At 65.3% G+C, this 228,445-nt stretch carries 208 protein-coding genes, 1 tRNA gene and 1 pseudogene (2 of these 210 cut by a window edge); 71 read left to right on the top strand and 139 right to left on the bottom strand.

The window, feature by feature from the left end:
• The 3 genes from HPY67_07640 to HPY67_07630 all read right to left on the bottom strand — a co-directional run.
• Positions 1-1,042: the 5' portion of a TRAP transporter large permease subunit gene (locus HPY67_07640; GenBank protein ID NPV04588.1), read on the bottom strand. 263 nt of this gene lie to the left of the window's left edge; the window shows 1,042 of its 1,305 coding nt (coding positions 1-1,042); its start codon is at positions 1,040-1,042; its stop codon lies off the left edge, out of view.
• A gap of 27 nt (positions 1,043-1,069) precedes the next feature.
• Positions 1,070-1,606, bottom strand: a complete 537-nt coding sequence (locus tag HPY67_07635) for a TRAP transporter small permease (protein NPV04587.1) — start codon at positions 1,604-1,606, stop codon at positions 1,070-1,072.
• A gap of 93 nt (positions 1,607-1,699) precedes the next feature.
• Complete coding sequence (locus tag HPY67_07630) at positions 1,700-2,695, bottom strand: TRAP transporter substrate-binding protein (GenBank protein ID NPV04586.1); 996 nt, start codon at positions 2,693-2,695, stop codon at positions 1,700-1,702.
• A 290-nt stretch (positions 2,696-2,985) separates the two neighbouring features.
• Between HPY67_07630 and HPY67_07625 the strand changes: the two genes are divergently transcribed.
• Complete coding sequence (locus HPY67_07625) at positions 2,986-3,723, top strand: hypothetical protein (protein NPV04585.1); 738 nt, start codon at positions 2,986-2,988, stop codon at positions 3,721-3,723.
• 68 nt (positions 3,724-3,791) lie between these two features.
• On the opposite strand, the gene HPY67_07620 is transcribed toward HPY67_07625, so the two are convergent.
• The 9 genes from HPY67_07620 to HPY67_07580 all read right to left on the bottom strand — a co-directional run bounded on the left by HPY67_07620 (position 3,792) and on the right by HPY67_07580 (position 12,875).
• On the bottom strand, positions 3,792-4,550 hold the full coding sequence (locus tag HPY67_07620) for an SDR family oxidoreductase (GenBank protein NPV04584.1): 759 nt from the start codon (positions 4,548-4,550) through the stop codon (positions 3,792-3,794).
• A 72-nt stretch (positions 4,551-4,622) separates the two neighbouring features.
• On the bottom strand, positions 4,623-5,882 hold the full coding sequence (locus tag HPY67_07615; protein NPV04583.1) for a TRAP transporter large permease subunit: 1,260 nt from the start codon (positions 5,880-5,882) through the stop codon (positions 4,623-4,625).
• 2 nt (positions 5,883-5,884) lie between these two features.
• On the bottom strand, positions 5,885-6,457 hold the full coding sequence (locus HPY67_07610) for a TRAP transporter small permease (GenBank protein ID NPV04582.1): 573 nt from the start codon (positions 6,455-6,457) through the stop codon (positions 5,885-5,887).
• A gap of 7 nt (positions 6,458-6,464) precedes the next feature.
• Entirely contained in the window at positions 6,465-7,466 is a 1,002-nt protein-coding gene (locus HPY67_07605; GenBank protein NPV04581.1) for a TRAP transporter substrate-binding protein, read from the bottom strand.
• 201 nt (positions 7,467-7,667) lie between these two features.
• Positions 7,668-8,105 carry a hypothetical protein gene (locus HPY67_07600; protein ID NPV04580.1) on the bottom strand — a complete coding sequence of 146 codons (438 nt, stop codon included), beginning with the start codon at positions 8,103-8,105 and terminating at the stop codon, positions 7,668-7,670.
• 304 nt (positions 8,106-8,409) lie between these two features.
• A complete protein-coding gene (locus tag HPY67_07595) occupies positions 8,410-9,519 on the bottom strand; it encodes a trypsin-like peptidase domain-containing protein (GenBank protein NPV04579.1) in 1,110 nt (369 codons plus the stop codon).
• Between the two features lie 165 nt (positions 9,520-9,684).
• Positions 9,685-10,965 (bottom strand): hypothetical protein, encoded by a 1,281-nt coding sequence (locus tag HPY67_07590; GenBank protein ID NPV04578.1) that lies wholly within the window; start codon positions 10,963-10,965, stop codon positions 9,685-9,687.
• A 380-nt stretch (positions 10,966-11,345) separates the two neighbouring features.
• Positions 11,346-11,801, bottom strand: a complete 456-nt coding sequence (locus HPY67_07585; GenBank protein NPV04577.1) for an LEA type 2 family protein — start codon at positions 11,799-11,801, stop codon at positions 11,346-11,348.
• An 84-nt stretch (positions 11,802-11,885) separates the two neighbouring features.
• Positions 11,886-12,875, bottom strand: coding sequence for a cation transporter (locus HPY67_07580; GenBank protein ID NPV04576.1), 990 nt, complete (start codon positions 12,873-12,875; stop codon positions 11,886-11,888).
• Positions 12,876-13,019: 144 nt separating this feature from the next.
• Between HPY67_07580 and HPY67_07575 the strand changes: the two genes are divergently transcribed.
• Both HPY67_07575 and HPY67_07570 read left to right on the top strand, forming a co-directional pair.
• Complete coding sequence (locus HPY67_07575; GenBank protein ID NPV04575.1) at positions 13,020-14,513, top strand: L-lactate permease; 1,494 nt, start codon at positions 13,020-13,022, stop codon at positions 14,511-14,513.
• A complete protein-coding gene (locus tag HPY67_07570) occupies positions 14,510-15,745 on the top strand; it encodes an MFS transporter (protein NPV04574.1) in 1,236 nt (411 codons plus the stop codon). Before HPY67_07575 ends, HPY67_07570 begins: the two co-directional genes overlap by 4 nt.
• Positions 15,746-15,782: 37 nt before the next feature.
• On the opposite strand, the gene HPY67_07565 is transcribed toward HPY67_07570, so the two are convergent.
• The 5 genes from HPY67_07565 to HPY67_07545 form a co-directional block, all read right to left on the bottom strand.
• Positions 15,783-16,205 (bottom strand): nuclear transport factor 2 family protein, encoded by a 423-nt coding sequence (locus HPY67_07565; protein NPV04573.1) that lies wholly within the window; start codon positions 16,203-16,205, stop codon positions 15,783-15,785.
• A gap of 102 nt (positions 16,206-16,307) precedes the next feature.
• Positions 16,308-16,676 carry a hypothetical protein gene (locus tag HPY67_07560; GenBank protein NPV04572.1) on the bottom strand — a complete coding sequence of 123 codons (369 nt, stop codon included), beginning with the start codon at positions 16,674-16,676 and terminating at the stop codon, positions 16,308-16,310.
• Positions 16,677-16,821: 145 nt separating this feature from the next.
• A complete protein-coding gene (locus tag HPY67_07555) occupies positions 16,822-17,604 on the bottom strand; it encodes a cyclase family protein (protein ID NPV04571.1) in 783 nt (260 codons plus the stop codon).
• 458 nt (positions 17,605-18,062) lie between these two features.
• Positions 18,063-19,055: an aldo/keto reductase gene (locus tag HPY67_07550; GenBank protein NPV04570.1), complete on the bottom strand. Its 993-nt coding sequence runs from the start codon at positions 19,053-19,055 to the stop codon at positions 18,063-18,065.
• A gap of 20 nt (positions 19,056-19,075) precedes the next feature.
• Positions 19,076-19,396, bottom strand: coding sequence for a heavy metal-binding domain-containing protein (locus HPY67_07545; GenBank protein NPV04569.1), 321 nt, complete (start codon positions 19,394-19,396; stop codon positions 19,076-19,078).
• Between the two features lie 145 nt (positions 19,397-19,541).
• On the opposite strand from HPY67_07545, the gene HPY67_07540 reads away from it, so the two are divergent.
• The 4 genes from HPY67_07540 (at position 19,542) to HPY67_07525 (ending at position 23,130) form a co-directional block, all read left to right on the top strand.
• A complete protein-coding gene (locus HPY67_07540) occupies positions 19,542-20,462 on the top strand; it encodes a hypothetical protein (GenBank protein ID NPV04568.1) in 921 nt (306 codons plus the stop codon).
• Between the two features lie 100 nt (positions 20,463-20,562).
• A complete protein-coding gene (locus tag HPY67_07535) occupies positions 20,563-21,417 on the top strand; it encodes a hypothetical protein (protein NPV04567.1) in 855 nt (284 codons plus the stop codon).
• A gap of 154 nt (positions 21,418-21,571) precedes the next feature.
• Positions 21,572-22,411 carry a 3-alpha,7-alpha,12-alpha-trihydroxy-5-beta-cholest-24-enoyl-CoA hydratase gene (locus tag HPY67_07530; protein ID NPV04566.1) on the top strand — a complete coding sequence of 280 codons (840 nt, stop codon included), beginning with the start codon at positions 21,572-21,574 and terminating at the stop codon, positions 22,409-22,411.
• Between the two features lie 149 nt (positions 22,412-22,560).
• Positions 22,561-23,130 carry a DUF4337 domain-containing protein gene (locus HPY67_07525; protein ID NPV04565.1) on the top strand — a complete coding sequence of 190 codons (570 nt, stop codon included), beginning with the start codon at positions 22,561-22,563 and terminating at the stop codon, positions 23,128-23,130.
• Positions 23,131-23,185: 55 nt separating this feature from the next.
• Here HPY67_07525 and HPY67_07520 read toward each other — a convergent pair whose 3' ends face one another.
• The 9 genes from HPY67_07520 to HPY67_07480 all read right to left on the bottom strand — a co-directional run bounded on the left by HPY67_07520 (position 23,186) and on the right by HPY67_07480 (position 30,582).
• Entirely contained in the window at positions 23,186-23,467 is a 282-nt protein-coding gene (locus HPY67_07520; protein NPV04564.1) for a pyrimidine/purine nucleoside phosphorylase, read from the bottom strand.
• A gap of 31 nt (positions 23,468-23,498) precedes the next feature.
• Positions 23,499-24,770 (bottom strand): acyl-CoA/acyl-ACP dehydrogenase, encoded by a 1,272-nt coding sequence (locus HPY67_07515; protein ID NPV04563.1) that lies wholly within the window; start codon positions 24,768-24,770, stop codon positions 23,499-23,501.
• 296 nt (positions 24,771-25,066) lie between these two features.
• Positions 25,067-25,540 (bottom strand): hypothetical protein, encoded by a 474-nt coding sequence (locus tag HPY67_07510; protein NPV04562.1) that lies wholly within the window; start codon positions 25,538-25,540, stop codon positions 25,067-25,069.
• A gap of 185 nt (positions 25,541-25,725) precedes the next feature.
• A complete protein-coding gene (locus HPY67_07505) occupies positions 25,726-26,229 on the bottom strand; it encodes a hypothetical protein (protein NPV04561.1) in 504 nt (167 codons plus the stop codon).
• A gap of 205 nt (positions 26,230-26,434) precedes the next feature.
• Positions 26,435-26,710, bottom strand: a complete 276-nt coding sequence (locus HPY67_07500) for a hypothetical protein (GenBank protein NPV04560.1) — start codon at positions 26,708-26,710, stop codon at positions 26,435-26,437.
• A gap of 166 nt (positions 26,711-26,876) precedes the next feature.
• Positions 26,877-27,284 carry a hypothetical protein gene (locus HPY67_07495; protein NPV04559.1) on the bottom strand — a complete coding sequence of 136 codons (408 nt, stop codon included), beginning with the start codon at positions 27,282-27,284 and terminating at the stop codon, positions 26,877-26,879.
• Positions 27,277-28,026, bottom strand: a complete 750-nt coding sequence (locus HPY67_07490) for a ParA family protein (GenBank protein NPV04558.1) — start codon at positions 28,024-28,026, stop codon at positions 27,277-27,279. The genes HPY67_07495 and HPY67_07490 overlap by 8 nt, the downstream gene beginning before the upstream one ends.
• Positions 28,027-28,220: 194 nt before the next feature.
• A complete protein-coding gene (locus HPY67_07485; protein NPV04557.1) occupies positions 28,221-29,459 on the bottom strand; it encodes a M23 family metallopeptidase in 1,239 nt (412 codons plus the stop codon).
• Positions 29,460-29,670: 211 nt separating this feature from the next.
• The gene (locus HPY67_07480; protein ID NPV04556.1) at positions 29,671-30,582 is read right to left on the bottom strand and encodes a hypothetical protein; all 912 of its coding nucleotides are present in this window, start codon (positions 30,580-30,582) and stop codon (positions 29,671-29,673) included.
• 431 nt (positions 30,583-31,013) lie between these two features.
• On the opposite strand from HPY67_07480, the gene HPY67_07475 reads away from it, so the two are divergent.
• From HPY67_07475 to HPY67_07460, 4 genes are all read left to right on the top strand, one after another.
• Complete coding sequence (locus tag HPY67_07475; GenBank protein ID NPV04555.1) at positions 31,014-31,994, top strand: hypothetical protein; 981 nt, start codon at positions 31,014-31,016, stop codon at positions 31,992-31,994.
• Positions 31,995-32,172: 178 nt separating this feature from the next.
• On the top strand, positions 32,173-32,751 hold the full coding sequence (locus HPY67_07470; protein NPV04554.1) for a flavodoxin family protein: 579 nt from the start codon (positions 32,173-32,175) through the stop codon (positions 32,749-32,751).
• 14 nt (positions 32,752-32,765) lie between these two features.
• The gene (locus tag HPY67_07465; GenBank protein NPV04553.1) at positions 32,766-33,341 is read left to right on the top strand and encodes a hypothetical protein; all 576 of its coding nucleotides are present in this window, start codon (positions 32,766-32,768) and stop codon (positions 33,339-33,341) included.
• A gap of 44 nt (positions 33,342-33,385) precedes the next feature.
• Complete coding sequence (locus HPY67_07460; protein ID NPV04552.1) at positions 33,386-33,646, top strand: hypothetical protein; 261 nt, start codon at positions 33,386-33,388, stop codon at positions 33,644-33,646.
• 12 nt (positions 33,647-33,658) lie between these two features.
• Here the strand turns inward: HPY67_07460 and HPY67_07455 are convergent, their stop codons facing one another.
• From HPY67_07455 to HPY67_07435, 5 genes are all read right to left on the bottom strand, one after another.
• On the bottom strand, positions 33,659-33,970 hold the full coding sequence (locus tag HPY67_07455; protein NPV04551.1) for a hypothetical protein: 312 nt from the start codon (positions 33,968-33,970) through the stop codon (positions 33,659-33,661).
• 209 nt (positions 33,971-34,179) lie between these two features.
• Entirely contained in the window at positions 34,180-34,845 is a 666-nt protein-coding gene (locus HPY67_07450) for a nitroreductase (protein ID NPV04550.1), read from the bottom strand.
• Between the two features lie 59 nt (positions 34,846-34,904).
• A complete protein-coding gene (locus HPY67_07445; protein NPV04549.1) occupies positions 34,905-35,780 on the bottom strand; it encodes a twin-arginine translocation signal domain-containing protein in 876 nt (291 codons plus the stop codon).
• A gap of 115 nt (positions 35,781-35,895) precedes the next feature.
• Entirely contained in the window at positions 35,896-37,083 is a 1,188-nt protein-coding gene (locus tag HPY67_07440; protein NPV04548.1) for a tetratricopeptide repeat protein, read from the bottom strand.
• Positions 37,084-37,182: 99 nt separating this feature from the next.
• Positions 37,183-38,382 carry a metallophosphoesterase gene (locus tag HPY67_07435; protein ID NPV04547.1) on the bottom strand — a complete coding sequence of 400 codons (1,200 nt, stop codon included), beginning with the start codon at positions 38,380-38,382 and terminating at the stop codon, positions 37,183-37,185.
• Between the two features lie 820 nt (positions 38,383-39,202).
• On the opposite strand from HPY67_07435, the gene HPY67_07430 reads away from it, so the two are divergent.
• The 4 genes from HPY67_07430 to HPY67_07415 all read left to right on the top strand — a co-directional run bounded on the left by HPY67_07430 (position 39,203) and on the right by HPY67_07415 (position 43,348).
• The gene (locus tag HPY67_07430; protein ID NPV04546.1) at positions 39,203-40,654 is read left to right on the top strand and encodes a M48 family metalloprotease; all 1,452 of its coding nucleotides are present in this window, start codon (positions 39,203-39,205) and stop codon (positions 40,652-40,654) included.
• Positions 40,655-40,810: 156 nt separating this feature from the next.
• Entirely contained in the window at positions 40,811-41,407 is a 597-nt protein-coding gene (locus HPY67_07425; GenBank protein NPV04545.1) for a hypothetical protein, read from the top strand.
• Complete coding sequence (locus HPY67_07420) at positions 41,349-42,455, top strand: thioredoxin domain-containing protein (protein ID NPV04544.1); 1,107 nt, start codon at positions 41,349-41,351, stop codon at positions 42,453-42,455. Before HPY67_07425 ends, HPY67_07420 begins: the two co-directional genes overlap by 59 nt.
• On the top strand, positions 42,452-43,348 hold the full coding sequence (locus HPY67_07415) for an SGNH/GDSL hydrolase family protein (GenBank protein ID NPV04543.1): 897 nt from the start codon (positions 42,452-42,454) through the stop codon (positions 43,346-43,348). Before HPY67_07420 ends, HPY67_07415 begins: the two co-directional genes overlap by 4 nt.
• Positions 43,349-43,420: 72 nt before the next feature.
• On the opposite strand, the gene HPY67_07410 is transcribed toward HPY67_07415, so the two are convergent.
• A complete protein-coding gene (locus HPY67_07410; protein ID NPV04542.1) occupies positions 43,421-44,647 on the bottom strand; it encodes a metallophosphoesterase in 1,227 nt (408 codons plus the stop codon).
• Between the two features lie 176 nt (positions 44,648-44,823).
• On the opposite strand from HPY67_07410, the gene HPY67_07405 reads away from it, so the two are divergent.
• Together HPY67_07405 and HPY67_07400 are read left to right on the top strand one after the other, a co-directional pair.
• Positions 44,824-46,989: a hypothetical protein gene (locus tag HPY67_07405; GenBank protein ID NPV04541.1), complete on the top strand. Its 2,166-nt coding sequence runs from the start codon at positions 44,824-44,826 to the stop codon at positions 46,987-46,989.
• A 202-nt stretch (positions 46,990-47,191) separates the two neighbouring features.
• Entirely contained in the window at positions 47,192-48,799 is a 1,608-nt protein-coding gene (locus HPY67_07400) for a DUF3300 domain-containing protein (GenBank protein NPV04540.1), read from the top strand.
• Positions 48,800-48,901: 102 nt separating this feature from the next.
• Here the strand turns inward: HPY67_07400 and HPY67_07395 are convergent, their stop codons facing one another.
• Complete coding sequence (locus HPY67_07395; GenBank protein NPV04539.1) at positions 48,902-49,252, bottom strand: hypothetical protein; 351 nt, start codon at positions 49,250-49,252, stop codon at positions 48,902-48,904.
• A 161-nt stretch (positions 49,253-49,413) separates the two neighbouring features.
• Here HPY67_07395 and HPY67_07390 point away from each other — a divergent pair, with 161 nt between their 5' ends.
• Complete coding sequence (locus HPY67_07390) at positions 49,414-49,851, top strand: hemerythrin family protein (GenBank protein ID NPV04538.1); 438 nt, start codon at positions 49,414-49,416, stop codon at positions 49,849-49,851.
• Between the two features lie 45 nt (positions 49,852-49,896).
• On the opposite strand, the gene HPY67_07385 is transcribed toward HPY67_07390, so the two are convergent.
• Together HPY67_07385 and HPY67_07380 are read right to left on the bottom strand one after the other, a co-directional pair.
• The gene (locus HPY67_07385; GenBank protein NPV04537.1) at positions 49,897-50,334 is read right to left on the bottom strand and encodes a universal stress protein; all 438 of its coding nucleotides are present in this window, start codon (positions 50,332-50,334) and stop codon (positions 49,897-49,899) included.
• 49 nt (positions 50,335-50,383) lie between these two features.
• Complete coding sequence (locus tag HPY67_07380) at positions 50,384-50,809, bottom strand: hypothetical protein (protein ID NPV04536.1); 426 nt, start codon at positions 50,807-50,809, stop codon at positions 50,384-50,386.
• A 398-nt stretch (positions 50,810-51,207) separates the two neighbouring features.
• Between HPY67_07380 and HPY67_07375 the strand changes: the two genes are divergently transcribed.
• The 7 genes from HPY67_07375 (at position 51,208) to HPY67_07345 (ending at position 57,057) form a co-directional block, all read left to right on the top strand.
• A complete protein-coding gene (locus HPY67_07375) occupies positions 51,208-52,659 on the top strand; it encodes a HAMP domain-containing protein (GenBank protein NPV04535.1) in 1,452 nt (483 codons plus the stop codon).
• A 38-nt stretch (positions 52,660-52,697) separates the two neighbouring features.
• Positions 52,698-53,141 carry a tetratricopeptide repeat protein gene (locus HPY67_07370; GenBank protein NPV04534.1) on the top strand — a complete coding sequence of 148 codons (444 nt, stop codon included), beginning with the start codon at positions 52,698-52,700 and terminating at the stop codon, positions 53,139-53,141.
• Between the two features lie 9 nt (positions 53,142-53,150).
• A complete protein-coding gene (locus HPY67_07365; protein ID NPV04533.1) occupies positions 53,151-54,509 on the top strand; it encodes a sigma-54-dependent Fis family transcriptional regulator in 1,359 nt (452 codons plus the stop codon).
• Between the two features lie 199 nt (positions 54,510-54,708).
• Positions 54,709-55,077: a response regulator gene (locus HPY67_07360; GenBank protein NPV04532.1), complete on the top strand. Its 369-nt coding sequence runs from the start codon at positions 54,709-54,711 to the stop codon at positions 55,075-55,077.
• A 257-nt stretch (positions 55,078-55,334) separates the two neighbouring features.
• Complete coding sequence (locus tag HPY67_07355) at positions 55,335-56,162, top strand: BACON domain-containing protein (protein ID NPV04531.1); 828 nt, start codon at positions 55,335-55,337, stop codon at positions 56,160-56,162.
• A gap of 133 nt (positions 56,163-56,295) precedes the next feature.
• Complete coding sequence (locus HPY67_07350; GenBank protein NPV04530.1) at positions 56,296-56,610, top strand: hypothetical protein; 315 nt, start codon at positions 56,296-56,298, stop codon at positions 56,608-56,610.
• 120 nt (positions 56,611-56,730) lie between these two features.
• Positions 56,731-57,057 carry a hypothetical protein gene (locus HPY67_07345; protein ID NPV04529.1) on the top strand — a complete coding sequence of 109 codons (327 nt, stop codon included), beginning with the start codon at positions 56,731-56,733 and terminating at the stop codon, positions 57,055-57,057.
• Positions 57,058-57,174: 117 nt separating this feature from the next.
• Here the strand turns inward: HPY67_07345 and HPY67_07340 are convergent, their stop codons facing one another.
• Positions 57,175-58,041: a hypothetical protein gene (locus HPY67_07340; GenBank protein ID NPV04528.1), complete on the bottom strand. Its 867-nt coding sequence runs from the start codon at positions 58,039-58,041 to the stop codon at positions 57,175-57,177.
• A 397-nt stretch (positions 58,042-58,438) separates the two neighbouring features.
• Between HPY67_07340 and HPY67_07335 the strand changes: the two genes are divergently transcribed.
• Both HPY67_07335 and HPY67_07330 read left to right on the top strand, forming a co-directional pair.
• Entirely contained in the window at positions 58,439-59,839 is a 1,401-nt protein-coding gene (locus HPY67_07335; protein NPV04527.1) for a PAS domain-containing protein, read from the top strand.
• A gap of 55 nt (positions 59,840-59,894) precedes the next feature.
• Positions 59,895-60,413: a hypothetical protein gene (locus HPY67_07330; GenBank protein NPV04526.1), complete on the top strand. Its 519-nt coding sequence runs from the start codon at positions 59,895-59,897 to the stop codon at positions 60,411-60,413.
• A gap of 52 nt (positions 60,414-60,465) precedes the next feature.
• Here HPY67_07330 and HPY67_07325 read toward each other — a convergent pair whose 3' ends face one another.
• The 4 genes from HPY67_07325 to HPY67_07310 form a co-directional block, all read right to left on the bottom strand.
• Positions 60,466-61,401 (bottom strand): chemotaxis protein CheX, encoded by a 936-nt coding sequence (locus HPY67_07325; protein ID NPV04525.1) that lies wholly within the window; start codon positions 61,399-61,401, stop codon positions 60,466-60,468.
• Positions 61,402-61,502: 101 nt separating this feature from the next.
• A complete protein-coding gene (locus HPY67_07320) occupies positions 61,503-62,450 on the bottom strand; it encodes a class I SAM-dependent methyltransferase (protein NPV04524.1) in 948 nt (315 codons plus the stop codon).
• A 56-nt stretch (positions 62,451-62,506) separates the two neighbouring features.
• A complete protein-coding gene (locus HPY67_07315; GenBank protein ID NPV04523.1) occupies positions 62,507-63,460 on the bottom strand; it encodes a methyltransferase domain-containing protein in 954 nt (317 codons plus the stop codon).
• Positions 63,461-63,499: 39 nt separating this feature from the next.
• Positions 63,500-63,916, bottom strand: a complete 417-nt coding sequence (locus HPY67_07310; GenBank protein NPV04522.1) for a hypothetical protein — start codon at positions 63,914-63,916, stop codon at positions 63,500-63,502.
• A 380-nt stretch (positions 63,917-64,296) separates the two neighbouring features.
• On the opposite strand from HPY67_07310, the gene HPY67_07305 reads away from it, so the two are divergent.
• The 3 genes from HPY67_07305 to HPY67_07295 all read left to right on the top strand — a co-directional run bounded on the left by HPY67_07305 (position 64,297) and on the right by HPY67_07295 (position 68,151).
• Entirely contained in the window at positions 64,297-66,384 is a 2,088-nt protein-coding gene (locus tag HPY67_07305) for an elongation factor G (GenBank protein NPV04521.1), read from the top strand.
• A gap of 64 nt (positions 66,385-66,448) precedes the next feature.
• Entirely contained in the window at positions 66,449-67,150 is a 702-nt protein-coding gene (locus HPY67_07300) for an AAA family ATPase (GenBank protein ID NPV04520.1), read from the top strand.
• A gap of 92 nt (positions 67,151-67,242) precedes the next feature.
• Positions 67,243-68,151, top strand: a complete 909-nt coding sequence (locus tag HPY67_07295) for an alpha/beta hydrolase (protein NPV04519.1) — start codon at positions 67,243-67,245, stop codon at positions 68,149-68,151.
• A 262-nt stretch (positions 68,152-68,413) separates the two neighbouring features.
• On the opposite strand, the gene HPY67_07290 is transcribed toward HPY67_07295, so the two are convergent.
• Positions 68,414-68,800, bottom strand: coding sequence for a hypothetical protein (locus HPY67_07290; protein ID NPV04518.1), 387 nt, complete (start codon positions 68,798-68,800; stop codon positions 68,414-68,416).
• A gap of 229 nt (positions 68,801-69,029) precedes the next feature.
• Between HPY67_07290 and HPY67_07285 the strand changes: the two genes are divergently transcribed.
• Positions 69,030-69,335 carry an MTH1187 family thiamine-binding protein gene (locus tag HPY67_07285; GenBank protein ID NPV04517.1) on the top strand — a complete coding sequence of 102 codons (306 nt, stop codon included), beginning with the start codon at positions 69,030-69,032 and terminating at the stop codon, positions 69,333-69,335.
• An 8-nt stretch (positions 69,336-69,343) separates the two neighbouring features.
• Here the strand turns inward: HPY67_07285 and HPY67_07280 are convergent, their stop codons facing one another.
• The 3 genes from HPY67_07280 to HPY67_07270 form a co-directional block, all read right to left on the bottom strand.
• A complete protein-coding gene (locus tag HPY67_07280) occupies positions 69,344-69,976 on the bottom strand; it encodes a clan AA aspartic protease (protein ID NPV04516.1) in 633 nt (210 codons plus the stop codon).
• A gap of 256 nt (positions 69,977-70,232) precedes the next feature.
• Entirely contained in the window at positions 70,233-71,195 is a 963-nt protein-coding gene (locus tag HPY67_07275; protein NPV04515.1) for a DUF2950 domain-containing protein, read from the bottom strand.
• 62 nt (positions 71,196-71,257) lie between these two features.
• A complete protein-coding gene (locus HPY67_07270) occupies positions 71,258-72,652 on the bottom strand; it encodes a DUF3300 domain-containing protein (GenBank protein NPV04514.1) in 1,395 nt (464 codons plus the stop codon).
• A 410-nt stretch (positions 72,653-73,062) separates the two neighbouring features.
• Between HPY67_07270 and HPY67_07265 the strand changes: the two genes are divergently transcribed.
• Entirely contained in the window at positions 73,063-73,872 is an 810-nt protein-coding gene (locus tag HPY67_07265) for a hypothetical protein (GenBank protein NPV04513.1), read from the top strand.
• Positions 73,873-73,877: 5 nt separating this feature from the next.
• Positions 73,878-74,585, top strand: coding sequence for an OmpA family protein (locus HPY67_07260; GenBank protein ID NPV04512.1), 708 nt, complete (start codon positions 73,878-73,880; stop codon positions 74,583-74,585).
• 106 nt (positions 74,586-74,691) lie between these two features.
• Here the strand turns inward: HPY67_07260 and HPY67_07255 are convergent, their stop codons facing one another.
• Complete coding sequence (locus tag HPY67_07255) at positions 74,692-75,459, bottom strand: hypothetical protein (protein NPV04511.1); 768 nt, start codon at positions 75,457-75,459, stop codon at positions 74,692-74,694.
• 150 nt (positions 75,460-75,609) lie between these two features.
• Positions 75,610-76,554 (bottom strand): PASTA domain-containing protein, encoded by a 945-nt coding sequence (locus tag HPY67_07250; GenBank protein ID NPV04510.1) that lies wholly within the window; start codon positions 76,552-76,554, stop codon positions 75,610-75,612.
• A 266-nt stretch (positions 76,555-76,820) separates the two neighbouring features.
• Between HPY67_07250 and HPY67_07245 the strand changes: the two genes are divergently transcribed.
• On the top strand, positions 76,821-77,147 hold the full coding sequence (locus HPY67_07245) for a hypothetical protein (protein ID NPV04509.1): 327 nt from the start codon (positions 76,821-76,823) through the stop codon (positions 77,145-77,147).
• Between the two features lie 58 nt (positions 77,148-77,205).
• On the opposite strand, the gene HPY67_07240 is transcribed toward HPY67_07245, so the two are convergent.
• Both HPY67_07240 and HPY67_07235 read right to left on the bottom strand, forming a co-directional pair.
• Entirely contained in the window at positions 77,206-77,955 is a 750-nt protein-coding gene (locus HPY67_07240) for a radical SAM protein (protein NPV04508.1), read from the bottom strand.
• 40 nt (positions 77,956-77,995) lie between these two features.
• Positions 77,996-78,349 carry a hypothetical protein gene (locus tag HPY67_07235; protein NPV04507.1) on the bottom strand — a complete coding sequence of 118 codons (354 nt, stop codon included), beginning with the start codon at positions 78,347-78,349 and terminating at the stop codon, positions 77,996-77,998.
• Positions 78,350-78,728: 379 nt separating this feature from the next.
• Between HPY67_07235 and ybgF the strand changes: the two genes are divergently transcribed.
• Positions 78,729-79,520 carry a tol-pal system protein YbgF gene (gene ybgF, locus HPY67_07230; protein NPV04506.1) on the top strand — a complete coding sequence of 264 codons (792 nt, stop codon included), beginning with the start codon at positions 78,729-78,731 and terminating at the stop codon, positions 79,518-79,520.
• 182 nt (positions 79,521-79,702) lie between these two features.
• Positions 79,703-80,326, top strand: a complete 624-nt coding sequence (locus tag HPY67_07225; GenBank protein NPV04505.1) for a hypothetical protein — start codon at positions 79,703-79,705, stop codon at positions 80,324-80,326.
• A 114-nt stretch (positions 80,327-80,440) separates the two neighbouring features.
• On the opposite strand, the gene HPY67_07220 is transcribed toward HPY67_07225, so the two are convergent.
• The 8 genes from HPY67_07220 to HPY67_07185 all read right to left on the bottom strand — a co-directional run bounded on the left by HPY67_07220 (position 80,441) and on the right by HPY67_07185 (position 85,613).
• Positions 80,441-81,019 (bottom strand): HD domain-containing protein, encoded by a 579-nt coding sequence (locus HPY67_07220; protein ID NPV04504.1) that lies wholly within the window; start codon positions 81,017-81,019, stop codon positions 80,441-80,443.
• 94 nt (positions 81,020-81,113) lie between these two features.
• Complete coding sequence (locus HPY67_07215; protein NPV04503.1) at positions 81,114-81,377, bottom strand: hypothetical protein; 264 nt, start codon at positions 81,375-81,377, stop codon at positions 81,114-81,116.
• 94 nt (positions 81,378-81,471) lie between these two features.
• Positions 81,472-81,810, bottom strand: coding sequence for a hypothetical protein (locus tag HPY67_07210; protein ID NPV04502.1), 339 nt, complete (start codon positions 81,808-81,810; stop codon positions 81,472-81,474).
• Positions 81,811-81,840: 30 nt separating this feature from the next.
• The gene (locus HPY67_07205) at positions 81,841-82,287 is read right to left on the bottom strand and encodes a hypothetical protein (GenBank protein ID NPV04501.1); all 447 of its coding nucleotides are present in this window, start codon (positions 82,285-82,287) and stop codon (positions 81,841-81,843) included.
• Entirely contained in the window at positions 82,284-82,799 is a 516-nt protein-coding gene (locus tag HPY67_07200; protein NPV04500.1) for a response regulator, read from the bottom strand. Before HPY67_07200 ends, HPY67_07205 begins: the two co-directional genes overlap by 4 nt.
• 153 nt (positions 82,800-82,952) lie before the next feature.
• Entirely contained in the window at positions 82,953-83,858 is a 906-nt protein-coding gene (locus HPY67_07195; GenBank protein ID NPV04499.1) for a hypothetical protein, read from the bottom strand.
• Between the two features lie 16 nt (positions 83,859-83,874).
• Positions 83,875-84,426 carry a hypothetical protein gene (locus HPY67_07190; protein NPV04498.1) on the bottom strand — a complete coding sequence of 184 codons (552 nt, stop codon included), beginning with the start codon at positions 84,424-84,426 and terminating at the stop codon, positions 83,875-83,877.
• A 206-nt stretch (positions 84,427-84,632) separates the two neighbouring features.
• Entirely contained in the window at positions 84,633-85,613 is a 981-nt protein-coding gene (locus HPY67_07185; protein ID NPV04497.1) for a hypothetical protein, read from the bottom strand.
• A gap of 448 nt (positions 85,614-86,061) precedes the next feature.
• On the opposite strand from HPY67_07185, the gene HPY67_07180 reads away from it, so the two are divergent.
• The 5 genes and pseudogenes from HPY67_07180 to HPY67_07160 all read left to right on the top strand — a co-directional run bounded on the left by HPY67_07180 (position 86,062) and on the right by HPY67_07160 (position 88,941).
• Positions 86,062-86,295, top strand: coding sequence for a CopG family transcriptional regulator (locus tag HPY67_07180; protein NPV04496.1), 234 nt, complete (start codon positions 86,062-86,064; stop codon positions 86,293-86,295).
• A complete protein-coding gene (locus HPY67_07175; GenBank protein ID NPV04495.1) occupies positions 86,282-86,548 on the top strand; it encodes a type II toxin-antitoxin system RelE/ParE family toxin in 267 nt (88 codons plus the stop codon). Before HPY67_07180 ends, HPY67_07175 begins: the two co-directional genes overlap by 14 nt.
• 601 nt (positions 86,549-87,149) lie before the next feature.
• Positions 87,150-87,440 carry a nucleotidyltransferase gene (locus HPY67_07170; protein ID NPV04494.1) on the top strand — a complete coding sequence of 97 codons (291 nt, stop codon included), beginning with the start codon at positions 87,150-87,152 and terminating at the stop codon, positions 87,438-87,440.
• 87 nt (positions 87,441-87,527) lie between these two features.
• A pseudogene (locus tag HPY67_07165) lies at positions 87,528-87,754 on the top strand (DUF86 domain-containing protein).
• Positions 87,755-87,996: 242 nt separating this feature from the next.
• Positions 87,997-88,941, top strand: a complete 945-nt coding sequence (locus HPY67_07160) for a transcriptional regulator (protein NPV04493.1) — start codon at positions 87,997-87,999, stop codon at positions 88,939-88,941.
• 255 nt (positions 88,942-89,196) lie between these two features.
• Here HPY67_07160 and HPY67_07155 read toward each other — a convergent pair whose 3' ends face one another.
• On the bottom strand, positions 89,197-90,372 hold the full coding sequence (locus HPY67_07155; protein NPV04492.1) for a hypothetical protein: 1,176 nt from the start codon (positions 90,370-90,372) through the stop codon (positions 89,197-89,199).
• Positions 90,373-90,575: 203 nt separating this feature from the next.
• On the opposite strand from HPY67_07155, the gene HPY67_07150 reads away from it, so the two are divergent.
• A complete protein-coding gene (locus HPY67_07150; protein NPV04491.1) occupies positions 90,576-90,884 on the top strand; it encodes a transposase in 309 nt (102 codons plus the stop codon).
• A 127-nt stretch (positions 90,885-91,011) separates the two neighbouring features.
• On the opposite strand, the gene HPY67_07145 is transcribed toward HPY67_07150, so the two are convergent.
• Complete coding sequence (locus HPY67_07145; GenBank protein NPV04490.1) at positions 91,012-91,815, bottom strand: ATP-binding protein; 804 nt, start codon at positions 91,813-91,815, stop codon at positions 91,012-91,014.
• A gap of 13 nt (positions 91,816-91,828) precedes the next feature.
• On the bottom strand, positions 91,829-93,346 hold the full coding sequence (locus HPY67_07140) for an IS21 family transposase (GenBank protein ID NPV04489.1): 1,518 nt from the start codon (positions 93,344-93,346) through the stop codon (positions 91,829-91,831).
• Positions 93,347-93,647: 301 nt separating this feature from the next.
• On the opposite strand from HPY67_07140, the gene HPY67_07135 reads away from it, so the two are divergent.
• Positions 93,648-94,379 carry an IS3 family transposase gene (locus tag HPY67_07135; GenBank protein ID NPV04488.1) on the top strand — a complete coding sequence of 244 codons (732 nt, stop codon included), beginning with the start codon at positions 93,648-93,650 and terminating at the stop codon, positions 94,377-94,379.
• Here HPY67_07135 and HPY67_07130 read toward each other — a convergent pair.
• Positions 94,376-94,828: a class I SAM-dependent methyltransferase gene (locus HPY67_07130; GenBank protein ID NPV04487.1), complete on the bottom strand. Its 453-nt coding sequence runs from the start codon at positions 94,826-94,828 to the stop codon at positions 94,376-94,378. The genes HPY67_07135 and HPY67_07130 overlap by 4 nt on opposite strands.
• 663 nt (positions 94,829-95,491) lie before the next feature.
• On the bottom strand, positions 95,492-97,363 hold the full coding sequence (locus HPY67_07125; GenBank protein NPV04486.1) for an AAA family ATPase: 1,872 nt from the start codon (positions 97,361-97,363) through the stop codon (positions 95,492-95,494).
• A gap of 804 nt (positions 97,364-98,167) precedes the next feature.
• On the opposite strand from HPY67_07125, the gene HPY67_07120 reads away from it, so the two are divergent.
• Positions 98,168-99,334 carry an ATP-binding protein gene (locus HPY67_07120; protein NPV04485.1) on the top strand — a complete coding sequence of 389 codons (1,167 nt, stop codon included), beginning with the start codon at positions 98,168-98,170 and terminating at the stop codon, positions 99,332-99,334.
• Between the two features lie 253 nt (positions 99,335-99,587).
• Here the strand turns inward: HPY67_07120 and HPY67_07115 are convergent, their stop codons facing one another.
• From HPY67_07115 to HPY67_07045, 15 genes are all read right to left on the bottom strand, one after another.
• Positions 99,588-100,781 carry an ATP-binding protein gene (locus HPY67_07115; protein ID NPV04484.1) on the bottom strand — a complete coding sequence of 398 codons (1,194 nt, stop codon included), beginning with the start codon at positions 100,779-100,781 and terminating at the stop codon, positions 99,588-99,590.
• Positions 100,782-101,006: 225 nt separating this feature from the next.
• On the bottom strand, positions 101,007-102,191 hold the full coding sequence (locus HPY67_07110; GenBank protein NPV04483.1) for an ATP-binding protein: 1,185 nt from the start codon (positions 102,189-102,191) through the stop codon (positions 101,007-101,009).
• A gap of 433 nt (positions 102,192-102,624) precedes the next feature.
• Positions 102,625-103,911, bottom strand: coding sequence for a TRAP transporter large permease (locus HPY67_07105; protein ID NPV04482.1), 1,287 nt, complete (start codon positions 103,909-103,911; stop codon positions 102,625-102,627).
• Positions 103,908-104,402: a TRAP transporter small permease gene (locus HPY67_07100; protein ID NPV04481.1), complete on the bottom strand. Its 495-nt coding sequence runs from the start codon at positions 104,400-104,402 to the stop codon at positions 103,908-103,910. The genes HPY67_07105 and HPY67_07100 overlap by 4 nt, the downstream gene beginning before the upstream one ends.
• A 109-nt stretch (positions 104,403-104,511) precedes the next feature.
• Positions 104,512-105,546 carry a DctP family TRAP transporter solute-binding subunit gene (locus tag HPY67_07095; protein NPV04480.1) on the bottom strand — a complete coding sequence of 345 codons (1,035 nt, stop codon included), beginning with the start codon at positions 105,544-105,546 and terminating at the stop codon, positions 104,512-104,514.
• Between the two features lie 100 nt (positions 105,547-105,646).
• A complete protein-coding gene (gene larA, locus HPY67_07090) occupies positions 105,647-106,930 on the bottom strand; it encodes a nickel-dependent lactate racemase (GenBank protein ID NPV04479.1) in 1,284 nt (427 codons plus the stop codon).
• 289 nt (positions 106,931-107,219) lie between these two features.
• Entirely contained in the window at positions 107,220-107,888 is a 669-nt protein-coding gene (locus HPY67_07085; GenBank protein ID NPV04478.1) for a cell filamentation protein Fic, read from the bottom strand.
• Positions 107,889-107,974: 86 nt separating this feature from the next.
• Positions 107,975-109,243 carry a TRAP transporter large permease gene (locus tag HPY67_07080; protein ID NPV04477.1) on the bottom strand — a complete coding sequence of 423 codons (1,269 nt, stop codon included), beginning with the start codon at positions 109,241-109,243 and terminating at the stop codon, positions 107,975-107,977.
• Positions 109,240-109,764 (bottom strand): TRAP transporter small permease, encoded by a 525-nt coding sequence (locus HPY67_07075; protein NPV04476.1) that lies wholly within the window; start codon positions 109,762-109,764, stop codon positions 109,240-109,242. The genes HPY67_07080 and HPY67_07075 overlap by 4 nt, the downstream gene beginning before the upstream one ends.
• A 136-nt stretch (positions 109,765-109,900) precedes the next feature.
• Entirely contained in the window at positions 109,901-110,887 is a 987-nt protein-coding gene (locus HPY67_07070; protein NPV04475.1) for a TRAP transporter substrate-binding protein, read from the bottom strand.
• 110 nt (positions 110,888-110,997) lie between these two features.
• On the bottom strand, positions 110,998-112,023 hold the full coding sequence (gene pdxA / locus HPY67_07065) for a 4-hydroxythreonine-4-phosphate dehydrogenase PdxA (protein NPV04474.1): 1,026 nt from the start codon (positions 112,021-112,023) through the stop codon (positions 110,998-111,000).
• Between the two features lie 227 nt (positions 112,024-112,250).
• Positions 112,251-113,582 carry a four-carbon acid sugar kinase family protein gene (locus HPY67_07060; GenBank protein NPV04473.1) on the bottom strand — a complete coding sequence of 444 codons (1,332 nt, stop codon included), beginning with the start codon at positions 113,580-113,582 and terminating at the stop codon, positions 112,251-112,253.
• 262 nt (positions 113,583-113,844) lie between these two features.
• Entirely contained in the window at positions 113,845-114,603 is a 759-nt protein-coding gene (locus tag HPY67_07055) for a hypothetical protein (protein ID NPV04472.1), read from the bottom strand.
• A gap of 3 nt (positions 114,604-114,606) precedes the next feature.
• Positions 114,607-115,377, bottom strand: coding sequence for a hypothetical protein (locus HPY67_07050; GenBank protein ID NPV04471.1), 771 nt, complete (start codon positions 115,375-115,377; stop codon positions 114,607-114,609).
• Positions 115,374-117,275: a hypothetical protein gene (locus HPY67_07045; protein NPV04470.1), complete on the bottom strand. Its 1,902-nt coding sequence runs from the start codon at positions 117,273-117,275 to the stop codon at positions 115,374-115,376. The genes HPY67_07050 and HPY67_07045 overlap by 4 nt, the downstream gene beginning before the upstream one ends.
• Positions 117,276-117,464: 189 nt before the next feature.
• Here HPY67_07045 and HPY67_07040 point away from each other — a divergent pair, with 189 nt between their 5' ends.
• On the top strand, positions 117,465-118,004 hold the full coding sequence (locus HPY67_07040; GenBank protein NPV04469.1) for a DUF2284 domain-containing protein: 540 nt from the start codon (positions 117,465-117,467) through the stop codon (positions 118,002-118,004).
• A 99-nt stretch (positions 118,005-118,103) separates the two neighbouring features.
• Here the strand turns inward: HPY67_07040 and HPY67_07035 are convergent, their stop codons facing one another.
• The 22 genes from HPY67_07035 to HPY67_06930 all read right to left on the bottom strand — a co-directional run bounded on the left by HPY67_07035 (position 118,104) and on the right by HPY67_06930 (position 146,848).
• The gene (locus tag HPY67_07035; protein ID NPV04468.1) at positions 118,104-118,358 is read right to left on the bottom strand and encodes a hypothetical protein; all 255 of its coding nucleotides are present in this window, start codon (positions 118,356-118,358) and stop codon (positions 118,104-118,106) included.
• 306 nt (positions 118,359-118,664) lie between these two features.
• Positions 118,665-120,191, bottom strand: coding sequence for an alkaline phosphatase (locus HPY67_07030; GenBank protein NPV04467.1), 1,527 nt, complete (start codon positions 120,189-120,191; stop codon positions 118,665-118,667).
• A gap of 137 nt (positions 120,192-120,328) precedes the next feature.
• Positions 120,329-122,980: a hypothetical protein gene (locus HPY67_07025; protein NPV04466.1), complete on the bottom strand. Its 2,652-nt coding sequence runs from the start codon at positions 122,978-122,980 to the stop codon at positions 120,329-120,331.
• A 176-nt stretch (positions 122,981-123,156) separates the two neighbouring features.
• The gene (locus HPY67_07020; GenBank protein NPV04465.1) at positions 123,157-124,908 is read right to left on the bottom strand and encodes a hypothetical protein; all 1,752 of its coding nucleotides are present in this window, start codon (positions 124,906-124,908) and stop codon (positions 123,157-123,159) included.
• A gap of 376 nt (positions 124,909-125,284) precedes the next feature.
• Positions 125,285-125,638 (bottom strand): STAS domain-containing protein, encoded by a 354-nt coding sequence (locus tag HPY67_07015; GenBank protein NPV04464.1) that lies wholly within the window; start codon positions 125,636-125,638, stop codon positions 125,285-125,287.
• Positions 125,638-126,015: a PilZ domain-containing protein gene (locus HPY67_07010; GenBank protein NPV04463.1), complete on the bottom strand. Its 378-nt coding sequence runs from the start codon at positions 126,013-126,015 to the stop codon at positions 125,638-125,640. Before HPY67_07010 ends, HPY67_07015 begins: the two co-directional genes overlap by 1 nt.
• A 164-nt stretch (positions 126,016-126,179) precedes the next feature.
• Positions 126,180-128,090, bottom strand: coding sequence for a PAS domain S-box protein (locus tag HPY67_07005; protein ID NPV04462.1), 1,911 nt, complete (start codon positions 128,088-128,090; stop codon positions 126,180-126,182).
• Positions 128,091-128,410: 320 nt separating this feature from the next.
• The gene (locus HPY67_07000; GenBank protein NPV04461.1) at positions 128,411-129,997 is read right to left on the bottom strand and encodes a DUF748 domain-containing protein; all 1,587 of its coding nucleotides are present in this window, start codon (positions 129,995-129,997) and stop codon (positions 128,411-128,413) included.
• A 23-nt stretch (positions 129,998-130,020) separates the two neighbouring features.
• A complete protein-coding gene (locus HPY67_06995) occupies positions 130,021-131,718 on the bottom strand; it encodes a potassium channel protein (protein ID NPV04460.1) in 1,698 nt (565 codons plus the stop codon).
• A 290-nt stretch (positions 131,719-132,008) separates the two neighbouring features.
• On the bottom strand, positions 132,009-133,316 hold the full coding sequence (locus HPY67_06990) for a TRAP transporter large permease subunit (GenBank protein ID NPV04459.1): 1,308 nt from the start codon (positions 133,314-133,316) through the stop codon (positions 132,009-132,011).
• A 2-nt stretch (positions 133,317-133,318) separates the two neighbouring features.
• On the bottom strand, positions 133,319-133,867 hold the full coding sequence (locus HPY67_06985) for a TRAP transporter small permease (protein ID NPV04458.1): 549 nt from the start codon (positions 133,865-133,867) through the stop codon (positions 133,319-133,321).
• 37 nt (positions 133,868-133,904) lie between these two features.
• Entirely contained in the window at positions 133,905-134,957 is a 1,053-nt protein-coding gene (gene dctP / locus HPY67_06980) for a TRAP transporter substrate-binding protein DctP (protein ID NPV04457.1), read from the bottom strand.
• Between the two features lie 65 nt (positions 134,958-135,022).
• Positions 135,023-136,321, bottom strand: a complete 1,299-nt coding sequence (locus HPY67_06975) for a TRAP transporter large permease (protein NPV04456.1) — start codon at positions 136,319-136,321, stop codon at positions 135,023-135,025.
• A gap of 61 nt (positions 136,322-136,382) precedes the next feature.
• Positions 136,383-136,916, bottom strand: coding sequence for a TRAP transporter small permease (locus HPY67_06970; protein NPV04455.1), 534 nt, complete (start codon positions 136,914-136,916; stop codon positions 136,383-136,385).
• A 103-nt stretch (positions 136,917-137,019) separates the two neighbouring features.
• A complete protein-coding gene (gene dctP / locus HPY67_06965) occupies positions 137,020-138,069 on the bottom strand; it encodes a TRAP transporter substrate-binding protein DctP (protein ID NPV04454.1) in 1,050 nt (349 codons plus the stop codon).
• A 67-nt stretch (positions 138,070-138,136) separates the two neighbouring features.
• Positions 138,137-139,339, bottom strand: a complete 1,203-nt coding sequence (locus HPY67_06960; GenBank protein ID NPV04453.1) for a CoA transferase — start codon at positions 139,337-139,339, stop codon at positions 138,137-138,139.
• Positions 139,340-139,385: 46 nt separating this feature from the next.
• Positions 139,386-139,763 (bottom strand): cupin domain-containing protein, encoded by a 378-nt coding sequence (locus HPY67_06955; GenBank protein ID NPV04452.1) that lies wholly within the window; start codon positions 139,761-139,763, stop codon positions 139,386-139,388.
• Positions 139,764-140,133: 370 nt separating this feature from the next.
• A complete protein-coding gene (locus tag HPY67_06950) occupies positions 140,134-141,594 on the bottom strand; it encodes a sigma 54-interacting transcriptional regulator (protein ID NPV04451.1) in 1,461 nt (486 codons plus the stop codon).
• A gap of 320 nt (positions 141,595-141,914) precedes the next feature.
• Complete coding sequence (locus tag HPY67_06945) at positions 141,915-142,439, bottom strand: hypothetical protein (protein ID NPV04450.1); 525 nt, start codon at positions 142,437-142,439, stop codon at positions 141,915-141,917.
• Between the two features lie 95 nt (positions 142,440-142,534).
• Positions 142,535-144,004, bottom strand: a complete 1,470-nt coding sequence (locus HPY67_06940; GenBank protein ID NPV04449.1) for an RNB domain-containing ribonuclease — start codon at positions 144,002-144,004, stop codon at positions 142,535-142,537.
• A 5-nt stretch (positions 144,005-144,009) separates the two neighbouring features.
• The gene (locus HPY67_06935; GenBank protein ID NPV04448.1) at positions 144,010-145,041 is read right to left on the bottom strand and encodes a hypothetical protein; all 1,032 of its coding nucleotides are present in this window, start codon (positions 145,039-145,041) and stop codon (positions 144,010-144,012) included.
• A 28-nt stretch (positions 145,042-145,069) separates the two neighbouring features.
• Entirely contained in the window at positions 145,070-146,848 is a 1,779-nt protein-coding gene (locus HPY67_06930) for a mechanosensitive ion channel (protein ID NPV04447.1), read from the bottom strand.
• Positions 146,849-147,332: 484 nt separating this feature from the next.
• Between HPY67_06930 and HPY67_06925 the strand changes: the two genes are divergently transcribed.
• Positions 147,333-149,138 (top strand): methyl-accepting chemotaxis protein, encoded by a 1,806-nt coding sequence (locus HPY67_06925; GenBank protein ID NPV04446.1) that lies wholly within the window; start codon positions 147,333-147,335, stop codon positions 149,136-149,138.
• Between the two features lie 78 nt (positions 149,139-149,216).
• Here HPY67_06925 and HPY67_06920 read toward each other — a convergent pair whose 3' ends face one another.
• The 25 genes from HPY67_06920 to HPY67_06800 form a co-directional block, all read right to left on the bottom strand.
• A complete protein-coding gene (locus HPY67_06920) occupies positions 149,217-150,080 on the bottom strand; it encodes a YihY/virulence factor BrkB family protein (protein ID NPV04445.1) in 864 nt (287 codons plus the stop codon).
• A gap of 118 nt (positions 150,081-150,198) precedes the next feature.
• On the bottom strand, positions 150,199-153,117 hold the full coding sequence (locus HPY67_06915; GenBank protein ID NPV04444.1) for a hypothetical protein: 2,919 nt from the start codon (positions 153,115-153,117) through the stop codon (positions 150,199-150,201).
• A gap of 68 nt (positions 153,118-153,185) precedes the next feature.
• On the bottom strand, positions 153,186-153,734 hold the full coding sequence (locus tag HPY67_06910; GenBank protein ID NPV04443.1) for a hypothetical protein: 549 nt from the start codon (positions 153,732-153,734) through the stop codon (positions 153,186-153,188).
• Between the two features lie 211 nt (positions 153,735-153,945).
• Complete coding sequence (locus HPY67_06905) at positions 153,946-156,264, bottom strand: RNA-binding transcriptional accessory protein (protein ID NPV04442.1); 2,319 nt, start codon at positions 156,262-156,264, stop codon at positions 153,946-153,948.
• 238 nt (positions 156,265-156,502) lie between these two features.
• Positions 156,503-156,600 (bottom strand) — tRNA-Sec (locus HPY67_06900).
• 70 nt (positions 156,601-156,670) lie between these two features.
• On the bottom strand, positions 156,671-158,170 hold the full coding sequence (locus tag HPY67_06895; GenBank protein ID NPV04441.1) for an AAA family ATPase: 1,500 nt from the start codon (positions 158,168-158,170) through the stop codon (positions 156,671-156,673).
• 15 nt (positions 158,171-158,185) lie between these two features.
• A complete protein-coding gene (locus HPY67_06890) occupies positions 158,186-159,160 on the bottom strand; it encodes a TAXI family TRAP transporter solute-binding subunit (GenBank protein ID NPV04440.1) in 975 nt (324 codons plus the stop codon).
• A gap of 310 nt (positions 159,161-159,470) precedes the next feature.
• Positions 159,471-160,475 (bottom strand): pilus assembly protein TadE, encoded by a 1,005-nt coding sequence (locus tag HPY67_06885; GenBank protein NPV04439.1) that lies wholly within the window; start codon positions 160,473-160,475, stop codon positions 159,471-159,473.
• Between the two features lie 91 nt (positions 160,476-160,566).
• The gene (locus tag HPY67_06880; GenBank protein ID NPV04438.1) at positions 160,567-160,959 is read right to left on the bottom strand and encodes a pilus assembly protein; all 393 of its coding nucleotides are present in this window, start codon (positions 160,957-160,959) and stop codon (positions 160,567-160,569) included.
• Positions 160,960-161,360: 401 nt separating this feature from the next.
• Complete coding sequence (locus tag HPY67_06875) at positions 161,361-162,605, bottom strand: AAA family ATPase (protein NPV04437.1); 1,245 nt, start codon at positions 162,603-162,605, stop codon at positions 161,361-161,363.
• 16 nt (positions 162,606-162,621) lie between these two features.
• Positions 162,622-163,590 carry a tetratricopeptide repeat protein gene (locus tag HPY67_06870; protein ID NPV04436.1) on the bottom strand — a complete coding sequence of 323 codons (969 nt, stop codon included), beginning with the start codon at positions 163,588-163,590 and terminating at the stop codon, positions 162,622-162,624.
• Entirely contained in the window at positions 163,590-164,699 is a 1,110-nt protein-coding gene (locus HPY67_06865; protein NPV04435.1) for a tetratricopeptide repeat protein, read from the bottom strand. The genes HPY67_06870 and HPY67_06865 overlap by 1 nt, the downstream gene beginning before the upstream one ends.
• A 10-nt stretch (positions 164,700-164,709) precedes the next feature.
• Positions 164,710-165,666: a type II secretion system F family protein gene (locus tag HPY67_06860; GenBank protein ID NPV04434.1), complete on the bottom strand. Its 957-nt coding sequence runs from the start codon at positions 165,664-165,666 to the stop codon at positions 164,710-164,712.
• A 13-nt stretch (positions 165,667-165,679) separates the two neighbouring features.
• Positions 165,680-166,651: a type II secretion system F family protein gene (locus HPY67_06855; protein NPV04433.1), complete on the bottom strand. Its 972-nt coding sequence runs from the start codon at positions 166,649-166,651 to the stop codon at positions 165,680-165,682.
• Positions 166,652-166,663: 12 nt separating this feature from the next.
• Positions 166,664-167,983, bottom strand: coding sequence for a CpaF family protein (locus HPY67_06850; GenBank protein NPV04432.1), 1,320 nt, complete (start codon positions 167,981-167,983; stop codon positions 166,664-166,666).
• 196 nt (positions 167,984-168,179) lie between these two features.
• Positions 168,180-169,358: an AAA family ATPase gene (locus HPY67_06845; protein NPV04431.1), complete on the bottom strand. Its 1,179-nt coding sequence runs from the start codon at positions 169,356-169,358 to the stop codon at positions 168,180-168,182.
• A gap of 42 nt (positions 169,359-169,400) precedes the next feature.
• Complete coding sequence (locus HPY67_06840; protein NPV04430.1) at positions 169,401-170,753, bottom strand: VWA domain-containing protein; 1,353 nt, start codon at positions 170,751-170,753, stop codon at positions 169,401-169,403.
• An 8-nt stretch (positions 170,754-170,761) separates the two neighbouring features.
• Complete coding sequence (locus tag HPY67_06835; protein ID NPV04429.1) at positions 170,762-171,373, bottom strand: pilus assembly protein; 612 nt, start codon at positions 171,371-171,373, stop codon at positions 170,762-170,764.
• 46 nt (positions 171,374-171,419) lie between these two features.
• A complete protein-coding gene (locus tag HPY67_06830; GenBank protein NPV04428.1) occupies positions 171,420-171,911 on the bottom strand; it encodes a pilus assembly protein in 492 nt (163 codons plus the stop codon).
• A gap of 30 nt (positions 171,912-171,941) precedes the next feature.
• Entirely contained in the window at positions 171,942-172,217 is a 276-nt protein-coding gene (locus tag HPY67_06825) for a hypothetical protein (protein NPV04427.1), read from the bottom strand.
• Between the two features lie 19 nt (positions 172,218-172,236).
• On the bottom strand, positions 172,237-173,715 hold the full coding sequence (locus HPY67_06820; GenBank protein NPV04426.1) for a type II and III secretion system protein family protein: 1,479 nt from the start codon (positions 173,713-173,715) through the stop codon (positions 172,237-172,239).
• Positions 173,716-173,732: 17 nt separating this feature from the next.
• A complete protein-coding gene (cpaB, locus tag HPY67_06815) occupies positions 173,733-174,590 on the bottom strand; it encodes a Flp pilus assembly protein CpaB (protein ID NPV04425.1) in 858 nt (285 codons plus the stop codon).
• A gap of 82 nt (positions 174,591-174,672) precedes the next feature.
• Complete coding sequence (locus HPY67_06810; GenBank protein ID NPV04424.1) at positions 174,673-175,191, bottom strand: prepilin peptidase; 519 nt, start codon at positions 175,189-175,191, stop codon at positions 174,673-174,675.
• Between the two features lie 18 nt (positions 175,192-175,209).
• Complete coding sequence (locus HPY67_06805; GenBank protein NPV04423.1) at positions 175,210-175,407, bottom strand: Flp family type IVb pilin; 198 nt, start codon at positions 175,405-175,407, stop codon at positions 175,210-175,212.
• An 84-nt stretch (positions 175,408-175,491) separates the two neighbouring features.
• The gene (locus tag HPY67_06800) at positions 175,492-175,656 is read right to left on the bottom strand and encodes a Flp family type IVb pilin (protein ID NPV04422.1); all 165 of its coding nucleotides are present in this window, start codon (positions 175,654-175,656) and stop codon (positions 175,492-175,494) included.
• A 212-nt stretch (positions 175,657-175,868) separates the two neighbouring features.
• On the opposite strand from HPY67_06800, the gene HPY67_06795 reads away from it, so the two are divergent.
• The 4 genes from HPY67_06795 (at position 175,869) to HPY67_06780 (ending at position 181,303) form a co-directional block, all read left to right on the top strand.
• The gene (locus tag HPY67_06795; GenBank protein NPV04421.1) at positions 175,869-176,897 is read left to right on the top strand and encodes a hypothetical protein; all 1,029 of its coding nucleotides are present in this window, start codon (positions 175,869-175,871) and stop codon (positions 176,895-176,897) included.
• A 1,368-nt stretch (positions 176,898-178,265) separates the two neighbouring features.
• The gene (locus HPY67_06790) at positions 178,266-179,144 is read left to right on the top strand and encodes a terpene cyclase/mutase family protein (GenBank protein ID NPV04420.1); all 879 of its coding nucleotides are present in this window, start codon (positions 178,266-178,268) and stop codon (positions 179,142-179,144) included.
• Positions 179,131-180,186, top strand: a complete 1,056-nt coding sequence (locus HPY67_06785; GenBank protein ID NPV04419.1) for a DUF362 domain-containing protein — start codon at positions 179,131-179,133, stop codon at positions 180,184-180,186. The genes HPY67_06790 and HPY67_06785 overlap by 14 nt, the downstream gene beginning before the upstream one ends.
• 46 nt (positions 180,187-180,232) lie before the next feature.
• Positions 180,233-181,303, top strand: a complete 1,071-nt coding sequence (locus tag HPY67_06780; protein ID NPV04418.1) for a hypothetical protein — start codon at positions 180,233-180,235, stop codon at positions 181,301-181,303.
• 22 nt (positions 181,304-181,325) lie between these two features.
• Here the strand turns inward: HPY67_06780 and HPY67_06775 are convergent, their stop codons facing one another.
• A complete protein-coding gene (locus HPY67_06775) occupies positions 181,326-182,567 on the bottom strand; it encodes a molybdopterin molybdotransferase MoeA (protein ID NPV04417.1) in 1,242 nt (413 codons plus the stop codon).
• Between the two features lie 234 nt (positions 182,568-182,801).
• Positions 182,802-184,256 (bottom strand): IS1182 family transposase, encoded by a 1,455-nt coding sequence (locus HPY67_06770; GenBank protein NPV04416.1) that lies wholly within the window; start codon positions 184,254-184,256, stop codon positions 182,802-182,804.
• A 363-nt stretch (positions 184,257-184,619) separates the two neighbouring features.
• On the opposite strand from HPY67_06770, the gene HPY67_06765 reads away from it, so the two are divergent.
• Complete coding sequence (locus tag HPY67_06765; protein NPV04415.1) at positions 184,620-185,303, top strand: hypothetical protein; 684 nt, start codon at positions 184,620-184,622, stop codon at positions 185,301-185,303.
• 100 nt (positions 185,304-185,403) lie between these two features.
• Here the strand turns inward: HPY67_06765 and HPY67_06760 are convergent, their stop codons facing one another.
• A complete protein-coding gene (locus HPY67_06760) occupies positions 185,404-186,438 on the bottom strand; it encodes a hypothetical protein (protein ID NPV04414.1) in 1,035 nt (344 codons plus the stop codon).
• An 823-nt stretch (positions 186,439-187,261) separates the two neighbouring features.
• On the opposite strand from HPY67_06760, the gene nadA reads away from it, so the two are divergent.
• The 5 genes from nadA (at position 187,262) to uvrA (ending at position 197,110) form a co-directional block, all read left to right on the top strand.
• Positions 187,262-188,170 (top strand): quinolinate synthase NadA, encoded by a 909-nt coding sequence (gene nadA / locus HPY67_06755; protein ID NPV04413.1) that lies wholly within the window; start codon positions 187,262-187,264, stop codon positions 188,168-188,170.
• 252 nt (positions 188,171-188,422) lie between these two features.
• The gene (mfd, locus tag HPY67_06750; GenBank protein NPV04412.1) at positions 188,423-191,956 is read left to right on the top strand and encodes a transcription-repair coupling factor; all 3,534 of its coding nucleotides are present in this window, start codon (positions 188,423-188,425) and stop codon (positions 191,954-191,956) included.
• Positions 191,957-192,129: 173 nt separating this feature from the next.
• Entirely contained in the window at positions 192,130-193,182 is a 1,053-nt protein-coding gene (locus HPY67_06745; GenBank protein NPV04411.1) for a hypothetical protein, read from the top strand.
• Positions 193,183-193,194: 12 nt separating this feature from the next.
• Positions 193,195-194,163, top strand: a complete 969-nt coding sequence (locus HPY67_06740) for a hypothetical protein (GenBank protein ID NPV04410.1) — start codon at positions 193,195-193,197, stop codon at positions 194,161-194,163.
• A gap of 112 nt (positions 194,164-194,275) precedes the next feature.
• Positions 194,276-197,110: an excinuclease ABC subunit UvrA gene (gene uvrA, locus HPY67_06735; protein ID NPV04409.1), complete on the top strand. Its 2,835-nt coding sequence runs from the start codon at positions 194,276-194,278 to the stop codon at positions 197,108-197,110.
• Between the two features lie 174 nt (positions 197,111-197,284).
• Here the strand turns inward: uvrA and HPY67_06730 are convergent, their stop codons facing one another.
• From HPY67_06730 to HPY67_06710, 5 genes are all read right to left on the bottom strand, one after another.
• Complete coding sequence (locus HPY67_06730; GenBank protein ID NPV04408.1) at positions 197,285-198,322, bottom strand: radical SAM protein; 1,038 nt, start codon at positions 198,320-198,322, stop codon at positions 197,285-197,287.
• A 39-nt stretch (positions 198,323-198,361) separates the two neighbouring features.
• A complete protein-coding gene (locus tag HPY67_06725) occupies positions 198,362-198,826 on the bottom strand; it encodes a YbaK/EbsC family protein (protein ID NPV04407.1) in 465 nt (154 codons plus the stop codon).
• 192 nt (positions 198,827-199,018) lie between these two features.
• A complete protein-coding gene (locus tag HPY67_06720; protein ID NPV04406.1) occupies positions 199,019-199,732 on the bottom strand; it encodes a type 1 glutamine amidotransferase in 714 nt (237 codons plus the stop codon).
• Between the two features lie 135 nt (positions 199,733-199,867).
• Positions 199,868-200,515 (bottom strand): nicotinate-nucleotide adenylyltransferase, encoded by a 648-nt coding sequence (locus tag HPY67_06715; protein NPV04405.1) that lies wholly within the window; start codon positions 200,513-200,515, stop codon positions 199,868-199,870.
• A 159-nt stretch (positions 200,516-200,674) separates the two neighbouring features.
• Positions 200,675-201,934, bottom strand: coding sequence for a glutamate-5-semialdehyde dehydrogenase (locus HPY67_06710; GenBank protein ID NPV04404.1), 1,260 nt, complete (start codon positions 201,932-201,934; stop codon positions 200,675-200,677).
• A 299-nt stretch (positions 201,935-202,233) separates the two neighbouring features.
• Here HPY67_06710 and HPY67_06705 point away from each other — a divergent pair, with 299 nt between their 5' ends.
• The 3 genes from HPY67_06705 to HPY67_06695 all read left to right on the top strand — a co-directional run bounded on the left by HPY67_06705 (position 202,234) and on the right by HPY67_06695 (position 204,719).
• Positions 202,234-203,313 (top strand): hypothetical protein, encoded by a 1,080-nt coding sequence (locus tag HPY67_06705; GenBank protein ID NPV04403.1) that lies wholly within the window; start codon positions 202,234-202,236, stop codon positions 203,311-203,313.
• 198 nt (positions 203,314-203,511) lie between these two features.
• Positions 203,512-204,447 (top strand): radical SAM protein, encoded by a 936-nt coding sequence (locus tag HPY67_06700; GenBank protein ID NPV04402.1) that lies wholly within the window; start codon positions 203,512-203,514, stop codon positions 204,445-204,447.
• A gap of 83 nt (positions 204,448-204,530) precedes the next feature.
• A complete protein-coding gene (locus HPY67_06695; GenBank protein ID NPV04401.1) occupies positions 204,531-204,719 on the top strand; it encodes a hypothetical protein in 189 nt (62 codons plus the stop codon).
• Positions 204,720-204,791: 72 nt separating this feature from the next.
• Here HPY67_06695 and HPY67_06690 read toward each other — a convergent pair whose 3' ends face one another.
• Positions 204,792-204,950, bottom strand: coding sequence for a hypothetical protein (locus tag HPY67_06690; protein ID NPV04400.1), 159 nt, complete (start codon positions 204,948-204,950; stop codon positions 204,792-204,794).
• A gap of 229 nt (positions 204,951-205,179) precedes the next feature.
• Here HPY67_06690 and HPY67_06685 point away from each other — a divergent pair, with 229 nt between their 5' ends.
• On the top strand, positions 205,180-205,404 hold the full coding sequence (locus HPY67_06685; GenBank protein ID NPV04399.1) for a DUF2905 domain-containing protein: 225 nt from the start codon (positions 205,180-205,182) through the stop codon (positions 205,402-205,404).
• Between the two features lie 9 nt (positions 205,405-205,413).
• On the opposite strand, the gene glgP is transcribed toward HPY67_06685, so the two are convergent.
• From glgP to HPY67_06670, 3 genes are all read right to left on the bottom strand, one after another.
• On the bottom strand, positions 205,414-209,664 hold the full coding sequence (gene glgP / locus HPY67_06680; GenBank protein NPV04398.1) for an alpha-glucan family phosphorylase: 4,251 nt from the start codon (positions 209,662-209,664) through the stop codon (positions 205,414-205,416).
• A complete protein-coding gene (locus tag HPY67_06675) occupies positions 209,661-210,797 on the bottom strand; it encodes a polysaccharide deacetylase family protein (protein ID NPV04397.1) in 1,137 nt (378 codons plus the stop codon). Before HPY67_06675 ends, glgP begins: the two co-directional genes overlap by 4 nt.
• A 104-nt stretch (positions 210,798-210,901) precedes the next feature.
• Positions 210,902-212,128 carry a glycosyltransferase family 4 protein gene (locus tag HPY67_06670; protein NPV04396.1) on the bottom strand — a complete coding sequence of 409 codons (1,227 nt, stop codon included), beginning with the start codon at positions 212,126-212,128 and terminating at the stop codon, positions 210,902-210,904.
• A 293-nt stretch (positions 212,129-212,421) separates the two neighbouring features.
• Between HPY67_06670 and HPY67_06665 the strand changes: the two genes are divergently transcribed.
• The 3 genes from HPY67_06665 to HPY67_06655 are packed head-to-tail and all read left to right on the top strand — an operon-like array spanning position 212,422 to position 214,821.
• The gene (locus HPY67_06665; protein ID NPV04395.1) at positions 212,422-212,757 is read left to right on the top strand and encodes a hypothetical protein; all 336 of its coding nucleotides are present in this window, start codon (positions 212,422-212,424) and stop codon (positions 212,755-212,757) included.
• Between the two features lie 43 nt (positions 212,758-212,800).
• Positions 212,801-213,652, top strand: a complete 852-nt coding sequence (locus tag HPY67_06660; protein NPV04394.1) for an HDOD domain-containing protein — start codon at positions 212,801-212,803, stop codon at positions 213,650-213,652.
• A gap of 17 nt (positions 213,653-213,669) precedes the next feature.
• Entirely contained in the window at positions 213,670-214,821 is a 1,152-nt protein-coding gene (locus HPY67_06655) for an HD domain-containing protein (protein NPV04393.1), read from the top strand.
• Positions 214,822-214,938: 117 nt separating this feature from the next.
• Here HPY67_06655 and HPY67_06650 read toward each other — a convergent pair whose 3' ends face one another.
• The 4 genes from HPY67_06650 to HPY67_06635 all read right to left on the bottom strand — a co-directional run bounded on the left by HPY67_06650 (position 214,939) and on the right by HPY67_06635 (position 219,719).
• Complete coding sequence (locus tag HPY67_06650; GenBank protein NPV04392.1) at positions 214,939-215,601, bottom strand: outer membrane lipoprotein carrier protein LolA; 663 nt, start codon at positions 215,599-215,601, stop codon at positions 214,939-214,941.
• Positions 215,602-216,005: 404 nt separating this feature from the next.
• Positions 216,006-217,079: a branched-chain amino acid aminotransferase gene (locus tag HPY67_06645; GenBank protein ID NPV04391.1), complete on the bottom strand. Its 1,074-nt coding sequence runs from the start codon at positions 217,077-217,079 to the stop codon at positions 216,006-216,008.
• Positions 217,080-217,203: 124 nt separating this feature from the next.
• Entirely contained in the window at positions 217,204-218,088 is an 885-nt protein-coding gene (pdxS, locus tag HPY67_06640) for a pyridoxal 5'-phosphate synthase lyase subunit PdxS (protein NPV04390.1), read from the bottom strand.
• A 101-nt stretch (positions 218,089-218,189) separates the two neighbouring features.
• Positions 218,190-219,719, bottom strand: a complete 1,530-nt coding sequence (locus tag HPY67_06635) for a YifB family Mg chelatase-like AAA ATPase (GenBank protein NPV04389.1) — start codon at positions 219,717-219,719, stop codon at positions 218,190-218,192.
• 201 nt (positions 219,720-219,920) lie between these two features.
• Here HPY67_06635 and murI point away from each other — a divergent pair, with 201 nt between their 5' ends.
• From murI to guaA, 8 genes are all read left to right on the top strand, one after another.
• Entirely contained in the window at positions 219,921-220,730 is an 810-nt protein-coding gene (murI, locus tag HPY67_06630) for a glutamate racemase (protein ID NPV04388.1), read from the top strand.
• Between the two features lie 194 nt (positions 220,731-220,924).
• A complete protein-coding gene (gene moaC, locus HPY67_06625; protein ID NPV04387.1) occupies positions 220,925-221,404 on the top strand; it encodes a cyclic pyranopterin monophosphate synthase MoaC in 480 nt (159 codons plus the stop codon).
• Positions 221,405-221,430: 26 nt separating this feature from the next.
• A complete protein-coding gene (locus tag HPY67_06620) occupies positions 221,431-221,946 on the top strand; it encodes a PH domain-containing protein (GenBank protein ID NPV04386.1) in 516 nt (171 codons plus the stop codon).
• Between the two features lie 49 nt (positions 221,947-221,995).
• Positions 221,996-222,289 carry a hypothetical protein gene (locus tag HPY67_06615; GenBank protein NPV04385.1) on the top strand — a complete coding sequence of 98 codons (294 nt, stop codon included), beginning with the start codon at positions 221,996-221,998 and terminating at the stop codon, positions 222,287-222,289.
• Between the two features lie 143 nt (positions 222,290-222,432).
• The gene (gene pdxT / locus HPY67_06610) at positions 222,433-223,062 is read left to right on the top strand and encodes a pyridoxal 5'-phosphate synthase glutaminase subunit PdxT (GenBank protein ID NPV04384.1); all 630 of its coding nucleotides are present in this window, start codon (positions 222,433-222,435) and stop codon (positions 223,060-223,062) included.
• The gene (locus HPY67_06605; protein NPV04383.1) at positions 223,059-224,312 is read left to right on the top strand and encodes a UDP-N-acetylglucosamine pyrophosphorylase; all 1,254 of its coding nucleotides are present in this window, start codon (positions 223,059-223,061) and stop codon (positions 224,310-224,312) included. Before pdxT ends, HPY67_06605 begins: the two co-directional genes overlap by 4 nt.
• A gap of 78 nt (positions 224,313-224,390) precedes the next feature.
• Positions 224,391-228,215, top strand: a complete 3,825-nt coding sequence (locus HPY67_06600) for an SIS domain-containing protein (GenBank protein ID NPV04382.1) — start codon at positions 224,391-224,393, stop codon at positions 228,213-228,215.
• Positions 228,212-228,445, top strand: partial view of a glutamine-hydrolyzing GMP synthase gene (gene guaA / locus HPY67_06595; GenBank protein ID NPV04381.1) — the 5' portion only. The gene runs 1,305 nt beyond the window's last position; only the first 234 of its 1,539 coding nucleotides appear in the window; the start codon lies at positions 228,212-228,214; the stop codon falls past the right edge of the window. The genes HPY67_06600 and guaA overlap by 4 nt, the downstream gene beginning before the upstream one ends.

Raw genomic sequence — 228,445 nt, 5'->3', positions numbered from 1 at the left:
TCATGACGATCATGGAAAAGCCGTCGATGAGGCACCCGAGGAGCAGGTAGAGGACCGTCAGGATGGCGATGAGCATGTAGGGCGACAGCTGGAGGGAGACCACGGCCTGCGTGAGGGCCCGCGTGATGCCCAGGAACCCCATGACGTTCGACAGGTAGGAGGCGCCCATGACGATGAGCATGATCATGCAGCTGGTCTTCACGGAGTTGATGAGGCTCACCCGGAAGACGTCCCAGGTCAGGCTGCGGGTCAGGGCCGCGAAGAAGAAGGCCCCCACGACCCCCACGGCGCCCGCCTCCGTGGGCGTGGCCCACCCCGTGTAGATGCTCCCCAGCACCAGCAGCACCAGGATGACCACGGGGGCGATCGCGGGGACGGCCCGCATGCGGTCCGCCCAGGTGAACCGGTCATCGCCCCTGGGGGTCAGCGACGGGTTGATCAGGCACCGGATCAGGATGTAGCCGCTGAAGAGGCCCGCGAGCATGAAGCCGGGGAGGAAGCCCGCGATGAAGAGCTTGCCGATGCTCACGTCGCCGATGATGCCGTAGACGAGCATCATCATGCTCGGCGGGATCATGAAACCCAGGGTCCCCGCGCCGGCCAGCGACCCGATGGACAGGGCGTGGTCATAGTTGCGCTTCTGCAGCTCGGGCACGGTGATCTTGCCCACCGTGGCCGTGGTGGCCGCCGAGGATCCGCTCACGGCGGCGAAGAAGGTGCAGGCCAGGATGTTGACGTGGATGAGCCTGCCGGGAATGGCGTCCATCCAGGGCGCCAGGCCCCGGAAGAGGTCCGCCGAGATGCGGCTGCGGAAGAGGATCTCCCCCATCCAGATGAAGAAGGGCAGCGCCATCATGGCCGAACCGCTCGTCTGGTTCCAGGCGACGTTGGCGATGATCGAGCCGAAGGCCACGTCGCTGTAAAAGAAAAAGCCGCCGATCCCCACGAGGAACAGGGCGATGCCGATCCAGACGGATCCGCCCAGGAAGAGAATCAGCAGGCCGCAGATCGTGGCCGATACGGGTCCCAGGTCGAGGTTCATCGAATGTCACTCCGTGCCGCGGTCGAACTACCGGCCGAGGTCATCGGCCTCCTCGAGGATGCGAAGGCCTTCCGTGTCGCCCCGCAGCACGGCAAGTCCCTTCAGGAACTCCGCCGCAAACTGCAGGGTCAGCAGCAATGAGCCGACGGGCATGAAGAACTGCGGTATGGCCAGGTAGGTCTCGGAGACCTGCATGGACTGCGACTCGTTGACCACGGAGTCCCAGAAGAACTCCCAGGTGAAGAGCGTCAGCCCCGCGCAGAAGAGGAAACCCACCGTGTAGCAGGCCATGTTGTAGATGACATGGGCCCTTCCCTTGATGACATGGGGCAGAAACATCATCCGGATGTGGCCCCGCTCACGGAGCGTGTAGGCCAGCCCCATGAAGGTGAGCATGGCCATCAGGTAGCCCGTGTACTCGTCGGTGATGTAGAGGGTCCTGTCGAGAAGGCTCCGGTAGAGGATCTCGGCCACGGAAATGACCAGCGCCGCGGTCATGAAGACCCCCGCCGTCCACCCTCCGATGCCGGAAAGCCCGTCGATGAGGTTGATCAGCTTTTTCATGTCCCGTCCCCGCGCCTGCCCCCGTTACGATGACGAAGGACCCCGGAAGCGAACCCCGGGGTCCCCGTCGTCCGTCTCTTCGGCAGCGGCGGCCTACCGCTTCACCTTCTTCATGTAGTCGGCGTAGATCTTCTTGCCCTCGGCCGGGGCGTCCTTCAGCCAGTCGGCGCGGATCTTCTCCGTGATCTTTTCGAGGTCGGAGATGAGCTTCGCCGAGGGCTTCACGGTCTCGATGCCGTTCTTGTTGCTGATGGCCTCCTGCTCCTTGTCGATCTGCGGCACCTTCTGCCACATGGAGGCCTCCATCTCCCTGCCGGCCTTCACGAGGGCGTCCTGCTGGGCCTTGGGGAGCTTGCGGAAGGCGGCCAGGTTGACGGTGACCATGTTCGTGGCGATGGTGATGTTGAAGGGCTGGTAGTACTTCAGCACCTCCCAGAACTTGGCGTCCACGGCGGTGGGGGAGGAGGTCATGACCGAGTCGATGACGCCCGTCTGCAGCGAGGTGTACACCTCGCTGAAGGGCAGCGCCAGCGGGGTCGCCCCGACGGCCTCCATCACGAGGGCGCCGTTCTTGTCATAGGTGCGGGTCTTGAGGCCCTTCATCTCCTCGAGGGTGGTGATCTTCTTCTTCGTCCAGAGACCGGCTCCCGGCCAGGGCGCGATGTAGAGGATCTTCTGTTTCCACTTGCCCTCCGCCGTCTTGTCGAAGGTGGGCCGCGCGATGTCGATCAGGGTCTTGAGCTCCCCGAAGTCCCGGCACAGGAAGGGCAGCGTCACGATCTGGAAAACCTTCTCGTCGCCCGCCACGCCGCTGATGAGCATGTCGGAGACGGGCAGGAGGCCGTCCCGGACGACCTTCAGCAGCTCGGGACCCTTGTAGCCCAGGGCGCCGCCCGTGCTCACCACGAGTTCGAGTTCGCCGTTGGTGGCCTTTTTCACCTTTTCGGCGAATTCCACGAGCCCCACGCTGTGGTGGTTCTTCGGAGGCCAGACCGAGTTTGCGTTCCAGGTGGTCTTCGCGAGGCAGGGCGTTGCCAGAAACGCCGCCGCGACGACCATGACGATCATGAGCGTCCAGGTCTTTTTCATACGTCGCCTCTCCTTCTTTGAATTCGATGATTGCCCGGAGTGGGCGGTAAGCGTCGAAACGGCGATGATTATAAAAGGTTGCCTTGGTCAACGCAAGCGCAAACTCGAACAAAAATCCCAATTGATATCGACGGGTTGGAAGCCCGGCGCCTCGACCCGAACGGGTGGCCGGGTTACGGTTTTGTCACGAAGCGCCGCCGCCCGCTTCCGCGAGCGGTCCCTCATGGACCAATCGAATCTTCCGATATACGGATGAGGAACATGGGGATATCCCGCGGTGTGAAGCGAAGATGAAAAAGCTGCTCGTGGCCGCCGGCATGCTGCCGGTGCTTGCCGTCATCGGGGCCGTCGCCCTCGCCCTGTGGCTCGACGGATGGATCACGAGGGCCGTGAACGCCTACGGCCCCGAGATCACGGGGACGGAGGTCCGCGCCGACGACGTGCGCGTGTCCTTCCTCTCCGGCCGGGCGACGATCACGAACTTCACTCTCGGCAACCCGAAGGGCTTTCGTTCGCCCCGGGCGCTGACGGCGGCCTCCGTCTCGGTGAGCCTGGAGCTGCCCTCCCTGATATCCGACACCCTCGTGATCCGGCGGCTCGAGATCGTCGGGCCCGACGTCACCTACGAGAAGCGCGCCGGCACGGACAACTTCAAGACCATCGCGAGACATGCCGGGCGCAAGGCGAAAGAGGCGGGGCTGGTCTCCGGGGAGACCGGCGGGAAGCGGCCGGGGAGGAAACTGCTGATCCGGGAGTTCATCGTCAGGGGCGGCCGCGTCACCCTCCACACGCCCGACCTGCCCTCGGGGGCGGCAAGCGCGGCGATCCCGGATATGCGCCTCCGCAACGTCGGCGGGGACGGGGCGGAGCCCTCGGCGGTGTTCGGCAGGATCCTCGCCGCCCTTCATGAGCGGCTGACGATGCCCATCGTGGCGGACTCGCTCAACCGCAGCCTCCTGGAGGCCCGCAAGGCGGCCGAAAAGGGCACCCGCTCCCTCGCGGACAGGATCCGGGACGTCTTCAGATAACCCCTTCCGCCGTCGGCCGCCTTTTGCAAAGGGGCACGGAAACCCTCGTCATCCGGCAGGCCGTCAGGTCAATCCATGTGGGAGCCGCCGTTGATGTCGATCTCCTCACCGGTGATGTAGGCGGCTTCCCCGGACGCCAGGAAAACGACGGCCGCGGCGACCTCCTCCGGCGTTCCCAGTCTCTGGACGGGGATGTCCCGGGACATCTCCTTCTGCCGCTCGGGGGATTCGAGGCCTCCGCGGATGTCCGTGGCAATCAGCCCGGGAGCCACGGAGTTGACGGTGATCCCGTGGGCGGCAACCTCCCGGGCCAGCGCCTTGGCGAACCCGAGAATGCCCGCCTTGGCCGCAGAGTAGTGCGCCCCGCCGAAGACCCCTCCGCCCCTCTTGGCCGAAACGGAGCTCATGTTCACGATGCGGCCGTACCCCTGCCTGACCATGACGGGGAGAACGGCCTTGGAGCAGAGGAAGGTCCCTTTCAGGTTGACGGCCATGATGCGGTCCCAGTCCGCCTCCGTCATGTCCATCACCTTGATCGGCTGTGTGATCCCCGCGTTGTTCACCAGGATGTCGATCCGGCTGAAGCGTTCGAGCGCCTGACGAACCATTTCGGCGACATCCTCCTGCCGGGTCACGTCGACCCGGACGGCGACGGCATTGCGCTTCAAGGCCCGGATTTCCCCGGCCACGGTTTCCGCGCCGGGGAGGTCCAGATCCGCAACCACCACGTCGGCGCCTTTTTCGGCAAGTGCCAGGGCGATCGAACGCCCGATCCCTCTCGGCGACCCTGCACCCGTGACGATGGCAACCCTCCGTTCAAAAGACATGTCTTCGCGTGCTCCTTTTGTCTTCAAGTCGTTCTCTGCCAAATGGACTCTGTTTCTCAACCCCTGCCCGCCTCAGTAAAGGGTCAGCGCCGGGATGTACGTGATCGCCAGCAGCAGAAGCAGCGCCGCGAAGAAGAACGGCCAGAGCTCCCGCGTCGTTTCGTCGAGCGAGCACTTGGCGATGGACGTGGCGATGAAGAGCGTGGTCCCCACGGGCGGCGTGTAGATCCCGATCCCCAGGTTGATGACCATGATCAGCCCGAGCTGGACGGGGTCCAGGCCGAGGGATGCCCCCAGCGGCACGAAGATGGGCCCGAACAGGAGCAGGGCCGGCGGCAGGTCGAGGGGCATGCCGACAACGAGCAGCACCACGTTCATCGCCAGCAGGATGAGCCAGGGGTTCTGGATCGTCGCGGACACCCAGGCGACGAATCGTGCCGGCACCTCGTCGAACGTGAGAAGCCAGCCGCAGGCCGCGCTGCCCATGATCACCAGCATCACGATGCCCGTCGCGATCCCGGCTTCGACCATCGCCTCCTTGAAGCGGGCCCAGTCGAGGTCCTTGTACAGCAGGACGCTCAGCAGGATGGAGTAGACGACGGCGAGCACGGCCACCTCGGTCGGCGTGGCGACACCGAACCGCAGAAAGACGAGGATCCAGACCGGCATGGCGAGCGCGGGGAAGGACCGGACGGCGAGCCGGAGCAGCTCCTTGCCCCCGATCGCGGACCCCGTCTTCCGGTACCCCCGGCGCCTGGAGATCCACCAGCACAGGAAGATGAAGCTTCCCGCCATGAGCAGGCCCGGGAGAACACCGGCCATGAAGAGGTCGGCCACGCTCACGCCGCTGATCAGGGAGTAGAGAATCATCGGGATCGACGGCGGGATCAGGATGTCGATGACGGACGACGTGGCCAAGTTGGCCGCGCAAAGGCCGGCAGGGTAGCCGGACTTCTTCTGCCACGGGATGAGGACCGGGCCGAGAGCCGACGAGTTGGCCACGGCGCTGCCGGAAACCCCGCCGAACACGGTCGAGGCCACCACGGTGGTCGATAGCTCGCCCCCCGTGAAGCGTTTCATGAACTCGGAGGCGAAGGTCAGGAGCTCCTTTCCAAGGCGTCCGCCCATCATGAGGCTTCCCGCCAGCATGAAGAACGGCAGGGCCAGCATCGGGAACGACTGGGTCTGCTGAAACAGCTGCTGGGCCACGATCATGAGCGGCAGGGTCCCGTCCCACAGGACCGCCACGGCCGCCGCGATGACCATCCCATGCCCCACCGGGACGGCGAGCAGCATGAGCACGACAAACGCAAGCGTCAGGACGAAACTCATGGTCAGGTCTCTTTGTAGGTGAGCGTGAAGCGCCTTTCGGGCCCGATCAATGCGACGCGCACCGAGGAGCATGCCGCAGCGAGCGCCAGAAGCAGACAGCCCAGCGCCACGGCGAGGTACCCCTGGCTGGTCGGGATCTTGAGCACCGGGCTGACCTGCACCCACGTGTTCTCCGCCAGCAGCAGCGACTGCCAGCAGAGGGTCAGGTAGGATGCAATCACGACCGCGTTGACGAGATGCAAAAGCCAGACACGACCGCGGGGCCCGAGCCGGTCGTAGAGCCAGTCGACCCCCAGATGGCCGCCGGCCTGCGCGGCCAGAGCGATCCCTGCGACGATGAACCATGGAAACAGGAGCTCCGGGAGCTCCTGCGCGGCATCGATCCCGCCGCTCGCCAGCACGTAGCGCGCCACGACGTTGCCGGTGAGGAGAACCGTCAGCGCGATCCCCGTCACCAGGACGATGAAACGGCACAGCCGCGTGATGCAACGATCCATGCCGTCCGCTGCGGCCAGCGCGATGCGCCGGCCGTCGGACCCCTTGACGGGCGGGCCCCCGCCGTGATCACCGGTCATAAGCCGATCACTTCTTCTTCGCCGCGGCCACCAGCTCCGTCACAAAGGGGCCGAAGGGTTTCGCCTTCCACTTCTCGACCACGCCGGCCGTCGCCGCCTGGAACGCCTCCCGGTTTGCCTGGTTGACGGCGATGTTCGGGTTCGCCTTGAACTCGGCAAGCAGCTTCCTGTCCGTTTCGGCCATCAGCCGTCGCTGGAGGACCCCCGCCTCTTTCGCCGCCGCCTTGACGATCTCGAGCTCGGCCGGCTTGAGCTTCTTCACCGCGACCTGCGACATCAGGAACGGGGTGCACTCCCACTTGTGGCCCGAGAGGGAGATGTACCGGTTCACCTCGTAGAGCTTGTTGCTGGCGATGTTCGCAAGGGGGTTCTCCTGGCCGTCGACGACGCCCTGCTGGAGGGCAACGTACAGCTCGCCGAACGCGATCTGCTGGGTGGCCGCACCGAGGGCCTGGAAGATATCCACGGTCATCGGGTCCGCCGGGGTGCGGATCTTGAGCCCCTTGAGGTCGGCCGGCATGTTGATGGGCCGCTTCGAGTTCGTGATGTGACGGATCCCGTTGTCCCACCAGTCCAGGACCAGGATTCCCACCTCGGCAAACCGCTTGTTCAACTTCTCGCCGACGGGCCCGCTGAGCACCCTGTAGGCGGCCTCGGCGTCGGAAAACAGGAAGGGCAGGCCCAGGGCGGCCACTTCCGGGACGAGGCTGGCGGCCGGGCCCTGGCTGTTCGCCGTCAGGTCGAGCGCGCCGATCCGCAGGGACGTCAGCATGGCCACGTCGCTCCCGAGCTGCTCGGCGCCCGCGATCTTGATGGTGACGCTGCCCTTCGTGCGTTCCGCAACCATCTTCGCGAACGCCTCCGCAGCAATGGTGCGCGGATTCCCCGGCGATGCCCCGTGGCCGAGCGTCAGCGTCACGGCAAACGCATGGCCGGAAAAAGCGGTCAGGATCACGGCGGCGCACAGCAGGACCGCCCATGTCGGAAGCTTGTGGAGCGTGAGGTGCAAGGGTTTTCTCATGGTGTCTCCTCCTTTTGTTGGACGTATTTGACGCCAGGCGGCATTGCACCGATGGTGCATCACCTTACTGGAAAAAAACCTGCCTGGCAACCCATTCAAGGGTGAAGGGGCCCATCCCCCCGTCGCGGCCGCCTCCCGCCGGGCAGCGGGGGCCGGCGTCGCGGGTTTCCGGGTGTTGGGGAACCCGTTTCAGAACACCTGCCAGCCGCTGTAGTTTCTCGCCATCTCGATGATGCGGCTGTAGACCTTCACGAGGGGCTTCCACTCCTCGGGGACGGCGTAGCCCAGGCTCATGGGAAAGGTCGCCTCCCCCGCGGCGCCGGCCAGCGTGAGCTCGCGGACGAGTGTCTCGCCGCCCTTCTGCGGCTTGCGGTCGGCCATCGGCGTCACCGAGTCGGGCAGCGCGCCGAAGAGCGGTTTGCCCTCCCCGACGGGGACCTTGAATTTCTTCCGCTGGCCCCCCCAGGCGAGGGAGAGCTCGAACTCGTCCTCCTCGAACAGGGGCAGGTTGGAGCGGGTGAGCCGGATCTCCGCCACGGGGCCCAGCTCCTTGAGGCGCACGCGGATCTCCGATGCCTCCAGCGCCTTGAGATCGATCTTGGCGGCGGGCTGTTTTCGACGGGCCATGTCCAATCACCCCCACGGGAAACGAATGGTCGCGAAAACCGGGAAAGCGCAGGATCGGTATCTCTTCCCTATCACAGCCCGGCGAAGAAATGAAGGGCTCACCGCGCACCCGCCGCACCGCGGTGGACGCGCGGAAGGCGAAAAACCCCGCAGCGGGCTGCGGGGCCCGCGCGGGCAGCCGTCTCGATGCCCCCCGAAGCGCCGGGCCCGGCCGGGATGAGGGACGTTCCCACGGCACGGGCACGGATCACCCGCGGGGATCTTCGCGGGGAACGGGCCGGGGTCGTGCGCAAGGCGCGCCCCCTCACCTCTGCGCGGGGGCGTTGGGCGCGGATGACGTGACGAGGATGTTCGTGTCCAGGGGCTCCGAGACGTTGATTTGCGCAAGCGGGTAGGGATGACGCACGGAGAGCGCCGCGAGTTTCGCCGCCGGCACGGCGAACCCCGTCCGGTTGTCCTTCTGGTCGCCCGCCCAGATGACCGCGACCACCTCGCCCCGCGAGTTCAGCACGGGGCTGCCGCTCGCCCCGTAGGTCAGGGGCGACGCGAGCCGGATCCCGATCCAGGGCGCGATCGGGACGGGCGACACGGTGCCCTCGGCGACGGCGTCGGTGAAGACCTTGTGGCGGCTCACGACGATGACCCGGTCGCCGGGGTCGGCGGCGGCCGGATTCACGGGCAGGCCCGGCGCCTCCTCCGGCGGGATGCCCGTCGCGAGCAGAATGAGGTCGTGGGCCGGGTCCTCCGCCACGATGCCGTGCACGGGGTAGCGCTGGCCGTTCTGCGTGACGATCTCGGCACTCTCCACCCCCCGCAGCACGTGGTGGTTGGTCGCGACGATGCCTCCGCTGCCGTAGAAGAACCCCGTCCCGTACCCCTTGCCCGGGCAGCTGACGAGCACGACGGAGGGGGCCGCCCGCCGGTAGAGATCCTGGTCGCTGAGCGCGTACACCGCGGGCTGCCGGGGGGTGGTCATCTTCACGACCACCCGCTGGGCGGCGTTTTTGACCCGCTTGGCGAACTGATACTCCCGGCTCCCGCTGAGGTACTCGCGTAGGGCCGAGAAGTGGTAGCTCGCGAAGCCGCTCGTGATCACGCCCAGGACGAGCACGATCGACAGCACGACGCGGCGCCTGAGCAGCTTCCGGAGCCTCCGGTAGAACAGGATCGTCAGCAGGATCGTGATGTAGAACGGCCCGCGGATGACGATAGAGGGCTTCTGCGACACCTCGATGGCCTGCCGCAGGAGGAGATAATCGCTGTAGGCAAAGGCGAAGGACACGCAGGCCAGGACGGCACCCAGGAAGAACAGGGACCTCCGGCTGAAGGACTCCCGGAGCCTGCGGTAGAACAGCACGGCGAGCAGGAGCGCAACGAGAAAAACCGACGCGACGACGATCATCCGGGTCCCCATCCAAGGCCGTGATCCGCGGGGCCCCTGTCCGGGGGGCGGCCCCGCATAGACACTATCGGCTCGTTTTGGGGAAAATTGAGGGAAATATGAGGGGTTGGCAGACCCCCGCCGCAGGGCATCCATCGGCTTCCCGCCGCCCCGGCAACCGCCGGGGCTTGCCCGTTGCTAGATCCGGCCCCTCAGCGAGGCCGCCTGGCGCAGGTATTCCTGGGCGATGTCGGGCCGGCCCCTGCGGTGCATGATGCCGCCCATCTGCTCGAGGCAGACGACCATGCCCTGCGTGTCCCCGATGCCCCGGAAGATCTGCAGGGCCTTCTCGTACTGGCTGAAGGCCAGCTCGTAGCGGTCGAAGCTCAGGTTGTGCCGCGCCTTGTCCAGCAGGTCGGTCGCTTCCCCGATCTGCTGCTCGCGCCACTTCCGGCGCTCCTCCTGGATGCGGGCCTGCTGCTCCAGGGCCCTCTGCCGCTCCTGCTCCAGCCTGCGCTGCGCATCCCCCGGCTGCGGCGCCGGTTCCACCGTCAGGGACTGCCCGGCGTAGAGGACGGGGAGGTTTGCCACGGGAAGCGGGGCGGAAGGGGTCAGGCCCGCGAGGATCTCCCCGGGCACGGCGATCCCGATGTGGGAGGCCTGGCGGTGGACACGCGTCGCGATGCCGACGACGTCCCCCCTCATGTTCACCACGGGGCTCCCGCTCGAGCCCGGCGAGATGGGCGCCGAGATCTGGATCAGGCGTTTGCCTCCCGGCACCGGGCGGATCGCGGAGACGAGCCCGTCGGTGATGGTCTGGGCCAGCTGGGGGTGATAGGGCGTGCCGATCACGACGATCTTCTCCCCCACCCTGGGCAGCGAGGCGGTCATCCGCAGGGTGGGGAGGCTGTCGACGGGCACGACGGCCGACAGGATGACGACGTCATTGGCCGCATCCGAGGCCGCGACGCCCCGGATGTCCATCGTCGCGCCGCTCTTGGTCTTGATCCGCAGGGACGAAGCCCCCTCGACGACGTGGTAGTTGGTCGCGACCATCCCCCAGGGCTCGATGAAGAACCCCGTCCCGTGCCCCCGCACCTGACCGGATTCGCCCAGGTTGTAGACCACGACGACGGAAGGGCTGACCCGCTCGTAGATCTCCTGCACGCTCAGGAGGCCCTCGCCCGCCGGGGCCTCCCTCGCCGGCCCGGCAGGGAGGGAATCGCCCGGGACGACGACGGTCTGCAGGGGCGCCTCGGCCGCCGGGAGTCTCGCCGGTTTCGCCGGCGCTGCCGCGGTGCGCTGCATGCCCTTGCCGCCGTCCATGAAGCCCAGCCATGCCGCCGCGCCCGACATCCCCAGGATGATCGCCAGCAGGACGGCCATGCCGCCGGTCTGCAGCGCGTCCCGAAGCCGGTTGAAGAAGAGGACGACGAAGAAAAGCAGGACCAGGACGAGGCCGATGAGGATCTTCAGCATCTTCTGCGCTCCCTGTCCGACGGCGGGCTGGCGCCGCATCGGCATACCCGTCCGCCCCGGAAAAGAATCCACTGTTACTTGTCGGACGATTTTCGATTTAGTTGAGGACTCGCCGCGCCACGGCCCCGGGGGCCCCGTCGGGGGGATGAACACGGGCATCGTGGGACGATCGGCCCGACGGGAGGGAAACAGGACGACGGTCGAGAAGAGCCCCGGCCAGGGGGTCCCGAGGGCGGGACACCGTGCCGAGCCGGACGGGTGAGGCGGGCAGGAGAGACTGACGGACGCGGGCAGGCAAAAAAGGACGAGTCCGGGCGGTTACGCACGGGCGCGGGTCAACCCGGCGAAGCACTGCGGGCGCAGGGGCGGGGGTGCAGGCCTCACTTGAATTCGCCCTTCTCGTCGAAGGGGATCCGCATGGCGGGGGAGCCCGAGTGCACGGAGCCCCTGAGACGGTACGTGAACCCCGAGGCGTAGCCGCCCTTGCCGGCCTCCGAGAGCTGCCGCAGGATGCTCGTGAGCCCCGTGTAGGCCTCCACCTGGACGACTTTCGTGCTGAGGCGCTCGATCGTCACCCTCTGGTTGGAGACCCCCCGGGCGAAGGGCTGCCCGTTGATCTCGAGCTCGAAGGACAGGCCGTTGACGTCCAGATCGGTGTCCGTGGGGTTCTGGATGCGCAGCTCCATGAGGAACGTCTGCTCCAGGAGCCGCATCTCCTTGGGCGTGATGTTCACGATGTCGACGCGCGGCTTCTCCCCCATCCAGAACAGGGAGGCGCAGCCGGAAACCAGGACCGCCGGAATGATCAGCCAGGCCGCAACGGCGCTCTTTCTCATCTCTTTGCCCTCCGGGTCATCCCTCATGCGCTCACAGGGTAGCAGAATTCGGACGGGAATGGAACCGCGGACCGCGGGGCCGCCTCAGCCTCCCGGCGGGGAGCCGCCCGCCGCCCGGCGGGCCGCTGCGGCGCCGCGCTGCGCCCCGTCCAGCAGGCAGCCCTCGACGCACCGGTCGCTGCAGGCACCGTCGCAGGGCTCGACATGGATCGTGACGCTCGCACCCGGGAAGCGTTCCCGGATCTCCCGGGTCAGCTCCTGCGTGATGCGGTGGGAGGCCTCGACGGTCATCGCGGGGTCCACCTTGACGTGGAACTCGACGAAGCGGAAATGCCCGGACTTGCGGGTCCGCAGCTGGTGGAACCCCTTCACGGCCGGCCCGTACTCCCGGATCAGGCGCTCCACCCAGGCGACCTCGTCGCCGGGCAGCCGCACGTCCAGCAGGTCGCGAGCGGAGCGCCTCGTCAGGTCCCACGCCGCCTTGACGATGAGCACGGCCACGGCGAGGGCCGCCGCGGGGTCCACCCAGTTGAGGTCCACGCCGGGTGCGACGTGCGACGCGGCCCAGATGGCGCCCAGGCCCGCCATGACCCCGGCCGACGTGTACACGTCGGTGCGGAGGTGCCACCCGTCGGCGATGAGGGCCACCGAATCGGTCTCCCGGCCCACCCGGAACAGCATCCGCGAGACGGCGGTGTTGACCGCGGCCGACAGGAGCATGACGGCCGCGCCCCAGGCGGCCATGTCGAGGGGCTCGGGACGGATGATCTTCCCCACGGCCTCGTAGACGATCCACCCTGCGGCCAAAAAGATCAGGAGGGCCTCGACGGTGCCCGACATGTTCTCGACCTTGCCGTGCCCCCAGGGGTGCTCCCGGTCGGCGGGGATGGCGGAGGTGCGCACGGAATACCAGGCAATGCCCGAGGCGACGAGATCGACGGCGGAGTGAATCGCCTCGGACAGGACGGAAACGGCGCCGATCGCGAGGCCCACGGCGAGCTTCAGCGCGACGAGCGTCGCGTTGGAGAAGACCGACAGCAGCGCAACCCTTTTTTTTCGTCTCTCCGGGTCCATGGGAAGGCGCCCCTCACCGTGCCGGACCGATCATACACGACGGACGGGGCCCTGGGAAGCGAATTTCCCGCTCTTGCGCCTTGCTTTTTCAGGGCCTCTCCCGTATGGTTCGAGACAATTCCGCTTCCCGGGGCGCAGACGGACATGGACAGCCTAACGCCCGGCCTGCTGGGCACGCTACCCCTGGTCCTGCTGTTCGCGGGCCTGACCGTGACGAGGGTCAAGTCGCACTTCGTGACGCTTGCAGGGCTCGCCCTCACGGCCGGCCTCGCCCTGTCCGTCTGGGAGATGGTTCCTGCAAAGCTCGGCGCCTCGGCCCTCGAGGGCGGCGTCATCGCCCTCGTGCCGATTGTCTGGGTCATCCTCGCCGCCGTGTTCACCTATTTCGCCGGTGTCGAGTCGGGCGCCATGGAAACCGTGCGGGAGACCCTGGTGACGCTCTCCCCCGACCGCAACGTGCAGGCCGTCATCATCGCATACTGCTTCGGCGGCTTTCTGGAGGGCGTGGCCGGGTTCGGAACGGCCGTCACGATTCCCACGGCCGTGCTCATCACGATGGGGTTCGAACCGATCAGGGCCGCCGTGATCGCCCTGGTGGCCAACTCGGTCCCCGTCGCCTTCGGCGCTCTCGGGATCCCCGTCATCGTGCTCGCCCAGATCACGGGGCTCGACCTTCCCCTGCTGACCCGGTTCGTGGCCCTGCAGCTCCTTCCCTTCAGCATCCTCGTGCCCCTCGTCCTCGCGCTGATCGGCAACGGGGGGGCCCGGGGGCTCGGCCCCTCGCTGCCCGAAGTCTTCTTCCTGGGGATCGTCTTCGGGGCCGTCCAGACCGCCACGGCCTTCTGGCTCGGGCCCGAGCTCGTCGCCGTGACGGGGTCGCTGGGATCGCTGGCGGCCTACATCGCCTGGAAATCAGCCGCCGGGGCCTGGCGGCTCACGGGGGACCGCGCAAGGCTGCTGACGGCCCTCTCCGCGTACATCGTCCTTCTGGCCCTGGTCGTCGCGACCCGGGTGCTTCCGCTGGATTTCCTGAAGCACCCCCCCTTCACGATCCTGCTGCCCCTGGGCGCAAGCCCCGTCCGGATCGACTGGGTCACGACACCGGGCACGCTTCTCTTCGTGTCGGCCGTCGCAGGGTCGCTCCTGCAGGGGCTGACGCCCGCCCGGATCGCCCGGGTCTTCGTCCAGTGCCTCGACCGGATCAAGTGGAGCGCCTGGACCATCGTCAACATCGTCGCCCTGGCGAAGATCATGGGCGCCTCGGGCATGGTGGCCTCCACGGCGTCGATGCTCGCAGCCCTGTCGGGCAAGGCGTATCCGCTCATCGCCCCCGGGCTCGGGGCCATCGGCACGTTTGTCACCGGCAGCGACACGGCCTCCAACATCCTGCTGGGCGAACTGCAGCGGGAGACGGCGAAGCGAATCGGCGCCGATGTCCACTGGATCGCCGCCTCGAACACCTCGGGCGCCACGGCGGGAAAGATGATCTCGCCGCAGAGCATCTCCGTCGCGGCGGCGACGGTCGGCCTGCAGTCCGAGGAGCGCGCCATCGTCCGCACGACGCTCCTGTACTGCGCGGCATACTCGGCGGTGATGGGCCTCCTGGTCTTCGCGGTGAACCTCCTGCTGACACGATGATGGACAACGAAAAGAAAATCCTCCTGTTCCCCGTGGCGTCGCACTTCCTCTTCCATTTCTACGAGATCGCCTTCCCCGCGCTCGCCATCCCGCTGACCCTCTCCCTGGGCATGGAGCTCAAGGACGTGCTGGCCCTCGGGTTCCCGATGTATCTCCTCTTCGGCCTCGGCGCCCTGCCCTGGGGCGTTTTCGCCGATCACACGAGCAACCGGCTGGCCCTCATCATCGGGTTCTTCGGCTGCGCCGCGGGGTCCTTCCTCACGGCCCTCTCCACGACCCCGTCGGGGATCCTGTGGTCACTGGCCGTCATCGGCGCCTTCTGCTGCATCAGCCACCCCGCGGGCATGGGTCTCATCTCCCGCGGGATGAAGAACCGGGGCACGGGCCTGGGCCTCTTCAGCGTGGCCGGGACCATTGGTCTTATCGTGGGCCCCTTCCTGGCGGGTCTCATGAACTGGCTGGCGGGCTGGAAGGTCGCCTACGCCGTGATGGGCGCCGTGAGCCTCGCGTGCGGGTCAGCGCTGCTGCTGACCCGGCTCGACGAGACGCCCGTCGCGCACGAGAGCGACGCGGCGGCCGGCAGGGCGAACAACGGCGCCTTCCCCGCGGGAATCGTCATCCTCTTCTTCTGGATCGTCCTGCTCGGCGGGCTCGTCTACCGGATCAACATCGTGGCCCTGCCCGCGCACCTGGAGTTCGAGGCGGGGTTTTTGGCCAGGGCCCTGCACGACCTGCTCGACATCCCCGTCGTCGCCGCCACGTCGACCATGGCCGCGGCGACCCTCACGTCCGCCATCTACGTCGCGGGGATCTTCGGCCAGCTCTGGGGCGGCCGGGTGGCCGACCGCCACGAGCTCAGAAGGCTCTACATCGTCTTCAATGCGGCCATTTTGCCCCTGGCGCTGCTCATGGCACTGCTCACGGAGCAGTTCCTCGTCGCCGCGGCTGCGGCCTACGTGTTTTTCGCCCTGGGGATCCAGCCCGTCGAGAACAGCCTGATTGCCGCCTTCACGCCGCCCCGGTGGCGCAGCACGGGGTACGGCCTGGCGGCGATCCTCATCTTCGGCGTGGGTGCGCTGGCGGTCTACCTCGTCGGCTGGGTGTCGACCCGCTGGTCTCTGGGCGCCGTCTACTTCTTCTCGAGCGCCCTGCTGGTGCTGATCGTGGGCAGCGCCGCCCTGCTGTTCCATGCCACGCGCGGGCGGGACTTGCTCAACAGGCCGAAAGCCTGAAGACGGGAATCACCGGTTTCTGTGCGGGGGAAACGGCTCAAGGGCTTGCGGCGGCGAGCCTCACGCGCTTGCCGCCGATCTCCAGGGTGGTCTTGGAGTAGGTGTACTTGCTGATGATCCTGCCGCCGGAGAAGTGCATGACATCGACGCCGCGCCTGCGCTCGGGCCTGCCCTCGAAGCCCTTCTCGGCCGAAGGCCAATCGAGCGTCCACCGGAACAGGACCTTCTCGGCCTTCTCGTCGACGAACAGGTCCTCCGTGGTGAAGCGGAAGCCGCCGTGATTCGCAAACCAGGGCGCCCAGGCTTCCCGGAGGGCCGCCTTGCCCTTCACGCGCCCGCCGGTCCAGTTCTCGAACTCCACATCGTCGTGCAGCAGTTCCATGACGCGGTCGAGATCGTGGTCGTTCCACGCCTCGTTCCAGCGGGTCAGGACCTCTATCGTCCTTTCACGGTTCAGCATGTGTCACCCTTCGGCAGGGAGCAGGCAGCTCAAGGCGGCAGGGCGCATCCGGCAGGAAAGGTCATCAACCGGGGGGCCTTTCGCCGCTCGCCTCTAGCCCGCCTACTTCAGAATGATCTTCGGGTCCGCGAGCTTGTTCTCCGGGACGATGATGCGGGACTGCTCCTGGCGCTGTGCCTCCTTGATCTCCTCGGCCAGCTTCGTCAGGAACTGGTCCATGACCTCGGGGAACTTCTCGGCGGCCTCCTGGAGGTTCTTGGCGTCGATGGGGAACTGCACCGGCAGGGGCCCCTGGGGTGACATGATGTTGGTCTGCCCCACGAAGAGGAACTTCCGCGTCTTGTCGATCTCCCCGTTGGGCTTGACGGGCGTGAGCTGGCGCAGGGCCGCCGTGCGCATGTCCGTGTACATCTCTTCCCTGTAGAGGTTTTGCAGGTTCACCTTGACCTTTCGCTGTGGCGTGTCGTCCATGTCCGTTCGCTCTCCTTCAGTCGGGGTCCGTGCGCCGGACGCCGTTTCGCTCCCATAGCACATTCCCCGCCGCGGGACAATCCTTCGTTTTCCCGGGGCCGGCAGAGGGCAGGAGTGGCCGGTTGCACCTTCGGTCACCGGACGGTCAGTCGTCGATGATGGCCACGGGTCTGCACCACCCGGCGCTGGCCCCCTTCACCTTGACGGGGAAGCAGCAGACCGTGAACCCGTGGGGCCGGCCGATGGCGGCGAGGTTGGCCATCTTCTCCATGTGGCAATACCCGATCTCGATCCCGGCGAAGTGGGCCTCCCAGATGACCCGCGCGTCGCCGGTCCGCCTGAACTCCGCGGCGAGGAAGGGCAGAGGCCTGTCCCAGCTCCAGGCATCGATGCCGACGACCCTGACGCCCCTCTCCAGCAGCCAAAGGGTGCTTTCGCGGTCCATGCCCGGCCCCTTCACGAGGTACTCCGGGGTGCCCCAGGCCGCGTCCGCACCCGTCTGGATGAGAACGATGTCGAGGGGCTTGATCTCGTAGCGGATCTTCGCGAGGGCCGCCCGGACGTCCGCCGCGGTGATGCGCTCGCCGTCCGCCTTGTGCCGGAAGTCCAGGACGACCCCGTCCCCCATGCACCACTCCAGGGGGACCTCGTCGATCGTGGCGGCGCGTTTGCCGCCGTCCATGGTGGGATGGTAGTGCCACGGGGCGTCGAGGTGGGTGCCGCTGTGGGTCGTCAGATGGACGAATTCGAGCGACCAGCCCAGCCCGCCGGGCAGCTGCTCCTTCGTCACGCCGCCGAAGAAGTCCTTCATCTGTTCGGCGCCCTGCCCGTGGGTGACGTAGTCGATCCTCGGGACCATGAAGGCAGGGTCGCAGGGAAGTCCCGACTCGATCGCAATGCTGAGGTCGATAAACCGCCTTCGGTTCACGATGCCACCCCCCCCCGCCGTTGCCCGGCGGCCCCGCTTCCCCGCGCCGCCCGATGAGGCGCTGCCGGTCTGCGCAATGGCCGCCGCGGCGGCGAAAAAGACCGCTTGACAAGCAGGGCCCAGAATGTGTTTAAATGAATTACGAATTCATGCCAACCAATCGACGCTCACTGCCTGACCCGGACCTGAACCTCCCCATTCCTGTTTCGCTGATCGGTTGTACGCAAGTTCCGTAGAGGGTTCCCGTTTCCGTCGCCCCCTCTTCACCACCCAACATCCCCCGGGGATGCGCGCGGCCCGGGGGGATGGTCCCATATAAGGAGGGCTTCCGCCGAGGGGTTTTGCGGCAGCCCTCCTCCTTTTTGATCCCGGCCGGCTGCTCGGGACAATAGATCCCTGCCGGCGCGCAAGGGCCCTTCTCACGGCCCCGGCGTCCGGGCTGTGGCCCGCGCTTCCGCTCACGTTGCCTTTCGCAGGATGCTCATCATGGCCTCGCCGTAGCGCTCGCCGGCGGCGACTCCCCTCGGGGCGATCGTCTCGAGGTGCAGCCGGTCTTCCTCCGTGAGGGTCACCTCGAGGGCCGCCACGTTCTCCTCCAGCCACCTTCGGCGCTTCGTCCCCGGGATGGGGATGATGTCCTCGCCCCGGGAAAGCACCCAGGCGAGGGCCAGCTGCGCCGGCGTGCAGCCCTTGCCGTTGGCCATCTGCCGGATCCGGTCCGCCAGGGCCAGGTTCTTCCGGAAGTTCTCCTCCTGGAACCGGGGGTTGGTGCGCCGGAAATCGTCGGCGGACAGCGCCTCGGGCCCCGGGATCGTCCCTGTCAGAAAACCCCGCCCCAGGGGGCTGTAGGCCACAAACCCGATCCCGAGCTCCCGGCAGACCGGCAGGGACCCGACCTCGTGGTCCCTCGTCCAGAGGGAATACTCGCTCTGGAGGGCCGTGATGGGATGCACCGCGTGGGCCCTGCGGATCGTCTCCGGGCCTGCCTCGGAGAGCCCGAGGAAGCGGACCTTGCCCTCCTGCACGAGCCGGGACATGGCCCCGACGGTCTCCTCGATGGGCACCTCCGGGTCCACCCGGTGCTGGTAGTACAGGTCGATGACGTCGACGCCGAGGCGCTTCAGGCTCGCCTCGCAGGCCGAACGGACGTACTCGGGCCTGCCGCAGACGCCCCGGTAGGCCGGGTCGGCGCTTCGCAGGATGCCGAACTTCGTGGCCAGGAACACCTCCTGCCTGCGGCCCCGGATGGCCCGTCCGACGAGTTCCTCGTTCGTGTGAGGCCCGTAGACATCCGCCGTGTCGAGCAGGTTGACCCCGAGGTCGAGGGCCCGGTGAATCACGGCGACGGATTCCGCCTCGTCGCGCGGCCCGTAGAATTCCGACATCCCCATGCAGCCCAGCCCCATGGCGGACACCGCGGGCCCGCCCTTTCCCAGGCGCCTTGTCTTCATGTCGCGACTCCTCCCCGTTCTCAGCCCAGCCTGACGGCCGTGCCGCTCACGCTGACCATGAGCATGCCGTTCTTCTCGCCGAGGACCTCGTAGTCGATGTCCACGCCGACGACGGCGTTGGCCCCGCGGGCCGCGGCGGCCTCCTCGAGTTCCCGGAGGGCGATCTCGCGGGCCCGCCGCAGCTCTTTCTCGTAGGCGCCCGAGCGGCCCCCCACGACGTCGCGCACCCCCGCAAAGAGGTCCCGGACGATGTTGGCCCCGAGGACGGCCTCGCCGGTGACAATGCCGAGATACTCCCGGATGGGCCTGCCCTCGACGCCTGGCGTGGTGGTCACGATCATGGTCTGCCTCCGCGGTTGGAATTCCAGGGAGAGAGTCCCACAAAACGCGCCGCCGATCAACCCCGGGGTTTTTCCGGTTCGCGCTTGTATACCGCCGTCGAACCGGGTATAACCGACCTGCCATCCCATCGAAAAGGAGACCGCCATGCAGACCCGTGCACTGTGGATCGCCCTTGCCTGCGCCGCCCTGATTGCCGCGCTCCTGCCCTCCGTGGCCTTTGCCCAGCCGGCTGACGCCGGCCGGACATCCGTCTCGCTGTCGGTCACGCCGGTCTACCAGTTCGAGTCCGACTTCGACCGCGGCGGACGCTTCAGCGTCCAGCGCTACGGGTTCAGCGTCGACACCTCGACGCCCCTCACGAACACGCTCCGCGCGGGCATCAGCGTGGGCTACGATTTCGAGAAATTCGACTTCTCCGGCACGACGGCCTTCGCGGGACCGGAGCCCTGGAGCGACATCCACCGGTTCTCCGTCGGCCTCCCCGTCCATTGGCGCACGAGCGAGAGCTGGTCTGTCTTCGTATCGCCCCAGATCGAGTGGTACGGCGAGTCCGGCGTGGACGACTGGGCGGATGCGCTGGGATACGGCGCCGTGTTCGCCGTGTCCTACCGCTTCGGCCCCGGACTCACCGTGGGCGTCGGGGCGGGCGTCTTCTACCGCGGCGAGGAGACCCGGGGCTTCCCCTACCTCGCCGTCGACTGGAGGATCACGGACAATCTCAGGCTGACGAACCCCTTCCGCACGAGCCCGTCCGGGCCTGCGGGTCTCGAGCTTGCGTGGCGCCTGGCCGACCAATGGGAAGTCGCCGCCGGGGGCGCCTACCGCTCGTTCCGTTTCCGCCTCGACTCGAGCGGTGTGGCGCCGAACGGGATCGGCGAGCTGGACCAGACGGTGGGATACGCACGTCTGACGTACCGGATGGGAAAAGACCTCAAGCTGGATCTCTACGGGGGCGCGGCCTTCAACGGGCAGATGAAGATCGCGGACCGCAACGGCAACGAACTGGGCTCCGACGACTTCGAAACGGCGCCGATCCTGGCCCTCTCCCTGACGTGGACATTCTGACACGCCGGGACCGCCCGGGGCATCGTTCTTGCTTCTGGATCACCCTGCCCCCGGACCCTTGCCGGCCCGGCCGGCGAAATACACCGGGGCGAGGTGACCCATGCCCTGCCGGATCTTTGCAGCCGTGGTCCTGGCGTTGCTCGCCGCCGCCTGCTCGGGCGTGAAGGACGAGCCGCTTCCGCTGAGCCGCGAGAACATCGAGAGATACGCCGCCGCCGTCAGCCGGAGTTCCCGGGGGCTCCAAGCCGGCTCGGGCAGCGTCATGGAACGGGTCGACGCCCTCTACCGGGCACCCCTCGAGAAACAGCTCGGCTACAGCTTCGACCGCACGCTGCGGCACTACTTCGTCCACCGCGCCGGCATCGCGGCGGACCCCGAGTCCCGGGCCTTCGCCGAGCTGATCGTCCCCGGGGCCCAGGCCGTCCTCGTGAACGCCGACGAGGCCGCTCGGGCCGGGATGATCTCCATGCGGACCCGGGACCTGCTCTCGCTCCTCGCCAAGTTCCGCTGCGACCACGCCCAGCTCCTCAGCAGCGGGGAGTGGGAACGGATGTCGGCATTTCTGGGCCTCGTGTCCGAGTGCTCGAGCCTCGACGGCGGGGTCTGCACGGCGGGCACCCTGATGGAGACGGCGCTCAGGCAGGGCATCGTCGGGCCGGAGGAGCCCGGTACGGGTTCGGGCGGCGACCCCTGGCCCGCGGGTGACATCCGGGGCGCCCTGTACCGGAAATTCAACCTCGCGCGCTGGGACGGGACCGGCCTGTTCATCGGCCCCGACGCCGAGGAGATCGAGGCCTCGAGCCTCCTGGACGACCCGGAGCGGCCGTTCACCGTGAACGAGCGGGTCGTCTACTTCGCCGACCAGTTCACGAAGATGGTCCGGGAAGAGCAGGCCCTGGCGCCCGGCCGCCATGCCCCCGCGGAGCGCCGCGCCGCCGCGCAGGACCGTTCCTGACCGGGGCCCGGCGGCAGGCCACCCCGGCGCGTCTTGACAGGCACCGCAATCCGCCCTAGAGTGCGGCTGGATGTGCGACGCCCGGCCGAAGGCCCTGCACGGGCTGCGGGGACGGGCGCGGGTTTCGGATCGAGGCGGAAGGAGGGATCTTGTCATGGCGCTCGACCTGTCGGCCATCGGCCGCCCCATCGGCCCCATCACCCGGGAATACGGCTGGAAGGACGTCATCCTCTACGCCCTCGCGGTGGGGGCGGGATTCGACGAGCTGCAGTACACCTGGGAGAAGGATCTCAAGGTCATCCCCACCTTCTCCGTGGCGACGATCTTCGACTTCTTCTGGGCCGTGGCGAAGCACTCGAACCTCGACCCCCGGGGCGCCCTGCACGGCGAGCAGGAGATCCTCTTCCACAACCCCATCCCCGTCTCCGGGACCCTGACCACCAACGGGACCATCACGAACATGTTCGACAAGGGGCCCAAGGGCGCCGTCATCCGCGGCGAGAGCGTCACCGTCCACTCGAGCGGGCTGCGTCTCTACACCAACATCATGAGCATCTTCAGCCGGCTCGACGGCGGCTTCGGAGGCCCGGAAGGGTCTTCGCGCACCGTCGAGTTCCCCGGCCGCGGGCCCGATTTCGCGGTCGACGCCCGTCCCTCGCCCGACCAGCCCCTGCTCTACCGCCTCACGGGCGATTACTTCGCCCTGCACGTGGACCCCGCGTTCGCCCGGGCCTCGGGCTTCGAGAAGCCCATCATGCACGGCCTGTGCACCCTCGGGTTCGCCTGCCGGGCGCTCCTGCAATGCCTCACCCCCGGCGAGCCCGAGCGGACACGGCGCATCGCCTGCCGGTTCACGCGGCCCCTCTACCCCGGCGAGCCGATCCGGACGCTGATCTGGAAAACGGGGGATGGGAAGGTCCTCTGGCGCGTCGTCCACGCCGCCGGCAACCACAGCGTCATAGACGGCGGCGAGCTCGAGTACGGCCCGCCCTGATCGGCGGCATCCCCCGACGGCCGCCGCGTCCGGGCCCACCCTGCGCCCGCGGGAAAAACGCGGAAAACCATTGACAGGCGACAACGATCTGATTATACCTCCCGCCGGGATCAGCGAATCCGCACATTACCCTTCGGGAGGTCTCATCCATGTCGGGTCACGGCTCCGGGCACATCGACCCTGCCCACAAGAAAATCGCCCTGCTCATCTCCGTCCTCGCGCTCTTCCTCGCCCTCAGCGAGACACTCGGCAAGAGCGCACAGACGTCGGCCCTGAGCTACAACATCGAGGCGTCGAACCTCTGGGCGTTCTTCCAGGCCAAGACGATCCGCATGACGATGCTCCGGACGGCCGCGGAGGCCGCCGAGGTGGAGCTGCAGCACGAGAAGTCGCCCGCCAAGCGCGCCCTGCTGCAGAAGCGCATCGACGAGTGGAGGAAGACCGCCGCAATCTACGACTCGGAGCCGGACAAGCAGGAAGGCCGCAAGGAACTCTCCCAGAGGGCAAGGGCGGCCGAGACCAGCCGCGAGCGCGCCATGGCCGCATACCACCATTACGAGCTCGCGTCGGCCTGCCTCCAGATCGCCATCGTCCTGGCGTCGGCCAACATCATCACCGGTGTTGCGGCCCTGCTGTGGCTCTCGGGCGGGCTGGGCGTCGTGGCCATCGGCTTCGGCCTCATCGGGTTCTTCGCCCCCCTGTCGGTGCACTTGTTCTGATCGCGCGGCGGGGCCCGCTCCCCGCACGGGGCGGCACCCGGGGGACGAAGCCGGCCTACCGGTAGTGGCAGACATAGGATGCGTCGGCGGGGACGTCGAGCTGGAATTTGCTGTTCGCCGCCACCTCGAACCGGTCGTAGGGCCTGAAGGTCTTCCACTCCGCCTCGCCGGGCAGCTTGACCCTCAGCTCGCCGGTTGTCACGATCAGGATCTCCCTCGTGGAGGTCCCGAACTCGTAGGAGCCTTTCTCCATCACCCCCACCGTCGCGGGCCCCTCGCTCGTCATGAGCGAAATGGATTTCACCCTTCCCTCGAAATACTCGTTGACCTTCAGCATGCTCCGCCTCCCTGGGTCGTTTCCGGCCGGGTCACTCCCAGCCCTTTTTCCACATGTCCTCGTCGTCGTAGACCTTCTCGTCGGCGGCGTGGGCCTCGGCCGCATCGGCCTCGTAGTCGCGGGGGAGCCTGCCCTTGCGGGCAAAATGCTCACGGTACCACTCGTGGGCCGTGATGAGCGACATCACCTCGCTCGTGCCCGTCCAGATGGACGCCAGGCGGATGTCTCGGAAGATCCGCTCGACGGGGAAGACGTTCGTGTAGCCGATGCCGCCCATGACCTGCATGGCGTTGTGCACGGCCTTCTGGCAGCTCTCGGTGATGAACTTCTTCGACTCCGAGACGAGCCGGCGGACGAGATTCTCGTTCGCCCCCGCATCGACGGCCCGGGCCGTCATGTGCGCCATGGCGCGGCAGGCGTCGAGCAGCATGGCCGCCTCGGCCACCTGGAAGCTCACGCCCTGGAACTGGTTGATCACCTGCCCGAAGGCCTTGCGGCGCGTCGTGTAGGCCGTGGCCACGTCGAGGGCCGCCCGGGCCGAGCCGATCGTCATGGCCGCCGTGCCCAGCCGCTCGGGGACCATCATCGTGTTGAACACGGCGTAGGCACCGTGAACCTTCCCGACCACGTTTTCCCTCGGGACCCGCACGTTGCGGAAGACGAGCCTCCCCGTCCCGCCCCCGCGGCAGCCCATGAGCCCGTAGAGGTACTTCGTCTCGACGCCGGGCCCGCGCTCCACGAGGAAGCAGGTCAGGGCATCCTGGGGCTTCGCGGCCGGGTTCGTCCGGGCGTAGACGAGGAAGAAGTCCGCCCCCTCGGCCCCCACGATGAACCGCTTCTGCCCGTTGAGCACGAAGTGGTCGCCCCGGTCCTCGGCCTTCGTCGCGGCCCCGAAGAAGTCCGAGCCGCCCCGCGGCTCGGTGAGGCACTCGGCGGCGAAGCGCTCGCCCCTGAGCAGAGGCTTCACGAAGCGCTCCTTCTGCTCGTCCGTGCCGTGCCGGATGATGGCGTCGCAGACGAGCTCCGCCCCCACGCCGAACACGCAGGCCATCTCGTAGCCCAGGGTCCCGATCTCCTCCATGAGCAGGCACGTCGTCACCCAGTCCATGCCCCGGCCGCCCCACTCGACCGGGTAGCGGCACCCCAGGAGGTTTCGCCGGCCCGCCTCCTGCAGGAACGCCTTCGGAAACTTGATGGCATCCGTGTCCATGTCGAGGATCATCTGCCGCGGGACCCACTTGACGAGGTCCCTCGCCTCCTCCACGATCTGCCGCTGCTGCGGCGTCATCAGGAAGTCGTACATGTCCCCTCGTTCTCCTTTCCCGCCGGGCACCCCCGGCGGCCCAACTCTGCCACAAACGGCGGGCAAAAGGAAGGGGCGGCCTTGCGGCCGCCCCTTCCTTAGCCCGAACGATGCGGTTGAGCGGGATTCCGGATAGCGAGGTTAGACGCGTTTTGGGTAACCGCTCTTCGCGAAGCGAAACGGCCGCAGCGCAAACTGTTTGAGCCCGAAGGGCGAGTTTTTGCGCCTGCAGTGCAGCGAGCGTTGGAGCGGTCCAAAACCGTCTATTCGCAGGAAGAATCCTGCTCAACGCAGCGCTATTTCGCCACCTCCTGCCAGCCCGCCGCACTCGTGTACTTGATCCACGGGCTGTTGAGGGTCTTCACCTTGACGTAGTCCTTCGTCATCTCGAAGTTCGTCTTCAGCATCCCCGTGCTGTCGTCGGCGCCGCGCTTCTCGTAGACGACCCACCGGTGCTTGCCGTAGTCGTACACCGCGACCTTGTGCAGCCCCGCGGCGAGGGCGAAGCTGTCGTTGACCTGGTTGACGAACCCCTCCACCTTGCTGCGGGTGATGGTCGTCATCTTGAAAAAGTTCCACTTCTTCGTGGAGCTGTCGTAGACCGAGGCCCCCAGGAAGCCGTACTTGAGCGTCATGTTGCCGGACTTGCTCGATACCGGCTTGAAGGCGGGCGTTCCCACGTTGGACGGGTCCTGCTGCGCATGGCACGCAAGGGCCCAGGACAAAGCGAACACGGCGACCAGTGCAAAGACCAACAAGCTCCTCTTCATGCAATACCTCCTGCCGGGGTTTGAGTCATCAAGGTGAGATGCTGCAAGGCCTGTGCCCGTCCGAAGGGCCCGGCCACGGCCGAAGTCCCGGGGGTGATGGCCTCGTCGAGGATGTCCCGCTCGAAGCCGCGGGCGGCAAGGCCGTTGCGGCGGGGTTCCACGGGACGAGGCCTCCAGAGTGGAAATCAGGCATTGAACCCGGAAGTGCCTGCCCAAAGCGTTGGACGGTAGACGGTGCAGGGATCCTCGGCCCTCCGTGCCCGATCGGGGAACAGGGTGCGGACGGATTCCGCAAACGCGGCGATCTCGAAGGGCATCCGGAAGAAGCGGTCCGCCCCGACCCGCAGGGCGATGTCCTCGTAGAGGAACTCGGCCGGGAACGCCGCCGTCGTGATGACGGCTCCGCCATGGCGGGTCTTGAGGTGCCTGACCAGCATGAGGGTCTTGACGAAGCTGTCGGCCTCGAGTTCGCGGCCCCAGCGCCCGAAGACCATGTTGTTGAGAAACAGCACGAAGAGCTCCACGGGCCTCTCCTCGGCCCACGCCAGGATCCGGTCGGCCTCCGGCGTGCCGTGCACGCGCAGCCGATGGCCGGGCTCGAGGGCGCCGGAAACCGCCTCGGCGACGATCTCGACGAAGCCGTCGTTGAAATCGCCCACGATCACGCAGAAATCACGGGTATTGACCATCCTTGCCCTCTCCCTTCGGCCCCTTGCCGGCTCACCCGGCGGGTCCGGCCCGCAGCGCGGGCGGGGCCTATACCTGTATCGCCCCGGCAGGAGCAAACTTGAGGGGAATCCGGCCCCGCTACCCGCATACGTCGCCGGCAGGACAAAAAAAGAGCGGCCCGCAGGCCGCCCGTTTTCGCCGCCGTCCCCCTCGCCCGGAAGGCCGTCAGGCCAGGTTGATCGTGTGGGTCTTCAGCAGGAATTCCTTGAACTGCTCCTTCGTCGTTTCCCTGACGTCGGAGAGCTTCACGAGGATGGCGTTGTTGTAGAAAGAGTACCCGTCGTCGATCTTCTCGGGGTTCTCGTCGTCGTCGATGAAGCGTTCCATGAACCGCAGCGCGAGTTTCCGGGCCTCTTTCTCGTCCTTGGCCTCGATGAGGTAGTGGTGGTGACGGATGTCCTCTTCCTCGCGCTCGGTGATCTTGATCCAGTAATCGGGCATGATCCCTCCCGGTCTTCGTGATGTCTTGCCGTTTTTACCACTTCCCCGCCCCTCGCGCAACGACTCTTTTCGCAGGGGCGAAGCCGACACGCAACCGGCGACGCGGAAAAGGGCCGCCCGTCGGGCGGGCGGCCCCCTGCCGATCCGCATCGGCCGTCCGGGCGGGTCAGAAGCGTCCCCACCGGCCGGGGCGCATGAAGTAGGTGAGGCTTCTCAGGATGATGCTGTTGCAGTCGGCCGCCATCCCGCTGCAGTTGCGGATGATCTGCAGCCAGTTTTCATAAACGTTCAGGTAGATCCTCGAGACGTCCCCGAAGGCCGTGTAGCCGCCGACGCCCGGCAGAGAGGGCTCCGCGCGCGGCGGGGTGTCGGGTTTCGGCGCGCCGGGCGGGGGCTGCATCTTCGGCATCCCGGACGGGGCGGCGGGCCTGGACGTCTTCGGGGGGTTGGCCTTCTGCGCCCGGGCCGGCCCTGCCGCAGGCTTGCGGGCGGTCTTGCCCCTCGTCCGGGTCGGTTCGCTGGGCTTCAGGGCGCTGAGCTTTTCCATGATGTCGGTGCGGCTCTTCTTAGCCATGGATGATCTCCTGTGCGAGGGCAAGGAAGTCTTCGGCGCCCTTGCTCGACGGGCTGTACTCGAAGAGGTTCTGCTGGGCGATCTGGGCCCTCACGATGTCCACGTTGACCCGGATGACGGTCCGGAAGAGCTTGTCGGGGAAGTGGCTCTTCAGGGTCTCGTAGGTCTGGTCCGACAGGCTGCTGCGGCGGTCGACCTTGCAGGCCAGGACCCCCAGCAGCTCGAGCGAGGGGTTGAGGCTGCGCTTCACGTAGCCGATCTCCTCGAGCAGCTGCTTGAGCCCGAGGAGCGGGAAGAACCCCGAATCGACGGGAATCAGGACCTCGCCCGCGGCCACCAGCGCGCTCTTCGTGAAGACGTTGAAGCTCGGCGGGCAGTCGAAGAGGATGAAGTCGTAGCCGTCCTCGACGGGCTGCAGCAGGGTCTTGATCAGGTCGAAGGCCTGCCGGCGAAGGAGCCTCTCCTCCACGTCCTTGAGGGCGTTGTTGGAGGGGATGATGTCGGTCCACCCCGTCGCGACGATGTAATCCGCGGCCTTGCCCTTCTCGAGGATGAGGTCCTTGAGCGTCGGCCCCTCGTTTTCGATGATGAGACCCACGGCGGCCGAGGCGTTTCCCTGGCTGTCGAGATCGACGAGCAGCGTCCTCTTGCCGGAGGCCCGCAGGGCCGCGGCCAGGCAGACGGCCGTCGTGGTCTTGCCCACGCCGCCCTTCTGGTTCGTGATGGCGATCTTCCGGGCCATGTCCCCCCCGGGGGCGGTTCGTTCGGTCCACCGCATCCATAAACCAAATCGCCGGAAATGACAAGGGCGAAGGTCACCGCACCGCAGCAGGCGTCGAAGGGAACCTTCACGGGAAAGCGGGATGCGTCAAGCGGCCCCAAGAAGAGCACATGACCTGGAGGCGGCCTTTTTCGAAACGGTATGGCCGGTCAGCGCTAGCGGGACACGGCGGCGAAGCGCATCGGCGGCGCCGAGGCGAGGCGGCCCGCGAGCTCATCGCGGGCAGCCCTGTAGGCCGCAAGGAGTGACTCGGGCACGGGCTCGCCGGGGGGGATGATGACCTTGCGGGGGTTGACGGGCCGGTCGTTGACGCGCATCTCGAAGTGCAGGTGCGGGCCCGTGGCCAGGCCCGTCGCGCCGACGTACCCGACGAGCTGCCCCTGCGCGACGCTCGCGCCTTTCCGAATCCCCTTCGCAAAGCCCGAGAGGTGACCGTAGTAGGTCTTGTAGCCGTTGGGGTGGCCGATGACGACGAGCTTGCCGTAGCCGCCCTGCCAGCCCGCCGCCACGACCTGGCCGTTGGCCATGGCCGAGACGGGCGTGCCCTTCGGGGCCACGTAGTCCGTGCCGTTGTGGGCGCGGCGGATCTTCAGGACGGGGTGGAGCCTCGACTTCGAGAAGCCGGAGCTGATCCGCCGGAAGCTCAGCGGCGCCTTGAGGAAGGCCTTGCGCAGCGAGCGGCCCTCGGCGTCGTAGTAGTCGGCCCGGCCGTCGATCTCGAACCGGTAGGCGCGGTACAGGGTGCCGTCGTTGACGAACTCGGCGGCGAGGATGTTGCCGTACTTCCTGAACTCGCCGTCGCGGTAGAGCCCCTCGACGAGCAGGCGGAACGTGTCGCCCCTGCGCAAAGCCGTGGTGAAGTCGATGTCCCAGGCGAAGATGTCCGAGAGGTTGAGGGCCAGCAGCAGGTTCTGCTGCCCGCCGCCCATGGAGGCGATCAGGTTGTCCTCGATCGAGCCCTCCAGGCAGAGGATCCTCCGCTCGTGCTCGATGCTGAGCTTCTCGGCCCGGTAGCCTTCGCCCGCACGGGTGACGCGCACGAGGGCGTCGTCGCTTGCCCAGTAGAGAAAGGCATGCAGGCCCCTCTCCGGGTCCACCTGGATCTCGTAGGGCCGGCCCGGCCGGAACTCCCTGGGGCTGTGGACACCGGCCAGGGCCTCCTTCACCGGGAAGAGCTGCCGCGGGTCGAGATCGTGGCGCCGGAAGATCTCGTGGAGCGACTGCCCCTTCTGGACCATGCCGCTTAAGCGCAGCAGGTTTTTCATCTCCAGGTTTTCGGGGGGTCTTGCGGGGTCGGGCCCGGGGGAGACGCCGAGGAAAAGAAGGGCGGCAAGCAGTGAGACCACTGCGGCGGCGAGGATGGCAGGGCCGAGAGCTTTTTTCGGCGGTGTCACTCGATGGAAACCCCGCTGCCCCGATGCGGCGCGCACCGGGCACAAAAAAGGCGCCTCGCGTCGACGGGTTCGGGCCGCGGGATCCGCATCCCCGGCCCGTCCGGGCGGGACAGCGCCTGCGTTTTGCGTACCCTAAACGAATCGACCCGGGATTTCAAGCGATTTTCGAAGGCGAAGGGGCCGCCCGCGCCGGGCGGGCGGCCCCCGGCGCTCAGAACGCGTAGAGGAAGTTGAACCAGAACTTGTTGCCCTCGGGCTTGTTGCGCGCCTCGAACTCGGGCTGCCACTTCAGCGTAAAGCTCATGTTCTTGTAGCCGTACTGCACCGCGGGACCGAGGGCGAAGACGCGGCCCTTGTTGCCCACGTCGTTGCCGTTGAGCTGGTCCTCGGTGACCTGGAAGTAGCAGTAGCCGTTGAGACCGACGGCCCACTCCTTGGTCGGGTGGTAGCCGACGAGGTAATCGAAGTGGAACTCCTGGCCCGACCTGACCTTCGTGTCGTCGTTTTCCGTGTTGAAGTCGTACATGAACTTCGCCGACACCTCAAAGCCGCCGTCGCTGAGGTAGGTCATGCCGAGGACGGGCTCGAAGGTCCAGTAGTTGCGGCCGATGTTGGCCAGGCGGTCCTTGTTGTAGCTCCCCGTGGGGATGTAGATGTCGAGGCCCGTCGCGACGTGGAAGTTCCTGGAGTGCCAGCCCAGGATGAAGGGGTTGACGATGATGTCACCCAGGCCGAACCGGTCGTCGTCACGGCCGCCGAGCGTCACGTCCTGGTATGCGAGAGGGATGAAGGCATGGACGGCCCAGTCGGCCCCGAGGACCTTCACGTTCGTCACGTGGATGAACCGGAGCACATTGGCGGCGACCTTGAGGTCGAAATTGACCGGGGCGCTGTTGCCGTCGTTGTCCCTGAACTTGGTGGCCGTGTAGTAGGTGAGATAGTTCTTGAAATAGGTCCCCGGCGGGGGGAGCGCCCCCGCCATGAAGTCCTCCGCCCCGTTCGGGTAGGCCCCGCCCCCGCCCTCGGTGGCCAGTGCAGGGCCCGCGATTGCCGCCGGGCCCGCCAGCAGGGCCGCCGCGGCCAACACGATGAGCCATCTCCTGATTGACTGCCGCTTCTTCATCACGCTGTCTCCTCCTTTCTGGGATTTTGCAGGGTTAAAAAAGGCCGCCGGGTGTCCCGCCCCCGCGGCCTTCTCGATACAAAAAAGCCATGGGAGGCGAGTGATCCACCCATGGCTTGCTTCCGGCTTTCTGCTTCGTGCCGCTGATTTCTACGATGGGCAGACCGATGCACTCCTGTTGGTCCACCACCACCAGCCCAGGTAACGGATGCCCACCTGGTTTGCCATCGCGGCATCTTCCCTTCACGAAGTGCGCGGATTACACCACGGTTCGGCCGGTCTGTCAAGCCCATTCTCGGGCCCGGCCCCGGGCCCCGGATTCCGCTAAAGAATTCGCCGGCGGCGGCCGAAGTAAGGGTAAGGTTGAACCCCCTTGGCGGCCGCGCCGCGCAGCGGGTGCAGCCTGAACTTCAAGGTTGCGAGGCGGACCGATGACGACCTTTACTCCCCGCGAGATCAAGAACCGGAAATTCAAGCAGAGCCTGATGGGGGTCGACGCCGAGGAGGTGAAGGGCTTCCTCAAGATCGTGGCGGCGGAGTTCGACAAGATCCTCACCCAGAACGCCCAGCTCGAGAAGAGGCTGACCGAGCAGACCGTCCGGTCCACCCTCGGCACCCGGAAAGAGGCCGAGAAGAGCCGGCAGACCCTCGAGGAGGCGGAAAGGGCCGCCGGGGAGATCATCGCCCGGGCGAAGGAAGAGGCCGAGCAGATCCGCCTCGCGGCCGAGAGGGAGGCTGCGGACCTGAAGCGCAGGACCGAGCGGGAGGCCCACGAGAAGGCACGCCGGGAAACGGCGCTGATGCTCCAGCAGGCGAAGGTCATGGCCGACGAGGTCATCCTGAATGCCAAGCAGAAGGCCGAGAAGATCGAGGCCGAGGCGAAGGAGGCTCTGGCATCGGCCGCGGCGGCCTCCGACTTCGAGCGTCCCCTCTCGGTTCGCGGGGACGCGGGCGCGCAGCCCGAGACCGCAGCCGGGCCGGACGACTGGGATGACGGCAGAAGCGAGGAGGCCCTGCAGAATTTCGACTCCCTCATCGCCGAGGCCCGGGTGAAGGCTGAGGCCATCATCCAGAGCACCCGGGCGGAGGCGGAGATGGTCACCACCAGCCTCATCGGGCGCACCCTGGCAGAGCTCAACAAGGAGCACGAGCGGCTGCTGGCCGCGGTGCAGAACGCGGTCCACAAATCCGAGGAGATCGTCAAGGCGGCCCGCGAGGAAGCGGAGCAGTTTGCCGTGCGCCGGAAGTCCGATGCCGTCGAGCAGTGCAACGCCGTCCTGCTCGAGGCCGAGCGCAAGGCCGGCGCCATCTTCAACAGCCTCAAGGCCCAGGCCACCTCCCGGAGGATGAGGGGCGACGGTGAGGGGAAGCCCACCAACGGCGGCAGAAAGGCCGGCCCGAAATACCAGTGAGCGGATGCCGTCAGGCGGTCCCCCCATCGGACCGCCCCTCCGCGGAAAGGCCCCGCCTCCCGGCGGGGTTTTTCTATTCCCGCACCGGCCGTGAGCGGCAGGCCGAATGGCGTTGCATTTGACCCGCCGATGTGGAAGACTACCCCCGTCCGGAATCCCTGGAACGGAGGGACTCGACATGAACAAGAAGCGGAACGTCCTCGTCCTGCTCGGCAGCCCCCGCCGGAAGGGCAACAGCGCACTGCTCGCGGAGGCGATCGCCCGGGGCGCGAAGGCCGCCGGGGCGGACGTGGAGACCCTGTTTCTCCATGGCCTCGCCATCGCCCCCTGCAAGGCCTGCTTCGCCTGCCAGAAACCGAAGAGCCGGGGCTGCTCCATCGACGACGACATGCAGCCCATCTACCGCAAGATGCTGGAGGCCGACGCCTGGGTGCTCGCCTCCCCCGTGTACTGGTTCACGATGTCCGCCCAGCTGAAGCTCTGGATGGACCGCTGCTTCGCCCTGCCCGCTTACGGGAAGGACCCCTTCGCGGGAAAGCGGATCGCCATCGCCATGGCCTACGGCGGCGGGGACCCCTTCGACTCGGGGTGCGTCAACGCCCTGCGGACCTTCCAGGACGCCTACCGCTATGCGGGGGCGAAGATCGTCGGGATGGTCTACGGCAGCGCCATGGGGGCGGGCGACATCCTGGCCGACCGGGCCCTGCTGAGGGAGGCGAAGGCGCTGGGGCGTACGCTGGCGGGTGCAGACGATTGACGGAAGGACGGGGAATGCGCACGGACGGGTTCGGCTTCGAAACGTGGTTCGTCGAGACGATGATGGGGCTCGCGCCCGACCCGGAGGAGATCCAGGTGGACGGCACCCCGGAGGACATGACCGATTGTGCCGCCCACAAGGCCTTCTCGGTGAGCTTCGCCTCGGGGATGATGCCCGGGCCCTTCGGGATGGCAACGATCCTGCCCGAGCTCGCGGCGGTCACCAGGATCCAGATCGATCTGCTCTACAAGATCGCCAAGTATCACGGCAGGCTCGACCGGGTGAACCGCACGCTCGTCCTCTACGTCTTCGGCTGCGCCCTGGGGGTGACGGCGGGGAGGCTGCTGGTGCAGCGGGCGGGCTCGCGGATGATCGTCAAGGCGCTCAGCACCCAGGCGGCACAGCGCATCGCCGCGGCCCTCGGCGCGAGGATCGGCTCCAGCGTCGTGCAGCGCGGCGCCGGCCGCTGGGTCTGCCTGGCCACGGCCCCCGTCTTTGCCTGGCTCTCCAGAAGGATGACGGAGAAGGTCGGCCGGTACGCGGACGATCTCTTCCGGCAGGACATCGAGATCGAGCAGATCGAAGGCTGAACGGACGGCGCCGCTCCCGCCGACCGGGACCGCCGGAGGCACGCGTGGACGACCACATCGCCCTGGACCAGCTCGAGGCCCTGGCCTGGAGCCTCGGGGTCGAGGTCCGCTACGAGAAGATCCCGCAGGACGACGTCGCGATCGCCGGGGGGCTCTGCCGGCTCAAGGGGAAAACCGTCATCGTCATCGACGCGCGGGCGACGGCGAAGGAGCGCGTACGGACCCTCGTGCAGGCCCTCAAGACCTTCGATCTCACCGACGTCTACGTCCGCCCCGCCCTGCGGGAGCTGCTGGAGAAGCCGTGAGGCGCCTCGCGGTCAGCGCCCCTTCGGCATCTCCGCCTGCCCGACCTTGTAGTCGAAATCCCCGAGGGGCCTCTCGAAGGTGTACTTGAAGGGATCCGCGACGAGCAGCCTCCCCGCCGTTTCGACGCTTCCGCTCGGGATCGCGAAGGGCAGCGAGACGATGAACATCGCCGTGCCCGCCACGATGGACACGAGACCGACAGGCCGCGCGATCAGGACGTCCGCCGCGATCGCCATCCCGTCCTTCGGCGGCTCGGCAAAGGCCTGCGCCGTGCTCGCGAGCAGGGCACAGACGACCAGCAACGCAATCGATGTCTTTTTCATGACCCAACCTCCAGGGAGCCGCGGTTCCGCGTCATGGTCTCCGGCTGCAGTGTCGCCCCTTTGCCGCAACAAGTCAATACGGCGTCGGCATGATCCGGCACTACAACGTTCTTCCGATGCCGGCTCATCCCCGCGGCGCAGGCGGCTGCGACGCCGCACCCGCCCTGCCGAACGCATCTGTGCCCCGGGTGCGGCAGGCGACCGCGGGATCAGCCGACCCAGCGGACGATCTCCCTCAAATCCGCCCGTTTCCTCTCGAAGCGGTTGAGGGGACACTCGGGGTCGGGGTACCCGACGGCGATGGCCGCAACAATCCGCCGGTCCTGGGGGATGCCGGCGATCCTCCGCAGCAGGTCCGGGTACCGGACCGCGGCCGCCATGATGCAGGTGCCGAGGCCCCGGGCATGCGCCAGCAGGCAGATCGTCTGCACGACGATCCCCGCGTCGAGCATGGCGTACTCGACCGAAACCTCCCGGGGGATGGTGACCACGATCAGGCAGGGCGCGCCGAAGAGTCCTGCCATGCGGGCATAGAGGCGGTTGCGCGCATCCTTGTCCTCCCTGTCGATGCCCATGAGATCGAGTATGGTCTTTCCCAGCTCCCCGTACCGCGCCTTGAGACCGGCAGGCCAGCTCTCCGGCATGGGCACGTCCGGCGCGGCGGCGAGCCCCTCCGAGAACATCCGCTCGTTGGCCTCCTTGAAGGCTGCAAGGGGCGCCCCGGCCATCACCGTGAACTCCCAGGGCTGCGTGTTCCCCCAGGACGGCGCCCACCGGGCGGCCTCGAGAATCTCCTCGATGATGATCCCGGGTACCTTCCTCTCGGTGAACTTCCGGATGCTTCTCCTGCCTCTCACGGCCGCTTCGAGTTCCATGGCCCTCCTCCCTTCGTCGATCGGTTTTCGGCGGCCCTCACTCCGCCGGGACCGGCCCGTCACCCCTTGAGGTACTTGTTGAACCAGGCGATGCAGCGCCCCCAGGCGTCCTTCGCGGCCTCGGCGCGGTAGCTCGGCCGGTAGTCGGCGAAGAAGGCGTGCGGCGCCCCGGGGTAGATCAAGAACTCGGCCGTGCGTCCGGCCGCTTTCATCCTCGATTCCATCTCCCTGACGTCGGCCACGGGGATGCCCACGTCCTCGGCCCCGTAGAGGCCCAGGACGGGGGCCTCGATCCTCGCCGCCACGTCGAGCGGGCCTTCCGTCCGTACGCCCGGCGTCAGGGCCGGCCTGAGCTGCCCGTACCAGGCAACGGCGGCCTTCAGCTCCCGGCTGCGGGCGGCATACAGGAGCGTGTACATGCCGCCGCGGCAAAACCCCGTCATCCCGACCCGGTCCGGCTTCGCGGAGGGGTGCTTCTTCGCCCAGGCGACGACGGCATCGAGGTCGGCCATGACCCGGGCGTCGGGCACGGGGTCGGCGACCTTGCGCACCGCCTCCAGATCGGGGAGATGCTTGACGCCCCCTTCCCGGGCGTAGGGCTCGAAGGTGACCGCCAGGAACCCCTCGCGGGCAAAGCGGCGCGTCACGTCCCGGATGTGCTCGTGCATCCCGAAGACCTCGGGAACGACGAGGACGACGGGGTATCGGCCGGGCGCCGCGGGACGAGCCTCGTAGACCGGGACGGCAAACCCTCCGGAGAGCACCGTGCCGTCCGCCGAGGAGAGGCCCTCCGCGGGGGTTGCAACGACCTTCCCCGCCACCGGGGTCGCGGCCAGGCAAAAGCCCGCCAGGCCGACCCCCGCAACCCCGACCCTTGCGAGAAAATCCCGCCGCGACAACCCGCCATAGGCATTTGCCAGCCAGTCTTCGACCATGGTCCCCTCCTGTTCGGTTTTCGTGCTCAAACGGAACGAGCGTGCAAAGAGTTGTATTTTGATTATCAGGATCGGGCACAGAAGGAAAAGAAAAAAAGAGGGCCCGCTACGGGCCTCACGGCTGTCCGGCCGGCTTTTCCCTGCCCTGCGGCGGCACGTAGGGTGCGGCGAGATGCTTCCGCGCCTCCACCCTCGCGATGCCCTCGCCGCCTTCCACACCCAGCGCCAGCTCGTAACAGGCCACGGCCTGCTCCCGTTCCCCGCGGGCGTCGTGGATCATCCCGAGGCGCACGTACGACCAGGCCCGGACGCGGGCATGGGCCTCGGATGGGTCCTGCAGGGCCCGCCGCAGGGCCTCCTCGGCCCTGACGTAGTCGCCCTGGTTGAAGTAGATCCTCCCCATGAGCTGGTCGTGCCGGGGCTTGAGCTGCGGCACGAAAGGCGGCCTGCCCGCGGCGATGCCCCGTTCGAGGTCGCGGGCCACGGCGAGGGCCTCCCGGTGCCGGCCCGATTCCGACAGGACGTTGGCCAGGGCGAAGGAGAAGTTGTAGTTCCGCGGGTAGCGCCTCTGCAGCTCCCGCGCGATGGGCAGGGCCCGGGCGGGCTGTCTCTCGAAATTCAGCCAGACGGAGATGAGCTCCGACTGGGCCAGCTCCCGGAGCAGGTCCCCTTTCGCGGCCGCCCGTTCGAGCTCCCTGAGCCCCCGTTCGCGGTCGCCGCGGGTGACCACGAGGGACGAGAAGAACCGGGCCACCTCGGGCAGATGGTCGATGTGATAGCGGACGAGGCCCGAGAGGAAGAAGCTGTCGACGTTGGCCGGGTCTTCCTGCTGGGCCCTCTCCAGGCAGGACCACAGGCCGTAGGCCTCCTGCGCCGCCGCGAGATGCTGCCTCTGGCGCTGGGCCCAGCGGAACTTCACCGTCCTGGCGAGGGCCATGGCGAAGTGCGCACGGCCGTCACGGGGGTTCTGTTCGATGCGCGCCTCGCCCCGTCTCAGCGCCTCGTCGACGAATCGAAGCATCGCCTCCCGGTTCGCCTCGCGCTCCCGCGCATCGTAGCTCATCTCGGCGGCAAACAGGCGGTTCACCGCGAGGAAGGCATACCCCGTCGGGTCTTCCCGGTCCAGGTCCACCGCTTTCCGGAACAGGGCCTCCGCCCCGAGGAAATCCAGGTTGAATGCCTTTTCGACGCCCTGCCGCAGGAGCACCCGCATCGGCTCCGGGGCGGACGGCGAGGCCGCCGCGTCCGGGTGCGGAACGGCGAGAAGGACGGCCAGCACGATGGCTGCGAGCCGGAGGTTCACCGCGGATACCCCCGCCCTTCGCTCTGCTGCCCTTTGCTGTCCCCCTCGGCCGCCGCGGCTGCGTTCATGTCTTTCACGTTCCCCCGTTTGCCCGGCAGTTCACGTCAGGTGGAGCACGGCGATCTCCGGCCGCGCGCCCAGACGCACGGGGGTGAAGGTCGTGCCGATGCCGCGGCTGACGTACAGGTGCGAGCTGTCGATGCGGAAGAGCCCCTCGGGCCAGGGGGTCCGCAGGTGGGCGAGGCTCAGGCCCCCGCCGGGCAGTCTCAGCGTGATCTGCCCGCCGTGGTAGTGTCCCGCCAGCGTAAGGGCGATCCCCTGCCCGGCCGCCTCGGGGAAGATCTCCGGCCGGTGGGACAGCAGGATCGTCGGGATCGACGGGTCGAGCCCCCGAAGGGCGGCGTCGAGGTCATGGTTTCCGAACCGCATGTCGTCGATCCCGGCAACGGCAAAGGGGCCCTTCGCGGTCCGGATCACCCGGTGCCCGTTGTTGAGCAGCGGGACCCCGTACTGCCGGAACACCGCCCTGAGGCGGTCGGGGTTCGCCACCCAGTGCTCGTGGTTGCCCAGGGTGGCGAAGGTGCCGTAACGGGCCCGGACCCGGGCCATCTCCTCCAGGCACCCCGGCAGGAAGGCGATCGAGTTCGAGACGTAGTCCCCGGTGAGGACGAAGAGATCGGGTTCGAGGGCGATGACGGCATCGGCATAGCGCCGCAGGTCCTCGCGGGTCATGTAGGGCCCGGCGTGGTGGTCGGTGAGCTGCACGACGCGCAGCGGGAGCCCGAACGGCAGGGTGAGTTCCCGCACCTCGTGATTCCTCCCGGCCCAGGCGGCGCCGTAACCCGACAGGATCAGGGGTGCCGCCGCGACCGCCCCGGCCCCGGCCTGCAGGAAGAGCCGGCGACCCGGGTCCGCGGGAGCCTGCCGCGGCCCGGGGGCGTCGCTTTTGAAACGCCGTGCGACGGCCTGTCCCAGGCCCCACGCGGCCTGCGAGAAGGCAAGCAGCAGGGCCGACAGGATCGAGCCGAAGACCCAGACGGCCGGCAGATAGAAGAGAAGGGCCTGCACCGGCGCCGGCGCGTCGAACCAGGGGATGGGCCTGACGAGGATGAAGACGTTCATCGCGAACAGCAGGCCGATGCCCGCCCCCGCCAGGCAAACGGCGAGGCGCTTGAACCGCTCCGACCTCTCCATGGACCGGATGGCCGTCCGCAGGCGGAGGAACAGGTACATCTGGGCGAAGATCGCGAGACTGACGACGATGAACCGGAGGGTGCCGAAGGTCAATGAGGGTACCATAAGCCGATGCCCCAATCTGCCACAGAATCGAGACGCCCGCAACCGCGGAGATCGAGGCCCCCATCAGCGCCCGTCTGATGGGGGCCTCGGACGGTGTCTGCGGCGGCGGCGCCGCTCCGTCCTAGAAAACATTCAGACGGGCGCCGATTTCGTTTTCGCGGGGAATGTCGATAATGCAGTCAACGAAAGGGAACAAAGACCGAAAGGAGAGCAAAGCCATGATGACCCGGATCCACAAAGCGACTGCAAGCCGCATGACCGCCGATCCCCGGATCAACCTGATGGGCGAGCGGGTGGACAGGGTCTGGGCGGACCCCATCCTGACCCCCCGCAGGGAAACGGTCCGCTGATCCCCGGGCACACAACACTCGCAAGGAGGTATCGTCATGAAGGAGAAGGCCAAGAACGTGAAGACCGACCGGAAATTCTGGAGCGACCCGATGAGCTTCCCCGTCTTCACGCCGAAGCGCGGCAGGTAGAAAAAGGCAGACCCACCCGTAACCGACAGCCGCAAGGAGGGCTGAGACCATGAAGAAAACGACGAAAGGGACCCGGAAAGACCGCAGGCTCTGGGCAGACCCCATGTGCTTCCCCGCGTTCACGAAGTAGAAAACCCGGCCGAGGCCGGCTGCCGGCCGCCCGACCGCATTTCCTGTGCCGAAGGCCCCTTCCCGGAAACGGGCGGGGGCCTTTGTCTTGGCCCCGGGCGCACCCGGCAACCCCTTGCGCCGGGGCAGACCCGCCGGGTGCCTGCCCCCCGTTGACTTCGACCCCGCCTGTGCTATTCTCTGAACACAATCTCGAAGGGAGCCCCAAGCCCATGACAACCGGACCCCGCCGCCTCGCCGCAGCGGCCCTCCTCATCGGTGCCGCCATCGCGCTTTCGTCCTGTGCCGCCAACCCCGTCACCGGCCGGCAGGATTTCATGCTGATCAGCGAGGCCGAGGAGATCGAACTCGGAAGGAAGGTCGCCGCCTCGGTCACCCGGGAGCACGGCCTCTACGACGATGCGCGCCTTTCCGCCTACGTGGGCGGCCTGGGCCGGAAGCTGGGGAAACTCTCCCACCGCCCGCAGCTCGACTACAGCATCGAGATCCTCGATTCCCCCGTCGTGAACGCCTTCGCCGCCCCAGGGGGCTACCTCTTCTTCACGCGCGGGATCCTGGCGACGCTCAACAGCGAGGCGGAGCTCGCGGGGGTGATCGGGCACGAGATCGGCCACGTCACCGCCCGGCACTCGGCCCAGCAGCTCAGCCGCGCGCAGGCGGCGCAGATCGGGTTGATCATCCCCCAGGTGCTCGGCCTGCCCGTCCTCTCGGGCCTGGCGGAGGTCGGAATGGGGCTCTTCTTCATGAAATACAGCCGCGACAACGAGCGGGAGGCCGACTCGCTCGCCGTCGAGTACGCCACGAGGGCGGGGTATGACGCCTCGCAGATGGCCGGGTTCTTCGAGACGCTGCAGCGCATGAACCCGCAGTCCGACCGCAGCGGCATGCCGGCCTGGTTCTCGACGCACCCCAGCCCCGAGGACCGCGAACAGGCCATCAAGACCCAGTCGCAGGAGGCGCAGCGGCGGATGGGGCTCACACGCCCCCGGATCGAGCGCGAGGCCTACCTGCGGGCGATCGACGGCCTCGTCTACGGCCAGGACCCCCGGCAGGGGTACGTGGAGGGGGGGATGTACTATCACCCCGGCCTGCGCATCCAGTTCCCCGTACCCGCCGACTGGAAGGTGAACGACACGCCGGCGGCGGTGCAGATGCTCAGCAGGGACAAGAGCGCCGTCATCCTCTTCGCCGTGGCGCAGGGGAAGTCCCCGGCGGAGGCGGCCCGCGGCTTCGTCTCGAAGAACAGGGCCCGCGTCATCCAGGGGCAGCCGGCCCGCGTGGGCGGGTTCGAGGCCTACCGGCTCACGGCCGACGTGCAATCCGGCGGCAGCTCGATCCGCACCCTCACCTATTTCATCCAGAAGGGCAACGGGGTCTACTCCTTCACGGGGATGAGCGCGCAGCGCAATTTCCCGCAGCACGAGCAAACCTTCGAGAGCACCCTGGGACGGTTTGCGGAGCTCACCGACGCGCGGAGGATCAACGTGCAGCCCGACCGCGTCCGCGTGCGCCGCGTCGCGAAGTCCGACACCCTCGGCAACGCGCTGCGGTCGCTCGGCGTCCCCGAGAGCCGCATCAAGGAGACGGCGCTGCTCAACGGCGGCCTGCCGGAAGAGCCCGTCCCCCCGAACACGCTGCTCAAGGTCATCGAGCGCGGCCGCTGAGTTCCCCGACCCTCGAAGACGGCCAATGCGGGGCGGCGGCCGGCACGGGGTGCTTGACCCCGGTTCGGCTGCCCTGCTATAAGAGACACAGAGGAGCGTTTCACCGGGCTCACCTGCCGCTTTCCCTTATTCGTTCCAAATGTTGAGGCAGCCGTCATGTACCCGCGCCTGGAGAGATTCCTGGCCGCCGTCGCCGTCACGGCCCTCGTGCTGACAGCCGCGTTCTGGGCGTTCCCCCCGGAACTGCGCTTCCCGGACCCGCACCCTGCAACCCCGCCCGGCCGGCCGGCCCCCGCCGAAGCTCCCCTCGCGTCCGCCCCTGCTGCGCCGGCACCCGCGCCGCCTGCCGCCGATGCGGCCGCGCCCCCGGTGCGGAACGAGCCCCCCGTGCCTGTTGCGGCCGCCGCCCCGGAAGAGACGGGGCCCGGGCTTTCGGCGACCGTGTCCCTCTCCCTGCGCGAAAGGCTCCCCGAGGCGTCTCTTTCGGACGAGGACGTCCGGGAGCTGACCGAGACCATCCAGAGCTTCCGGGAATCGATGCGGGGCCTCCGGGAAACGGAGCGGACAGCGGAAAATGCCGACAGGATCCGCGAGCTGATGGCGCGCATCGAGGAGAACCGCCTGCGGATCGAGAAGACGACGGGCATGAGCATCAACGAATTCCTGCGGCGCATGACGACGGAAGGGATCGACAATGACCGGCGTGAAGAAGAGCGGCCGGCTGCCGGGGCTCCTGATCGTCCCGGCCGTTAGCCTCCTGCTGGCGGCCGCGGGCATCGGGCCTGCGGGCGCTTCCGGGGACGAGGTGATCGCCGTGCTCGACGGTGCGCCCATCACCCTCTCGGAGATCGAGGAGAACGCCGCCTTCCAGATCTACCGGCTCCGCGGCAGCATCCACAGCCTCCTGGAGCGCGAGGCCCGGGAGATCGCCGACCGGCGCCTGCTCGAGCGTGAGGCGGCCCGCCGGGGGCTGAGCGTCGAGGCCCTGCTCAAGGAGGAGGTGGACGGCAGGGTCGCCCCCCTCCGGGAAAGCGACATCGATGCCTACCTGGCCGCGCACCCGGAAGAGGCGGTGAGGGGCGCCGAGGGCCGCGCCCGGCTGAGGACCTACCTCGAGGAGCGCGGCCGGATCCAGCGCCGCCTCGATTACGTGGCCTCGCTGCGGGAGAAGTCGGACTACCGGTTCCTCGCGTCGCCGCCGGAGCGGCCGCGCATCCGGGTGGCCACCGAGGGGGCGCCGTGGCGCGGGACGGCCGGCGCGCCCGTCACGCTCGTCCACTTCGCCCACTTCTCCTCGCCGGTCTGTGCCGAGAGCGCGGGGAAGATACGCCGGCTGATGGAGGAGTTCCCCGGGAAGATCCGCTGGGTGCACCGGAGCTTCCTCGGCACCCAGGATGCCGACGCCCTGCGGGCCGCCGAGACGGGCGAGGGCGCCTTCAGGCAGGGGCGGTTCTGGGAGTACCACGACGCAATCCTCGCCCGCGGGGGGCGCGCCACGGCCGAGGCCATCCGGCAGGCGGCCCGCGAGGCGGGCCTCGACATGCAGCGTCTCGCCGACGAGCAGGGCAGGGGGATTCTCCTGCTCCGGGTCCGGGAGGACATCGGGCACGGCGTCCGGATCGGCGTGCAGGCCGCCCCGGTCATCTTCGTCAACGGCATCTACATGAGCGGGACCTTCCCCTACGAGGACCTGAGGGCCCTGGTCCTCAGGGAGATCGAGGGGACACGAAAAGAAAGCGAAACGGGGGTTCAGGAGACATCATCAGGCAACACCGGAAACAGGAAAGGAGGCAGACCATGAAAAGGCCGATCCGTTTCATCATCCCGGCCCTTGTCGCCGTCTTCCTTGCCCTGGGCGTCTCGCAGGCGGCCGCAGACACCAAGGCGCAGCCGCTCTGCCCCAAGCGCCTCTCGAGCACGGGCGACAGCATGACGGAGGCCATCGACGCGGAGCTGCCGGCGGCCAACCACTGGGCCAGCTGGGTCAACGGCTACCACGGCTTCTGGGAGTGGCTCCTGGGGCTCACCAACGTCAACAGCCACAACCAGCGCATCACCAAGCTCTTCGGGAGCTCGGGCCGCGCCAACTACATGGAGGCCAAGAGCGGGGCCGACATGTTCGACTTCCCCGGCCAGGCCGCCGCGGCCGCGGGCCGGAGGGCCCACTACGTGACGGTGCTCATGGGTCACAACGACGTCTGCCAGGACCGCTTCGCCGACATCCCGAGCGAGGCGGAATTCGAAAGCAATTTCAGGGCAGGGCTGGATAAACTGAAGGCGGGGCTGCCGGCGGGCGCCACCGTCTACGTCGTGGGGATCGTCGACATCTACCGGCTCTGGGAGGTCGCCCGGGACAAGAAGGCCCTGGGGATCGTGGACTGCGAGGTCCTCTGGGCCACGACGCTGCTGAAGCTCTTCCCCTGCGGGACCATGCTCAACCCGCTCATCGGGGATGCCGGCCGCCAGTACACACGCAGCCGGATCATCGCCTTCAACAACATCCTCAAGAGTGTGACCGAGGAGTACAACAGGACAGACCCGAACCACTACTACGTCTACACCGACGCCGCGTTCAACTTCGTCTTCGGCGAAGAGCACGTCTCCGACATCGACTGCTTCCACCCCTCCGCCTATGGGCAGTGGACGCTTTCGAAAGAAACCTGGAACCCGGGGCTCTTCACGGGCTGCAGGTGACGGGCCTCAAGCGGAAAGAGCCCCGCACGCCCTGTGCGGGGCTCTTCTTTGGGCATCGTTTTCCGCGGCTTGCTATGTCAGGTTCAGTACGGTGATCTCGGGACGGGCGTTGAGCCGCACCGGGGTCAGCGAGGTGCCGATGCCGCGGCTCACGTAGAGGCGGCTCTCGCCGATGCGGAAGAGGCCCTCGGGATAAGGGGTCCGCAGGTGCGCGACGCTGATCTCGCGGCTGGGCAGGGTCAGCTTGATCTGGCCGCCGTGGTAGTGACCCGCCAGGGTCAGCGCCACGCCGCGGTCGGCGGCATCGGGGAAGACCTCGGGGCGGTGTGACAGCAGGATCGTGGGCACGGACGGGGTCAGTCCCCGCAGGGCGGCCTGCAGGTCGGGCCGGCCGGCGACCAGGTCGTCGATGCCCGCGACGGCGAAGGGGCCCTGTGCCGATGCGATCACGCGGTTTGCGTTTCGGAGCAGCGGGATCCCGCTTTCCCGGAACAGGCCGGTCAGCTCCGAGGGACGGACGTACCAGTGGTCATGGTTGCCCAGCACGGCGAAGGTCCCGTAGCGGGCGCGGACGCGCGCCATCTCCTCGAGGCAGTCCGGCAGGAAGGCGCTCGTGTTGGTGACGTAGTCGCCGGTCAGGACGAAGAGGTCGGGCTCGAGGGCGATCACCTCGTCGGCATAGCGCCGCAGCTCCCTTCGGGTCATGGTGAGGCCGGCGTGGATGTCGGTGAGCTGCACGACGCGCAGGGGCAGGCCGAAGGGAAGCGAGCGCTCCTCCACCCGGTAGGCCCGGCCCGCGTAGGCGGCCCCGTAGCCGGTCAGGACGAACGGCGCGGCGGCCAGCGTCCCCACGCCGGCTTTCACGAAACGGCGGCGGCCCGTGTCCACGGGGGGCGAAGGTGCCCGGCCGGTCACATTGCGCCAGAGTTTCTTCGCCCGCCTGCCGGCCTCGCCGGCGACCCGCAGCGTCAGCAGGATGAGAGCACAGGTCAGGGACCCCACGCTCCACAGGGCCGGAAGGTAGAAGAGAGCGGCCTGCAGGGCCGGGGAGGGGTCGAGCCAGGCCATGGGCCGGGCCAGGATGAAACCGCTGAGGGAAAAGAGAATCGCGATGGCCGCGCCCGCCGCGCCCACGACCCACGATGCCGTGCGCCTTGACAGGCGGGAGGACCGGACGGCCTCGCGAAAGCGGACGAAGAGGTAGACCTGGGCCAGGACGGCAAGGGCCAGGACCAGCACGCGATGGGCCGATGAGATCAGTTCAAGGGTAACCGGCGACAGGGGCACGCCGGTGTTCATTTCGTTCATCGCAGGCGCTAAGTTAAACAAGATGTCCCGAAAAAGCAAGCGGGTTGCGTAAGGCCTCCAATCCCGCTTTCCGATCAAGGGGTTATGCAGGATCCGCGCCCGGCCGGCCTCCGGGGCCGGCGTTTTTTTCGGGCATCGCGGCGCGTTTTGTATTACAATGCGCTGCCATGAAAGTCCCCTTCACGGCAAGACTCGCATCGGCCCGCGTGCCCTTCCGCACGGCCCTGTCCACCCTGCTGGCCGTCATGCTCATCGGCACGGTCGGCCTGCTGGGGGGCCTCTCTTACTACAACCTGAAGCGCAACGCCGACACCCTCTCCGCGCAGGTGCTCGACGAGAGCTCTTTGCGGATCCGGGACTGGGTGGGCACGCTGCTCAAACGCGCCCTGGACCAGGGCGAGATGAACCGCCAGCTCCTGGGGTCCGTCAAGCCCACCCCGGAGACGCTCAAGTGGCTGACCCGCCACCTGCAGCGGGTGATGGAGGCGCAGGGCCATTTCACCTTTCTCTCGGCCGGTTTCGAGACCGGCCTCATGCTGTCCGTCGAGAGGCTTCCGGAAGGCGGGTTCAGCATCCGCGAGGCCCGCTACGACCGAAAGGCCGGCAAGGCGGTCATCCTCGACTTCACGCCGGAGGACTACGCGCAGCGGAAGCCCTATGAGCGCCGGGAGTTCCGGCTGACCGGCGAGGGACGGAAGCCGGAATGGTACACCTCGGCCCGCGATGCCGGCGGCCCGGTCTGGACCGAGGGCCGCACCCTGCGCAGCGGCAACCGGGCGGTGCCGGGGGTCACGTTCGCCACGCCCGTCTACGACAAGGACAAGCAGTTCATCGGCGTCACGACGGTGGACTTCGACATCAGCGCCATCTCCCGTTTCCTCAACTCCAATCCCATCGGCCAGGCGGGGTTCGCCTTCATCGTCGAGAGGACGAAGGCGGGCGACTACCGGGTCCTCGCCCACCCGCAGCCGGAGATCCTCACCCGCGAATTCAAGGACGACCGGGGGCGGCCGCAGTTCGAGTTCGCAGACTGGCGCAAGCTGGGCGACGTGCGGGTCGTCCGATTCATGGAGACGTTCTCGCAGGACACCAGCTTCCTGGGCCACGATCTCCGGACGTTCCGCTTCAGCGCCGGCGGCCGGGACTACTTCGGCAGCTACCGCCGCATGGCCGGCAAGGACCTGCCGGAATGGATCATCGCCCTCGTCGTCCCCTACGGCGAGGTCATGGGGGCCGTGGACCGCAACAACCTGGAGACCCTGGGTATCGGCATCGGCGTCTTTTTCCTGATCCTGGCGGCGAGCGCCTGGATCTCGGGCCTCGTCGCCAAGCCCCTGCGCCGGATCGCCCTGGACTCCGAGGCCATCGGCCGCTTCGAGATCGAGGCCCGGCCGCTCGAGCGTTCCGTGATCCTCGAAGTGGACCAGCTGATGACCGCCACGCACGACATGAAGCGCGGCCTGCGCTCCTTCGGCAAGTACGTGCCCGCCGACCTTGTCCGCGAGATCCTCGCGTCGGGCGGGGAGGCGGAGCTCGGGGGCCGCAAGGCCCATCTGACCATCTTCTTCTCCGACATCGCGGACTTCACGACGATCTCGGAGCGCCTCGAGCCCGAGGCCCTCGTCGAGCAGCTCGGCGAGTACTTCGAGGCCATGAGCGGCGTGCTGCGGCGGCAGCCCGCGGCCACGCTCGACAAGTTCATCGGCGACAGCATCATGGCCTTCTGGGGGGCCCCCACGCCGAACGCCGACCACGCCGTGACGGCCTGCCGGGCGGCGCTCGCCTGCCAGGAAGAGCTGAAGACCCTCCAGGAGAAGTGGAGGCAGGAGGGCAAGCCCCTCTTCCACCAGCGCATCGGCATCAACTCGGGCGAGGTGATCGTGGGCAACATGGGAAGCGCCAGCCGCCTCAACTACACCGTCGTCGGCGACACGGTGAACACGGCGAGCCGCCTCGAGGGCCTCAACAGGCTCTACGGCACGCGGATCATCATCGGGGAGAGCACCCGGGCGATCGTGCGGGACCAGTTCGTCGCCCGCCCCCTCGACTTCGTCTCCGTCAAGGGGAGCGCACGGGGGGTGCGGATCTACGAGCTGATGGCCGAGGCCCACGCGGCCGACGAGCGCACGCGCGCGATTGCGCAGCTGGCCGAAACGGCTCTCGATCTCTACCTCGGGCGCCGATGGGACGAGGCCGCGGAATGCTGCCGGAAGATCCTGGATCTCAACCACGGCGACGAGCCCGCCCGCATGCTGATGGAGCGGTGCCGTCTCTACCGGGAAACCCCTCCGCCCGAAAACTGGGACGGCATCCACCGCATCGCGAGCAAGTAACGGTGAAGCCCCCGGGGGCTGCGCCGCTTTCCCTTCTCTTCACTGCCCTCACGCCTCACCCGGCCGGAGCGCCTCTGCGTCAACCGTACGCCGCCCCGTGCGTTACAACCAACAAACCCGGTGATTTTCCGGACCGCTCCGGCGCTCGCGTTTCGACGCGCCCCCATTCCGAAAGCGGGCTCGAAGCCCCCTGGAGACGAACATGCCGACATGGAAAGCATTCCGGCACGCCGTTGCCTGGTGCCTGGTCCTGCTGATCGCCCTGCCGCCGCCCCTCTTCGCCCAGGCGGGCAAGGCCGACGCCGGGTCAGCCCCGCGGACATTCTCCCAGGCGGAGCTGGACCAGATGCTGGCCCCCATCGCCCTCTACCCCGACTCCCTGCTTGCCCAGGTCCTCATCGCCGCCACATACCCCCTGGAGGTCGTGATGGCGGAGAGGTGGGCCCGGGAGAACAGGCATCTGCCCTCGGACCAGTGGCATGCGGCGCTGGCCAAACAGCCCTGGGATGCCAGCGTGAAGGCCCTGGTGCCCTTCCCCGACGTCCTCGAGATGATGAGCCGGAATCTGGACTGGACCCATAAGGTCGGCGACGCCTTCCTCGCCCAGCAGGCCGACGTGATGGACACGGTCCAGAGGCTCCGCAAGCGGGCCCACGACGCGGGCAACCTTACATCGACGGCCCAGCAGAAGGTGATCGTGGAACGCGAAATCATCCGGGTCGAGCCGGCGAACCCCTCGGTCATTTACGTGCCGGTCTACGACCCCTGGTGGGTCTTTGGGCCCTGGTGGTGGCCGGCTTTCCCCCCGTTTGTGCTCTGGCCCTTCCCCGCGGCCGTCGCGGTCGCCCCCGGCCTGATCTGGTTCGGGGTCGGCGTGACCGTCGGCGCCTTCTGGTGGGGCACGGGGTGGGGCTACTGGGGCTGGCGCCAGCGCACCTGTTTCGTGAGCGTGCACCGCAATGTCTGGGTCCCCGGCGGACGTCCCGGACCCGGCCCGGGGGCCGTCGGCGGGACCTGGGCGACACGGCAAACCGGTGCAGCGGGTGCCGTTGGGGCGGCCGCGGCGGTAGAACCCTGGAAACACGACCCCGCCCACCGCAGGGGGGTCGCCTACCGCGACACGGCGACGATGGAGAAATACGGCCAGGTCAACCGTGCCGCCGTCGAGAGCCGGCGGGGCTTCCGCGGCCACGAGGGCAACAGGCTCGAGCAGGGGACGGGACGGCCGGCCGGGACCGGCAGCACCCCGGCGGTCGCGCGCGCGACGGCAAGGCCCGACGCTTCCGCGGTTCGCCATGCCCTGGCCGCGAGGGAAGCCCGGTCGGAGACACAGGCCGCCCGCAAGGGGCGGGGCGACACGCCGGGCGCCGGGACCGCGGGACATTACGGGTCTCTGCGAAGCGATGCGGCGGCCGGCAGGGCCGAGGGACCGGGGACGATGATCTCCCCGGGAGGCAGGACCGAACGGGATGTTCGGCGCGAGGCCGGTTTTACCCGGCCCGGTGCGGAGCGCCGTGCGGCGGACCGTGCCGGCCTGGACCGCAGCCAAGCGGGGCGCGCCTTCGAGGGGATCGGCCGGGGCGGCGAGGTCCGCCGGCAGAGCACCTGGGGCCGCGAGAGCCTCAATGCCCCGAGAGCGGGCGGCGCATGGGCCGGCGAGGCCCTGCGGGGTGTCCCCCGGGGCGGCGGGGCAGCGGGGGGCTCCTTCCGGGGCTTTTCGCAAGGCGGCGCCGTCCGGGGTTTCCCCCAGGGCGGCGGGGGCGGCGGCTTCTGGAGCGGTGGGGGTGGGTTCCGGGGCGGTCACCGCTGATATCGTTCATCTGAGGACGTGCCGTGCGAAGCCGTCTCTTCACAATAGAAAAAGCCCCGCCGTCGGGCGGGGCTTTTTCGCGGTCGTCGGCGCGGGGGCGCTCTACGGTGCGGTCTTCGCCGGCGGCCTGGCGGCTTTCTTCCGGCTTTTCGCCTTCGCGGCAGCCGCCTCTTTCTCGAGCCGGGCGACCTTCTTCTTGAGCTCGTCGATCTCCTTGAGCAGGGGCGCGTGAAGTTTGGCCTGGGCATCGGCAAGCGCCCGCTGGATTCGCGCCTCCAGGTCCTTCGTGGCCGCCTTCGATTTCGCGAGCAGTTCGATCATGAGGGCCCTGCCCTCTTTTTCGCTGATCTCCCCCTTCTTGATGAGCTCCGCAACGGTCTCCTCGACCTTCTCCTTGCCGAGGTAGAACAGGCCGACGCTGAGCAGCCGCACTTTCCGGATGAAATCCTGCATGTCGTCCCCTCCTTGCACTTTTCGACAGGATACCCCCCGGCGGCTCACAACGCAAGGAAAAGCGCGCCGGCCTCAAGAACCCCCGCGCCCCAGCCGATAAGGATGCTGTGGGGGGCCGTCGCCTCGCACCAAATCCATCCGCCGCAAGGAGTCACCGGACCGTGCACGTTACCTGGACACCGGCGCTGTCGGTCGGGATCGAGGAGATCGACAACCAGCACAAGGAGCTTCTGCACCGGGTCGGGGTCTTCTTCGAGAAGCTTCGCGCCGGCGGCGGTCCCGGGGAGATCCCCGGCCTGTTCGGCTTCCTCGAGCGCTACGTGCAGACGCACTTCTCGCTCGAGGAGCAGTACATGACGAAGTTCTACACCGAGGACGGCGGCTACGCGGAGGAGAGGGTGCACAGGGCCGAGCACCGGGCCTTTGCGCGCGACTTTGCGGCCTTCCGGGAGGAGATCCTGGACAACGGGCCCTCCCCGCTTCTCGTCGCCGAGTTTCAGAGGTGGATCGCCAACTGGCTGGTGGGTCACATCGGCAAGACCGACAGGGCCCTCGGCCGCTACCTGAGCGCGGCGCTCCCGCCCCTCAAGCGACGGTGAGCCCCGCCCCCTGTTGTGATTCGAACCGCCCGGCCCCCGCCGATTCTATTCCCTGACGAGCAGGATCGAGCACGGCATGCGGCGGATGAGGCTGTCCAGTCCCCGCCCGTAGAGGAAGTGCTCGAGTCGTCCCTCCTCGTGGGCGGTGAGGATCGCCAGGTCGATGCGCTCGCGCTCGATGACCCTCAGGATCTCCTCCTTCGGGTCACCCTCCTCGACGAACTCCCGGACCGCCATGCCCTTCTTTTTCTCCGCGCGGACGATCTCGTCGAGCTCCGCCCTGACCCGCGCCATGTCCTTCCTGTACTGCTCCTCGTAATGGATGGTGGGCAGGTTCCACCCCTTCTTGAAGGGATTCTCCACGACGTGGAGCACGGCAAGCTCGGCGTCGTACTTCTGGGCAAGGGAGACGCCGAAGCGCACCGCCTTGCGGCAGTAGCGCGTCAGCCTGCTCACGACGAGAATCCGGCTGATCCCTTCCATGGCCCGCCTCCTTTCCGGCAGAGCGCGGAGCCGTGCGGAGGTCCCGTGCCTACTTGGCCACGGCTTTCTTCAGGGTCACGATGGCCGCCTGGTTGTCGCTCGTGGCCAGCACCACGCGGACGGGCGCCTTCTCCGAGCTCATGGTCCCGTAGAGTTGCTTGATGTTGATCCCCTTGGCCGCCAGCAGGCTCGTGACGCCCTTCAGGGCGCCCGGCTTGTTGTCGAGCTCCACCTGGATCTCCTCCCTCTCCTCGAGGGCCGTGAACCCCTTCTGCTTGAGCAGGTCGCAGGCCCTGCGGGTGTCGTCGACGACCAGCATGACCCGCGCCTTGCCGGTCCCGGCCATCTCGTAGCCCGCAACGGCCTCGATGTTGATCCCCCGGTCCGCAAGGGAGTCGGCCATCCGGTTCAGCACGCCGATCTCGTCGTCCACGGTCACGTAGATCTGCTTCGTCAACGCCGCTTTCCTGATCATGTCAGCACCTCCTTGCCGAGAAACTCAGTTGCTACGCCTGATCGCCGCTGCGGCGCCCTCGCCGGCCGTCCGCATCGCATCGGCTGGGGGGTTGCGGGCCGCCGCCGTCCTCCGCGCGGCGGATCCCCGGGTGGTATCGGAGTGGTTCGGGCTGAGTGGTTTGCCGTCCGGGTCACACAACGGGTGAAAGGAAGAAAACGCAAGGGGGACGCGGCACCGGTTGCGCCTCCCTGTTTTCTTGATAGGGCAAAAGAAACCGGATGTCAACGGCTATCTCGGCCCGCCGCGGCGGGGCCGGGAAGATAAGATTGGAAAAAACCGGTTTTTCTGGTAACTACTGCACAGGCGGACCGTCGGGGACGCCGCGGCAACCACCGGGAGAAAGGCATCCGTAGGCGTTGAACGTTTCGATCCTCTTCAGGCTGATCAGCAGTTATCTCCTGATCATCGTCGTCGTCCTGCTGGCCGGCCTGTACACCATCTGGAACCTCAGCGAGTTCAACCGGCTCATCCGGGCCGTCGCCTCCTACGACACGCGGATGATCCAGCTCTCGGAGGAATGCCAGGAGATCCTCTACAGCGCCAACGCGGCGGAGAAGAAGTTCTTCGTCTCGGGCGACGAGGCCTATCTGACGCAGTTCAAGGACATCGAGCGCACGCTCGCCGGCAAGCTGGCCGAGCTGGCCTCGCTGGCCGAGACGGAGAGGAAGCGCGCGCTGCTCGAGGGGATCCGCACGGCGCAGGGGCGCTACGGCGCCCTGTTCGACGAGATGGCGGCCCAGGCGGGCAGCCGCCGCGTCGCCGCCGACGAGCTCGCCCGGTACCGGATCGAGCAGGACCTCATCGTCGCGGACACCGTGCAGAGCCTGCGCGACCTGACCCGGATCTCCTACGACGAGCGGGACGACAAGCTCCGGGAGATCGAGGCCAACTCGGTGCGCAACGCCGATGCGATCCTGATCTCGCTCGTCGTGGCCATGGTGCTGATGATCGCCGTCTCGGTGCTGAACACGCAGTCGATCAACGTCCCCATCTCCCGCCTCCGGGACAAGACGAAGGCCGTCGCCCGGGGCGATTTCGGCGAGCCGCTGGCCATCGCGTCGCCCCCCGAGATCCGGGAGCTGGCCGAGGCGTTCAACGCGATGTGCGACCGGCTCCGCGAGCTCGACCGGATGAAGATCGACTACATCAGCCACCTCTCCCACGAGCTCCGCACGCCCCTGACGGCCATCCGGGAGGCCTCGGGCATGCTCGAGGAGGGCCTGTTCCGGGACAAGCCGGAGAAGCAGCGGGAGCTGCACACCCTCATCCGCGAGGACTGCGAGCGCCTGATCCGGTCCGTCACCCGGCTGCTCGATTTCTCCATGATGGAATCGGGGACCATGCCGCTGACGCTGCAGACGGCGCCCCTCGGGCCCCTGGTGGAGCGCAACCTCCAGCGCTTCTCCCCCGTCGCCCAGCGCAAGCGGATCGAGATGCACGTCGAGCTGCCGCCGGACCTGCCCCCGATCCGGATGGACACCGAGAAGATCGAGGTGGTCATCGAGAACCTGCTGAGCAACGCCCTGAAGTTCACGCCCGACGGCGGGCGCATCACGATCGCCGCGCGCTGCCCGCAGGCGGGGCTCGTCGAGGTGTCCGTCTCCGACACGGGACGCGGGATCCCCGAGTCGGGGCTGAAGGAAGTGTTCGAGAAGTTCAAGCGCATCGACGACGGCAAGAGCGCCGTGCGCGGGACGGGCCTCGGGCTCGCCATCGTCAAGCACATCATCAAAGCCCACGGAGGCCGGGTATGGGCCGAAAGCGAAATCGGCAAGGGAAGCACCTTCACCTTCTCCTTGCCTGCCTGATCCTGACCGTTGTGCCCGGGTGCTCGGGCTTGCAGGGGATGCTGTCCAGGCCGGACACCTGGCAGGCGAACCAGCAGCTGGCCGCGGGGAACTTCGAGGCCGCCGAGCAGCAGTACCGCGAGATCATCCGGCTCTACCCGCGGGCGGCCGACGAGAGCCTCTTCAAGATCGGCGTCATCCAGGCCCACCCGCGCAACCCGAAGAAGGATTACGGAAAGGCCCTGGAGACGTTCCGGCAGCTCGTCGCCGAGCATCCCCGGAGCGACTGGCGCCCCCCGGCCGACGCCATCATCGCGATCCTGGGCGAACTGGCGGGCCGGGAGAGGGAACTCGCCAACCGGGACCGGGGGGCCCCGGCCCTGAGGCGGCAGGTCGAGGCGCTCGAAAAGCAGGTCGACGCGCTGCAGAAGCAGATCGAGCAGATGAAGGAGATCGACCGGAGCCTGGAGGAGAAGCGGCGGACCCTGACGCCGCGCAAGTGAGGGAACACGATGGAACGGATCCTGATCGTCGACGACGACGTGAGCGTCCTGAAGGTGCTGCAGATGCGCCTGGAGTCGGAGAACTACGACGTCACGGCGGTCTCCGACGCCCGCGAGGCGAAGAAGCGGCTCGCGGAGGAGACCTTCGACATCGCCCTGTTCGACCTGCGTCTCGCCGAGGGCAGCGGCATCGAGCTCATGAAGAGCATCCGCGACATCGACCCCGAGCTGCCGGTGATCATCCTGACGGCCTACGGGACGATCGAGAGCGCCGTCGAGGCCATGAAGGAGGGGGCGTACAGCTACCTCACCAAGCCCTTCGACAACCGCGAGCTGCTCGTCCAGATCCGCAACGGCATCGAGAAGGCCCGCCTGTCGCGGGAGGTGAAGCGGCTTCGGCGCCTGACCCGCTCCGACCTGGAGGGACAGAACATCATCGGGCCCAGCGCGGCCATGAAGCGCGTCTTCGACGCCGTGGCCCTCGCCGCCGAGACGGATTCCAACGTCTTCATCAGCGGCGAGAGCGGCACGGGCAAGGGGATGGTGGCCCGGGCCCTGCACCGGCTCAGCAAGCGCCGGGACCACCCCTTCGTCGCCATCAACTGCGCGGCGATCCCCGCCAACCTGCTGGAGAGCGAGCTGTTCGGCTTCGAGAAAGGGGCCTTCACGGGCGCCGTGGCGAGCAAGAAGGGGCTCTTCGTCCAGGCCGACAAGGGCATCATCTTCCTCGACGAGATCTCCGAGATCCCCCTGCCCATGCAGGGAAAGCTCCTCAAGGCCATCGAGGAAAAGGAGTTCTACCCCCTGGGTTCGCACCGGACCGTGAAGGTCGACGTCCGGATCGTCTCGGCGTCGAACAAGGAGATCGCCCGGGAGGTCGAACAGGGAAACTTCCGCAGCGATCTGTTCTACCGGGTCCACGTCGTGCCCATCAAGGTGCCGCCCCTGCGGGAGCGCAAGGAGGACATCCCCGTGCTGGTTGAGCACTTCCTGGCCAAGGTGGCGGACAAGCTCCAGAAGCCCCCCAAGAAGCTTGCGCCCGGCGCCATGCAGAGGCTGATGCTCTATGCCTGGCCCGGCAACGTGCGGGAGCTCGAGAACATCATCGAGTGCGCCGTGGTCATGTCGACGGAAAACGTGATCCCCGAGGAATTGATTCTCCTCCCGGGCCAGGCGGACGAGAAGCACGCCTTCAAGCCCCTGAAGGAAAGCAAGCAGGATTTCGAGCGCAACTACCTGGTCCAGCTCATGAAGATCAGCCGGGGCAACGTCAGCCGGGCCTCGAAGCTGGCCGGCAAGTACCGGGCCGACCTCTACGAGCTGCTGGAGAAGTACCACATCAACCCGCTCGATTTCAGGAAAGGGTGACGGCCGGAGGGCCTCGCCCTGACCCGCCGCGCGGCCGTGCGCATCGGAGGGAATCCCCTGCGCCGGGCACCGGGTCCGGGGCAGGCGCCCGGCGTGCAGGCGCCAAAAGGATGAACGGAATCCGGGTCTTTGAGAAGCCGGGGCCGGTGGTACGACCCTTGCTGTACTGCAGCCCCATCCACAAACAGGGGGGCGGAGGATGAAAATCCTGGTTGTCGACGATGATCCCTTCATGACGGAGATCCTGAAGCTCTACCTCGTCCGGGCGGGCTTCGAGACGGACGTGGCCGAAAACGGTCTCGAGGCGCTGCGCCTGCTCGAGAGAGGCTTCTACGACGTCGTCATCACCGACGCGATCATGCCCGGGATGACGGGCTTCGAGCTGTGCGAGCGGGTCAGGGAGGCGTACCCGCACATCCGGGTCATCGGCATGACCGGGGCTGTCAACGTGAACGATTTCGAGAAATCGGGCGCTCATGCCTGGTTCTACAAGCCCGTCCCCTTCGGCGAGCTGCACAGGGCCATCCTGCGGCTGTGCCGGGAGGACTCCCCCGCGGCGGTGTCGTGACCGGTGAAGGTAAAACCAGACGCCGCAAACCATCGGGATCACGGCGGATTCCAACATAATGGGCCGTCTCGTGTAGTCCTTGCCCTTCACCCGGGGCCCCTTCACCTCCCGCCGCCGCCCTGTCCGAATCAACAGAAAAATAAATAAAATAAGGGACTTGGGTTCTTTTCATCCCCGGTGGTATGCTCGTTGCCTATAGGCTCCTCGCAGGCGCTTGACCTGCCGGATGTTTCCGATCAGGACTGCGGGAGCTGCAAATGGCAAACACGAGACGCGTCCCTTCCGGTGTCCCCCTTTTAGCCCGGCTTTTCGCCTCTCTCCTTCTGATTCTGACCGTCTTCCCGGCGCCGGCCCTCGGGGCGGGCGTGACCCTGGCCTGGGACGCCAACACCGAGCCGACGGTGGCGGGCTACAAGGTCGGCTACGGGACATCGAGCGGAAGCTATTCCAGCACGGTCGACGTGGGGAACTGGACGAGCGTCAGCATCACCGGCCTCGACACGGGCCGGACGTATTATTTCGCCTGCAAGGCCTACGACTCGACGGGCCGGGAGAGCGCCTACTCCAGCGAGGTCTCCTACACGCCGCCCGCCGCGGCCTGCACCTATTCGGTCGCACCGGCGGGCCAGTCCTTCGGCGCCTCCGGGGGCACGGGCAGCGTGACGGTCACCACCCAGGCCGGATGCGCGTGGGAGGCGGCAAGCGGCGCCTCCTGGGTGACCCTGACATCGGGCTCGAGCGGCTCCGGGCCGGGGACGGTCGGTTATGCCGTGGCGGCCAACACGGACGCCGCCCCGCGGTCGGCGACCCTGAAGATCGCCGGCAGCGCCTTCACGGTCAGCCAGCAGGCCGCGTCGGCCAGCGTCACGATCACCGCCACGGCCGGCACGGGGGGCACCATCTCGCCCTCGGGCACGGTCACGGTGGCCTACGGCTCGAGCAAGACGTTCACCATGAAGCCCTACTGGTTCTACAAGATCTACGACGTGAAGGTGAACGGCGTCTCCGTGGGCGCCGTCAAGTCCTACACCTTCCCCAGCGTGAAGGGCAACGAGACGATCAGCGTGACGTTCAAGAGGAAGTAGCCGGCACGCCGCGAAGGATGCCCCCGGGGAAGTTTTCACGGCCCCCTCCGTTCCCCGGGGGAATCTCTTTGCGGCGTTCTCCCGCGGCCGGCAGTCGTAAACAGAGTGTCCGCGGCACCCGTCAGGGCGGCACATGCACCCAATGAGCACGGCGAGAATCAAGACACCCCCCGACACCGGGCGCATGCGCTCGGTCGTCACCATCATTGCCTCTTCCGGTCACGGGGGCTCCATCACGCCCGCCAACCGGCTCTCCGTCGGGTACGGCCTGAGCAAGATGTTCGTCATGCGGCCCTGGTCGGGCTACGCGATCCGCGATATCGAGGTGGACGGGGTTTCCATCGGTCCCGTGACCATGTACATGTTCACGAACCTGACGGAGGACCACACGATCCGGGCAACCTTCGAGAAAAAGAGGCCCGGTGCGCCCGCGACCCCGGCCGGGTGAGGAGGAGGCGCGGAACGTCGTCATCGGGTGAGCGCCGCCGGCCCCCTGCGCCTCCTTCATTATCCCGGGCACATGTCTTGCACTGAATCCTGTATCCAATCCGTCCGGGGGTGGTCCACGATGGGATTCTTCGATGCGCTCAGGCAGAAAAAGCCCCGCCGGGGCATCAGCAAGGCCGTGGCGGCGGAAATGGCCGAGGACTGGTCGGGCGGCGACGGGATCGACATGGAGCACGCCGTCGTGATCCACGCCCGCAACTGGCGCAAGGGCCTCGCCGACCAGTACGCCTACATCTCCGGCCTGCACGGCCTGCGCAGCCGCGACTGGTTCATCGAGTCCCAGGAAATGCTCCACGCCGGGGACCGCAGCTACGAGATTTTCGTCATCCGGACGAGCGACGGGGCCCGCCTGCGGTACTACTTCGACGTCACGAGCTTCCGCCGTTAGGCCGGCCGACGCGGCGTGCGGCCGACGCGTCACCGCGGTCCGTGTTTCATCAGGAAACGCCACATCCCTCCCCTCTTTCCCCCTCTCGGGGGGAGCGAGGGGCCTTCTTCTTTCCCCTCACCCGACGGGCGCCGTCTTGCGCCCCACTCGCAGGGTCCGCAGCGTGTCGTTGAGCAGGCCGATCTTGTGGGCCTTCCTCGGGCTGTTGCCCTCGGGACCGGTGCGGAGCCTCTCCGTCCTGACCCGGCCCGTGAGGTCGGTGAACCGCACGACGATCTCGCACTCGGGATCGTAGCAGAGCACCATCTGCTGGACCCTCCGGTCCGGCCACCCGCCGAAGGGGTTGCAGGTGATCGCCGTGAACGACGCCGCACCCGGGTCGGCCTCGTCACCCTCGACCCCGATGACGACGCGGCCGTACCTCCGGAAGCACTCGTAGGCGACGGCCGCGATGCCGTCCCATCGGCGGAGCTGATTCTTCACGAACACGGGCACCTCCGGCGCCACCTCGAGCCGGTCCCGCGAGTAGAAGACCGACGTCATCGCCTCGACCCTGAGGCGGATGTCCCACAATTGCCGGGGCCGCTGCACAACGCAGTCGGCACCGCAGGCCAGGATCTCTTCCCGGCGGCCGGGGTCGACGACCGTCGAGCCCGCGACGGCGACGACCGGGACGTTCCAGGCCGCCTTGAGGATGCGGATCAGCCCGAGGGCGGAGGCCGGCCCGATGGCGCCTCGCGGGGGAGGGACCACCTCGAGACGCTCGGTCAGGAGGATCGCGAGGTGCACGCGCACGTCCTGCATCAGCGAAACGGCAGCGGCCGTGCTGACGGCCTCGTGGATCGACAGCCGCCAGAGGGTCTCCGGGTAGACCGCCTCCAGGAAGGACCCGATCTCCGGATCGGCGGGCCCGGGCCCGCTGCAGACGAGGACATGCACGGCGGGGCGCAGAAGGCCCTCCGTGGGCAACAGGGGGTGAAACATCGGCTCCCGGCTTGCCGGGGCAAGGTGTTTTGCCCCGCCCCCACTTCCGGCGGGCGGGGCGGAGCGGATTCCCGGCAGCCCGTGCAGAATTCATCGGCACAACGACGCCATTCCTTTAAGGCGGGGGCGGGGCCGTTCCCGCCCGGGCCGGATCATGAGGATTAACCTACCGTTTACCTATTGATCTACTCCTATTGTCTTTCCGCCGGTTTTCGCGCATCCTGCAGCCAGGGGTCCCCCGGCGGATGAACCCGGACGTGCCGGGGACGGCAGGGGACCCGGACGGTCGCGGGCGAGGCGATGGTCAACGGGTCAGCGGGCCCGTCACGCGGGAGATCCGGCCGCGGCCGGATGCGCGGCCGATCGGGCGGGCTTTTCAAGAAAGGAGGGCTGAGTCATGAAGAAGAAAACAGTCGAAAAGAAGGGCGGAGGCGGCAGGGCCGCAAGGGGAAAGGGTAGCCTCCCGGGCGACCCCCGCGAATCCGCGTACCTGCTGCACAGCATCGTCCAGGGCTTTTCCATCCCCGCCTTCGTGATCGGGCGGGACCACCGGATCCTCTACTGGAACCGGGCCCTCGAGCAGCTCAGCAAGATCCCGATGAGCGAGGTGGTGGGGACCAACCAGCACTGGAGGGCGTTCTACGCCGAGCCGAGGCCCTGCATGGCGGACCTGCTCGTCGACGGGGCGGCGGACCGGGTCCCGAAGTGGTACGAGGGCAAGTACCGGAAGTCCGACCTGCTCGAGGAGGCCTTCGAGGCGACCGATTTCTTCCCCGCCCTGGGCGACAAGGGCGTCTGGCTGCGGTTCACGGCCGCGGCGATCCGCGACACGCACGGCGAGATCATCGGCGCCATCGAGACCCTCGAGGACATCACGGAGAGCATGCAGGCGCAGCTCAGGCAGCGCGAGAGCGAGCAGCAGCTCTTCAGCGTGATCGAGGGCTCGCCGATCCCGACCTTCGTGATCGGGATGGACCACAAGGTGATCTACTGGAACCGGGCCCTGGAGAAGCTGAGCCGGATCCCGGCCGAGGAGATGATCGGCACCAACCGCCACTGGCGCGCCTTCTATGCGAAGGAGCGCCCCTGCATGGCCGACCTGCTCGTCGACCAGTCCCTCGAGACGATCCCCGAGTGGTACGGCGGCGTCGCGAAATCGAAGCTGCTCGAGGACACGTACGAGGCCGAGGGCTTCTTCCCCGATCTGGGCGAGAAGGGCCGGTGGCTGCGCTTCACCGTCTCCCCGATCCGCAGCTCCCGGGGGGCGCTGACGGGCGCCATCGAGACCCTCGAGGACATCACGGAGCGCAAGGAGACGGAGCAGAAGCTCGCCGAGAGCGAAAAGAGGCTGCACAGCATCGTCCAGGGCTTCTCCATCCCCGCCTTCGTGATCGGGAAGGACCACCGGATCCTGTACTGGAACCGGGCCCTGGAGAAGCTGACCAACCTGAAGGCCAAGGACATGGTCGGCACCAACGAGCACTGGCGCGCCTTCTACGCCAAGGAGCGCCCCTGCATGGCCGACCTGCTCGTGGACCGCGCGGCGGACAAGATTCCGAAATGGTACTCGGGGAAATACCGCAAATCCGACCTCATCGAGGAGGCCTTCGAGGCGACCGATTTCTTCCCCGACCTGGGCAAGAGCGGCCGCTGGCTGCGGTTCACGGCAGCCGCAATCCGGGATTCGCGGGGCGAGCTCGTCGGGGCCGTGGAGACCCTGGAAGACATCACGGAGCAGAAGCTGGCCGAAAACGCCCTGAAGAAGAGCACGGACCGCAAGAGCGGCAAGCCGTCCTAGCGGACAATCCGGCGACCGGGATCCCCACACAGGCTGAAAGGAAGGAGGTCAGGCCATGAGACCGCACGCTGCAAAGCTCATCGAGATCGTCGAGCAGAACGCCCGGGCCATCGCCCAGCAATGGTATAAGAACGTCAAGATCAACCCCAAGACGCCGGTCTATCACGGGATGGCGGAAGACAAGGCCATGGAGCAGGCGCTGAGCTTCTACAGCAGCTTCCTGAAGCTCTTCGCCACCGACAAGCCCTTCGAGGACGCCTACACCCTGTTCACCAAGTACGCCGACGCGAGCTACCGGGACCGCATCCCGCTGCCCCAGGCCATCTACGCGCTCATCCTGATGCGGCGCCACATGTGGCTGTTCGCCGAGTACCAGGCCATCTTCGAGACGGCCGTGGACCAGCGGCACGCGCTGGAAAGCCAGAGCCGCATGATCCTCATGTTCGACTACGCCGAGTTCGTGGTCATCGACCGGTACGACGAACTGATGCGGAAGGAACTCGACGACAAGTGCAAGGCCATGAAGATCAAGACCCCGCTGCTTTCGCTGTGGGGAGGGGAAAAGACGAAGTAGGGGCGGGCGGCCCTGCCGTGCGCAGAGCCCCAGAGACCCCGGCCCGGGACGATCAGCGCTTCTTTCGCGTGTCGTAGTTCTGGTAATGCGCCGTGATCTTGGGGTTGTCGAGGTCCTCCTGCGACATCCTGGCGACCATCTCCAGCCCGAGGATGTCGAGCTTGAGCTTCTTGATCTGCCCGTCGTAGAAGGTGAGCTCGCTCTTGAGCCGCTTGCGCCTCGCGAGTTCCATGAAGGGTTTGCCGTTCAGCTCGCCCTGGACGGCATTGCGCTTCGCGGTGAGCTCCCTGAGCCTCGCCCGCAGGGTCTCGAGCTTGCCCGCCGCGCCCTCCTTGACCTCGTTGAGATCGACCGGCCTGCCCGGTCCCCCCTGCGCCGCGGGGCGGATGTCGATCACGGGGACGGCCTCTCCCGGGGCGGCCGCGGGTGCACGTTTCGGCCCCGCCGGCGGAGCGGCGGGCGCGGGTCCCACGGGCGTCTGCACATTGGCGACGCCGTAATGCACGGCGTCCCTCTCGCCCTGCTCCGTGGTCCGGATGCAGACATCGACGAAGAAGGGGCCCGCCGCCGTTGAGAAGGGGATCACGATGCTCGGGGCCTTCAGGATGTGGCTGATCGTGTGCCGCTTCCCGTGGACGACCGTGGGGATGGCCGCGTAGACGCGCATCCCCATCTTCTCCATCTGCGTCCGCGACGCCCCGGAGATCATGTTCGTGAGCTCCCCCGTGGCGTCGATGATCTCCTGGGTCACGCCGTCGAACCTCTCGCCCAGCATGTTGGCGACGACCCTGCAGATGCAGGCCTCGGAGAAGCTCAGCGCCAGGGATCCGAGGGCATCGCCCGTGATGCCGATGATGCCCGAGACATCTCCGAAGGCGGATTCGTCCGTCTTGACATGGGGCTTGCCGGGAACGGCATCGATGGCGGCCATTTTCTTCAGGACCTCCAGCGTGCCGCTCAGGAAGGGGTTGATGTACTTGACGTCCATGCAGACTCCCCGCTCGGGTGGGATGGAAGCGTCTCTCCACCGAACGCGTTTTGCTGATTCTGCATGGTTTGCAACCGACGTGCCAGTTCGGCGCCTCCCGCTCAGTCCCAGCGCAGCTCCGATATGCGGGGGCCCGCATCGACCGGCCTGGCGGTGGCGGCGTTGCGGACCGCGTGCCAGCGGGCGCGCTGCCCCCGGACCCCGCCCTCGGCACCGACCGTCCCCGTGATCGTGTTTCCCGCGACCACCCCCGCGTAATGCACCCGTACCGGCACGCCGCCGATCTCGTCCTCGACGGCAAACGAAATCCGGTCACCGGTGAGTTGCGCGTCGGCAATCGCCGTCCGGCCGCCCGGCCGGATCAGCTCCCCCCGGATTCTCTGGAAGTCCTGGCGAATCCGCAGCGTGTGCTCTACCCCGGCCCCCTCCGCCGGCGTCCATGTCCAGTCCCCGGTGACGTTGGCCGGGATGACCCAGAGGTAGACGCCCCGCAGCCCGACGAGGGCCCGGTCGTCCGGCGTCCAGTTGCCCATGTCGAACGCGTGGGACACCAGCCGCGATCCCGGCCGCATCTCTTCGAGAAACTTGGGACGCAGACGGATGTTGATCTCGGGCAGGAGGTAGATCAGCACCACCGTGGCCTCGCGGAGATCGGTGTCGAAGAAGTTCTGCTGCTCGAACCGCACGCGGTCCTCGACGCCCGCGGCTTTCGCGTTGGCCCGGCTCTCCCGGATGCGCGCCGGGTCGATGTCGACCCCGACCCCCCGGCAGCCCGTCCGCCTGACCGCCTCGATCACGAGCCGCCCGTCCCCGCAGCCCAGGTCGTAGACCACGTCGTCCGCCGTCACGCCGGCCATCCGGATCATCTGATCGGCGATCTCGTAGGGTGTCACCACGAAGGGGACGTCGGAGAAGGCGCCGCGCCACTCAAGCAGGATGTCCAGGAGACCGGGGGACTCGCCCGGGGGGTCGTGTCCGGCCGATGAGCAGGCCCACAGGGACAGGACCGCAAGACCGATCAGCACCGTCCGGATCCGGGAGCTGCGCATGTTCAGACCCCGTTGCGATTCTGCGGGAATTCGGGTCGGCGCCCGCCCACGCCGCGCTACGGCCCGAACTCCGTCTTCTGCGACCCCGCGTCGATCGGGCGTCTCGTCGACGGGTCGCGGACGGCCCGCCAGCGGCTCGTCCGCACCGTCGTCCCCTCGGTCGATACGACGGTGCCCGCGATCCGGTCGCCCTCCACGATACCCGTGAAATCGCGCCGCACCCTCACGCCGTCCGCCTCCTGCTCGACCGCGAAGGCGATGCGGTCCCCCGTCACCGACGCATCGACGATCGCCGTCGTCGTGCCCCCGCGCCGGAGCGTCCCCCGGATCTGCTGGAAGCGCTGGTCGACCGCCAGCGCGGCGGTGCCCCCGCCCCGCCCCGGCTCGGTCCAGGTCCAGGTCCCCGTGACGTTGGCCGGGACCACCCAGCAAAAAATCCGCCGCCCCCCCACGCGGACCGTGCGGTCCGGCTTCCAGTCGCCCATGTCGAAGGTGTTGGAGACCACGCGAGAGCCGGGCTTCATCTCCTCCAGGAACTTGGGGCGCAGCCGCAGGTTTATGTGGGTGAACAGGTAGATCAGCATCACCGTCGCCTCGCGGACGTCGGTCTCGAAAAAGTCCTGCGTCTCGAAACGGGTCCGCTCCTCGACCCCGGCCGCCCGGGCGCGCGCCCGGCACAGCGCGATGAGATCCCCGTCGATGTCGACCCCGACCCCGCGGCAGCCCGTCCGCCTGACCGCCTCGATCACGAGCCGCCCGTCCCCGCAGCCCAGGTCGTAGACCACGTCGTCCGCCCTCACGTCGGCCAGCCGGATCATCTCGTCGACGACCTCGTAGGGCGTCGCGACGTAGGGGACCTCGGCAAACATGTATTTGCCCAGGTAGAGCCCGTCCCACAGGATGCCGGTGTCCTCGGGCGTGGCGAGGTCGGCCCGCTCCCTCGGCAGAAGCACCAGGAGCGAGACGGCGGCGACGGCGATCAGGGCGATGGAAAGCCAGGTCTTCTTCATCCCTTCCCCCGAAGAAACGGAGCCGTGGGCGCGGGGCCGTCATCCGTCGGCGGAGTACTCGATCCCCGCGCTCCGGAAGTTCGGCGGGATCCGGCGGATCCGGTGGCTGCTGTCGGCAAAGACGATCTCGTTGGTGCCCTCGGCGTGCAGCTCCAGGGTGTCTTCCTTGAGAAACCGGAAGACGAGCTCCACGCTCGCCCCGCGGATGTTCCGGATCTGCATCTGCACGAGCACACGGTCGTACAGGAAGAAGTCCTTCTTATACTCGCACATGGCGTTCTTCGTGATGAGCACGAGTCCGTCCCGGATGGCCTCGAGCCCGCCGGGCACGCACTCCTTCACCCACAGGTCCCGCGTGATCCCCTGCAGCGTGAAGAAGTGCACGAAGTACATGTGCTGCAGCAGGTTGGTGTCCCCGATCGTCACCGTTGTCCGGTATTCGTAGATCTTCCCCATGCTGGACTCCCGTCTTGACGGCCCCGGCCCGGGATGCGCCGCCGGGGGCCGGCCGTTGCCATCCGTATCCCTACCATCAACCCGCCGGCCCGGCAACAAAATATCGCCGGCCGCCGCCCGGCAGGGCATCGGCGCGCCTTGCCCGCGGCCATGCCGCAACGGGACATTCGGCGGCCGGGCCCCCGATTTTTCGAAAAAAACACTTGACATTTAATCAAACTTTCACTAGTTTGCGAAAATTCTGTCATAATTTGCAGCTAGATTGCCAGACATTGATGGAACGGGTCCTCTGGCTCCCCCCATTTGACGAGCCCTTTCAAATGCGGGGAGTTTTCTTTTAGGCGCAGGGGACGACAACACAAGACACCGGGAAAGGAACCATGAACATCGACATCCAAAAGGTCCGGAACATCGGCATCAGCGCCCACATCGACTCCGGCAAGACGACCCTGACGGAACGCATCCTCTTCTACACCAAGCGCATCCACGCGATCCACGACGTCAAGGGCAAGGACGGCGTCGGCGCCACGATGGACTCCATGGAGCTCGAGAAGGAGCGCGGGATCACGATCGCCTCGGCGGCGACCTTCTGCGAGTGGCTCGGCCATGAGATCAACATCATCGACACCCCGGGGCACGTGGACTTCACCATCGAGGTGGAGCGCTCCCTGCGCGTGCTCGACGGCGCGGTTCTCGTGCTGTGCTCCGTGGGCGGCGTGCAGTCCCAGTCGATCACGGTGGACCAGCAGATGAAGCGCTACCGGGTCCCCGGCATCGCCTTCATCAACAAGTGCGACCGCAGCGGGGCCGACCCGTCCCGCGTGATCGCCCAGCTCAGGTCGAAGCTCGGCCACAACGCCGTGGCCCTGCAGATCCCCATCGGTCTCGAGATGAACTTCCAGGGCGTCGTCGACCTCGTCGACATGCAGGCCCTGTACTTCGACGGGGAAAACGGCGAGGTGGTCCGCAGGGAGGAGATCCCCGCGGAGCTGCGCGAGGAGGCGGAGGCGAAGAGGGCGGAGATGATCGAGGCGGCCTCCATGTTTTCCGACGAGCTCATGGAGGCGGCCCTCGAGGAGCGGGAGATCCCGCGGGACCTGCTGATCGGGGCCCTGCGCGCCGGGACGATCCGCCGCGAGCTCACCCCCGTGCTCATGGGATCGGCCTACAAGAACAAGGCCGTCCAGCCCCTTCTCGATTACGTCTGCGCCCTGCTTCCGTGCCCCGCGGACGTGGAGAACACGGCTCTGGACATGGACCACGGCGAGGCGCCCGTGACGCTCGCGAGCGACCCCGCGAAGCCCGTCGTCGCGCTGGCCTTCAAGCTCGAGGACGGCCCCTACGGGCAGCTCACGTACATCCGCGTTTACCAGGGCGCGATCGCCAAGGGCTCCACCATCGTCAACGTCCGCACGGGCAAGAAGGTCAAGGTGGGCCGCGTGGTGCGCATGCACGCCGACCAGATGGAGGACATCGAGGCCGTCTCGGCGGGCTACATCGGCGCCCTGTTCGGCATCGAGTGCGCCTCGGGCGACACCTTCGTCTCCCCGGGCGTCAACCTCACCATGACCTCCATGTACGTCCCCGAGCCGGTCATCTCGCTGGCGATCGTGCCGAAGGACAGCAAGGCCCAGGCCAACATGTCCAAGGCCCTCAACCGCTTCACCAAGGAAGACCCGACCTTCCGGTGCCGCGTGGACGCCGAGACCAACGAGACGATCATCGAGGGCATGGGCGAGCTGCACCTCGAGGTCTACGTCGAGCGCATGCGGCGCGAGTACGGGGCCGAGGTGACCACGGGCAGCCCCCGGGTGGCCTACCGGGAGACGATCACGCAGCGCGCCGACTTCAACTACACCCACAAGAAGCAGACCGGCGGCTCCGGCCAGTACGGGCGCGTGGCCGGCTGGATCGAGCCCGTCGCCGACGAGGACTTCGTCTTCGAGAACCAGGTGGTCGGCGGCGCGATCCCGACCCAGTTCATCGCGGCCTGCGAGAAGGGCTTCCGGTCGTGCCTGGCCAAGGGCCCCAAGATGGAGTTCCCCGTCACGGGCGTGAAGGTGGTCATCAACGACGGGGCCGCCCACTCGGTCGACTCCTCCGACATCGCCTTCCAGGCGGCGGCGCGCGGGGCCTTCCGGGAGGCCTACGCGAAGGCCAAGCCCGTGATCCACGAGCCCGTCATGAAGGTCGTCGTCGAGACGCCCACCGAGTTCCAGGGCCCGGTCATCGGCCTGCTGAACCAGCGGCGGGGCATGATCGTCGGCGCCCAGGACGAGGGCGTCCTGTCCGTCGTCGAGGCCCACGTCCCGCTGGCGGAGATGTTCGGCTTCTCCACGGCCCTGCGCTCCGCGACGCAGGGCAAGGCGCAGTTCACGATGGAGTTCGCCATGTACAAGCTCGTGCCGCAGTCGATCGCCGAGAAGATCGCCGAGGACGTGGCGGCGCGCAAGAAGAACGCGGCCTAGCCCCGCGCCCATGCGGACGCAGCGAATCGAAAACGTCATCCACCTCAGGGACAGGAATATCGGCATGTTCAAGAAAGACCTGATCCTCCGCAACCCGCTGCGGTCGCTGGGCCGTGAGGGGGAGGAGATTCTCGAGGCAGGCGGCTTCGGCGCCGTGCTGGCCCCGGCCGGGGTCGGCAAGACGGCGTTCATCGTGCAGCTTGCCCTCAACGCCATGCTGCGGGAAAAGAACGTCCTGCACATCAGCCTCGACGAGCCGGTCACCAAGGTCAGCCTCTGGTACGAAAAGCTCTTCCAGGACCTCGCCGGCCGCTCCCGGTGGTCGAAGCTCGACGGGGTGCTCGAGGACCTGCTGCCCCACCGGTTCATCATGACCTTCCGGGTGGAGGGGTTCACCGTCCCCAAGCTCGAGGAGCGGCTCACGGACCTCACGGCCCAGAACATCTTCCACCCCGAGATGGTCCTCATCGACGGGTTCCCCTTCGGGGAGGCCGCCCGGGAGCGCCTGATGGCCCTGAAGCTGCTTGCCGGCAGGCTCGGGGTCTGCGCCTGGTTCACCGTCCACACCCACCGGCACGAAACGCCCACGCCCGAGGGGCTGCCGCCCGCCCTCGCGGAGGCAAGCGACCTGTTCGACGTGGTCCTGAAGCTGGAGCCGAAGGGCGCCGACATCGCCATCGAGCCCCTGCGGGGCGTGGCCGTCGACGAGGCCGCGGGCCGCCTTCGCCTCGACCCCGCGACGATGCTCATCCGGGACGAGCCGTGAGAGAGGCCGGCCGGCGGCGAGCACAGGATTGACCGCACGCCGCGCTGCCCGGCCCCGGACCCGCGGGACATGAAGAGGCCCGACGATCAGCCATGCCGTTTGTCTCACTGCCCGACATGACCATGCACTACGAGCGGGCCGGCGACGGGGAGACCGCCGTCGTCTGCGTGCACGGCAACATCGCCTCCTGGCGGTGGTGGCTGCCCGTGCTCGAAAACCCACCGGCCGGCTGCACGCTCTACGCCCCGGACATGCGCGGATTCGGCGAGTCCGCCGGCGCCGTGACGGGCGCCGGCATCGGGCGGTTCGCGGCGGACCTGGACGAGTTCCTCAGGCGGCTGGCGCTGCCGGCGCTCCGGCTCGTCGGCCACTCCCTGGGCGCCGCGGTGGCCCTGCAGTACGCCCTGGATCACCCGGGACGGGTCGAATCGCTCATGCTGGTGTCGCCGCCGCCGCCGGAGGGCATGCCCCGCTCCCCTCAGGCGGACCACGCGGCCTTCGGCCTGACGCTGCCCCGCCTCGCGGAGAACACCCCCCTGCCGTTCTTTTCCCCCGGCACCCGTATCGACCGGGCCATCCTGTCCCACCTGCTGACCCGGATCACCCCGGGGATGGACCACCGGGGCGCGCTGTTCGCGGCGATCGTCGAGGACGCCTCGCGCGTCACGCGGGAGACAATCCAGGACGTCATCGACTCCCTGGAAGACTGGAATGTCCGCGACAGGCTTCCGGCGCTGGATCTGCCGGTGGTGATTCTCTGGGGGGATCGTGACCGGGTCGTGCCGCGCGAGCCCCTGGAACGGATGGCCGCCGAGCTGCCGCAGGCGGCGTGGATCGTCTGGGAGGGGGTGGGCCATGCACCCCAGCTGGAGCGCCCCGAGGCCTTTCGCTCCCTGCTGGCCGATTTCGCCTCTGAGGCGGCACGCGGGCGGCGGCCGGCGGCACAACGTTGGTGGCAGCGGGCAAGAAAATTGTGGGACGCCCGTTCGGGGCGAACGTGAATGCCGCCTCGACGTGCCCCCGGGGACGGCGCGGTGCCGGGCGCCGGGATTCCTGCGGCGCTTCCGTGCAAAATGTGCTGGGGATGAAAACACGCCCTGGAACAGGACGGGTCGGGGGAGCCGATGAAGGGCCGAAGCCTCTTCTACAGGAAGCCCATCGCGGCCCGCGCGGGTGAGCCCGCGGCCACAGAAGAAAGGGCCGCCCCCCGACGGGAGGGCGGCCCTTTGGTCTTACCGTATTGCGCTGTATGGGAAGCCCGGATTACTCCGGCTTTTCCTCCTTCTTCTTCTTTTCCTTCTTTTCCTTTTTCTCCTGGCCCTCCGCGGGTGCCTTCTTCGCGTCCTTCGCCTTCTTTTCCTTGCCGCCCTCCTCGGCCTTCGCGGGGGCCGGCGCCGTGGCCGCCTTTTCCGCCTCGGCCCTCTCGGCCTTGATCTTCGCCAGCTCCGCCGTCCGCCGCTCGATGGCGGCTATCGCCTTGAGCCGGGCGTCGGTGGCGTCGATCTGGGCGCGCAGGCTGCGGACGAGAGGGTCCTTCCCGATCCGGGCAGGCTCCATGCCCCGCTCCGCCAGGAGTGCCAGGCGGGTTTTCAGTTTCCGTTCGTACTGCTCCCTCCTCCGCAGCTGCGTCTGCTTGACCTTCGATGCCATAGGGTCCCGTCCTCTCCTTCTCCTTGTTTTCCCCGGCCGCCGGCGGGGCACGCGGCGTGCGGGCACGCCGAACGATGCGCTTATTTCTATCAGGGATTGCGCCGAAATGCCACCCCATTTCCGGTTCCCGCCGCGGCGGGCGGAAAGGAAGGGGTTTTGTGGTAGACTCTGCCGGGGGCCCCAAGCATCCGCCGACGGGGCACCCGGAAAATCGGTCAGGAGGTGTGTCATGCTGGTGCAGTTCAGCATCGTCCCCCTCGGCAGGGGGGAGAGCATCAGCGAGCATGTGGCGAGGGTCCTGGACCTCGTCGACGGCAGCGGCCTACCCTACCGGCTCACGCCCATGGGGACGATCGTCGAGGGCGAGTGGGACGAGGTGATGGCCCTGATCGGTGCGTGCCACCGGGAGGCCCTGCGGGGAGCGCCCCGGGCGCTGACGACCATCATCATCGACGACCGGCCGGGGAAGGCCGACCGCATCACGGAGAAGATCCGCTCGGTGGAAAAGAGGCTCGGGCGGGAGCTCAGGAAGTAGCGAGCCGCCTACTCCCAGACGATCACCTGCTTCTTGAAGTCGACCCGGTACTCGAGCCCCCGCAGCACGTCCATGCCGAGCAGCCCGTCGTACCGGGCGGCGGGGCCCTTGTGGGGCACGACGACGACCGTCACGTCCCGCCTCGTGTGCGGCCCCACCGTCAGCCTGTCGAGCGCAACCGCACGGGCCTCCAGAACGTCCCCCCCGACGACCTGGACCCGGACCCTCTTCGCCCGGCCCAGGTCGATGCCCAGCTGATCGGCGACCCCTGCGTGGATCGTCGTCGCGGAGGCGCCGGTGTCGAGCAGCAGGTGCAGGTCGGCCTCCCGCCCCCCGTACACGACCGTCACGGGGACGAGGACGGCGTTGCCCCGGATCCGGACCCTCGTCGGCTCGTTGCCCCCGGAGACGACCCTCTCCTCCCGGCGCGTCCAGGTCTCGCCGCTTTCCTGCGCCCCTGCCCGCTTGGGCGACTGCGCCGCCTGCCCGGCGGCCGCGACGGAAGACGAGGCCACCGCCGTGCCGCCTGCAGCGATCAGCCTGCCCGCCACGCCGCTGTCGGCTCCTGCAGAGGCCGTCAGACCGACCCCGCAAAGAACCCACAGGATCATCCCTGCCGTCATGCCCCGGCGCACGCGCATGTTCTCTCCGGCATCCCTTTGTCGCTGACCCGACTTTCCGGGAAGGACCCATCCCCTCTGCAACCGTTCCCTCGCCGTGACCAAGGCGCGCGACACCTGCATCGCCGCAGCCTCCTCCCCTTCATGTTCCAAAGACATATGCAAGCATCTTACCCTGTCCGTCAAGGTCTTCCTTGCCGTTCCTTGCCGCACAGCGGGAAAAAAAGGCCGCCCCCGCTGCGTGGGGCGGCCTTCCTTGCGCCGGTCGGTGCGCTGTCTACTTGACCTCGACCTTCCTCCAGGTCGAATCGGGGTCGAAGACCGTCATGGCCGCCGCGAGCTTCGCCGTCTCGGGCCCCAGGTCCTTCTCGTAGACGATGCCCTCGTGGTTCACGATGAAGGTCTTGACGCCGGAGGACCGGTACAGGGCCGGCCAGGCCACGACGGCGAACCCGCCGATCATGCTGCCGTCGACGATGTAGCTGTAGGCGCCCCCGTTGGCGTGTTCGCCCTGGGCCGTGAGGATCTTGAAGTAGTAGCCGTGGTAGGGCGACATCAGCTCGGGGTTCTTGTACCCCTCGGCCGTGGCGCGGGCCACCAGGGGCCCCAGCGGGCTCAGGGGCTCGCCGGGCGCCGTCTCCCAGTACAGGCCGTCGCGCTTGCCCTTTTCGCTTTCGAACTTCTGCGCGTACTCCAGCAGCTTGTCGCCGTCGCGGTCGAGAACGGCATACTCCTTCTGGGCATCCACGATGGCCAGGCAGGTTTGGATGGCGCCGAGCTCGTTTGCGCCGACCCGGCGGCTGAGGATCTCCTGCCGGCCCTCCTCGGTCTGGAACCGCCACCGCTTGCCTGCTTTCACGATCGGCACCGGCATGGGCCAATCGTCCTTGCCGACGTAGAGCACCCGCCTGCCCCAGCCGGTTTTCTCCAGCCGGTGCGCCTCATTCCAGGCCTTCAGAAACAGGGCCCGGTCCCGGGCGTCGGCCGCGTCGTCCCCCGACGAGACGAGATCCTCCGAGCCGGGCCCGAAGAGGGCTGTCAGCGACTTGACGTCATCCGCCCGGACGGCATCCATGAGGGCCTTGACGGCCGCCTCGGGCGATGGGAAGGTCTTCTGCTTCGGCGCGGCCGCCTGGGCCCCGGGCCCGGGGCCGCCAATGAGGATCAGGACGGCTGTGAGGGCGGCAAGGGCGATCCGCAGCGCCGGCCTCGCTCCGTCGTGACGAGAGGTTGAAACCATGGGGGTCCTCCATCGAAAAGCGCGTGTCCGTTGTGATCGACCGACGATGTCCCGTCGTTTGCCTACCTGCGGCCGTGGCCGCCTTCGTGTTTCTGGCCTCCGCCTTTACCGGCGGGTGCAGACTTTTCGGCCGGGCCGGACCGTGAGGCAGGGGCGTCCTTCGGCGCCTCGTGCTGCTTCCCTTTGGGCGACGAGAGGCTCTCGCGCCCCCGGGTGCTTTCCATGCGGACCTTGCCGCCCTGATCAACCCTGTAGACCGTGCCCGGGGCTGCGGGACGGGAGACGGCCGGGGCCTGGCGGGTCTGCGCCGGCGGCTGCGCGACAGCCGGGGCCTGCCTCGCCTGCGTGTGGGGCTGCTGCACTGCCGGCTGGGCCTTCTTCTCCGGCGCCTGCGGCGTGACGGCCGGGGCCTGGCGGGTATGGGCGGGCGGCTGTGTCACAGCCGGGGCCGGCTGCTTCTCGGGCGCGGGCTTCGCAACGGCAGGGCTGTGCCGGTTGTCCGGTGCCGGCCCTGCGCTCACCGGGACGGGCCTGGCCTGTCCCCGCCCGTCATAGCCGCGGTAGTCGCGGCGCATCTCCACGGCCTGGCGGCTTGCCGGCGCGAACTTCTCGCGCGTCCTCGGGTCGCGGTAGGCCACACCCTTGCGGTGCACCGGTTCGTGGCGCCAGACCGTGGTCTGGATCTGCCGCGTGTGGATGACGGTCGTCTTGTGGATGTTGACGGTGCGGTTCACGTTGACGTAGACGTGCCGGTGCCGCCAGTCCCAGTAGCCCCACCAGTGATTCCAGGCGACGGCCACCGCGACCGCGGTGCCGAAGACGATGACGCCCGTCGCGATCGCCGCTGCCGGGGGATGGGCGTAGATCACGTAGGGGGGATAGGCCGGGTACCACCAGGGGCCGTAGACCACCATCGGGCTATAGACCGGCACGTACACCACCTGCGGGTTGGCCGGCTCGATGACGATGATCGTGTCCTCCCGCCTCACGGTCTGCTGCGGGGTCGACCGCAGGTTGCCCGCCGCGTAGGCCTTGGCCCGGAGATCCTGGATCGTGGCCATCACGTCGGCCTCCTGCGCCAGGAAGGCATCACCCACCTTCTGGGTCCACTCGAGCTTCTCGCTCATCATGGCCAGGACGTCGGGGAAAGCCACGAGGGCCTTCACGCTGGGGTCCCAGTTCTGCCGGTCGAGGGCGTCGTTGCGCGCCTCGGGCGACAGGTTTTTGTTGGCCCGGACCCACCGGTCCGCCTGCACGACCTCCAGCGGGTAGGTGGCCGCCATGAGGATCTGTGCCAGGAGCGAGTCGGGATAGAGGGCGATGGGCGCCAGCATCTGGTCGAGCTCCTCCTGTCTGAAAACGGGGATGTTGTTCTGTGCAAAGACCGGTGCCGGGAGCGCCATCACGACGACGAGGACCCCGATCAAAGCGCGCTGCCACGAGCCGTTGAGTTTCATGTCTGTTCCTCGAGTGAGCCTTGGTCTTTCCGTTGCGGACCCTGACGGGTCCGTTGCGTAACTTACTCTCTTTGGACGGCGGTTGCCACCCCAAAATCGCCCGGCAATCCCGCCCTCTGCGCTGCCGTGTAAGACCTGCTTTTCTAAACGCCCGGCACCGGGTCCCGTTGACAGACCCCCCGGGGGGATCCGCTCCCGGCCCGGGACGATTGCCCGCCCTCCGCACGGCAGCGGAAAATTTTTCCCGCCCCGCGGGCCGAACGGCGCTGCGCGGGGCCTGAGCACCCGGATGCGGAAAACGATAACCTTATGAATTTCAAGAGGTTGAAAAATGGCCGGCCTGCGGCCCCCCGTGGCACGCATCCTGCCTTTTGACGGGTTCGACGCAAGACCACACAAGGAGCCTTCCCATGATCCGACAAGCCGCCTGCTCGCTCGCACTGCTGGCGATCATCTTCGCCGTCACGTTCAACCTCGAGGTCCGGGAGATGGGACCGGCGTCCAATCTCTTCGCCCTGCTCGTCGTCCTCGGGGGAACCCTCGCGGCCACCCTGATCGCCTACCCCCTGGCGAAGCTCACCTGGACGGCCCGGCTCCTCGTGCAGTCCTTCACCGCCCGCGAGGAGATGCAGGCCGCCATCGAGGGCATCGTCCGCCTGGCGCACATCTACCGAAGCCGGGGCATCCGCCCCCTGGAGCAGGAGGCCGCCAAGCTGCCCCCGGGCCTTCTCAGGACGGGCGTGGAGCTCATCGCCTATCACTCCTCGCGGGACAAGATCGAGCAGACCCTGCTCAAGGAGGCCCTGTGCATGCACAGCCGGTGCGAGACCGCTCACAAGATGCTCCACAACATGGCCCGCCTGGCCCCGGCCCTCGGCCTGGCCGGCACCATCATCAGCCTCATCCGGATCTTCGGGCACATCAGCGACCCCCAGAACCTGATCGGGCAGATGGCCGTCGCCCTCCTGAGCACCTTCTACGGCGTCGTGCTCGCGAACCTCTGCTTCGTGCCCCTGTCCAACAAGCTCCGGGAGTACATGGACCTCAGCGAGCTGCAGATGGACATCATCCAGGAGGGGGTTCTCGACCTCTACGACCAGGAGCACCCGCGGGCGATCCGCTACAAGCTCGAGACGCTCTCGGCGACCCTGGGCATCCCCCGGCGGGAGTCCCGGCGGGCCGGGCTTGCGCTCGTCCCCTCCCCTGAGCAGGCGAAGTGAGAACGATGCCGGACGCAGCCCCCACCCGCAACGCGGGCGAAGAGGCCATCGGGCGGCTGCCGCTGAAGAAGGCGGCCGCGACGCTGCGCTTTCAAAAGAAGTCGCCGCCCGCCGACGCGGGCAACGAGATCTGGCTGCTGACCCTGACGGACGTCTTCATGCTGCTGATGGTCTGCTTCGTGCTGCTCTTCGGGCTGAGCCTGCAGAAGCAGAAGGAGACGGCGGCGGCCCCGCCCGCGGCCGTCGCCGCCCCCGCTGAGCGGGCGCCACAGGACGCAGACATCCTGGAGAAGGAGCTGCTCGCGGCCGCGGGCCGGGACGTGACGGTGGAAAAGCGCGCCATGCAGATCGTCCTGACCTTCCCCGAGCGCATCCTCTTCGACTCCGGGCAGGCCGAGGTCAGGGGCGACGTCGGGCCCCTGCTGGAACGGCTGGCCGCCGTGATCCGGAGCCGCCCCGCGCTTGCCGTCGCTATCCACGGCCACACGGACGACCGCCCCATTCGCAGCCGGCGCTACGCCTCCAACTGGGAGCTCTCCGTCGAACGGGCCACGCAGGTCGCCCGGGCCCTCGTCGGGATGGGCATTGAGCCCGCGCGGCTCTCCATCCGGGGCTTCGGGGACGAGCGCCCCCTCGCCGCCAACGACAGCGACGAGAACCGGACGAGGAACCGCCGCGTCGAGATCCAGTTCTCCCTGGCCCAACCCGGATAAAAAAAGGGGGACAGTCCCCATTTAGGAAACCGTCCCCCGCCTTTGCGCTCCCCCGCGCCGCGTGTCATGCGACAGGTTGCACGCCCTGGGCTTGCGCGCCGCCGTCTCACTGCGGGCTGACCGGTTCGATCGTGTACATCGGCACCTGCTTCGTGGCGAAGTTGCGCGTCTTGTGCTGCCCCTTGAACTCGACGTCGACCACGTAATAGCCGCCCGTGGCCGTGAACCCGGTGTCCTGCAGGGTGATCACCTGGGTGCCGGGGGCGAGGTTGATATTGGTCCGGTTGCCCACCACCCGGGTTCCCTGCGTGACGAAAATGTTCACGGGCTTCAGGACGAGGCCCGGGTTCGCGTTGCTGATCTGGACCTGGAAGTCGATCGGCTGCCCGACGCTGAACCTATAGGGGTTGGCCTCCATGTTCACGATCTTCACGTTGTTCAGCGCATCGGCCAGGGAGACGCCGCGTACCGTCCTCGACTGGGTTGTCGTCTTGCCCGCCGCGTTGCGCACGGTCAGCGTGAACGTCTTTTCACCGACCCAGGGAAACGGCCGGGGGGAACTGTTGTACACTTCGGCTCCGCCGGCACTTGCCCACGTGGCGCCGTCCACGGTGAGGACCGCCGAGACGACGGGGCTGCCCCCCGGACCGCGTACGACTTGCCAGCCGGCGTTGACGGGGTCGCCCTGCACGACCACCGACGGGCCGACGTTGAAGTTCTGGATGATCGGGTTGTCCGCCACGGGCGGGGTCTTGGGGATGTCCTTGACCGCCGCGGGCGCCTTGGGGGCGACCTGGGCGGACACGGGGGAAAGCGGGACGGCCAGCATAAAGAGGGCCAACAGGACCGTGAGCAGTTTGACGTGTGCCTTCATGAAAACCTCCTTTGGGTTTGGTAAGCGGAAACAGCGGGCGGCAAGAAACTAACACATCCCTTGCTTTCACGCAAACGCAGCGCCGGGGGGCAGGCGACCCCGCGCCGACCGGCCGCAGCTTCCCCCGCCTGATCCCTCGACACCCCTGCCCTATTTCCCCCCGACGGTCAGGACAACGGGGCCCGCCGTCTGCTCGCCCGCGGCGACGGACTGCGCGAGGACCCGGCCGGGGGCGCGGAGCCGCGGGTTCGAGAAGTACCGGACGGTGACCTTCAAACCGGCCTTCTGGAGGGTCTCCACGGCCTCCTTCTCGGACTTGCCCACCAGGTCCGGCATGACGACCTTTCCAGGATCGGGCGGCTTCTGCGGCGGCGGGGGGGCCACGTACCTGTACGCGGTGAGGCGGATCTCGGTGCCGGCCTTCAGCAGCGTGCCCGGCGCGGGTGACTGCTCGTAGATCTTCTGGTCGTCCTGCGCAACCCCCGTGGTCTTCCCCTGGGTGACGGCGGTCTTCAGACCCAGGGGCTTGACGCTGTTGAGCAGATCGATGCTCTGCCTTGCCCCCTGCACGTAGTGGCCGATGAAGTTCGGCATGGCGTGGGCCGCGGCGCCCACCCTGAGGGTCACCGTCCCGCCCGGCGCCAGTGCCAGGTAAGGGGCCGGGTCGGTGTTCTTGACCTTCCCGATCATCCCGCCGGTCTCCTCCGGGACGTATTCGACCTTCGGGACAAAGCCCGCCTTCTTCACCGCATCGACGGCGGCCGCCTCCGTCATCAGCAGCACCATGGGCACGAAGGAGCCCTTCGTGGCTACGGTCAGGGTGACGAGCATCGTCTTGCGCTTCTCGGCGAAAAGGTAGCCGCCGCCGGCGGGTTTCTGGTCGATTACCTTGCCGATCTGCGTGGACATCTGGGCCTGTCCCTCTTCGAATGCCACCTGGAAGCCCTTGGCCTTGAGGATTTTCTCCGCTTCCTCCTTGGGCGTGTTTCTCACGTCGGGAATCGTGACGAGATACATCGTCGCAGCGCAGGGCGGGGCCGTCAACGCCCACCCCATCAGCGCAACGCTCAGCACCAGGATGATCTTCTTCGTCATGTTCGCTCTCCTTGCCCCGCCGCGGCGGGGGATCTCACCGTGTTTCGGGCGGCACCCGGGGGAGGGACGCCCCGTCGGACCCATCATTCAACTTCCGTGCCCGGGGACGCCGACGCCTCAACGGGAAGGCCCGCCCCGAACCGGCCGGCACACGGGGCGCCGATCGGCGCCGTCAAGATTGCCTGGACATGCAGCGCGGCAGGCCGTATACTCTGCCCCTGTCGGATCTGACGGGACAAAGACCACCCAAGAACGGAGGCATACACATGGCAGAGGAAAAAGGACTGAACAAGCCGGTAAAGCTGAAGGCGGACCTTGCGGCCTTCCTGGGGGCCGACGCGCTGCCCCGCACCGAGATCACGAAGAGGCTGTGGGACTACATCAAGGCCAATGGGCTGCAGACCAGCACGGTCAACGGTAAGCCCGAGAACGCCGGCAAGTTCATCGTGGCCGATGCGAAGCTCGTCAAGATCTTCAACAACACGCAGACCAAGACGAAGTCCGGCAAGGTCGTCGACTTCACGAACCTCAAGGAAGGCGAGACGATCGACATGATGCAGATGGCGGCGGTGGTAAGCGCCAACATCGAATAAGCAAAGGGGGCACCGCAGACATGGAAGGCAGGCAGGCCCGACGGCCTGCCTGCATTGCTTACCCGCCGAACACCACCTCAACGGGGATGCCTTCCCTCTCGAAAGCCGCCTTCAGCTCCTTCGCCTTCCCCGAGAAAAAAGAATCCTCCCGGGCCCACTCCATCCGGTTGTTCCTGTAGACCCGGTCGGCATAGGCGTAATTGAGCCGGTCGATCAGGACGTAATCCACCTTTCCCGGGAGTTCCTCGATCAGCCCCTCCGCACCGGGGAGGATGGGCGCGATCATGGCGTACGTCCGGACCCCCCGCGCATGGAGGACATCCAGCGCGCGGACCCTGTCCCGGATGGGGGAGGCCCCGGGTTCGAAGAGCTTCCGCACGGTCTCGTCCGCCGTCGCGATGGAAAACCCGGCCTCGATGTCCTCGAACCGGGCCAGGATCTCGATATCCCGCAGGACGAGCGCCGACTTGGTTTGGATGGTCACGGGCCACCGGTTCTCGCGGAGAATCTCGAGGCAGCGTCCCGTCAGCCGGTACTTCTTCTCGACAGCCTGGTAGGGGTCGCAGACGCCGCTGACCCAGACCCTGCCCACGGGCTTTCTCCTGATTTCCCTCGCCAGGAGCTCCGGCGCGTTGATCTTGACGTCGACAAACGCGCCCCACGGCTCCCTGTGGCCGGTGAACCGCTTCATGAATGCGGCGTAGCAGTACCGGCACCCGTGGCTGCATCCCACGTAGGGATTCAGGGCATAGTCATAGACCTGGGACCTGGAGAGGACGGATTTTGCGGTGATCTCCCGGACGATCATGGGGTTCCGGCAGCCGGGCGTCCGGCGGGGTGCCGACTCGTCACTTGCCGCCGTCCTTGCGGTCCTTCGGGCCGAAGGGCAGCATCATGGAAAAGGGCTTCAGGAACGCTTCCACCTGGCGGAGGAATTGCCGCTGCATGCCGGACACCACGTCCCCGTATACATGGCCGCCGAGGGTGCCCTCGAACTCCTCCGACTCCAGCCTGCCGTCGGTGAACCGCTTCTCCTTCGAGCGGATGCGTGTGAGGCCGTTTACGGAGGAGATCTCCCTGTACGAGTAGTGGAAGCTGATGAAGGGGAAGACCCGCTGTTGCGGCTCGAGGACCTCCATCTCGCGGCCCTTTGTGCTCTCGATCTGACCGTCGGTTCCTTTCTTCGTGATCTCCTTTGGCATCGTGCAGCTCCTCGTGGCAATCCGTCGTGATCGTGACGCTGCAGGCACACCCCGTTCCCTATCCGTCAGGGGTACCTCGTCTCGCAGGCCCCGGGCGCCGTGGTCTGCTGCTGTCCAAAAGCCGCCCGTTTCGCAGCGCCGCGCCGAGGTGTATCGTTGCGGACGGCATGCCGTTTGTCAAGACGAAATCGGAAAAAAGGGGGACAGTCCCCATTTTTCGCCCGCATTCCCCGCCTTGCGACGCCCCCCCGTTCCCGGGACCGACCCGCCGAACCCAGATTTATATTGACGGGCCTCGGGTGAGGCGGTCTAAGATAAGCCCACTGTTGCATTGGGACCCCGGCGCGAAGTCCACACGGTTCTCGAAGGAGGGAGGAGCATGAAACGACACGGGATCGTTCTGGCGTTGGTGCTGGCGGGGGTTTGGACGTTGACGTCCCTCATCGGGTGCGCCGCGCCGAGCAGACCCCTGCGGGAGGACATCGCCCCGCGCGGCGGCGACGTGGAAAAGCTCCAGGCCCGCCTTGACCAGTTCGAGAAGAACTACGCGCAGACGGTGCGGGACATCCGGACCGGCCAGGCCAACCTCGGGGCCGATCTCGGGCTGGTCCGCGACGAGCTGCGGACGCTGCGGGGCCAGGTGGAGGGGGTGGACAGGGGCCGGGACCTGAAGAAACAGCTGGATGACCTGGCCGTCCGGGTCGGCAACATCGAAGCCGCCCTGAAGCAGGGCAAGGCGGAGACGGAGTGGCAACGACCCGAGACGGCGGCAGGGGGGCCTGCCGCGGAGGCGAAGACAGACCCGATGGCCGCCTACAACGAGTGCTACAAACTCTTCAAGGAGGGTCAGAACGCCAAGGCCCGGGAGGCGTTTCAGAAGTTCCTGAAACAGCACCCCAGGACGCCCTATTCGGGCAGCGCCCAGTTCTGGATCGCCGAGACCTGGTACGTCGAGGACCGGTACGAGAAGGCCATCGTCGAGTACGAGAAGGTGATCAAGGGTTTCCCGACGAGCGAGAAGGTGCCCCACGCCCTGTTGAAGCAGGGCATGTCGTTCCAGAAACTCGGTGACGACAAGAGCGCCAAGATCGTCTACCAGCAGATCGTGAAGAAATACCCCCAGACCCAGCAGGCCAAGGTCGCGCGGGCGAGATTGTCCGAGCTGAAATAGCGGGGGCCGGTGAAGGGTTCGGCACGCCGCCTCAGGCCTCGAGCATGAGGCATTTTCGAATGGGAGCCCGCCATTTTGCGCCCTGGACCGGATTGCGGCTTGGAAATAAACGGATCTCCGGACTTGCGCCGCCGCGGAAGAAGTTGTACCGACCCACCAATCTGACTTGGGGGTTGCCCGGCATGAAGAAGTTCTTGCTGACCGTCTTTGCGGGGGTATTGTCCCTGATGATCCTGTGTTCCTGCGCGTCGCGGGCCGCCCAGGTCAAGCAGGAGCGTTTTCATCGAACCGGTCTGGGTGCACAGGAAAGGGCGGTCATCCTGCTCGAGCGCCATGTGCACGACAACCAGAGAAAGGACTCCGAAGAGAAGGAACGGGAGCTGACGGAGTGCCTGCGGGCGGCGATGCGCTCCGACGGGCCGCTCATCGAGACCATCACGGGCAGCGACTTTCGATCGACGGCATTCCCGGGGCTGACATTCGACAACGCGCCTCGCGCACTCGAAGCCCTTCTTGATTCGTTGCAAAAGGGGGATGTGCAAGCCCGTGTATCGGCGATGAACGTCCGATATCTCATCGTGGTCGACATCCGGACATCGGCGCGTCATGCCTCATTCCGGGCCGCCGTCCTCGACACGAAGAACCGGGTCAAGTCAGGGACGGCATCCTCGGATGTCACAGGAAGGGTCGGAGACACGCTGGCGATCCTTTCAGGAACGGAACGCGAGGCCTGCTCCGGCCTGGGGAAGGCCGTGTACACGTTCATCACATCGGAAGAAGAGCCTGCGCCGGGCAAGACGCAATGACCCTGCACTCAAAAATGGCGTCTTTCCCCCCACTTTTTTACCCCAACTGAATAGTGCCTGCATCGCTATATGGCGGGGCAAGTCGCTTCTAAATCACCGCTGTGTTCGTGTTGCCTAGCCGTTGCGCTCCTTGACGAGTCTCGCCAGTTCGTTCACGACCCGCTCCAACTCCTCGATGAGGGGCGTCGTGCCGCCTTCCTTGAAGGCCGCCACAAGCTCCCGGTAGTACCAGAGGGTTTCCCCGCGGCTTGCGTTGAACCTCTCCCAGAGGGCCTCGCCCACGACCCGGTAATCCGCGAGGATCGCGCGTGCGTTGTGAACTTTATCGGCCGCGGACACGAGGCGTGCCGGAGGGGAGGCATGCCGCAGATGGGCGAGGTATTTCTCCTTCCGTTCGCGCCAGGGCGGCTTGGGGATGACCTCGGCGTCGGTGCACTCATTCACAATATCCACGACCCGCTGCCCGAAGCGGCGGCGGATTTCCTGCCGAGCCGCATCTCCTCCCCCGTCCTCGATGACATCGTGCAGAAGGGCCGCGATGGCCGCGTCCTCGTCCCCGCCGTTTTCGAGGACGATCGCGGCGACGGCCATCAGGTGAGCGATGTAGGGGATCTGCGTCCCCTTCCGGAGCTGCCTGCGATGCGCCCCGTGGGCGTAGGCCAGCGCTTCATCAAACCGCGAAGACAAAAACATTCAATATCCCTCTAAATAACATGTGTTGGCCATGTCGGGTCACCACGCCGACCGTGCCCCCAGTTTAAGCCGTTTGCAGACATCGGTTAATCGATCACCCAGATCCTTTCCCGTAGCCTCTCAGCTCGCGCAGGATCTCCAAGCTGGTCTTGCGGCCGATCCGTGCGGACCGGGACGCCTTGATCTTCGCCAGCAGCTCCCTTTTCTTCTCCTCGGCCTGGTAGACCAGAAAGCGCTGTTCGAACTGCTCGGGGGTGATCATCACGGCTCTGGCCTTCCTGCCCTTGCGTACCAGGACGGGTTCTCCCGTCATCTCAAGCTGTTCTAGGATCTGCCCGAGACGGTTCCGCAGCGTCATTGCTGTCACTTCCTTCATGCATCGCACCTCGCCTATCCGTGCCAAGCCTGACGCCTCATGAGATATATGTCAAGTGCGGAGTAGGGCTATATCCTCACGCACCGTCGCCTGCCTGCAGGCCGTAGAGCCGCTGCCAGACGTCCTCGTAGGCACGCGCCCGCGCCTTTCCCTGCCTGCGCGCAACGGAGTTCTTGAAGTTGGGGTAGTCGATGTCGAGGGCGATGTCCCGCAGGGCCTCGGCGAAGACCTCCCGCGGGACGCGCACGCGGTAGCGGTAGTCGGCGTATTGCGTCTCCTCGATCGCCCCGAGGCCGGGCAGATACCGTTCCTTGAGATTGAGCAGGTCCTGCCTCACCCTGGCGCGCACGGTCAGGTTCTGCTCACCCTCTTTCTGTACGATGCTGAAAAACCCGAAATCCGTCATGAGCCACATCGCCGCCCCCCCTGAATAGTCAGATTGTTCTCAGCGTTTCGGATGCGTATCAGGCGGCCCGCACACCGTCTCCGCCAGCCAGCCGATCGGCGTGTCGGGCGGGATCGGCCGGGGCCCGATTTCCCGGTATTTTCCCCTGTCGTCTGCCGTGTCGTGTAGGATGCGATGCTCGCGGTCGTAAAAAACGATGCGCATCAACGTGTAACGCCCCTTTCTGCAATCGATCACGTCATGTGAGATGGAATAGGCCACGTGAAACAGTTCCGGCAGGGCCTCGGCCACGGCCGCAGCAGCCTCCGGCCTGAGCATCTGCCTGGACGACACGCTCACGAGCGGGCCAACCCTCTTGACCGACGCGCGGTCGAAGTGGACCATCCCCCATTGCGTTTCGCCCAGCACGGCCCAATCCGCGGCTGCACACGGTTGGGCCGCCGCGAGGAAGGCCAGGAAAAGAGAAAGTGCCGTGATCCGCTTCATGTTGCCTCCCCCCTGTTGGAAACTGCGGCCGACACCGCCCCTCGCCCCAGGAGCGACTCGAAGAGGGCCGCCAGCATGGCCTCCTGCGAGATGCGCCGGCCCGCCGCCTCATGGAGTCCATCGACGGAAATCCCAAAGGCATCCCCCTCGCCGCCCCGTCGCGAGCTGAGCACCACCGGCGTCCGTGCCAGCTGCGGGCTTTGCCTCAACTTGCGCAGAAACTCGTAGCCCGTCCCGCCCGCGCGGGATAGCTCCGTGACGATGATGTCGGGAGCAAACCCCAGGAGCACCTGGAAGGCCTCGGCGTTGCCCGCCGCGTGGCGGATCACCGCCCCGGGCCATCGCGAGAGGATCACCCCCGTGACCAGGGCGCGCCCCTCAGGCTCGTCGTCGACGACGAGAAACCGCGGGGCCTGCGCCCGGGGCGCCCCCGTGCCCTCCGCGACTGCCCGCTCGAACATCCCGGGCTCGAAAAGCTGCTGCTGTACGTCTCTGCGATTTGATTGCGTCATCCCGTGACCTCCATCTTTCCCCCTCACCCTAACCCTCTCCCGCCCGGGGAGAGGGAATGAGGATCTTGCTCAGCTTCTCCACGGGGATCTTTGCCCTCTCCTCCTCTTCGAACCGCTTTCCGCAGTTCCTGCACCTGGGCATGGCGCGCAGCCTCACTTCACATTCAGCAGCCTGTCCATCGCAAAACCGACATTTTCGAGATCCAGCGGCAGCCTGAAGTAGGCATCCACGCCTGCAGCAATGGCCTGACCTTTGAAAATCGCATCCTCGAAGCCGCTGAGCATGATGACAGGCCTTCCGAATCGCGCCTTCAGGTGCCTGGCAAAATCCATGGTGCCCTTGAACGAGGGGTCGGGGGCCCACAGAGTCGTAAAGTTCACGACGAAGAGGTTGATCGGCGTCGCGGAGGCAAGGAGCAGGAAACTCTTGGTGGAATGGTGCACCATCCCCCGGATGTCCAGTACCCCCCTGTAGCGGTCAACCAGCCAGTCGAGAAAGCACTGTGCGACGTGGTTGTCCTTCGCGTCCGCTAGCAGCACGAGCACGCGCGGAAGCTTCTTCGACCTCTCCTCCTTCGCCTCCGAACCCACAGCCGCCAGTTCGCGGACCTTGGCCGTGAACTCTTCGAGTTTCACAGGCGCGGTAAAAAATACCGCTCGGGGGATTTTCGCCAGCTCGGCGATGAAGTCGTCCTGCACCCAGCCCGAGATGACGGCGATGCCCGCCCCCTTGCCGAACTTCCGCGTGAGCGTCACAAGGTCGGGCAGATACACGAAGGGGATCCCCAGGTTCGTCGGGATGACGACGTCGAAGCGGTTCTTCTCGAAGAGATCGAGCAGGATCGCCGGGTAGTACCGCGCGTCGAAAGGGTAATGCGTCACATCGCAGCCGGACTTCCCGAGCGCCTCCGACAGCAGCTCCTTCGCCTCGGCCTGCCCAGTGATGAGCAGGACCCGCGGCGGCCGCGCAAGGGCGGCCGGTTTCTCCACCCTTGCCGGCTTCTCCGGCTCCGCCTGCTTTCCGGCCCCTTTGGGGAATTTGTAGATCTTCGCCGTCATTGTTTCGCGCACCCCGTCAGCGCCCCGTCAGCCCCGCGGCGCGTCCCATCTCGTCGCCGATCTCCGCGGAGACGATCAGCAGCGACGACCTGCGGCTGCGGGGCGAATACGACAGGTGCGCGATCGCCTTCTCCCCGCGCCACTCGAACTCGGTTCCCGCGGCCGGCTCGGCGGGTCCCCCGAACTCGTCGAAGACCATCCTGCGGAAGGGCGCCCAGTTCCTCCTGCCCTGCGCGGAGAGCTCCACTCCGAAGAGGCGGCCCCGCCAGAACAGCAGATCGACCTCCACCTCTTCGTTGCCATCCACTTTGTCCTCCACACTATATCGGCACAGCTCCTCAAAGCCGTAGACGTTGCACCCGCGGGGCGCAAGACCCGTGTACTCGCCGACGGCGGCGCCCCACCGAATGTCCTCGATGCCCTCTGCCGGCTCGGAGCCTGGCCTGAAGGCCATGGCCGCCGGCCTCTCCCTAGCAGGACCCGCGTCTGAGCCCGCAGGCTCCATGGCATACAGCGCGGCCCCCAGGAGCGACAGAACCGCAACGGCGATACAAACCAGGCCTTTCATGACGTCACCTCCGTGGTATTCCCTTACAATGTCGGTCTGCATTGCTCTTTCGTGCTCTTTATGCCGGGCCGCACCGACTTGTGCTCCGGCCCTCAGGTCCCTCTCATCCCTGCACTCTCCCGCGGTGGGGAGAGGGGAAAAGGGGCCGGAGAGCCCCCGGGTGGAAAATGGGGACTGTCCCCATTTTTCCCCCGGCCGCATTCACTTCACCCGCGGAACCCGCGCCTGCGCGAGAGTCCCGACATGTGCCCCGCCCTCTCGGCCTCGGTCACGCGGAAGAAGGCCGCGTGGATGAGCGCCTTGTTGTAGACCAGGGCCGAGCCCACCATGCCCCTGCCCTCGAGGCGGAAGTCCCAGCCGTGCCCCACGGACTTGAAGCGCTGCCCCGTGCAGGCCAGGGCCTCGGCGAGGAACGCCTGCGGTGCGCCCTCGGGGACGGGCTTCCCGTCCCTGCCGCCCAGCGCGACGGCCTCCATGGCGTAGCTCTTGACGAGCTTGGGGTGCAGCGAGGCGTAGGCCGACTCGAGCGACACCATGTCCATCCCGGCCGCCCTGCCGTCGATGAGGACGAAGAGGCCCTTCTGGCCGGGCAGGCAGACGAACTTGCCCAGGTACTCGTCGATGTCCCCCGCCCGGGAGTCGAAGGCGTCCTTCATGGCGCCCGTGGAGGAGTCCACGCGGCAGTCCTGGAGCACGTCCGCGACGTTGTCCCACACGGCCCCCTGGTCTGACCGGAACAGCAGGCCCGCCTTGAGGCTCTCCGTCACGCTCCGCTTGGCCACGCCCCGCACCCGGTGGGCCGCGATGTGGCCCGAGTCGTCGAAGCGCTCCGACACGTACGACCAGCGCCCCTGCTCGGTGCAGCTCACGGGGATGATTGTCTCGGACTGGCGCCGAAGCAGGATCGTCGTGTTGACGATGCGGTTCTGCTTGGCCCCGGCCAGCTCCTCCCCATCCAGGATGAGCACGGCAACGGAAGCGCTGTTGACGACCTTGAGCTCCGGCACCGTGCCCCCCGCGCTCACCTCGGTGACCGTGAGAAACCCGCCCGCGAGGGCCTCCTTCATGGTCATGTACTGCGGGCCGCCGTCGACGGCCGCAAAGATCGGCCAGACGGCCATGTTGCGGTGCCGCTGCACCTCGCCGAACCTGATGCCCTCCAGATGGCCCCTGATCGCATTCTCCATAAGCCCCCCTCCCTCCCGGCGGAAACAGGCGGCCGGGAGTTTTGTGATTGTCTGAGCCCATTATCGCCACTCCTTCCTTATATAAAAGGCCGCCCCGACAGCCCTCTGTCGGGGGAAAATCCCCATCCACAACTTTCCCTCTCCCTCGGCGGGAGAGGGTCAGGGTGAGGGGGGGAAGTTTCCGTTCTGAGTATCTCGAATGGTTTCACCGCCCGGGGTTTTCACCCCTTCAACGCCCTGATCCAGCGCAAAAATCATCCCTGCAAATTGAAAGTCGCTGTTTCATATGGTAAGGCATGATTCAGCGAAACCCCAAGACCGCAAAGGTTGTCATGGCTGAATCGCCGCCCTCAGACTACCCTTTCAGCTTGCCCTCTCCGCAAGCGCGACGTTATTCCGTCTTGACATCATAGCGTTATGATGCTACGCTTGCACCCGAGGTGAGCAAATGAGTGAATCCGCAAAGCGTTCCACAATCTACCTGGACCCCGATCTGCACCGCGCATTGCGCCTCAAGGCGATCCATACCGGGCGTTCCATGTCCGATCTCGTCAATGAGACCATTCGCATGGCCTTGCGCGAAGACCAGGAGGATCTTGCAGCTTTTGATGAGCGCGTCAGGGAACCGGAAATGACGTACGAAGCGCTCCTGAAGGATCTGAAGGCGCATGGGAAAATATGAGCTCGCCTTCAAGAAATCCGTGGCCAAGGATCTGCGGGCGTTTCCCTCGAAAGATGTCCATCGCATCCTGAAGTGCTTTGAGCTGCTGGCGCAAAATCCCCGCCCCCCCGGATGTGAAAAGCTCTCCGGCCAGGAGCGATATCGGCTGCGCCAGGGAGTCTATCGCATCATCTATGAAATTCAGGATGATCGGTCAAAGGTCATCGTGGTGAAGGTTGGCCACCGGCGGGATGTCTACAGGACAGATCGGTAGGATGGGCCAATCCTTTGCCCCACTTCCCCCCCTTCACAGAGATACTGTGTCGCAATCGGGAAATTGAACGAATTTTGTCATGCCCGCGAAGCTTGTCCTCGCGAAGGCGGGGAGCGGGCATCCGGAAGTCCTGAAAAGGCTGGTTTCCGCACCGCGCTCCGCTTGTGCGGAATGATGAAAGAGGCATTACGACACAGCCTCAAAGGGGGTCAGGGGGATTTCCTTGTTTCTGCCTGCTCTTCTTCTCCGGATTCCTGAAGCCCGACGCCGGAAGCCCTCTTTGTGTCACTGCAGCGACGCTGCCCTGGAAAGAGGGTGAAATTCCCTGGTCCATCAGCCCCTCGTGCGCGACGGGAGAGGCATTCACACATTTCCCTCTTCCCTGGCGGGGGGCCCTTCGACCGGATCAGGGCCGTGCGTCGGTTCGCCAAGCTCGCGACCCTGAGCGAGTCGAAGGGTTTATCGAACGGTGCCAGGGAAAGGGAGAACGAAACCGGCAAAATACTTGCATTCATTGGCTTTTCATGCCAGATAGAAGCAGCGTGTCGCCTGACGCATTCAGCGGGAAAGGTACCCGGCGGCAGAACTGAAGGAGTAGACGATGAAGACACGGGAAGACATCTTGCAGATCCTCGCTCGAGAAAAGCGCAACCTGGCAGCGCAGTTCAAGGTGCAGAGTATCGCCCTGTTCGGCTCCTACGCCCGAAACGAACAGCGGCAGGACAGCGACGTGGATATTCTCGTGGACGTCGACCTCTCGATCGGACTGGAATTCGTCACCCTCGCGGACCGCATCGAGAAGATGCTCGGGCTTCCCGTGGAACTGGTGTCCCGCGGTGCCATCAAGCGCCGTTATCTCAAAGCCATCGAGCAGGACTTGATTTATGTCTAAGCGGACGGCGAACTCCTCCTGGACGACATCCGGGAAGCCATCGACAAGATCGAGCGATACACCAGGGACCTCTCGCTGGAGGGATTCATGGCGGATGAGAAAACCCAAGATGCGTCGTGAGAAATCTCGAGATTATCGGGGAGGCGGCAAATCGTCTGCCCCAGGAGTTCAAAGCGCAATTCGCCGACATCGAGTGGCCGAAAATCGTCGGGCTGCGATACCGCATCGTGCATGACTACTTCGGAATCGATCTGAAGATCATCTGGCGCATCATCAACGAGGACCTGCGCGTGTTCAAGGCGCGACTGCAGTGACCGCGCCCGTCTGCTGAAATCGCCGGCCGCCCAGGATATGATTTTCGCATGCGGCAATGTATGGGATGACTCCTGGGCACTGTTCCTTTCTCCCGACTCCCGATTCCGCCGCTTTGCGGCCCTGTCTTGCGGCTCTTCTACTTTTACCCCTTGAACCCATGAACCCGTATCGACAGCGAAGCTGCTTGCCCGGCAAACCTCTTGCATAAATAGATCGCATCGTGGAACAGAGAGAGTGCCCCATGACAGCCCAGAAGAACACCCACAGGCGCCTGATGCGCGTGGGCCAGATGCTGAAGCTCCTCCTGGAGAAGGAGCGGGTGACGACGGCCACCCTTAGCCGGGAGTTTCACACAACGGCCCGCACCATCCAGCGGGACCTCGCCTTCCTCAAGCAGTGCGGCTTCCCCGTCACCGAGGCAGGCCCTGGCATCTATCGCCTCGATAAGGACATCTTCAAGAATTACGAGCTCTTCGACGAAAACGAGCTGGCCCTCATCGTGGCCCTCAAGTGCGCCGTCTCCCAGTTGGGCGAGCCCTTCCAGAAGGCCGCAGGCGAGGTCTTCAACCGCCTCTACCAGGCCTCGGCCTCCCAGCCCGTCTACATCCACGTCGACGAGTCGGTGCCCCTCGATGCCCGTCTCATGAACCGGCTCCTCAAGGCCATCCGCCTCAGAAGGCGCCTAACCTTCCACTACACCTCGGGAAAGAACACCCACCCGGCCACAGCCGACCCCTACCGCATCGTCCACTACGACGGCTTCTGGTACCTCGTGGCAAAAGAGGACGGCACGGGCATCGTCAAGCGCTACGCCCTGGACAAGCTGAAAGATCTCAAGATGCTGCCTGAGAGCTTCCCCGCCGTGCCTGCCAACCTCGACGAGCTGCTGCGGCAGAGCGCGAACATCTGGTTTTGCGAGGAGCGCAACCTGGAGGTGCTCATCGAGGTGAACCCGAAAGCGGCCGACTACTTCAGGCGGCGGAAGATCTTCCCCACGCAGGAGATCAGGGAAACGAAGCCCGACGGGTCGCTCATCGTCAGCCTGAAGGTGGGACACTTCGGGGAGGTGAGGGAAACGCTCAAGATGTGGCTGCCGAACATCAAGGTGCTCGGGCCGGCTGAATTCAGGACAGGTTTCGAAGTGGAAATTAATTCGTGGCTGACATGGCAGAGGCAAAAACTATGAGCAATGGAGTCTATCGAATCGCAACGATTTGTCCAGAAGGAATGTCTGATGCTCTGAAGGCATTTTTTGCAATGCCTGCTACAGATGACGTTACATCAAATATGAAGATGAGAGATCTCATTGCTATAAATTATCCCTGTTTCGCTGCACAACAAAACCGGAATAGCCAACTTTTTCAGATAACATTCATCTCTGAATTAGATAGATAGTGCCGGTGGCAAACGAGTGAAAAAAATTTCTTAATCTTTATGTTACTTAAGGCTCCCATCTTTCGCATCCTTTCTGTGCGGCAGTTATCTCGACAGCTTCAATGACACCGGCGAACACATTGTTCTTCCAGTTTGCAGGCATTGAATTAGAGCCAATGAATCGACACACTTCAATCTCAAAACGGACTGGTCTCGCTTGGTACATTGTCTCCCAATATTTAATGAGACACTCCTTACGTTTCATCAGCAATGGCCTTGAAGGAAGTTTGTCTCGCTTCATATTATTAATTCTAGGAAGGACGGGCATGAGATTCCACAAGTCATTGTTGTGCCACAATGAATACGGGATAACATGGTCTACATCAAAGCTACCTGAAATCTTCTTGCCGGACCAAGTGCATTCCACATCATCTAGTTTGACATAAGTTGATCTTGCCTCATTGACATCCCGTTCCGAAAAAGGGCGACGCAAAAGCAAATCTATTAGTTCACTGACCTTAATCTCTTTTCCTGCGATTTCTGACGTAAGCTCTGCCCAACGCAATATTACTGCATCGCGTATCCAATATCCTAATAGTGAAAATTCACGCCATATTTTCGAATCCACAATTATATTTTTCGTTTCGCTATCATATGAAAATAAACGCCCTGTTTCTAATGCCCCACCGGCATATTTAACTGGGCCTTTTATAATTGTATTTGCTATATTTCTAAGTGTCGCGTGAAGGTCAGGCATAACGTGATGCGGCAATGCACGTGATCTATAATCCAGGACGAACTGGGTCATTCCTCCACGCAGACGATACTTGTCAACCAATTCCGTCATAGGCCTACGGAATGATAGTGGCTTCTTGCACTTTGGATTTTCACCTCTTATTTGAGGGATAAATTCAGCAGATTCTATGAGGGGCCAATAGTAGTAGAGCCATTTTTCCGTCACAGCATCCAGCGGAATTGCAACTTGCCCATTAGGCAACCAATATATTCTATTATATTCCGTAATCGCTATTTCACTTAAAGCGCGGAATAGAGCTAATTTGTATGTTGCTGTTTTCTTGTCCCGGCTGAGAACTCCTTCTATCTGATCAAGAGGTTTCAGAATTCCAGAGTTATTCAGTTGGAATAATATTGTGCACCAACTAATACCCTTGCGCTGAAGCGCATCCTCCGAATCCCATTTATCTATCACCACAAATCCAAGACGCTCAAAAAGAAGCTCCAAATATTCAGGGCTTATTTGATTGAATAAGCGCCCATTCTTATCCCTGTTATTATCGTTAATCCCGGTTCGGTGCCTGTGGACTGCACCCCTTGAGTTGGACAAAATGTGTTAGAGTACCGGGCAGGACCCCCGATCCCCACGAGGGGGAGAAAGGATCTTGCCATGAAGCCACGCAGAACCTTCAGCAACGAGTCAAGCGTCAGGTGATCGAAGAGTACCTGAGCGGGGTCAGCACGGCGGCGCAGCTGATGCGCCGTCACGAGATCTCGTCGGGGCTGCTGTATCACTGGAAGGATCAGTACACCAAGGGGCGCTTTGATAACCCTCCCAGTCACGAAGCGGCCCTGGAGGAGCGCGTCCGTCAGCTCGAGCAGCTGGTGGGCCGGCTCACCCTGGAGAACGAGTTTTTAAAAAAAGCCGTGCAGCGAAGCCTCGCACCGCCGAAGAGAAGCGGCGGTTCATCGCTGAGCATCGTGCCCTCGTCGAAAGCATCGAAAGGGGGTGCGAGCTGATGAACCTGCCCCGCAGCACGTACTACCATCAGTCAAAGAGTGTCAATCATCGCCTTAATCGAGCCACCGATATTCGCCGTAATGAAGCCAGTGACAGAGGGTTACAAAGGGGGTTCGGACCCCTCATTCATTCCGCCGATTTCACCTCCTTTCGGGAGATGGATTTGTGCTCTTTGACAGCTGGAACGGCCGTTTTGGGCTGCGCCCGTGCGTCACGATAGCTCTTTCCGTCGAGGACGACCTTGTAGGCGCCGTGACGGAGCCGGTCGATGGTGGCGGCGCCCAGGATGCGGTTCGGAAACGCATCGGGCCATTCCGGGATGTCGAGGTTTGAGGTCACGAGCGTGCTTTTGCGCTCGTAGCGCTCGGAGATGACATCGTGGAAGTCCTCGTCCTGGGGGCCCTTGAGGGGCTTGAGTCCGAAGTCGTCGATGATCAAGAGATCGATCGAGGTCAATCGGGCCAGGAGCCGGTCGTAGCCGTTTGCGGCCCGGGCGGCATGGAGCTGGGCCAGCATCCGGGCGGCGCTCGTGAACAGGACGTCATGGCCGGCGCGGATCGCGCAGTGGCCCAGGGCCTGGGCGATGTGGCTCTTGCCGGTGCCGCAGGGGCCGACGACGATGACGCTGACCTTCTCGTCCATGAACCGGCAGGAGGCCAGCTCGAGGATGAGGGCGCGGTTGATCGAGGCATTAAAAGTGAAGTCAAACTCCTCGAGGGTCTTCTGGTTGCGGAAGTTGGCCCGGCGGATGGCCGAAGCGAGGCGTTTCTGGCTCCTGCGGGCGATCTCGTCCTGGATGATCGTGGCCAGGAAGTCCATGTAGGAGAACTTCTCCTCGATGGCCTGCCGGTTACGGGCCTCGATGGAGTCCAGGATCCCGGAGAGGCGAAGCTGCTTGAGCAGGGGGATGAGCTCGGGCATGGGGTTCATGGCGCTCACCTCCTCAATGCAGCGGCTGCTCGCCGGCACCGCGCAGGAACCGGCCCTGCAGGGTGTAGACCGTGGAGAGCGGCGGTGGGGCCGCCTCCACCGGCGCCTGATCCAGGCCCTGCTTCAGGATCTCCTTGACGGTTCGATACCGGGGATTGTCGAAGTGCAGCGCCCGTCGGCAGGCGCTCTCCAGCCGCGCAGCCCCGTAGGGCTTCCCCAGGGCGACGATGCCCTGGGCGGCGCGGAGATTGTCCAGGACGCGGCTGCTGAAGAGCCGCTCGATGAGCTCACGGCACGCGGGCCCGATCGCCTCGGCCTGTCGAAGGCACCACTGGGGGTCCCGAAGCTTGTACGCCAGGGCCTCGGGCGGCATGTGGTCATCGACCGTGGATCGCTGGCCGGGCCGGTGAAGCCGCGCATGGCAGGCCACGAGCGCCAGGGCGTGATAGAGCTTGACCGTGGTGTCTGTGGCCTTGAGCCACAGTTCGCGGCCGATGAGCTGAAACGGCACCGAGTAGTACGCCTTCTCGAACTGGACATGGCCGTTGCCGTGGACCTTGACGTGGCTCCAGGCGGCGATCTCGACCGGGACTGCCGGCAGGGGCTTCAGCATCGCCTTCTCCGCCTCGGCAAAGAGGCTCAGCGGCTTTTGACGGGTCGTGCCGTGGATGCGGTTTCCGGCCGTCTCCAGGCACCATCGCCGAAGCTGCCCGTTGGCGTCGGCCAGGGATCGAAACTCGCGCAGGGGGACGAAGGAGCCCTTGACGTACTTCACGCCGCTCTCGACGCGCCCCTTCTTCTTGGGATCCCCCGGCGGGCACGGCGAGATCAGAAACCCGTAGCCTTCGGCCAGCTCCGCATAGGAGCGCTGAACGTCCGGGTCATGGAAGCAGGCACGCGTTATGGCGCTCTTGAGGTTGTCGATGATCATCTTGCCGGGGATGCCGCCGAAGTACTCGAAGGCACGGCGGTGACAGGCAAGCCAGGTCGACACGCTCTGGTCCGTGACGACCTCGGCGTAGACATGGCGGCTGAAGCACAGGGTCATCACGAAGACCCACGTCTTCAGCACGCAGCCCGTGAAGGCGTCCCGGATATCGGGCCCCTTGCCGAAGTCGACCTGGGCCGCCTCGCCCGGCTCAAACTCCAGCACGCAGCTCGCCTGCGGCTGCCGAAGCCGCAAGCGAAGCACCAAACGGCGAACGGACGAGTAGCTGCCGCGAAAGCCGAACCGATCGACCAGGGCCCGGTAGATCGTCGTCATGCGAACGCCCTGCTCGACCCACTGGCGGATCTGATCCGTAAAGGGAAGCGACCGGGATACATGGGTGGGATTGACCGCCGGCTTGATCTCGAAGGCCGCCGCCAGGGCCTCATCGTCGGGCAGCGGCCCCTTGCCCAGCCAGCCGTTTTGTTCGGCGATCCGGCGGACCTGCTTGCACTTGCCGCGGCCCATCAGCTTCGCCAGGGCGATCGTGCGGTCGCTCTCGCCCATGCGCATGCGGTGAATCACGTTTCGGTACTGGTACATCTCGAACCTCCTGTTGCTCATGTCCATGCTCCTCCCGGCTTTCGGCATTGACCGGGAGTATAGCAACGTGGCTGCCGCGGTCCGAGATCCCTCTCAACCCTCATCCCGCCTCCCCGCAACAACAGGGTGGCTCGATTACGGCGATCATGAAGTGGCCCGATTGCGCCGATCAGCAACCGGCTCCATTGCGGCGATCACCAACTGGCCTCATTACGGCGATCACGTATTGGCTCTATAGCAGTGATGATTAACAAAGAGCCAACCCGACGGGGAGAAAGCGCTCATCGCCCGCATCGAGACCGTGATCGAGGAGTTCCCCGGCTACGGGTATCGCCGGGTGACCAAGGAGCTGCATCGTCGAGGGTTCCGGGACAACCACAAGAAGGTGCTTCGCGTCATGCGCGAACAGGAATTGACGCGCAAGCCCAGGCGCCGCTGGGTCCGCACCACCAACAGCGAGCATCCCCATCGGGTCTATCCCAACCTCGCGCAGAACCTGCTGGTCACGGGCCCCAACCAGCTCTGGGTGGCCGACATCACCTACATTGCCATCCTGAGCGGCTTTGTCTATCTGGCGGTCATCCTGGATCTCTTTGCCCGCAGGGTCGTGGGCTATGCGCTCTCGCGCAATATCGACACAACCCTGTGCCTGGAGGCCCTCCGGATGGCCCTGGCGCGTCGCAGACCCCCGGCAGGAATCATCCATCACTCGGATCGCGGGGTCCAGTATGCCTCCCGAGACTACGTGGAGGAGTTGCTTGCCAACGGCTTCCGAATCAGCATGGCCCGCAAGGGCAACCCCTACGACAATGCGGCCGCCGAGAGCTTCATCAAGACCCTGAAGGCCGAGGAGGTCTACCTCTGGGAGTACCGGACGATGGCCGATGTCCAGAATCGTCTTCCCTCCTTCATCGAGGACGTTTATAATCGCAAGCGGCTGCACTCCTCACTGGGATATCGGCCGCCTGTGGAGTTTGAAGAAATGTTCAACAACGCCAAGTCCTGTCCGGTTACCCTAACCGCAGTTGTCTAACCGCAGGGGGGCACTCCACTGGGGAGCGAAATTAAAAGACGACCTTTATCCTTGAGATTCTCCCTTATTGCATATGCCGACGAGAAGATTTCCGCCTTTTGCACGTGCATTAGCACAGCAGAACATACAATAGCATCATAATTGCCTCCGTATGGTCGGCCGATATCAGGCAATGATCCTGTCTCCAATCGCCCTTCTAAATCGGGATATGTCGCTAGTGCTAAAGCTCTCAGTTCATAACATGGTTCCACACCATAGACGTCAAATCCTGACTTAAGCAGATAATACATGTCCCGGCCTGAGCCGGCACCTATATCCAAAATGCGAGCACCGATTTGAAGAGTCCGCCGGAAATAAGCTGGCAGACCGCTGTCAACATTGTTGTATCGCTCAGCTACTTTTGCAGCATTCTGAGAATAATATTTGAGTGTGAGATCATCGATACTCATATAGCTTGCTCATTTGACATAACTTTTGATTAGGCCCTACTTACTCAAGGATAGTCTTCAACACCATTATGGTTCTTCAATAGATTCGTTTGACATCAGATAAAAAAGACCGACCAAGAGATGCTTCCGCTCGGGCTTTATGGTTCCTTAGATATCTTCAATGTTCCCCTCAGGAAAACAGAATGTTATTTCCAATACGACGCAGACTCTCCTCCCGGATTTCATCTAAAATTAACGCATAAATTTGTCAACAACATCGTCTTTATTGCATTCGTAAGTTTCGGCGGGCGGCAGTGCTTCAGAGACGCGCTTTGCTATAGATATGGTGGTATTAGGTTCTGTAGTTCGCAAGGACAGAAGGGCAGAGCAGCTGCGCTGTCAGTCAGATTGATGTGTTGATGTCTCGCTCGGAAATTCTAGATTTGCGTATCTGGGTTCAGAAATCTTCAATTATTCATCGTAGACATAATTCTTGTCCCGCTGCCTCTCCCTCAATTCTCTAAGCTTTTCCGATTTATCCGGCAGCCCTGACAGCTTCGATGCGTTCTGACAGGTACGTCATATTTCTCGGCCAGTTCCCGGATTGACACGACGGGCGCCCCTCGTAGAATTGGAGGCCAACGAGCGGGCTGTCGAGGTGGATGTCGGCGGCGTGGATGAATTTCATAATGCGCTCTCGATTCGTCCAATCAATACCGTCTTGATGCAAAATGGGATGTGCAGCCGCTCCCTCGCCCTTGTGACGGCCACATAGGTGAGGTTCTTTGCCACCTCTGCCGACCAATCCGCGATTTTCGGCGAGTCCAGCCCCAGCAGGAACACGCAGGCATAGTCCAGCCCTTTGGCGCTCTGGATGGTGGAGATGGTGACGTTGTTTGTGGTGATGTCGTAGGTCTTCTTGGCTCTGTAGTCCTCGGAGACCCAGTTGGAGAGGATGCCCTTTTGTTCGAGGGCATGGCCGACGAGTTCCGGGATGGGCTTTGTTGTGCCGTCGTAGGGCTGCTTGACGGTGTACAGGACGGCGATCTCAGAGAGAGGCATGCCCTCGTCGGTGAGTGCCTTGATTTTAGTTGCCACGTAGTCGACGATGGCCTTTGTGTCGGGCAGCTGCTTTATCTCGGGCTGCGGGCCGTGGTAGTCGAAGAAGTCAGGGAAGAGCTCGGGCTGGCTACCGGTATGGACTTCGTGTCCCGCTTCGCCTGCACGGGATGACACAGGGACTGGGCTGCTTTCGCTCATGAACCGGGCGGCAAAGCTGGCGATCTCTATGGTGTTGCGGTAGACGTGGTTGAGCCTGTGGACCCTCCCTTGGGCCCGGATGCCGAGGTTCTTCCACGCCTGGCCGCTGCGGTAGATGTTCTGGTTGTCGTCGAGGGCGATCATGAGGTTGTCGGTCTTTTTGTTCAGAAGGCTCGTTGCAACCCTGAACATGTCGTCGCTGAAGTCCTGGCCCTCGTCGATGAGGACGGCGTCGTATTGCATGTTGCCGGCTTGCGCCTTTTCGAGCGCGAGCTGCACGACCGTGTCGTAGTAAGCCTGGTCCTGCTTCTCGTAATCGACCTTTTCACCGAGGATTCTCGAGCAGAGCTCGAAGAAGTGCATGACCTCGACGCCGCCTGCTCCCAGGGGGACCTTCTTGTCGGCAAGGAGGCGCTTGATGTAGTTGACGAGGGTGATGTTGTAGCAGACAAAGAGGATGTTCCGGATCTCGGGGTTGTAGTGCTTGAGAAGGGCTGCCCGGTGGACGAGGACGAGGGTCTTGCCGCAGCCCGAGGGGCCCGTGAGGATGCGGTGGCCGCCCTCGATCTTGCGGGCCAGGGCCTCTTGGTTGTGGTCGAGGACACGGAGGCGGCGCTTGTCCTCCTCCAGTTTGTCTTTTTTGTCCCGTGGGGGCAGCTCGATGCGCACGACGGGGAAAAGGAGGGCCTTGAGGCGCTCGAGCTCTTTTCCCGTGACGCGGAAGCTGAATTGGGGGACGAACATCTTCTTGAGGGCATCGAGGAAGCACCGGCCCGAGGGGTCGGCCCAGTGGTCCGACTGGGGGTGCAGGTCGTCCCAGAAGAAGATCTTCTCGGGGTCAATGACGCGGTCTAGGCCCTTTTCGCGGTACTCGTACTTGTTGATGTTGGGGAAGACGACGCCGCAGTTGACGGGGATCTTGACCTTGCCCGCAAAGCGGGGGTCGGAGGAGAGGAGAAAGCCGTCCTCTTTGATGCGGTTCATGACGTCGGCGAAGTAGTCCCTTGCCTGCTGGAAGGGGTTGCGGCGCTTCTCGGTCTTGCCTCCCATGTCGAGGACGAAGTACTGGGGGCCGGCCTCGCGGATCTGCTCGAGGCTCCAGTCCTTAACCTCGAAGATGACGAGGCCCACCTCGTCGGAGAACAGCAGGAAGTCGGGCTCCTTGCCCCGGATGTCGGGGAGGTACCAGGAGAGGTAGCGGCTGTCGGGCCGGGCGACGCGCTCGAGGAAGCGGTAGAACTGCCGCTCGCCGTCGGTGGTGAACTGATCCACGCCGCTGGGGATCATGGTGGCCATGGGTGACGCTTACCCTCTCTCTTCAGTCGGAGACGGTGCTCGAATGCCGTTGTGACGGCGCGAGGGGCGGGAGTAATCCCCCCTCACCCTTGCCCTCTCCCGCCGGGGGAGAGGGGAACATGGTGTTGCCTCTCCCGCCGGGGGAGAGGGAAATTTTTAGGTGCCTCTCTTGCCGGGGGAGAGGGGAATAAGGGGGGGGGGCGTCTGTCCACTCCGCCTTTTGCCGCCTCAATCTGATAATCGAGCGGGCCGGGCGCACCTGTGGCCCGGTCCGGTATCCCGTCAAACAAGCCGGTGCGCCGGGTGGGGGCGGCCTGTTTCGTCTTCAGGTGTGGTAAGGGTTGTGCGTGGATTCCCGCGTGCGCGGAAATGATCAAGGGGCCTTCGCTTGCCTTACAGCACCCCGGGTCAATGCCTTGCAAATTCCCTGCCGGTCAGGCCCCTTTCCGGGGCTGCCTCCGCTTCCCGGGGGATAGATCCATGTTATTGAAATTTAAATAAAAATGCCCGGCTCGATGGGGATCGAACCGGGCTTCCTGGTTCATGCTTCGTCATGGCAGCGAAGTACCCTGTTTTTTGCTGCTCTGAATAGCAGAATTCATGACGGTTATCAACAGATTTTGATGCATGGGGTGCAGGGAAAAGGCGAATAAGAGAAGACAACGCGGCAGGGTCCCGCTTCGATTCAAGACGGGTTCATGGGTTCAAGGGCTGCAGGGGCGCAAAGGGCATCCACAGGACGGGCCTCAGGAATACATTGATAATTCGGATTGACATTCCGAATATTCATGGTAGTATTTGTGCATGATCAAAAGACCCTCATACCTCGAGCAGATGGCCGGCGCGGTGGGAAGGTCCCCCGTCACGGCCCTGATCGGTCCCCGGCAGTGCGGAAAGACCACCCTCGCCCGGATGTTTGAGGCGTCTCAGCGGTCGTCCGTTCATTTCGATCTCGAATCCCAAGCGGACAGGCGCCGCCTGCAGAATCCCGAGATGATGCTGGGCTCGCTCGAGGGCTTGATCGTGCTCGACGAGATTCAGCAGATGCCCGATCTGTTCAACGTCCTGCGGATTCTGGCGGATCGGCCGAAGAGCAAAGCCCGCTTTCTGATCCTGGGAAGCGCATCGCCCGACTTGATCAAGCATGCTTCCGAGACCCTGGCGGGCCGGGTGCAGTTCATCGAACTCTCGGGCTTCGACCTCAGCGAGACGGGAGCCGGTTCCCTCAATACACTGTGGCTGCGAGGCGGGTTTCCCCGCTCCTACCTGGCGGACTCCGAGGAGGAAAGCATCGCCTGGCGCGAAGGCTTCATCAGGACCTATCTCGAACGGGACATCCCACAGCTCGGGATCACAATACCCGCCGCCGCGATGCGGCGCTTCTGGACCATGCTGGCCCATTATCACGGACAGACGTGGAACGGCTCGGAACTGGGGCGTGCCATGAGCCTGTCGGATAAAACCGTTCGCTCCTATCTGGATATCCTTACCGGCACCTTCATGGTCCGGCAGCTTCAGCCTTGGTATGAGAACATCAAGAAACGGCAGGTCAAGGCCCCGAAAGTCTACCTCCGGGACTCCGGCATCCTGCACAGCCTGCTGAGCATCGCGGACCGCCACACCCTCGCGGGACACCCGAAAGTCGGCGCTTCATGGGAGGGAATGGCGCTGGAACAGGCCCTGCAGCTGCTACGCCCGTCTCAGGCATACTTCTGGGCTACACACAGCGGGGCGGAACTGGATCTGCTGTTTTTCCACCGCGGCCGCCGGTACGGAATGGAATTCAAGTTCACGGAAGCTCCGGCAATGACGAAATCGATGGGGCACGCCGCGCGGGATCTCGGGTTGGAGCACCTCTGGGTTGTCTATCCCGGTGAGCACCGGTACCCGGTGGAAAAGAACATTTCCGCGTGCCCCCTCAAGGCCCTCCCGGCATTGCGTGACGAGCTGAGCAAGACGCCCAAGCCCTGACCGGCCCGTGCCAGGCACTGTCCGGTAGCGCTCCCCTGGAAGACAATCATCGGTTGACCTCGCCTCGTTGCCCCCGCGACACGAAAAGCAGCAGGCCGCAAAGCGGCGGAAAGAAAAGAAATGCCCAAGTGCCTGAGTGAAGAAAGTGGGGATTCGGAAAAGACGGGCAGCCTGGCGGTGCCGCTGCGCGGCAGTATGCAGTGCCCGGTGATCCGCGACCCACGAGGCAGGAAACACCGCTTCGCAGACATAATCACTTGAACCACGTCGCCGGGTCCGTCTGCAGGAAATCCTCCAGCGGTATCCCTTGGGGACCGACCAGCAGGGCTTTCCGAACTTTCGCGGCAGAGGTGAACGCCGCCATGCCCGAAAGGGCTGTTTTCAGGCGCCCGCTTTTGACCTCGATGGCCACCAGCTCTTTTCCCCGCTGCAGCACGAAATCGACCTCGCGATTTCCCGCAGCCCAGTAATATACGTGGACATCCCGTCCGATCACACTGTTGACCAGATGCGCCCCAACCGCCGTCTCGACGAGCCGTCCCCAGTAGTCGGGATCGCGCTTCGCCTCGTCCAAGGTGAGATGCGATGTCGCCGACATCAGGGCGGTGTTGAGGACGAGCAGCTTCGGGCTCGATGCCCTCTGCCTCACCTTCTGTCCGGAATACTTCGACAGCCCCGTCAAAAGCCCCGCACCGGAAAGCAGCTGCAGATAATGGGCAAGTGTCGTCGTGTTGCCGGCATCCTGCAGTTGCCCGATCATCTTCTGGTAGGACAGCACCTGGCCTGAATAGCTGCAGCCCAGTTCGAAGAGGCGTCTCAGCAGGGCCGGCTTGTCCACACGCGTCATCAGGAGAACATCGCGCGAGACGGAGGTTTCGATGAGGGACTCCTGAATGTAATGCTTCCATCGCGGGTGGTCGCTGACGAGAGCCGCCGCACCCGGGTATCCGCCGTAGAAGAGATACCTGTCGAGATCCCAGCCGAAGGCCCCCCTCATCTCGTCCAGAGACCAATGGGTTACATGGACAACCTCGAAGCGCCCCGCCAGGCTCTCCGTAAGGCCCCGCTGCACCAGCAGCGGGGAAGAATCCAGAAAAATGACGTGAAGGGTTCTTTTTGCGGCCGTATCCTCGTCCCACAGGCGCTTGACCGTCTCCGACCAGCCGGGGATTTTTTGTACCTCGTCCAGAACAAGAAGTCCCGGAGAACGGCGACCCTCTTTTCGGGCTTCGAAGCGGGCCGTTTCCCACTGCTGCTCGATCCAGAGCCGGTTCTTCAAAACGGGCTCATCAGCGGTGGCATAGTGCCCCGGGCCTTTGAAGTCGGAGAGGATCTGCCGTGCCAGGGTCGTCTTTCCCGTCTGGCGGGGCCCTGCCAGCACCTGGATAAACCGCCTTGGCTCACCGAGCCGTTTAGCCACGACCGAATAGATTGGGCGTTTGTACACGGCCCCTCCAAAATTACTCAATATCGCGAGTAAATTTACTCATCGCGTTGAGTAATTGTAAAGGCCGTATTTGCATGAACCCCCACGGCTTCGCCGTCCGTCCGGGTTCAGGGGCGCAGGTGTACAAAGAAAAGAGCCATACGCCTCAGGCCGTCTCTTCGGCAGGCGCAGGCCGGCAGATCCGCAAGGCGCAACAGCGCACGCTAGCTAAACGATGCAAGGGGCTCAGAACACCTCGCCCCCAAACAGGGCCTTCACGAAATCGGCAACCGGCCATACCTGGACGTCGTCGAAACGGTAAGGCCGCGAGCCGCAGTACACCCCGATCATGCGATCGACCTTCACGCCTGTCGAGGCGGCAAGCGCCCGCATCGGCTTTTCCCACGCGCGGTCCCAACGCTCGGCCCGCTTGACCTCGATAGCGACCACCCGCGGCGCACTGCCGGGTCGTCGTTTCGCCGTCTCGACGATGAAATCGATCTCCACCCCGGCCGGGGTGCGGTAATAGCTGATGGGTCGATGCTTGCGGCTGATCTCGTTGTAAACCCGCAGCTCGTGGTAGACGAGAGTCTCCAGCGCGTAGCCCTGCCACAGGCGGTCAGCGGGGTCGCGAAGCAGTCCCGCGGCGGCTCGCGCCACGCCGGGGTCAAACCAGTAGAATTTCGGTTGCGCCGCTTCCCGAACCTTGAGGCCGGGCCGCCAGGCCGGCAGCCGATGGCCGAGCAGCGTGTCCGTCAAGATGTCAAAGTACGTGTCCACCGTGCTCCGGACGACGGCCGCCTCCCGCGCAATGTTCTGGGCATTCACGATCTGACCGTTGATCTGCCCGGCAACGGCGAGGAAGCGGACGAAGGGCGGGACATTGCGGATCAGCCCCTCGGCCTGCAGTTCCTCTTTCAGGTAGGTGCTGACATAAGCAGCCAAGATGTCCGCTGCCGCCTCGGGCTCGTTGTAGACAAACGGCAGCAAGCCCCAGTCGAGGGCACGCTCGAGATGAAATGCACCTCCCAGCTCGGCAGCGGAGAAACTCTCCATGGCCAGCGTCAGTGCACGGCCGGCAAGAAGATTCGCACCGCCCCTTCGAAGCTTCCGTGCCGACGAGCCGCAGAGGGCGAAGCGCCATCGCTTTGATTCCATGAGGCGATGCACCTCGTCCAGCAGGGCGGGAATTTTCTGAACCTCATCCAGCACCACCCAGGTCCCGGCAGGCCGGGGGCCTACCAGGGCCTCCAAGCGGTGCGGATCCCGGGAGAGTTCCAGGAACAGGGAGGCATCCAGAAGATCGAACCGAAACGCCCCAGGCAGCACCTGTTTCAGCCAAGTGCTCTTGCCCGTTCCGCGGGGACCGAATAGAAAGAAGGATCGGTCGGGTCGATTGAGCAGACGCGGGATGACGGAATGACTCGTCATATGCACTATGCCTTGCATGTTGTAATATTGCAATGCATATTTACATTATGTAGTGCAGCAGCGTCAAGCTCCTTTTCATCGCCTCGTCCTGCATATTTCAGCGCCGTATGTCGAGAAATATTCGACTTACCATGCTCCTGTCTACAACCATGGCGGCAACGTGGAAAGGCCATGGTGCTAAGGCGGCTCAAGGAAGGATGCGGGATTGGGGAATAAAGAGCGAACTGCAGAAAGAAAATCCCCCCTGCCCCCTCTTTTGAGGCTGTGTCGTAATCATGCAAAATGCCGAAATCCTGTCATTCCCACGAAAGTGGGAATCCAGAACTCATTGAAAATACTGGATTCCGCATCGCGCTTCGCTTGTGCGGAATGACAAAATGGGAATTGCGAAGCAGCCTCTTTACAAAGGGGGACAGGAAAGAAAAAAGAGGCGCTAGCGGACGCCGGGCATGAGCAGCCGGGGCAGGAAGGTGCTCAGCTGGGGGATGTATGTGATCAGCAGCAGGACGGACAGCGCAATCCAGAAAGGCTTCCAGATCGCCACGCTCAGCTTTTCGAGCGAGAGCCCGGAGACCCCGCTGACGGCGAACAGCACGCCCCCGACGGGCGGTGTGACCAGCCCCAGCACGAGGTTGAAGCACACGACAACCCCCAGGTGGATGGGGTCGATGCCCAGCTGGGCCGCCATGGGGGCGAGGATGGGGGCCACGATGACCAGGGCCGGGGCCGTCTCGATGGGGATGCCGATGATGATCAGCACGACGTTGATCAGAAAGAGAATAACCCAGGGCGAGGTGCTGATGCCGGTGATGGCCTCGATCATCATCTGGGGGATCTGGTCGGCCGCCACGATCCAGGCGAACGGCTCGGAGAGGCCGAGCAGCAGCATGATCATGGCCGATTCCAGGCCGGAGGCGAGAAGCACCTTGGGGATGCTCTTCAGGGTGAGCCGCCTGTAGACAAACGCCCCGACGATCGCCGCGTAGACGCAGGTCACGCCCGCCGCCTCGGTCGGGGTGAAGGCCCCCCCGAGGATGCCGCCCATGATGATGACGGGCATGAAGAGGGCGGGCAGCGCCTTCCACCCGCCGATGAGCATCTCCCTGTAGGACGCCTTCGGGTGGACCGTGTACCGGCGCTTCCGGGCCTCGTAGGACATGTAGACCATCAGGCCGATGCCCAGCAGGGCCCCCGGGATCACGCCCCCGAGGAAGAGGGCGCCGATGGAGACGTTGGCGATGACCCCGTAGATGATGAAGGGGATGCTCGGCGGGATGATGGGGCCCATGCACGAGGCCGTGGCCGTGATCGCCGCGCCCAGGTCATCGTCGAAGCCTTCCTGCTTCATGGCGGGGATCATGATCATGCCGATGGCAACGGCCGTGGCCACGGCCGCCCCCGAGATGGCCGCGAAGATCGCGCAGGCGATGATCGTCGCGTGCCCCAGCCCGCCCCGAACGTGCCCGATCATCAGCTTGGCGAAGCGGACGAGATCCTGCGTCAGCCCCCCCTCGTTCATCAGGTTGCCGGCCAGCATGAACAGCGGGATCGCCAGCAGCGGGAACGAGGCGATCCCGCCGAAGATCGTCTGCGGCAGGATCGTGAGCTCGATGTCCGGGTTGAACAGCAGGTAGATCATGGCCGAGCCGGCCAGGCCCATGGCGATGGGGATCCCGCAGCACAGAAGCACGACGAAGGCGACGAGGAAGACGGCGATCATGGCGCGTCCCCCCCCGCGGGAGCGGCGCCGAGAAACCGCAGCGTCTCCTCCACGGTCAGCATGAGCATGATGAAGAACCCGATGGGCAGGCACGCGTAGGGGTATCCCATGCGGATGCCCATGGCCGGCGAGGTCTGGTCGAAGTTGACGAGGGTCTGCAGGCCTGCGTACCAGGTCATCACCGCCAGGAAGCAGAGCATGAAGACAAGCCCGGCGCCCTTGACCGCCCGTCCGAGGGCGGGCGGGAGCGCGTCGATCACGGCCGTCATGGCCACCTGGTAGCCCTTTCTCAGGCCCACGGCCCCGCCCAGCATGGTGGCCCAGGCAAGCGAGAACGTGGAGACCTCGCCGGACCACACGGACATGCTCTTGAGCACATACCGGCCGAACACTTCGTAGGGGATGACGATGGAGATCACCCCCATGAAGAAGATCGTGCCCCACCCTGCAACAGTCAGAAGCAGCTCGTTGATGCCGCGAAGCGCTTTCATCTGAAGCTTCCCCTGTGTCGATTTGCGGTGATCGGCCGCGAGGCGCCGGCACCGGCCCGCAGGGGGGAGCGGGGTCCCCCCTTGCGGGCCCTGTGCCGGGGGCATCCGGTTATTTTTTCTTCGGGGCCGCCTTGGCGGGGGCCTTGGCCGCGGGCGCCTTCGTGTTGACGATCGCCGCGATCTTGTCCTTCCCGAAGTCCTTGTTCCACTCCGCGTAGCCCGGCTCCATGGCCTTCGCAAAGGAGGCCCGGTCGACGTCGCGGATCACGGTGAGGCCCTTGGCCTCCATTTCCTTGAGCTTCTTCTCCTCGTCGTCGCGGTTGAGCTTGCGCTGGAACGCGGCCACCTCGAGGGCGGTTTTCATGAAGAGCTCCTGGTCCGCCTTCGGCATGGCCTGGAATTTCTTCTTGCTCATCATGAAGGGGGCCGGGGAGTAGACGTGGTAGGTGAGCGAGAAGTACTTCTGCACCTCCCAGAACTTCGCGCTGTAGAACACGGCCACGGGATTCTCCTGGCCGTCGATGACGCCCTGCTGCAGGGCCGGGTAGAGCTCGCCCCAGGCCATCGGCGTGGGGTTGAGGCCCGCCGTCTTCCAGGCCAGCAGGTGCACCTTGTTCTCCATGACGCGGATCTTGAGGCCCTTGGCCTGCTCGACGGTCTTGACGGCGACCTTGGAGTTGGTCAGGTGACGGAACCCGTTCTCCCAGAAGGCCATGCCGACGATCCCGTGCTTGTCCATGTCCTGCAGGAGCTGCTTGCCGATGGGGCCGTCCAGAACGGCGTCCACGTGGGCGTAGTCCCGGAACAGGTAGGGGATGTCGAGGATGTTGATGGAGGGGCTGAAGCCGCCCAGCGGCCCTGTCGAGCTGACCACCAGATCGATGGTGCCCTGCTTCATGCTCTCCACCATCTCGCGCTCGCCCTTGCCCAGCTGCGAGCTCGGGTAGAGGTTGATGACGATGCGGCCGTTGGTCCGCTCCTTGATCAGGTCGGAGAACTTCTTTGCGCCGACCATGTAGGGGTGGTCCATGGGCTGGGTGGAGCCCATCTTCATGGTTGCCCTGAATTCCGCGGCGGCGGCCTGCCCGGCGGCGAACAGGACCGCCACGACCAATACCGTCGTGACGACTGTGCGTTTCTTCATGGTTCCTCCGTCCTTTGGTAGTGTGTTGGTTGTGGGTCGATGCTGTTTCTCCTATCGGCAACCCCGGATCGGGCCGGGGTCTGCTCCCCGCTGACTCTTCTCACTTCCTTTCTCTTGGCACGATCACCGGCAGCATGTCCGGCGCGTGCGTGAGCACGGTGACGCGCGCCCGGGCCCCCTTGACCCGCAGCGCCGCGTCGAGTGCTTCCTGGGCGGTGCGGTAATGGGCAAAGCCCAGCCTCGCAGCATCGTCGGCGCTTATGCCGTCGGAGACGATGTAGACCGACTCGCGCTCCTTCACCTGGGCCCAGGCGATGGCGAGGGCCGCAGCGACCTCGTCTTGCAGCTGTCCGCAGGACACCCTCTCGCGGAGGCTGCAGGCGTCGTGGTGCGTGACCTCGAGGATGTCCCGGTGGGTCATGGCCACCCCCTCCGGGCAGGGGGTCACGACGATGATGATCCCGCCGGCCTTGACGGCTAGGTCGGACGGGTAGAGGGTCTTGTGCGCCTGCCAGAATTCGATGTCGCAGGGGTGGGAGCTCGACAGGACGATGTCGGCCTCCTCGGGGATCTCCGTGGCGTAGACCCTCTGCGAGAGCCTGACCCCTTCGTTGAAGGCCTCCACGACGTCGCCGAAGAAGGCCTCGATGACCTCGCCGTTGCGGTTGAGCACCGTGTTGAGGATGGTGTTGAGGCCCACCCGGCGGGCGATGGCATTCACCTCCTCGCGCACGGGGTTGTCCGTGACGCCTAGGTAGGATCGCGGGGCGCTGACGCTCAGCAGGTGCGTCTCGGCCGTGGTCCGCTCGCCGCAGATGCCGGGCTGCACGATTTTCGCGCCCCCCGCGTACCCGGGGATGTGGTGCGGCACGATGCTGCCCACGCCGATCTTGAAGTCCGCCTCGTAGGCCTCCCGGTTGACCGTGATGTGCGTGCCGTTGGGGGTCGTGCCGAGGTCGACGAGTCCGGCGGGGTTCTTGTAATCGTGGTTCTTGACGGCCACGCGCCTGACGACCTCGGCGCCGAACTTGGCCAGGATCTCCTCCGGCGTCATGAACCGGTGCGTGCCTAGGGCGATGATGACGGTGATCTGTTCGTCCTTCAGGCCCGCGGCGTTCATCTCGTCGAGCAGCACGGGGATCATCCTGTCCGTGGGGGTCAGGCGGGTGTTGTCGTCGGCGACGATGACCGCCCTGCGGGCGCCCCGCGCCAGCTCGCGCAGGGGCCTCGAGCCGATCGGGTTTGCGAGCGCCCGGATCACTTCCTGCTTCACGTCGGGGACGGGCCGTATGTCCTTCGGCGAGTAGACCCCGATGAGGTTCTCTTCAGGGATGCGGATATCGATCTTTCCGGTCCCGTAGGGCAGCTCGACTTTCACATCCATTGTCGCAGCCTCCTCGGAAGGGTTCTAGACCAATCCGCCCGCACCCATCCTGGAATTCCGTCCACGCTTACTTTTCTTGACTTCGGCCCGCAATTTGCTAATTTACTTACAAGATAATTTTCGAGTGACTGTACCATGCAAAAAAACAGTCTCATTCGATCGAACCCTTACCTGAGAGATCCTGTCTTATTCGAGGACCTGATCCTGCGATCGGCAGTCAGCTCGTCTGCCATCGAAGGGGTTTCCGCTTCCGCATTTACAGGCCGCTCCCCGGCAAGGTCAAAAAAGATCAAGGTTTCAAGGCTCTCGAAGCGGTCCGCTGGAGCACCTCGGTAAAAATCCCTTTCATCGGCTCATAATTCCGGTCCAGACCTGCCTGAAATGCTGCAAAGTACGCTTCTTTCTTCTTTCCGCGGATGACTCCGAAATCCAGGGGAGGATATCCGGCCTGCACGGCCATGAGCGTAGCCAGCATCCTCGCTATTCTGCCATTACCTTCCCTGAACGGGTGGATCAGGATCAATTCCGTGTGCACGACGGCCAGCGCCTCTGCAACCGCCGACTCTTCCGTGAACAGACATGGAGTCTTGCTCCGCAACGGTCCCTTGTCAAGTTCCTCCATCAACCTGGGGATCTGGGCCGCGACAGCAAATGTGAATCCGCCCTTCGAAATATTGATCTGCCTGTACTTGCCGGCCCACTCGTAGATGCCCCCAAGCCACATGCGGTGCATCCTCGCGATGTCGGCAGACGAGAAGCGATGGTCCCGGCTGAATAATGACAGAAACTCTCGGAGTGCCCGGATATGAGCCTCCGCCTCGATCCGGTCCATCTCCCGCTTGCTCTTGATCCCTTGCAGGTTCAGCAGGACACGGCCTCTTGATCCCGGCTGGTATTTCGCTTCCGGAAGATCCGATGTTCTGTATCGCCCCGACTGCTTCATTTCATCCTTCGTCAACTCCACGTCTCGTGGCCATACGGCATTTTCGACAGCACGCCGTAAGGCGGACCGGCATGACAACGGTAAGGGCTCCCCTCCCCCTTTCAGTGGAAGAGATAGTTGGGCACCCACAGCACGAGGCCCTGGAAAAAGATCAGGCAGTAAAGCAGCACGATCATATACAGCAGATAGGGGACGCTCTCCCGGGCGATGTCCAGGATGGTCACCCCGGCAATGTATGCCGAGAGCATCATCGTGGTGCCGACGGGCGGCGTGATGAGGCCGACGGCCAGCGCGAAGACCATCATGACCCCGAAGAAGACGGGGTCGGCCCCGACGGCGTTCACCAGGGGCAGCAGCACCGGCCCGAAGAGCAGCACCGCGGGGGAGACGTCCAGCACGGTGCCCACGAGAAGGAAAACCGCCCCGAGGATGACCAGCAGGGTCGTCGGGGAGTCGATGACGCCGGCCAGAGATGCCGTGAGCTTCTGGGGGATCATGGAGTAGGCCAGAAGCCAGGTCAGAAGCCCCGCCGTCGAGATGACGACCATCACGACGGCCGAGGAGATGGCCGCGTTGAGCATCGAGTCGTAGAACCCCTGCCAGGTCAGCTCCCGGTCGATGATCCCCACCAGCAGGGCGTAGAGCACGGCGGCCACGGAGGCCTCCGTGGGCGTGAAGATGCCCGTCATGATCCCGACCAGGATGATGGCGACCATGATGAAGGCGGGCAGCCCCTTGAAGAACGCCGTGAGCAGCTCGCGGGCGGAGGCCCGGGGGAATTTCGGGTAATCCCGTTTCTTCGAGATGAACGTCGTGATGACGAGCATCCCCAGGCCGATGAGCAGGCCCGGGACGAGCCCCCCGAAGAAGAGGTCCCGGATGGAGAGGCTCGTGGCCGCCCCGGTGAGGATCATCGGGATGCTCGGGGGGATGATGATGCCCATCGTGGAGGCCGTGGCGTTGACGGCGCCGGCGAAACGGGGGGCGTAGCCCTGTTTCTGCATGGCCGGGATCAGGATGGATCCCAGCGCCGAGCAGTCGGCCACCGACGAGCCGGAGATGCCGCCCATGAACATGTTGGAGACGACGGTGACGTTGGCGAGCCCCCCCCGCAGGTGGCCCACCAGCGCGCGCGCCAGGTTGATGATGCGCTTGGCCAGGCCGCCCGCGCCCATGAGGTTCCCGGCCAGCATGAAAAAGGGGATGGCCACGAAGGGGAAGGAATCCACGCTGGCAAACATCCGCTGAAAGGCGACAAGGGGAGGAAGAGGGGTCTCGAGCGCGATGTAGGCCAGGGCCGTCAGGCCCAGGGTGAAGGCCACGGGAACGCCGAGGAGCAGCAGGGCGATGAATATGGCGGCGATGGTCATTTCGATTCGCCTCCCGTCCCCGAGGCGGGGCCGACAGCCCCGCCCTTTCTCATCCCGAAGAACTCGAGAGCGGCCTTGATCATCACCTCGAGGTTGACGATGAACATGAGCAGGCCGCTGACCGGCAGGGAGGCGTACACGTAACCCATCGGGTAGTGCAGGGCGCTGGAGCGCTGCATCATGGTCTTCTGCGTTAGCGCCCAGCCGTGAACGACCATCATGTAGAAGAAGTACGCCAGGACGGCCGCCCCGAGCATCTGCATCAGCGCCTGTTTTCGGCTGCTGAGCCTCTCCTTCAGCAACGTGATGCTGAGGTGAAAGCCCCTGCGGACGCACACCACGGAGGCCAGAAAGACCATCCACACCATCACGTGACGGCCCAGCTCCTCCGTCCAGTACAGGGACTGGTGGAAGATGTACCGGGCGAAGACCTGCGAGCCGATGGCGATCACCATGACGGCCAGCAGCCCGACGATCGTCCAGCGGATCGCGGCCTCGAGCATGTCCATGCACCGGGTCATGTCGATTCCCTCTTCCCCCCTTGTCATGTCAAGCAGTCAACGAAACACCGCACCGTGTCATTCCCGCGAAAGCGGGAACCCACAAAATGATGGGATGCCGGATCCGGTCCGGCATGACCGGGTTGTCCTGTGCCGATCAGTACTTCTCGCCGACCTTGCGGATCGACAGGTAGAGATCCTCGAAGCCGTCGTACTTCAGGAAGCTCTTGTAGACGTCCTTGGCGGCCTCGCGCCAGGGGGCGTTGTTGATCTTGGTGACCTTCATCTTCGCGAAGAGCTGCTTCTCGATGTCCGCGTTGATCTTCTTGAGCAGCGCATCGTTGAAGCGGGAGGCCTCGACGGCTGCCTGGGTAAGGGCCTTCTGCTGTACGGGGGTGAGCTTCTTGAACGTATCGTTGTTCATGACGATCATCATGAAGCCCACGAGGTGGTCCGTGATGGCGAGGTACTCGGTGACCTCGTAGAACTTGTTGGCCCAGATGACCCCCAGGGGGTTCTCCTGCCCGTCGACCGTCCCGAGCTGCAGGGCCGTGTAGACCTCGGTGAAGGCCAGCGGCGTGGGGGTGGCCCCGAGGGCGCGCCACGTCTCCAGGTGCGCCTGCATCTCGGGGACGCGGATCTTCATGCCCTTGATGTCGGCCAGGCTCTTGACGGGCTTCTTCGTGGTCAGCTCCCGCGGCGTGCGCATCACGTGGTAGAGGATGCGGATGCCGGTCTTCTGGATCAGGCGATCCCGGATCTTGTCGCCCACGGGCCCTTCCATGACGGCCCGCACGTGCGCCTCGTTCTTGAAGAGGAAGGGGAACTCGAGGATGGACATGGCCGGGTCGAAATTCTGGAGGATCCCGCCCAGGATCGCCCCGTTCACCGTGCCCACCTGGATGCCCTCGGCCACGTCCCGCTCGCCTCCGAGGACGCCGCCGACGACAACGTTGATCTTCAGGGTGCCGTTGCTGTACTTCTCGGCCAGCTCGCCGAACTTGACCAGGGTCTGGCTCTGGTGATCGACCGGCGCATAGGCCGATGCGAAGACCAGCTTGACCGGATCGGCCGCCCACGCCGACGGCACGGCCACCAGGACGGCCAACGTCAACACCAATGACAGCAGGGTTACGCGCTTCATTGCATCCTCCTTTGCAGGTTGAAGGTTTTCACGACGGCCTGCGGCCGCTTCGTTCCGCTATCTTCACGGGCCCCCGCCGCCGGGGGCCCGCAAAAATCCGTCTTCGCCTCTCACTGGTGCGCCATCTTCACGGCGTACTCGATGGCGTGCACGAGGCTCAGCTCGGAGGCGGTCCCCTTGCCCGCCTTGCCGAAGGCCGTGCCGTGGTCCACGGAGCTTCGGATGATGGGCAGGCCGAGGGTGATGTTCACCCCGCTGATGGACTCCCACCGCTGCCTCTGCTCGTCCCAGTTGAAGCCGACGACCTTGAGGGGGATGTGGCCCTGGTCATGGTACATGGCCACGACGATGTCGTAGAGGCCCCCCTTCGCTTTCGAGAACAGGCTGTCGGGCGGGACGGGCCCGTCGGCGTTGATCCCCTGTGCCTTCGCCTCCTCGATGGCCGGGATGATCTCCTCGATCTCCTCGCGGCCGAAAAGGCCGCTCTCGCCCGCGTGGGGGTTGAGGCCGGCCACCCCGATGCGGGGCTCGGCGATGCCGAGCTTTCGGCAGGCCTCCCGGGCCAGCTTGATCACCTTCAGCACCCTGTCCTTCTTGACCCGCTCGCAGGCTTCCCTCAGGGAGACGTGCGTCGAGACGTGGACGACGCGCAGGTTCTCGTGGGCGAGCATCATGGTGTAGTCCTGGGTGCCGGTGAAGTCGGCGTAGATCTCCGTGTGCCCCGAGTAGTGATGCCCCGCAAGGTTGATGGACTCCTTGTTGATGGGCCCCGTCACGGTGGCGTCGACTTCCTTTGCCAGGGCAAGCTCGATCACCTTCCGGACGGCCTCGAAGGCGGCGCGGCCCGACATGGCGGAGACCTTCCCGTACTCGAGCTTCTCCATGTCCACGTTCTTGAGGTCGTAGACGTCGAGGGTGCCGAACTCAAAGCGGGCGTCCTTCACCGCCGAGACGGCGTTGATCTTCAAATCGAGGCCGGTGATCCGCAGGGCATCCCGGATGGCGTTCGCGTCGCCCACGATGAGCGGCCTGCAGATTTCATAGGTCTCCCTGCGGGCCAGGGCCTTCACGGCGATCTCCGGGCCGATGCCCGAGGGGTCGCCCATGCTGATGCCGATGATCGGTTTCTTCGTCATACTTCGGTTCTCCTGCTGAATCGTATTGCCGCAGAAAGCGACAAGCAGGGCGTCCGCTGGACAAGCCGGGCACGGACCCCTTTCCGTCCGCGTCATTCCTGCGAAGGCAGGAATCCACGCAATCAGATGGATTCCGGATCGCGTCCGGAATGACAGGACCTGATTGCAGATGGCTCGTTGTGCACCCTGTTTGATCCCCTCGCCTGTCTGCCGCGGCAATGAAACCCTCAGGCGGCGCTTTCCGCCCCCGGGGAGACTCGAAACAATTTCAAGAAATCGACGGCCTTGCAGAGCGCGTCCTGTCCGCCGAAGGCGCCGGCCTTGGTCACTACGCCCAGGCCGGGGCACTGCCCGCCCTTGAGCACGCCCAGGGGAATGCCCGGGGCGACCTCCTGGATGACCGAGATGCCACTTGCGGACAGGCTGCGGCAGCAGCTCACGGCGATGTCGCCGCCGGTGAGCACCAGGCCGCCCAGCCCCGCGTGCAATGCGAGCCTGCGGCACAGCGACCCCAAGGCATCGGCCACCGCCTCGGCGCTCTGCCGGGGGGAGAGCCCCGACGAGCGGCCCTCCTCGATCGTCCGGGCGACGGCGTCTTCGCTTTGCGCGGAGACGATCACGACGTCCCTGCCGCTCTGCAGGGCGTTGACGGCAGCCTGAAAGCACCGATCCATCTCGTCCCGGGCAGATGCGGGCCTCAGGAAAGAGCAGGGGTCCGTCTCGATGGCCGCCACGTCGGGGCGCTGCCGAAGCAGGGCAACCTGGCCCCTCGTGACGCTGCTCACGCTGCCGGCGATCACCACGACGGGCCTGCGTTCTGCCGTCGCGGCGCCCAGTCCCAGTGCCAGGGGCAGGGATTCGGCGAGTCCCGCCGAGCCTACCCACAACACGGATTGTTCGAGCCGCGCGGCGGCCATCGCAATCATCGCAAGATGGTCGTCCTGCCAGGCATCGCAGACCACGACCTCGCAGCCCTCAGCCCGCAGCCCCCTCATCGCACCCAGGATGCCGTCGGAGCCGGCCAGCACGCTCTTGATCCCCACGTGCCCCACCCTTCGCCGGGTCTGCCCTGCGAGCAAGGTCGGGATGTGCGACTCGCCGACGGGGCAGACGGGGTCACGGGCGATCTCCGTCGCTTCCAGGGGCGCCCCCCCCAGCAGGTGGCGGCCGCCCACGGTGATGCGGCCGTTCTTGGGGAAGGCGGGGGCCACGACGGCCGTCTCGAAGCCGCAGACGTCCATCAGGGCATCGATCTCGGAGCCGAGATTGCCGCGCAGGGTGGAATCGATCTTCTTGTACAGGGCGCGGAACGGCCCCCGCTCCTTGAAGAGGCCGACCGCTTGCGCAACCTTTTCATACGCCTCGGCCGGGGTCAGGGCCCGGCTCTGCGTGTCGACGATCAAGACATCTTCGTCGAGGTCGGAGGGGGAATCGGGAAGGGAGATGAGGACGAGGGACTTGAGCCCCTGCTTGGCGAACTGGACGCCCGTGTCGTTGGCACCGGTCAGGTCATCGGCCAGGACTACAATTTTATTCCTCGACAGGCTCCGGTTGGCCATAGCGGGGGCAATCCACAGTGAACACGACGTGCAGCACGATTTCGAGGGTTCAAAATACATGCATTTGGGAAGGAAGGCAAGCCTGATGATGCCGAGGGTCGGCGAAGCCAACACACGGGGCCGGCATGGGGAGCAAATCTCCCCATCCTTCACCTCGAGACTGTATCGTTGTCATGAAAAATGCCGGATTCTGGTCATTCCCGCGAAAGCGGAAATCCAAGGCAAAAAAGGGGGACTGTCCCCATTTTCACTGTCCCCATTTTCACTTCTTGAAGAGGCGCCGCAGGAGAGATTTCTGCGCCTTCGCCTGCTCCTTCCAGGGGTCGAACTCGGCGGGCAGCAGGGCCACCACGTCGCTGCCCCGCATGCTGAACAGGTCGTGCGTCAGGTCGAGCTGCTGGACGACGTCGATGAAGCGGCGAAGGGTCCCCGGCTTGTCCTTGGCGCCCGCTCCCCGCTTGGCACGGCCCGTCTTGGGGTCGTGATAGAGCAGCGTAGCGGCCTCCATGACGCCGCGGTTCGCAAAGAGGGCCTGGCGGGAGGTCAGCTCGATGAAAAACTGGTTGGTCTGGTGCACGGGCCCGTAGAGCAGCAGCGCCGCGCTGTCCCCGTGCAGCTTGTAGGCATAATAGGGGCCGAGGAGGAGATGCCGATAGAACCTCCTGAAATCCGCGTCCAGAATATAACGATAATCCGGTCCCGCTGCGCGTCGTCCGTGCCGGTTCACGGGGCAGACCTGGTCGAAGTAGAACAGGGTGAGCCAGCTCCAGAGGCCCACCTGCCGCTCGACCTGGGCGTGGGGCAGGAGCCGGAGCACCTCGTTGAGGTACCGGCCCAGGGCGAGCTTGTTCGGGAAGGCTCTCTCCTCGACGGTGATCTCCAGGGGCACCTTCGCGGAGCACCAGGGGTCGGTCAGCAGCTCCAGCGGGGGCCTGCCCTGCCCGCCGCTGCGCAGGGCATCGAGGTAGTCCCGGTAGAGGGCGATGCCCTTCTCGTTGAGGGTTCTCAGCGGGGTGCTCATGGTTCAATCGTCCGCCTGGTGATGCCGCACGAAGCGCTCGACGACGCGCTGCGATGCGCAGAAGGCGTCCACGGCATCGTCGATCCACCGCCCCTTGTCCAGGATGACCTGCTCGTCTTCCCCCGACGGCGGGAGGGTCTTGCGCCCCATGAGGCTGAGGGCAAACCGCAGCCACAGGCTCATCCAGTCGTCGGGGTCCGTGTCAGGGTCCGTGTGGTCCTCGACGACCACGATGTGGTGCAGGATCTGCCGGACCACCTCGGGGTAGACGAGCGCCCGGAACGACTCGTCGGCCCGCGCGATTTCCCGGATCGGGTCGATCCGGCTGTTCAGAAGGAGGCTGGGCCACTCGCCGTCAAGGTCCAGCCGCCAGATTGCATTTCCCAGGTCAGCGAACTCGACGGGCAACAGGTAGCGCTTGCCGGCGTCCTCCTCCCCGGAGCGCCGCGGGAGGACGCGGTCCGCCACGGCCAGGATCCGGCCCCTGCCGTCGACGACCTTTACCCGGAAGAGCACGAAGGACAGGGCGTCCAGACCGTCGAGGGCCTGCCCCCGGGGCCAACGGGGCTGGGCGACGGTGCCGCAAGAGAACCTTCTCAGGTAGGCCCTTCGATAGGCCTCGACAAAGATCTTCGCGTCATGAGGCAGGGAGAGATCCCCCAGGTCGAGCGAGGCATCGAAAGCCAGGGCCCCGTCCGGGGCCGCGTAGAGGGCGATGCTGAGCCGCGAGCGCGGGATCTTGCGGCGGCCCGTGAAGTTGAACCTTCGGATCATGGGTTTTTGTCCCGTGTCGTGATGATCTTGATCTTCAGGTCGCGGTTGACGTCGAACCCCGTCACGGTCAACTGGAAGTCCGGCTGCTCGGCGGTGACCTTCAGGCTGTTGGGCTGCACGACACGGTATGTGCAGTGCGCCCCCTCGATGCGGATAGGGGGCTTTGCCAGGTCGAAGTCGAAGTCCCGGTAGAGCCGGAAGGGGTTCCCCTGACGGACGTCGTAGGCCATCTGCAGGTCGATTGTGCGCGGGTAGGTCTTCGCCTCGGGGTGCAGGGAGAGGCGGAACCCGCCCTTGAGGCGGCTCATCAGCAGTCTCGCCGGGGCCGCCGCCGGGGCCTCGGAGCCCCCCGAGACACCCGGGCCGGGAACATCCCCCGGCGCCCGGCGGTCCGCCCGGGTCTCCCTGCCCGGCTCGAGGTCGACGTAAAAGAGATCCCGGAGCAGCTTCGTGTCCCGCCCTTCGGCCGGCATGGAGAGAATCCGGATGATCTCGCGGGGACTGTTCTTGACGAACCGAAGGCAGGCCGGCCCCAGATTGTAGCGGTTCTTGAACTTGGGGGAGCGCTCCTGCCACTCCGTGTGGGCGGGGTTCTCGGAGTCGCCGAGGAGGCGCGACAGCGGCGGGTCGGCCGCAGAGACGATCACGCGCATACCCTTCTGGCGCTGCGAGGACACCCCGGTGACGGTGATCCCGTCGCGGATGAAGAAATCCTCGCCCCGGTCGATTCCCGCGTCCCGCTCCAGGAACAGCTTGAAATGGGAGTGCGCGATGCCCTGTTTTCTCGGCTCAACCCACAGGGGGATGTGAAAGGCGAGACGCTCGCCCTTCTCGAAGCGGTCCCGCAGTCGCGCCAGCTGCCCCGGCTCGAAGAGAGACTCGTCCCACTTCGGGGCGCGGCCCGCGGGCGGTTCCCGCAGGCACTCGAGGGCCGCGTCAGGCTGCGCAAGGCACCACCGGGCAAACTCCAGGCGGCGGACCAGCCCCCTGCGGTCCTCCCAGTCGGTGCCGGCGATGTAGGCAAAAAGGGTCTTCTCGTCCAGTACCTGCTCGTGGGCGCCGCCGGCGACGGTGACCGCCAGGCCGCCGGACAGGATGGGGAAGAAATACTGGTTGATGACGGAGCGGATGACCGACTCGATCTCGATCTCCTCGTCGGGATAGGGGACGATGACGGAGAGCCCCGGCTCGTCGACGCGCCGGATGGAGAAATCCCGGCAGAACCGCTCGATGTGCCCGGGGTCCTCCACGGGCAGGGCGAAGTCGTCCTCGAAGCGGCCGTAGTAGCCGTAGGGCGCGTACCGCCGGCCGTTGGACCGGTGGATCTTCAGGACGGACTGGCCCATCAGGAGGCGCCGGGTGTCGTCGTGCCGGACGGTGAGGCCGAAGAAGGAGTTGATGCGCGATGCGGCTTGAAAGACGGTCTTCCCCAGCCCCCAGCGGCCCCTCGTGGTGGCCCCTTCGACGGCCCGGCCGATGTTGCGCCAGAAGTAGTAGAAGTCATTCTTCTGGGCCGCGTCGTCCCGGCTGCCGTCGTCGCGGACATCGCCCGCAAGCCCTCGGGTGCCGAAGTCCTCGATGACGAGGAAGTCCATGGGCCGCCCGAAGTCGACCGCGTCGGCAAGCCCGCTGTCCTTCGCCTCGAGGTGCTCGCGCAGCCCGTGCAGGTAGCGCGCCGCGTCCTCTGCGCCGAGACGCTGCCCCGGGGACGGGAAGGTGATGACGATCCTCACCGTCTCGCCGGGCAGGGCCGCATCGAGCGAGTTCTGGATAGCCTCCCGGATCACCGCGTCGGGAAGGCTGCCCAAGACCTCCGTGGAGAAGAATTCGCCCTCGATAGGGTCCACGTTGATCTCGCCCCGCGACATGGGGCGGAATTTCCAGAGCGGCTGATTCATGATCGCAAGGCCGTTTCGAAAGCCTATTACGACAAATCGTGCGTGACGTCAATGCGTTGTTGTTCTTTCCATGTGCAATCCGGCGGCGGCGAGGCGGTTTCAGATTTTGACAAGCGGCGATGATTTCTATATGAAACGGGAAAGACCAGGCGGGCGGGTTGCGGTGCACCCGGCAAAGGAGAGAGTGCCATGCAGACTGCGGATTTGGAGAAGTACTGTGCGAAGGCCGTTGCGGAAGGCGTGACCCACGCGAAGGTGATCCACCCGGGCACGGTGGTCACGGCGGCGTGGGTGCGGATGAAATGCCTGTTCGGCTGCCCCTACCGGATGAGCCACTGCTGCCCGCCGACGACCCCCACCCCGGAGGAGACCCGGAAGGTGCTGGATTGCTACCGGCGGGCCATCCTCTTTCACATCGAGGCCCCCCGGACGCCCGAGCGGGGCAAGCGCAACATGGCCCTCTTCGATATGCTCGTGAAGATGGAAGGCGAGATCTTCAAGGACGGCTATTACAAGGCCTTTGTTTATCTCGCCGGCCCATGCCCCCTGTGCAAGGAGTGCGCGAAGGTGCAGGACAAGCCCTGCATCCAGCCCGGCAAGGCGAGACCCTCGATGGAGTCCTGCGGGATCGACGTGTTCCAGACGGCGCGAAACAACGGCTTCTTCATTCAGACCCTGAAGGAGAAGACGGAGACGCAGAACCTCTACTGCCTGATGCTGGTGGATTGAGCGGTCCCGTCGAAAACGGAGGGTGCAAGGGGGAAAAAGGTCAAGGGTCTCCTTTGACCCGCTGCGGGCTGGATGACCGGGGTTCCCGAGGGTCCCGTATCAGGGCACGCCTTCGATGATGTCCTCGAGCTTCTCGAAGTGGCTCTCAACCGCGTCGAGATACGTCTTCTGGATTGCCTTGTACTTCTTTGCCCACTCGCGGACCATGTTCTGCGACCCTTCCTGCAGGGCGCCGCTTTGCTGGATCATCTCCAGCATCGTCTCGCCCTGCTCCTGCATGGCCGCCATGGCCTTCATGTAGGCCTCCCACTGTGTTTTCCAGAACCGCAGGATTTCCTTGGATGCGCTTTTCATGACCCGTTACCTCCTTTCAAAGGATAGCGGCGGCGGGGCCCGACGCCCTCTCGGCCGGGTCGTCCCGCCGGTGCCACGAGCCCGCCCGGGAAACGGCAAACGTACGGAACGTTCCGGCGCACAGAAAACGGCGGCGTCGATCGAATGGGAATGCGTTTCGAGGTCAGGTACTGGCTGGAAGTAAGACCCGGGGGCAAGCAGCGTTTTATATAAATATACGCTGCCGGCCGGCAAAAGCAAGAACACAGGCCATGCGCAGGGGGTCGGGCCGCAGCGCGCCGGCATCCCGGCTCCCGCAGCAGGGTCTCACTGCCCCGGGCAGACCGTGGGGCGGGTGACGACGGCCCTGAGCGGCGAGGGCTGGGGGATGCCCGCGGCGTTGGTCATGGCGTGAAAGAGGTGCGTGTTGTCGATGAGCGGCGTGCAGGGGTACCAGCAGCCCTGGAACTGCCGAAGGTGCCTCGTCAGGGCCCCGTCTCCCATGGCGTAGATCGGAACGGGCTCGTTGAGGTGCCCCGTCGAGGTGTAGCGCACCTCGCCCCCGGGATAGCCGGGGCACCAGGCCGCCCGGTCGGGGCAGAGACCCGGTGCCTGTGCGGGCAGGCGGCCTTTGCCGAGCCTGCGGGTCTCGTCGAATTGGATAGCGCCCGTTGCATGGTCCGAGGTGACGATGAGCAGCGTGTTGGCCCAGGTGATGTCGTCGCCCGCCCTGTTGACGAAATCGACGGCGGCCCGTACGGCCTCGTCGAGGTCCCACATCGTCCCGATCATCCACGCGTAATCGCCGGCATGGTTGGCCCAGTCGATATCGCCCTGCTCGACGAGGAGGAAAAACCCGTTCTTGTTGCGGCTCAGCACCTTCAGGGCGGCGAGGACCGCCTCCCTCAGCAGCGGGTTCTCGATCGAGGCCCTCTTCACGGCCGCCGTGCCGTCATTCGACGGGACGGGCGGCTCGAAATTGCCCCCCTCGCCGCCGAAGAGCCCGAAGAGTTTCCTCTTCTCCCGCACGGAGCGGGCCGCAGCCTCCTTCAGGGCCCTGCCCCCGTCAACACCGTTCTGGCGCTCGACAAAGACGTACGCCCCGATCCTGCCGTCCCGGGCATCCTCGTAGAGGGAAGCCGACAAAAACTTTTCGCCGCTGCGGGAGGGATGTCCCCCCCCGATGACGACATCGGGCTGCACGCTGCGTATGATCTCGTCGGCGATCGCGTGCCGGTTGCGGCGGCTCTTGTTGCGGCTGGCGTGCGCCGCGGGGGTTGCATCGGAAAAGGGCACCGTGGTGACCAGGCCGATCGAGCAGCCCTTTTTCTGCCGCAGCAGCTCGGTGATCGTCGTGAGGGCGCCCCCGTCCGGGTCGCCGGGGAGCCAGGCGACGTTGCCCGAGTCGGTCTTGTGGCCCGTGGCCCAAGCCGTCGCCGTCGAGGCCGAGTCGGCCCCCTGCCCGCCGCCTTCGGGCGCGCGGCAGGTGTAGCGGGCGCCGCCGGGCGATGCGGGGGGCTTCCCCGCGGGTGCCGCGTCGCAGCCCGCCTTCGGGTTGATGGCCGAGGGGTTGTAGGGCGGCAGGCCCAGGCGGGGCGCCTGGCGGTTGTACACGGTCACGTCCCAGGTGGCGACCCAGCCCCGGTACGGAAAGGCATGGAACGAGAGCCCTTCGTCCCGGCCGAAGAGGTAGCGGGATGCGGCGATCTCGTTGTCGGCCTGCATGCCGTCGCCGATGACGAGGATGATGTGCTTGGCGACAGGTGCGGGTTCCCCGGCGTGGGCCGCGCCGGCCAGGGAAGCCAAGAAGAGGGCAAACAGGAAGAACCGACCTGGGGCCGATTGGGGTCTCATCCGTTATCCGCAGCGCTGATCTCGACGCCGGAGGCGCCCTGGCAGGACCGCCGACGCGGGGCGCATTATAGCACAGCACCGCAAGAGAAATCCTCCCCGGCCCTTCCCCGCGGGTGAAGGCCGGGGACGGCTGCATGCTACTTGCCGTCCTTGCCCAGGTTGAGAGCGCCTGCGGGCGCCCCTGTCGTGTTGTAGCGTTTGTAGCATCCCCTGGCGCACTCGCTGCCGCCGTCGGGGAAGTGCCGCCAGCAGCCGAAGCCCTGGTTGATGCAGGGCCCGTTGGCAAGCTTCGCGCAGCTGGGCGAGGCATCGGAGGGCTTGGGGTTGTAGGAGACGGCCACGCTGGAGGTGGCCGAGCTGTTGCAGCGGCACAGGCAGTCCAGCACGCCCTGGCGCTCCTTTTCCGTGAGCGCCTCCCAGGCCTTCGGCGGGGGCGGCGGGGGGTCCCTCTTCTCCGGGGGTTTCTGGCCGCTTTGCGTCTGGGTCGACGCGGGCTTCGTCTCGGGCGGCCTGGCGGACGGCTTCGTCTCTTCTCTTTCGACGACGACGGTGTGCCGCGCGTCGGCGAGTTTGACGTACTTGCCCCCCTCCTTCGCGAAGAGCTCGGCCAGGTAGGTGTAGGTGCCTGGGCTGGTCTCGGCGGTGGAGAAGGAGGGCGCGCCGCCCACGCGCCTCCCCGATTTCGCCCAGCCAACGGCGAGCCGGCTCGAGGGGACGGTGGCGCCCACGATCTCTGCGTTGAGGCTGAAGCGCTGGTTGACCTTCACCTTCGCCGGGCCGCTCACCCGGAGGCTGCCGCGGGGCACGTCCTCGACGATGCTGAAGGTGTCCGTAACCGTGCTCTCGAAGCTCCTGCGGTAGCCGCCCAGCAGGGAGTGCTCCTCCACGTCGGCCGAGACGACGGCGGCCGTGAGGCTCAACTCGTGCCGAAGGGCCGCGCTGTGGCTTCCAAGGGCGCGGTAGGTGTAGGTCTTCGACGAAGGCGAGTACTCGGCGCCGAGCCACTTGCCGTCCACGGCCATCTGGTACTTCTCCCAGACGAACAGCACGTCACCCCCCTTGCCCTCGAGGGCCCTGAGGGCGGCATTCATCTTCGCGAAGACCTCGTTCATCCGGTCGCGGTGTTGCGACGTCGAGGCGGAGATCGTCACAACGGCGGCCTTCTTGCCGCCCCCCTGGTCGCGCAGGGGCACCTCGCCGGAGGGGCTGAAGGTGAGGACGGGGCGGTTGCCGGCCACGAGGCGCAGGTAGTCGCGGTAGTGCTGGTTGAACTCCCCGATCCAGGCCAGGCGCTGCTCGCGCCAGCGCGAGACGACCTCGTCTGCGCACTTGTTGTAGACCGCCTTGGCCACGTTGGGGTCCGAGACCATCCGGCCGCCCTCCTCGCGGTAGGAGGCATTCGTGGCCTGGTACCAGATGAAGCTCATCATCCTGCTGCGGCCGTCGGGCGTGTCGGGGAATCGCCGGGCCATCTGCTCGATCGTCATCCCCTTGTGCTCGCTCTCGCGGCCCTTGACCATGGATATGCCCTCGACGAGGCTCGTGCACTCCTGGAAGCCCGCGACGGTGTTGTAGGCCCCGGCGCGGGCGGCCTCGAGGGTGCAGACGGCCATGTCCATGGCCAGCCCCGGCGCCAGGCCGGCGATGTAGCCCAGCTCGGGCAGGGCCGCCAGGGCCCCGGAGCGGAGGTCCTCGGCGGCCATCCCGGCCACGTAGTGGGTCCGGGCGTAGTAGCCGAAGAGCTGCAGGCCGCGCAGCAGCTTGTCCGTGGGCACCTTGCCGGCGTACTTCCAGAAGGTCCCGCGCAGCTTCGCCCACTTGCCGAGGTTTTCGTTGAGGATGCCCTTGAGCAGCTCGCGGTTGCCCGGGTTGGCCTCGCGGGAGAGCTTCTCGAGGAGGCTCAACTCGCGCCGGGCCCGCTCGACGGCCTCGCGGATGGCGGCGGGGTCCTGCACGGCGCCCCGGGCGATGTCGTCGAGGTAGTCGGCGCGCATGCCCACCCGCTCGATGCTGCGGGCCTTGTTGAGCGACTGCCGGAGGCGCTCGACGTGCTTGGAGGCCTTGGCGGCGCCCTCGGTGTCGAGCTTCTCCAGGGCCTTCTGCGCCCACTGGTTGCCCTTGTTCACCTCGCCCGCCGTGGTGAAGATGTCGAGGCCCTCCTCGAGGTGCACGAGGTCCGTGGCGCCGGCGACGACGCGTCCCGACTTCTGGTCGATGAAGAAATGCCTGCCCGCCTTCGTTTCGTAGTGCTGGGCGTAACCCTTGGCCCCCTTGCCCCAGAGGCCCTCGACGGGCTCGTTGCCGAGGCTCGGGGCCGCGTTGAGTTTCTTGAACCTCGCGGCGGCCTCGTCGGCGTTCTCCACGCCGGCCATGACCTGGTTGGGCGGGTAGACGTTCGTGCTGCCGACCAGCTTCTCGATCTCGGCCTGGCTCAGGCCCCTTGCCCTGCCTGCGGCCCTGATGTTTTCCTTCAGGGCGCCCTGGAAGTCCTTCCACCTCTGGACCAATTTCGCCTCGTCCGTCTCGCCGGGGATGATGACCCGCATGTCGTGATCCGACGTGCCGCCCGTGAGCGGCCCCCTGTACTTGGCCTGGCTGATCCAGGAGCCCACGCCTGCCGCCTCGGTGCCCGTCTTCTTGACGGTCTGCCTCACTGCGTCGTTCATGATCTCGAGGGCGAGCTTGTCTTTCTCGGCAACGGCCGCAAAGGCCCCGGGCGCTGCGACAAGGAGCATAAGGAAGACGGCGGAAAGGACGGCGGCAACAACAAGGGCGGGGCGGTTTCTCATGGGCTGACGGACTCCAAAGTCGGTTTTCCGGGGTGCCTGTCCGGGGGAGAGGCGCCCCGGGGGCAGAGGATGCAAAATCCATGCGGAGGGATGAGCGGAAAAAGGAGGCGGCCCAAAGAGAAATCCCCCGTCGTTTACGGGGGATTTGCTCGATTGACTGCCCGGTGATGCCCCGATCAATCCGATACGGTAAGCACGGCCGAACCCGATATCTTGCCCACCCTGGCGGTGATGGTCGCCCTGCCCGCTTCTCCGCCCGTCGTGAGACCCCGCTCCTTCTTCGCGTTGGAGACCTTTGCGACTTTATTGTCCGAGGACTTCCAGACGGCCGACCGCGTGATGTCCAAGGTTGTGCCGTCGGAGCAGTGCCCCGTCGCGGTGAACCGCAGGGTCTCGCCGCCCGAGACGCCCGCGCGGTCCGGCGACACCGTGATGGCCACGAGGCGCGCCTCGCTGACCGTGAGGGTCGTGCTGCCCCAGACGCTGCCCAGAGTGGCGAAGATGGCCGTCGACCCGGGCCCGACGGCGGTGGCCAGCCCGCTGGAACCCGCGGCGTTGCTCACGGTTGCCACGAAGGGGTCCGTCGATTTCCAGGTCGCCTGCTGCGTCAGGTCCTGGACGGTGCCGTCTGAGTAGAGACCCGTGGCGCTGAATTCCAGGCTCGTGTCCGTGGGGATGACGGCATCGGCGGGGTCCACCTCGATGGATACCAGCATGGCCGCCGTCACGGTGAGGGTGACCGCCGAGGTCACGGCACCGAAAGTCGCGCCGATCGTCGTCTGCCCGACGGCGAGGGCCGTGGCCAGGCCGTTGGTGCCCGCCGCGTTGCTGACAGAGGCCACGGAGAGATCGGAGACGCCCCAGGTCACGTCCTTCGTGACATCCTTGACTGAGTTGTCACTATACGTTCCCGTCGCGGTCAGCTGCAGGGTCGTCCCCTTGGCAAGGCTGGGTGTTTCCGGTGAAATGTGAATGGAAACCAGGGCCGCCTCGGTGACCGTGAGGTCAGTGCTCCCTGTCACCCCGCCCATCTCGGCGACGACGGCGGCAAAACCGACGGCGAGGGCCGTGGCCAGGCCGTTGGTGCCCGCCGCGTTGCTGACGGCAGCCACCGAGGGGTCTGTAGAAGTCCAGGTCACCTGCTTGGTCAGGTCCTGGGCGGAATGATCGGAGTAGATGCCCGTGGCGGTGAACTGCTGGGTTGTCCCCTTGGGAAGACCGGGGGTTGCCGGCGTCACCTCGATGGAGACGAGAACCGCCCCGGTGACCGTGAAGTCCGTGCTGCCCGTCACTCCGTCGAGGGAGGCTTCGATCGTGGCCATGCCGGTCCCGGCGGCGGTGGCGAGCCCCCGGCTCCCGGCCGAGTTGCTGATGGAGGCCACGGAGGGGTCGGAGACCGTCCAGGTGACTTGCTGCGTGAGATCCTGTTTCGTCGCATCGGAGAAGATGCCCGTGGCGGTGAACTGCCGTGTCGTCCCGAGCGGCGCCTCCGCGCTGACGGGGGTGACCTGGATGGCAACCAGGGTCGCGTCCGTCACGGTGAGCGTGCCGCTTCCCGCAACGCCTCCCCACACCGCGCCGACGGTCGCGGTTCCCCGGGCCCTGGATCTCGCCTGACCGTTGTGCACGGTGGCAACCCGGTCATCCGAAGAGGACCACACGACCGATGCAGTCAGGTCCTTCTTGCTGCTGTCCGAGTAGATGCCGGTGGCCTTGAGTTGCGTTTCCGTCCCGAGGGCGATGACCGGGTTGGCGGGCGTGATTTCGATGGCAACGAGCACGGCGGACGGGGCAGCCGAACCCGCCCCGACGCTGCCGCTGCCCCCTCCGCCGCCGCAGGACGTCATCAGGGCCAGCAGCAGGACCGACAACAGGATCGCTGCAGCCGTGTCTCCTGTCTTCTGCTGTGTCTTTACTGTCTTCAACATGGCAATCACTCCTCTTGCCCCACCGCCGGTCGCATCGAGCGTGCCGGGTGTCGGAGAAGAATAATCGCCAATGAAATTAAATAGATACGGATAATACCGGCCGCTGGGGAGTCAACGGCAGACGTGCCAATATGGCACAGCGGATCTGAATTCGGCGTGAAACAGGCGGGTTATACGCTGGAGGTCATTCCGGGATGGTCGGATCCGGCAGGCCGAAAGGGGATAGCCCCTCGTTGAGCAGGCGGGTTTCGACCGGATATAAACCCATGGCGGGTTTGCTCGGGGAGGCCCTGCGCTCGAAGGCGCTCTCCCAAGGAACCCGTCCGGAGAACCACGGAGGATCAGGCCGCTGCGGCGGCCGCTGCGCTCCGCCGACTCACCGGGCGCCGCTTTCCCCTCGAGGGGTCTTTACATCGGGCCAACCCGTTCCGCTGATGGTCAGGCGCCCGTTGCTTCTCATGAGGAGGAAAAGTTTCTTCAATTCTGCGGAGGCATTCTCGACGACCAGTTCGCCCCCGCTCGCCCGCAGCCAGTTGAACATCGCGATGATCGTCTCGAGGCCAAGGGGATCGATCGTCTGCACGCGGGCGAGATCCAGGACGAGTCTGTCTGTTTTCTTCCCGATCAAGCCCTGGATTTCCCTGCGCAAAGCCTGCGCCTCGTCGGCCACGAGATCCTGCCCCGGGGTCACGTAGACGGTCCTGATGGCCTCGTTGCGGCTAACCAGCATCAGCCCCGCTCCCCGTCCGGATGCCTCGATACGCCGTAGGACAAGCCGGGCGCCTCGGCCCCAGGTTCTGCCGCAGGCGCGGCATCAACGGCCTGCATTTCCTTGACAAAGGCGACGGCAAACTGCCCCGGCCCGGACCTGACCACCTTGCCGCGGAACGTGTGGCGCGGGTCGATCATCGCCTCCAGCGGGTCGGTTTGCAGAAAGAAGATCAGGCGGACATCCGTCCCCGCAGGCAGGCCGCACTGGGCGCGAAAGAGCGCACCGCCGGCGGAGACGTCCACCGTTCTGAGCAGGAAGATCAGGTTACCCGACTGCCCGGCTGCCTCCTTGACGGCAACCGGGAGATCCAGGGCATATCGCTTGTGCTTTCTCATCGCGAACGTGACTCTTCGCCCGGCCCTTCGGCCCCGTGCAGGATCAGGTTCCCTCCCCTTCCATGCACCGGGCGCGAAATGCCGTATGCAGTGTATACGGCACGGCCATCCGGGACAATACCGACAGATTACGCAAAGATTACGGGAAAATGTGCGTAGCGGCCTCAGGGAAGGGTGTAGAGATAGGAGCGCAGGTTGACGTTCTTGCTCTTCAGGCCGAGCTTCTTGCGGATCCGGTCGCGGTAGTACTCGACGGTCCGGGGCGAGAGGTTGAGCAACTTGCCGATTTCCTTTGTTGTTTTGTCTTCCTTGATGTATTCGACGATCCGCATCTCGATGGGCGTGAAGGACGCCTGCGCAAGGCCCGCCGCAGTGCCGGACGCAGAGAACATCTTCCGGGCATTCATCTCGACAATGTCCACATAGGCGCTTTGGCGGGGAGTCAGCCCCGATCTTCTCAGCTTCTCGAGGCTCGGCATGATGAGTTTCCGGAAGTTGGCGAGGAACTGCTCCTCGAGTTCCCTCCGGTCCTCCTCCCGGTGGCGCAGCAGGACCTTCATGGCGATGTTGGCCTCCTCGAGACGCCGCGCACGGTCTCGCAGCTCCGAGATATCCCGTGCCACTGCGAGAACGGCCTGCACGTGCCCTCCCGCGTCCTTCAGCGGGACGAGGTTCACGCTGTACCAGCCCTCGGAGCCGTCTCTGCCGGCAACGTAGGGACCCTCGACGCTCTGGGCACAACCGGTTTCGAAGACGGCACGCAGGAGTTCTTCCTGCCGGGTGCGCCGTTCGACGGGCACGTCGACATCCCTGCGGGAACGGCCGATGAGTTCCTCGCGGCGCCGGCCGATGATCTCGGCCGCGCGGGTGTTCACGTAGACGATTCGGTCGTCACGGTCGATGACGAAGATCAGGTCCTGCGAGGCCTCTGCCAGCAGGCGGTAGCGCTCTTCGCTCTCCCTCATGGCCGCCTCGGCACGTTTTTTCTCCGTGATGTCCAGCGCAATCCCGCCGAGAAGCGGGGGCTTCCCCTCCCTGCCGATGGGGAACTTGCGCGTCTCGAAGACACGGTGCTCGCCCGTCGCCAAAGGAATGACCTCTTCCACCACGATCGGCTTCCCCTCACCGAGCACCCGCCTGTCATCATCCCTGATCTTCGCGGCGACCGCTGCGGGGAAGTTCTCCAGGGCATCGCGGCCGGTCCAGTCCTGCGAGCCCATGAGGTCGTTCATGTAGGCATTGGTGAAGAGAACCCTGCTTTTTTCGTCCTTGATGAAGGCCAGGGCCGGCAACTGCGACATGAAGGTCCTGAAACGCTCCTCGCTGTCCGCAAGCCGGGTGACGGCGTCCCGCTCGCGCGTGATATCCCGGCCGATGGACAAAAACTCCAGCAGGTTTCCCGCCTCGTCGAATGCGGGGGCATCGACCCACTGCATCCACATGTTCCGGCCGTCGGGGCCTGTGACTTCGTGCTCGTAAAAGGCCACTTTCGGTTCGGCAACCAGGTTCTCGTAAAAGGACCGGACCTGCTCCCGGACATCGGGCGGTATGAGGGTGAGCCATGAGCTGCCCAGCAGTTCCCGTCGCGACTTGCCGGTGAGGCGGCAGTAAGCGTCATTGACAAAGGTCAGGGTGGTGTCGGGCAGCCAGAAGCATATCGCTTCGGTCTGCAGCCCCACCATGGTCTCAAAGCGCGCCTGGACTCTGGGACCGGTCCCTTCGATGTCCCTGTGGGCGGTCAGGTCCCTGACGCTGCAACGCAGGCCTAGGTACCGCCCGTTCTCGTCGCGCAGCGGCCTGCAGGCATGCTCGACCCAGCGCTCGCACCCGTCCCGGCAGATCACGCGCAGTCTCAGCCGGGCGGGTGCTCCATCGCAGGATGCCTGTCGCAAATGCTCCAGGAAGGATTCCAGATCGGAAGGGTGGATGATCTCCTCCAGAAGACGGGGGTTGGAAAGGAACGCCTCGGGGGCGTACCCGGTCAGGTGCTCGCATGACGGGGACACGTAGGAAAACCCTTTTTCGTCCTTCAGGTATTCCCAGCTGAAGGAGGTGTCGGCAATGAGCTTGAACATGACCGTGATATGCGGATTACCCTAAATTTTATCCTGCCACCAATAACGCATACCGGTCATCATTTCAACATATATTTAACATTATCGGGTGCTTGTCTGGTTTTTTCTGTGGACATCCGTTTATCGCAAACCCCACTGTGTCTCCGTAGTTCACGGGCAATACATCAACCTCCCGGATAGAGGGTTTGCCGCGTCGCAAGCCACGGGGAAATGGATAGAAGAGAGGGGACGGGTGATGGGCGGTCAGCCGCCGGGTTTCGAGGCAGGGAGGAAAGGGCTCAAGGAAATATCGCGGCTGGGGAGTGGTGCCGTGCACGGGATCATTTCAGGAGCCGTTTCATCGCGTCGCCGACGCCCTTCAGGACGCGGCCGCCCGGGACGATCAACGACTCGCCCGTTTCGACGACACCCAGGCCGAGCCGTTTGGCGAGGCCGACGGCAAGGCGGCTTACCATGCTCTCCTGCAGGCTGAACCGGGGGTTGTCGAGACTGCCCTCCACGACGAAATCGAGCTCGATCCGGTTGTTGCCCGTCTCGAGGGCGCTGATGACGAGACTCCGGGGCACGCCCAGGAACCGGTCGGCCAGCCCCTTGCCCGCCGGGAACTGCAGATCCCGCAGCACGGAGCGCACGGGCGCCTTGAGCATCCGGTTTCTGATGGCCAGATCCACGTCCATGTCGAGAAAGCCCCGGGAGATGTCGACGTCGCCCTTCTTGAGCAGGTAGGGCTTGACGGCCGTCAGATCGAGCCCGCGAAGCGACCCCGCGGCCCCGGTGTCCAGGGTCTTCAGCGCGGTGGTGCCCGAGGCATTCAGAACACCTGTGCCCCGGGGCCCGGGCAGCCGGGCCGAGAGTCGCCAAGCCGTGTTGCTTCCGTCGGCAGGGAAGGCCAGCCGGTCGGCCGTCATCTCGATGTCGGTCACACGCACGGGATGGGGCGGGCGCGAGACCTTGCCGTCCAGGTAGAGCAGGTCGCCGCCCTCGACCCTGAGGTTTTTCACCACGACGGGCAAAGAGGCCTTCGCGTCCTCGCCCTCCTTCGCCTTGCCCTTTTGCGGCTCCGGCGCGGCGGCCGGCAGCGGGGAGACGACCTTGCCCTGCCGGTCCGTCTGCACGCGCAGGGCAGGCTTGACGAGCACGAGGTCGGACAGGGTCAGGGGCCCCTGCGCTCCCTCCGAGGCCGCCGCGAAGCGCACGGCTTCCACGCGTGCCGCCGGTTCGCCGCCGGCCGTGCCCGGGAGGGCGAGACCGCGCCCCTCGAACCGGCCGTTGAGGGCCAATGTCCCGAACTGGACGGTCCCGCTGCCGCTTGCCGAGCCCGTCACCGGGCCGTCGGCGATCTCGACGCGGACGTCGAACGCCGAGGGGGCATCACGGAGCGGATAGGCGAGGCCTTCGAGAACCAGGTCGATCTTCCGGAGCTCGACCCGGTTGGGCTCCGGCCGCCTCCGATCCACCAGGGTCAGGGCACCCTGCCGGATCTCGACCCGGCCGACGCTCACGGGGCCCGGCGCCGAGGCGGAGGCGGCGGCCGGCTTCTCCCCGGGGAGGGCGGGCGACACCCACTGACCGCGCTCGTCGATCTCCACCGCGAGGAACGGCTCCTCGATGACGACACTGGCAACGGAGAGGCCGGACTTCAGCAGGGAGAGAAATTCCGGTCTCAGGACGATGCGCCGGGCCTGTGCGGTGACGCGGCCATCCTGCATCAGGCGGGGCCCGTTGGCCTCGATGCGGTTCCACCCCAGGACGAGGCTCTCGACGGCGAAATTCTCGCCCAGGGCCTTGCGCAGCTCGCGCTCGAGGATCCGGTTCGCCTGGCTGGCGAGAATGAGGATTGCGGCGACGAGGGCAACCGCGACGGCGCCGCCGATGAGGAGGAGTCTCTTGCGCGTTCGGGTTTCCATGTCGTCCTGCAGCCCCCGGCGGGTCAGGCCGAAAAGGCCTGGAGGAACTTTTTCTCCCCTTCGTCGGTGCCGATCAGGATCAGCTCGGCGCCTGCGCCGATCGGCATCTTCGGGTCGGGGTTGACCGACAGGACGCCGTCGTGCCGGATGGCGACGACGGTGCAGTCCGTCACCTCGCGTATCCGCGACCCGGCCAGGTTCCTGCCGACGAGCGACGCCGGGGCCTTGAGACGGAAGATGTTGAGCCCCTCGGCCAGCATCGACGTGTCCTCGTTGATCAGGTAGTTGTAGATGGCGTTGGCCCCCAGGGTGGCCAGCGACATGACGAAGTCGGCCCCGGCCCGGTGCAGCGTCGAGACGTTGCGCTCGAGGTTGGCGCGGCTCAGGATCTGCATGTCCGGCCGCAGGCTCCGGAGGTACTTCGTGAGGTAGATGTTGGTGGCGTCGTCGTGGGTGGTGATCAGGGCCGCCGGGGCCTTTTCGATCCAGGCGCGCTGCAGGGTCCGGATGTCGGCGGCGTCCCCGACGACGTAGTGCTTCTCGTCCTGGAGGCGCTTGGGGTTTTTCTCGATCACCAGGTAGGGGCTCTCCCGCTCCTTGAAGCGCTGGGCGATCGTGTCACCCACGCGGCCGCTGCCGACGATCAGCACCGGGTCCGAGCTCAGCTTGCAGATGTGGTAGAAGGAATAGATCTCGTCGTATGCCTCCAGGTTCTTCTCGGAGCCGGCCAGCAGCAGCACGCTCGTCCGCTCGATCCGCGTGTCGGCATGGGGGATCCGGAAGCGGCCCCGGTCCCAGAGGCCCACGACGTTCACCCCGAAGCTCTCTCGGAGCCGGCTCTCGGCCAGCGTCTTGCCGACCAGGGGGGTCCCCATGGCGGCGAACTCGGCGATGATCAGTTCGCCGAAGCGGCTGATGATGTTCGCCCGGCAGTCGCCGCCGACGGTCCACGCGGCCAGGGAACGGCCCAGCATGTCGTAGAGCATGAGCACCTTCGTGCTGCCCGCCATCTTCAGGATGTCCTCGGAGTAAGGCGACTCGGCTGTGGTGAGGATGGGGACCGTTTCGCTCAGCTCCCGGACGGTGAAGGCGATGTTCGTGTTGATCTCGTCGCGGTTGGTGGCGGCGATGAGCGCCGCCCGGTCGGCGCGCAGCCTGCGGTAGGTGTCGGGGTCGTCGACGTCGCCCACGGCCACCTTGACGCCCAGGTCGTAGAGCTCGAGGGCCCGCTTGAAGTCGCTCTCGATGAGCACGTAGTCGATCCTGTGGTCGTCGAGCTTCTCGATCAGGGCCATGGTGACGGGGTCGTAGCTCGTGAGGATCACGTGCCCCCGTGTTTCCTTCGGCAGCTCGCGGGGCGCGCGCTTTCTCGATTCGGCCTCGATCCAGGGGGCGTAGAAGAACTTGATGAACATGAAGGGCAGCAGGGTGAGCAGGAACACCATCCCCGAGAGCAACACCACGATGGAAAAGGCGCGTCCCAGGTCCGTCTGGAAGGTGATGTCTCCGAACCCCAAGGTCGACATGACCGTGAGGGTCCAGTAGACGCCGGTGAGCCAAGTGTGGTGCTTGCCCTCGGCGGCCATGATGTAGTGGAACAGGACGCTGTAGACCGTCACCATCACGGTCAGGACGAGCAGAAACTTCAGGAGCTGGCGGATGTTGTGCTTGGTGCTCTCCCGCTGGAAGAAGTAGCTGATGACGGCCGGGTTGTACTTCATGCGTTCCCTCTTCCCCTTCGGCGGCCGGCGCCCCCGAGGCGGTCAGGCGCGGGGGTCTTCCCGTATTCCGATTGACAAGGTAGCAGACGGCGCGGGGCCGTGACAAGGGCGTTCTTGCCGCCGGGGCTCAACACCACAGCGGGGTCCGGTGTAGCGGGGTATTTCTCTATCCGTTAGGGTCACGGGTGAAAAGTGCCGACGCCAGAGTTTGAGGCGGGTTCAGGGTCTTCGGCAGGATACGTCTCACACAGACCGAAAGGAAAAACCGTTTCGTCTTCCGCGTTTCTCCTCTATCCCCGCAACATCGTCGACGGCAACCACAGGATGATCTGCGGGAAGATGATCACCAAAGCAAGGCCAACGAGATCGAGAATCATGAATGGCCAGGCGCCGATGAGAATGTCCTTCAGGGTCACGTCTGGCGGGGCGATGCTCTTGATGATGAAAAGGTTCAGCCCCAGGGGCGGCGTGATCTGCGCCAACTCCATGTTCACCACGAACATCACACCGAACCACACGGGGTCGAACCCCAACGCCTTGATGACGGGCACAAGGATCGGGATCGTCACCAACAGGATCCCCGCCGGGTCCATGATGCACCCCAAGAAGATGAGCAGGACGTTGATGCCGATGATCACGAGGTACGGGGAGGTCGACTGCTCGACGAGCCACGCCGAGAGCTGTTGCGGCAGCTGCAGGAACGACAGGATGTAACCGAACACCGTGGCCGCCACGAGGATCCACCCGATGAAGCAGGTGATGCGGCAGGTGCTCAGGAAGGCCCCCTTTAGGGCCGCCCAGGTGAGCCGGCGATAGGCAAACCCGATCAGCAGGGCGAGGAAGCAACCCACACCGGCGATTTCAGAGGGTGTAGCGATGCCGAAGTAGATGGCCGCCAGCATCGCCGCCGCCAAGAAGAGGATGGCCCAGACCTTGTACAGCGACCGCCAACGGTCCGTCCAGCTCACGTCCTGTGCCAGCGGGGCCAAGTCGGGTCGGAAGGCGCAACGGACAATGATGAAGGCGATGAACATGCCGCTGAGCATGAGCCCCGGGACCACCCCGCCCATGAAGAGCTGCCCGATGGACTCCTCGACGAGCGTCCCGTAAATGATCATGTAGATGCTTGGCGGGATGAGCGCACCCAAAGCACCCCCGGCAGCGATGGATCCGCAGGTAAGCCGCTTGTCGTATCCCCGGCTTGTCATCTCGGGCAAGGCAATGCTGCCCACGGCGGCCGCCGTGGCTGTGCTGGCCCCGCAGACGGAGGCGAAGAGCGTGCAGGTCAGCTGGGCGGCCACCGCCAACCCCCCCGGAAGTCGCGAGGTCCACTTCGACAGCATGTCGAAGGCATCGCGGCTCACACCGGAGTGCAGGATGACCTCGGCCATGAAGATGAACAGCGGGATGGCTACGAGGGCGAAGTTGTCGATCTGCCCGAAGGCGGTCGTGGAGAAAACGATCAGTTGGTTGGGACCCAGGAAGATCAGCACGAGGGCAAGCGACAGGATACCAAGGCTGAATGCGACGGGAATGCCGATCATGATGAGGACCAGCAGCGCCACGAAGATGAGGCTCAGAAGGGCCCACCACTCCATGTTCATCCCTCCCCCGCCACGGGAGCCTCCCCGCCCCCGAAGGCCAGCAACCGGACATTGCGCGCAATCCGCACGAACAGCAGGAAGATCACCAACGCCGACCCCAGCGGAACCATCGCCTGGAAGGGAGCCAGCGGCCAGCGGACCCCGCCCGTGGAAACCTCGTTGAAGACAAAGGATTCCCAGGCCATAAGCCCGCCCTCCCAGAGGAGGATCGAGACGTAGAAGATGGAGGCGATGTCAATGAAGATGTCCAGCACGGCCTTGGCCTTTCCCTTGATCCGGCCGTAGAGAAAATCGGCCCGCACGTGACCGTCGATGGACGTCGTATAGGCGGCACCCAGGTAAACCATGATCACAAGCAGGTAGGAGTTCAGATCGACGGCCCAATCCGTTGGCCGGTTGAAGAAGTATCGGCCCACCACCTCGCGGATCAGGGAAAACATCATGATCACGGCAAGGCTTCCCGCGATCCACCCCGTCTGCCGGCAGACCCACTCGATGCGGCCCTCTGGTCTTGCCGGATGTCCCTGATCGATCTGTGTACCCACGACGCCTGCCTTTCTGGTCCGTTCCCGGTGACCGCTCCTATTTCTTCCTCTTGGCGTTGAACCGATCCTGGATCAACTTGCGGACTTCGCGGGCCTCGGCCCCGGTCCCCTGCTTCTCGCATTCCTGGACATACCAGTCCCAGACGCTGTCGGTGGCCTTATACATCTTCTCGGCCTCCCGCTCCGGCAGGACGAAGAACTCGACGCCCATCTTCTTCGCCTCGGCGATGATGGGACCATCCTGTTCCTTGTCATAGATCCGGTTCCATTTCTCCCAGAGATCCCTCGAGCGGGCGGTCTTGAGAACCAATTCCTGAAGATCCCTGGGGAGTTTGTCCCAGGTCTTGAGGCTCATCCACATGAAGGCCACCGAGTAACCCACCAGGGGCGGATCCACGACCTGGTCTGCAACCTCCCAGAGACGGTATTGCTTGAGCGAGTACGTGGTCATGAGACCGGCGTCCACCACGCCCTTTTGCATGGCCTGGTAGTACTCGCCCCCGATGGTCATGACGGGCGAGGCGCCGAGGGCCTTGATCGCGATAGAGGCCGAGCCGCCGGCGCTGCGAATCTTCATGCCCTTGAAGTCCTCAAAGGTGCGGATCTTTTTGGCCTTCTTGGCGACCTGGAAGTTGTAAGGCGCCACCGGCGTCGCGGTCAGGTACTTGACGCGGGCATTTTTCACGTATACCTGGTCCATGATGTCGGCCACACGGCCGTTCACCGTGAGGTCCCAGCAGTCCTGCCAGCTGCGGAAGTTTGCGGGCAGCTGCATCCAGTCGCCGATGGCGATCTTGCCGTCGTAGTACGTGGGATAGGCCACCAGTACGTCGATGGCGCCGCGGGTCAGGGCACTTAGGGCCTCTTTCTGACTCACGGGCTCGCCGTAGTGGCGGTCGAACTTGATGCGGCCCTTCGAACCGGCCTCGATCCGGTCCAGGATCTCCTCCACTACGAGAAAGCGCATGTGGCCCTTCGGATAGACCGACTCGTAGACCAGCGTGAACGGCTTATCTTGTGCAACCGCAGCGGGCATACCCGCGAGGGCGGCAAACGCAAAGGCAGCCACTACGATGAGAATGCGTTTCATGACACTACCTCCTTTTTTTCGGCAATCGGTGTATCGCATATCCGCAGGCGCCCCTGCAAGCGCCCTCACTGCATCATGGACGGTAACCACAGCGAGATTCCCGGGAAGCCCATCAACAGCGCCATGACGATTAACTCGCCGACGAGCAGGATGCAGGCTCCCTTGAACACGTCCTCAAGGGGAAGCCGTGAAACCTGACTGACAATGAAGCAGTTGAGTCCCACGGGCGGCGTCACGAGCCCGATCTCGGCCAGGGCCGTGATGATCACCCCGAACCAGATGGGATCGAACCCCAGCGACATGACAAGCGGAAACGTGATGGGCAGGGTCAGCAGCAGGATGGCGATCTGGTCCAGGATGCAGCCCAGTACAATGTACAGCACGACGAGCCCTCCCATGATCACCCACCGATCCAGGCTGGAGGCGGCAATGACCTTAACGAGGTCTTGGGCCATCTGGGTGAGGGTCATGTAATAGCCGAAGATCATCGCCCCGATGATGAGGACGAAGATCATGACGGTGCTCCGGATCGTGGCCAGGCAGGCCGCAAGGATCTTGGCCCGGTCGAGCCGGCCCTGCACGAGGCCGATGAGCAGGGCGGCCGTGGCGCCGAAGGCCGCGCTCTCCGTGGGCGTGGCCACTCCAGCATAGATGGTCCCCACGACGACGGTGAACAAAACGATCATCGGCCAGACGTATTTCAGCGAATGAATCCGCTCGGACCAGGACCAGGCCATCTGCGGAGGGGAGATGGAGGGGTCTATTTTCACCCAGACATAGATGGCGGCGGTATAGGCCAGGCCGGTGAGGATGCCCGGCAGGATTCCGGCTATGAGCAGTTTGCCGATGGAGGTCTCCGTCACGGAGCCGTAGATGATGAAGACAATACTCGGGGGAATCATGATCGAGAGCGTCCCCGCGACGGCCACGACGCCACCCGAAAGGGAATCCTTGTACTTCAAGCGCTTCATCTGGGGGATGGCAACGGAGGACATGGCGGCGGCTGCGGCGGTGGAGGAGCCGCACATGGCCCCGAATCCTGCATCGGCGAGGACCGTGGCGATGGCCACCCCGCCCGGCAGGTGCCCAAGCCACTTGTAGCCCGCCTCAAAAATCTCGTGAACGATCTCCGACTTGACGATGAACTCGGCCATCAGAATGAACAGCGGCACCGTCGTGAGCGTGTAGGAGGCCGCCGTCCGATAGGGAGACGTCGCCAGGATGCCCATCAGGGTATCGAAGCCACCCATGAAGTAAATGCCCATGGCGCCGCTGACACCCATAGCAAAGGCCACAGGCATCCCTATCGCAATCAGGACGATCATCCCAATCAGAGGCAACGCCATCATCAGCTGGTCCGGCATGTCTTCATTTCCCTTACTCGGCACGGGCCCCCGGTTCAAGGAGGACGCGGCAGATTCTCTCTCAGGCGACACGGTCCTCTCCATGCGCTGCGGCATGCCCCCTCATCGCCTTGCCGAAAAAAACTTGGGCGATTCGGATACACAGCAGGCCGCAGCCGATGGGAACCATGACATAGCAGGGCCACATGGGGTAGCCCACGGAACTCGTTGAAATCTCTTCAATCCGCCAGGCCTCAACGAAGCGAGCCCAGCCCGCCACGACGATCAGGGCAAAAAGCACGAAGCTCAGCAGCAGATTCAGTTTCCCAACGGCGCGCTTCAAATTCGGTGGGAAGTACCGCTCGATCATCGTGACGTGCACGTGACCCTCCTGCATGAAGGAGTAACTCAGGGGAAGGAAGATCAAGGCGATCATGAAGTAGTCCTCGATGATTTCGCCCGTGCCGGGGATGGGCGAGTTAAGCAGGTACCGCCCCAGGGCGTCTGCCGTCGTCAACCCAGTAAGCACCAACAGGGCAAGGCTGGCGACCCAGACGAGCAGCTTCTCCAGCGCGGTCATCGCCGCGTCAAAACCGGGGATTCTTGTTCTCTTCACTATTCGCTTCCCTTTTCATCTCGCCCGGCGCGTTGTCAAGGCATCCCGGCTGCCACCGTCGCACGGGGGTGGCGCCGGGCGCCGGGATGCCGTCCCTGAAGCCTTACCTCTTCTTCAGGGCTTCCATGGTCTTTTTAAACTCCTCGAGAACACGCCTACCGGGCAGCCTTCGCTTCTCGAGGTTGTCCACCCATTCCTTCTCCACGGCGGCCGTGGCCTGGACCCAGGCGGCCTGCTCCTGCGGCGTCAGAACGGAGACCTGCATCCCCGCCTTCTGGTATTGCGCGTATAGCTCCGTGGACTTACGGTCGGCCGCCTGCCCGAACTTGCGGGTCTGCTCGAGACCGACCTCCAAGAAGATCTTTTTGATGTCCTCCGGCAGGGCCCGCCAAGTCTTGCCGTTGACGGCGTAGGCCATGACGAAACCCGTCACATCGGCACCGCGGGTTGCGTACTTGAAGACCTCCTGGAGCTTGTAGGAGGCGATCGCCTCGACGGGGAAAAGGGCACCATCGACGACACCCCGCTGGGCCGCTTCATAGAGTTCCTGAGGTGTCTTGAAGATGGAGACGGCACCGAAGGCCCGCACCGTTAAGTCCTGCGTGCCGCCCGCCGTACGGAGTTTCATGCCCTTGAAGTCTGCGGGCACGCGCGCCGGCTTCTTGCTGTTGAAGATCTCGTAGGGGGCGTAGGACAGCGACAGGACGGGGAAGACGTTGTGTTTCCCCCATTCCTCTTTGGCGAGGATGCCGTGGACCGACATTTGCCAATAGGCCTCGCAGGCCGCCGCTGCGCTGGGGTATGCCTGCGGAAGCTCGAAGACGCCGCTCAGAGGCATTTTCCCCGCGAAGTAACTTGGGCCTATGTAAGCCATGTCGGCTACCCCGCTCTTGAGAATGTCGAGCATGTCGTTCTGTTTGCCGAGTTGGCCCGAGGTATAATGGGTGAACTTCACCCGGCCCTTGGTCCTCGCCTCAACCTCCTTCATGAAGGGGGCCAAGCCCTCGACCACTTGAACATGTCCGGTCGGCAGGCCATCGGCCACCTTGATGGTGATGAGGTTCTGCGCCGCAGCCTCGGGCGCGCAGCCCGAGGCTGCGGCGGCGGCCAAGGCCGCGAGGACTGCAATACGGACGATCGTGCTGCTCTTCATGCCGTACCTCCTTTTCTTCTCATCCCGTATTTCCGTCAGCATACCACGCACGTTGCGCAGCGCCGCCTCAACCGGCTCGGGCAACCCCTCTGTCGAAGAGATCCGATATCTCATCCCGGCCGTACCCCAATTCGCGCAGAATCTCCTCGCTGTGCTCGCCGGCGCGCGGTGGCAGGCGGTGGATCTGAGGGGGTGTTGCCGACCACTCGGTCGGCGAGCGCATCAGACGGATCTTCCCCTCGCTGGGATGATTCAAGACCTGGTAGAAATCGGTGGCAAGCAGGTGTGGGTCCTCCAGAAGCGACTCCAAGGTGTGCAAGGGGGCCACGGGGATGTCGGCGGCCGTCAGCAACCGGATCCACTCGGCCGTAGTGCGTGTCCGGAAGATCTCCGCCGCCAGCCCGTAGAGTTCATTGATGCATTGGATTCGGCCGGCCAGAGTCTGGTAACGCGGGGTGGAGTGGAACTCCTCGGCCCGGCCGGCCAGGGCGAAAAACGCCTCCCAATGCTTGTCGTTGTAGACGACGGCGCAAACATAGCCGTCCTTCGTCGCGTAAGGCCTTCGCTCGGGTGCCAGGATCCGGACGTAGCCCGCGGGCCCTAGGGCTGGAACGAACGTCTCGCCATAGAGGTTGTCGCCAAGAAGAAACTGAACCATGGTCTCGAACATGGGGATGTCGATGGCTTGGCCTTCGCCCGTGCGCTCGCGGTGAAAGAGGGCTGCCATGATGGCGCCGACGGCGTAAATCCCCGTGGTGCGATCGCAGAAGTTGACAGGAAAGTATCGGGGCACATCACCCGACATCCGCGCCAAGGTCGCGGAGTAGCCGCTGACTCCCTGGATGAGGTCGTCGTAGGCTGGCTGCGCGGCGTAGGGGCCGCCTCGGCCGAAACCGAACATACCGGCATAGATCACTTTGGGGTTGCACTTGCGGATCTGCGCATATCCCAGACCCAGCCTCTCCATGGCCTGGGGCCTGACGTTGTAGGCCACCACGTCGGCCTTGCCACAGAGGCGGAGCATGGCTTCAAGACCTTCGGGCGTCTTGATGTCCAGCAGGATGCTGCGCTTGTTGCGGTTGAGCTGAAGGAAGAGGGGCCCCATGCCCTTCGTGCGCGACGGCCCCGCAAAGCGCATGGGGTCGCCCCCGGGGGGCGCCTCCACCTTGATCACGTCGGCACCGAAGTCACCCAGGATCTGCGTGGCGTAAGGCCCCATCACGATCGTTGTGAGGTCGACGATGCGGATTCCCTCGAGCGCCCGTTTCATGGTTCCCTCCGCCATTCCTCGTGTCTCTCCCACCGCCTCGTGACGGTCAGGCACGGACGGCTTGCTGGGGGTTTTCGCAGTACGGCGGCGAGTAGATTACGAGAACCTTCACCGGTTCATCGCTCACAACGGCGAAGATGTGGGGCTCGCCGGCTGGGAAGAAGCAGCACTCGCCGGGCCCGAGATCCCTTTTGTAACCTGCCACTTCGACATGCGCCCGCCCCTCAAGGATGTAGCATACCTGCTCGAGCCCGGGATGGAAGTGCGCAAGGGCGCCGGGACCTTTCTCGAGGATGCCGAGGACGACCTCAAGATTCTTCGCACCGTTGTCAGGACCGATGAGCCGGCGGTTCTGCGTGCCAACGTGATTCTTGGGGCTGTAAGGCGACACTTCCGCCGGCCTGACGAAATACCTTGATTCCATGAGAATCCTCCGCCGTCGGCGTCGCCTCGCAAGCGAGACGCGCACGAATTCGATGCAAGATGAAATATGGGGTGGGTCCGGTCTCAGCGTCTGCACGGTCCATGCGCAAGATGCATGCCCGATCGGGGCGTTCCGGGAAACGAATTGGTTGCCGGTAGTCATCCCGGCGTTCTCCGGAGAAAATTATCTTCTATATCGAAGACTTGATGAGAGGATTGCAAAGGCAGGGGGATCGGGTGCGTACCTTTGGCGGGCAAGCCGGGAGACTGCTGAGAATGTCAGTCTCTCGTTGAAGTCTAATTTTCTGGAATAATTTTGCGGAATTGTAATAGTCAGCTACTTTAAGTGGCTAATTGCATTCTGTTTCTAATTAACTGGACTCATTGACATCTAATTCCATTTTTTTAGAATCGCAGCTCCCTATCTTGAGCTGCTTGATCTTGTTGTAAAGGGTTGCCTTAGAGATCCCAAGTTCGCGGGCAATGCTCTTCTTGGATTCCGTCGATTTTCCGAATTCTTTCAACCGATCGAGAATCACTTTGCGCTCGAAGTCACGGACCAGTTCCTCCAGGGTGCCGGTTCTCCGTGCCACGGAGGCGGATTCCAGGCGGAGGGCCCGCGGAAGATGATGATCGGCAATGACGGACTCGTCTGCCATCTGGGAGGCAAACTCGATGGTGTGGATCAGCTCCCGGACGTTTCCGGGCCAGCGGTATTTCGAGAAGCTTTCATAGACCCCGGGGGTAAAGGAAAGCCGGCGCATGGTCTTGCGGCCACAGAGGGCCAGGAAATGATCGGCCAGTAACCTGACGTCATTACCGCGCTCACGCAGCGGCGGGATATGTATGTTGAGAACCCATAGACGGTAGTAGAGATCCTGCCGAAACGTGTTCTCCTCGACCATGCGTTTCAGATCCCGGTTGGTTGCTGTGATGACCCGGATATCGAGCGGGGTCTCATGGGTATCCCCCACACGGCGGATTGTCCTCTCCTGCAGGACCCGGAGAAAGCGACTTTGCATCTCGGGGGTCAGCTCGGCGATCTCGTCGAGAAAGATAGTCCCGCCGTCAGCGATCTCGAAGAGGCCTACCTTGCCCCCTTTCCGGGCGCCCGTAAAGGCTCCGTCGACGTAGCCGAAAAGCTCGCTCTCCAGCAGCGAAGGAGACAGGGCGGCGCAGTTGACCGTGACGAAAGGCCCTGTTGCCCGATCGCCGGCATTGTGGATGGCCTGGGCGAGTATTTCCTTGCCCGTCCCGCTCTCGCCTGAGATCAGGATGTCGTTGCCGCCGCGGGCGAAGCGTCTCGCCAGCTCGACAACCTGGAGGATGCCGTCGCTTGCACCGACGATGTCGTCGAAGGTGTAGCGCGCGGGGTAGGCGTGGTTGACGATGGCTTTCAGCCGGTCGGTCTGACGCAAAATGCGCTGCAGCTCCTTCGACAGTCGCTCGACCTCGGTGATGTCCTTGAAGACGCCGATGCCCCCCTTGACCTTGCCGTCCAGGACGATCGGAGCGAGGTCCACAACATACTCTATGTCCCCCTCGCGTCGGAAGACGCCCGACAGTGGCTTCCCCGAACGCACCACGTCGGGCAGCCTCGCGCCGGGCCGCACGTCCCGCAGTGTGCGGCCCAGGATCCTGTCACGGGTCACGCCGGTGATGCGCGTGTACTCATCGTTTATATACCGGACGACAAACTCGTCGTCGATGATCAGCACCCCGTTGTTGATGGAGGCCAAAATGCTGAGCAGCCAGCGTATCGACTCTTCCGGGGACTCCAAGAGGTCCTTGAGGGTCTCGATATCACTGAGGGCGTTATCGTTCGGCGCCACCGCGGGCCTTTCCTTTCTCGTGATGGGTCACGGTGAAGCAGTAACACATCCGGGCCGTTCCTTCAATGCGCAGTTGCGCGGGTGCTCCGAATCATGTGTTTTGATGTACGCGATTCGAGTCTTGCATTGCGGTGTGTAAGTCATGTGGTCGGCCGGTCATCGACCGCCGTCCCGGACAGATTTGATGGAGTCTTGCTCGGCGCCGGTGACCACGAACCTGACGCGTAGGCGATCTCCCACGACAAGCCCTGAAAAGCCCTCAGTGATCTGCACCGTGGCGGGCGCCGGGCCGTGACAAGGGCGTTCTTGCCGCCGGGACCTCATGGCCCGCGGCCGAACCGCGCCCCGAGTTCCTCCCGGATGCGGGCCTCGACGGGATAGGGGACGGGGTCGGTCTCGAAGCGGCGCTGGTGCTCGCAGGCCATGACCTCGAGGGGGCTCCGGGCATAGCCCTTTCGCAGCAGCCCCCGGGCATAGGCCAGGACGAACCGGTCGAACCCGAGGCAGTCCCACTGCACGGCGTGGATGAGTTCATGGAAGTGCAGCGACTCGTTGCCGTCGTACCGGCGATCGATGAAGTAGGTGCCGCCGTAGGTGATGCCGGCCCAGCGCGACGTCCCGAACCCCGCGAAGAGCCTCAACCCCGGCGCGGCCGGAAGGGGTATGCGCTCGACCACCGCGCACCGGACGCGGCCGAGAAACGCCGCATCGAAGTAATCGGGCAGGCGCCGCAGGCCGCGGGTCTCGACGAGCTCGGCGACGGGCCGGGCTTGGCGGCCGTGCGCGGCCACGGTCCGCTCGACCCAAGAACGAATGAAGGGAATGCGGGGCCGAAGCTGAAGCATCACCGGGGTCTTTTTCGTGGGAATGACAGGATTTCGGTATTTTTCATTATTGCGACACAGCCTCAAAGGGGGGAAGGGGGATGTTCCTCTTCCTGTCAGCCGATGCGGCTGAAGTCGATGTAGCCCTGCTCGACGTCGGTGCTCACGAGGCGGACGCGCAGGCGGTCGCCCACGTCGATCCCTGAAAAGCCCTCAACGAGACGCCCCTCTACGGGTTGTCCTTCGATGCGCACCCAGGTTCCCTTGGGGGCCGCGCCGGTGACGACGGCATCGAACGTCTCGCCGACACGCGACTCGAGCAGGAGCGCAAAGGCCGATTTGCGCACGAGGCGTTCGACCTTGTTGGCGTCGTCCTCCTTGCGGGTGCAGTGGCGGGCCAGCACGGCAAGCTCCTCCTCGCCGTAGGGCACGGGGCGGCCCTCGATGGCGGCCTTCACGAGCCGCTGTGTCACCAAGTCGGGGTAGCGGCGGTTGGGGGCCGTGGAGTGGGCGTAGTCCTTCACGGCCAGGCCGAAGTGCCCCGGTGCCTCCCGGCCGGGGAAGTCGGCCATGTACTCGCCCGGGCCGATGAGCTTGATGACGGTCTGGGAAAGGTCGTGGAAACGCTCCGGCTCGCGGGCCCGCTGCGCCGTCAGGAAGCTCTCGAGCGCCTTCGCATCGGGTGTGCGGGGGAGCGTCCAGCCCTTCTGCGCCGCCACATCGGCGATGCGCTCCCAGCGCCGCGGCGCGTGCACCACGCGCCGGATCGAGGGATAGCGCCGGGACTCGAGGAACCGCGCGACCGCCTCGTTCGCGGCGATCATGAAGTCGGCGATGAGCTCCTTGGCGCGGTTCTTCCGCTCGACGCGCCAGGCCCTGACCTCGCCGCCCTCGAGGATGGGTCTTGCCTCCACCGTCTCGAGATTGAGGGCGCCGCAGGCCTGACGGCGGGCCCTGAGCTTCGCGGCGACGGCATCCTGCATCCAGAGGGTCCCAGCAAGACCCTCGACGCGCTGCACGGCGCCGGGCATCGGGCCGCGGCCGTCGAGCCAGGCCGAGACCTCGTTGTAGGACAGCCGCGCCCGGTTGTGCACCCGTGCGCGGTACACGGCGGTCCCGTCGACGGCACCGCCGGCACCCACGGTCATCTCCACGACGACGGCCGTGCGGTCCTCCCCGTCGTTGAGCGAGGTAAGGCCCGTCGAGAGCTCCTCGGGGATCATGGAAAAGATGCGCACGGGGGTGTAGACGCTGGTCGTGTTGCGGCAGGCGTGATCGTCGATGGCCCTTCCCCTGCGGACCGCGGCGTCCACATCGGCGATGGCGACGAGGGCCGTCACGGCCCCGCCGCCGGCATCGAGGGCGCAGGTGAGCTGGTCGAGATCGAGCGACTCGTCGCTGTCGATGGAGCACCAGGGAAGCCCCCGGAGGTCGCGCACCCCCGGCGGCTCGGGCTCAGGCCGCAGGGCGGCGACCTCGTTGCGGACCTCGGCGGAGAACTCGGGGAGGAAACCCCGCTCGATCATCGCGCGGCGGGCGATGCGCCGGAGAATCTGAACGTGATTGCGGGGGGATTTCGCATCCATCCTGTCTACCGGGACTGCAGAGCGGGGGAAATGCCGGTCTTCGGGCCGCCCGTCTCGCTTGACGGCTTCGCGCTCGCGGGCGGCAGGACGGTGAGGTCCTTGTGACGCTCCCAGAAGCCCCAGCGGTGGTTCCACGTCCTGACCTCGACCCTGTCGGGGTGAAGGTACAGCGACGTCGTCCAGATCGTCCAGCGGTTCAGGTCCGGCACGGAGATGCTGCGGACACGGCCCGCGTAGAGCCGGTCGCCGCCGGGGTAGCTCGCGCTGCGCGCCGACAGGTGCACGTGACCGGACACCCAGAGGAATACCTGGGGGTTTGCCTCCAGGATCTCCCCGATCACATCGTCGGGCTTGGCAATGAAGTCCGGAAAGTCGTAGCGCTCGAGCGTCCCCTGGAGCGGCGCGTGAAAGAAGACGATCGTCGGCACGCCGCGGTCGCGGCCGAGCTCGTCGCGCAGCCAGCCGAGCTGGGCCGGCGACATCTCGGTGAAGTGTCTGCTCGTCAGGTGATCGGCCGACAGGAAGACGAGCCGGTAGCCCCCGAGGCGCTTCTCGTAGTAAAGCTCCCGCATCCCGAAAGCGGCGCGGAACCGGTCGAGCTTTTCCGCGCGCGTCGCGGCCGTGCCCGGGAGGCGGGTGGCGTCTTCGCTCTTCTCGTCGGCGTACCAGTAATCGTGATTGCCGACGATGAAGGCCCTCGGCTTCTGCAGGCTGCCGAAGAAGGCCCTCGCTGCCTCGTATTCCGCGGGCCGGCCGACATCCTCGGCGAGATCCCCCACGACGGCCACGAGGGCGACGTCGGGCCATTCGTTGATCGAGCGCAGGACGGCCTCCTTCCGGTCCGGGGACTTGCCGGGATAGTGGGGGTCCCCCACCACGACGACGTGGACCGCACCGGCGACAGGCTCCGGCTTGGCATCGGGCACCCGGGGTTTCAGGAGGGCGCAGGACCCCAACAGCCAGGCAACGGCAAACAGCACGAGCACCGCCGTGCCGCACGAAATTCGCTTCACCCTGACCGTTTTCGAGCCTCTCATCACTGTACCCCCTGCCCCCTCCCGTCTTTCACGCCTGCGTCTCGTCCGGCTTCTTCTGCAGCAGCGCCGAGCCCTCGGGCGGGTAGTCCAGCGTGCCCTCGAGCTGCGAGACCTTCACGGGACGGTGGTCCGGAAAGGGAAGCTCGCCCTCGCGCCTCCATTGCCTGACGGTCTCGGCGGCCGCCCGCTGCTTCTCCGCGTCGAGCCCCGCGTCCTTCGCCATGTAGAGGGTCCGCGAGGGGAAGGCGAAGCCGCTGCCGCTCGCCTCGACGAGGTCCATGATCCGCAGCAGCAGGTCCTCCTGGACGGCGAGAAAGGCCGCAACCTCGGTCTCGAGGACGTAGGCGAAGATCTCCAGGTCGAGCGAGGACTGCCCGAAGGCGACAAAGCGGACGCGGGCCGTCGAGGCGTCCACCTTGGGGTGCCGGTACAGCAGTTCGCGGATTGACGTCAGGACATAGCGGAGCTGGTCCGCCGTGGTTTCGTAGCGCAGATTCAGGGTGTGCCGGAAGAGGAACCGGTCCCGCAGGGAGAAGTTCTCGACGCTCACCGACGAGAGCTGCCCGTTGGGGATGGAGACGACGGTTCGGTTGAGCGTCCGGATCTGTGTCGACCGCAGGCCGATGTGCTCGACGGTGCCGGCGTGCTCGCCGGTCCTGCAGTAATCGCCCAGCCGGATGGGCTTGTCCCAGACGAGGAACAGCCCGCCCAGGAAGTTCTCGATCGTCTTCTGGGCGGCAAAGGCCACGGCGATGCCGCCGATGCCGAGGCCGGCCACCACGGCCGTGAGGTTGATGCCCGCAAAGTAATAGAAGACGACCACGAGTCCCACGATGACGGCCAGGGCCTTCAGCAGCGTCGCCGAAAGGCGGATGACCGCGTTGGCGGCCTCCGGCCTGCGCCGTTCGACGGCCCCCGCGACCGCGTCGATCACGTAGAGCAGAAGCCACGTCAGGCCGAAGACGGCCATCGTCGAGGCCAGGAACGTCCAGAACAGCCGTGTGAGGAGCGAGGTCGAGCTGTAAGAGATGATGTACACCGCACCCGACAAGAAAAGGAGCATCAGGGGCTTCCCGATCCCTGCGAACTTGTCCATCGCCTCCTCGCCGAGGCGCTTGCGCATCGGCTCGCGGACCAAAGCAAGAATCGCCCTCGTGAAGAGCCAGCCAAGAAGAACCGCCAGGGGAAGAACCGCGAGGGGAAGAAGCCACACGTACAGCGGCTGATCGGCGATTCGGGTCTCCGTGAGCGCCGCGGGCAGGTACCGCTCGAGCCAGGGGATGTCCACCTCCTCGTGGATCTTCGGCACGAGCTTCAGCGTCTCCGAGGCAAAGAGCCAGATCGGGGGGTTGTTTTCCCTCTGGACGCGCTCGAGCTGGATCTTGTACTCCCCGCTCCTTGTCTTGACGGTGCCCACGATCTCGCGGTTGGCCAGGGGGCTGTCCTGGAGATTCCCTTGGGGATTGACGCTGAGCGCGGTCGTGACGGTCGTCATCGCCTCGTTGAGGATGGTGCTGAGCTCCCGGGCGAGCTGCTCGGCACGCTTCCCCGTCTGCCGGGTGTCGAGGTATTCGACGGCCCGCTCGTAGTCCTCGCGCTTCATGGCCTTCAGGAAGCCGACGACGGCGCCCTGCGGCGTGCTGCGCCCCAGGGGGTCGTCGTAGGTGGTCTCGGCGTCGGCGGGAGGGGCACCCTTGGCCGCCGCTGCGGGACCGGCCTTCTCTGCGGCCGCGGCCGACGCCGCGATCAGGACGGCTGTCAGCAGTACCAGACCAACTCCGGCGAGCCGGGTTCGAACAAAACCCATGACGTCCTCCTTGCCGAGACATGCGCGCCCGGCATGAATTCTGCACGGAAGGATTTTTCAATCGACTGTAGTCATACCACGATTTGCCACCCAAGGTAAGGGCGATCCTGATGCATTGCGGGACCCGCAGCCCGCCGTGGGCAAAGCGCGGGGACTAAAGTTCCGGCTCCTTCTGACGATGGTAATCACGGTCGGTCCGCAAACGACGCACGACCGCAAAGAACCGAAGACGGATATACGCTCTTTACCTTCGGCACTCATACCTGTCTGCCTTTTTCCGCCGGACGAACCGCCGTCCGCGCATTACCCCCGTCTTTGACTCTGCGACGCCCGCCCGGGTGCGACCCGCAACCCGGCCGGCCGCGCGATCGTCTGCGCCCGCAGGCCCGGCCGCCCGACGCAACGAATGGAGGTGCAGGCACACATGAAGCGATTCTCGTTCGGAAAATCCCTAAAGGCAAGGCTTGTGACCGGGGGCATTCTGATGATCGTGATCCCCCTGTCGCTCAGCGGGGCGATCTCCTGGTGGAAGGCCGACCGGGCCCTGACGGAGGCCAGCCAGTCGATGCTGCAGGAGATATCCGAGGGGGCGGGCAACCTGGTGCGTGTCATCGTGGACAAGGAACTCAAGCTGGCCCGTGAACTCGCCGCAAGGCCCGACACGATCCAGGCCGCCGAGAAGCAGAGCGCGTCGTTCAGCGAGGTGCTCAAGCACTTCGCGGCCGTCAGCGGCGACTACCAGGTCGTCTACGGCCTCGACCCCTCGGGCCGCGGTTTTGCCGACTCCCACGGCGGGAAGAACATCGGCATCGACCTCGGGGACCGGGATTACTTCAAGAAGGCCAAGGCCGAGATGAAGCCCGTCGTGGGCGACATGGTCCTGGCGAAGACGACAGGCAAGCCCGTCCTGCCCTTCTGCGTGCCCATCGTGAAGGACGGCAAGTTCCTGGGCGCCATCGCCACGATCATGACGACCGATGCCCTGTCGGCCCGGTTCGCCGAGATCAAGGTCGGCAAGACGGGCTACGCCAGCGTCATCAACCGCGAGGGGATGGTGATGATCCACCCGAAGGCCGAGGCCGTCTTCAAGCTCGACGTGAGCAAGCTCGAGGAGATGAGGGACCTCTGGGCCCTCGTGCAGTCGCAGAAGCCGGGTTTCGCGGGTTACACCTACGGCGGGCGGAAGAAGATCGCCGCCGTCAGCCCCGTCCAGGTCAACGGCTGGGCGGCCCTGTCCGTCATGGACCTCGACGAAGCCGTGAGCGGGGCGCATGAGATCCGCAACGTCCTCGCGCTGACCGGCGCCTTCCTCCTGGTCCTCTCGGTCGGCCTCACCCTGCTGTTCGCCCGGGGGATCGCAGACCCGGTGGCCCGCGCCGCCTCGGAGATCCACGAGGCCGCAGCGCAGGTGTCCTCCGCGGCCTCCCAGGTGGCCTCCTCCAGCCAGCATCTGGCCGAAGGGGCCTCGGAGCAGGCCTCTTCCCTCGAGGAGACCGCAGCGTCGATGGAGGAGATGTCGTCCATGACCAGGCAGAACGCCGACAACTCGCAGAGCGCCGACGCGCTGATGGGCTCCACGAAAGCCGCCGTGGAGAAGGCCGAGGCCTCGATGCGGGAGCTGGTGCGCTCCATGGACGCGATCAGCAAGGCCAGCGAGGAGACGGGCAAGATCATCAAGACGATCGACGAGATCGCCTTCCAGACCAATCTCCTGGCCCTCAACGCCGCCGTCGAGGCCGCGCGGGCCGGCGAGGCCGGGGCGGGATTCGCCGTGGTGGCCAGCGAGGTGCGCAACCTGGCCATGCGGGCCGCCGAGTCGGCCAAGCTGACCGCCACCCTGATCGAGAGCACGGCGAGCCGGGTGAAGGAAGGTTCGGCCCTGGTGTCAAAGACGACCGACGCCTTCGCCGAGCTGAACCGCAACGCGGTGAAGGTCTCCGGGCTGGTCGCGGAAATCGCCGCCGCCTCGCAGGAGCAGGCCCGCGGCATCGACCAGGTGAGCAGCGCGATCACCGAGATGGACAAAGTCGTTCAGCAGACGGCGGCCAACGCCGAGGAGTCCGCCTCCGCCTCGGAGGAGCTCAATGCCCAGGCGGGCCAGATGCAGGCCGTGGCCGAGACCCTGATGCGGATCGTCGCCGGCTCGGTGGCGGGTGATGCGGCGGCGAAGCCCGCCAGCGCCGCCACAAGCCTTGCGGCGAAGATCGCCGGCACAATCGGAATCGGCAAGACGAAAAAGGCCGAAGAGGCCGTTCCGCCGCTGCGCGACGGCGGCTTCAAGGATTTCTAGACCCGACGTCGGGCAACCGCAACGGGAGGGGCATCCCGCGTCGCCCGCGGGATGCCCTCTTCCGTCCGTGTCCCTGCCCTAACGGATCTTCTCGTTGACGTGCTCGAGCTCCGCGATGACCTGGGCCCCCAGCAGGACGATGATGGCCACCGCCTCGACGCTGAGCAGGAATACCACGAGCGAGGCGAAGGAGCCGTAGATCAGGTTCACGAAGGTGTACGTCTTGTAATACCAGATGATCGCCCGCCGGGTGATTTCCCACAGGACTGCGGCGGCCAGCCCCCCGACGAACGCATGCCGGAACGTGATCGACCCGACGGGCAGCACGAGGTACAGGGCCGTGATCAGGAACACCTCCGCGACGAGCCCCAGCAGGTAGACCGCCAGGCCGAACAGCGGGCCGAGGCTGATCGCGCGCCCGAACACGACCAGCCTAGAGCCCTCGAGGGGCTCCAGCATGAAGTTCACGAAAGAGAGGAAGAGGATGCTCACGCCGATCAGCACGATGAAGGCGTAGGGCAGGATGCTCGAGACCAGAAAGTGCCGGCGCCGGCGCCGCACCCGGTGGAAGATCACCGAGATGGCGTTTTCGAGCACCGTGAACGCCACGGAGCTGAAAAACAGCAGGATCGCGAAGCCCACGAGCCCGATGACCCGGCGGTACTGCAGGAACACCTTGACCTGCTGCGCCAGCGAGGCCGCATAGCCGGGCATGAACATCTCGAGGTACGTCGTCACCGTCTCGAGCAGCCGCTCCTGCTCCACGTAGTGCGACAGCACGATGAGGATCAGGATCAGCATGGGGATGATGGACAGGAGGGTGTAGTAGGCGACGGCGCCGGACAGCAGCATGCCCTGGTTGAGCCGGAAGCTGTTCAGGACGCGCATCAGGAAGCCGGCAACCCGGCCGATTGACGCCAGCGCCTTGTAGACCCTGATCATCGCCCGATCCGAAACGGAAGAATAGACCCCGCGGCCGGCCCTGCCGGGTCCGCGCCGGTTCGCAATTGGAATCATAGGGGATCGCGGCAGGAGTGTCAAAGACAAAGGCGGCGGCCGCTCAGTGCAGCGCCAGGGGGAAGTCCATGCCCGAGCCCCAGCTCACGGGGTACTGGGCCTGGCCGCGGTGTTTCTCCGTGAGCTCCGGGAGCCTCTCCTTGACGTAGTGGATGAGCCCCTCGACGGTCACCTTCTTGGCGCCCCCCTTGCCCTGGAGCCCCTCGAGGAGCGTGTAGGTGAACACCCCGTGGCCCAGCGCCTTGATCTCGGCGGCGTACTGCTGGTCCATCGAGGCCGAGACGATGTAGGTGCCCGTCGAGCGGGCGAGCTGCACGAGGGCCTTGCGCGCCTCGGTGCTGCGCATGGCGAGCACGAGTTTGCCCGACTTGCAGGCGTCGATCATCACGAACACCTTCTGGGCCCTGCACTGCTTGATCGACTCGCTGATGAAGGCGTTGGAGATGCCTCCCTTCCGGAGCTCCTGCTCGATCTCGGGCGCCATGACGTCGTGGGGGATGAAGTACCACTCCTCGCCTACCGTGTCGCCGTGCCCGGCCAGGTAGATCAGCAGGGTGTCCTGCGGCTGGGCCTTCCCGCCCACCTCGGCCAGGAGGCCCTTAATCCGCTGTCCCGTCGCCTGCTCGCTCATGGCCGAGTAGACGTGGACGTGCCTGAAGAGCCTCTTGACGCCGGGGGACTGGAAGAAGTCGAGAACCCCCTTCGCGTCGGTCTCGGCGTAGGCCAGGTTCAGCGCCGCGTTGCGGTAGCGGTTGATCCCGACGACGACGAGGTGCAGGTCGCTCTGTTTCTCCGCCCCCCGGAGCGTGACGGTGATCTCCATGGGGCTGCTCTCGACGCGGTCGCGGCTCAGCGCCACGACCTTGAGCCGGTTTTCCCCCTCGACGAGGCTGACCCGGAAGAGATGCTCCTGCGAGCTTCCCTCCCTGGTGACCCTCGCGACCGCTTCGCGGGGCAGGAGCTTGCCGTTCTGGTAGAGCCGGACCTCCGCGATGCCGCCGCCCATGTCCTCGGCGACGACCTTGACCTCCAGCGCTTCGCTGTCGAACTGCCGGCCCGGCAGGGGCGACACGATGGCCGCCTCGGGCGGCGGCCTGATCCCGGCCGTCTCGATGTCCGGGGCGGCCTTCCCGCCCAGGGCGGCCACGACGGCCGTGTCGGTCTCGATGTCGAGGACCACGCGGGACACGACCTCAGGGCGGTAGAACCTCTCGAAGAACCGCGACACGGGATAGAAGCTTGCCTCCCTGTCGGGCCCGTTGTTGACGTGCCAGCCGATGAGCTCGTCGCCGCCCTCGCTGGCGTCGTAGTAGCCCGACGGCGTCCAGAGGACCCAGCGCCTGCGGTCGCTGTGGGGATAGAAGGCCGCAAGCTCCCGGCCGTCCTTCATCCGGTACCACCGGATCGTGCCGTCGCTCATCCCCACGACGGCGATGCGGCCGTCCGCCGAGATATTGACGGCCCGTGCAGCCGCCTGGATGGAACGGTGCCAGATCTCCCGGCCGCCGGCATCGAAGCGGTAGAGGTTGAACCAGGTCCCGTACACGAAGCTGCGGTGGTCGGGCGCGATGGCGTAGCCGGTGCCCTGGTCGCGGGTCCGCACGGGCAGGGGTTTACCGTTGAGCTTCGGCTCGCTCTTCAGCAGCCAGTCCGTCAGCACGATCGCCTTCGACTTCTGGATCGGGTCCATCAGCGTCAGGCCGGGTCCCGGGTTGAGTTCGAGCCGCCGCGATTCGACGGAAAACTTCGCCGGGGCCCCGCCCTCCGCGACGAAGTCGAACTTCACCGTCACGGCGTCGGGCGAGATGGAGAAGGCCTTCGAGCTGAGGTAGTCGAGGCCGGGTGTCTTCGCAAAGATCTCCCGCCCCGTGGCGTCGATGAGGGCGAGGTCGCCGTTGACGCCGCTGACGGCCACGCGGCCGTTTCCCAGGGCCAGGACGTTGCGGATGACCGTCTTGATCGCGGGCAGGTACGACGGCGAGTGGAGATTCCCGACGGGCCAGCGGACGATGACGTTCTTTGCCTTCTGCCCGAAATTGCCCGCCGCATAGAGATACTTCCCGTCCGGGGACCACGCCACGGCCAGCAGCCGCGGCGTGCGGAAGGGGGTCTTTCCCGCCAGGGGCGACTCGTACGGGGTGAGATCGGTCCCCGAATGGATGCCGACCCGGCCCGCCTCGAAGTGCCCCAGGGCGATCCGGGAGCCGTCCGGCGAGAAGGCGACGGACGATGGGCTGTCTTCCTTCGAGACGGCCTGCTTCGCAACCCGATGGAGCGCCCGGTCGTAGAGCCGGATTGCGCCGTCGATGGAGGCGACCACCAGCCGGCCCGACGAGTCGAAGTCCATCCCCCAGATCGTGTCCGCGTAATCTCGATCCTCGCCCGCCTTCGCCGCATCGATCCGGTCACCCGAACGGGTGACGGAGAAGACCCGCAGTCCCTTGCCGGCCCGAAGACCGGCTGCCAGCAAGCGTCCGTCCCGCGAGAACCGAAGCCGGGTGATGGGCTCGGGGAGCCCCCCGATCCGCTTGAGCATGCGGCGGCTCTCGCGGTCGAAGAGATAGATGCTGTAGGACTTCTCCGAGTCCCGCGTCCTGCCCCCGCAGGCGATGGTGCCGCCGTCGGGCGAGACGGCGACGGCGAGGATCGTCCCATCGCCGAACTTTCCGATCGGCGGCCGCAGAATCCCCAATAGCCTCCCTGACGCCGCATCCCAGATCCGCACTGTCTTGTCGATGGAGCCCGTCACCAGCCAGCGGCCCTCTTCGTCCGCCGACAGGTCCCGGATGGAATTGGAATGGAGCCCGGACTCGATCGTCAGGATCGGCTCCGTGGCGAGGGCCGTGCCCGACGCGGCAGGGGTCTGCTCGTCGGGCTGGGCGCAGAGGGCGAAGGGCAACGCCGTCGTGAAAACGGCGGCGAGCAGAAGCGTTGCGATACGGGAGATCCGGCGGGGATGCATGGCACGGTACCCCGTGGTGCGGGGCCTCCACGATCAGGGGCGAATCGGTGCATGCCGAACGGCGGGGACTAGATCTTGTCCCAATCCTCCCACTTGTATCCCTCGAGAACCTCGATCATGGCGTCGACCTTCTTCTTGTCGGCGTCCTTGTACTCCTTCCAGAGGTTCACGCAGGCCTCCGTGATGGGGCCCGCCATACCGGCGACGGCGGCCAGCCCCGGCAGGGCCCTGTGGGACGTGTCCCCCGACTCGATCAGGGCGCGGAACTTCTCGTTCACCGTCACGAGGCGCTTGACGTCCTCGGTGAGCATCTCCCGGAGCTGGGACTCCTTCATGTTGCGGCTGGTGAGGGACGCCTGGAGCTGCTGGATGATGGGGTTGCCGATGGACTTGGCGTCGGTGTAGTAGAGCATGGCCTGGGTGAGCTTCTTGGGCTGCTTCTTGAAGCTCACCTTGGCGATCTTCGCGTAGCCCACGGACTTCTCACGCTCCTCGCTCAGCTTCTTGAGCTCCTTCGTCACATCGCAGAAGACCGGGTCGACACCGCCGGAGCCGAAGAAGAGGATCAGGATGGCCGCAATCAGGACGCCCGTCTTGAGCCGAACCGCTGACTTCATCGAAGCACCCCCTCCACAGGTTGAGAGCAAAAAGGACGAAAAAACCCCGCGCATCCACAAGAGGCGGGGTTTTCACGATCAGTCCATGGCTCTCCTTGCAAAAAGCCAGGGTTTAAGCCGTGACGATACGAAACGCTCTTTTCCTATAACGTTTTCTTAGGTGAAATCCCCAAAAAATTCAAGGGCCTTTTACAAGGCTGCGTGCGTCGTTCTACCGCCTGTCTTTTCCGTTTTTGTCTTTTGCGAAGGCCCGGGCGAAGGGGTTGTTGAAGGGCGCGGGCTCGGGCTTTTTCTTTTCCCGCCCCGGCTTGTCGTGCCGAGGCTTTTCCGGCCTGCGATCCGGGCGAGGGCCCTTTCCCGGCACGGTTGCGGCGGGGGCCGATGTCCTCTCCCCCGTTGCGCCCTTCTGCATGGAAAGCGAGATCCGCCTGCGTTCCAGGTCCACGTCGAGGACGGTCACCTCGACGCGCTGGGCCACCTGCACGACCTGGTGAGGATCCGACACGTAGCGGTCGGCGAGCCGGCTGATGTGGACGAGCCCGTCCTGGTGGACGCCGATGTCGACGAAGGCCCCGAAGGCCGTCACGTTGGTCACGATGCCGGGCAGCCTCATCCCGGGGCGCAGGTCCTCCGGCTTCTCGATGCCCTCGGTGAAGGCGACGGCCTCGAACCGCTCCCGCGGGTCACGGCCGGGCTTGGCGAGCTCGGCCATGATGTCCCTCAGCGTCGGGATGCCCGTCTTGTCGGTCACGTACTTCGTGATGTCGATGGCCCTGCGCTTCGACTCGTCCTTCATGAGATCGACGACGGAGCAGCCGAGATCGCGCGCCATGGCCTCCACGACGGGGTAGCTCTCGGGGTGGACGGCGCTTGCGTCGAGCGGGTTTTTCCCGTCGCGGATGCGCAGGAAGCCCGCCGCCTGCTCGAAGGCCTTGGGGCCGAGGCGGGGGACCTTGCGCAGGGTCTCGCGCGATGCGAAGGGGCCGTGCTCGTTTCGGTACGCCACGATGTTGGCGGCCAGCTGGGGACCGAGGCCCGCAACGTAGGTCAGAAGCTGCGGGCTTGCCGTATTGACCTCGACGCCCACGGCGTTGACGCAGCTCGACACGACGTCGTCGAGGCTCCGCTTGAGGGCGCCCTGGTCGACGTCATGCTGGTACTGCCCCACGCCGATCGCCTTGGGGTCGATCTTGACGAGCTCGGCCAGCGGGTCCATGAGCCTGCGGCCGATGGAGACGGCGCCGCGCACGGTGACATCCTGGTCGGGGAACTCGTCGCGGGCCGCCTGCGAGGCCGAGTAGACCGAGGCGCCGCTCTCGTTGACCAGGATCACCGGGACGCCGGAGAGGCCCAAGCCCCGGACGAAGGCCTCCGTCTCGCGGCCCGCCGTGCCGTTGCCCACGGCGACGGCTTCGATGGAGAAACGTTCGACAAGCCCGCGGATCGTCCCGGCGGCCTTTTCCTTCCCCTCCTCGGAGAAGTGGGGGAAAATCGTGTCGCTGTGCAGGAGCTTGCCCTGCCGGTCGAGGCACACCACCTTGCAGCCCGTGCGGAAACCCGGGTCGATGGCCAGGACGTTCTTCTGCCCCAGCGGGGGCGCCAGCAGCAGCTGCCGCAGGTTGTCGGCGAAAACGCGGATCGCCGCCTCGTCGGCGCGTCTCTTCGTCTCGAGGCGGATCTCCGTTTCCATCGACGCACAAAGCAGGCGCCTGTAGCTGTCACGGACGGCCTCGCGGACCTGCTCCGAGGCGGGCCCTTGTCCCGTGACAAACTGATTCTCGAGAAGCTTCAGGGCCTCTTCCTCGGGTGGGGCAATCGTCAGGGTCAGGACCTTCTCGTTCTCGCCGCGGCGCATGGCGAGCACCCGGTGGGACGGTGCCGTGGCGACGGGTTCCTCCCAGGCGAAGTAGTCGCGGAACTTTGCACCCTCGGCCTCGCGGCCGGCGATGACCTTCGACCTGAAAACCCCCTTCGCGGCGAAGAGGTCCCGCATCCTGGCGCGGGCCTCCGGGTTCTCGTTGACCCACTCGGCAATGATGTCCCGGGCACCAGCAAGGGCGTCGTCTGCGGTTTCCACGCCTTTCTCGGCATCAACGAAGGCGGCCGCCTCGGCGGCGGGGTCCGTTGCATCGCTCTGCGCAAAGAGGATCGCCGCCAGGGGCTCGAGGCCCTTCTCCCTGGCAATCGTGGCGCGGGTGCGGCGCTTGGGCCGGAAGGGCAGGTAGATGTCCTCGAGGGCGGACATCGTCTCGGCGGCGTTCACCCTTTCCCTCAGCTCGTCCGTGAGGAGCTGCCTCTCCTCGAGGGATTTCAGGATGGCCTCACGGCGCTTGTCCAGCTCGGCCAGCTGCTCGAGGCGGTCACGGATGCCCGTGATGGCCACCTCGTCGAGGGAGCCCGTGGCCTCCTTGCGGTAGCGGGCGATGAAGGGCACCGTGCCCCCCTCGCCGAGCAGGCCGGCGACGGCCTTCACCTGGACGGGGGCCAGGCCCAGTTCGTCCGCGATCTTTGCTACGTGGCGGTCCTGCATAACTTTTCTCCTAAAACCAAATCGGCTGAATCAAAGAAAATCGCCCATCGACCGCCTTTTCAAAGGGAGGGAAGAAATGGAACTCCCTCCGTTGAAAAAGGAAGGCTGGGGAGGATTTTTCAATGTCTGCTTCTTCCATCGATGACCGAACGGCGTCGGGGTCGGCTGCGCTGAATGAAACAGGATGCCCGAACAGAAAAACGCCCCGGCCGGAAACCGGAGCGCCGTTGCGTTCAAATGGCGGAAGTGCATGGGAATCGAACCCACCTGGGAGGGTATCAGCCCCCCACACTGGATTTGAAGTCCAGGAGGCCCACCAGTGACCTGCGCACTTCCGAGGGCGTTAAAATAACGGAGGGAATGGAGAATGTCAAGGTTATCGGATATACGGCCGCAGGCCGGCGCCTCACTTCTGCCCGGCCCGCCTCTTGAGCAGCCAGTCGATGACCTCCCCCGACTCGACCTGCTGCGGCGGCTGTCCCGGGGGCTCCTGGACCGCCGCACCCGCCCGGTCCGCGGCAGGGGCGCTTCCCCGTTCCTCTGCCGGGGAGGGAGCCCCGGCAGCCGAACGGCTTGGCCCTTTTGCAGACGCACGCCTAACCCGTTCCGCGGCCGGCTTCGCGGCCGCCTGCCTGGCCGTCCTCCTTTCCCCGCGGACCTCCGCCGTCCGGCCCGGCTCCTCCCCGGAGGACAAGGCAGGCTGCGTCTTGCCTACCGGCGGGCCCGGGATCTGACCCGCAACGGCTGGTGTTGTGGCCTTGTCGGCGGGAGGGGAAGCGACGGGTTTCTTCATCTCCGCGGCCGGGGGGGGCGCGGGCGATCGGCCCTTCAGCACAATCGAGACGACGGCAATCAGGACGATGAGCAGGCCCCCGAGGACCGCATAGGCGACCCAGCTGCGGTTGTGCCGCCGCACCTGCCCGGCGGGGATTCCCGGCTCGTCCTCGTCGTCCGCTTCTTCATCTTTTTTCTCTGGACCGCCCGCTGCGGCCATTTCGAACGATAGATTCCCCGCGGGCGCGGCAATCGCCGCTTTCTCCGCCGGCATCAGCTTCAGGGCCTCCCGCACCGTGTCCTGCGGGACGAGCTGCTCCCCCAGGTAGAAGGCCCGGGACAGGGCGGCCTCGCAGGCCCGGTTGATCAGGCCGGGAATCCCTTTCGAGTACGTGAAGATCTCCTCGACCGCATCGGACGTGAACAGCTCCCGTTCGCACTGGGTCACCCGGAGACGGTGACGGATGTACTGCGCGGTCTCGTCCCGCGTCAGGGCATCGAGCGAGAGCCTCACGCCGGCGCTCTCGAAAAGCCCCCGGTTGGCCTCGTCGTTCAACAGGTCGCGAAAGCGGTTTTCACCGAAAAAGACAAGCTGCAGAAGCGGCGCGCCGTTCTCCGAGAGCCCGGAGATCCGGGACAGCTCGCGCAGCCCGGCACCGTTCATCCTGTGGGCATCGTCCACGATCAGCACCGCGGGCCTCCCCGATGCGCCGGTACGGCGCAGGAACTCCGAGAAGCGGTCGGTGAATGATTCACGCCCTCCCGGATCCGCCCCGATCCCGAAGGCCCGCTCGACGAGCTTCAGGAAATCGATCCCCTTGTACTCCGCAAAGGGGACGACGGCGGCCAGCACCCTGTCGCCGAGTTCATCGACCACGGCCTGGGCCAGCAGGGTCTTCCCCGTCCCGTGGGCGCCCAGCACCACGTGCACCCTCGCCCCGTCGAGAATCCCCCGTACCAGGTCGGACAGGATCTCCCTGCGCCTGCCGCCGAGCCAGAGAAACTTCGGGTCGGTGTCGGCCGCAAAGGGGTTTTCGGTCATCCTGAAGTGGGCCGGGTACATGACGGACCACAGCCTCGCGGGATCGCGCCCGCGGAGGGAGTCTCTCCCCTGTCTGGCCCTGGCTTTCATCTGCTGCGGCACCTGCTACTCCGAGAACATCTTCTTGATCGCATCCAAAACGGGGTTGACGGTGCGGGGCTTCTCGGGCGCCTTGCGCCTGGCCGGCTGAATCACCTTCGTGACGCAGTCGTACTGCTCCCACCCCTTCAGCGGCGCGTTGAGGTCGACGGTCTTCCACTTCGGGTGGCCGTTCGCCCTCAGCCAGTCGAGGTTGTCGTAGACGATCTTGGCGACCTTGCCGACATTGTCGCAGTTGGACCCACGGAAGTCGTAGGAGATGAGGACGGCCTTCACGGCGACGGTGCTGACCGCCTGCGGCTGCCAGGGATAGGTGTTCGCGGGGATCTGCACGGCCGGGTAGAACTCGAGGATGTTCTTGTTCGTGATCGGCACCAGGGAGAGCTTGTCCTCGGCGGTCACGTCCTCCGTGAACAGCTTCACCGGAATGCCCGCCACGTAGAACAGGGCGTCGATGTCCCCCTTTTTCAGCAGGGCCAGGGCGTCCACGGGCCCCACCGCAAGCATGTCGCGCGGCTTCACGCCGGAGGCCTCGAACAGCAGGCGCGAGGTCAGATAGATCCCGCTGCCCTCCTCCCCGATGGCGACGATCTTGCCGCTCAGGTCGTCGAAGTCCTTCACCTCCGCGTTGGCCAGGAGGTGCACCTCTTCATTGTAAAAGGGAAAGACCATCTTGGTCTTCGCCGCGATCCGCTGGAGAACGGGGTCCGTCTGGATCTTGGCCACAAAGGCCAGGACGTCCGACTGCACGATCCCCATCTGTGTGTCGGGGGCCTTGTAGACGGCGAAAACGTTCTGCACAGAGCCTTGAGACTCGTCCACCCTCAGCCGCACCCCCTGCTTCTTGACCAGCTCGGACATGTTGAGCCCGAATTGATAGTAGGTGCCCCTCTTGCTCCCCGTTACGATCCCCATGTCCTGGGCGTACGCGACAGTCGCCGCGAAGGCCAGCGCAACGGCAAGCATCACCCCCCCGAGCATTCTCTTCATACCCTTCTCCTCCATGATGTCAGCCTGGGACCCTTTGACCGGGCCCGGCCGGTTGAACGCTGCTGTTCCCCGGGGCGCGAGCCGATCGCGATCGGCCCCGGACGCAGACTTCGATTCCCCCGGAAAACCGGGTCGACCCCCTGATGCGAAATCCGGACAGGTGATCGAAAAGCCGCCTCCTTCACGGGTTAACGGGGTTTACCGAGGAAAGAGAATGGAACCAAGCCTTCCATCCCTTTCTTACTTGCGGAGAACCTTCCGGGATGTCAAGCGGGAAATTGCCCTGTCACTCCTTCCCCGGCTACTGCACGAGCCGCGGCGGCGTGTAGGCGCCGTAGCACGGGCCCACCGGTCCGCTCTGCGGGATGTACAGGAACGAGGTGAAGTAGCCCTCGACGTAGGGCGAGTTCCCCTTTTTCGAACCCGTAATCCGGAACCCGATGAAGCCGTGGACCGGCACCCTCGCGTGCGTGTCGAAATCGGCATCGAGGACGACGGGCAGCGCCACGTCGATCTCGAGCGGGACTTCGTTGTAGATCGTGTTCTTGGTGCCGGGCTGGATCCAGATCGTGTCCAGGTTCGTCACGGTGTTGGGGTTCCCATTCCGGATCAGATCCCGGATGTAGGTGACATCGTTCGCGTCCACGTCGAAGGAGGTCCACTGCCCCGCGTCGTCTGCGGGATAGTGATAGTCTGAGCCGATTCTTATCGTGGAGGAGCGGCTGCCGAATTCACTCGCCCTGTCGGCCACGGATCTTCTGATCGCAATGGGGAACAGGGCCCCGGGGTAGGCGACACCCGGGCAGGCGGTCACCGCCGTTGCCGTTGCGCTCACGCCGGCGGTGCCGATCCCGAGGGCACGGGCGAAAAAGAGAGGCACGGGACCGCTGTTCTCGGCGCCACTCCGCCGCACCGTGACCTGGACGGCCGGCGCGTCCTGCGGCCCCTGCGCGCTGAGCGGGCTTTTCAGGGTCCCGGACACGAGATTCCAGTACCCCGTCCGCACCTCATAGTCGGTGAGCGTGACGCCGCCGGCCCTGTTGGCAGGGGCCTGCGGGTAATCCGCCGCGGCCTCGGCAGCCCCCCAGTCGGGCGGCACGACCGATATCACGGCTCCCGTGATCGAGCGCGGATACAGACGGCCCGCCCCGGCCAGCGCGGCTGCGTCCGCCGCATTCTGCAGCTCGGTGCGCACCACGTAGAGGTAGCCGACGTCGAGCGCCAGCGCCGCGATTCCCAGGAACACGACCATGAGCAACGCCACCAGAACGGCTGCTGCCCCGGACTGGCGGCTGCGCCCTGACAACAACGATATCCGGCTTTCTGATCTCATCTGCATCGGTGTTTCCTCCGCATCCCGCTTCTTGCCGTACCGACTCCTTTGCGTTTCCCTCTCGTCACTCGCATTTCATGACTGTCCGTGCGTTGATGGTGATCGTTGTCAGGGCCAGGAAATTGTAGTTGTACGACACGTTGACTTCCAGGTCCTGACCGAAAGCGGCGCAGCTCCCGCTCGGCACCGTCGTCACGGGACTCGTCCTGGACCCGAACGTGACGAGATTGTTCGCGGCGTAGGCATTCACCACGCCGGTGATGTCGGCGACGGACATCCTTGGGATTCTCTGCACGATACCCGCGCGGGCCCCCTCACGGCTGGCGTTTGTGATGACCTGCTTGTCGTAGATCAGCAGGCCGAAATCGACGATGCCGAAGAACAAGGCGACAAGGACAGGGAGAATGATCGCGAATTCGACGGCAGAGGCTCCTTTCTGGTTTCTCCGCACGGTCATGGGCTACCTCCCGGATCGATCAGGATTCGGCGGGGTCCGCTTCTGGGCCCGCCGTTGGTCACGATGAACGATTGTCTTGCTTTTCATTGCGCGCATGCTCCGCACAGACAGGTCCCCGACGGGATCCTCCGCGTGTTCGTAAAAGCGCGGGCCCATGCAAAGGCACCGGCTTCACGCCGCCCGGGGCGAATCCCGGGCCGGGGCACCCGTCGAAAAGCAAACCGCAGCCTGTCAGATCGGGGAGACGTCGACAGAGGATAAAGGATCCGGAAGGCGAGGATGCACCAACCCTGCGGATCCGGAGCCGGCAACGGACCCCGGAATGCATGATCTTCCGTCTTGCATTATCCGTCTACGTCTCGCCCCGGGCCGTGGCAGGGGCCCGGGGCCATCCCTCGAAATCAGAGCGCCAGGAAGTAGTTGTTGCAGGCGGCCTCGATGGCCTGGCGGTCGAGCCGCGGCCTCTCCCGGCGATACTGGGCCGCCCAGAGAATCTGCTGGATAATGTCCCTGGGGTAACAGGCCCGCAGGGGCTCCCCTCTCTCCTGTGTGATGATCCGGATCAGCTCGTCGGCCAGGGCCGGCTCGTAATCCAGGTCGTGCTTCAGGCACAGGCGCATGAACACTTCGCGGAACTGGTCGGGCTTCAGGGGGTCGACCTTGATCTTCGTCTGGATGCGCCGCAGGAAGGCCTCGTCCACCAGGCGGGCCGGGTCGAGATTCGTGGCGAAGACGACGAGCATGTCGAAGGGGATCTCGATCTTCTTGCCGCCCGCCAGGGTCAGGAAGTCCACGCGGCGGTCGAGCGGCACGACCCAGCGGTTGAGCAGCTCCTCGGGGCTCACGCGCTGGCGGCCGAAGTCGTCGATGATCAGGATGCCGTTGTTGGCCTTCATCTGCACCGGCCCCGAGTAGAAGCGCGTCGCGGCGTTGAACTGCAAATCGAGCATCTCGATCGTCAGCTCCCCGCCCACCATCATCCGCGGCCTCTGGCACTTCACCCAGCGGCCGTCCTGCTCGGGGTCCGCGTCCAGCTCGATGCGCTGGTGCAGGACGGGGTCATAGACCGTGATGATCTGCCCGTCCACCTCCACGGCGTAGGGCACCCAGACGGGGTCCAGGTCGAAGAGGCGCGTGAGCGACAGGGCGATCGTCGTCTTGCCCGTGCCGGTGGGCCCGTACAGGAAGATGCCCCGGCCCGAGGTCGCGGCGACACCCAGACGGTCGAGCATCTCGTCGTCGAGCACCCATTCCTGGAAGGCATAGCGGACATCCTCCGGCGTGACCCGGATGCGGCGCACGCTCTGCGCCTCGATGCGGTCCGTGTAGTCCTCGAGCGACACGGGTGCGGGGCCCACGTACTGGTTGTGCGCCAGCAGCTCGAGGGCCCTCGTCTTGCCGCCGGACGTGGTTTCGATGCGGTGCGTGCCCCCCGTCATGCCCGTGACCTGGCACAGATGCTCCCTGCGCAGGCGCTGGAAGAGCTCCTCCGCCACCCGGTAGGACAGCCCCATGCTCCGGGCGAGCTCCACGAGGGAGATCTCGCCCACGACGTAGACCGTCTTGAGGGCGAGGTCCTCGAGCAGGTTCTTGCGGACGCCCGTTTCCTCGATGGACCGGGTGATGGCGATTTTCGCGGCTGTCATGGACGGAGCTCCTTTCTCACTGGACCGTCGGGCGGGCCGTGATGGCCGATTCCGCCTTCTTGAGATTCTCCTGGGCCTTGGCGAAGTAGGTCGACCGCAGGCTGATGGCCTTCTCGAAGGCCGCCTTGGCCTTCTCGTACTTCCTGTCCGCCATGTAGAGGCAGCCCATGTTGTTGTGGGCGGCGGCCTCGTCGCCGCCGTGCTTGAAGGCCAGCAGGGCATCGTCGTCGTGGCCCAGCCTGTAGAGCACGAGGGCCAGGTTGTTGTAGGCTCGGCGGTTGTTGACGTCGAGCTGGATCGCCCGCGTGTAGGCCTCGGCGGCACCCTTGAGGTCGCCTTTCAGGTAGCGGGACATGCCGAGGTTGTTGAAGAGCAGGCTCGACTCCGGGTTGAGGCCGATCGCTTTCTCGTACTCCCCGATGGCCCTGTCATGGTCCTTGCGCTGGTCGTGGAGGTAACCCCGGAGGGCATGGACCTGCCAGAGTTTCGGGTCCGAGGCCAGGGCCTGGTCGAAATCCGCCATGGCGGCGTGGAAGTGGTTCTTCGCCATGTGGACGCGCCCCCTGCCCTCGAGGGCCAGGGCGTTTTTCGGGTTGCGGGACAGGATGTCCTCGAACTCCCTGAGGGCCTCGTCGTTCATCCCCTGGCTCAGCAGGAGCATCCCCCTCTTGTACCGGGCGCTCTCGAGCTTCGGGTCCTTCGCGAGGGCCTTGTCGTACTGGACGAACGCCATGGCGCGGTTGCCTTGGCGGACGTAGTTGTCCCCCACCTGCTCCAGCGCCCGCGCATCCATTTCGGGCGGCTCCTTGAGTGGCGCCGCGGCCTCGCTGGCCGCCGCGGCGTTCTTCTGCATCGACATCATCCGCCGGTGCTCGTCCCGCACCGCCGTGTCCTTCGTCTCCGTCGAGGCGCACCCGCCCAGCACGGCGGCGGTGATCAACAACACCAGGATCGGGGCGGCCGGCGCCCGTCGCTTCGCGATCATCACTTTTCCCCCTCTTTGAAGGCGCCCCGTTCAGTCGCCAGGTCCTTGCCGACAAGGACCCTCACCTGGACGTTGTCCCGGTCGAAGCCGCCGACCTTCTTCATGTGCGTGATGCCGGGGATGGCGCTCTTGACCCGCAGGGCCGTGAACTCCGCGTCGCCCCGGTAGTAGACGCTGGCCTTGGCGTACTGGAAATGATCGGCATTGGTCAGGCGGACGACGTTGAAGCCCTGCTTTTTCAGGAACGCCCCGACGTCCCTGGCCATGTGCCGCACGCCGTTGCCGTTCGAGACCTCGACGCCGTCGCGGCCGAGCACTGCCATCTCGCCCTTGCCGTCGAGCACGAGGGTGCTTTCCTCGTTGAGCGATCGCCGCACGTCGGCCAGCAGGGCCGCCACCTCCGTCCCCTTCTGCGCCCCGCGCAGGTCCGGGTCGAGGGCGAGCGCCCGGCTGTAGTGCTCGCGGGCCTCCTCGAAGCGCCCGTTCTTGAGCCGCAGGTTCGCAGCCGTGAACTCGATGAGGGCCTGGTGTTTCGCGTTGCCGGGAATCTCTGCGGGCGTTTCAATCCCAAGGGCGCTCCGGGCGAGGGCCAGGTTGTTCTGGATTCGGCTGATCTTCCCGCCCGAGAGCTCGGCGGCCTTCTCGAAGGCCTCGGCCGCCTCCTCGTAGCGCTCCTGCAGAAGCAGCGAGTAGCCCATGTTGTTGTACAGGTAATCGAGGTCGGGCCGGATCATCAGGGCGGTCTGGAAGTATTCGAGGGCGCGCTCGTGCTCGCCCATCTGGTCGAGCGACACGGCGATGCCGTTGTAGGCCCTGACGTAGCGGGGGTCGATCCGGATGGCCTTGTTGAACTCCTCGATCGCCTCGCGGTGGCGGCCGCGCCCCTGGTAGTAGTCCCCGAGGAGGTAATGCGCGTCGGGGTTGCCCAGGGGCGCCCGGACCGAGCCCATGAAGTGGTCAAGCCCATCCCCCAGGGTGGCGCGGCCGGGCGCCTGGGATTCCCAGGACTTCACGTAACCGGAGAAGTAGTTGATGAGACTGCAGCTGTTGACGGACAGAAACAGCACGGCAAGGGCTGCAATCAGGAGAAAGCGGGAGGTTTTCTTCATGTCCGGCCTCCTAGCGCGTGATGATCGTGTTGTAGATCTGGATGGCCGCCGGCCCGACGATGACCACGAAGATTGCCGGGAAGATGAACATGATCAGCGGGAACATGAGCTTCACGGGCAGCTTCGCGGCCAGTTCCTCGGCCTTGTGGTAGCGCTGGGTCCGCATGGCGTCGGAGTGCACCCGCAGGGCCTGGGCCACACTCGTGCCGAAACGGTCCGTCTGGATGAGCAGCGTGGCGAAGCTGCGGACCTCCTCCACGTCCGTGCGCGCCCCCAGGTTCCGCAGCGCGTCGGCGCGGGCCTTCCCGGCTCTCAGCTCCAGGTTGAGGAGACGGAACTCGTCGCTCAGGACAGGGCTGCTCAGGCGGATCTCCTCGGCCACGCGGTTGATCGCCGCGTCGATCCCCATGCCGGCCTCGACGCAGACGACGAGGAGGTCCAGGGCGTCGGGGAACCCCAGTACGATCTGCTGCTTCCGCCAGCGGATGCGCAGATCGAGGATCACCTCGGGCAGGTAAAAGCCCAGCATGGCAAAGACGATGACAATCAGCAGGACGTGAAGGGGCAGCAGCCTCGTGTCGGCGACCAGGACCCCGAAGAAGACGATGGCCGGCAGCAGGGCAGCGAAAAGAACCCTCGCGCCCCAAAAGATCGCCGGCGCACCGGGGTGGCGGATCCCCGCCGTGAAAAACCTTTTCCGGAGATCGGAAAGGGCGGCCTCCTTTTCCCGGGGTTTGGCCCAGTTGCCGGCGCGGGCGAAGAATCTCAGGAGCGAGTCTTTCAGGGCATGTCCCGTCTTGGGGACCGCTTCGCCCGAAAGCGCGGACCGCACCACACCGCCGGATTTCACCTTCTCGACCACTTCGCGGTGCTCGCGGCGGTATTTCACAAATGTGTACGCGGCCCCGAGAAAGAGCAGGGTCGCGAAGAAAACCAGGGCGGAAATGACGATGGCCATGTCGAACATTTGGTGCCCCCTTTCAGACCTTGATGGAAATCATGCGTTTCATGGCATACATCCCAAAGAGCATCATGGCGAGGGCCGTCCCGGCCATGATCCGCCCGACCGGCTCGCGGAAGAGGATCTCCAGGTAGCCCCGGTTGAGAAAGTAGATGGCCGCCGCCATGAAAAAAGGAAGCAGCGACAGGATGACCGCCGAGATCCGAGCCTCGCCCGTCAGCGCCTTCACCTTCCCCATGAGCTTGAACCGCTCCCGAATGAGGCTGCTGATCTTGTCGAGAATCTCGGCGAGGTTGCCGCCGCTCTGGCGCTGGATGATCACCGAGAGGGCGAAGAACTTCAGGTCGGGGCAGTCCACGCGGCCGGCCATGTTGCGCAGGGCGTCCTCGTAGCTCACGCCGAAATTGATCTCGTCGAGCGTCTTGCGGAACTCGCTCCGCGCAGGCTCGGCAAACTCCATGACCACCATTTGCATCCCCCCCGTGAAGGCATGGCCCGCCCGGAGAGACCGGGCGATCATGTCCAGGGCGTCCGGGAGCTGCTGTTCGAACCGGGCAAGCCGCCGATTCTTCCGGATCGTCAGGTACACCCAGGGAGCAAGAGCCACAAGAGCGGCGAAGGCCATTGCTGCGGGAACACTGCGGCTCAGGAAAAACACCAGGGCACCGGCCGCTGCGGCACCGGCCGCCGTCAGCAGCAGGAAGAACCCCAGGGGCTGCTTTGCGTCGGCCTGCATGACGAGCCGCTCCAGGCGGTTGATCGTCGGTGCCTTGATGTTCAGCAGTCTTTCGTTGAGCCAGGGGATCTCGCTCAGAGTGCGCTTCTTGACGATGTCCACACCGCCCGCCTGCCGCCCACCGGCCGCGAGGACGCTGATTTCCTTCCGCAGGCGGCCCACCTCGGGGCTGAAACGGCCCCTGACGAGGATGAAGATCATCTGCGTCAGGCCCAGGGCGACGATGAAGATCGTGATAAACAGGATCAGGTCCATCTGTGGTCCCCCTCAGATCTCAAAGGACTTGTTGGCATCGAAGATATTGTACGGGATCGGCACGCCGAGGGCCGCGAAGCGCTCCATGAACTTCGGCAGGAATCCCCGCATCACGAACCGCCCCCTCACGCGGCCGGCATCGTCGATCCCGGTCTGCTCGAAGGCGAAGATCTCCTGCATCGTCACCGTGTTGCCCTCCATGCCCGTGATCTCCTGGAAGCTCACCACCTTGCGGCTCCCGTCGACGAGGCGCGAGATGTGGATGATCACGTGGATGGCCGAGCTGATGTAGCGCCTGACCGCCTCGTTGGGGATGTTGAGCCCCGTCATGGCCACGAGCGTCTCGAGGCGCAGCAGGGCGTCCCGGGGGGAGTTGGCGTGGATGGTCGTGAGCGACCCGTCGTGCCCCGTGTTCATGGCCTGGAGCATGTCGAGCACCTCGGGGCCGCGCACCTCGCCCACGACGATGCGGTCGGGCCGCATGCGCAGGCTGTTGCGCACGAGGTCGCGCTGGGTGACCTCGCCCTTGCCCTCGATGTTGGCCGGCCGCGTCTCGAGCCGCACGACGTGCTCCTGCTTCAGCTGCAGCTCCGCCGAGTCCTCGATCGTGACGATGCGCTCGTTGGCCGGGATGAACCGGGAGAGCACGTTGAGCAGCGTCGTCTTGCCGCTGCCCGTCCCCCCGGAGATCACGACGTTGAGCCTCGCGCGCACGATCCCCTTGAAGAGCTCCCCGATCTCGGGGATGAGGGTCTTGAGGGTGAGCAGGTCGTCCATTTCCAGGGGATCGACGGCAAACCGCCGGATGGACAGCGCGGGCCCGTCCACCGAAACGGGCGGGACCACGGCGTTGACGCGGGAGCCATCGGGCAGACGGGCGTCCACCATGGGGGAGGACTCGTCGATCCGGCGCCCCACGGCCGAGACGATGCGGTCGATGATCTTCTTGAGGTGATTGTCGTCCTTGAAGCGCGTCCCCGTGAGCTGGATCTTCCCGTAGCGCTCGACGTAGACGTGGCGGTAGGTGTTCACCAGGATGTCCGAGACCGTCGGGTCGTGCATGAAGGGCTCGATGGGCCCCAGGCCGAGGACTTCGTTGAAGATCTCCTCGTGAAACTGCTCGCGCTCTTCGTAGTTGAGCGGCGTCTTCGACTCCTCGGCGAGGATCCGCTCCGTGAGCCGGCGGATCTCCTGTTTGAGCAGCTGCCGATCCAGAGAGTCGATGAGCGAGAGGTCCAGCATGTCCACGAGGCGGTCGTGGACCTTGCCCTTGAGCTCGTTGTACTCGTCGGTGATCAGGAACACCATCGGTTTTTCTCTGGGGATCGCCATCGTCTTGTCCTTTCCTTTTTCAGTCCCTCTGCTCGGATCCTGAATGCAGAATACCGTCTTTCCTTTTCATCGTTCTGTCATTGCGAGGAAGGCGAGAGCCCGACGCGGCAATCCCGCAAATCGCTCGAGATTGCTTCGCTCCGCCGGCAATGACCGCTATCGATATGCAGCTTCTTCTGTGAATGCCTTACACCTCTCAATACAGCTTCAGCCCCAGGAAGGCGCGCCGTTCCTTTTCCTTCTCCCGGCCGCCCGTGTGACGTCCCGCCAGCGCGGCGGCCATCTCCGCGATGGCCTCGGTGACCTCGGCCCCCGGCTCCACCATGGACAGGGGCTTGCCCTGATTGATGGCGCTCATCGTGGCGTTGAAGTCGTTGGGCACCACCCAGAAGACCTTCTTGCCCGTGCTCTGCTCGGCCTCGCGCAGGGTGATGACGGATCTCTTGTCGAAGCGGTTGATGATCACCTCCACCGAGGGCTCGGGGGGGTAGCCGAGCTCAAGGAAGATTTTCATGAGCTTCTTCACGTTGATGAGGCAGGGCAGGCTCAGCCCGGCGACGAGCAGCACCTTGTCGGCGCTTCGCAGGATCGTTCTGGAGATGTCGTCCATCGCCTGGCCGCCGTCGATGATGACGTAGTCGAACATGGTCCGCATGAGCCTCAGCATGGCCTCGACAACCTGCGGTGTCACCGTGGCCTTGTCGTCTACGCGGTCCGGCGAAGGCAGTACCCGGAGGCCCGATCGGTGACGGTAGAGGATCCCCGTGAGGTACGTGGCGTCGAGGCGCGCGATGTTCTTCGAGATGTCCACCCAGTTGAAGACGTGCTCCAGGCTCAAAAACAGCGGGATCTCGCCGAAGAGGCGGTTCATGTCGATAAGGGCCACCGCCAGCTGCCCGTCGAGCCGCACGAGGCTGTCGGCGAGGTTCACGGCGATCGTCGTCGTCCCCACGCCGCCCTTGACGCCGAGGACGTTGATGATCTGCCCCTTGCGCTGCGGGCCCTTCGGCTGGGCCGGCGCGGGTTCCCCACCGTCGCGGTACTTCAGAAGGGCCTTGCGCAGCTCCACCTCGTTGAGGGGCTGAGGGATGAATTCCTTGACGCCCATGCGCAGGGCCTGGATCAGCACGTCGGGGCTCACGTTCTTTGACGTGAGGAAGAAGTCCGCCGCCTTGCCCGTAGCCCGGGCGCGGGCCAGGGTATCGAAATCCTGGGCCGTGTCCTCGCCGATCTCCATGATGAGAAGATCCGCGGGCATCGTGTCGTGCATGCTCTGGACCAGGAACCCTTCCATGGAGGCGATGATCAGGGCGAGCTGGTCCCTGACCTTATCGTTGCGGATCTCGAGCCTGACGGTTCTCTTTCTGCTAACCATAGCCTGTCACCTCGATCTCTTCACTGATGAAACAATCGTCTGTTACTGCACAAGCCTCAGCTTGATGTCCCTGGCGATCCGGATGAAGATCGCCTCCAGCTCCGACGACGTCGGCGCGATATACGTGTACCCCTCCCCGCTGGAGAGGCTGCGCAGGAAGGCCGGGTCGATCTCGCTGCTCGACCCCAGCCCCACGGCGTAGATCTTGATGCCCCGGTTCTTCAGTGTCTGGGCGTTCTGCAGGGCGAGCTGCCGGGTCAGGCTGCAGAAGTGCGGGAGTAGCTGGTTCATGGGGATGCTGCACTGCTCCGCCGTGTACCCGGGAACCGGGAGGGACTCGAAGATGTACCACTTTGTGTTCAAGTAGCGCGGGCAGCAGCAACTCGTTGCATTCGTGCCACTCGTCCTCCTGCCGTCTCCCGTCGTGGCGGGGTTGACGTCCGGGTAGAAGTTGTCGGTTCCCGTGGGCCGGTGCAGCCGGCTGTACACGCTCATGTAGGGGTAATCCGACGTCCTGCAGTTGGCCCGGCCCGACGAGCCCACGCCATAGGCGACCCCGTCGTAATCCTGGCCGTTCCACCGGAAGCGCTCCCGGAGGGCCGTGGGCATGCCGTCGGAGAAGAAGACGGCGAACTGCTGGACGCGCCGGTCGCCCGGGAGGCCGGACTGGTCCGTGAAGCTGCCTGTCCCGCCGGCCCGGTCGAGGGCATCCTCCGTGTTCGTTGCGCCCACGGCCGTCATGGCATTGATCGCGCTCCGCATGGGATCGACGAAATCGCTTCCCAGTGGCCGGTCCAGGGAAACCGTGGTGGCGAAGCTGATCAGACCCACCCGGTCCTCCGCCTGGGTCTCCACGAAGAAGTCGAGAAAGCTGTTGGCCGCCCGTTTGAGATCGGTCATCTTCTGACCGGCCATGGAGCCCGAGCGGTCGAGGATCATCATGATCTCCACTTCCCTGCGCTGGGCGACACCGACCGCGCTGACGGGGATCGTGTCGACGCCGAAGAGCCTTGCCAGGTGGGCCCTGGCATTCACGTCGCCCCTCACGCTCACACGGTTTTCGGCCAGCATCTGGGCGCTGAACCTCACGACGCCCGTCCCTGACTCCGGGGTGTCGATATAGCCGGCCCGGAAGTTCTCCTCCCCGAATTCGCGGGCGATCACCACAGGGTCGACATAGGGGTTCGAGATGTTCTTCGCCGCCGCGAGGGCCCCCGCATCCACCCCCTTGGCCAGCTCCGCACGCACGAGGTACCAACGGCCCGCCTCGATGCCGAGGGCGGTGAAACCCAGTAGCACGACAAGAACCAGGGCGAAGATCACTGCGAAGGCGCCGCGATTGTCCCTCATCCTGCCGCCGGTTGTCTCCGCAACGCGATGTTCTGCTCTCTTCATGGTTCCCCCTAAAATGTCGCCCGGCTGCCGATGAGAATGCCTCCGCGATCCGGCAGGATCAGGCCCTGGATGAATTGGGGCAGCGGTGTGATCGTGCGGTAGAGGTAGTAGACCTCGACGATGGTCACCTCCGAGATGTCCGAGGTGTTGTTCGCCGCCCTGAAACGAAGACGGCCATAGATGGGGTCCTGCAGCCCGCCGGGCGTGTCCCCGACGTTGCCCGTGATCCCGCTCGGCACGTCGAGCGTGCCCCCTGTCGCACGGCTGTGGATGTAAGGCTCCGGTTCGAGAAGGCTCTCGCCCGCCCGGATCTTGGTGACATAGATTCGTCCCTCGCGGCCGCTCAGGTTGAAAGGTGCGGCCGAGGCCTGGAGCATGCTGACGAGCTGACTGCCCACGCGGATGTCCCGGGAGCCGAGGCTTCCCCCCTCGCGGCTCACGTTGGTCACCACGAGGCGCGCGTGGATGAGCCTCCCGAAATCGATGATGCCCAAGACCAGGACGATCAGGATCGGGAGCAGGAACGCCAGCTCCAGGAGCGCCGCGCCCCGCTGCCCCTCCTGACTGCCGAGTGAGGGAGAGAGAACTCTATGCCTGCGATTCGGACTCGTGCTTCTCATCTCCTGTCCATCCTGTTGTGACGAGGAACGCCTTCGAATGCGGCTCTCACTCGTCGAATAGCTCGTTCCGATAGGTCCCTTCCGCCTGCAGGGTGATCTGCCCCCCGGGGAAGAAGCTCCCGATCAGGGGCGTGAAGAACGTGTGGACGACCCGCGTCCGCACCCGCATGTAATCCCCGGGCCTTCCGGCGTCTTGCAGGTTCTGCCAGTTGACGGGGTCGCCGAAGGTTGCACTCACGGGGTAGACGGCGATGAGCAGCCCATCGGGATTCACAGCCAGGGAAGCCGCATCCCGGATCGTCCGAACGATCGAGTCCACCCGCGTCATGGGGTTACCCGACGGGTCGTTGAGCGTCCCTCCCACGAGGGCAAGCCGTGTCCCTTCACGCGTGGCGTACTGCAGGGTGTGCTGGATAAAGAACAGCCACCCGAACTCGATGATTGCGACAAGCAGGGTGATGAAAACGAGCAGCGTGACCGCGAACTCCACGATCGTGCTTCCCTTGCTCATCCTGCCGAGCGCCCCCCGCCGGATCATCGGGTCCTCCTCTGGCTGCACCTCACGCCCTCACTTGGCCGGTGTCGTGATGTTGAAGATCGGGGCCTGCTGCTTCTCCTGTTTCTCGAATTCCTTGCGGTGCTTGGTGATCACCACCGAGGAGGTCTGGCCGTCCATGCCCTCGACGGGCTTTACGTCCTTCCCCGCGTCGGGGTTGGCGATCTGGTTGACCATCTGCAGCTTGTGCGAGGTCCCGTAGTCCATTTCCACCCGCGTGGGCGCGCAGGACGCGAGCAGACCAATGCCGAAGAGCGCGACGAGGGCGATTGCGATGTGGATTCTCATGGGTTCTCCTTTCCGTCGGTCAGGGTTTGATGTAGCCGAAGTCGCCCTCGAGGCCGCTGCCCTTCCTCAGCCCGGGCACGGACGCGGCCGGCGATTTCGCAGTGGTCTTCTTCTCCCGCCCCTCAAGCGCCCCCAGGAGGTAGAACTCGAAGTCGTCAGGCTCGATGAAGGCGTCGGTGGGAAGGGTCTGCTTCGCCATGTCGAGCGGCTTCACGAGGTGGGGCGTCACAATGACGATGAGCTCCGTCTCGTTCTTCTGGAACGAGGTGCTGCGGAACAGGGCCCCCAGGATCGGGATGTCGCCCAGCACGGGGAACTTCTTAACGTCTTCGCGGACATCGTCCTTGAGGAGCCCCGCCACGGCGAAGCTCTGGCCGTCACCCAGCTCGATCACCGTCGAGACGCGCCGGGTGTTGACGCTCGGGATCAGGAACCCCTGGACGGCCACGGCCCTTGTGAAGTCCAGGTCCGAGACCTCGGGGTTGACCGCCATGCTGATTTTGCCGTTGCTCAGCACGGTGGGCGTGAAGTTGAGGCCCACGCCGAAGGTCTTGTACTCGATCGTGATCGTCGTGGCGCCCCCCGTTGCCTGCGGCACGGGGATGGGAAACTCACCGCCGGCCAGGAAGCTGGCGGAGCGCCCGCTCAGGGTGATCAGCGTCGGCTCGGCGAGTACCTTCGTGAGGCCGTTTTCCTTCAGCGCGTCGATGAAACCGGTCCACGTGGCGCCGGCGCCCGTGAAGCGGAAGGCCCAGTTGATGTTGTCGCCCACGGTCAGGGGGTTTCCGGGCCAGCCGGCCGCGGGAAGCCTCGTCAGACTGTTCAGCAGGGAGATCCCAAAGTTCGTGCCGCTGTCGCTGATGTAGGAGAAATTCACCCCGAGGCGCCGCAGCAGGCTGCGGGACATCTCGGCGACGCGGACCTCCAGCATGACCTGGTGAACCCCGCCGACATCGACGAGGTTGAGCAGCTTCGGCTTGCCCGACTGCTTGTCCACGGGCGCGTAAGCCTCGGCCAGCCGGACGATCTGGTTCAGGTTCGCCGCGCTGGAGACGGTGCCCGACAGGGTGATGCTTTCGTGAGTCCCCAGGACCTTGATGTCCTTCTCGTTCGGGAAGACCTGATGGATCTTCTCCTTGAGGGCGGCCACGTCGGGGAGGATCTCCACGTCGAAGACGGCCGAGACGCGGTTCGCGTCGTTCCAGAGGGTGAGAGTCGTGATCCCCGAGGATTTCCCCGTCACGTAGATCTGGCGGGCCGAGAGCACGACCGTGTCGGCGATGTCGGGCGCGGCAACGGAGACGCGCCTGATGGCTTCGGCGGACTCGACGACGGTCGACTTCCCGACGGAGAGGCTGAGCTTCTTCGTCGGCAGGTTGTTCACGGTGACGGCAGACGGTCCGGCGGCATCGCAGAGCTGCGGCGCGATGAAGACGAGCAGAAGGAGCAGGCTGAGAGCAGCCGCGGCCGTGGTATGCGTAATGCGTCGAATTTTCATGGCTCCCTTTTCCCCCTCTATTTGAAGTTGGTTTCCGTGACCTTGCTGCCCCTGATCGTCTCGACGGTGTAGGAGGGCGCCGGTGCGGACTTTCGGGTTGCGGGTTGCTTCGCGGGCTTTTCCGGCGCGGCGGACTTAGAGAGTAAAGAGGGGATCGTGATCCCACGGGTCTCCACCGAGCTGGTATCGGAAAAATTCCGAAGGGCGAGCTGCAGCTTTCCTTCCGTTGCGGCAAGAGCCAGCTTTTCTCCCTCCTCGGGCGTCACCTCCAGTGTGATGACGTCGACCTGGGAAGGCTTCTCCTGCCTGCCCGTTTTCTCCAGTTCCGTCCCCGTCGCCAACACCAGGATGTTCTCGAGGACGATCTTCGTTTCCGGATGGTTGGCCCTGTCCGCCTTCGAGATGGTCACCAGGACGTCCACGCGGTTGCCGGGATGGATGAAGCCGGAGACCCCCACAACCTTGTCGACCTTGACGGCCATGGCCCGCTTCTTGGGCGTCACCAGCGCCGCGACGCCGCCGGCGGCCACGGTGGTCGGCGCGAGCTTCGTCTCGAAGATGGGCTCGCCCGTCCGCACCGGCTGTACGATGGTCCGGCCCACGACCTGCGCCGGATCCGCAAAGTGGCCGGGTGCCAGGCTTTCCTTCAGGAACGGCGTGGTCTTCACCATCCCCGCCGTTATGGACGTCCCCCAGGGGATGTCCACGGCAGCCACCACGACCGGCTGCGTCTCCCGAGCCTGCGCCTGGGAGCCGATCGACTGCTTGAGCCACCCGTAGGTCAGGATGGTGACGACAAGCGCGATGGCGACGGCGCAGCCGAACAGCAGCAGCGGCTTCTGCTTGTCCGCCAATTTGCTCCAGAACTGCTTCATGGTCTTGATGCCTCCTTTATTTACGCAGCGACTCCGGCTGCATCGTTACGCGACAGCATGCACTCTCAAGCCCTTCTTCCCCTTATAGAGACCTCAGAACGTATATTCCCGTCCCAAGGGAGATAGCGACTCCATAACAGATGCGCGGTATCTTCCGTGACGCGGGCGAGGGGGACCAGAACCATTGGCCCGTCCTCGCAAAGTCCACCGGCACGCTGGCGAGGCGTTCGATGGATGATCGCAGCGCACTGTGCCGGTAAAGGACGGCGGCTGCGTAAATCCCCCCGATCAGCGCGCTGTAGACGAAGGCGTAGAGGACATTGGCAGGCCCCAGCAGACTCCCCACGGCGCCCATCAGCTTCACATCGCCTGCCCCCATGCCGCCGGCAGCGTAGAAAATGATGAGAAGCGAGATGCCGAGCGCGAGGCCCATCAGGCTGAAGAGCACCCCGGGCAGGCCATTGGCAGCTGCATGGTAGGCGACTCCGGCGGCCATGAAGGGAAGGGTCAGCCAATTCGGGACCCTTCGCTCACGCAGATCGAAAACGACCGCAACGACGAGAAGGATAATAAGAATGATTGCCTGACTGTGATGGATCATTTTCCGCCGCCGCCTTTTTCAGTGGAATATGCGTTCCACGATTGTGTTGTAGAGATCAGCCACGGCCGTTCCGAGGCTTCCGATTCCGATTACGACCACCAGCGCCACGGCCATGAGGATCAGCGCGTATTCGACCGCCGTCGCGCCTCGCTGGCACTCCAGGCGGTTCTTGTTCGCCTCTTCACGCGCATGATACCGTCGTTTGTCCGCAATCATCGGAAGCTCCTCGCCGGTGGCGATGCCGGAAGGCGGGAGGCACAGCCGGTTTCGAAGCTGCGCCTCCCGCCAATTGTCAAAACATCAGCTGCCCAGCGTGTTTGCGACACGCGTGAAGAGAGCGTTGAGGTTCGTGCCGAGCAGACCGGCGCCGACAATGATGGCGATTGCGATCAGGACGACGATAAGCCCGTACTCGACTGCGGTGGCACCCTCCTCATCCTTGAAGAAACGAATCAGCTTTTCCATTCTCAATCCTCCTTGCATAAATTGTGTGTTTAGAATTTTGATAGCGTAAAATACGCGTTACCTGTTCTTTGAAAAAGCAGAGAGCATCTGATACGCCTTTGGAGAATTCGCCAAAACTCGAAAGGAGGTATCAAGATGCTCCCAGGAGAGTTACCCCTCCCGGATGGATTGTTGCCTGCCCCGGGGACGTTGTCAACCGGTTGTTTGTTCATTTGGCCGCCCTGTACGATCAGGCCTTTCCCCGGAGTTACGGGCAGCGGCTTCGGGACATCCAGCTGCAGTGGCTGTCGGCCCATCGGGGCCGGCTGCGCTGTCCGCGCTGCGACGGCACGGCGCTGATCCGCAAGGGTTGGCGGAGCCGGGTGCTGCGGACGTCGCGGGGGCGCCTGTCACTGGCGGTCCTGCAGATGCGCTGCAAGGCCTGCGGCCGGACGTTTCGGCCGGTCAATGCCGTGCTGGGGCTTCCCTTCGGGCGGCGCTTCCTCGACGAGCTGGTCGAGAAGGCCATCGGGCTGGGGATCCAGATGCCCTTCGGGCGGGCCTCCTGGGCCCTGCGCGCGCTGCTGGCCGATGCGCCTTCCCCGGAGGGGCTGCGGCGCCAGATCGCCGCCCGGGCCGCGACGCTCGCCCCGAGCGACGAGGTGGCCGGCAAGACCGTGCTGGTCGACGGCACCCGGGTCAAGGCGGGGAAGAACCCGCGGGGCTCGGCCGTTTATCTGGCCGTCAGCGCCATCCCGGGTCCCGCGGTGGCCGGACGCCCGACCATCGTCAAGCGGCTGGTGCACGTGCACGTGGGTGATGCCGAGGGGCTTCGCCGGCGACTGCTGGGGTTGCCCATCGAGCGGCTCGTGCATGATGGGGGCCTGAACCTCGAGGCCTGTGCCTCTGCGGTCCAGCGCTGCCGCTGGCATCTGGTGCACCAGCTCAATCACTACCTCTGGCTCGACGGCATGCAGGTCGAGCAGCGCCGGCACTACCAGAAGCGCCTCAAGCGGTTGCTGTGGCGCCGGGGGCCCCGAGCCCCCGAGGGCTTGGATGCCTTTATCAAAGAGCTGCAGCGCGACGGCTTCCGTCAGTCGGCCGAGCACCTCCAAAACGCTCAGCCGCACGCCTTCAGCTGGCAGGCCGACAAGGGCTTTGCCTTCACGACCACCGCTCCCCTGGAGCGGGAGATGAGGGAACTCAACCGCAGGGCCGATGCGGGGCCCGCTGGAGCGACCGCGGGATCGAAAACGTCCTGACGGTGCTGTTCCACTACCGGCTCAATGAAAAACCGATAGTGCCCCTAAGGGCGTATCAGTAGGTAACGTGTTTTTGTTGCTATCAGAATTTTAAGAATCTTGCTTCCGTTCTCTTGCTATTCGGTTTTTCCTCTTGTTGGGTTCTGTCGTCCCCCCTTTCTTTCGACTTTCTGTTTTCATTTCATGTCTTGTCTGCCGCAAGTGCAAACCTGCCCATCGACCGCAAATCCCCGATTCCGGCCTTTTGTTTCCTGTGCCGCAAGACGTGACTGCCGGGCCTGCGGCACCACTTCTACAGTTGAGTTTACGGCCCCCCCATTGTGCAGCCCGGATGCTGCTGCTCTCCTTCTGGACCGTAGGGATCTTGCATCCCGATGCCAAAGACAAGAGCATAAGCCGTTCCAGAAATGCCGAACAAGCATGCCGCTATCTGCCGCTGATGCAACGAATCGACACGAAGCCCGTGACTTTCAAACAAAATATTTTTTGTAAAGTTTTTTTCCGATCATTCGATAGAAAGCCCGCCCACGCAGGGTTTTGTCATGTACCTACAAAATTTGTTGGTGCTATCCAGGCGCCACATTCATTTTTTGAGGGGTCAACAAACTATACTTACGTAAATTGAATACAGACAGCCAGAAGCGTTCTCAAACACTACTTATGGAAAAAAATGGGAACTTCTGAACGTGCCCGTGTCTGTGATCGCAGCTGGCGATCTTTTTCACGGGCCGAAAGGAGGGAGAGGAGGGGGGACTCACTCCGTCGGTTTATCGTCGATAGAGAAAATCAAACCTTTTTCAACTATTGCAACACTTTAAACCTTTGTCCTGGAAACTTATTCACATACGCTGATTTCATTTGTATTGGAGGTTGACAAACAGCAACTTGCGTACCACCACATCGCGGCGCAGGTTAATTCGGTTGAAGTCTTTTTGCGGAAAGGGATTATTGCACGAAGCGCTGTCTCTCCCTTTCCCACTTGCTTATTGAAAATTGTAAAGATATCTGACAGTGAGCAGGCAGCGCGGCCGGGCAACCAAGATGAAAAAGCAATAACTGCTTGAGGGTATTTCAATTTTAATATGTGTAATATTTACCGACACTTGAGAGGACATTTTGACGTTGCGCAGAGTACACGATTAACAGACATCCGGGCCAGATGAAAGTTCATTCGAGGTCCCGGCGAGGAAACTCATAACCGATCGCCCGGTGAGCGCGTTCCATCATGGCTGTGAACCGTGAGAGGGACAACCCCCTGCAACCGCGCTAACCGCAGCGGCATCCCTCTGTAGCAGGCGATCTTGTGGACTGCGGAAAGAGCGAGCATTAAAATTGCACATGGAGATAGATGCGCATCGACAAACGCCCATGGCAGACACCAAAAGCGACAGAATTCTGGATGAGATCTGGACACGAAGTCTTCCAGAAGGCGGGTTTGCCGCCCGCCCGGGCGGCGAATATCGCCCTGATGCCACATCATGGGCTATTCTGGCCCTCCGCATGTGCGGGATTGATTCGCAGCGCCTTCATGCCGCCATGCATCGCCTGGGCGAAAGCCAGATGAAGGATGGGCGCCTTGCGCTTTCTCCCGAGCACCCGGATGTTTACTGGCCCACACCTTTGGCCATCATGGCGTGGCACCGAAACCCCGAGTTCGCTCCGAGAGTGTCACGAGCCGTGTCTTTCCTGCTGAAAACCTCGGGAACCCACTTCAAGCGGGACCCCCAAAGCCCTGGCGGACACGACACGTCCATTCGGGGCTGGGGTTGGACTGAGGAGACCCATTCGTGGGTCGAACCCACGGCACTGTCAATCATGGCTCTGCGATTTGCAGGGTACAGCGGCCATGAAAGGGTATCAGAGGGAACTCGGCTCCTTCTAGACCGGCAATTGTCACGGGGCGGTTGGAACTACGGGAACACCACGGTATTTGGCACGGAACTGGCCTCGATGCCGGAAAGCACCGGGCTGGCCCTTTCGGCGCTTTCGGGATTGACGGACAGGCAGAGCGTCTCTCGCAGCATTGCGCTGCTGAAAGAGTCCGTAAGGACGCTGCAAACCCCTCTCAGCCTTGGATGGGCCATTTTGGGGCTGTCGGCATGGGGGGAACGCACGGTCGATGCAAACAACCTCATCGACCGGTGCCTCAGGCGGCAGGACCGCTACGGAACCTATGACACGCCGATGATCGGTCTGATGATCATCGCACGGAAGGCGGACGGGGGACTGATCCATGCGTTATCGTGACTGGCAAACTCCGTTCGCTGCCGCTCTCGAAACCATCAGATCAAGCAGGATCACCAGGCGTGAGCTTGTCTTCCGCCTGCTTCCCCGCGGCCTCATCACGCTGCTCTCCCTGCCGCTGTTTCAAGCCTGCATCCGGACCGAATCCGCCTCGGAAGCGTTCATCGCAAAGGTTCCCCACTACGGTGCCGATATTCGCTCCGCGATCCTTTCCGGTTTCAGGGAGCTCGGTGTCGGTTCCGGCGAGATCAAGGGAAAAACCATTTTGCTCAAGCCGAACCTGGTGGAAACGAGGGCTGACGCCCCCCACATCAACACGCACCCGATGGTCATCCGCGCAGCGGCCGATGCCTTCCGCAGTCTCGGAGCTTCTCACGTCCTCGTCGGGGAGGGGTCGGGGCACTGCCGCGACACCCTGCGACTGCTCGAGGAGTCGGGAATGGCGGACGTCCTGGTCGCGGAACGCATCCCCTTCGTCGATCTCAACTACGACGACGTCTACACGGTACCGAATGCGGGCGGACGCAGCCGTCTCAATACCCTGACACTGCCTTTGACCCTGCGAAAAGCGGATTGGGTCGTTTCCATGGCGAAACTCAAAACCCACCACTGGGCAGGCGTGACCCTTTCCATGAAGAATCTTTTCGGTCTCATGCCGGGTTCGTTCTACGGCTGGCCGAAAAACATTCTGCACCATGCAGGAATCGAAAACTGCATTTTCGACATCAACGCAACGGTCAAGCCACATTTTGCCATCGTCGACGGGATCGTGGGAATGGAGGGGGACGGCCCGATCATGGGTACGCCAAAAGCGGCGGGGGTGATCGTCATGGGCCGCAACTTCCCCGCTGTGGACGCGACCTGCAGCCGCGTCATGGGCATCGATCCGGGGCGGGTGGACTATCTTGCCGATTCATCAGGCCGTCTCGGCGCCATCCGGGAAGAAAACATCCGGCAGCGGGGGGAACCCATCGACTCGGTCAGCTCAGATTTCGACCTCCTTCAGAAGATTCCCGCCCATCGCGGCCTGCGATTGCGTCGGTAGTATCCGTCAGGGCTGTGATCTCCAACGGCCGTTAGGCAGGGTCAGCATGCAAACAACTTCCCTTCCCGGCAACTCACGCGTGACGGCACAGCCATTGCGGAACTATGCGATTTTGTCAGCCGTTGTCGGCTTGATCCTCTATGGCATCTTCTCGTTTCGGATTGGGGACTTTCAGCAAACACACCGAAGCGGAGAGGATCTGCGCTGCTATTATGCCATTGCGCAGAGAATTCACGCCGGTGAAGGATACTATCAGGCTGCCCGGCAGGAGCTTCAAACGCGGGGGTATGCCACGGACAGCGTGTTCAACTGGCGGCTCCCGTTTCTCGCCACATTGCTCGGCGCACTGCCCTCTCCGGAGGCAGGGCGGGTTATCGTCATCCTCCTGTCATTCTTCTCCTTATGGCTGTGGGTGGATGCCGCAACGAAGCGGATGTCGTTTCCGCGAGTCGCCCTTGGCGTGATTCCGTTGGCAGGATCGGCCGTGTACAGCTTCATTGCGATCATTTTCGTCATGCATGAATTATGGGCGGGCATTCTGATCTCCATTTCCCTGTTCGCCCACGGGAATGGATGGCGGAGACTCTCGCTGACGGCGGGGATCGCAGCTTTGTTTATTCGAGAACTTGCGCTTCCTTTCGTGGCGGTCATGTTTTTTGCGTCTCTTGCGGATCGCAACCGAAGAGAAGCTCTATCCTGGCTGCTGGGGGCTCTTGCATTTTTTTCCGTGATGACCATCCATGCCAGCCAGGTCCATGCTCTGACCCGCAGCGATGCGAACCTGAATTTCACACAATGGCTTGCATTGAGCGGCTGGAATTACGTCCTGGCAACGATTCAAGTGCAGCCGTTTCTTTTCATCTTACCATCCTGGTGTACCGCCGTGCTTGCTCCGCTTGCACTACTCGGGTTTCCGGCGTGGCGGGACGCGCTTGGGAGGAGGGTGGGGCTGACGATAGCGGCCTACATTCTGCTCTTCCTCTTTGTCGGGCGAAACAACAATGCCTACTGGGGTCTGCTTTACTGCAATCTCTTGCCGCTAGGTCTCTTGTATGCCCCTGTCGTGCTCTCTGACATGCTCTCGGCACATCGCGGCGAGCGCGCCCTGACCGAATGAGGAGTTGCGCGGCGGAGTCCCTTTAAAGATATTCCGGCCCTGCCGTCGTGTTGAGGGAGCCGTCCAGCAGCTGGACGGCCACCTCGTCGCCCGGTTTGACTGATGCGACATCCTCGGGCAGCACGACGAGGCCGTTGGCGAGCACCATGGACTTGAGGATCCCCGAGCCCTGCTCGCCCGTGAGGGCCGCGACGTACTTGCCGCCGCTCTGCTCGACGCGGGCCCGCAGGAAATACGTGAGCCCCCTTTTCTTCTCGTAGCCCCCGGTCATCTCGGCACGCACCGACTTCCGGAAGAGATTTTTGTATCCCCGCATCTTGAGGATCGCGGGGCGGATGAACTGCTCGAAGGACACCATGGACGACACGGGATTGCCCGGCAGGCCGAAGAGGGGCTTTCCCTCCAGCAGGCCGAAGGCCAGCGGGCGGCCCGGCCGCATGGCCACGCGCCAGAACTGAATGCGGCTGCCGATCTCGGCCATGATGTCCTTGACGAGGTCGTAGTCCCCCACGGAGACCCCGCCCGAGGAAATCACGATGTCGGCCCGCGCGGCCGTGCGGAACTTTGCGAGCAGGTCCTCCCGGTTGTCCCGGGCAATGCCCACCTGAAGGGGCATCCCCCCGGCCTCCAGGACCAATGCCGCCAGCGAGTAGCCGTTGCTGTTGACGATCTTGCCCGGGCCGGGCGTTTCGTCGACCTCGACGAGTTCGTCGCCCGTGGAGACAACGGCCACGACGGGCCGCTGGTGGACGGACACGTAAGAGCGGCCCAGCGCCGCGAGCATGCCGATCTCGGCGGGGCGGATGACGCTCCCCTTCGGGATGACGAGCTCGCCCGCCTTCACGTCCTCCCCCGCCTCGCGGATGTCGAGGCCCGGTGCCGCGGAAACGAAGATTTTCACCCTGCCTCCCTCGGCCTCCGTGTCCTCCACCCGCACGACGGCATCGGCCCCCTCGGGCAGGGGCGCGCCCGTCATGATCCGGATCGCCTGCCCCTTCCTGACGGGCTGCGTAGCCACCCTGCCCGCGGGTATGTCCTCCAGGACGTCGAGGACGGCGGGCTTTGACTTGCTCGCAAAGGCCGTGTCGGCGGCGATGACGGCGTAGCCGTCCATGGCCGAGTTGGCCAGCGGCGGAATGGTGCGGTCCGAGACGATGTCCTCGCCGAGGACGCAGCCGAGGGCCGAGGTGATGGGGACCTTCTCGCACCCGAGGGGATGAATCCCCTCGAGTATGGTCTTCAGGGCCTCCTGTACCTTGATCATTGCGAATCCCTTCTGCAGCTGTTTTCGGCAGAGGGTAGCCGAATCGACTCCCCGAGTCAACCCCGGTGCCCCCTCACCCCTTCCCTCTCCCGCGAGAGGCTGTGTCGCAACAGTCAAGAGGGGACGAGTTGTTTACCCGTTCTTTGACAACAAAATATCCGTAACGTCTATCCGCGCACGGTCTGTCGGGCAGGTTTTGATGGTTCAGGGCCCTTTGAAGAGCGCCGTTGAGCCTCATGCCGGTGCGAAGCAGGGCCTTCCGAGGGCCCGGAGCCTCTCGATGAGCCCGTTGACCCCGAGCAGCGAGATCAGGCGAGCCACATTGAAGCAACTGGCCAGCATCGAGACCTCGGCTCGCGCCCCCTCGAGCCCCCGTAGCAGGAAGGCATCGACCTTGAGGTTGCGCTTGATGTGCCCGAAGGGATGCTCGGCCCGGGTTTTGCGCCTCTCGTAGACGGCCTGCGAGGCGGCCTCCTCGTACTGGGCCTCCAGCCTGAGCTTAACCTCTTCGTTGGGCAGCCGGATGATCTTGCGCCCCCTGCGCGCCTGGGTGCAGCTCCCGTAGTGCCGGCACGCGTGGCAGATGGCCGCGTCGGTGATCACGTAGTGCCGCTTGCCCGTGCGTTTTTCCGTCGATTCATACCGGAGCCTGTGACCTTCAGGGCAGCTGTAGTCATCTTGCTCTGGGTCATACGCAAAATGGCTTTTGCTGAACGGCTTTTCCGGCTCTTTCCTCGCCTGCCGCTGTGAAGGCACGATCACTCGGATCCCCTGGCGGTCGATCTTCTCGAGCTCCGCCGTGTCGGCATAGCCGGCATCGGCGCAGGCCGTCTCGCAGGGACTCTCCAGCAGCGCGTTGGCGGCCTCGATCTGCCGGGCGAACTGGTTGACATCACTGGTCTCTTCGACGGCATCGGCCTGCAGCAGAAGCCCCTGCTTGTCATCCACCACCAACTGGACGTTGTAGGCCGCGTGGCTGCCCTGGACGCTCTTCATCAGGGCGCAGTCCGGGTCGGTGAGGTTGACGTGCCGGTGGCTGCCTCCCTCGAAGCCCCGCAGGGCCTCCTGGACCCGGTCCTTGAGCGTGTTCGTCTGGGCAAGGTCCTTTCGCATCGCCACGTACGAGTCCATGTGCCGCTCCCGGCGGTCGATGGCCTCGCAGTCCTGCAACAGCTGCTCGATGCGCCGATCCAGATCGGCCAGCTTCTTCTCGTACCAGGCCCGGTCATGGCTGCGGTAGCGTGAGGCATTGGCCCGGATCTTTGTGCCGTCGACAAACAGCACGTTGCCCGCGATTAGGTCGAGCTTGATGCAGAGCCGGGCGCAGTGCCGGAGCACCTGCTTGAGGGCCGCCTTGTGGTTGCGCCTAAACTCCGCGATGGTCTTGTGGTCGGGCCTCAGCCCGGCCATCAGCCACACAAAGGCCAGGTTGTGGTGGCACTCCCGTTCGAGCTTGCGGGAACTGCGTACCCCGTAGGAGTAGCCGTAGACCAGCAGCTTGAGCATCGCGCGCGGATCGTAGGCGGCGTTGCCGACCTGGTTGGGGTCCACCTCGATGCCCAGTTGCGGCAGATCCAAGGCCTCCACGAAGGCATCGTAGGCCCGTACCGGGTCCTCGGGGGACACGTAGTCCTCGATGCTGGCGGGCAGCAGCCCCAGTTGCAGACGGTCGCCGGTTCGATAGGCCATGAGCGCATCTCCTTTCGCGGAGCACTCTAGCACACCGGGCCGGGGTTGGCGATCCTTCGAGGTGCGTTACGGATATTTTTTTGTCAAAGAACTCAGCCCCTACTCCCTATTGCGACACAGCCTCCGAGGGGAGAGGGAGTGACGGAGTCGTGATCCGTGGCTCGCGATGACGCATCATCAGCTGGCACGGGGCTTGCTGTTGTCAAGTCTCGGCGCAGATCGACCGATTTTTCAACTGGGAATCCTTCGACTGCAGTACTCACGGGACGGAACTCGACCTGGTCTGGGCTGACGCGCCAAGGAGGGCAGCAGGTCCTTGCGGCGTGCGGTGAACCGCGCGCCCCCTTCCGTTGCGCAAGGACCATGAACGTGAAGAAAAACACCGGATCGGCTCGCATCGCGGCTTTCTTTGCCGCAATTCTCATCCTTGTACCTCTTGCTCCCGTCCCCCTCCACGCCGAGGGCGGCGGGCTGACCGCAGTGGCCGTGGCGAAATTCGCCGCGGGCGTCGCCTCGTCCATGCTCATGCACGAGGGGGCCCACGCCCTGGTTGCGGCCGCGACGAACACGCACATGAGCTGGAAGGCGGGCAACTACAACCAGCCCATCGCCTTCACGGAGGACGCCGACAGCGGAGCGAAGGGCGTCGCCCTCTACTCGGCGGGGCTCCTCACCCAGCTGGGCGCCTCGGAGGTCATCCTTCAGGTCGACCGGATCGACAAGAACGACGCATTCGTCCGAGGGATGATGGCGTGGAACGTCCTGAACCCCATCCTCTACTCCCTCGATTACTGGGTCTTCCGCATCGCCAACAAAAACGGCGGCCCCTCCTACCAAGGAGACCTGCAGGGCATCGAGCACTACTCCAGTGAGGCGACGGCCCAGGGCTTCGCCATCGGGATAACAGCCATCGCGGCCTTCCAGGGCTACCGCTTCCTCAAGACCCAGGACTGGGCCCCGGATTGGCTTAAGGGCGCCCCCGACAACGTCACCCTCGCGCCGATGCGCAGCGGCGGCGCCTTCCTGGCCTGGCACTGCAGCTTCTGAGTGAAAAAAGGGGAGACTGCCCCCTCGATTGTGCACGATGAAAACGAAGAGGGCGTACCCGCGTTGGGTCCGCCCTCTTCTGTTACTCTATCCCACCTTTTTACCAGGAAAAGATCACATCGAAGCCGCCATTGACGATCGTGCTGTCCGGGCTGATCATATTGCCTTGCGTTTCCCGCTCGCGGAAGTTGCTGAAGACAAACGCACCGCCTAAGCTGTTGGGATTTTCTATGTATCCCGACAGTGTCAGCACACCGTCGTACATGCGGTCGACATCATCCGTCGGGTCGTCGACCCAGAATTCCGAGAAGGTGCCGACGAAACGATCTCCCGGGCCCAAATCACCGTTGCCGGTGGTGTCCTGCCAGTCTACTCGAAGCGTTCCTGCCCTCCCCGTGCCGGGAAAGACGGCGCTGTTGCCGACAATGCTTCTGCTTGACTGAAGCTGATCATCATATTCAAAAACCAAGGCAACCAGCAGATAGGCAAGAGAGAACTGCTCGAAAATGAATTCTATCGCGCTGTAGCTGTACCGCGCAACTCTCAGATAGGGGGCTGCGCCGGCATCATTTTCCAAGGCTTCGAACTGTAGCCAAGTCAAATCGACAGGGCCGGCGACAAGATCGTTTAACTGATAGGCCGAGATTCTGACCCCTGTGGCTGTAATCTCTCCCATGACCCGGTCAAATCCAGTCACACCCGACGCAACATTGATCTGGAGAGCGCCGCGAGTGGGGTACTGCTGATTCCCGGGTGAGACGATGCCGCCGCTCCCGGACGGGGTCAGGATCCCAATCGACAGTGTCGCTTCTTCAATGAAGGGACTGGGAAGAGTGAATGCCATGGAGCGATTCTCATCCAGCGTGAGATCACCGGTATCCCGATTCAAAGTGCCCGTGAACCTGATCGAGGTCAGCGTGAAGGTCACTCCCTCGGGCGCAAACGTCGCAACGAGGGGATTATCAGATGTCCCGATACTGTAGTTGATTGTCACCGGAACCGTCGGTGCCGGTGTACCTCCGCCTCCTCCGCCTGCATCTCCCCCGCCGCCGCCCCCGCAGCCGAACATCATCACCGAGGCCAGAAACAAAAGCCCCAGCCATCCCAACCAGAACTTCCTGCTCGCCGCCATCATGACAAAGCCCTCCTTTTGAGAAATGATTTTCGAATCTGCCGTCGGCGAAAATCACCCGCGTGCACGCCGAAACACCGGCGACAACGCGCTATCCGGCGGGTCAGCGCCGTCTCGGCGATGAAACACAACAAAAACAAGGTCTCAGGACGAAAGGGACAATAAGGGTGGGTTGATCAACAGGAATCCGCTAACCGTTGCCGCGCTCAGGGCCGTGAAGGCAGCAGACGCCGACGAGAAAAACAACAGGAGAACGGTTTCCGCTCAAACCGGTGCGCGATGGGGAAAACGCCCTAAGTGGCTTGAAAATATGCAAAAATCGTACAGACGGCTCGCACCCGCCCCCGGGCCGGAACAACCCCACGGATTCATTGCCGATTGCGTAAGCCCCCATGGCTCTGCCCTTCTTGCCGGAAATCAGAGAATGTAAACGGATTCGACGCCCGGATTTGCAGCGTGATTGCGTTGATTGCAAAATTGATAATGAATAAAACATCTTATCGAGAAAGAAACCATTGAAACCATACTGTAAACAGAACCGACACAAGGGGGCGAATTCAGCCGGTGCCCGGGAGGCAGGAAAGACCAGGGAAACGGGGTCTGCCTTCAAATCTTTCCGGACCGGTAGCGTGTCGAAGGGCCTGAAACAAACCCGGCCCCTTGTCGTTCCCCGGTTTTTGCCTTGAGTTCAAGGGTTTAATGACCTATATTAGTTACACTACACGGTCCCCGGGACAAGCCCGGGGTCATGACTGGTTATAGATATTCGATGCCTCCACCGGCGTACGGAACGGAGATAGGCCGGATACCCGAACAGGAATCGACTGTGGACAAAAACGAGCTAAACGGCAAAATCAGGGCGCTGCTGAAAGAGAAAAACGGCATCCTCCTGGCCCACTACTACCAGCGCGACGAGGTGCAGGAGATTGCCGACCTCACGGGGGACTCCCTTGCCCTGAGTTTCGAGGCGGCCAAGACGAAGGCCGACGTCATCGTCTTTGCCGGGGTGCACTTCATGGCCGAGAGCGCCTCGATCCTCTCGCCGGACAAGACCGTCCTGCTGCCCCGTTACGAGGCGGGCTGCGCCCTGGCCGACACGATCACCGAGGAGGCCCTGGAACAGGAGAAGGCGAAATACCCCGGCGCGGCGGTCATGACCTACATCAACTCCTCGGCGGCCATCAAGGCGGCAAGCGATATCTGCTGCACCTCGGCCAATGCCGTGCGCGTCGTGAATTCCCTTGCTGAAAAGAGGGTGATCATGATCCCCGACGGCAACCTCGCCCGCTACACGGCGAAGTTCACCGACAAGGAGATCATCCCCTGGGGCGGGGCCTGCCCCGTCCACGACGAGCTGACCCCGCAGGAGGTTCTGGCCGTCAAGGCCCGGTACCCCAACGCGAAGTTCGCCGCCCACCCCGAATGCCGCGAGGAGGTGTTGAGGCTGGCGGACTTCGTGGGCAGCACCTCAGGCATCATCGAATACGCGGGGAAGATGGAGGGCAGCGAGCTGATCTTCGGCACCGAGATCGGGATCCTCTACCCGCTCAGGACGCGCTGGCCCGGCAAGACCTTCATCCCCGCCTCGGAGAAAATGATCTGCGAAACCATGAAGCTCACGACGCTCGAGGACATCCTGAAGGCCCTGACGAACATGGCGCCCGTGGTGAAGGTGCCCGAGGCAATCCGGGTGCCGGCGAAGAGGTGTTTAGACCGCATGCTGGCGGTGGGCTAAGGCTGTCGCCGGCTCTATTAGACCGAGCTTAAACGCGAAGAAAGTACCCCACATCAAGCAACAGGGCATCAGAGAATGTCACGCCCTTGCAAACGGGCACCATGATGGATCTCCTCTTTCGAGGGAATGACAAAGCTTTGGGGAATCTACCCAGAGTGATTGAACAGGAAGACGAGAGAATCCCCCTGCATCCCCCTTTTTATTAAAGGGGGACTTCATTATGAGGGGGATTTCGTATTGGATTAACGTTCCGTGAATTCCGATCTGCAGAAACTCCTCCAGGCCGACCCTGCCTTCCGGGCCGCGCTCGAGCGCATCGGGCGCGGGGGCGAGACGAGGGTGACGGGCCTGAAGGGCTCCTCGAAGGCCCTCTTCATCGCCGCCCTGCACGAGCTGACCCTGCGCACGGTCGTCGTGCTGTGCGCGGGCCTCGACGAGGCGCGCTCGCTCGAACAGGATGCGGCGTTCTTCGCGGGCAGCGGGGCCGTCCTGCTCATGCCCCCCTGGGACCTCATGCTCCCTGAGGCCCTCTCGCCGCAGCGGGACGTGGAGCGCGAGCGCATCCGCGTCCTCTCCGCGCTGATCGAGAAGAAGCCCTCGATCGTCATCATCCCCCGCGCGGCCCTGCTCCAGAAGGTCGTGCCGCGGGACGTCGTCGCGGGCTTCATGGCCCCCGTGTCCATCGGGGACACCCTCGACCGGGACCTCTTCGCCGCCAAGCTCGTCGAGGGGGGCTACCGCCGGGTGCCGCTCGTCGAGGAGGGGGGAGATTTCAGCGTCCGGGGCAACGTGATCGACCTCTACCCCCCCGCGGCCCCGGGGCCCTACCGGCTGCTGCTGGCGGGCGACGAGATCGAGTCGATCCGGGAGATGGACGTCGCCTCCCAGCGCTCCCGCAAGGAACTGGCCGACTTCACCCTCACGCCGGCGCGGGAACTCGTCCTCTCCGAGGAGGCCCGCAGGAGGGCCCTACGCAACCTGCGGATCCGGGCAGGGGAGCTGGGCCTCCCGGTTCGCGCGCGGGACCGCCTGGCCGAGATGATCGGAAACGGCATGGCCTCCTCACTCAACCCGCAGTTCTTCCCCCTCTTCTACATGGATGAAACGGGGGCGAACGGCCTCGAGCCCATCACGGACTACCTGCCCGCCGGCGGCCTCGTCATCGTCGACGACCCCCTGTCCACGGCGCGGGCCGACGAGAGGGCGCGCAACGACATCAGCCGCCTGTTCCTCCGCGCAAAGGACGAGGAGCGGTTCCACCTTGACGAGACCGCGCTGTTCCTGCCGGAGGGGGACCCCCTGCAAGCGGCGGGGCGAACCCCCGAGGTCGTCATCGAGGACATCGCGGTCGGCGCGGAGGACGACGGCGGGGCGATCCGGTTTGACGTCGAGACGGACCTGGGCCTGCGGCCGAAGGAGCCCGCCCTCATCCAGCGCGAGGAGAGTCTGCTGGCGCCCGTGGCCGAGAGGGTCCGGGCCTGGACCCGCGAGGGGTTCCTCGTCTGCTACCTCTGCGCCGGAGAGGAGGAGCGGCTGCGGATGAGCCATCTCCTCGAGGACTATGCGCTGCCCCTAGGGCACTCGGAGAGGCCCTTCTTCACGGAACTCTGCGCACCGCGGGGCGCGCAGGGGCGCCTGCTGCTCTGCGAGGGGAAGATCGCCGGGGGCTTCGCCCTGCCGGGGCTCAAGCTCGTCGTCGTGGGCGAGGAGGAGATCTTCGGGAAGAAGGCCCGCCGGCGCCGCCCCGCCCGGGCCCGCGAGGGCTGGTTTTTGCAGTCCTTCGGCGAGCTCAACGAGGGCGACTTCGTGGTCCACACCGACCACGGCATCGGCGTCTACCGGGGCCTCAAGCGGCTGAGCGTGGGCGCGATCGAGAACGACTTCCTGCTCATGGAGTACCAGGGGGGCGACAGGCTCTACATCCCCGTACACCGCCTGGACCAGATCCAACGCTACATCGGGCCCGACGGGCACGAGCCTCGAATCGACAAGTTGGGGGGCACGGCCTGGGAGACGGCCAAGCGGCGCGTGAAGAGGGCCGTCGAGGAGATCGCCGAGGACCTGGTGGCCCTCTACGCCGCCCGCGACTCGATGAAGGGCCACGCCTTCTCCCCCGTCGACCGCTACTACGAGGAGTTCGCCTCCTCCTTCGAGTACGAGGAGACCCCCGACCAGGCCCGGGCCATCGAGGACGTCAACCTCGACATGGACGGCGAGAAGCCCATGGACCGCCTCATCTGCGGCGACGCGGGCTTCGGGAAGACCGAGGTGGCCATCCGCGCCGCCTTCCGGGCCGCGATGGACGGCAAGCAGACGGCCGTGCTCGTGCCCACGACGATCCTCGCCGAGCAGCACTACCAGAGCTTCCGGGCGCGGCTGGCGAAGTACCCCGTCCGGATCGAGACCCTCAACCGCTTCAAGACGCGGGAGCAGCAGAAGCAGGTGATCGAGAAGATCGCGAAGGGTGCGGTCGACATCGTCGTCGGCACCCACCGGCTGCTGCAGAAGGACGTCGTCTTCAAGGACCTGGGGCTCGTCGTGATCGACGAGGAGCAGCGCTTCGGCGTCACGCACAAGGAGAAGCTCAAGAAGCTGCGCACGCTCGTGGACGTGCTCACGCTGACGGCCACGCCCATCCCGCGCACACTCCAGCTCTCCCTCGTGGGGATCCGGGACCTCTCCATCATCCACACGCCCCCCGAGGGGAGGCAGTCCATCAAGACCTGGGTGCTCGAGTTCGACGACGAGGTGATCCGCAAGGCCGTCCTCGAAGAGATGGACCGCGGGGGCCAGGTATTCTTCATCCACGACCGGGTGCACTCGATCCATCACATGGCGCGGCGCGTCGGGCAGGTCGTCCCCGAGGCGAAGATCGGCGTGGCCCACGGGCAGATGCCCCCCCGGGAGCTGGAAGAGGTGATGGTAAAATTCCTTCGTAAAGAATACGATGTTCTGGTATGTACGACGATCATCGGGTCGGGCGTCGACATCCCCGCAGCCAACACGATCATCATTGACCGCGCGGACCGGTTCGGCCTCGCACAGCTCTACCAGCTCCGGGGGCGCGTGGGGCGCTCGAGGGAGGAGGCCCGGGCCTACTTGCTGATCCCGCCGGGGGCCATGCTCTCGCCCGACGCGCAGAAGAGGCTCACGGTGATCAAGGAATTCACCGAGCCCGGCTCGGGGTTCCGCATCGCCTCGCAGGACCTCGAGATCCGCGGGGCCGGCAACCTCGTGGGCATGGCGCAGACGGGGCACATCTCGGCCGTAGGTTACGAGATGTACACGCAGCTCATGGAGCGGGCCGTGCGGGAGCTGCGGGGCGAAAAGGCACCGGAGGCGGAGATCAGGCCGGAGATCCATCTCGGCATCGCGGCCTTCGTGCCCGACAGCTACGTGCCCGACGCGCACCGACGGCTCGTGACCTACAAGAAGCTCTCCATGGCCGCCTCTGACGATGAGCTGCGGGAGTTGCGGGAGGAGATGCAGGACTGCTACGGGCCCCTGCCCCCGGAGGTGGAGAACCTGGTCGGGGTCATCAGCCTGCGCAACCTCATGAAGGGCCTCATGGCCGAAAAGATGGAGTACGACGGGCACAGCATGATCCTCGCGATCCACCGGTCGAGCCCCATCGACCCGCTGCGGCTCATCGCGCTGGCGAAGAAGAAGTGGAAGGGGATGCGCTTCACGCCCGACCACCGGCTCTACGTGCCCATGCCCGATCTGCCCGATGGGCAGGTCATCGAGGCGGCCAAGGGGCTGCTCGCGGAGCTGGCCGCCCAGTGACCGATGCGCGGCAGTGAACGGCCGCCGGAGACCATCGACCGGCAAAGCAAAAAGAAAAAGGAGCGAAAGGCAGCGGGCGCAGGCAACAGAACGATAAATCCTCCCTTTGCAAAGGGGAAAGGGGGGACTTGAACCGGACGGACATGACAGAACGGGTTTCAGGGGATGCGGCGATGGAAGGTCGCTCGAGAGAGTCGCAGCGCGGCGATCGGCGCAGGGCGGCGGGTGTCGTCCTGGCGGGGCTTGCCGCCGTGTGCCTCGCCGCGGCAATCGGGTGCTCGTCCTTCCGAACGCCGTCGGAAGACGCCATCGCGACGGTCAACGGCGCCGAGATCACGGTGAAGGACTTCACCGTAAAGCTGCGAAACGCTCTCAATCTCGCGGGGACGCCGTCGGCGCTGCAGGCCCACAACATCGACGCCATCAAACGGGAGGCCCTCGACGAGCTCATCGAGGAGAAGCTCATGCTGATCCGTGCCGAGAGGCTCGGGCTCAGGGTGACGGACGAGGAGCTTAAGAGGCGCGTCGAGGAGATCAGGAAGGACTATTCCGGCGAGAACTTCGCCCAGGTCTTCGGCGGCGAGAAGGTGGACTACAAGATCTGGAGCGAGGAGCTGAGGAAGCGTCTCCTGCTGGAAAAGCTCATCGACCAGGAAGTCAACGCGAAAATCACCGTGACCGATGAGGAGGCCCAGGAAGCCTACCAGGCCAACCGGGGCAAGTACTACTCCGAGGAGTCGGTGCACGTGGCGCAGATCGTCGTGCCGACCAAGGAAAAGGCCGACGCCGTGCTGCGGCGTCTCCAAGCCGGGGAGGAATTCGCCAAGATCGCCCAGGAGGTCTCCACGGGACCCGAGGCGGCCAAGGGGGGCGACCTCGGCGTGTTCACCCGGGGCGTGATGCCGGAGGCCTTCGACCGGGTCGTTTTTTCTCTTCCCGAGGGCAGGACCAGCAAGGTCGTCAAGAGCCCTTACGGGTTCCACGTCTTCAAGGTCCTGAAGCGGGAACCGGGGCGCTGGATCGAGTTCGCCGAGGTGAAGGACAAGATCAAGCTGGACCTTATCAAGGCCAAGGAAGAGAAAGAATTCCGCAGGTGGCTCGATCAGCTCAAGTCGGAGGCGAAGATCCGCATCGACGAGGAGCGCCTGAGACAGGTCAAGATCGACGAGCCGCGACCCGCGGGGACCGGGCCGGAAGGGGCCCGGCAGGCCCCCGGCAAGGGATGAGGACGGTTGGAAATGAGCAAGACGCATCGGTTTTTGGCTTTCGTTGCAGCCCTGTGTTTCTTCGCGGCGCCCGCCGTGCGGGCGGAGATCGTCGACCGCATCGTCGCCGTCGTCAATGACGACGTGATCACCCAGCACGAGCTGGAGAGCACCGTCGAGAGCATTCTCAAGCGGTACGACAGGAGCATCCGCCCGGAGGACCGCGACCGGGTCGCCGCCGAGGCGAGGAGGGCTCTCATCGCCAGGCTCGTCGACGACATGCTGCTGCGCCAGGAGGCCAGGCGGCTGGGGATCACGGTCAAAGAGGAAGAAGTGACCAACGCGATCCAGGAAAATCTCAAGAGGCGCAACATGTCGATGGACGACCTGCAGCAGGCCCTGGCAAGAGAAGGCTCGAGCCTGGACAAGCAGCGGGAGGCCACACGGAACGACCTCATCCGCATGCGGATCATGCAGAGGGAAATCCGCCAGCGCGTCTCCGTGACCCCCGAGGAGATTGGGGCCTTTTACCAGGAGCACCGGGACGAGTACGAGGGCAAGCTCCGGGTGCGGCTGCAGATGATCCCCCTGCCCGTCCCGGAGGGGGCCGATGCCCAGGAGAGGGCCGGGCAGCGCGCCAGGGCCGAGGCCATCCTGAAGCGGATCCGGGCCGGCGAGCCCTTCGAGGCGCTCGCAAACGAGGCCCGTGCGGGGCAGCCGCAGACGGGGGGAGACCTCGGGTACGTGGAGAAGGGAACGATGCACCCCAGCATCGAGGAGGCCGCGTTCAGCCTCAAGCCCGGCGAGGTGAGCGGCGTCATCGAGACACCCCAGGGCTTCGCCATCATCCGCGCCCTCGACCGGCGGGGCGGCGGGAGCCTCTCGGTCAAGGCCACCCGGGATGACATCGAGGAGCGTCTCTACCGGATGAAGATGGAGAAGAAATTCGAGGAGTGGCTCGCGGAGCGGCGACAGAAGGCGCACATCGAAATTCGCCTCTGAAAGGCAGGCGAAGGGCGAAATGAATCTTTCCCCCTCACCTCGATCCTCTCCCGCCAGGGAAGAGGAAGTGAAAGGAGAAAAACGTTCACGGGGGCAGAGGGGGATCTGAGTCATGATGAAGTTCATCCGCATCAAGGGCGCATCCCAGCACAACCTCAAGAACATCAGCCTCGACATCCCCCGGGACAGCCTCGTCGTCATCACCGGCGTGAGCGGGTCGGGCAAATCCACGCTGGCCTTCGACACGATCTACGCCGAGGGGCAGCGGCGCTACGTCGAGTCGCTGTCGACCTACGCCCGACAGTTCATCGGGCAGATGGACAAGCCCGAGGTGGAGTCCATCGAGGGCCTCTCCCCCGCCATCGCGATCGAGCAGCGCAGCGCGAGCCACAACCCCCGCTCCACGGTGGGGACCGTCACGGAGATCTACGACTACCTGCGACTGCTCTACGCGCGGATCGGCGTGCCCCACTGCACCCGGTGCGGCCGCGAGATCCGCTCGCAGACGATCGACGCCATGGTGGAGCATCTCCTGGCGCTGCCGGAGGGGACGGCCGTCTGCCTCATGGCCCCCGTCATCCGCGGCAAGAAGGGGGAATTCCAGCGCGAGCTTGCCCGCCTGCGGCGCGAGGGCTACGTGCGGGTACGGGTGGACGGAGAGACCCGGGACCTGGCCGACGAGATCACCCTGGACCGCAACCGCCGCCACGACATCGACGTCGTCGTGGACCGCCTCGCCGTCCGCGAGGGGGTCCGCAAGCGCCTGCGCGATTCCCTGGAGATCTCGGCCCGCCTCTCCGACGGACTCGTCCGCGCGGACATCGCCGGGGGCGGCGAAATCCTCTTCAGCGAGCGCTACGCCTGCCCCGACTGCAACGTGAGCCTCCCGGAGCTCGCCCCCCGGATGTTCTCCTTCAACAGCCCTTACGGGGCCTGCCCGGAGTGCGACGGCCTGGGGACCAAGATCTTCTTCGACGAGGACCTCGTCGTGCCCGACCCGGGGCTCTCGATCCGCGACGGGGCGATCGCCCCCTGGCAGAGGCGCAACTCCATGGTCTTCCACCAGATGCTCGAGGCCCTCTCGGAGCACTTCGGCTTCGACATCAACACGCCCTTCCGGGAGCTCCCCGAGACGGTCCGCCGCGTGTTGCTCTACGGCTCGGGCGACGAGGCGATCCGGTTCTACACGGACAGCGGCGGCAAGAGGCACTTCACGGAGAAGCCCTTCGAGGGCATCATCCCGAACCTCGACCGCCGCTATCACGACTCGGACTCCCACGACGTGCGGGCGGAGCTGGAGCGGTACCTCAACATGAGCGAGTGCCCCGCCTGCGGGGGAGCGCGCCTCAGGAAGGAGAGCCTCTCCGTCACGGTGGGCGGCAAGAACATCCACGAGATGTGTTGCCTGTCCATCGCCGACGGCATGGCGTTTTTGCAGTCGCTGCCGCTCACGAGACAGGAAGCCGCCGTCTCGGAGCGCATCCTGAAGGAGATCCGCGACCGGATGCGCTTCCTCCTGGACGTGGGCATGGACTACCTGAGCCTCGAGCGGGCCTCGGGGACGCTTTCGGGCGGGGAGTGGCAGCGCATCCGCCTGGCCACGCAGATCGGCTCGGGGCTCACGGGGGTGCTCTACGTGCTGGACGAGCCCACGATCGGGCTGCACCCCCGGGACAACGGCCGCCTCATCGCGACCCTGGCCCGCCTCAAGGACATGGGGAACACGGTGCTCGTCGTCGAGCACGATGCCGACATGATGGCGGCCTCCGACCGGATCATCGACATGGGGCCCGGCGCGGGGCGCGAGGGCGGAGAGGTCGTCTTTCAGGGGACCCCGGCGGAGATCCTGGCGAGCGAGACGTCCCTGACCGGCCAATACCTCTCCGGCAGGCGCTGCATCCCCGTGCCGGAGCGGCGGCGGGCGCCGACGGGACGGCGCATCATCCTCGAGGGCGCCACGGAGAATAATTTGAAGGACATCGATATCCGCATCCCCGTCGGCGTGCTCACCTGCGTCACCGGGGTCTCCGGTTCGGGCAAGAGCACCCTCGTCCTGGAGACCCTCTACCGGGTGCTGGCCCGGCGCCTGTACCGCTACAAGGGCAAGGTCGGCAGGATTCGCAACGTCCGGGACCTGGGGGGCATCGAGCGGGTCATCGTGATGAACCAGCAGCCCATCGGCCGCACACCGCGCTCCAACCCCATCACCTACACGGGGGCCTTCACCTTCATCCGGGACCTCTTCGCCCAGCTGCCCGAGTCCCGGACCCGCGGGTACAGACCGGGACGGTTCAGCTTCAACGTCAAGGGCGGCCGCTGCGAGGCCTGCGAGGGCAACGGCCTCATCCGGATCGAGATGCACTTCCTGCCCGACGTGTACGTGACCTGCGACGTCTGCCGCGGCAGGCGCTTCAACCGCGACACCCTGGACATCCACTACAAGGGCAAGAGCATCGCCGAGGTCCTCGACATGACGGTGAGCGAGGCGATCGGATTCTTCGAGAACGTCCCGCCCATCCGCTCGAGGCTCTCGCTCCTGCACGACGTGGGGCTGGGCTACATCCGGCTGGGCCAGTCGGCGACGACGCTCTCCGGCGGCGAAGCCCAACGGATCAAGCTCGCCCGCGAGCTGGGCAAGCCCTCCCGCGGCAACACGCTCTACATCCTCGACGAGCCGACGATCGGCCTGCACTTCGCCGACGTGCAGAAGCTGCTCGACGTGCTCATGCGCCTCGTCGACATGGGCAACACCATCGTCGTGATCGAGCACAACCTCGACGTGATCAAGTCGGCCGACTGGATCATCGACCTCGGGCCCGAGGGGGGCCCCGGCGGGGGAAGGATCGTGGCCGAGGGGACGCCGGAGGACGTGGCGCGGACGGAAGGGTCGCTGACGGGGAAGTTTCTGCAGAAGGTCCTGCAGCGCGAGAACCGGCGAACGGCATGAGGCGAAGGGCCAAGGGCGAGAAGAAAATCCCCCTGCATTCCCCTTTGCAAAATGCTGACAGAGGGGGATTTCCATTTTCGTCGTTCGCCCTGCTTCTCGAGGATGCAGTTGTCTTCGAGCCGGGTATCGTCCCTGACGCTCCCGACGGCGGGATGGCGGGGATCGGCGTGCGGCCTACCGGGCGAAGCGCAGCAGGTGGGTATTCCCCAGGTTGACCCGCCGCAGGTACCTGCGGGCGGCCTCCACGCAGGCGTCGATCTGGCCGCGGGGCGTGACGGGCAGATCCCGCATCTGGAAGTCGGGGTGAAAGATGAGGAGGGAGTAAGGGATCCCGGCGTCGAGGCCGGCGATGAACCGGGCAACAGCCTCGACCTCCAACGCATCGACGTAATGGGGCACCAGGAGGGTTGTCGCCGTGAGGAGGCCGCTCTCGCGAAACGTCGCCGCAATGCGGGAAAAGTTCTCGAAGGACCGGGACGTGTCCACCCCGCAGAGGGCGCGCGCGATTTCGGGGCGGGCTGCCTTGAGATCGAACTTCACGACCCCCCCGCTCCTCAGGGAAAGCTCCGCCGCGCGCTCGACGAGCTTCGGGCTCCCGCAGCCGTTCCACTCCCAGCAGATGTGCTTCGTGTTGCCGCTGCGCTCGATGACCCTCCGCGACACCTCCAGCGCAAAGGGGAGCTGCGGTTCGGGAGAGCCCCCGAAGAAGCAGACGCACCGCACGTGGGGCTCGAGCGCGGCCTGCACCATCGCCTCGACATCGATCACGGGGGCCCCGTCGAGTTCCTTGTGGGAGGCATTCTGGCAGAACAGGCAGTCGAGGTTGCACCCGTAGAAAAACACGGCCAGGTTGGTGCCCCGCTCGCCGCTGCCGCGGCAGAACCAGGAGGCGCAGCAGTTCGTCGGGAGCGGGTCGAAATACATGTGGGCCAGGGCGCTCCCCGGCTGCACCGCATGGGCCAGCCGGCCGTTTCGCTCGAGATGCAGGCCGCAGTAGCCCTTCTGCCCCGGTCCCAGCCGGCAGTCGTTGGCGCAGAGGCCGCAGGCAACGCCGCCCGGGGTTGCGGGCGGGCTCGCGGGGAGACCGAAGCGCGCCCGGACCGGGCCGTGAAGCCCCCCGGGGTCAAGGACGGCCCTGGCCGCCCGCAGGCAGTCGGCACAGACGCCGATCGCTTGCGCCGCCTCCCTTTCACGGCAGAGCCTGCAGACCACGACTCTCCTCCCCGGGCAGGCGCCCGTCCCGCCGCCGGTTCAGCGCCGGGATATCCTCGCGACCTTCGGCCTCACCAGCCTCTCGAAGTCCCGGTATTTCAGACGGATCAGCTCCGAGTGCGTGCCCGCGTTGAAGGCGATGTCCTCCGCCTCGCGGAGGGGTTCGGCGACGAAGACCTCCATGCCGAACAGGTTCCCGAAGGGCGGCATGGCGCCCACCGCGCATCCGGAAAACCGGTATTTGAATTCGTCCTCGGCGGCAAGCTGCACGGTTCCCGCCCCCGCCGCCTCCCGGAGAAGGTCGAGATCGACGCGGCAGGTCGCGGGCAGCACCGCCATGGCCATTCTGCCGTCGATCTTGACCATGACGGTTTTCGCGAGCCCCTTGCCGGGGACGTGGGCCGACTCGGCGATCTCCTGGGCCGTGAAGGCCGGCGAGTGGCTGATGACCGTGTACTTCACCCCATGGTCGTCGAGGAAATCCTTCAGACGCTGAACGGGCATCGGCGGCACCTCCTTCCGGTTTTCACAATTCGAAACGACGGTGAGTGCTCAGTAGGCAGGGAATGGGCAGAGGCCTAGTCGAAGCAGCTGAATGTTGTAAAAATGATGGCACCGGCAGGATGGATTTGCAAGGGAAAACAAAAAGCGGCAAGCGTCCGGGCACGCGACAAAGGCCGGGGGGTGAGACGTTGATCAAGTCGAAGCGAGACCGTCCAGGAAGTCCGCCATCCACGCATTGATCATCCTGAACAGATTCAAATCGGCAAGCATCTCCTCGGCGCCCTGGATGAAGGGCCCCTCGGTGAGATCCTCGCGGCAGTTCTGCACGAGCTGCTCGACGCTCTCCCGGGTGGACTCGAGGTGGAACTGCAGGGCCACGGCCCGGTCACCGAAGGCAAACGCCTGGTTCTCGCAGGCCCGGCTCCGGGCCAGGTGGACGGCACCGCGCGGGATCTCGAAGGTGTCGCCGTGCCAGTGGAACGCGGCGAACCGCTCGGGCAGGAAGCGCGCGAGCGGCAATTCGGAGGCCCGTGCCGTCTTCTCCACGGGGTGCCAGCCGATCTCGCGGCACCGGTTCGCCGTCACCCGGGCACCCAAAACACAGGCCATCAGCTGGGCCCCGAGGCAGATCCCGATGACGGTTTTCCCGCCGTGGAGCGCCTCGGCGATGCACCGCTTCTCCCGGATGAGCCAGGGGTACCGGTCGTCCTCGTAGACGTTCATGGGCCCGCCGAGGATCACAAGCCAGTCGAACTGCTCGACCGGCGGCAGGAGCTGGCCGGCAAACAAACGGGTGGACGTGAGGCTGTGGCCCCGGACCATGGCCCAGGACTCGATGGAGCCCGGCCCCTCGAAGGGGACGTGTTGGAGGTAATGAATGCGAAGGGATCGTTGCTGCGCACGCATAGCTGTTCCGCACCCGCTCCGGCGATTCTGGTTCATCGCCGGATATTGGAATGCTGGAATTCTGGAATACTGGGATCGGAAACATCCGGTTTCTCTTTTATTCCATCATTCCATCATTCCATCACTCCATCATGACTAGCATTTGTAAAGCCCGTGCCTCTCGATATACTCCCGCACCTCGTCCGGGACGAGATACCGGATGGACCGGCCCTGCCTGACACGCTCCCGGATGTCCGTCGCCTTGATGGCGAGCGCCGTGACCTCCGCAAACGCGATCAGGGTGCCCGACGGGCTGCGGTAGGCTCGCGCCCTTCGGTCATAGGCGAACCGCGCGGCATCCCCCGCGGGCAAGGCCCTGCGCAGCGCGTCCCTGCGCCAGCCGGGCCGGGACATGACGACGAAATGGCACAGGGTCAGCAGTCGCCGCCAGTCCTTCCAGCGCCGGATGTCACCGAAGGCGTCCTGGCCGAGAATGAAGAAGATCTCCAGATCCTTTCCGAAGGTCCTCTTGAAATACCCGATCGTGTCCACCGTGTAGGAGCGTCCCTCGCGCCGGTTCTCGATGTCGGAGACGGTGAAGGCGGGATTGCCCTCGATGGCGAGGCGTACCATGCGCTCGCGGTGCACGTAGGGGGTGATGCCGGGGCCGTGCTTCAGGGGAGGGGTTGCCGAGGGAATGAAGACGATCCTGTCGAGACTGCAGTTTTCCAGGATTTCCTGCGCGCATCGCAGGTGGGCTAGGTGAATCGGGTCGAAGGTGCCGCCCAGGAGTCCCCACTTCATGCCATCAGCCCTTTTGACGGTTGGGAAGCTACAGGCCAGCCAGTCGCTTCTGCGGGAGTGAAGTTAGGAAGTTGGGAAGTTGAGAAGTTAGGATAGGATGCAACAAGAACCTCTGCCTTTCCAAACTTCACATCTTCTTAACTTCCCAGCTTCTGCTGTTTACGTGGTGCGCACCTGCCCGCTGCCGTAGATGATGAACTTCTGCGTCGTGAGCTCCTCGAGCCCCATGGGCCCGAAGGCGTGCAGCTTCGTCGTGCTGATCCCGATCTCGGCGCCGAGGCCGAGCTGGAAGCCGTCGCTGAAGCGGGTCGAGGCGTTGACGAGGACCGTCGAGGAATTCACCTCCCGGAGGAACCGCTGCGCGTTGTCGTAGTCGCGGGTGACGATCGACTCCGTGTGCAGGGACCCGTAGCGCTCGATGTGGCGGATCGCCTCGTCGATCCCGTCGACGACCTTCACCGCTAGGATCAGGTCGAGGTACTCCTCGTGCCAGTCCCTCTCCGTGGCCTCCGCGATGCCCGGCAGGACGGCCCGGGTCCGCTCGCAGCCCCGGAGCACCACCCCCGCCTTCTCCAGGGCCTCCGCCGCGGCGGGCAGGAATGTGCGCGCCACGCCCTCGTGGACCAGCAGCGTCTCCATGGCATTGCAGACGCCCGGACGCTGCACCTTCGCGTTGAGGCAGATCCGGACGGCCATGTCGAGATCGGCGCTCTCGTCGACGAAGACGTGGCAGACCCCCTTGTAGTGCTTGATCACGGGGATCCGCGACTGGCTGACCACGGCCCGGATGAGATCCTCGCCCCCCCGGGGGATGATGAGATCGATATGCTCCTCGAGCTGCAGCAGCAGGTTGACGGCCTCGCGGTCCACCATGGGGACGAGCTGAATGACGTTTTCGGGAAGCCCCTTGACCCGGAGCACGCTGCGCAGGATTGCGCTCAGGGCCCGGTTGGAATGGATGGCCTCGGAGCCGCCCCGGAGGATGACCGCGTTGCCGGCCTTCAGGCACAGGGCCGCCGCATCGACCGTCACGTTGGGGCGCGACTCGTAGATGATCCCGATGACCCCCAGCGGGATCCGCATGCGGCCCACGAGCAGCCCGTTGGGCCGGCGCCACATGGACGTGACCTTCCCCACGGGATCGGGCAGGGCGGCCACTTCCTCGAGCCCCCGGGACATGGCGCGGATCGCCTTCTCGTCGAGGGTGAGCCGGTCGATCATGGCCTTCGAAAGGCCCTTTTTGCGGGCGGCCTCGACGTCCTTCTCGTTCTCCTCGATCAGATCGTCCGTGTGATGGATGAGCTGGACGGCCATTTCGGCCAGCGCCTCATCCTTCTCCGCGCTCGATAGGTTGGCTGCGGCCGACGCGGCCTGCCTGGCGTTCTCCGCGATCCGCAAGACCTGATCCTTGATGTCCATGGGGCACCTGCACCGGCATCAGGCATCAGGCGTTAGGCGTCAGGCAATAGGAACAAAAAAAGAAATCCCGACACTTACCGCCGTAGGCCAATGCCAGCATGGGTTTGGGATTGATGATACGCCTGTCCGGTCAGAGGAAACACTGGAGAGCCTTCCTCTCCTGCGACCCTGTCGCCTAATGCCTTATACCTGACGCCTGTTTTTATTACAAGAGGTTGACGCGGCGCGGCGGGCGTTGAATTTCAGGGACAAGTGGATTATGATGGCGCACTTTTCAGCCATCGGGGTGTCGGACGGCAATGGGGAGGCTCTGCATCCGCGCGGGGCGGAGGGCCCTGGAGATCATACGGGACGGGGGGTTTCGCCTCGACCGGGTCGCGGCATACGTGGGTCCCGGCGTAGGGCCCCGCTGGATCGCGGCGAGCGGCTTCGACCTGACCCTCCTGCGCAGCGGTGCCCTGGGATCGAAGTCCCGCCCCGTGCTGCTTGCGGGCTCGTCCGCGGGGGCGTGGCGCTTTGCCGCCTGGCTGCAGCCCGAACCCGAGAAGAGCTACCGCAGGCTCCTGGATGCCTACATCGGCATCCCCTGCAACCGCCGGAGCACCCCCGCAAGCCTCAAGGCCGCCCTTCAGGACGTCATCAACGCCTACCTGGAGGATGATGCCATCCCCTTCGCGCTGGCGCATGACCATTACCGGCTGGCCGTGACGACGGCGCGGGCGAAACACCTCGCGGCCTCCGAGACCCCCTGGGTCCAGAAGGCCGGGCTCGCGTTGTGCTACGTCCTCAACCGCCTCGACCGCCGCCACCTCTTCCGGTTCTTCGAGCGGGTGGTCTTCTACAGCGGCCCCCTTCCGCCCCCGTTCTGCCTCAGGCCCGGGTTTCAGGGGAGGGCCGTGGCGCTCAACCCCGTCAACTTCAAGCACGCCGTCCTGGCCTCGGGCGCCATCCCGCTCGTCATCGAGGGGGTGACGGACATCTACGGGGCGCCCCGCGGCGTGTACCGGGACGGGGGCGTCATCGACTACCACCTCGATCACGACTACACCGTGAGGCCGGACGACGTGACCCTGCTGTTCCATCACGGGGACCGGGTCATCCCGGGATGGCTCGACAAGACGATCCGGGGGCGCAGGCCCCGGGCCGAGGCCCTCGAGCCTCTCCTGATCGTCTACCCGTCACCCGAGTTCGTGCAGACCTTCCCCGGCGGGAAAGTCCCCGACCGGGACGACGTTGTGACCTTCATCGACGACCCCGCAGGCCGCATCCTGAACTGGCGAAAGGTCGCCGGCCTGTGCGCATCCCTCGGCGAGGAGTTCGTCGAGCTTGTGCAAAGCGGGAAGATACGCCAGGCGGCCGAGCCGCTGTGTCGTGACTAGACGGTTTGTTGATAGGGAGCGCATCCTCTAAATGCGGAAGCTGAGAAGTTGGGACGTTCTGAAGCTTGGAGCGGCCGAAAGACGATTGCTCGCCCTCCGATTCTCCGAGCTTCTTAACTTCCTGGCTTCCTAACTTCCGTCTTCTCAGGGCGCTTGCATCCGCGAATATTTGAACAAGTGACCAACGCGAGACCCAAGATGGAAACCCTGAAGGCACGCCTCCCCGGCCTGCGGGAGCGGCTGCGCAGCTGCACCCTGTGCCCCCGGGAGTGCCGCGTTGACCGCCTCGGGGGGGAGTCGGGGTTCTGCGGTCTCGGCGCCGGGGCCGTCCTCGCAAGGGCCCTGCCCCACTTCGGCGAGGAGCCGCCCATAACCGGGACGGCGGGCGCGGGGACCCTCTTTTTCACCTCCTGCAACCTCCGGTGCCCCTTCTGCCAGAACTACCAGATCAGCCGCGAGCGGATGGGGGAGCCGATCGACCGGGAGGCGCTGGCGGGTCGCATGCTGGAGCTGGCGCTGAAGGGCTGTCACAACATCGAGCTGGTGACGCCCACGCCGCAGCTGCCCGCAATCCTTGAGGCCCTCCTGGCGGCCTGCGAGTGGGGGCTGCACCTCCCGGTCGTGTACAACTGCGGCGGCTACGAGAAGGCGGACGTCATCGCCCTTCTCGACGGCATCGTCGATGTCTGGCTGCCGGACTTCAAATACGGCAGCGAGCAGGACGCCCTGGCCTGCTCGGCGCCGGGCGACTATGCCGAGCGTGCCCTGGAGGCAATCGAGGAAATGATCCGGCAGGCCGGGGAGAGACTGCAGACGGCGGGCGGGATTGCCCGGCGGGGCGTGATCATCCGGCACCTCGTCCTGCCCGGTCGGGTCGAGAACAGCCTGGAAGCCGTCCGACTCATCGCCGGGAACCTCTCCAGGAAGGTCCCGCTGAGCCTCATGGCCCAGTACACGCCGATCCCGGCCGTGGCGGACGACCCGCTGATGGGACGCCGCGTGACGCGCGAGGAATACGAGACGGTGGTGGATCGCGCCCTCGACCTGGGATTCGAGAATCTCTTCATTCAGGACGTGGACGAGCAGAACCTCGTGCCGGACTTCGAGAGGGCGGAGCCCTTCACGTGGGAGTAAAGTCCCCTGTCATCCCCCTTTGCAAAAAAGGGGGGGAGGGGGATTCGGGCGGAAGAGACGGACGAGAAGAAAGGATGGCGCTCATGCCCTTCTACATCTGTGAGCACTGCGCCTTCGAGACGCAGGACCCCCGGAAAACGGTCTGCGACTACTGCAAATCCGAACTGCTGCTGAAGTGCCAGTACTGCGGCAAGACGCTGGAGAAGGAGAAAACGATCTACTGCGGCCACTGCGGGGAGAAGCTCAAGATCTCCATCGTCCCCATCCAGTGACAAAATGCAGGAGCCCCCGTTCTGCCCACGGGGGCTCCTGCCCTTCCCCGGTCCCTGCCGTGTTGCCCCGTCTCAGGCCTTGGGGCAGGCCCAGAACCCGGCGCTGGTCCAGACCACCTTCATGGAGGGATCGATCTCGCGCGCGGCTTCCCGGATGTTGTCCAGGGTGCCGCAGACGATCTCTTTCTTTTCCGTCTTCCTGGTCTTGCCCTTGACGCTCTTTGCCTTCATGTCTATCTCCTTTCCGAAGACAGACCCCCTTGACCGTCCTTTGCATAGCACAGGACGGGGCCCGGGGCTGTAGGACCACCCCTGTTTTTTTCATCAGACGGCGTCCTATGAACCTTCCCCTTCACCCCCTCCCGCCGAGGGCGGGGACGGGAGAGGGCGGCCTGCGGAAGCACCCTTGACTCCGCGATGATCCCGTACTACATTTCCGGCGGGTGCAGGGGGTGCTTCCATGGGCGGCTTCTTCGATTTCGGCAAGACCCTGATCATCATCGGCCTCGTCATCGCGATCGTCGGCGTCCTGATCGTCATGGGCGGGAAAATCCCCTGGATCGGGCGCCTGCCCGGCGACATCACGATCAAGGGGGAGAAGTTCACCTTCTATTTCCCCCTGGCCACGAGCATCCTCATCAGCGTCGTCCTCACGCTCATCTTCTGGTTCATCGGGAGAAAATAGCAATCCCCCTCATCCCCACAGCACCAGCCCCGTATCCTGCTTTCCGGCCAGGTTGCGGTTCCAGGGAAGCACGCGCACGCCGTAGAGGTGGGGGCCGTTTTCCTTCACGATGTAGACGCCCGTGAAGGTGAGGATCCCCGAGGCGTCCTTGCCCATCAGCGTCAGCGGCACGCAGTCGGGCTCGCCGATGAACTCCTGGCCGTCGCGCCTCCCGATGACCAGCTCGGCAAGAACCTCCTCGGGCTCCAGCTTCCCCGGGTCCACCCGGACACTCACGACGAAGGGGTTGCCCACGAAGACGCAGTCGCCCGTGATCCCCTCGACGCTCACCTCGAGCAGGCGCGTGGAGGAGAACCGCATGGGGACCTTGCGCTTCCAGTCGGCCACGTCCTTCGCGAGGCGGAACCCGTCCTTCACGAGATCCATCTCCCGCTCGGCCGCGGGGATGTACATCTTGGCGTAGTACTCCAGGAGCATCCGCTCCGTGTTGAACTGGGGCACGAGCGTCTCCATGGACCGTTTGGCCATGTGGATCCACTTCTGGGGGATCCCCGACGGGTCCCGGTCGTAGAAGAGCGGCACCGTCGATTCCTCCAGCAGGGCGAACAGCGCGGCGGCGTCGGCCTCGTCGGAGACGGGGACCTCCTCCGTCAGGTCCCGCACGACGGGCCCGATCACCCAGCCGTTGGTACCGTCGTAGCCCTCGGCCCACCATCCGTCGCAGACGCTGAGGTTGATCGCCCCGTTGATGGCCACCTTCATGCCGCTCGTGCCGCTCGCCTCCAGGGGGCGGCGGGGGGTGTTGAGCCACACGTCGACGCCCTGGACGAGGTAGCGCGCCGACTCGATGCCGTAGTCCTCGATGAAGAAGATCTTGCCCCGGAACCGCTCGTCGCGCGTCATCTCGATGACCTTGCGGACCAGGTCCTTCCCCATCTGGTCGTTGGGGTGGGCCTTGCCGGCGTAGACGACGTGGACGGGCCGCGTCTCGCTGGAGAGGATCCGCTCGAGGCGCTCGAGGTCCGAGAGCAGCAGGTCGGCCCTCTTGTAGGGCGCAAACCGCCGCGCGAAGCCGATCCACAGGGCCGCCGGGTTCATCCGCCCCAGCACCTCCTCGCGCCAGGTCTTCGAGTACCCGTAGGCCACCCAGTGGCGCGAGATGTGCTCACGCAGGTAGTTGACCAGGTTCTGCTTGAGCTCGTAGCGCACGCGCCAGAAGACGGAATCGGGGATGTTGTGGACCCGCTTCCAGCGCTTGGGGTCGCCGATGCTGCGGTCCCAGTCGAGGCCCAGGTAGGTGTCCAGGACCTCCTTCATCCGCGGCGCCACCCAGGACAGCATGTGGACGCCGTTGGTGACGTACTGGATGGGGATGTCGGAGTCGTGGAAGCCCTTCCAGACGTCGCGCCACATGCGCCGCGCCACCGCCCCGTGGAGACGGCTGACGGCATTGCTGCGGTGGGAGAGCTTCAGCGCCAGGTTCGTCATGAAGAAGGGCCTGTCCTCGCCGATCTCCTTGCGCCCGAGGTTCGAGAACTGCGACCAGGTGATCCCCGCGCGCTTGACGAACCCCGAGAAGTAGTACTCCATGAGGTCCTTGCTGAAGCGCTCGTTGCCCGCCTCGACGGGGGTGTGGGTCGTGAAGACGGTGCTGCCGCGGACGACCTCCTCGGCCTCGTCGAAGGAGAGGCCCTCCTCGGTCATGAGCTTGCTGATCCGCTCCAGGAGCATGAAGGCCGAGTGCCCCTCGTTGATGTGCCAGACCCGGGGCCGGATGCCGAGTTTCTCGAGCAGCCGCACGCCCCCCATGCCGAGCAGGATCTCCTGCTCGATGCGGGTGCGCTGGTCGGCCGTGTAGAGCCGGTCGGTGATCTTGCGGTCCTGGGCGGTGTTGCGGGTCACGTCGGTGTCGAGCAGGTAGAGCGAGATCCGCCCCACCTTCACCTCCCAGATGCAGGCGTACAGCGTGCGCCCGGGCAGTTCGACCGCGATCTGCACCTCGTTGCCGCGGTCGTCCTGGACGATCTGGACGGGCATGTTGGAGAAGTCGCTCTCCACGTACTCGGCCTGCTGGATGCCGTCCTTGTCGATGGACTGCTTGAAGTAGCCGCACTTGTAGAGAAGCCCCACGCCCACCATGGGGATGTTGAGGTCGCTCGCCGTCTTGAGCGTGTCGCCGGAGAGCACGCCGAGCCCGCCGGAGTAGATGGGCAGGCTCTCGTGGATGCCGTACTCCGTGGAAAAGTAGGCCACCGGCGCCGACCACTTGATGTTGTTGAGGCCCGCCGCGGCCTTGGTCAGCCCCCGCTCACCCATGTAGTCGTCGAAGCGCTGCAGGATGCGGGCGTAGAGGTTCGTATAGCTCTCGTTGTCGGCCGCCTCGGAGAGACGCTCGGGGCTCACCGTCTCGAGCATGCGCACGGGGTTGTTGCCCATCTGCTCCCAGAGCTTGGGGTCGAGAAGCGAGAAGAGATCCAGGGCCTCGGGGTTCCAGGACCACCAGAGGTTGTAGGCCAGCTCCCGGAGGCGCACGATCTTCGGGGGCAGGTTGACGACGGCCGTGAAGGTGCGGAAATGCGGCTGGCTCGAGCCCGAACTGGAAAAGACGTGGCGCATCTCCCCGCGCGTCTCGCCGATCCGCGCGGCGCGCGCCTGGGCACCGGCCAGCGCCCTCTCGAAGGCCCGCAGGTACTCGGGGAAGAAGGTCTCCCAGCCGGCCCTGAGGGCGATCCGGCGGGCCTCGCGCCGCTGCTGCAGGAGTTCTTCGTCGGTGAGGCCGACGAATTCGTTGAGGATGCCGTAGAGGCCTTCGACGATGGACGCCGTGTCGAGGCCCCGCCGCCTGAGAACCCGGACGCCCCGGCTCTCGCCCGCCGTGGCGAGCACCCAGGGGCCGAAGCCCCCCTGGTCCACGGTGACGGCGGGAACGGCGTGGGCGGCGCACTCGTGGGGCGAGTAGCCCCAGGGCTCGTAGTAGGCCGGGAACACCCCCAGGTCGCAGCCCGAGAGGAGGTCGGAGTAGGTCATGTCGAACAGGCCGTCGTGGCCGTCCAGGTAGGCGGGGTTGAAGATGACGCTGACCCGGTTCTGGGGGCCGTTCTTCAGGCCCAGGCGGCTGCAGGTCTCGAGGATCGGGTCCGAGGCCTCGTAGCTGAGGCGGTGCGTCGCGATCGGGACGGGCCCGCCGTCGGGCTTGGCGGCACCCGCCTGGAGGGACGGCACGAGGTCCATGTGGCCCCCCACGAGGCACAACAGCGCAAGGACGCTGCGGTTTCCGGCCATCTCCCGGTCCAGCCGCCCCAGCGCCTGCAGGAAGACGTCCACACCCTTGTTGTGGAACTCGTAGCGCCCGGAGGTCATCAGGATCTTCGTGTCGGCGGGCAGCGGCCTTCGCAGGAACCTCGCGGCGGCGGCGAGGATGCGTTCGCGGGCCCTGAGCGCCGCACCGCGCGACTCGGCCAGGTCGGGGATGCTCGCCGCATCGATGCCGTTGGGTGTCACCACGTCGGGGGAGCGGCCCAGGAAGTTCTTCGCCTCGAGCCCCGTGATGTCGCTCACCGCCGTGAGGCAGTCGGCCTCGCGGGCGCAGGCGGCCTCCAGGGAGTATTGGGCGGCACAGTTGTGGGCGGCGGCCTCGCGCTGGGGCGAGATGTGCTCCATCTCGGCGTAGATGTCCATGCCCGAGGCGGCCAGCGTCCGCCCCAGGACGGTGGAGTGCAGCGTGAGCACCGTCCCGGCCTCGGGGACCTTTTTCTTCACGGCCAGCAGGCCCGCCCCGCACACCCAGTCGTGGAACAGGGCGACGGTCCGCAGCCCCTTCGGCTTCACCTTGAGGTTGTGGAGCGTCTCGACGACCTCCCCGCAGGCATAGCCGAACATGACCCGCTCGACGTAGTCCCAGCCGCCGGAGATGGAGTCGACGCCGTAATCCTCCCAGAGCTGGAAGAGCAGCTGGTCCTTGTTGTACTTCTTCGTGAAGTTCACCAGGATGACCCGCGGCTCGCCCGGCACCTTCCAGCGGCCGAAGCGGCAGGGGATGTCCTTGATGGCCGTGTTCTCCCGGATGGAGAGCCAGTAGTCCTCCTCGGTCTCCTCGAACTCCGGGTTGTTCTTCAGGTCAGGCCCCAGCAGGACGTAACGGTCCCCGAAGGCGCCCACCGTTGCGGGGATCTTGCTTCGCACGGCGGCATAGACCTCCCCCACCTGGTTGCAGACCTCCCAGCTCACCTCGAACAGGCAGTCTTTTCTCTCGGTACTCATGGACGAACCCCCGACCTTCCCTCGACCCTGCCGGAGAGGTCTTTCAGGATATTCATGGTATGGATATAGGTGTCGTACGGGGATGCGAAGTCGGCGCCGTTGCCGCCCGGGACCCCTTCCGACAGACCTTTGGTGGACATGCGGTCCAGGTAGTCCGACGCCTGGAGCCTGCGCCAGGTGTTCAGAAGCCTTCGGCTGCCTGACCGGCGGACCCGCCCCTCCATCGCGAAGAGCGTATCCGCGGCGTCACGCTGCAGGTGGTTCGCGAGGCAGGCCTCTCGCCCCGTCCCCGGCGGGAACGGCCGGACCGCCGGGGCCTGCGCCCAGAGCGCCGCCGCCTCGGAGGGCGTGCAAAAATGCCAGTTGCGCCGCCTCAGCAGCAGGCCGGGGACAGTCTCGAGAAAGCGAATCAGCGCCGGGCCGCCCGGGTCGGCTTCCCCGAAGCGCCCGCAGTCCGTCACGAGGCTGATGACCTCGTCCCCGCCAAAGCCCTCGGCCAGCTGCACGGCAAACGCTCCGGGTTCCTGCCGCACCATGTCGTCGGAGAGCCGGCCGTGCCGGGGCAGCACCGTCAGCGTCCCGTACCGCCAGGGCGTGCACGGCTCGCCGGTGTCCCGGTCGCGCGCCCCCCCGGCCAGGATCACCCGGAAGCCCATCGAGCGGGCGATGCGCGCAACGGCGTCGTCGAAGATGCCGTCGGTGTTGCGAAAGACCTTCGGGGCCTGGCCGAACCGGGACCGGATCATCCGGCGGTGCAGGGCGATCTGACGGCGGAATTCCGCCTCCGAGAAGAGCGACGCAAGCGAGTGGTGGGAGGTCCCGCACACGAACTCCGCGAAGCCCGTGTCCGTCAGCCTCCGGAAGCTTTCCAGGAGCGGCTTTTGCCCCTTCTCCAATTGTTCAAGAAGCATGCCAGAGACCGAGAGGGAAACCCGGAACCGTCCCCGGTGCCGCCGGACGAGCCGCAGCATCAGCGCCGTGGCCGGCAGGGCGAACCCCTCGGCGAACCGCACGAGGGCCGCGCGGCTCTCTTCCCCGTCAAAATAGTCCCGCCCCTGCCCGATGTCGAAGAAGCCGAACTTCCTCAACCGCAGCGGGAGGTGGAAATCAAGATGGAGCACGACAGTCGGCATTCTGCACCGTCTCGCCGGACATCGCTGATCTTCTTTGCCGGCAACCGATCACGCAGGGTATCCGGCGGCAGGTGACAGGAAAAGACGAAGGCAGGGAAGGCCTCTCACCGGTTCCCTGTCACCTCCCGGTAGACGTCCTCGATCTGCCGGGCGGCACGGTCCCAGGTGATCCCGGCGAGTTCCTCGCGGCTGCGCTCGACCATCTCGCGGGCCAGGGCCTCGTAGGTCAGGACCGCGCAGATCTTGCCCGCGAGTTCGTCCACGTCCCAGAAGTCGACCTGCAGGGCATGGTGGAGGACCTCGGCGACACCGGACTGCCTCGAGATAATCACCGGCACATCGGAACGCATCGCCTCGAGCGGGGCGATCCCGAAGGGCTCGGAGACGCTGGGCATGACGTAGAGGTCGCTTGCGGCATACATGCGCTCCACCTCCTCGCCGCGCAGGAACCCCGTGAAGAGGAACCGGCCCCCCAGGCCGAGCTCGGCCACGCGCTCGATCATCTGCGGCATCAGATCGCCGCTTCCCGCCATCACGAACGTGACATCGGGCAGGGCGCGGAGGACCTTCGCGGCCGCCTCGACGAACACCGCGGGGCCCTTCTGGTGCGTGATCCGCCCCAGGAACAGGACGATCTTCCCGCCGAACGGTTTCGGGCCGCCCGCCGCCGCCTCGCTTCGCGAAACGGCGTTGTGGACGACGCGGATCTTCCCCGGGTCGATCCCGTATCGCTCCACGATCATGCGCTTCGTGTAACGGCTCACGGCGATGACGAGGTCCGCCTCCTGCAGGCCCTGCCGCTCGATGGCGACGATGCGGGCGTCGGCGGACCCGCCGCTGCGGTCGGACTCCAGGGCGTGGACGTGCAGGACGACGGGGCGGCCGCTGACGCGCCGTGCGCGGAGGGCCGCCGGCACCGTGAGCCACTCGTGGGCGTGGATGACGTCGAACGCGACCCGGCGGGCGATGAGACCCGCGGCTTGCGCGTAGCGCTCGGCCTCCGAGAACAGATCGGGGCCGTAAGGCCCCGGGCTCGCCAGGAGGCTCTCCCTGAGACGCCCATACTCCGGCGGCGCTATGTAGGGCCTCAGGGGCGACTCGACGGGCCGCACGGCGACCCCCGCAGGGGCCCGGCCCCCGGCCGCATCGGCGAACGCGGAGGCCGCGATGAGCGTCACGTGCGACGGGCGGCCCGGCTCCGGAAGGACGGGAATCACGAAGATGATCCGGTGGCCTCTCTGCGCCAGGGCCTTCGTCATGCCGAAGCACGCCGTCCCGAGCCCCCCGCTGATCGCCGGGGGAAACTCCCACCCGAACATCAGGATCCGCATGGCCTGCGCCCCATCATCCCTTTGCCATCCCTCCGTTATCCCTATCGGAAAAACCCCGTTGCGTCAACGCCCCGATGAAGGGAGCACGGCCCAGGCAACAGGCCCCGACCGATAGTGCGGGAGAAGAGTCCCTCACCCGATGGGTCTTGCGGCTCGAACCCGCCGCGTGCTGCTTCCCGGCCTGCCCGAGGCCCGATATTTGCATAATGACAGGACGGTCACTTGCGCCCGCAGACCGGGGCCGGCGGGAACCCGGGAGGAAGGGCAAGAAACATACAAGGAAGACACCGGCGATGGGCATTCTGAACATCAACGACCTCAAGGAAGGCATGACGCTCGCGGCCGACGTGAAGAACAAGCACGGCAACATCATGATCAAGCAGGGCATGACCCTCACCGAGAAGCACATCATGCTCCTGAAGGCCTGGGGCATCACGGATGCCGACGTGGAGGGCGCGGACAGGGAGCAGCTGCACCGGGAGGAGATGAAGACCGTCGCGCCCGAGGTGATCGAGGCCATCGAAAAGGAGCTCAACGAGATCTTCCCGCCCCTCGAGGGCAACGAGCTGATGTCGGAGATCTACCGCATCGCCAAGAAGATGAAGATCCGCCAGGCGCAGGAGTCCTAGAGACGCCGGCCCGCGGAAACCGGAATCGGAGAGAACCGAGACCATGAACGCCAAGGACATCGAACGGATCGTCAGTTCCCTCGACAGGATCCCCACGCTGCCGGTCATCTACTCCAAGCTGGGCAAGCTGCTGCAATCCCCCGATGCGACGATCGCGGCCGTCAGCAACATCATCTCCGAGGACCAGGTCATCGCCGCCAAGGTCCTGAAGTTCGTCAACTCGGCCTTCTACGGCTTCCCCCAGCGGGTGGGCAGCCTCCAGCGGGCCATCGTCATCCTCGGGTTCAACACGATCAAGAACCTCGTCTTCGCCACCTCCGTCTTCGACATGTTCCGGGGCATGGACACGGGAGGGGCCTTCGACAAGAAGAATTTCTGGAAACACTGCATCGGATGCGCCGTGGCGGCGCGGGTGCTGGCCGAGGCGGCGGATCTGCGCAACCCCGACGAGGTGTTCACGGGGGGGCTGCTGCACGACATCGGCAAGCTCGTCACCGCCGTCCACTACCCGGAGCGGTACAGCACCGTCGTCAGGGACGTCCAGGCCACGGGGTCCCCGATGGTCGAGGCCGAGCGGAAGGTCTTCGGCTACGACCACTGCCAGGTGGGCAGCGCCCTCGCGGTCCACTGGCGCTTCCCCCCGGAGACGGCCCAGATGATCGGCGCCCATCACCTGGCCGACGGGGCCGTCCCGGCCCGCAAGGACATCGCCGCCGTGCACATCGGCAACATCCTCTGCATGGCGCTCGGGCTCGGCTCGGGAGGCGAGAGGAGGCTTGCGACGGTGAACCCCAGGGCATGGGAGCTGCTGGGGCTGAGCCTCAGCAGCCTCGAGCTCGTCATGGACAAGATCGTGAAGCTCTACCGGGAAAACACGGAAATCCTGGACATGTAACGGTTCGCGGGCAGATCATGCAGGAACTCAGCGAGATGGCCGTCAACAGCGGCGACCCCCGGGCGATGCAGAAGAGGATCCAGTACCTCGACGAGCAGAACCGCGCCCTCGTGGCGATCCAGGACAAGCTCGAGCGCCTCTCCGACTTCCGCTCGGACATGATCCTGTCGCACGACATCCCGGAAATCCTCCAGTCGGGAATCGGCAAGTTCCAGGAACTCGTCAAGACGGAGGCCTGCTCCGTCTTCCTCGTGGACGAGAACGGCTTCGAGTTCCGCCACGAGATCTCCATCCCGGACCGCGTCGCCGCGCTCATGGAGAAGGAGATCGACGCCCAGATCATGTCGGGCACCTTCGGCTGGATCATCAGCAGCGGGACGCCGGCCTGCGTCCCCGCGGAGGTCTTCGGAAAGTCCGACGGCCGGAAGCTCAGCGTCATGATCGCGCCGCTGTCGAACAAGGAGCGCACGCTGGGGGCGGCCACCATCGTCTTCGAGCAGGACGAGGACTTCATCCGGCAGCAGACGCTCAAGCTCCTCTACATCCTGTCGGGCTTCTTCTCGCTGTCCCTCGAAAACGCCTACCTCTTCGCGGACCTCAAGAAGAGCTACTTCGACACGATCCGCGCCGTGGCCAACTCCGTCGAGGCGCGCGATGCCTACACCCGGGGCCATTCCAACCGCGTGGCCGCCGTCGCCAAGATCATCGCCGCGGAGATGGGCTGGGGCCGCCGGGATCTCGAAATGATCGACTGGGGCGGCGTGCTGCACGACCTCGGCAAGGTGGGCATCACCGACACTATCCTGAACAAGCCCGGAAGGCTCACCGACGAGGAGTTTGCGATCATGAAGACCCACCCGACGATCGGCGCGCAGATCATCGGCGGCATCGCCTTCCTCGAGCCTCTGCTTCCCTACATCGCCCAGCACCACGAGCGCTACGACGGCCGGGGCTACCCCGCAGGGCTCAAGGGCGAGGAGATCGCCATCCAGGGGAGGCTGCTGGCCATCGCCGACACCTACGACGCCATGACATCGGACCGCCCCTACCGAAAGGGGCTCGACGCCCGGATCGCCTATGACGAGATCCTGAAGTGCTCCGGCAGCCAGTTCGACCCCGTGCTGGTCCGGGCCTTCGAGAAGGCCTTCAAGGCGGGGAAGATTGTTTGAAAATAGGCATCAGGCATTAGACATCAGGCATCAGGAGTGGAAAAAAGAGGATCGGCTGGAGTCCGGATCCTCTTTTTTTCTTGTCGCTCCTCGTGCCTGACGCCTGTTGCCCGATGCCTATCGTTTGATCACATCCACCCCGGCGGGGGGCTTGAAGGTGAAGAGGCTGTCGGGAAGGTCGCGGTTGAGCTCGATGGCCGAGAAGGTGAGCGTCGTCACGTTGCCGAAGGGGTCGAAGAGGACGACCTTCTCGATCTGGAAGGTCTCGCGGTTGACGGCGACCTGGAGCTTCTTGACCCCCTCCTCGGGTTTCACGGGCTCGAGATCGAGCAGGTAGTTCCCCGATTTGCCCGCCTCCTTCTCCGGGGCGAAGGAAATCCTGAAATCGTCCTTGAGCTTGCCGATCCCGGCGAGGAACCGTACGCTCACGGTGGACTTGAAGATGGCATCGGCGTCCTGCACGTAGACCATCCTGTCGGCAGGGACGTAAAGCCAGGCCTTCTCCGGGTTGATCACGAGCTCCTTTGCCGCAGGCTTGGTGTAGACCCATCGCATGCGCTTGGGCTTCTTGAAGTAGAAGACGCCCTCCTCCCGCTCCGTCTTCTTCATGGCCTTGAGGGTCACCGTCTGGGTGAACCGGGCCTTCACCTGGCCGGTCTGCTCGTAGGTGTCCTGGATCTTCCTGACCACGTCGTCGAGGCCGGGCGCTTCAGCCCCCCACGCGGGGGCCGAAAAAAAAATGAGCAGCAAAAAAACAAGGGGTAAAAAGGGGTTTTTCATGGTCGGCTCCGTTTGGCCCGCGGAGGGTGATTTCGCGACGGGGAAAGTGGCATGGTTTTTCAATGTGAACAAGTCCGCAGGGAAAGGGCCGCCAAGGGCCGGAAATGACGGAAAAACATGTAACACATTGAATTAATTGATGTATTCATTTGCCCAGTCCTTGGGCAATTCGGTAAAAAACGCTGTCATTCTTGAAGTTAAATCCTCCGTCAACAGCCTTGTCCACATATCTGTCCACACCGTTGTGGATGTTCGGGTCATGCCCTCGCGCCGTCCCCGGTATACCGGTCTTTCATGGCGGAGATGCCCCGGGATCTGCTGAGGGAATGGCTTTTGCCCGACCCATCGCGGGAAAGCCGCAAGGGAGGGGCCCGGTGGAATTCCCCCTCCCTGCCGGCCTCTGTTTACGCGATTTTCAGCCTCCACCCGAAGGGATCCTCGGCCAGGCCGTACTGGATCTCGAGGATCTGGTTGTAGAGCTTCTCGGTGACGGGCCCCGTCTTTCCGCCGTTGATCAGCAGCTCCTTTCCTCGGCAGAAGATCTGTCCTACGGGGGACACGATGGCCGCCGTTCCGGACGCAAAGCACTCCTTGAGGGTTCCCGCGGCCCCGGCCTCCACGACCTCGTCGATCGAAAGCAGCCGTTCGGACACCTTCATGCCGTTTCGCCTCGCCATCTGGATGACGGAGTCGCGTGTCACGCCGGGCAGGATGCTGCCCGTGAGCGGCGGGGTGATCAATTCATCCCCGATGAGGAAGAAGATATTGCTCGTCCCCACTTCCTCGACGTACTTGCGCTCGACGGCGTCGAGCCAGAGCACCTGGGTATATCCCCTGGCGCCTGCCTTCTGGCTGGCCATGAGGCTCGCGGCATAGTTGGCCGCGGCCTTGCAGTAGCCGATGCCGCCCCGCACGGCGCGGACGTACTCCTCCTCGACCCAGATCTTCGTGGGGCTGAACCCCTGCGGGTAGTAGGCGCCCACGGGCCCCACGATGACGAAGTAGAGATATTCGTTCGACGGGCGCACGCCGAGGGCCGGCTCCGTGGCGGCCATGGTCGGCCGGATGTACATGGAGGTCCCCAGTCCCTTGGGGATCCAGTCCTTTTCCAGGACGACGAGCTGTTTGAGGGCCTCCAGCGCGAACGCCTCGTCGAGCGTGGGCATGCAGAGCCTCGCGGCGGAGGCGTTGAGCCGCTTGATGTTCTCCCAGGGACGGAACAGGTAGACGGACCCGTCGGCACCGCGGTACGCCTTGAGGCCCTCGAAGATCAGCTGGCCGTAATGCAGGCTCATGGCGGCCGGGTCCAGCTGGAGGGGTCCGTAGGGCTCGATCCGGGGGTCGAACCAGCCCTGACCCGCCTTGTACTTCATGGTGAAGAAATGATCGCTGAAGATCTGGCCGAAACCCAGCTTCGACTCGTCCGTCGGCTTGGGCTTCATCCTGTCCGCGGGCACCCTGTTGACCTTGATTTCCATGGCTCTCGCAGCTCCCTCCTTTGCTCTAGGACGTTTCTCCCCTCTTGATTGCAGCATGGCCACCGACACGATGCTTCCTGCAATACACCTTTTGCGCCCCTTCCGTCAAGGCACGGGAGGGCGCCTAATTCCCGCGGTACTGCAACAGGTTGTCCTTGCCGATCTTCGAGATCTCGAGTCCCTTCATGGGCTCCCCCAGCGACTTGGACACCTCGGCCAGGATCTCGGGGTTCTTGTAGTGCGTGACGGCCTTGACGATCGCGGCGGCGCGCCTGGCCGGGTCCTTCGACTTGAAGATCCCGGAGCCCACGAAGACCCCGTCGGCGCCGAGCTGCATCATCATGGCCGCATCGGCCGGGGTGGCGATCCCGCCCGCCGAGAAGTTCACCACGGGCAGCCTGCGGTCCCGGGCCACGGCGCGGACCAGCTCGTAGGGCGCCCCGAGGTTCTTGGCCTCCGTCATGAGCTCCTCCTCGGGGAGCACGGAGAGCCTCGCGATCTCGTCGTTGATCGTCCGCATGTGACGCACGGCCTCGATCACGTTGCCCGTGCCGGCCTCGCCCTTCGTGCGGATCATGGCGGCCCCCTCGCCAATGCGCCGGAGGGCCTCGCCCAGGTTCGTGGCGCCGCAGACGAAGGGCACTTTGAAGTTCCACTTGTTGATGTGGTACTTCTCGTCGGCGGGCGTGAGCACCTCGCTCTCGTCGATGTAGTCGATGCCGAGGGCCTCGAGGATCTGGGCCTCCACGAAGTGCCCGATCCGGCACTTGGCCATCACGGGGATCGTGACGGCCTTCATGATGGCCTCGATGACGGCGGGGTCGGTCATGCGGGCCACCCCGCCCTCGGCCCGGATGTCGGCGGGCACCCGCTCGAGGGCCATGACGGACACGGCACCGGCGTCCTCGGCGATCTTCGCCTGGTCCGGGGTCGTCACGTCCATGATGACGCCGCCCTTGAGCATCTCGGCCAGGCCGGCCTTCACGGTCAGGGTTCCAAACTTTTCCATTTATTCTCCAAGCCTCCTTGTCACTTTATAAACCCGGCATGACTGGAATAATGGAATATCGGGTATTCTGCAAACCCATGACTCCATCACTCCCCGGCTAACTATACGATGCTTCGATCGAGGGCCCTGTACTGGATCGCCTCGCTGACGTGCTGCGGACCTATGTCGGCCTCGCCCGCCAGGTCGGCAATCGTCCGGGCCACCCTGAGCACCCGCGTGTAGGCCCTCGCCGAGAGCCCCAGCCGGTCGACGGCCATCTCGAGGAGCTTCTGCGACTCTGCGCCCAGCGGGCAGAACGCGCGAAGCTGCCTCCCCGTCATCTGCGCGTTGACACGGGCGGGACCGCCGTCGAAGCGCCGCGCCTGGGTCTCGCGGGCCTCCTGCACCCTCCGGCGCACGGCGGCCGACGATTCGGCCCGCCCCGCGCCCGCCAGTTCCCTGTAGGGCAGCGACGGCACCTCCACGTGGATGTCGATGCGGTCCAGCAGCGGCCCCGAGACCCTGGCGCGGTACTGCCTGACCTGCTGGGCGCTGCAGCGGCAGCTCCTGCGCACATCCGCCAGGTACCCGCAGGGACAGGGGTTCATGGCCGCCACGAGCATGAACCGCGCAGGGAAGGTGGCCGTGACCGCCGAGCGCGTGATCGTGACCTGCCCGTCTTCCAGGGGCTGGCGCAGCACCTCGAGGACATTGCGCTTGAACTCGGGCAGCTCGTCGAGGAACAGCACCCCGTTGTGCGCAAGACTGATCTCGCCGGGTCTCGGCGTGTGCCCGCCCCCCACGAGCCCCGCGTCGGAGATCGTGTGATGGGGGGCCCGGAAGGGCCTTGCCGCCACAATCGCCTCGCGCCGGTCCAGGAGCCCCGCCACGGAGTAGACCTTTGTCGTCTCCAGGGCCTCCTCGATGGTAAGCTCCGGCAGGATCGTCGGGAGCCGCTGGGCGAGCATCGTCTTGCCCGACCCGGGAGGGCCCGTCATCAGGATGTTGTGGCCTCCCGCGGCGGCGACCTCCATGGCCCGCTTTGCCTGCTCCTGGCCCCGGATCTCGCTGAAGTCGACGGGGTAGCTCCTCGCGGACTCGCAGGCCGTCTCGGCCTCGCAGGCCGCGGGCGGGATGTCCTTCGCCCCGTTGAGGAAGTCCGTCACGTCACTCAGAAACGCGACGGGGATCACCTCGACCCCCCGGACGAGGGCCGCCTCGCCGGCGTTTTCCGCCGGCACGATCAACCCCTTCGAGTTGTGCGCCCGAGCCATGAAGGCCGAGGGCAGAACCCCCTGCACGCCCTTCACCCGGCCGTCGAGGGACAGCTCGCCCACGACCACGTAGTCCCTGAGCCGCTCGCGCCCGACGAGACCCTCGGCCGCCAGGATCCCCAGGGCGATGGGCAGGTCGAACCCGGTGCCTTCCTTCCGGATGTCCGCCGGGGCGAGATTCACGGTCACCCGGTTCTCGGGGAAGCGGTACCCGGAATTCTTCATCGCCGCCTTGATGCGGTCCCGGCTCTCCTTGACGGCCGCATCGGGCAGCCCCACCGTCGAGAACTGCGGCAGGCCCGTCGAGATGTCCACTTCCACGTCCACGGGGAACGCGTCGATGCCGACCACAGCGCTGCTCAGGACCTTGACGATCAAGCGGACAACCCGGAAGCAATCAATTTTCTTTCAGTTTGGCCTGGTTGCGCATATTATATCACGAAACGAAATTTGCAAGCACTTTCGGCTTCCGTTTTCCTGGTACCTGCGGTATGAAAGGCGCCGACTTCTGAACGTCCCCTTTCTCCGTCTCAACCGCTGCGGGAACGGGAAAACCTTGCGGAACGGAGCTGCGCATTCGTGATCGGTTTCTTCGACTCCGGTTTCGGGGGGCTCACGGTGCTCAGGCGCGTCGTCGAGGCGCTGCCGCAGTACGACTGCGTCTACCTGGGAGACAACGCCCGCGCCCCCTACGGCACCCGCTCCGAGGCTGTGGTCCACCGGTTCACCCTCGAGGCCGTGGAGTACCTGTTCCGCCTCGGCTGCCCCCTCATCGTCATCGCCTGCAACACGGCCTCGGCCAAGGCCCTGCGGCGCATCCAGCAGGAATATTTGCCCGGCTCCTTTCCCGACCGCCGCGTTCTCGGCGTCGTTCGTCCTCTGGTCGAGGAAGTGGCCGACAGGGGGTTCCGCAGGGTCGGCCTGCTCGCCACGGAGGGGGTCGTCGCCTCGGAGGCCTATCTCCGGGAGATCGCCAAGCTCGACCCCTCGATTCGGGTCTTTCAAAAGGCCTGCCCGCTGCTCGTGCCCATCATCGAGGCGGGCGAGCAGGACTGGGAAGGCGCGGGGATGATCGTCCGGAGATACCTGGGAGAACTCATGGCCGAGGCGGGCACGATCGACGCGCTCCTTCTGGCCTGCACCCACTACCCGATCCTCTTCGACACGATCCGGCACCACCTGCCCGCACACGTCGAACTCCTCGAGCAGGGCCCCATCGTCGCCGAAAAGCTTGCAGACTACCTCCGGCGCCACCCCGAGATGGAGCGCAGGCTCTCCAAGGGCGGCACGCAGGAGTTCCTCACGACCGACCGGAGCGAGCGGTTCGACCGCCTGGCCCGCACGTTTTACGGCAAACCGATCCGCTCGAGGGTCGTTTCACTCGGGTAGCGGCGGGTGCAGCGGAGGCGGTGCGTACCAAAACCGTAACGCCTCCGGTGTCGAATTTCATTCATTATTCCAAATCGTTGCATCTTTGCCCCCTCTCCCTCCGGCGGTGCGGCAAGCGCCTTGACGGGCTTTTTCTTCTGTGCTAGCTTACGCCATTATTTTTGCGGCGAAGACCCCGGCGTCGCGGATGGAGCATGCCGAAGTTCACGCACCTGGATGAAAGAGGCAGGGCCCGGATGGTCGACGTCTCGGGGAAGCGCACGACACGCCGCGAGGCCGTGGCCCGGGGCCGGGTCCTCATGAAACCGGAGACGGCCCGGGCCGTCGAGGAGCAGACGATCGCCAAGGGCGACGTGCTCGCCGTCGCGAAGATCGCAGGCGTCATGGCGGCCAAGAGAACGAGCGACCTCATCCCGCTGTGCCACCCGCTCGAGATCACGGCCGTCGACGTGAGCTTCCGCATCGATGCCCGCCGCGGCGAGATCGGGATCGAGGCCGCGGTCCGGACGCTGGGACGCACGGGCGTGGAAATGGAGGCCCTCACGGCGGTGAGCGCCGCGGCGCTCACCATCTACGACATGTGCAAGGCCGCGGACCGCGCCATGACCCTGTCGGACATCCAACTCGTTCTCAAGCGGGGGGGCAAGAGCGGGACCTTTCGCCGGAAGGATTGACGGAAGCACGCCCGACGCAGGAACCCATGTCAACGAGGATCTACTCCATCCACAGGGCGCTCGTCCTGCCGCTGGCCCTGAATGCCCTGCTGTTGCTGACGGTGCTCGTTCTGACGGCCGTCCGGCCGTCGACGGCGGCCGAGAGGGTGCTGCTGGCGGCGGCGCTCGTCCCGATGGCCGTGATCGCCGTCGAGGCGTCCATGCGCAGGGTCGCGGTGGACGACGAGGGGCTCGTCCTGCGGAAATTCTTCAAGCAGCGCACGTTCCGCTGGGCGGACATCACCCACGTGGGCGCCCTGGCGGTGCGCAGGAAGGTCTACCTGGTGCTGACGACGACGAAGGGCTTCCACGTCCTGTCCAACGCCTACGGCCGGTTCGGGGATCTCGCCCGCGACGTGCTGGGCCGCATGGAAGCCCAGAGGGTCGAGGAAGGCGCCCGGGAGATCCTCGAGGCCGCCGGCCAGAACCGCGCAACCCTGTTTGCAGCCTGGCTCGCGGCGGCGCTCCTGATCATCGTCGCGGCCATGAAGATCGCATCGTGAAGCCCCGTCGGCCCCCGTGCATCCCGCGCCGCTCACAAAAGGAGAGGACATGAAAGTCACCAAGGCCCCGCCCACCCGCCGGCAGGCATCGACGCTTCCCGGCATCGACGAGATCTTCGAGAAGAAGCTCGAGGAGCTGATCATCGTCCTGTCGGCCGGCCAGGGCGCCAAGAGCCAGGTGTACGAAGAGGTCCTCGCCATGGTGGAGCGAGGCCTGATCCGGATCGCCCTGAAGCACAACAACAACGTCAAGTCCGCAGCGGCCTCGTTCCTGGGGATCAACCGCAACACGTTCCAGAAGAAGATGACCGCGTTGGGCATCCCCTGCGGAAAAGCGAAATAGGAATTGCCGAGTCCCATGCCATCAGTCCGCACACGCTGCTCCCCCCTCCGACACGGCCACCCGCCATCCGATACCAACACAGGGAACACCGGCCCGGGGGCCTTGCCCCTGCCGGGCGGCCCGCGCGCAGAGGGGACCGCGCCATGAAAATCGGCGTTCTCGCCCTGCAGGGGGCCTTCCGCGAGCACATCCGGATGCTGCGGGCGCTCGGCGCCGAGGCCGTCGAGATCCGCCTTCCCGCCGGGCTCGACGAGGTCGACGGGCTGATCATCCCGGGCGGCGAGAGCACGACGATGCGCAAGCTCATGACCGATTACGGGCTGGTCGAGCCCATCCGCGAATTCGCGGCCTCGGGGAGGCCCCTGTTCGGGACCTGCGCGGGGCTCATCGTCATGGCCGACAGGCTCGGCGGCCGCAGACAGGATCTGCTGAACCTCATCGACATCGACGTGGAGCGCAACGCCTACGGCCGCCAGGTGGACAGCCGGGAGACGGACCTTGCCGCCGAGGTCTTCGGGCCGAAGCCCTTTCACGCCGTGTTCATCCGCGCCCCGCAGATCATCGGCACGGGCCCCGGGGTGGAGCCGCTCGCACATTACCAGGGGCAGGTCGTGCTCGCCCGTCAGAAGAACATCCTCGTGGCCGCCTTTCACCCCGAGCTGACCGACGACACGCGGGTTCACGAGATTTTCCTGCGCATGGTCGACCCCAAGGCACGATACTTGAACGGCAAAGGGGTTGAAGAACCACCCCCCGGCCGAGAGACCCGATGAGCCCGGAGCTGCCGAAAAAAATCGCCGCCCTAATCGAAAAGGGGGTTTCCATCCCCTGCCCGTCGGCTGTCTGGGTCGGCGACGAGGTCCCCGCGGAGCGCATCCACGGCAAGGGGACCGTCCTGTTCCCCGGGACCCGCCTGGCCGGCGCAAAGACGCTGATCGGCCCCGGGGTGAAACTCGGCTCCGAGTCCCCCGTCACGGCCGTGGACTGCCGGCTCGGCCCCGGCGTTGAGCTCAAGGGCGGCTACTTCGAACGTTCCGTCTTTCTGCCCCGCTCCTCCATGGGCCCGGGCGCCCAGGTGCGGGAGGGGTGCCTCATCGAGGAGGAGGCCTCGGGAGCCCACACGGTGGGACTGAAGCAGACGATCCTCTTCCCCTTCGTGACCCTGGGGAGCCTCATCAACTTCTGCGACTGCCTGATGGCGGGGGGCACGAGCCGCAGGGACCACAGCGAGGTCGGGAGCTCCTACATCCACTTCAACTACACGCCCAACCAGGACAAGGCCACGGCATCGCTGATCGGCGAGGTGCCCCGGGGCGTCATGCTCCGCGAGCCCCCGATCTTCCTGGGGGGCCAGGGGGGCCTCGTGGGCCCCGTGCGGCTGGGCTACGGCACGCTGATCGCCGCGGGCACCGTGTGGGAAGACGACTGCCCCCGGGGGGGCATGCTCCTCAAGGGGGCGGTCCTGCGCTCGGAGCGCCCCCGTCACCCGGGGCTGTACCGGGAGATCCGGCGCAAGGTCTGCAACAACCTGCTCTACATCGGCAACCTCGCCGCCCTGCGGCAATGGTACGTCCACGTCCGCAGGCCCTTCCTGCAGGCCCTCGAGGGGGGCGAGGCGCTCTTCGAGGGCGCCCTGGAGGTGATCGACGGCGCCGTGCAGGAGCGGCTGAGCCGCCTCCGGGCGCTGGCCGCGAAGATGGAGGAGTCCATCGCCGTGGGCGAGAAGGTCCTCAAGGACCGCTCCAGGGGAATGCTGCTCAAACAGAAGCGGGAGCTCCTGCAGAGATGGCCCGAGGCCGAGCGCAGGCTCGCGGGCCTGGCCGACGAGGCGATCGGCGAGACCGGGCGCAACCGTTTCCTGGAACGAGCCGGCGACCGGCTGTCGCCGGGGGCCGGCGACTACGTCGCAACCATCCAGGCCCTGGACCGGGAATCCGCGGATGCCGGCACGGCCTGGCTGCAGTCCGTCGTGGACACGGTCGAATCCCTCGCCCTGGACACCTTGCCCTCCTTCCGGGGGTAGGGCAGCCGCCCGGGGGATGCGGGGCGGCGCCGATGACCGGCTGCACCCCGGGGTCGGCGGGGACTGTGAGAGGAACGTATGAACCAGACGATTTTCAGGCGGCTTCGTGCATCCTTGGCGAAGTGGCGCTTCTTTCTCGGCCGGGACCCCCGGCAGGCCCCTCCCTTCTCGATCATCCTGTTCCCGCTGCGGCAAGCGGTCCTCTTCTGCGGCATCGGCGGCATCCTGGCCGTCAAGAAGGGACCGAAGCCGGCCGCCGTCGACGCCGGCGCCAACCTCGCGTCCTGTTTCGCCGAGATCCGGAAAGTGCCGCTTGCCCGGGTGATCGCCGGGAAGGCCCGGCCCGGGGACTACCTCGGGGGCGAAGGCCCGCTGAGGGACATGGAGCGCGACCTCGTGCTGCTGAGACAGGAGCCGCATTTCCGGTCGCTCTTCTTCGATCCCGCGAGGGCGCAGGCCCTGCAGTCCCTGCTCCCCGAGATGACGGCCTTTCTCGCCGGGGAGGAGGGCCTGCTGGAGGCCGAGGCGGGGCGGTTCACCACGGCGGAGATGGAGATCATCACGGGCCGGCTCATCCTTTTCAAGGACATCCTCTGGGGCCTCGAGAAGGACATCCTGGCCAACATCGGGAAAACCCTGCACCTGTCCGGCGCCGGGCACGTCGGGGAGCTCACCCCGGAGAGCTTCGCCCAGTACGCCCGCGTCAACTTCCTGCTCAACTGCATCGACCGGCTCGAGGTCAGGGGGAGGGACTCGGCGGGACTCCAGGTCGCGCTCACGCTCCGGGACCGTGAAACCCTGGAGCGGGTCCTCGAGGAGATCCGGCAGCAGGGGCTCGAGGAGGACTTCCGCCGCCGCACGGCGGACGGCGATCTGCGCAACGGCTCCATCCACGTGGCCGACCACGTCCACCCCGACGGGGGCGTCTGGCTTTCCTTCGTCTACAAGACCGCCTCGATCATCGGCAAGCTCGGCGAGAACGTCCGCAACCTCCGCGAGGCCGTCCGGGGCGACCGCATCTTCCGCGCCTTCGCCCGGCAGGCCACGATCTCCGAGTCGGCCTTCGCACACACCCGGTGGGCCTCCGTGGGCTCCATCACCGAGGAGAACTGCCACCCCATCAGCAGCTTCACCCTTTGCGCGCCCGACGGGCAGGTCCCGCCTGCGGGCCTGTGCGCCATCCCGGCCCCGATCGCCGGGAAGTTCGCCGACGCCGTCGTGCCGGGGATGAAGGTCTACCCCGCCTACGGGCCGGGCCGCTGGACGATCAGCGTGGTCCTCAACGGCGACATCGACAACTACCGCATGCTGCGCTCGCTGCTCGAGTCGGCCTTCGGCTACGAGATCGCCCCCGAGGTCACGTCGGACACGAAGATCATCCCGCTGCAGGTGGAGCGTTACCTGCTGGCCGGCAAGACCCTCGAGGAGGCCTTCCGGATGGCCGTGAACGACTTCGAGGGCTCGCACGCCATCGCGATGACCAGCAACGTGGAGCCGGGCAAGATCTACCTCGCCCTCAAGGGCAGCGGGCAGGCGCTCTTCGTGGGCCTGCGCGAGGACCAGTACGTCTTCGCCTCGGAGCTCTACGGCATCGTCGAGGCCACCTCGCGCTTCATCAAGATGGACGGCGAGAGGCCCCGCGACCCCGGCAATCCGGAGACCGCCGGGCAGATCTTCGTGCTCGACCAGCACTCGGCGGGCGGCCTTTCGGGCATCCGCGCCCTCTACTACGACGGGCATCCCGTGGCGCTCACGGAGTCCATGATCCAGCAGGCCGAGATCACCACGCGCGACATCGACCGGGGGTCCTTCCCCCATTTCTTCCTCAAGGAGATCACCGAGTCGGCCCAGTCGGTCCGCAAGACCCTGCGCGGCAAGTACCGCATCATACAGAAACGGGACGGCACGCAAAAGGTCCGCTTCAACCTGGGGGCCGACATCCTTCCGGCGGATTTCGTCAAGCGCCTCAAGGCCAGGAAGATCCGCAAGGTCTACGTCATCGGCCAGGGCACCGCCGCCGTGGCCGGCCAGGCGATCGCCGACGGGCTGGCCCATTACCTCGAGGGCGCGCCCGTGAGCATCCAGGGGAAGAAGGCCTCGGAGATGAGCGGGTTTCTGCTCTGCGAGGACCTCTCGGACACGCTCGTCATCGCCGTGACCCAGTCGGGCACCACGACCGACACGAACCGCGCCGTGGCCATGGCCGCCGAGCGGGGCGCCACGATCCTCTCCATCGTGAACCGCCGCCAGTCGGACATCACGACGAAATCCCACGGCGTCTTCTACACGAGCGACGGCCGCGACATCGAGATGTCCGTGGCCTCCACGAAGGCCTTCTACTCGCAGATCGTGGCGGGGTACGTGCTGGCGCTGGCCTTCGCCCAGATCCTGAAGACACGGCCCGACGCGTTCATCGCCGGGGAGCTGGCGACCCTCGAGGCGGCCCCGGGCCTCATGCAGCGGGTGCTCGAGAGGAAGGACGAGATCCGCCGATCGGCCGAGACGATGGCCCGGCAGAAGAAATACTGGGCCGTCGTGGGCAGCGGGCCCAACAAGGCCTCGGCCGACGAGATCCGGATCAAGCTCTCGGAGCTGTGCTACAAGACGATCTCGTCGGACTTCATCGAGGACAAGAAGCACATCGACCTCTCCTCGGAGCCCCTCATCCTCGTCTGCGCCGCGGGCAACCCCGAGACGGTGGCGGGCGACGTGGTCAAGGACACGGCCATCTTCAAGGCGCACAAGGCCTCCGTCGTCGTCTTCGCCGAGGAGGGCGAGACGCGCTTCGACCGGATCGCCGACTCGGTGATCCGCATCCCCCGGGCCCCCATGCCGATGCCGGTGATCCTCAACACGCTGGCCGGGCACCTCTGGGGCTATTATGCCGCCTCGGCCATCGACGATGACGCGGCCTTCTTCCGCGCCTTCCGCAACGAGCTGAGCCTCGCCGTCGTCGAGCAGGACCAGAAGCACTACACCCTCTACCAGCGGATTGTGGACCGCAACCTCCACCGGGTGCTCAAGGACTTCGCCGAGCAGTTCACGGAGCGCAAGAACCGCGGCGTCCTCACGCTGCTCAACGCACGCACGATGACGGACATCTCGCTGCTGACGAAGTACGCGGCGGGCAAGCTCCCCCTGGAGGACTTCTGGAGCGACTTCGACGAAGGCGGGGCCGAGGCCTCGCCCATCGACCTGCTGAACATCGCCCTCGGGCACGCCGTCGACGAGCTCTCGCGCCCCATCGACGCCATCCGTCACCAGGCCAAGACGGTCACCGTCGGCACGAGCCGCAAGGAGGAGATGCTCCGCGGGGTGCTCTTCGACCTGCTGGCGAGCCTCAAGTTCACCCCCAAGAACCTGAAGGCCGACAACATCCTCGCCCTGGACCGGATCCAGAAGGCCGTCGCCGGCGTCCGGGGCTACACCCTCTACGAGATCGCCAACCTCGACCCGGACGGGCAGCCGACGGACGACACGACGATCTCCATCGTCAACCGCGGCGGGGTCTCCGTGGGCATGGTGTCCCGCGTGGAGACCTCGAAGGCCCTCATGGGCACGAAGCGCACCATCGCCCGCACGGGCGGCCTCTACGTGGGGCTGGGGCGGGCGGACGGCCAGCCGCTGGTCATCATCCCGCTCATCCGCGGGGGAACGGGGGTGAGCGGGCTGCTGCTCGTGCACGTGACATTCAACCCGGCCCTCACCGCCGCCGACAAGGCGGAGATCCTGGGCGACCGCTACCGGGACATCCGGAACCTCGTCAACGAGTACAATCTCCCGTGGGACGATGCCTATCTCGGGGAGATGCCCATCGAGATCCTGCTCGGCGAGTCCGTCGAGTTCATCGCCGCCAAGATCCGCAAGAACCTGGAATCCAAGAAGGAGGGCCCCGCCGCATGATCGCCATCCTCGACTTCGGCTCCCAGTACAACCAGCTCATCGCCCGGCGCGTCCGGGAGTGCCGCGTGTACTGCGAGATCCTCAGCCACGACATCGCGGCCGCCGATCTCGAGGCCCGCAAGGTCGAAGGCATCATCCTCTCGGGGGGCCCCGCGAGCATCTTCGACGAAGGGGTCCCGACGTGCGACCCGGGGATCTTCGAGCTGGGCGTGCCCGTCCTCGGGATCTGC

The organism is Syntrophaceae bacterium, assembly GCA_013177795.1.
Lineage (GTDB): Bacteria > Desulfobacterota > Syntrophia > Syntrophales > UBA2192 > UBA2192.
The sequence above is the reverse complement of the archived record's forward strand: the minus strand, read 5'-3'. Positions and strand labels throughout refer to the sequence as shown.

Excerpts from the sequence above, each read along its gene's own strand:
- HPY67_07635 (NPV04587.1), bottom strand. The coding sequence starts at position 1,606 with ATGAAAAAGCTGATCAACCTCATCGACGGGCTTTCCGGCATCGGAGGG.
- HPY67_07630 (NPV04586.1), bottom strand. The coding sequence starts at position 2,695 with ATGAAAAAGACCTGGACGCTCATGATCGTCATGGTCGTCGCGGCGGCG.
- HPY67_07625 (NPV04585.1), top strand. The coding sequence starts at position 2,986 with ATGAAAAAGCTGCTCGTGGCCGCCGGCATGCTGCCGGTGCTTGCCGTC.
- HPY67_07620 (NPV04584.1), bottom strand. The coding sequence starts at position 4,550 with ATGTCTTTTGAACGGAGGGTTGCCATCGTCACGGGTGCAGGGTCGCCG.
- HPY67_07615 (NPV04583.1), bottom strand. The coding sequence starts at position 5,882 with ATGAGTTTCGTCCTGACGCTTGCGTTTGTCGTGCTCATGCTGCTCGCC.
- HPY67_07610 (NPV04582.1), bottom strand. The coding sequence starts at position 6,457 with ATGACCGGTGATCACGGCGGGGGCCCGCCCGTCAAGGGGTCCGACGGC.
- HPY67_07600 (NPV04580.1), bottom strand. The coding sequence starts at position 8,105 with ATGGCCCGTCGAAAACAGCCCGCCGCCAAGATCGATCTCAAGGCGCTG.
- HPY67_07595 (NPV04579.1), bottom strand. The coding sequence starts at position 9,519 with ATGGGGACCCGGATGATCGTCGTCGCGTCGGTTTTTCTCGTTGCGCTC.
- HPY67_07590 (NPV04578.1), bottom strand. The coding sequence starts at position 10,965 with ATGCTGAAGATCCTCATCGGCCTCGTCCTGGTCCTGCTTTTCTTCGTC.
- HPY67_07585 (NPV04577.1), bottom strand. The coding sequence starts at position 11,801 with ATGAGAAAGAGCGCCGTTGCGGCCTGGCTGATCATTCCGGCGGTCCTG.
- HPY67_07580 (NPV04576.1), bottom strand. The coding sequence starts at position 12,875 with ATGGACCCGGAGAGACGAAAAAAAAGGGTTGCGCTGCTGTCGGTCTTC.
- HPY67_07575 (NPV04575.1), top strand. The coding sequence starts at position 13,020 with ATGGACAGCCTAACGCCCGGCCTGCTGGGCACGCTACCCCTGGTCCTG.
- HPY67_07570 (NPV04574.1), top strand. The coding sequence starts at position 14,510 with ATGATGGACAACGAAAAGAAAATCCTCCTGTTCCCCGTGGCGTCGCAC.
- HPY67_07565 (NPV04573.1), bottom strand. The coding sequence starts at position 16,205 with ATGCTGAACCGTGAAAGGACGATAGAGGTCCTGACCCGCTGGAACGAG.
- HPY67_07560 (NPV04572.1), bottom strand. The coding sequence starts at position 16,676 with ATGGACGACACGCCACAGCGAAAGGTCAAGGTGAACCTGCAAAACCTC.
- HPY67_07550 (NPV04570.1), bottom strand. The coding sequence starts at position 19,055 with ATGAAGACAAGGCGCCTGGGAAAGGGCGGGCCCGCGGTGTCCGCCATG.
- HPY67_07545 (NPV04569.1), bottom strand. The coding sequence starts at position 19,396 with ATGATCGTGACCACCACGCCAGGCGTCGAGGGCAGGCCCATCCGGGAG.
- HPY67_07540 (NPV04568.1), top strand. The coding sequence starts at position 19,542 with ATGCAGACCCGTGCACTGTGGATCGCCCTTGCCTGCGCCGCCCTGATT.
- HPY67_07535 (NPV04567.1), top strand. The coding sequence starts at position 20,563 with ATGCCCTGCCGGATCTTTGCAGCCGTGGTCCTGGCGTTGCTCGCCGCC.
- HPY67_07530 (NPV04566.1), top strand. The coding sequence starts at position 21,572 with ATGGCGCTCGACCTGTCGGCCATCGGCCGCCCCATCGGCCCCATCACC.
- HPY67_07525 (NPV04565.1), top strand. The coding sequence starts at position 22,561 with ATGTCGGGTCACGGCTCCGGGCACATCGACCCTGCCCACAAGAAAATC.
- HPY67_07520 (NPV04564.1), bottom strand. The coding sequence starts at position 23,467 with ATGCTGAAGGTCAACGAGTATTTCGAGGGAAGGGTGAAATCCATTTCG.
- HPY67_07515 (NPV04563.1), bottom strand. The coding sequence starts at position 24,770 with ATGTACGACTTCCTGATGACGCCGCAGCAGCGGCAGATCGTGGAGGAG.
- HPY67_07510 (NPV04562.1), bottom strand. The coding sequence starts at position 25,540 with ATGAAGAGGAGCTTGTTGGTCTTTGCACTGGTCGCCGTGTTCGCTTTG.
- HPY67_07505 (NPV04561.1), bottom strand. The coding sequence starts at position 26,229 with ATGGTCAATACCCGTGATTTCTGCGTGATCGTGGGCGATTTCAACGAC.
- HPY67_07500 (NPV04560.1), bottom strand. The coding sequence starts at position 26,710 with ATGCCCGATTACTGGATCAAGATCACCGAGCGCGAGGAAGAGGACATC.
- HPY67_07495 (NPV04559.1), bottom strand. The coding sequence starts at position 27,284 with ATGGCTAAGAAGAGCCGCACCGACATCATGGAAAAGCTCAGCGCCCTG.
- HPY67_07490 (NPV04558.1), bottom strand. The coding sequence starts at position 28,026 with ATGGCCCGGAAGATCGCCATCACGAACCAGAAGGGCGGCGTGGGCAAG.
- HPY67_07480 (NPV04556.1), bottom strand. The coding sequence starts at position 30,582 with ATGAAGAAGCGGCAGTCAATCAGGAGATGGCTCATCGTGTTGGCCGCG.
- HPY67_07475 (NPV04555.1), top strand. The coding sequence starts at position 31,014 with ATGACGACCTTTACTCCCCGCGAGATCAAGAACCGGAAATTCAAGCAG.
- HPY67_07470 (NPV04554.1), top strand. The coding sequence starts at position 32,173 with ATGAACAAGAAGCGGAACGTCCTCGTCCTGCTCGGCAGCCCCCGCCGG.
- HPY67_07465 (NPV04553.1), top strand. The coding sequence starts at position 32,766 with ATGCGCACGGACGGGTTCGGCTTCGAAACGTGGTTCGTCGAGACGATG.
- HPY67_07455 (NPV04551.1), bottom strand. The coding sequence starts at position 33,970 with ATGAAAAAGACATCGATTGCGTTGCTGGTCGTCTGTGCCCTGCTCGCG.
- HPY67_07450 (NPV04550.1), bottom strand. The coding sequence starts at position 34,845 with ATGGAACTCGAAGCGGCCGTGAGAGGCAGGAGAAGCATCCGGAAGTTC.
- HPY67_07445 (NPV04549.1), bottom strand. The coding sequence starts at position 35,780 with ATGGTCGAAGACTGGCTGGCAAATGCCTATGGCGGGTTGTCGCGGCGG.
- HPY67_07435 (NPV04547.1), bottom strand. The coding sequence starts at position 38,382 with ATGGTACCCTCATTGACCTTCGGCACCCTCCGGTTCATCGTCGTCAGT.
- HPY67_07430 (NPV04546.1), top strand. The coding sequence starts at position 39,203 with ATGACAACCGGACCCCGCCGCCTCGCCGCAGCGGCCCTCCTCATCGGT.
- HPY67_07425 (NPV04545.1), top strand. The coding sequence starts at position 40,811 with ATGTACCCGCGCCTGGAGAGATTCCTGGCCGCCGTCGCCGTCACGGCC.
- HPY67_07420 (NPV04544.1), top strand. The coding sequence starts at position 41,349 with ATGACCGGCGTGAAGAAGAGCGGCCGGCTGCCGGGGCTCCTGATCGTC.
- HPY67_07415 (NPV04543.1), top strand. The coding sequence starts at position 42,452 with ATGAAAAGGCCGATCCGTTTCATCATCCCGGCCCTTGTCGCCGTCTTC.
- HPY67_07410 (NPV04542.1), bottom strand. The coding sequence starts at position 44,647 with ATGAACACCGGCGTGCCCCTGTCGCCGGTTACCCTTGAACTGATCTCA.
- HPY67_07405 (NPV04541.1), top strand. The coding sequence starts at position 44,824 with ATGAAAGTCCCCTTCACGGCAAGACTCGCATCGGCCCGCGTGCCCTTC.
- HPY67_07400 (NPV04540.1), top strand. The coding sequence starts at position 47,192 with ATGCCGACATGGAAAGCATTCCGGCACGCCGTTGCCTGGTGCCTGGTC.
- HPY67_07395 (NPV04539.1), bottom strand. The coding sequence starts at position 49,252 with ATGCAGGATTTCATCCGGAAAGTGCGGCTGCTCAGCGTCGGCCTGTTC.
- HPY67_07385 (NPV04537.1), bottom strand. The coding sequence starts at position 50,334 with ATGGAAGGGATCAGCCGGATTCTCGTCGTGAGCAGGCTGACGCGCTAC.
- HPY67_07380 (NPV04536.1), bottom strand. The coding sequence starts at position 50,809 with ATGATCAGGAAAGCGGCGTTGACGAAGCAGATCTACGTGACCGTGGAC.
- HPY67_07370 (NPV04534.1), top strand. The coding sequence starts at position 52,698 with ATGCTGTCCAGGCCGGACACCTGGCAGGCGAACCAGCAGCTGGCCGCG.
- HPY67_07365 (NPV04533.1), top strand. The coding sequence starts at position 53,151 with ATGGAACGGATCCTGATCGTCGACGACGACGTGAGCGTCCTGAAGGTG.
- HPY67_07360 (NPV04532.1), top strand. The coding sequence starts at position 54,709 with ATGAAAATCCTGGTTGTCGACGATGATCCCTTCATGACGGAGATCCTG.
- HPY67_07355 (NPV04531.1), top strand. The coding sequence starts at position 55,335 with ATGGCAAACACGAGACGCGTCCCTTCCGGTGTCCCCCTTTTAGCCCGG.
- HPY67_07350 (NPV04530.1), top strand. The coding sequence starts at position 56,296 with ATGCACCCAATGAGCACGGCGAGAATCAAGACACCCCCCGACACCGGG.
- HPY67_07345 (NPV04529.1), top strand. The coding sequence starts at position 56,731 with ATGGGATTCTTCGATGCGCTCAGGCAGAAAAAGCCCCGCCGGGGCATC.
- HPY67_07340 (NPV04528.1), bottom strand. The coding sequence starts at position 58,041 with ATGTTTCACCCCCTGTTGCCCACGGAGGGCCTTCTGCGCCCCGCCGTG.
- HPY67_07335 (NPV04527.1), top strand. The coding sequence starts at position 58,439 with ATGAAGAAGAAAACAGTCGAAAAGAAGGGCGGAGGCGGCAGGGCCGCA.
- HPY67_07330 (NPV04526.1), top strand. The coding sequence starts at position 59,895 with ATGAGACCGCACGCTGCAAAGCTCATCGAGATCGTCGAGCAGAACGCC.
- HPY67_07325 (NPV04525.1), bottom strand. The coding sequence starts at position 61,401 with ATGGACGTCAAGTACATCAACCCCTTCCTGAGCGGCACGCTGGAGGTC.
- HPY67_07320 (NPV04524.1), bottom strand. The coding sequence starts at position 62,450 with ATGCGCAGCTCCCGGATCCGGACGGTGCTGATCGGTCTTGCGGTCCTG.
- HPY67_07315 (NPV04523.1), bottom strand. The coding sequence starts at position 63,460 with ATGAAGAAGACCTGGCTTTCCATCGCCCTGATCGCCGTCGCCGCCGTC.
- HPY67_07310 (NPV04522.1), bottom strand. The coding sequence starts at position 63,916 with ATGGGGAAGATCTACGAATACCGGACAACGGTGACGATCGGGGACACC.
- HPY67_07305 (NPV04521.1), top strand. The coding sequence starts at position 64,297 with ATGAACATCGACATCCAAAAGGTCCGGAACATCGGCATCAGCGCCCAC.
- HPY67_07300 (NPV04520.1), top strand. The coding sequence starts at position 66,449 with ATGTTCAAGAAAGACCTGATCCTCCGCAACCCGCTGCGGTCGCTGGGC.
- HPY67_07295 (NPV04519.1), top strand. The coding sequence starts at position 67,243 with ATGCCGTTTGTCTCACTGCCCGACATGACCATGCACTACGAGCGGGCC.
- HPY67_07290 (NPV04518.1), bottom strand. The coding sequence starts at position 68,800 with ATGGCATCGAAGGTCAAGCAGACGCAGCTGCGGAGGAGGGAGCAGTAC.
- HPY67_07285 (NPV04517.1), top strand. The coding sequence starts at position 69,030 with ATGCTGGTGCAGTTCAGCATCGTCCCCCTCGGCAGGGGGGAGAGCATC.
- HPY67_07280 (NPV04516.1), bottom strand. The coding sequence starts at position 69,976 with ATGCGCGTGCGCCGGGGCATGACGGCAGGGATGATCCTGTGGGTTCTT.
- HPY67_07275 (NPV04515.1), bottom strand. The coding sequence starts at position 71,195 with ATGGTTTCAACCTCTCGTCACGACGGAGCGAGGCCGGCGCTGCGGATC.
- HPY67_07270 (NPV04514.1), bottom strand. The coding sequence starts at position 72,652 with ATGAAACTCAACGGCTCGTGGCAGCGCGCTTTGATCGGGGTCCTCGTC.
- HPY67_07265 (NPV04513.1), top strand. The coding sequence starts at position 73,063 with ATGATCCGACAAGCCGCCTGCTCGCTCGCACTGCTGGCGATCATCTTC.
- HPY67_07260 (NPV04512.1), top strand. The coding sequence starts at position 73,878 with ATGCCGGACGCAGCCCCCACCCGCAACGCGGGCGAAGAGGCCATCGGG.
- HPY67_07255 (NPV04511.1), bottom strand. The coding sequence starts at position 75,459 with ATGAAGGCACACGTCAAACTGCTCACGGTCCTGTTGGCCCTCTTTATG.
- HPY67_07250 (NPV04510.1), bottom strand. The coding sequence starts at position 76,554 with ATGACGAAGAAGATCATCCTGGTGCTGAGCGTTGCGCTGATGGGGTGG.
- HPY67_07245 (NPV04509.1), top strand. The coding sequence starts at position 76,821 with ATGGCAGAGGAAAAAGGACTGAACAAGCCGGTAAAGCTGAAGGCGGAC.
- HPY67_07240 (NPV04508.1), bottom strand. The coding sequence starts at position 77,955 with ATGATCGTCCGGGAGATCACCGCAAAATCCGTCCTCTCCAGGTCCCAG.
- HPY67_07235 (NPV04507.1), bottom strand. The coding sequence starts at position 78,349 with ATGCCAAAGGAGATCACGAAGAAAGGAACCGACGGTCAGATCGAGAGC.
- ybgF (NPV04506.1), top strand. The coding sequence starts at position 78,729 with ATGAAACGACACGGGATCGTTCTGGCGTTGGTGCTGGCGGGGGTTTGG.
- HPY67_07225 (NPV04505.1), top strand. The coding sequence starts at position 79,703 with ATGAAGAAGTTCTTGCTGACCGTCTTTGCGGGGGTATTGTCCCTGATG.
- HPY67_07220 (NPV04504.1), bottom strand. The coding sequence starts at position 81,019 with ATGTTTTTGTCTTCGCGGTTTGATGAAGCGCTGGCCTACGCCCACGGG.
- HPY67_07215 (NPV04503.1), bottom strand. The coding sequence starts at position 81,377 with ATGACGCTGCGGAACCGTCTCGGGCAGATCCTAGAACAGCTTGAGATG.
- HPY67_07210 (NPV04502.1), bottom strand. The coding sequence starts at position 81,810 with ATGTGGCTCATGACGGATTTCGGGTTTTTCAGCATCGTACAGAAAGAG.
- HPY67_07205 (NPV04501.1), bottom strand. The coding sequence starts at position 82,287 with ATGAAGCGGATCACGGCACTTTCTCTTTTCCTGGCCTTCCTCGCGGCG.
- HPY67_07200 (NPV04500.1), bottom strand. The coding sequence starts at position 82,799 with ATGACGCAATCAAATCGCAGAGACGTACAGCAGCAGCTTTTCGAGCCC.
- HPY67_07195 (NPV04499.1), bottom strand. The coding sequence starts at position 83,858 with ATGACGGCGAAGATCTACAAATTCCCCAAAGGGGCCGGAAAGCAGGCG.
- HPY67_07190 (NPV04498.1), bottom strand. The coding sequence starts at position 84,426 with ATGAAAGGCCTGGTTTGTATCGCCGTTGCGGTTCTGTCGCTCCTGGGG.
- HPY67_07185 (NPV04497.1), bottom strand. The coding sequence starts at position 85,613 with ATGGAGAATGCGATCAGGGGCCATCTGGAGGGCATCAGGTTCGGCGAG.
- HPY67_07180 (NPV04496.1), top strand. The coding sequence starts at position 86,062 with ATGAGTGAATCCGCAAAGCGTTCCACAATCTACCTGGACCCCGATCTG.
- HPY67_07175 (NPV04495.1), top strand. The coding sequence starts at position 86,282 with ATGGGAAAATATGAGCTCGCCTTCAAGAAATCCGTGGCCAAGGATCTG.
- HPY67_07170 (NPV04494.1), top strand. The coding sequence starts at position 87,150 with ATGAAGACACGGGAAGACATCTTGCAGATCCTCGCTCGAGAAAAGCGC.
- HPY67_07160 (NPV04493.1), top strand. The coding sequence starts at position 87,997 with ATGACAGCCCAGAAGAACACCCACAGGCGCCTGATGCGCGTGGGCCAG.
- HPY67_07145 (NPV04490.1), bottom strand. The coding sequence starts at position 91,815 with ATGAACCCCATGCCCGAGCTCATCCCCCTGCTCAAGCAGCTTCGCCTC.
- HPY67_07140 (NPV04489.1), bottom strand. The coding sequence starts at position 93,346 with ATGTACCAGTACCGAAACGTGATTCACCGCATGCGCATGGGCGAGAGC.
- HPY67_07130 (NPV04487.1), bottom strand. The coding sequence starts at position 94,828 with ATGAGTATCGATGATCTCACACTCAAATATTATTCTCAGAATGCTGCA.
- HPY67_07125 (NPV04486.1), bottom strand. The coding sequence starts at position 97,363 with ATGGCCACCATGATCCCCAGCGGCGTGGATCAGTTCACCACCGACGGC.
- HPY67_07120 (NPV04485.1), top strand. The coding sequence starts at position 98,168 with ATGATCAAAAGACCCTCATACCTCGAGCAGATGGCCGGCGCGGTGGGA.
- HPY67_07110 (NPV04483.1), bottom strand. The coding sequence starts at position 102,191 with ATGACGAGTCATTCCGTCATCCCGCGTCTGCTCAATCGACCCGACCGA.
- HPY67_07105 (NPV04482.1), bottom strand. The coding sequence starts at position 103,911 with ATGATCGCCGTCTTCCTCGTCGCCTTCGTCGTGCTTCTGTGCTGCGGG.
- HPY67_07100 (NPV04481.1), bottom strand. The coding sequence starts at position 104,402 with ATGAAAGCGCTTCGCGGCATCAACGAGCTGCTTCTGACTGTTGCAGGG.
- HPY67_07095 (NPV04480.1), bottom strand. The coding sequence starts at position 105,546 with ATGAAGAAACGCACAGTCGTCACGACGGTATTGGTCGTGGCGGTCCTG.
- larA (NPV04479.1), bottom strand. The coding sequence starts at position 106,930 with ATGGATGTGAAAGTCGAGCTGCCCTACGGGACCGGAAAGATCGATATC.
- HPY67_07080 (NPV04477.1), bottom strand. The coding sequence starts at position 109,243 with ATGACCATCGCCGCCATATTCATCGCCCTGCTGCTCCTCGGCGTTCCC.
- HPY67_07075 (NPV04476.1), bottom strand. The coding sequence starts at position 109,764 with ATGACCCGGTGCATGGACATGCTCGAGGCCGCGATCCGCTGGACGATC.
- HPY67_07070 (NPV04475.1), bottom strand. The coding sequence starts at position 110,887 with ATGAAGCGCGTAACCCTGCTGTCATTGGTGTTGACGTTGGCCGTCCTG.
- pdxA (NPV04474.1), bottom strand. The coding sequence starts at position 112,023 with ATGACGAAGAAACCGATCATCGGCATCAGCATGGGCGACCCCTCGGGC.
- HPY67_07060 (NPV04473.1), bottom strand. The coding sequence starts at position 113,582 with ATGGCCAACCGGAGCCTGTCGAGGAATAAAATTGTAGTCCTGGCCGAT.
- HPY67_07055 (NPV04472.1), bottom strand. The coding sequence starts at position 114,603 with ATGAGCACCCCGCTGAGAACCCTCAACGAGAAGGGCATCGCCCTCTAC.
- HPY67_07050 (NPV04471.1), bottom strand. The coding sequence starts at position 115,377 with ATGATCCGAAGGTTCAACTTCACGGGCCGCCGCAAGATCCCGCGCTCG.
- HPY67_07045 (NPV04470.1), bottom strand. The coding sequence starts at position 117,275 with ATGAATCAGCCGCTCTGGAAATTCCGCCCCATGTCGCGGGGCGAGATC.
- HPY67_07040 (NPV04469.1), top strand. The coding sequence starts at position 117,465 with ATGCAGACTGCGGATTTGGAGAAGTACTGTGCGAAGGCCGTTGCGGAA.
- HPY67_07035 (NPV04468.1), bottom strand. The coding sequence starts at position 118,358 with ATGAAAAGCGCATCCAAGGAAATCCTGCGGTTCTGGAAAACACAGTGG.
- HPY67_07030 (NPV04467.1), bottom strand. The coding sequence starts at position 120,191 with ATGAGACCCCAATCGGCCCCAGGTCGGTTCTTCCTGTTTGCCCTCTTC.
- HPY67_07025 (NPV04466.1), bottom strand. The coding sequence starts at position 122,980 with ATGAGAAACCGCCCCGCCCTTGTTGTTGCCGCCGTCCTTTCCGCCGTC.
- HPY67_07020 (NPV04465.1), bottom strand. The coding sequence starts at position 124,908 with ATGTTGAAGACAGTAAAGACACAGCAGAAGACAGGAGACACGGCTGCA.
- HPY67_07015 (NPV04464.1), bottom strand. The coding sequence starts at position 125,638 with ATGCTGGTTAGCCGCAACGAGGCCATCAGGACCGTCTACGTGACCCCG.
- HPY67_07010 (NPV04463.1), bottom strand. The coding sequence starts at position 126,015 with ATGAGAAAGCACAAGCGATATGCCCTGGATCTCCCGGTTGCCGTCAAG.
- HPY67_07005 (NPV04462.1), bottom strand. The coding sequence starts at position 128,090 with ATGTTCAAGCTCATTGCCGACACCTCCTTCAGCTGGGAATACCTGAAG.
- HPY67_07000 (NPV04461.1), bottom strand. The coding sequence starts at position 129,997 with ATGGAAACCCGAACGCGCAAGAGACTCCTCCTCATCGGCGGCGCCGTC.
- HPY67_06995 (NPV04460.1), bottom strand. The coding sequence starts at position 131,718 with ATGAAGTACAACCCGGCCGTCATCAGCTACTTCTTCCAGCGGGAGAGC.
- HPY67_06990 (NPV04459.1), bottom strand. The coding sequence starts at position 133,316 with ATGGAGTGGTGGGCCCTTCTGAGCCTCATCTTCGTGGCGCTGCTGGTC.
- dctP (NPV04457.1), bottom strand. The coding sequence starts at position 134,957 with ATGAAACGCATTCTCATCGTAGTGGCTGCCTTTGCGTTTGCCGCCCTC.
- HPY67_06975 (NPV04456.1), bottom strand. The coding sequence starts at position 136,321 with ATGCCGGACCAGCTGATGATGGCGTTGCCTCTGATTGGGATGATCGTC.
- dctP (NPV04454.1), bottom strand. The coding sequence starts at position 138,069 with ATGAAGAGCAGCACGATCGTCCGTATTGCAGTCCTCGCGGCCTTGGCC.
- HPY67_06960 (NPV04453.1), bottom strand. The coding sequence starts at position 139,339 with ATGAAACGGGCGCTCGAGGGAATCCGCATCGTCGACCTCACAACGATC.
- HPY67_06955 (NPV04452.1), bottom strand. The coding sequence starts at position 139,763 with ATGGAATCAAGGTATTTCGTCAGGCCGGCGGAAGTGTCGCCTTACAGC.
- HPY67_06945 (NPV04450.1), bottom strand. The coding sequence starts at position 142,439 with ATGCTTCAGCTTCGGCCCCGCATTCCCTTCATTCGTTCTTGGGTCGAG.
- HPY67_06940 (NPV04449.1), bottom strand. The coding sequence starts at position 144,004 with ATGGATGCGAAATCCCCCCGCAATCACGTTCAGATTCTCCGGCGCATC.
- HPY67_06935 (NPV04448.1), bottom strand. The coding sequence starts at position 145,041 with ATGAGAGGCTCGAAAACGGTCAGGGTGAAGCGAATTTCGTGCGGCACG.
- HPY67_06930 (NPV04447.1), bottom strand. The coding sequence starts at position 146,848 with ATGGGTTTTGTTCGAACCCGGCTCGCCGGAGTTGGTCTGGTACTGCTG.
- HPY67_06925 (NPV04446.1), top strand. The coding sequence starts at position 147,333 with ATGATCGTGATCCCCCTGTCGCTCAGCGGGGCGATCTCCTGGTGGAAG.
- HPY67_06920 (NPV04445.1), bottom strand. The coding sequence starts at position 150,080 with ATGATCAGGGTCTACAAGGCGCTGGCGTCAATCGGCCGGGTTGCCGGC.
- HPY67_06915 (NPV04444.1), bottom strand. The coding sequence starts at position 153,117 with ATGCATCCCCGCCGGATCTCCCGTATCGCAACGCTTCTGCTCGCCGCC.
- HPY67_06910 (NPV04443.1), bottom strand. The coding sequence starts at position 153,734 with ATGAAGTCAGCGGTTCGGCTCAAGACGGGCGTCCTGATTGCGGCCATC.
- HPY67_06905 (NPV04442.1), bottom strand. The coding sequence starts at position 156,264 with ATGCAGGACCGCCACGTAGCAAAGATCGCGGACGAACTGGGCCTGGCC.
- HPY67_06895 (NPV04441.1), bottom strand. The coding sequence starts at position 158,170 with ATGAAAGCCAGGGCCAGACAGGGGAGAGACTCCCTCCGCGGGCGCGAT.
- HPY67_06890 (NPV04440.1), bottom strand. The coding sequence starts at position 159,160 with ATGCTCGGGGGGGTGATGCTTGCCGTTGCGCTGGCCTTCGCGGCGACT.
- HPY67_06880 (NPV04438.1), bottom strand. The coding sequence starts at position 160,959 with ATGACCGTGCGGAGAAACCAGAAAGGAGCCTCTGCCGTCGAATTCGCG.
- HPY67_06875 (NPV04437.1), bottom strand. The coding sequence starts at position 162,605 with ATGACAGCCGCGAAAATCGCCATCACCCGGTCCATCGAGGAAACGGGC.
- HPY67_06870 (NPV04436.1), bottom strand. The coding sequence starts at position 163,590 with ATGATCGCGAAGCGACGGGCGCCGGCCGCCCCGATCCTGGTGTTGTTG.
- HPY67_06865 (NPV04435.1), bottom strand. The coding sequence starts at position 164,699 with ATGAAGAAAACCTCCCGCTTTCTCCTGATTGCAGCCCTTGCCGTGCTG.
- HPY67_06860 (NPV04434.1), bottom strand. The coding sequence starts at position 165,666 with ATGTTCGACATGGCCATCGTCATTTCCGCCCTGGTTTTCTTCGCGACC.
- HPY67_06855 (NPV04433.1), bottom strand. The coding sequence starts at position 166,651 with ATGGACCTGATCCTGTTTATCACGATCTTCATCGTCGCCCTGGGCCTG.
- HPY67_06850 (NPV04432.1), bottom strand. The coding sequence starts at position 167,983 with ATGGCGATCCCCAGAGAAAAACCGATGGTGTTCCTGATCACCGACGAG.
- HPY67_06845 (NPV04431.1), bottom strand. The coding sequence starts at position 169,358 with ATGGTTAGCAGAAAGAGAACCGTCAGGCTCGAGATCCGCAACGATAAG.
- HPY67_06840 (NPV04430.1), bottom strand. The coding sequence starts at position 170,753 with ATGAAGAGAGCAGAACATCGCGTTGCGGAGACAACCGGCGGCAGGATG.
- HPY67_06835 (NPV04429.1), bottom strand. The coding sequence starts at position 171,373 with ATGAGAAGCACGAGTCCGAATCGCAGGCATAGAGTTCTCTCTCCCTCA.
- HPY67_06830 (NPV04428.1), bottom strand. The coding sequence starts at position 171,911 with ATGATCCGGCGGGGGGCGCTCGGCAGGATGAGCAAGGGAAGCACGATC.
- HPY67_06825 (NPV04427.1), bottom strand. The coding sequence starts at position 172,217 with ATGAGAATCCACATCGCAATCGCCCTCGTCGCGCTCTTCGGCATTGGT.
- HPY67_06820 (NPV04426.1), bottom strand. The coding sequence starts at position 173,715 with ATGAAAATTCGACGCATTACGCATACCACGGCCGCGGCTGCTCTCAGC.
- cpaB (NPV04425.1), bottom strand. The coding sequence starts at position 174,590 with ATGAAGCAGTTCTGGAGCAAATTGGCGGACAAGCAGAAGCCGCTGCTG.
- HPY67_06810 (NPV04424.1), bottom strand. The coding sequence starts at position 175,191 with ATGATCCATCACAGTCAGGCAATCATTCTTATTATCCTTCTCGTCGTT.
- HPY67_06805 (NPV04423.1), bottom strand. The coding sequence starts at position 175,407 with ATGATTGCGGACAAACGACGGTATCATGCGCGTGAAGAGGCGAACAAG.
- HPY67_06800 (NPV04422.1), bottom strand. The coding sequence starts at position 175,656 with ATGGAAAAGCTGATTCGTTTCTTCAAGGATGAGGAGGGTGCCACCGCA.
- HPY67_06790 (NPV04420.1), top strand. The coding sequence starts at position 178,266 with ATGGCAGACACCAAAAGCGACAGAATTCTGGATGAGATCTGGACACGA.
- HPY67_06785 (NPV04419.1), top strand. The coding sequence starts at position 179,131 with ATGCGTTATCGTGACTGGCAAACTCCGTTCGCTGCCGCTCTCGAAACC.
- HPY67_06780 (NPV04418.1), top strand. The coding sequence starts at position 180,233 with ATGCAAACAACTTCCCTTCCCGGCAACTCACGCGTGACGGCACAGCCA.
- HPY67_06775 (NPV04417.1), bottom strand. The coding sequence starts at position 182,567 with ATGATCAAGGTACAGGAGGCCCTGAAGACCATACTCGAGGGGATTCAT.
- HPY67_06770 (NPV04416.1), bottom strand. The coding sequence starts at position 184,256 with ATGGCCTATCGAACCGGCGACCGTCTGCAACTGGGGCTGCTGCCCGCC.
- HPY67_06765 (NPV04415.1), top strand. The coding sequence starts at position 184,620 with ATGAACGTGAAGAAAAACACCGGATCGGCTCGCATCGCGGCTTTCTTT.
- HPY67_06760 (NPV04414.1), bottom strand. The coding sequence starts at position 186,438 with ATGATGGCGGCGAGCAGGAAGTTCTGGTTGGGATGGCTGGGGCTTTTG.
- HPY67_06745 (NPV04411.1), top strand. The coding sequence starts at position 192,130 with ATGGAAGGTCGCTCGAGAGAGTCGCAGCGCGGCGATCGGCGCAGGGCG.
- HPY67_06740 (NPV04410.1), top strand. The coding sequence starts at position 193,195 with ATGAGCAAGACGCATCGGTTTTTGGCTTTCGTTGCAGCCCTGTGTTTC.
- uvrA (NPV04409.1), top strand. The coding sequence starts at position 194,276 with ATGATGAAGTTCATCCGCATCAAGGGCGCATCCCAGCACAACCTCAAG.
- HPY67_06725 (NPV04407.1), bottom strand. The coding sequence starts at position 198,826 with ATGCCCGTTCAGCGTCTGAAGGATTTCCTCGACGACCATGGGGTGAAG.
- HPY67_06720 (NPV04406.1), bottom strand. The coding sequence starts at position 199,732 with ATGCGTGCGCAGCAACGATCCCTTCGCATTCATTACCTCCAACACGTC.
- HPY67_06715 (NPV04405.1), bottom strand. The coding sequence starts at position 200,515 with ATGAAGTGGGGACTCCTGGGCGGCACCTTCGACCCGATTCACCTAGCC.
- HPY67_06710 (NPV04404.1), bottom strand. The coding sequence starts at position 201,934 with ATGGACATCAAGGATCAGGTCTTGCGGATCGCGGAGAACGCCAGGCAG.
- HPY67_06705 (NPV04403.1), top strand. The coding sequence starts at position 202,234 with ATGGGGAGGCTCTGCATCCGCGCGGGGCGGAGGGCCCTGGAGATCATA.
- HPY67_06700 (NPV04402.1), top strand. The coding sequence starts at position 203,512 with ATGGAAACCCTGAAGGCACGCCTCCCCGGCCTGCGGGAGCGGCTGCGC.
- HPY67_06695 (NPV04401.1), top strand. The coding sequence starts at position 204,531 with ATGCCCTTCTACATCTGTGAGCACTGCGCCTTCGAGACGCAGGACCCC.
- HPY67_06690 (NPV04400.1), bottom strand. The coding sequence starts at position 204,950 with ATGAAGGCAAAGAGCGTCAAGGGCAAGACCAGGAAGACGGAAAAGAAA.
- HPY67_06685 (NPV04399.1), top strand. The coding sequence starts at position 205,180 with ATGGGCGGCTTCTTCGATTTCGGCAAGACCCTGATCATCATCGGCCTC.
- glgP (NPV04398.1), bottom strand. The coding sequence starts at position 209,664 with ATGAGTACCGAGAGAAAAGACTGCCTGTTCGAGGTGAGCTGGGAGGTC.
- HPY67_06675 (NPV04397.1), bottom strand. The coding sequence starts at position 210,797 with ATGCCGACTGTCGTGCTCCATCTTGATTTCCACCTCCCGCTGCGGTTG.
- HPY67_06670 (NPV04396.1), bottom strand. The coding sequence starts at position 212,128 with ATGCGGATCCTGATGTTCGGGTGGGAGTTTCCCCCGGCGATCAGCGGG.
- HPY67_06665 (NPV04395.1), top strand. The coding sequence starts at position 212,422 with ATGGGCATTCTGAACATCAACGACCTCAAGGAAGGCATGACGCTCGCG.
- HPY67_06660 (NPV04394.1), top strand. The coding sequence starts at position 212,801 with ATGAACGCCAAGGACATCGAACGGATCGTCAGTTCCCTCGACAGGATC.
- HPY67_06655 (NPV04393.1), top strand. The coding sequence starts at position 213,670 with ATGCAGGAACTCAGCGAGATGGCCGTCAACAGCGGCGACCCCCGGGCG.
- HPY67_06650 (NPV04392.1), bottom strand. The coding sequence starts at position 215,601 with ATGAAAAACCCCTTTTTACCCCTTGTTTTTTTGCTGCTCATTTTTTTT.
- HPY67_06645 (NPV04391.1), bottom strand. The coding sequence starts at position 217,079 with ATGGAAATCAAGGTCAACAGGGTGCCCGCGGACAGGATGAAGCCCAAG.
- pdxS (NPV04390.1), bottom strand. The coding sequence starts at position 218,088 with ATGGAAAAGTTTGGAACCCTGACCGTGAAGGCCGGCCTGGCCGAGATG.
- moaC (NPV04387.1), top strand. The coding sequence starts at position 220,925 with ATGCCGAAGTTCACGCACCTGGATGAAAGAGGCAGGGCCCGGATGGTC.
- HPY67_06620 (NPV04386.1), top strand. The coding sequence starts at position 221,431 with ATGTCAACGAGGATCTACTCCATCCACAGGGCGCTCGTCCTGCCGCTG.
- HPY67_06615 (NPV04385.1), top strand. The coding sequence starts at position 221,996 with ATGAAAGTCACCAAGGCCCCGCCCACCCGCCGGCAGGCATCGACGCTT.
- pdxT (NPV04384.1), top strand. The coding sequence starts at position 222,433 with ATGAAAATCGGCGTTCTCGCCCTGCAGGGGGCCTTCCGCGAGCACATC.
- HPY67_06605 (NPV04383.1), top strand. The coding sequence starts at position 223,059 with ATGAGCCCGGAGCTGCCGAAAAAAATCGCCGCCCTAATCGAAAAGGGG.
- HPY67_06600 (NPV04382.1), top strand. The coding sequence starts at position 224,391 with ATGAACCAGACGATTTTCAGGCGGCTTCGTGCATCCTTGGCGAAGTGG.